The 226,311-nt window shown below is 68.9% G+C and carries 228 protein-coding genes, 4 tRNA genes and 2 pseudogenes (2 of these 234 running past the window's edge); 95 read left to right on the top strand and 139 right to left on the bottom strand.

The window, feature by feature from the left end:
* A protein-coding gene (locus tag ACSHWB_RS14635; RefSeq protein WP_439662571.1) for a dTDP-4-dehydrorhamnose 3,5-epimerase family protein crosses the window boundary here: on the bottom strand, positions 1-317 show its 5' portion. It extends 292 nt beyond the left edge of the window; only the first 317 of its 609 coding nucleotides appear in the window; it begins with the start codon at positions 315-317; the stop codon falls past the left edge of the window.
* 102 nt (positions 318-419) lie between these two features.
* Between ACSHWB_RS14635 and ACSHWB_RS14630 the strand changes: the two genes are divergently transcribed.
* On the top strand, positions 420-1,310 hold the full coding sequence (locus ACSHWB_RS14630) for a glycosyltransferase (protein ID WP_439662570.1): 891 nt from the start codon (positions 420-422) through the stop codon (positions 1,308-1,310).
* Between the two features lie 42 nt (positions 1,311-1,352).
* On the opposite strand, the gene ACSHWB_RS14625 is transcribed toward ACSHWB_RS14630, so the two are convergent.
* From ACSHWB_RS14625 to ACSHWB_RS14610, 4 genes are all read right to left on the bottom strand, one after another.
* Complete coding sequence (locus ACSHWB_RS14625) at positions 1,353-1,718, bottom strand: DUF2304 domain-containing protein (protein ID WP_439662569.1); 366 nt, start codon at positions 1,716-1,718, stop codon at positions 1,353-1,355.
* 1 nt (position 1,719) lies between these two features.
* Positions 1,720-2,412: a glycosyltransferase family 2 protein gene (locus ACSHWB_RS14620; RefSeq protein ID WP_439662568.1), complete on the bottom strand. Its 693-nt coding sequence runs from the start codon at positions 2,410-2,412 to the stop codon at positions 1,720-1,722.
* A 105-nt stretch (positions 2,413-2,517) separates the two neighbouring features.
* Positions 2,518-3,399, bottom strand: coding sequence for a glycosyltransferase (locus ACSHWB_RS14615; RefSeq protein ID WP_439662567.1), 882 nt, complete (start codon positions 3,397-3,399; stop codon positions 2,518-2,520).
* On the bottom strand, positions 3,396-4,757 hold the full coding sequence (locus ACSHWB_RS14610; RefSeq protein ID WP_439662566.1) for a hypothetical protein: 1,362 nt from the start codon (positions 4,755-4,757) through the stop codon (positions 3,396-3,398). Before ACSHWB_RS14610 ends, ACSHWB_RS14615 begins: the two co-directional genes overlap by 4 nt.
* A 164-nt stretch (positions 4,758-4,921) precedes the next feature.
* On the opposite strand from ACSHWB_RS14610, the gene ACSHWB_RS14605 reads away from it, so the two are divergent.
* Complete coding sequence (locus tag ACSHWB_RS14605) at positions 4,922-5,821, top strand: glycosyltransferase (protein WP_439662565.1); 900 nt, start codon at positions 4,922-4,924, stop codon at positions 5,819-5,821.
* A gap of 9 nt (positions 5,822-5,830) precedes the next feature.
* Here ACSHWB_RS14605 and ACSHWB_RS14600 read toward each other — a convergent pair whose 3' ends face one another.
* Together ACSHWB_RS14600 and ACSHWB_RS14595 are read right to left on the bottom strand one after the other, a co-directional pair.
* A complete protein-coding gene (locus tag ACSHWB_RS14600) occupies positions 5,831-6,766 on the bottom strand; it encodes an NAD-dependent epimerase/dehydratase family protein (protein WP_439662564.1) in 936 nt (311 codons plus the stop codon).
* Positions 6,767-6,818: 52 nt separating this feature from the next.
* On the bottom strand, positions 6,819-7,622 hold the full coding sequence (locus ACSHWB_RS14595; protein WP_439662563.1) for an HAD family hydrolase: 804 nt from the start codon (positions 7,620-7,622) through the stop codon (positions 6,819-6,821).
* Between the two features lie 72 nt (positions 7,623-7,694).
* Here ACSHWB_RS14595 and ACSHWB_RS14590 point away from each other — a divergent pair, with 72 nt between their 5' ends.
* Positions 7,695-8,576, top strand: a complete 882-nt coding sequence (locus tag ACSHWB_RS14590) for an LLM class flavin-dependent oxidoreductase (RefSeq protein ID WP_439662562.1) — start codon at positions 7,695-7,697, stop codon at positions 8,574-8,576.
* A 30-nt stretch (positions 8,577-8,606) separates the two neighbouring features.
* Complete coding sequence (gene lhgO / locus ACSHWB_RS14585; protein ID WP_439662561.1) at positions 8,607-9,767, top strand: L-2-hydroxyglutarate oxidase; 1,161 nt, start codon at positions 8,607-8,609, stop codon at positions 9,765-9,767.
* Here lhgO and serS read toward each other — a convergent pair.
* A complete protein-coding gene (gene serS / locus ACSHWB_RS14580) occupies positions 9,760-11,007 on the bottom strand; it encodes a serine--tRNA ligase (protein WP_439662560.1) in 1,248 nt (415 codons plus the stop codon). The two genes, lhgO and serS, sit on opposite strands and share 8 nt — an antisense overlap.
* 105 nt (positions 11,008-11,112) lie before the next feature.
* On the opposite strand from serS, the gene ACSHWB_RS14575 reads away from it, so the two are divergent.
* Entirely contained in the window at positions 11,113-11,289 is a 177-nt protein-coding gene (locus ACSHWB_RS14575; protein ID WP_439662559.1) for a hypothetical protein, read from the top strand.
* A 58-nt stretch (positions 11,290-11,347) separates the two neighbouring features.
* On the opposite strand, the gene ACSHWB_RS14570 is transcribed toward ACSHWB_RS14575, so the two are convergent.
* From ACSHWB_RS14570 to ACSHWB_RS14560, 3 genes are read right to left on the bottom strand one after another with little or no spacing between them, the layout of a single operon-like run.
* Positions 11,348-11,800 (bottom strand): DUF350 domain-containing protein, encoded by a 453-nt coding sequence (locus ACSHWB_RS14570; RefSeq protein ID WP_439662558.1) that lies wholly within the window; start codon positions 11,798-11,800, stop codon positions 11,348-11,350.
* Between the two features lie 21 nt (positions 11,801-11,821).
* Positions 11,822-12,985 (bottom strand): glutathionylspermidine synthase family protein, encoded by a 1,164-nt coding sequence (locus ACSHWB_RS14565; protein ID WP_439662557.1) that lies wholly within the window; start codon positions 12,983-12,985, stop codon positions 11,822-11,824.
* Between the two features lie 6 nt (positions 12,986-12,991).
* Positions 12,992-13,651, bottom strand: coding sequence for a hypothetical protein (locus ACSHWB_RS14560; protein ID WP_439662556.1), 660 nt, complete (start codon positions 13,649-13,651; stop codon positions 12,992-12,994).
* A 193-nt stretch (positions 13,652-13,844) separates the two neighbouring features.
* On the opposite strand from ACSHWB_RS14560, the gene ACSHWB_RS14555 reads away from it, so the two are divergent.
* Positions 13,845-14,867, top strand: coding sequence for a septum formation family protein (locus tag ACSHWB_RS14555; protein WP_439662555.1), 1,023 nt, complete (start codon positions 13,845-13,847; stop codon positions 14,865-14,867).
* Positions 14,864-15,214, top strand: coding sequence for a metallopeptidase family protein (locus tag ACSHWB_RS14550; protein ID WP_439662554.1), 351 nt, complete (start codon positions 14,864-14,866; stop codon positions 15,212-15,214). The genes ACSHWB_RS14555 and ACSHWB_RS14550 overlap by 4 nt, the downstream gene beginning before the upstream one ends.
* Before the next feature lie 4 nt (positions 15,215-15,218).
* On the opposite strand, the gene ACSHWB_RS14545 is transcribed toward ACSHWB_RS14550, so the two are convergent.
* A complete protein-coding gene (locus ACSHWB_RS14545) occupies positions 15,219-15,821 on the bottom strand; it encodes a TetR/AcrR family transcriptional regulator (RefSeq protein WP_439662553.1) in 603 nt (200 codons plus the stop codon).
* Between the two features lie 86 nt (positions 15,822-15,907).
* Here ACSHWB_RS14545 and ACSHWB_RS14540 point away from each other — a divergent pair, with 86 nt between their 5' ends.
* Positions 15,908-16,690 carry an MBL fold metallo-hydrolase gene (locus ACSHWB_RS14540; protein WP_439662552.1) on the top strand — a complete coding sequence of 261 codons (783 nt, stop codon included), beginning with the start codon at positions 15,908-15,910 and terminating at the stop codon, positions 16,688-16,690.
* On the opposite strand, the gene ACSHWB_RS14535 is transcribed toward ACSHWB_RS14540, so the two are convergent.
* Together ACSHWB_RS14535 and pheA are read right to left on the bottom strand one after the other, a co-directional pair.
* Positions 16,687-17,280 (bottom strand): histidine phosphatase family protein, encoded by a 594-nt coding sequence (locus ACSHWB_RS14535; RefSeq protein WP_439662551.1) that lies wholly within the window; start codon positions 17,278-17,280, stop codon positions 16,687-16,689. The genes ACSHWB_RS14540 and ACSHWB_RS14535 overlap by 4 nt on opposite strands.
* Positions 17,277-18,167, bottom strand: coding sequence for a prephenate dehydratase (pheA, locus tag ACSHWB_RS14530; RefSeq protein ID WP_439662550.1), 891 nt, complete (start codon positions 18,165-18,167; stop codon positions 17,277-17,279). Before pheA ends, ACSHWB_RS14535 begins: the two co-directional genes overlap by 4 nt.
* Positions 18,168-18,302: 135 nt before the next feature.
* Here pheA and ACSHWB_RS14525 point away from each other — a divergent pair, with 135 nt between their 5' ends.
* A complete protein-coding gene (locus tag ACSHWB_RS14525) occupies positions 18,303-18,821 on the top strand; it encodes a macro domain-containing protein (RefSeq protein WP_439664599.1) in 519 nt (172 codons plus the stop codon).
* Positions 18,822-18,886: 65 nt separating this feature from the next.
* Here the strand turns inward: ACSHWB_RS14525 and ACSHWB_RS14520 are convergent, their stop codons facing one another.
* Positions 18,887-19,381 (bottom strand): GNAT family N-acetyltransferase, encoded by a 495-nt coding sequence (locus ACSHWB_RS14520; protein ID WP_439662549.1) that lies wholly within the window; start codon positions 19,379-19,381, stop codon positions 18,887-18,889.
* A 61-nt stretch (positions 19,382-19,442) separates the two neighbouring features.
* On the opposite strand from ACSHWB_RS14520, the gene ACSHWB_RS14515 reads away from it, so the two are divergent.
* Positions 19,443-20,060, top strand: coding sequence for a response regulator (locus tag ACSHWB_RS14515; RefSeq protein WP_439662548.1), 618 nt, complete (start codon positions 19,443-19,445; stop codon positions 20,058-20,060).
* Here ACSHWB_RS14515 and ACSHWB_RS14510 read toward each other — a convergent pair.
* The 4 genes from ACSHWB_RS14510 to ACSHWB_RS14495 are packed head-to-tail and all read right to left on the bottom strand — an operon-like array spanning position 20,038 to position 26,579.
* Positions 20,038-21,144 (bottom strand): GAF domain-containing sensor histidine kinase, encoded by a 1,107-nt coding sequence (locus ACSHWB_RS14510; protein ID WP_439662547.1) that lies wholly within the window; start codon positions 21,142-21,144, stop codon positions 20,038-20,040. The two genes, ACSHWB_RS14515 and ACSHWB_RS14510, sit on opposite strands and share 23 nt — an antisense overlap.
* 5 nt (positions 21,145-21,149) lie before the next feature.
* On the bottom strand, positions 21,150-24,143 hold the full coding sequence (cydD, locus tag ACSHWB_RS14505) for a thiol reductant ABC exporter subunit CydD (protein ID WP_439662546.1): 2,994 nt from the start codon (positions 24,141-24,143) through the stop codon (positions 21,150-21,152).
* Entirely contained in the window at positions 24,143-25,114 is a 972-nt protein-coding gene (cydB, locus tag ACSHWB_RS14500) for a cytochrome d ubiquinol oxidase subunit II (RefSeq protein WP_439662545.1), read from the bottom strand. Before cydB ends, cydD begins: the two co-directional genes overlap by 1 nt.
* 10 nt (positions 25,115-25,124) lie before the next feature.
* Complete coding sequence (locus ACSHWB_RS14495) at positions 25,125-26,579, bottom strand: cytochrome ubiquinol oxidase subunit I (protein ID WP_439662544.1); 1,455 nt, start codon at positions 26,577-26,579, stop codon at positions 25,125-25,127.
* Positions 26,580-26,910: 331 nt separating this feature from the next.
* Here ACSHWB_RS14495 and ACSHWB_RS14490 point away from each other — a divergent pair, with 331 nt between their 5' ends.
* A complete protein-coding gene (locus ACSHWB_RS14490) occupies positions 26,911-27,489 on the top strand; it encodes a TMEM165/GDT1 family protein (RefSeq protein ID WP_439664598.1) in 579 nt (192 codons plus the stop codon).
* Here the strand turns inward: ACSHWB_RS14490 and ACSHWB_RS14485 are convergent, their stop codons facing one another.
* Complete coding sequence (locus tag ACSHWB_RS14485) at positions 27,490-27,939, bottom strand: MarR family winged helix-turn-helix transcriptional regulator (RefSeq protein ID WP_439662543.1); 450 nt, start codon at positions 27,937-27,939, stop codon at positions 27,490-27,492.
* An 81-nt stretch (positions 27,940-28,020) separates the two neighbouring features.
* Between ACSHWB_RS14485 and ACSHWB_RS14480 the strand changes: the two genes are divergently transcribed.
* Positions 28,021-28,371, top strand: a complete 351-nt coding sequence (locus ACSHWB_RS14480) for a cupin domain-containing protein (protein WP_439662542.1) — start codon at positions 28,021-28,023, stop codon at positions 28,369-28,371.
* Here the strand turns inward: ACSHWB_RS14480 and ACSHWB_RS14475 are convergent.
* The 6 genes from ACSHWB_RS14475 to ACSHWB_RS14450 form a co-directional block, all read right to left on the bottom strand.
* A complete protein-coding gene (locus tag ACSHWB_RS14475) occupies positions 28,368-28,502 on the bottom strand; it encodes a hypothetical protein (RefSeq protein WP_439662541.1) in 135 nt (44 codons plus the stop codon). The two genes, ACSHWB_RS14480 and ACSHWB_RS14475, sit on opposite strands and share 4 nt — an antisense overlap.
* A gap of 26 nt (positions 28,503-28,528) precedes the next feature.
* Entirely contained in the window at positions 28,529-30,694 is a 2,166-nt protein-coding gene (locus ACSHWB_RS14470; RefSeq protein ID WP_439662540.1) for a DUF5682 family protein, read from the bottom strand.
* Complete coding sequence (locus ACSHWB_RS14465) at positions 30,687-31,772, bottom strand: ATP-binding protein (RefSeq protein WP_439662539.1); 1,086 nt, start codon at positions 31,770-31,772, stop codon at positions 30,687-30,689. The genes ACSHWB_RS14470 and ACSHWB_RS14465 overlap by 8 nt, the downstream gene beginning before the upstream one ends.
* Positions 31,769-33,196: a DUF5691 domain-containing protein gene (locus tag ACSHWB_RS14460; RefSeq protein WP_439662538.1), complete on the bottom strand. Its 1,428-nt coding sequence runs from the start codon at positions 33,194-33,196 to the stop codon at positions 31,769-31,771. The genes ACSHWB_RS14465 and ACSHWB_RS14460 overlap by 4 nt, the downstream gene beginning before the upstream one ends.
* A 154-nt stretch (positions 33,197-33,350) precedes the next feature.
* Positions 33,351-34,514: an SWIM zinc finger family protein gene (locus ACSHWB_RS14455; RefSeq protein ID WP_439662537.1), complete on the bottom strand. Its 1,164-nt coding sequence runs from the start codon at positions 34,512-34,514 to the stop codon at positions 33,351-33,353.
* A 33-nt stretch (positions 34,515-34,547) separates the two neighbouring features.
* On the bottom strand, positions 34,548-35,720 hold the full coding sequence (locus tag ACSHWB_RS14450) for a homogentisate 1,2-dioxygenase (RefSeq protein WP_439662536.1): 1,173 nt from the start codon (positions 35,718-35,720) through the stop codon (positions 34,548-34,550).
* Between the two features lie 70 nt (positions 35,721-35,790).
* Here ACSHWB_RS14450 and ACSHWB_RS14445 point away from each other — a divergent pair, with 70 nt between their 5' ends.
* From ACSHWB_RS14445 to ACSHWB_RS14430, 4 genes are read left to right on the top strand one after another with little or no spacing between them, the layout of a single operon-like run.
* Positions 35,791-36,654, top strand: a complete 864-nt coding sequence (locus tag ACSHWB_RS14445; protein ID WP_382442264.1) for a hypothetical protein — start codon at positions 35,791-35,793, stop codon at positions 36,652-36,654.
* Positions 36,651-37,814, top strand: coding sequence for a fumarylacetoacetate hydrolase family protein (locus ACSHWB_RS14440; RefSeq protein ID WP_439662535.1), 1,164 nt, complete (start codon positions 36,651-36,653; stop codon positions 37,812-37,814). Before ACSHWB_RS14445 ends, ACSHWB_RS14440 begins: the two co-directional genes overlap by 4 nt.
* Positions 37,814-38,446 carry an IclR family transcriptional regulator gene (locus ACSHWB_RS14435; protein ID WP_439662534.1) on the top strand — a complete coding sequence of 211 codons (633 nt, stop codon included), beginning with the start codon at positions 37,814-37,816 and terminating at the stop codon, positions 38,444-38,446. Before ACSHWB_RS14440 ends, ACSHWB_RS14435 begins: the two co-directional genes overlap by 1 nt.
* A complete protein-coding gene (locus ACSHWB_RS14430; protein ID WP_439662533.1) occupies positions 38,443-39,585 on the top strand; it encodes a VWA domain-containing protein in 1,143 nt (380 codons plus the stop codon). Before ACSHWB_RS14435 ends, ACSHWB_RS14430 begins: the two co-directional genes overlap by 4 nt.
* Here ACSHWB_RS14430 and ACSHWB_RS14425 read toward each other — a convergent pair.
* Complete coding sequence (locus ACSHWB_RS14425) at positions 39,582-40,034, bottom strand: hypothetical protein (protein WP_439662532.1); 453 nt, start codon at positions 40,032-40,034, stop codon at positions 39,582-39,584. The two genes, ACSHWB_RS14430 and ACSHWB_RS14425, sit on opposite strands and share 4 nt — an antisense overlap.
* Entirely contained in the window at positions 40,031-40,495 is a 465-nt protein-coding gene (locus ACSHWB_RS14420; protein ID WP_439662531.1) for a hypothetical protein, read from the bottom strand. Before ACSHWB_RS14420 ends, ACSHWB_RS14425 begins: the two co-directional genes overlap by 4 nt.
* Before the next feature lie 78 nt (positions 40,496-40,573).
* Here ACSHWB_RS14420 and ACSHWB_RS14415 point away from each other — a divergent pair, with 78 nt between their 5' ends.
* The 4 genes from ACSHWB_RS14415 to ACSHWB_RS14400 all read left to right on the top strand — a co-directional run bounded on the left by ACSHWB_RS14415 (position 40,574) and on the right by ACSHWB_RS14400 (position 44,105).
* Positions 40,574-41,338 (top strand): DUF2470 domain-containing protein, encoded by a 765-nt coding sequence (locus ACSHWB_RS14415; protein WP_439662530.1) that lies wholly within the window; start codon positions 40,574-40,576, stop codon positions 41,336-41,338.
* A 73-nt stretch (positions 41,339-41,411) separates the two neighbouring features.
* Positions 41,412-42,110 (top strand): CPBP family intramembrane glutamic endopeptidase, encoded by a 699-nt coding sequence (locus ACSHWB_RS14410; protein WP_439664597.1) that lies wholly within the window; start codon positions 41,412-41,414, stop codon positions 42,108-42,110.
* Positions 42,111-42,257: 147 nt separating this feature from the next.
* Positions 42,258-43,445 carry an arginine deiminase gene (locus tag ACSHWB_RS14405; protein WP_439664596.1) on the top strand — a complete coding sequence of 396 codons (1,188 nt, stop codon included), beginning with the start codon at positions 42,258-42,260 and terminating at the stop codon, positions 43,443-43,445.
* Between the two features lie 99 nt (positions 43,446-43,544).
* Positions 43,545-44,105 (top strand): ferritin, encoded by a 561-nt coding sequence (locus tag ACSHWB_RS14400; RefSeq protein WP_439662529.1) that lies wholly within the window; start codon positions 43,545-43,547, stop codon positions 44,103-44,105.
* A 66-nt stretch (positions 44,106-44,171) separates the two neighbouring features.
* Here ACSHWB_RS14400 and ACSHWB_RS14395 read toward each other — a convergent pair whose 3' ends face one another.
* From ACSHWB_RS14395 to ACSHWB_RS14360, 8 genes are all read right to left on the bottom strand, one after another.
* The gene (locus ACSHWB_RS14395) at positions 44,172-45,305 is read right to left on the bottom strand and encodes an RNA polymerase sigma factor (protein WP_439662528.1); all 1,134 of its coding nucleotides are present in this window, start codon (positions 45,303-45,305) and stop codon (positions 44,172-44,174) included.
* A 3-nt stretch (positions 45,306-45,308) separates the two neighbouring features.
* Positions 45,309-45,716 (bottom strand): YciI family protein, encoded by a 408-nt coding sequence (locus ACSHWB_RS14390; RefSeq protein WP_439662527.1) that lies wholly within the window; start codon positions 45,714-45,716, stop codon positions 45,309-45,311.
* Between the two features lie 82 nt (positions 45,717-45,798).
* Complete coding sequence (locus ACSHWB_RS14385; RefSeq protein WP_439662526.1) at positions 45,799-46,404, bottom strand: hypothetical protein; 606 nt, start codon at positions 46,402-46,404, stop codon at positions 45,799-45,801.
* A gap of 74 nt (positions 46,405-46,478) precedes the next feature.
* Positions 46,479-47,291: a hypothetical protein gene (locus ACSHWB_RS14380; RefSeq protein WP_439662525.1), complete on the bottom strand. Its 813-nt coding sequence runs from the start codon at positions 47,289-47,291 to the stop codon at positions 46,479-46,481.
* 2 nt (positions 47,292-47,293) lie between these two features.
* Positions 47,294-47,734, bottom strand: coding sequence for a SigE family RNA polymerase sigma factor (locus ACSHWB_RS14375; protein ID WP_439664595.1), 441 nt, complete (start codon positions 47,732-47,734; stop codon positions 47,294-47,296).
* 171 nt (positions 47,735-47,905) lie between these two features.
* Positions 47,906-48,241 (bottom strand): DUF952 domain-containing protein, encoded by a 336-nt coding sequence (locus tag ACSHWB_RS14370; protein WP_439662524.1) that lies wholly within the window; start codon positions 48,239-48,241, stop codon positions 47,906-47,908.
* Between the two features lie 38 nt (positions 48,242-48,279).
* A complete protein-coding gene (locus tag ACSHWB_RS14365; RefSeq protein WP_439662523.1) occupies positions 48,280-49,215 on the bottom strand; it encodes a DUF5926 family protein in 936 nt (311 codons plus the stop codon).
* 27 nt (positions 49,216-49,242) lie between these two features.
* Positions 49,243-49,983 (bottom strand): glycerophosphodiester phosphodiesterase, encoded by a 741-nt coding sequence (locus ACSHWB_RS14360; RefSeq protein WP_439662522.1) that lies wholly within the window; start codon positions 49,981-49,983, stop codon positions 49,243-49,245.
* 89 nt (positions 49,984-50,072) lie between these two features.
* Between ACSHWB_RS14360 and ACSHWB_RS14355 the strand changes: the two genes are divergently transcribed.
* Positions 50,073-51,260, top strand: a complete 1,188-nt coding sequence (locus ACSHWB_RS14355) for a cytochrome P450 (RefSeq protein WP_439662521.1) — start codon at positions 50,073-50,075, stop codon at positions 51,258-51,260.
* 4 nt (positions 51,261-51,264) lie between these two features.
* Here ACSHWB_RS14355 and ACSHWB_RS14350 read toward each other — a convergent pair whose 3' ends face one another.
* The 11 genes from ACSHWB_RS14350 to ACSHWB_RS14300 form a co-directional block, all read right to left on the bottom strand.
* On the bottom strand, positions 51,265-52,275 hold the full coding sequence (locus tag ACSHWB_RS14350; protein ID WP_439662520.1) for a glycerophosphodiester phosphodiesterase: 1,011 nt from the start codon (positions 52,273-52,275) through the stop codon (positions 51,265-51,267).
* Positions 52,276-52,341: 66 nt separating this feature from the next.
* Entirely contained in the window at positions 52,342-53,247 is a 906-nt protein-coding gene (locus ACSHWB_RS14345) for a DUF4328 domain-containing protein (RefSeq protein WP_439662519.1), read from the bottom strand.
* A 2-nt stretch (positions 53,248-53,249) separates the two neighbouring features.
* Positions 53,250-53,588 (bottom strand): rhodanese-like domain-containing protein, encoded by a 339-nt coding sequence (locus ACSHWB_RS14340; protein WP_439662518.1) that lies wholly within the window; start codon positions 53,586-53,588, stop codon positions 53,250-53,252.
* 59 nt (positions 53,589-53,647) lie between these two features.
* Positions 53,648-54,469 carry a hypothetical protein gene (locus tag ACSHWB_RS14335; RefSeq protein ID WP_439662517.1) on the bottom strand — a complete coding sequence of 274 codons (822 nt, stop codon included), beginning with the start codon at positions 54,467-54,469 and terminating at the stop codon, positions 53,648-53,650.
* A gap of 68 nt (positions 54,470-54,537) precedes the next feature.
* A complete protein-coding gene (locus ACSHWB_RS14330) occupies positions 54,538-55,032 on the bottom strand; it encodes a SigE family RNA polymerase sigma factor (protein ID WP_439662516.1) in 495 nt (164 codons plus the stop codon).
* A gap of 119 nt (positions 55,033-55,151) precedes the next feature.
* Positions 55,152-56,744, bottom strand: a complete 1,593-nt coding sequence (locus tag ACSHWB_RS14325) for a solute symporter family protein (RefSeq protein ID WP_439662515.1) — start codon at positions 56,742-56,744, stop codon at positions 55,152-55,154.
* Positions 56,741-57,091, bottom strand: coding sequence for a DUF485 domain-containing protein (locus ACSHWB_RS14320; RefSeq protein ID WP_093594893.1), 351 nt, complete (start codon positions 57,089-57,091; stop codon positions 56,741-56,743). Before ACSHWB_RS14320 ends, ACSHWB_RS14325 begins: the two co-directional genes overlap by 4 nt.
* A gap of 258 nt (positions 57,092-57,349) precedes the next feature.
* Complete coding sequence (locus ACSHWB_RS14315; RefSeq protein WP_439662514.1) at positions 57,350-59,149, bottom strand: sodium/solute symporter; 1,800 nt, start codon at positions 59,147-59,149, stop codon at positions 57,350-57,352.
* Between the two features lies 1 nt (position 59,150).
* The gene (locus ACSHWB_RS14310; protein WP_439662513.1) at positions 59,151-59,579 is read right to left on the bottom strand and encodes a hypothetical protein; all 429 of its coding nucleotides are present in this window, start codon (positions 59,577-59,579) and stop codon (positions 59,151-59,153) included.
* A complete protein-coding gene (locus ACSHWB_RS14305; RefSeq protein ID WP_439662512.1) occupies positions 59,576-60,442 on the bottom strand; it encodes a LytR/AlgR family response regulator transcription factor in 867 nt (288 codons plus the stop codon). The genes ACSHWB_RS14310 and ACSHWB_RS14305 overlap by 4 nt, the downstream gene beginning before the upstream one ends.
* Positions 60,443-60,505: 63 nt before the next feature.
* Positions 60,506-61,366 (bottom strand): S49 family peptidase, encoded by an 861-nt coding sequence (locus ACSHWB_RS14300; RefSeq protein WP_439662511.1) that lies wholly within the window; start codon positions 61,364-61,366, stop codon positions 60,506-60,508.
* 112 nt (positions 61,367-61,478) lie between these two features.
* Here ACSHWB_RS14300 and ACSHWB_RS14295 point away from each other — a divergent pair, with 112 nt between their 5' ends.
* Positions 61,479-61,646, top strand: a complete 168-nt coding sequence (locus ACSHWB_RS14295; protein ID WP_166048541.1) for a hypothetical protein — start codon at positions 61,479-61,481, stop codon at positions 61,644-61,646.
* A gap of 211 nt (positions 61,647-61,857) precedes the next feature.
* Here ACSHWB_RS14295 and ACSHWB_RS14290 read toward each other — a convergent pair whose 3' ends face one another.
* On the bottom strand, positions 61,858-63,120 hold the full coding sequence (locus ACSHWB_RS14290) for a histidine kinase (protein ID WP_439662510.1): 1,263 nt from the start codon (positions 63,118-63,120) through the stop codon (positions 61,858-61,860).
* Between the two features lie 111 nt (positions 63,121-63,231).
* Here ACSHWB_RS14290 and ACSHWB_RS14285 point away from each other — a divergent pair, with 111 nt between their 5' ends.
* From ACSHWB_RS14285 to ACSHWB_RS14275, 3 genes are read left to right on the top strand one after another with little or no spacing between them, the layout of a single operon-like run.
* Positions 63,232-63,939, top strand: a complete 708-nt coding sequence (locus ACSHWB_RS14285) for a (Fe-S)-binding protein (RefSeq protein WP_439664594.1) — start codon at positions 63,232-63,234, stop codon at positions 63,937-63,939.
* Positions 63,921-65,339, top strand: a complete 1,419-nt coding sequence (locus ACSHWB_RS14280; protein WP_439662509.1) for a LutB/LldF family L-lactate oxidation iron-sulfur protein — start codon at positions 63,921-63,923, stop codon at positions 65,337-65,339. Before ACSHWB_RS14285 ends, ACSHWB_RS14280 begins: the two co-directional genes overlap by 19 nt.
* On the top strand, positions 65,332-65,910 hold the full coding sequence (locus tag ACSHWB_RS14275; protein WP_439662508.1) for a LutC/YkgG family protein: 579 nt from the start codon (positions 65,332-65,334) through the stop codon (positions 65,908-65,910). Before ACSHWB_RS14280 ends, ACSHWB_RS14275 begins: the two co-directional genes overlap by 8 nt.
* On the opposite strand, the gene ACSHWB_RS14270 is transcribed toward ACSHWB_RS14275, so the two are convergent.
* The 4 genes from ACSHWB_RS14270 to ACSHWB_RS14255 form a co-directional block, all read right to left on the bottom strand.
* On the bottom strand, positions 65,907-66,353 hold the full coding sequence (locus ACSHWB_RS14270) for a hypothetical protein (RefSeq protein WP_439662507.1): 447 nt from the start codon (positions 66,351-66,353) through the stop codon (positions 65,907-65,909). The two genes, ACSHWB_RS14275 and ACSHWB_RS14270, sit on opposite strands and share 4 nt — an antisense overlap.
* A 35-nt stretch (positions 66,354-66,388) precedes the next feature.
* Complete coding sequence (locus ACSHWB_RS14265) at positions 66,389-67,255, bottom strand: Fpg/Nei family DNA glycosylase (protein WP_439662506.1); 867 nt, start codon at positions 67,253-67,255, stop codon at positions 66,389-66,391.
* Positions 67,256-67,270: 15 nt separating this feature from the next.
* Positions 67,271-67,708 (bottom strand): DUF983 domain-containing protein, encoded by a 438-nt coding sequence (locus tag ACSHWB_RS14260; protein ID WP_319976289.1) that lies wholly within the window; start codon positions 67,706-67,708, stop codon positions 67,271-67,273.
* A gap of 94 nt (positions 67,709-67,802) precedes the next feature.
* A complete protein-coding gene (locus ACSHWB_RS14255) occupies positions 67,803-69,125 on the bottom strand; it encodes a sigma-70 family RNA polymerase sigma factor (RefSeq protein WP_439662505.1) in 1,323 nt (440 codons plus the stop codon).
* A gap of 159 nt (positions 69,126-69,284) precedes the next feature.
* Here ACSHWB_RS14255 and ACSHWB_RS14250 point away from each other — a divergent pair, with 159 nt between their 5' ends.
* Both ACSHWB_RS14250 and ACSHWB_RS14245 read left to right on the top strand, forming a co-directional pair.
* Positions 69,285-69,683 carry a DUF7674 family protein gene (locus ACSHWB_RS14250; protein ID WP_439662504.1) on the top strand — a complete coding sequence of 133 codons (399 nt, stop codon included), beginning with the start codon at positions 69,285-69,287 and terminating at the stop codon, positions 69,681-69,683.
* Between the two features lie 32 nt (positions 69,684-69,715).
* Positions 69,716-69,791 (top strand) — tRNA-Gly (locus ACSHWB_RS14245).
* An 87-nt stretch (positions 69,792-69,878) separates the two neighbouring features.
* Here the strand turns inward: ACSHWB_RS14245 and ACSHWB_RS14240 are convergent.
* Positions 69,879-70,784 (bottom strand): S66 peptidase family protein, encoded by a 906-nt coding sequence (locus tag ACSHWB_RS14240; RefSeq protein WP_439662503.1) that lies wholly within the window; start codon positions 70,782-70,784, stop codon positions 69,879-69,881.
* Positions 70,785-70,908: 124 nt separating this feature from the next.
* Between ACSHWB_RS14240 and ACSHWB_RS14235 the strand changes: the two genes are divergently transcribed.
* Positions 70,909-71,337 (top strand): OsmC family protein, encoded by a 429-nt coding sequence (locus ACSHWB_RS14235; protein WP_030480288.1) that lies wholly within the window; start codon positions 70,909-70,911, stop codon positions 71,335-71,337.
* On the opposite strand, the gene ACSHWB_RS14230 is transcribed toward ACSHWB_RS14235, so the two are convergent.
* A complete protein-coding gene (locus ACSHWB_RS14230; RefSeq protein WP_439662502.1) occupies positions 71,312-72,358 on the bottom strand; it encodes a cytochrome P450 in 1,047 nt (348 codons plus the stop codon). The two genes, ACSHWB_RS14235 and ACSHWB_RS14230, sit on opposite strands and share 26 nt — an antisense overlap.
* 57 nt (positions 72,359-72,415) lie before the next feature.
* On the opposite strand from ACSHWB_RS14230, the gene ACSHWB_RS14225 reads away from it, so the two are divergent.
* The 4 genes from ACSHWB_RS14225 to ACSHWB_RS14210 are packed head-to-tail and all read left to right on the top strand — an operon-like array spanning position 72,416 to position 76,697.
* Complete coding sequence (locus ACSHWB_RS14225) at positions 72,416-75,205, top strand: BTAD domain-containing putative transcriptional regulator (RefSeq protein WP_439662501.1); 2,790 nt, start codon at positions 72,416-72,418, stop codon at positions 75,203-75,205.
* A gap of 39 nt (positions 75,206-75,244) precedes the next feature.
* Positions 75,245-75,874, top strand: a complete 630-nt coding sequence (locus ACSHWB_RS14220) for a hypothetical protein (RefSeq protein WP_439662500.1) — start codon at positions 75,245-75,247, stop codon at positions 75,872-75,874.
* 28 nt (positions 75,875-75,902) lie between these two features.
* On the top strand, positions 75,903-76,295 hold the full coding sequence (locus ACSHWB_RS14215) for a contact-dependent growth inhibition system immunity protein (protein ID WP_439662499.1): 393 nt from the start codon (positions 75,903-75,905) through the stop codon (positions 76,293-76,295).
* 45 nt (positions 76,296-76,340) lie between these two features.
* Entirely contained in the window at positions 76,341-76,697 is a 357-nt protein-coding gene (locus ACSHWB_RS14210) for a septal ring lytic transglycosylase RlpA family protein (RefSeq protein ID WP_439662498.1), read from the top strand.
* Here the strand turns inward: ACSHWB_RS14210 and ACSHWB_RS14205 are convergent.
* Both ACSHWB_RS14205 and msrA read right to left on the bottom strand, forming a co-directional pair.
* Positions 76,678-77,118: a hypothetical protein gene (locus tag ACSHWB_RS14205; RefSeq protein WP_439662497.1), complete on the bottom strand. Its 441-nt coding sequence runs from the start codon at positions 77,116-77,118 to the stop codon at positions 76,678-76,680. The two genes, ACSHWB_RS14210 and ACSHWB_RS14205, sit on opposite strands and share 20 nt — an antisense overlap.
* Before the next feature lie 34 nt (positions 77,119-77,152).
* Entirely contained in the window at positions 77,153-77,821 is a 669-nt protein-coding gene (gene msrA / locus ACSHWB_RS14200; protein ID WP_439662496.1) for a peptide-methionine (S)-S-oxide reductase MsrA, read from the bottom strand.
* Between the two features lie 126 nt (positions 77,822-77,947).
* Here msrA and ACSHWB_RS14195 point away from each other — a divergent pair, with 126 nt between their 5' ends.
* From ACSHWB_RS14195 to ACSHWB_RS14170, 6 genes are all read left to right on the top strand, one after another.
* Positions 77,948-78,556, top strand: a complete 609-nt coding sequence (locus ACSHWB_RS14195) for a hypothetical protein (protein WP_439662495.1) — start codon at positions 77,948-77,950, stop codon at positions 78,554-78,556.
* On the top strand, positions 78,553-79,449 hold the full coding sequence (locus ACSHWB_RS14190) for a hypothetical protein (protein ID WP_439662494.1): 897 nt from the start codon (positions 78,553-78,555) through the stop codon (positions 79,447-79,449). Before ACSHWB_RS14195 ends, ACSHWB_RS14190 begins: the two co-directional genes overlap by 4 nt.
* Positions 79,446-80,567 (top strand): acyltransferase family protein, encoded by a 1,122-nt coding sequence (locus ACSHWB_RS14185; RefSeq protein WP_439662493.1) that lies wholly within the window; start codon positions 79,446-79,448, stop codon positions 80,565-80,567. Before ACSHWB_RS14190 ends, ACSHWB_RS14185 begins: the two co-directional genes overlap by 4 nt.
* Before the next feature lie 11 nt (positions 80,568-80,578).
* Positions 80,579-82,945 carry a glycosyltransferase family 4 protein gene (locus ACSHWB_RS14180; protein ID WP_439662492.1) on the top strand — a complete coding sequence of 789 codons (2,367 nt, stop codon included), beginning with the start codon at positions 80,579-80,581 and terminating at the stop codon, positions 82,943-82,945.
* Positions 82,946-83,014: 69 nt separating this feature from the next.
* Positions 83,015-84,148 (top strand): hypothetical protein, encoded by a 1,134-nt coding sequence (locus ACSHWB_RS14175; protein WP_439662491.1) that lies wholly within the window; start codon positions 83,015-83,017, stop codon positions 84,146-84,148.
* A 1-nt stretch (position 84,149) separates the two neighbouring features.
* Positions 84,150-87,593 (top strand): glycosyltransferase, encoded by a 3,444-nt coding sequence (locus tag ACSHWB_RS14170; protein WP_439662490.1) that lies wholly within the window; start codon positions 84,150-84,152, stop codon positions 87,591-87,593.
* Here the strand turns inward: ACSHWB_RS14170 and ACSHWB_RS14165 are convergent.
* Entirely contained in the window at positions 87,590-88,858 is a 1,269-nt protein-coding gene (locus ACSHWB_RS14165) for a glycosyltransferase family 2 protein (RefSeq protein ID WP_439662489.1), read from the bottom strand. The two genes, ACSHWB_RS14170 and ACSHWB_RS14165, sit on opposite strands and share 4 nt — an antisense overlap.
* Complete coding sequence (locus ACSHWB_RS14160; RefSeq protein WP_439662488.1) at positions 88,855-90,078, bottom strand: hypothetical protein; 1,224 nt, start codon at positions 90,076-90,078, stop codon at positions 88,855-88,857. Before ACSHWB_RS14160 ends, ACSHWB_RS14165 begins: the two co-directional genes overlap by 4 nt.
* Positions 90,079-90,432: 354 nt before the next feature.
* Between ACSHWB_RS14160 and ACSHWB_RS14155 the strand changes: the two genes are divergently transcribed.
* Positions 90,433-90,807 carry a hypothetical protein gene (locus tag ACSHWB_RS14155; RefSeq protein ID WP_439662487.1) on the top strand — a complete coding sequence of 125 codons (375 nt, stop codon included), beginning with the start codon at positions 90,433-90,435 and terminating at the stop codon, positions 90,805-90,807.
* 8 nt (positions 90,808-90,815) lie between these two features.
* On the opposite strand, the gene ACSHWB_RS14150 is transcribed toward ACSHWB_RS14155, so the two are convergent.
* From ACSHWB_RS14150 to ACSHWB_RS14140, 3 genes and pseudogenes are all read right to left on the bottom strand, one after another.
* On the bottom strand, positions 90,816-90,995 hold the full coding sequence (locus ACSHWB_RS14150) for a DUF397 domain-containing protein (RefSeq protein ID WP_439662486.1): 180 nt from the start codon (positions 90,993-90,995) through the stop codon (positions 90,816-90,818).
* Between the two features lie 17 nt (positions 90,996-91,012).
* The gene (locus tag ACSHWB_RS14145) at positions 91,013-91,237 is read right to left on the bottom strand and encodes a Scr1 family TA system antitoxin-like transcriptional regulator (protein WP_439662485.1); all 225 of its coding nucleotides are present in this window, start codon (positions 91,235-91,237) and stop codon (positions 91,013-91,015) included.
* 95 nt (positions 91,238-91,332) lie between these two features.
* A pseudogene (locus tag ACSHWB_RS14140) lies at positions 91,333-91,527 on the bottom strand (helix-turn-helix domain-containing protein); the annotation flags it as partial.
* Between the two features lie 64 nt (positions 91,528-91,591).
* Between ACSHWB_RS14140 and ACSHWB_RS14135 the strand changes: the two are divergent.
* The 3 genes from ACSHWB_RS14135 to ACSHWB_RS14125 all read left to right on the top strand — a co-directional run bounded on the left by ACSHWB_RS14135 (position 91,592) and on the right by ACSHWB_RS14125 (position 92,571).
* On the top strand, positions 91,592-91,894 hold the full coding sequence (locus ACSHWB_RS14135) for a hypothetical protein (RefSeq protein WP_439662484.1): 303 nt from the start codon (positions 91,592-91,594) through the stop codon (positions 91,892-91,894).
* Positions 91,895-91,922: 28 nt separating this feature from the next.
* Positions 91,923-92,267: a hypothetical protein gene (locus ACSHWB_RS14130; RefSeq protein WP_439662483.1), complete on the top strand. Its 345-nt coding sequence runs from the start codon at positions 91,923-91,925 to the stop codon at positions 92,265-92,267.
* Positions 92,268-92,355: 88 nt separating this feature from the next.
* Entirely contained in the window at positions 92,356-92,571 is a 216-nt protein-coding gene (locus tag ACSHWB_RS14125) for a hypothetical protein (protein ID WP_439662482.1), read from the top strand.
* Here ACSHWB_RS14125 and ACSHWB_RS14120 read toward each other — a convergent pair whose 3' ends face one another.
* Positions 92,572-94,353 carry a gamma-glutamyltransferase family protein gene (locus ACSHWB_RS14120; RefSeq protein ID WP_439662481.1) on the bottom strand — a complete coding sequence of 594 codons (1,782 nt, stop codon included), beginning with the start codon at positions 94,351-94,353 and terminating at the stop codon, positions 92,572-92,574.
* Positions 94,354-94,688: 335 nt separating this feature from the next.
* Here ACSHWB_RS14120 and ACSHWB_RS14115 point away from each other — a divergent pair, with 335 nt between their 5' ends.
* Positions 94,689-95,447, top strand: coding sequence for an SDR family NAD(P)-dependent oxidoreductase (locus ACSHWB_RS14115; protein WP_439662480.1), 759 nt, complete (start codon positions 94,689-94,691; stop codon positions 95,445-95,447).
* Positions 95,448-95,544: 97 nt separating this feature from the next.
* Here the strand turns inward: ACSHWB_RS14115 and ACSHWB_RS14110 are convergent, their stop codons facing one another.
* Positions 95,545-97,188 carry a TM0106 family RecB-like putative nuclease gene (locus tag ACSHWB_RS14110; RefSeq protein WP_439662479.1) on the bottom strand — a complete coding sequence of 548 codons (1,644 nt, stop codon included), beginning with the start codon at positions 97,186-97,188 and terminating at the stop codon, positions 95,545-95,547.
* Positions 97,189-97,271: 83 nt separating this feature from the next.
* Here ACSHWB_RS14110 and ACSHWB_RS14105 point away from each other — a divergent pair, with 83 nt between their 5' ends.
* Positions 97,272-97,706, top strand: coding sequence for a DUF6474 family protein (locus tag ACSHWB_RS14105; RefSeq protein ID WP_439662478.1), 435 nt, complete (start codon positions 97,272-97,274; stop codon positions 97,704-97,706).
* Here the strand turns inward: ACSHWB_RS14105 and ACSHWB_RS14100 are convergent.
* Positions 97,684-99,333, bottom strand: coding sequence for a BCCT family transporter (locus tag ACSHWB_RS14100; RefSeq protein ID WP_439662477.1), 1,650 nt, complete (start codon positions 99,331-99,333; stop codon positions 97,684-97,686). The two genes, ACSHWB_RS14105 and ACSHWB_RS14100, sit on opposite strands and share 23 nt — an antisense overlap.
* Before the next feature lie 59 nt (positions 99,334-99,392).
* Between ACSHWB_RS14100 and ACSHWB_RS14095 the strand changes: the two genes are divergently transcribed.
* The 4 genes from ACSHWB_RS14095 (at position 99,393) to ACSHWB_RS14080 (ending at position 102,230) form a co-directional block, all read left to right on the top strand.
* A complete protein-coding gene (locus ACSHWB_RS14095; RefSeq protein WP_439662476.1) occupies positions 99,393-99,908 on the top strand; it encodes a hypothetical protein in 516 nt (171 codons plus the stop codon).
* Positions 99,909-99,979: 71 nt separating this feature from the next.
* Positions 99,980-100,690, top strand: coding sequence for a YcnI family copper-binding membrane protein (locus tag ACSHWB_RS14090; protein ID WP_439662475.1), 711 nt, complete (start codon positions 99,980-99,982; stop codon positions 100,688-100,690).
* Positions 100,687-101,214: a copper resistance CopC family protein gene (locus ACSHWB_RS14085; RefSeq protein ID WP_439662474.1), complete on the top strand. Its 528-nt coding sequence runs from the start codon at positions 100,687-100,689 to the stop codon at positions 101,212-101,214. Before ACSHWB_RS14090 ends, ACSHWB_RS14085 begins: the two co-directional genes overlap by 4 nt.
* Positions 101,211-102,230, top strand: coding sequence for a copper resistance D family protein (locus ACSHWB_RS14080; protein ID WP_439662473.1), 1,020 nt, complete (start codon positions 101,211-101,213; stop codon positions 102,228-102,230). Before ACSHWB_RS14085 ends, ACSHWB_RS14080 begins: the two co-directional genes overlap by 4 nt.
* Here the strand turns inward: ACSHWB_RS14080 and ACSHWB_RS14075 are convergent.
* Positions 102,223-103,056 carry a LysR family transcriptional regulator gene (locus tag ACSHWB_RS14075; RefSeq protein ID WP_439662472.1) on the bottom strand — a complete coding sequence of 278 codons (834 nt, stop codon included), beginning with the start codon at positions 103,054-103,056 and terminating at the stop codon, positions 102,223-102,225. The genes ACSHWB_RS14080 and ACSHWB_RS14075 overlap by 8 nt on opposite strands.
* Positions 103,057-103,144: 88 nt before the next feature.
* Here ACSHWB_RS14075 and ACSHWB_RS14070 point away from each other — a divergent pair, with 88 nt between their 5' ends.
* Positions 103,145-103,864 (top strand): SDR family oxidoreductase, encoded by a 720-nt coding sequence (locus tag ACSHWB_RS14070; RefSeq protein WP_439662471.1) that lies wholly within the window; start codon positions 103,145-103,147, stop codon positions 103,862-103,864.
* A 79-nt stretch (positions 103,865-103,943) separates the two neighbouring features.
* Here the strand turns inward: ACSHWB_RS14070 and ACSHWB_RS14065 are convergent, their stop codons facing one another.
* Together ACSHWB_RS14065 and ACSHWB_RS14060 are read right to left on the bottom strand one after the other, a co-directional pair.
* Positions 103,944-104,225, bottom strand: coding sequence for a hypothetical protein (locus tag ACSHWB_RS14065; RefSeq protein WP_189156604.1), 282 nt, complete (start codon positions 104,223-104,225; stop codon positions 103,944-103,946).
* A 153-nt stretch (positions 104,226-104,378) separates the two neighbouring features.
* Positions 104,379-105,761 (bottom strand): helix-turn-helix domain-containing protein, encoded by a 1,383-nt coding sequence (locus ACSHWB_RS14060; RefSeq protein WP_439662470.1) that lies wholly within the window; start codon positions 105,759-105,761, stop codon positions 104,379-104,381.
* A gap of 191 nt (positions 105,762-105,952) precedes the next feature.
* Between ACSHWB_RS14060 and ACSHWB_RS14055 the strand changes: the two genes are divergently transcribed.
* Complete coding sequence (locus tag ACSHWB_RS14055; RefSeq protein WP_307790106.1) at positions 105,953-106,243, top strand: hypothetical protein; 291 nt, start codon at positions 105,953-105,955, stop codon at positions 106,241-106,243.
* 13 nt (positions 106,244-106,256) lie between these two features.
* Entirely contained in the window at positions 106,257-106,616 is a 360-nt protein-coding gene (locus tag ACSHWB_RS14050; protein WP_030480258.1) for a hypothetical protein, read from the top strand.
* 310 nt (positions 106,617-106,926) lie between these two features.
* On the opposite strand, the gene ACSHWB_RS14045 is transcribed toward ACSHWB_RS14050, so the two are convergent.
* From ACSHWB_RS14045 to ACSHWB_RS14035, 3 genes are read right to left on the bottom strand one after another with little or no spacing between them, the layout of a single operon-like run.
* Positions 106,927-107,709 (bottom strand): SDR family NAD(P)-dependent oxidoreductase, encoded by a 783-nt coding sequence (locus ACSHWB_RS14045; protein WP_439662469.1) that lies wholly within the window; start codon positions 107,707-107,709, stop codon positions 106,927-106,929.
* Positions 107,709-108,869, bottom strand: coding sequence for an MFS transporter (locus ACSHWB_RS14040; RefSeq protein ID WP_439664593.1), 1,161 nt, complete (start codon positions 108,867-108,869; stop codon positions 107,709-107,711). The genes ACSHWB_RS14045 and ACSHWB_RS14040 overlap by 1 nt, the downstream gene beginning before the upstream one ends.
* A 40-nt stretch (positions 108,870-108,909) precedes the next feature.
* A complete protein-coding gene (locus ACSHWB_RS14035; protein ID WP_439662468.1) occupies positions 108,910-110,157 on the bottom strand; it encodes a GH1 family beta-glucosidase in 1,248 nt (415 codons plus the stop codon).
* Between the two features lie 82 nt (positions 110,158-110,239).
* Between ACSHWB_RS14035 and ACSHWB_RS14030 the strand changes: the two genes are divergently transcribed.
* Positions 110,240-110,884 carry a TetR family transcriptional regulator gene (locus ACSHWB_RS14030; RefSeq protein ID WP_439662467.1) on the top strand — a complete coding sequence of 215 codons (645 nt, stop codon included), beginning with the start codon at positions 110,240-110,242 and terminating at the stop codon, positions 110,882-110,884.
* On the opposite strand, the gene ACSHWB_RS14025 is transcribed toward ACSHWB_RS14030, so the two are convergent.
* A complete protein-coding gene (locus ACSHWB_RS14025; RefSeq protein ID WP_439662466.1) occupies positions 110,881-112,062 on the bottom strand; it encodes an amino acid deaminase/aldolase in 1,182 nt (393 codons plus the stop codon). The two genes, ACSHWB_RS14030 and ACSHWB_RS14025, sit on opposite strands and share 4 nt — an antisense overlap.
* A gap of 86 nt (positions 112,063-112,148) precedes the next feature.
* Here ACSHWB_RS14025 and ACSHWB_RS14020 point away from each other — a divergent pair, with 86 nt between their 5' ends.
* The gene (locus tag ACSHWB_RS14020) at positions 112,149-113,429 is read left to right on the top strand and encodes a D-arabinono-1,4-lactone oxidase (RefSeq protein ID WP_439662465.1); all 1,281 of its coding nucleotides are present in this window, start codon (positions 112,149-112,151) and stop codon (positions 113,427-113,429) included.
* A gap of 297 nt (positions 113,430-113,726) precedes the next feature.
* Here ACSHWB_RS14020 and ACSHWB_RS14015 read toward each other — a convergent pair whose 3' ends face one another.
* The 4 genes from ACSHWB_RS14015 to ACSHWB_RS14000 form a co-directional block, all read right to left on the bottom strand.
* On the bottom strand, positions 113,727-114,383 hold the full coding sequence (locus tag ACSHWB_RS14015) for an NAD(P)H-binding protein (RefSeq protein ID WP_439662464.1): 657 nt from the start codon (positions 114,381-114,383) through the stop codon (positions 113,727-113,729).
* 45 nt (positions 114,384-114,428) lie between these two features.
* Positions 114,429-115,046 (bottom strand): hypothetical protein, encoded by a 618-nt coding sequence (locus ACSHWB_RS14010; protein ID WP_355298041.1) that lies wholly within the window; start codon positions 115,044-115,046, stop codon positions 114,429-114,431.
* A gap of 316 nt (positions 115,047-115,362) precedes the next feature.
* Positions 115,363-116,148, bottom strand: coding sequence for an NADP-dependent oxidoreductase (locus tag ACSHWB_RS14005; protein ID WP_439662463.1), 786 nt, complete (start codon positions 116,146-116,148; stop codon positions 115,363-115,365).
* A 118-nt stretch (positions 116,149-116,266) separates the two neighbouring features.
* Positions 116,267-116,349, bottom strand: a tRNA-Leu gene (locus ACSHWB_RS14000).
* A 117-nt stretch (positions 116,350-116,466) separates the two neighbouring features.
* Here ACSHWB_RS14000 and ACSHWB_RS13995 point away from each other — a divergent pair.
* From ACSHWB_RS13995 to pknB, 7 genes are read left to right on the top strand one after another with little or no spacing between them, the layout of a single operon-like run.
* Positions 116,467-117,726 carry a DUF3662 and FHA domain-containing protein gene (locus tag ACSHWB_RS13995; RefSeq protein ID WP_439662462.1) on the top strand — a complete coding sequence of 420 codons (1,260 nt, stop codon included), beginning with the start codon at positions 116,467-116,469 and terminating at the stop codon, positions 117,724-117,726.
* A 51-nt stretch (positions 117,727-117,777) separates the two neighbouring features.
* Entirely contained in the window at positions 117,778-118,239 is a 462-nt protein-coding gene (locus tag ACSHWB_RS13990; protein WP_030465595.1) for an FHA domain-containing protein FhaB/FipA, read from the top strand.
* The gene (locus tag ACSHWB_RS13985) at positions 118,236-119,657 is read left to right on the top strand and encodes a PP2C family protein-serine/threonine phosphatase (protein ID WP_439662461.1); all 1,422 of its coding nucleotides are present in this window, start codon (positions 118,236-118,238) and stop codon (positions 119,655-119,657) included. The genes ACSHWB_RS13990 and ACSHWB_RS13985 overlap by 4 nt, the downstream gene beginning before the upstream one ends.
* 3 nt (positions 119,658-119,660) lie before the next feature.
* On the top strand, positions 119,661-121,133 hold the full coding sequence (locus tag ACSHWB_RS13980) for an FtsW/RodA/SpoVE family cell cycle protein (RefSeq protein WP_439662460.1): 1,473 nt from the start codon (positions 119,661-119,663) through the stop codon (positions 121,131-121,133).
* On the top strand, positions 121,130-122,602 hold the full coding sequence (locus ACSHWB_RS13975; RefSeq protein WP_439662459.1) for a peptidoglycan D,D-transpeptidase FtsI family protein: 1,473 nt from the start codon (positions 121,130-121,132) through the stop codon (positions 122,600-122,602). The genes ACSHWB_RS13980 and ACSHWB_RS13975 overlap by 4 nt, the downstream gene beginning before the upstream one ends.
* Positions 122,602-124,113: a serine/threonine-protein kinase gene (locus ACSHWB_RS13970; protein ID WP_439662458.1), complete on the top strand. Its 1,512-nt coding sequence runs from the start codon at positions 122,602-122,604 to the stop codon at positions 124,111-124,113. The genes ACSHWB_RS13975 and ACSHWB_RS13970 overlap by 1 nt, the downstream gene beginning before the upstream one ends.
* A gap of 55 nt (positions 124,114-124,168) precedes the next feature.
* Entirely contained in the window at positions 124,169-126,169 is a 2,001-nt protein-coding gene (gene pknB, locus ACSHWB_RS13965; protein WP_439662457.1) for a Stk1 family PASTA domain-containing Ser/Thr kinase, read from the top strand.
* 169 nt (positions 126,170-126,338) lie between these two features.
* Here the strand turns inward: pknB and ACSHWB_RS13960 are convergent, their stop codons facing one another.
* Entirely contained in the window at positions 126,339-126,980 is a 642-nt protein-coding gene (locus ACSHWB_RS13960; protein ID WP_439662456.1) for an aminodeoxychorismate/anthranilate synthase component II, read from the bottom strand.
* Between the two features lie 77 nt (positions 126,981-127,057).
* On the opposite strand from ACSHWB_RS13960, the gene ACSHWB_RS13955 reads away from it, so the two are divergent.
* Positions 127,058-128,401 carry an FAD-dependent oxidoreductase gene (locus ACSHWB_RS13955; protein WP_439662455.1) on the top strand — a complete coding sequence of 448 codons (1,344 nt, stop codon included), beginning with the start codon at positions 127,058-127,060 and terminating at the stop codon, positions 128,399-128,401.
* A gap of 105 nt (positions 128,402-128,506) precedes the next feature.
* Positions 128,507-128,962: a hypothetical protein gene (locus tag ACSHWB_RS13950; RefSeq protein WP_439662454.1), complete on the top strand. Its 456-nt coding sequence runs from the start codon at positions 128,507-128,509 to the stop codon at positions 128,960-128,962.
* Here the strand turns inward: ACSHWB_RS13950 and ACSHWB_RS13945 are convergent.
* Positions 128,949-129,104, bottom strand: coding sequence for a hypothetical protein (locus ACSHWB_RS13945; protein ID WP_439662453.1), 156 nt, complete (start codon positions 129,102-129,104; stop codon positions 128,949-128,951). The genes ACSHWB_RS13950 and ACSHWB_RS13945 overlap by 14 nt on opposite strands.
* Entirely contained in the window at positions 129,104-130,300 is a 1,197-nt protein-coding gene (locus tag ACSHWB_RS13940; RefSeq protein WP_439662452.1) for a class E sortase, read from the bottom strand. The genes ACSHWB_RS13945 and ACSHWB_RS13940 overlap by 1 nt, the downstream gene beginning before the upstream one ends.
* A 212-nt stretch (positions 130,301-130,512) precedes the next feature.
* Between ACSHWB_RS13940 and crgA the strand changes: the two genes are divergently transcribed.
* Together crgA and ACSHWB_RS13930 are read left to right on the top strand one after the other, a co-directional pair.
* Positions 130,513-130,779 (top strand): cell division protein CrgA, encoded by a 267-nt coding sequence (gene crgA / locus ACSHWB_RS13935; RefSeq protein ID WP_030465604.1) that lies wholly within the window; start codon positions 130,513-130,515, stop codon positions 130,777-130,779.
* Between the two features lie 234 nt (positions 130,780-131,013).
* Positions 131,014-131,409, top strand: a complete 396-nt coding sequence (locus tag ACSHWB_RS13930; RefSeq protein WP_439662451.1) for a PH domain-containing protein — start codon at positions 131,014-131,016, stop codon at positions 131,407-131,409.
* 7 nt (positions 131,410-131,416) lie between these two features.
* Here ACSHWB_RS13930 and ACSHWB_RS13925 read toward each other — a convergent pair whose 3' ends face one another.
* Entirely contained in the window at positions 131,417-132,334 is a 918-nt protein-coding gene (locus tag ACSHWB_RS13925) for a rhomboid family intramembrane serine protease (RefSeq protein WP_439662450.1), read from the bottom strand.
* Positions 132,331-132,879, bottom strand: coding sequence for a peptidylprolyl isomerase (locus ACSHWB_RS13920; protein ID WP_439662449.1), 549 nt, complete (start codon positions 132,877-132,879; stop codon positions 132,331-132,333). Before ACSHWB_RS13920 ends, ACSHWB_RS13925 begins: the two co-directional genes overlap by 4 nt.
* A 94-nt stretch (positions 132,880-132,973) precedes the next feature.
* Here ACSHWB_RS13920 and ACSHWB_RS13915 point away from each other — a divergent pair, with 94 nt between their 5' ends.
* Positions 132,974-133,540, top strand: a complete 567-nt coding sequence (locus ACSHWB_RS13915) for a hypothetical protein (protein WP_439662448.1) — start codon at positions 132,974-132,976, stop codon at positions 133,538-133,540.
* 1 nt (position 133,541) lies between these two features.
* Here ACSHWB_RS13915 and ACSHWB_RS13910 read toward each other — a convergent pair whose 3' ends face one another.
* Positions 133,542-134,075, bottom strand: a complete 534-nt coding sequence (locus ACSHWB_RS13910) for a DUF2020 domain-containing protein (RefSeq protein ID WP_439662447.1) — start codon at positions 134,073-134,075, stop codon at positions 133,542-133,544.
* A gap of 73 nt (positions 134,076-134,148) precedes the next feature.
* Here ACSHWB_RS13910 and ACSHWB_RS13905 point away from each other — a divergent pair, with 73 nt between their 5' ends.
* A complete protein-coding gene (locus tag ACSHWB_RS13905) occupies positions 134,149-134,577 on the top strand; it encodes a DoxX family protein (protein ID WP_439662446.1) in 429 nt (142 codons plus the stop codon).
* A 217-nt stretch (positions 134,578-134,794) separates the two neighbouring features.
* On the opposite strand, the gene ACSHWB_RS13900 is transcribed toward ACSHWB_RS13905, so the two are convergent.
* The 11 genes and pseudogenes from ACSHWB_RS13900 to dnaA all read right to left on the bottom strand — a co-directional run bounded on the left by ACSHWB_RS13900 (position 134,795) and on the right by dnaA (position 147,413).
* Positions 134,795-134,867: transfer RNA gene (locus tag ACSHWB_RS13900), tRNA-Ala, on the bottom strand.
* A gap of 40 nt (positions 134,868-134,907) precedes the next feature.
* Positions 134,908-135,027 (bottom strand): annotated as a pseudogene (locus ACSHWB_RS13895) (DLW-39 family protein); the annotation flags it as partial.
* 136 nt (positions 135,028-135,163) lie between these two features.
* Positions 135,164-135,237 (bottom strand) — tRNA-Ile (locus ACSHWB_RS13890).
* Positions 135,238-135,311: 74 nt separating this feature from the next.
* Complete coding sequence (locus tag ACSHWB_RS13885; RefSeq protein ID WP_439664592.1) at positions 135,312-135,929, bottom strand: DUF3566 domain-containing protein; 618 nt, start codon at positions 135,927-135,929, stop codon at positions 135,312-135,314.
* A gap of 469 nt (positions 135,930-136,398) precedes the next feature.
* On the bottom strand, positions 136,399-138,942 hold the full coding sequence (gene gyrA, locus ACSHWB_RS13880) for a DNA gyrase subunit A (RefSeq protein ID WP_439662445.1): 2,544 nt from the start codon (positions 138,940-138,942) through the stop codon (positions 136,399-136,401).
* Between the two features lie 55 nt (positions 138,943-138,997).
* Positions 138,998-140,968 carry a DNA topoisomerase (ATP-hydrolyzing) subunit B gene (gyrB, locus tag ACSHWB_RS13875; protein ID WP_439662444.1) on the bottom strand — a complete coding sequence of 657 codons (1,971 nt, stop codon included), beginning with the start codon at positions 140,966-140,968 and terminating at the stop codon, positions 138,998-139,000.
* Between the two features lie 228 nt (positions 140,969-141,196).
* Positions 141,197-141,730 (bottom strand): DUF721 domain-containing protein, encoded by a 534-nt coding sequence (locus tag ACSHWB_RS13870; RefSeq protein ID WP_439662443.1) that lies wholly within the window; start codon positions 141,728-141,730, stop codon positions 141,197-141,199.
* 118 nt (positions 141,731-141,848) lie between these two features.
* Positions 141,849-142,955 carry a DNA replication/repair protein RecF gene (gene recF / locus ACSHWB_RS13865; protein WP_439662442.1) on the bottom strand — a complete coding sequence of 369 codons (1,107 nt, stop codon included), beginning with the start codon at positions 142,953-142,955 and terminating at the stop codon, positions 141,849-141,851.
* Positions 142,956-142,960: 5 nt separating this feature from the next.
* The gene (gnd, locus tag ACSHWB_RS13860) at positions 142,961-143,842 is read right to left on the bottom strand and encodes a phosphogluconate dehydrogenase (NAD(+)-dependent, decarboxylating) (protein ID WP_281251332.1); all 882 of its coding nucleotides are present in this window, start codon (positions 143,840-143,842) and stop codon (positions 142,961-142,963) included.
* Between the two features lie 43 nt (positions 143,843-143,885).
* Positions 143,886-145,010, bottom strand: a complete 1,125-nt coding sequence (gene dnaN, locus ACSHWB_RS13855) for a DNA polymerase III subunit beta (RefSeq protein ID WP_439662441.1) — start codon at positions 145,008-145,010, stop codon at positions 143,886-143,888.
* Positions 145,011-145,820: 810 nt separating this feature from the next.
* Positions 145,821-147,413 (bottom strand): chromosomal replication initiator protein DnaA, encoded by a 1,593-nt coding sequence (dnaA, locus tag ACSHWB_RS13850; protein ID WP_439662440.1) that lies wholly within the window; start codon positions 147,411-147,413, stop codon positions 145,821-145,823.
* Between the two features lie 348 nt (positions 147,414-147,761).
* On the opposite strand from dnaA, the gene rpmH reads away from it, so the two are divergent.
* The 5 genes from rpmH to ACSHWB_RS13825 are packed head-to-tail and all read left to right on the top strand — an operon-like array spanning position 147,762 to position 150,161.
* Positions 147,762-147,905, top strand: a complete 144-nt coding sequence (gene rpmH, locus ACSHWB_RS13845) for a 50S ribosomal protein L34 (RefSeq protein ID WP_030465619.1) — start codon at positions 147,762-147,764, stop codon at positions 147,903-147,905.
* 26 nt (positions 147,906-147,931) lie between these two features.
* A complete protein-coding gene (rnpA, locus tag ACSHWB_RS13840) occupies positions 147,932-148,273 on the top strand; it encodes a ribonuclease P protein component (RefSeq protein ID WP_439662439.1) in 342 nt (113 codons plus the stop codon).
* Positions 148,270-148,527: a membrane protein insertion efficiency factor YidD gene (gene yidD / locus ACSHWB_RS13835; RefSeq protein WP_439662438.1), complete on the top strand. Its 258-nt coding sequence runs from the start codon at positions 148,270-148,272 to the stop codon at positions 148,525-148,527. Before rnpA ends, yidD begins: the two co-directional genes overlap by 4 nt.
* 5 nt (positions 148,528-148,532) lie before the next feature.
* Entirely contained in the window at positions 148,533-149,567 is a 1,035-nt protein-coding gene (gene yidC / locus ACSHWB_RS13830; RefSeq protein ID WP_439662437.1) for a membrane protein insertase YidC, read from the top strand.
* Between the two features lie 30 nt (positions 149,568-149,597).
* Positions 149,598-150,161 carry a protein jag gene (locus ACSHWB_RS13825; protein ID WP_439662436.1) on the top strand — a complete coding sequence of 188 codons (564 nt, stop codon included), beginning with the start codon at positions 149,598-149,600 and terminating at the stop codon, positions 150,159-150,161.
* 826 nt (positions 150,162-150,987) lie between these two features.
* On the opposite strand, the gene ACSHWB_RS13820 is transcribed toward ACSHWB_RS13825, so the two are convergent.
* On the bottom strand, positions 150,988-151,425 hold the full coding sequence (locus ACSHWB_RS13820; RefSeq protein WP_439664591.1) for a protein-tyrosine phosphatase family protein: 438 nt from the start codon (positions 151,423-151,425) through the stop codon (positions 150,988-150,990).
* 209 nt (positions 151,426-151,634) lie between these two features.
* Here ACSHWB_RS13820 and rsmG point away from each other — a divergent pair, with 209 nt between their 5' ends.
* The 3 genes from rsmG (at position 151,635) to ACSHWB_RS13805 (ending at position 154,209) form a co-directional block, all read left to right on the top strand.
* Positions 151,635-152,282, top strand: coding sequence for a 16S rRNA (guanine(527)-N(7))-methyltransferase RsmG (gene rsmG / locus ACSHWB_RS13815; protein ID WP_439662435.1), 648 nt, complete (start codon positions 151,635-151,637; stop codon positions 152,280-152,282).
* Positions 152,283-152,377: 95 nt separating this feature from the next.
* On the top strand, positions 152,378-153,253 hold the full coding sequence (locus tag ACSHWB_RS13810; RefSeq protein WP_093596187.1) for a ParA family protein: 876 nt from the start codon (positions 152,378-152,380) through the stop codon (positions 153,251-153,253).
* On the top strand, positions 153,250-154,209 hold the full coding sequence (locus ACSHWB_RS13805; protein ID WP_439662434.1) for a ParB/RepB/Spo0J family partition protein: 960 nt from the start codon (positions 153,250-153,252) through the stop codon (positions 154,207-154,209). The genes ACSHWB_RS13810 and ACSHWB_RS13805 overlap by 4 nt, the downstream gene beginning before the upstream one ends.
* 86 nt (positions 154,210-154,295) lie before the next feature.
* On the opposite strand, the gene ACSHWB_RS13800 is transcribed toward ACSHWB_RS13805, so the two are convergent.
* From ACSHWB_RS13800 to ACSHWB_RS13790, 3 genes are all read right to left on the bottom strand, one after another.
* Entirely contained in the window at positions 154,296-154,643 is a 348-nt protein-coding gene (locus ACSHWB_RS13800) for a hypothetical protein (RefSeq protein WP_439662433.1), read from the bottom strand.
* Between the two features lie 111 nt (positions 154,644-154,754).
* Positions 154,755-155,699 (bottom strand): D-alanine--D-alanine ligase family protein, encoded by a 945-nt coding sequence (locus ACSHWB_RS13795; RefSeq protein ID WP_439662432.1) that lies wholly within the window; start codon positions 155,697-155,699, stop codon positions 154,755-154,757.
* A 16-nt stretch (positions 155,700-155,715) separates the two neighbouring features.
* Positions 155,716-157,032: a PLP-dependent aminotransferase family protein gene (locus tag ACSHWB_RS13790; RefSeq protein WP_439662431.1), complete on the bottom strand. Its 1,317-nt coding sequence runs from the start codon at positions 157,030-157,032 to the stop codon at positions 155,716-155,718.
* A gap of 134 nt (positions 157,033-157,166) precedes the next feature.
* On the opposite strand from ACSHWB_RS13790, the gene ACSHWB_RS13785 reads away from it, so the two are divergent.
* Entirely contained in the window at positions 157,167-157,799 is a 633-nt protein-coding gene (locus ACSHWB_RS13785; RefSeq protein WP_439662430.1) for a GNAT family N-acetyltransferase, read from the top strand.
* A gap of 66 nt (positions 157,800-157,865) precedes the next feature.
* On the opposite strand, the gene ACSHWB_RS13780 is transcribed toward ACSHWB_RS13785, so the two are convergent.
* The 9 genes from ACSHWB_RS13780 to ACSHWB_RS13740 form a co-directional block, all read right to left on the bottom strand.
* Entirely contained in the window at positions 157,866-159,005 is a 1,140-nt protein-coding gene (locus tag ACSHWB_RS13780; RefSeq protein ID WP_439662429.1) for an N-acetylmuramoyl-L-alanine amidase, read from the bottom strand.
* A gap of 221 nt (positions 159,006-159,226) precedes the next feature.
* Entirely contained in the window at positions 159,227-159,556 is a 330-nt protein-coding gene (gene trxA, locus ACSHWB_RS13775; protein WP_439662428.1) for a thioredoxin, read from the bottom strand.
* A gap of 34 nt (positions 159,557-159,590) precedes the next feature.
* Positions 159,591-160,571, bottom strand: a complete 981-nt coding sequence (gene trxB / locus ACSHWB_RS13770) for a thioredoxin-disulfide reductase (RefSeq protein WP_439662427.1) — start codon at positions 160,569-160,571, stop codon at positions 159,591-159,593.
* A gap of 77 nt (positions 160,572-160,648) precedes the next feature.
* Complete coding sequence (locus tag ACSHWB_RS13765; protein WP_439662426.1) at positions 160,649-161,401, bottom strand: hypothetical protein; 753 nt, start codon at positions 161,399-161,401, stop codon at positions 160,649-160,651.
* Positions 161,398-162,015 carry an RNA polymerase sigma factor SigM gene (gene sigM, locus ACSHWB_RS13760; RefSeq protein ID WP_360047514.1) on the bottom strand — a complete coding sequence of 206 codons (618 nt, stop codon included), beginning with the start codon at positions 162,013-162,015 and terminating at the stop codon, positions 161,398-161,400. Before sigM ends, ACSHWB_RS13765 begins: the two co-directional genes overlap by 4 nt.
* A gap of 118 nt (positions 162,016-162,133) precedes the next feature.
* Positions 162,134-163,651 carry a protein kinase family protein gene (locus tag ACSHWB_RS13755; RefSeq protein ID WP_439662425.1) on the bottom strand — a complete coding sequence of 506 codons (1,518 nt, stop codon included), beginning with the start codon at positions 163,649-163,651 and terminating at the stop codon, positions 162,134-162,136.
* Between the two features lie 37 nt (positions 163,652-163,688).
* Positions 163,689-165,329 carry a murein biosynthesis integral membrane protein MurJ gene (gene murJ, locus ACSHWB_RS13750; RefSeq protein WP_439662424.1) on the bottom strand — a complete coding sequence of 547 codons (1,641 nt, stop codon included), beginning with the start codon at positions 165,327-165,329 and terminating at the stop codon, positions 163,689-163,691.
* Positions 165,326-167,623, bottom strand: coding sequence for a DUF6049 family protein (locus ACSHWB_RS13745; protein ID WP_439662423.1), 2,298 nt, complete (start codon positions 167,621-167,623; stop codon positions 165,326-165,328). Before ACSHWB_RS13745 ends, murJ begins: the two co-directional genes overlap by 4 nt.
* On the bottom strand, positions 167,620-168,135 hold the full coding sequence (locus ACSHWB_RS13740) for an NUDIX hydrolase (RefSeq protein WP_439662422.1): 516 nt from the start codon (positions 168,133-168,135) through the stop codon (positions 167,620-167,622). The genes ACSHWB_RS13745 and ACSHWB_RS13740 overlap by 4 nt, the downstream gene beginning before the upstream one ends.
* A gap of 42 nt (positions 168,136-168,177) precedes the next feature.
* On the opposite strand from ACSHWB_RS13740, the gene ACSHWB_RS13735 reads away from it, so the two are divergent.
* Entirely contained in the window at positions 168,178-169,614 is a 1,437-nt protein-coding gene (locus tag ACSHWB_RS13735) for a CCA tRNA nucleotidyltransferase (RefSeq protein WP_439662421.1), read from the top strand.
* 96 nt (positions 169,615-169,710) lie between these two features.
* Positions 169,711-169,965: a LuxR C-terminal-related transcriptional regulator gene (locus tag ACSHWB_RS13730; protein ID WP_439662420.1), complete on the top strand. Its 255-nt coding sequence runs from the start codon at positions 169,711-169,713 to the stop codon at positions 169,963-169,965.
* On the opposite strand, the gene ACSHWB_RS13725 is transcribed toward ACSHWB_RS13730, so the two are convergent.
* A complete protein-coding gene (locus tag ACSHWB_RS13725) occupies positions 169,894-171,234 on the bottom strand; it encodes an MFS transporter (protein WP_439662419.1) in 1,341 nt (446 codons plus the stop codon). The genes ACSHWB_RS13730 and ACSHWB_RS13725 overlap by 72 nt on opposite strands.
* Positions 171,235-171,471: 237 nt before the next feature.
* On the opposite strand from ACSHWB_RS13725, the gene ACSHWB_RS13720 reads away from it, so the two are divergent.
* Complete coding sequence (locus ACSHWB_RS13720; RefSeq protein ID WP_439662418.1) at positions 171,472-172,050, top strand: YqgE/AlgH family protein; 579 nt, start codon at positions 171,472-171,474, stop codon at positions 172,048-172,050.
* An 18-nt stretch (positions 172,051-172,068) separates the two neighbouring features.
* On the opposite strand, the gene ACSHWB_RS13715 is transcribed toward ACSHWB_RS13720, so the two are convergent.
* On the bottom strand, positions 172,069-172,473 hold the full coding sequence (locus ACSHWB_RS13715; protein ID WP_439662417.1) for an SdpI family protein: 405 nt from the start codon (positions 172,471-172,473) through the stop codon (positions 172,069-172,071).
* A 250-nt stretch (positions 172,474-172,723) separates the two neighbouring features.
* Between ACSHWB_RS13715 and leuS the strand changes: the two genes are divergently transcribed.
* Positions 172,724-175,501, top strand: coding sequence for a leucine--tRNA ligase (gene leuS / locus ACSHWB_RS13710; protein WP_439662416.1), 2,778 nt, complete (start codon positions 172,724-172,726; stop codon positions 175,499-175,501).
* A 21-nt stretch (positions 175,502-175,522) separates the two neighbouring features.
* Here leuS and ACSHWB_RS13705 read toward each other — a convergent pair whose 3' ends face one another.
* Positions 175,523-176,239 (bottom strand): hypothetical protein, encoded by a 717-nt coding sequence (locus ACSHWB_RS13705; protein ID WP_439662415.1) that lies wholly within the window; start codon positions 176,237-176,239, stop codon positions 175,523-175,525.
* 36 nt (positions 176,240-176,275) lie between these two features.
* Positions 176,276-176,998 (bottom strand): TetR/AcrR family transcriptional regulator, encoded by a 723-nt coding sequence (locus ACSHWB_RS13700; RefSeq protein ID WP_439662414.1) that lies wholly within the window; start codon positions 176,996-176,998, stop codon positions 176,276-176,278.
* Positions 176,999-177,110: 112 nt separating this feature from the next.
* On the opposite strand from ACSHWB_RS13700, the gene ACSHWB_RS13695 reads away from it, so the two are divergent.
* Positions 177,111-179,234, top strand: coding sequence for an MMPL family transporter (locus ACSHWB_RS13695; protein ID WP_439662413.1), 2,124 nt, complete (start codon positions 177,111-177,113; stop codon positions 179,232-179,234).
* Here the strand turns inward: ACSHWB_RS13695 and ACSHWB_RS13690 are convergent.
* The gene (locus ACSHWB_RS13690; protein WP_439662412.1) at positions 179,165-180,247 is read right to left on the bottom strand and encodes a hypothetical protein; all 1,083 of its coding nucleotides are present in this window, start codon (positions 180,245-180,247) and stop codon (positions 179,165-179,167) included. The genes ACSHWB_RS13695 and ACSHWB_RS13690 overlap by 70 nt on opposite strands.
* A 122-nt stretch (positions 180,248-180,369) precedes the next feature.
* Positions 180,370-182,370, bottom strand: coding sequence for a DUF2339 domain-containing protein (locus tag ACSHWB_RS13685; protein WP_439662411.1), 2,001 nt, complete (start codon positions 182,368-182,370; stop codon positions 180,370-180,372).
* Between the two features lie 102 nt (positions 182,371-182,472).
* Here ACSHWB_RS13685 and ACSHWB_RS13680 point away from each other — a divergent pair, with 102 nt between their 5' ends.
* The 5 genes from ACSHWB_RS13680 to ACSHWB_RS13660 are packed head-to-tail and all read left to right on the top strand — an operon-like array spanning position 182,473 to position 187,551.
* The gene (locus ACSHWB_RS13680; RefSeq protein ID WP_439662410.1) at positions 182,473-183,438 is read left to right on the top strand and encodes a LacI family DNA-binding transcriptional regulator; all 966 of its coding nucleotides are present in this window, start codon (positions 182,473-182,475) and stop codon (positions 183,436-183,438) included.
* Positions 183,435-184,844: a sugar ABC transporter ATP-binding protein gene (locus tag ACSHWB_RS13675; protein WP_439662409.1), complete on the top strand. Its 1,410-nt coding sequence runs from the start codon at positions 183,435-183,437 to the stop codon at positions 184,842-184,844. The genes ACSHWB_RS13680 and ACSHWB_RS13675 overlap by 4 nt, the downstream gene beginning before the upstream one ends.
* Positions 184,841-185,746 (top strand): ABC transporter permease, encoded by a 906-nt coding sequence (locus ACSHWB_RS13670; protein ID WP_439662408.1) that lies wholly within the window; start codon positions 184,841-184,843, stop codon positions 185,744-185,746. Before ACSHWB_RS13675 ends, ACSHWB_RS13670 begins: the two co-directional genes overlap by 4 nt.
* Before the next feature lie 30 nt (positions 185,747-185,776).
* Positions 185,777-186,691, top strand: coding sequence for a substrate-binding domain-containing protein (locus ACSHWB_RS13665; RefSeq protein WP_439662407.1), 915 nt, complete (start codon positions 185,777-185,779; stop codon positions 186,689-186,691).
* Complete coding sequence (locus tag ACSHWB_RS13660) at positions 186,688-187,551, top strand: ribokinase (protein ID WP_439662406.1); 864 nt, start codon at positions 186,688-186,690, stop codon at positions 187,549-187,551. Before ACSHWB_RS13665 ends, ACSHWB_RS13660 begins: the two co-directional genes overlap by 4 nt.
* Position 187,552: 1 nt before the next feature.
* Here ACSHWB_RS13660 and ACSHWB_RS13655 read toward each other — a convergent pair whose 3' ends face one another.
* Positions 187,553-188,608, bottom strand: a complete 1,056-nt coding sequence (locus ACSHWB_RS13655; protein ID WP_439662405.1) for a right-handed parallel beta-helix repeat-containing protein — start codon at positions 188,606-188,608, stop codon at positions 187,553-187,555.
* Positions 188,609-188,765: 157 nt separating this feature from the next.
* Between ACSHWB_RS13655 and ptsP the strand changes: the two genes are divergently transcribed.
* The gene (gene ptsP, locus ACSHWB_RS13650) at positions 188,766-190,397 is read left to right on the top strand and encodes a phosphoenolpyruvate--protein phosphotransferase (protein WP_439662404.1); all 1,632 of its coding nucleotides are present in this window, start codon (positions 188,766-188,768) and stop codon (positions 190,395-190,397) included.
* On the opposite strand, the gene ACSHWB_RS13645 is transcribed toward ptsP, so the two are convergent.
* Positions 190,394-190,798 (bottom strand): Rid family hydrolase, encoded by a 405-nt coding sequence (locus ACSHWB_RS13645; protein WP_439662403.1) that lies wholly within the window; start codon positions 190,796-190,798, stop codon positions 190,394-190,396. The genes ptsP and ACSHWB_RS13645 overlap by 4 nt on opposite strands.
* A gap of 74 nt (positions 190,799-190,872) precedes the next feature.
* Here ACSHWB_RS13645 and ACSHWB_RS13640 point away from each other — a divergent pair, with 74 nt between their 5' ends.
* Positions 190,873-191,322, top strand: a complete 450-nt coding sequence (locus ACSHWB_RS13640; protein WP_439662402.1) for a MarR family winged helix-turn-helix transcriptional regulator — start codon at positions 190,873-190,875, stop codon at positions 191,320-191,322.
* Here the strand turns inward: ACSHWB_RS13640 and ACSHWB_RS13635 are convergent.
* The 11 genes from ACSHWB_RS13635 to macS form a co-directional block, all read right to left on the bottom strand.
* Positions 191,319-192,158 (bottom strand): LysR family transcriptional regulator, encoded by an 840-nt coding sequence (locus ACSHWB_RS13635; protein WP_439662401.1) that lies wholly within the window; start codon positions 192,156-192,158, stop codon positions 191,319-191,321. The genes ACSHWB_RS13640 and ACSHWB_RS13635 overlap by 4 nt on opposite strands.
* Positions 192,155-193,171, bottom strand: coding sequence for a hypothetical protein (locus ACSHWB_RS13630; RefSeq protein ID WP_439662400.1), 1,017 nt, complete (start codon positions 193,169-193,171; stop codon positions 192,155-192,157). The genes ACSHWB_RS13635 and ACSHWB_RS13630 overlap by 4 nt, the downstream gene beginning before the upstream one ends.
* Complete coding sequence (locus ACSHWB_RS13625; RefSeq protein ID WP_439662399.1) at positions 193,156-193,629, bottom strand: RNA polymerase sigma factor; 474 nt, start codon at positions 193,627-193,629, stop codon at positions 193,156-193,158. Before ACSHWB_RS13625 ends, ACSHWB_RS13630 begins: the two co-directional genes overlap by 16 nt.
* A 29-nt stretch (positions 193,630-193,658) precedes the next feature.
* Positions 193,659-193,826, bottom strand: a complete 168-nt coding sequence (locus ACSHWB_RS13620; RefSeq protein WP_439662398.1) for a DUF397 domain-containing protein — start codon at positions 193,824-193,826, stop codon at positions 193,659-193,661.
* A 13-nt stretch (positions 193,827-193,839) separates the two neighbouring features.
* Positions 193,840-194,670 (bottom strand): helix-turn-helix domain-containing protein, encoded by an 831-nt coding sequence (locus tag ACSHWB_RS13615; protein WP_439662397.1) that lies wholly within the window; start codon positions 194,668-194,670, stop codon positions 193,840-193,842.
* 97 nt (positions 194,671-194,767) lie between these two features.
* Positions 194,768-195,946: a glycine C-acetyltransferase gene (locus ACSHWB_RS13610; RefSeq protein ID WP_439662396.1), complete on the bottom strand. Its 1,179-nt coding sequence runs from the start codon at positions 195,944-195,946 to the stop codon at positions 194,768-194,770.
* Entirely contained in the window at positions 195,946-196,977 is a 1,032-nt protein-coding gene (gene tdh, locus ACSHWB_RS13605; RefSeq protein WP_439662395.1) for an L-threonine 3-dehydrogenase, read from the bottom strand. The genes ACSHWB_RS13610 and tdh overlap by 1 nt, the downstream gene beginning before the upstream one ends.
* Positions 196,978-197,013: 36 nt before the next feature.
* A complete protein-coding gene (locus ACSHWB_RS13600) occupies positions 197,014-198,465 on the bottom strand; it encodes an SDR family oxidoreductase (protein WP_439662394.1) in 1,452 nt (483 codons plus the stop codon).
* A 36-nt stretch (positions 198,466-198,501) separates the two neighbouring features.
* Positions 198,502-199,038, bottom strand: a complete 537-nt coding sequence (locus ACSHWB_RS13595; RefSeq protein WP_439662393.1) for a DUF1707 SHOCT-like domain-containing protein — start codon at positions 199,036-199,038, stop codon at positions 198,502-198,504.
* A complete protein-coding gene (locus ACSHWB_RS13590) occupies positions 199,035-199,697 on the bottom strand; it encodes a response regulator (RefSeq protein WP_191297707.1) in 663 nt (220 codons plus the stop codon). The genes ACSHWB_RS13595 and ACSHWB_RS13590 overlap by 4 nt, the downstream gene beginning before the upstream one ends.
* Entirely contained in the window at positions 199,694-200,854 is a 1,161-nt protein-coding gene (gene macS / locus ACSHWB_RS13585; RefSeq protein ID WP_439662392.1) for a MacS family sensor histidine kinase, read from the bottom strand. Before macS ends, ACSHWB_RS13590 begins: the two co-directional genes overlap by 4 nt.
* 116 nt (positions 200,855-200,970) lie before the next feature.
* On the opposite strand from macS, the gene ACSHWB_RS13580 reads away from it, so the two are divergent.
* Positions 200,971-202,173, top strand: coding sequence for a diguanylate cyclase (locus tag ACSHWB_RS13580; protein WP_439662391.1), 1,203 nt, complete (start codon positions 200,971-200,973; stop codon positions 202,171-202,173).
* On the opposite strand, the gene ACSHWB_RS13575 is transcribed toward ACSHWB_RS13580, so the two are convergent.
* Together ACSHWB_RS13575 and ACSHWB_RS13570 are read right to left on the bottom strand one after the other, a co-directional pair.
* Positions 202,170-202,610: an SRPBCC family protein gene (locus ACSHWB_RS13575; protein WP_439662390.1), complete on the bottom strand. Its 441-nt coding sequence runs from the start codon at positions 202,608-202,610 to the stop codon at positions 202,170-202,172. The genes ACSHWB_RS13580 and ACSHWB_RS13575 overlap by 4 nt on opposite strands.
* A gap of 4 nt (positions 202,611-202,614) precedes the next feature.
* On the bottom strand, positions 202,615-203,766 hold the full coding sequence (locus ACSHWB_RS13570; protein WP_439662389.1) for an AI-2E family transporter: 1,152 nt from the start codon (positions 203,764-203,766) through the stop codon (positions 202,615-202,617).
* Positions 203,767-203,845: 79 nt separating this feature from the next.
* Between ACSHWB_RS13570 and ACSHWB_RS13565 the strand changes: the two genes are divergently transcribed.
* The 3 genes from ACSHWB_RS13565 (at position 203,846) to ACSHWB_RS13555 (ending at position 210,165) form a co-directional block, all read left to right on the top strand.
* The gene (locus tag ACSHWB_RS13565; RefSeq protein WP_439662388.1) at positions 203,846-206,023 is read left to right on the top strand and encodes a hypothetical protein; all 2,178 of its coding nucleotides are present in this window, start codon (positions 203,846-203,848) and stop codon (positions 206,021-206,023) included.
* A 150-nt stretch (positions 206,024-206,173) separates the two neighbouring features.
* A complete protein-coding gene (locus tag ACSHWB_RS13560; RefSeq protein ID WP_439662387.1) occupies positions 206,174-206,944 on the top strand; it encodes a hypothetical protein in 771 nt (256 codons plus the stop codon).
* Between the two features lie 197 nt (positions 206,945-207,141).
* On the top strand, positions 207,142-210,165 hold the full coding sequence (locus tag ACSHWB_RS13555; protein ID WP_439662386.1) for a beta strand repeat-containing protein: 3,024 nt from the start codon (positions 207,142-207,144) through the stop codon (positions 210,163-210,165).
* Positions 210,166-210,239: 74 nt separating this feature from the next.
* Here the strand turns inward: ACSHWB_RS13555 and ACSHWB_RS13550 are convergent, their stop codons facing one another.
* Positions 210,240-210,608 (bottom strand): hypothetical protein, encoded by a 369-nt coding sequence (locus ACSHWB_RS13550; protein WP_439662385.1) that lies wholly within the window; start codon positions 210,606-210,608, stop codon positions 210,240-210,242.
* A 77-nt stretch (positions 210,609-210,685) separates the two neighbouring features.
* Positions 210,686-211,537, bottom strand: a complete 852-nt coding sequence (locus ACSHWB_RS13545) for an SDR family oxidoreductase (RefSeq protein WP_439662384.1) — start codon at positions 211,535-211,537, stop codon at positions 210,686-210,688.
* Between the two features lie 124 nt (positions 211,538-211,661).
* On the opposite strand from ACSHWB_RS13545, the gene ACSHWB_RS13540 reads away from it, so the two are divergent.
* Positions 211,662-212,255 carry a TetR/AcrR family transcriptional regulator gene (locus ACSHWB_RS13540; protein WP_439662383.1) on the top strand — a complete coding sequence of 198 codons (594 nt, stop codon included), beginning with the start codon at positions 211,662-211,664 and terminating at the stop codon, positions 212,253-212,255.
* Between the two features lie 63 nt (positions 212,256-212,318).
* Here ACSHWB_RS13540 and dnaB read toward each other — a convergent pair whose 3' ends face one another.
* The 6 genes from dnaB to ACSHWB_RS13510 all read right to left on the bottom strand — a co-directional run bounded on the left by dnaB (position 212,319) and on the right by ACSHWB_RS13510 (position 217,610).
* Complete coding sequence (gene dnaB, locus ACSHWB_RS13535) at positions 212,319-214,277, bottom strand: replicative DNA helicase (RefSeq protein WP_439664590.1); 1,959 nt, start codon at positions 214,275-214,277, stop codon at positions 212,319-212,321.
* A 611-nt stretch (positions 214,278-214,888) separates the two neighbouring features.
* On the bottom strand, positions 214,889-215,341 hold the full coding sequence (rplI, locus tag ACSHWB_RS13530; protein ID WP_439662382.1) for a 50S ribosomal protein L9: 453 nt from the start codon (positions 215,339-215,341) through the stop codon (positions 214,889-214,891).
* Positions 215,342-215,358: 17 nt separating this feature from the next.
* Entirely contained in the window at positions 215,359-215,598 is a 240-nt protein-coding gene (rpsR, locus tag ACSHWB_RS13525; protein ID WP_030480165.1) for a 30S ribosomal protein S18, read from the bottom strand.
* Between the two features lie 58 nt (positions 215,599-215,656).
* Positions 215,657-216,169 carry a single-stranded DNA-binding protein gene (locus tag ACSHWB_RS13520; protein ID WP_439662381.1) on the bottom strand — a complete coding sequence of 171 codons (513 nt, stop codon included), beginning with the start codon at positions 216,167-216,169 and terminating at the stop codon, positions 215,657-215,659.
* Positions 216,170-216,198: 29 nt separating this feature from the next.
* Positions 216,199-216,573 carry a 30S ribosomal protein S6 gene (rpsF, locus tag ACSHWB_RS13515; protein WP_439662380.1) on the bottom strand — a complete coding sequence of 125 codons (375 nt, stop codon included), beginning with the start codon at positions 216,571-216,573 and terminating at the stop codon, positions 216,199-216,201.
* Positions 216,574-216,674: 101 nt separating this feature from the next.
* Positions 216,675-217,610, bottom strand: a complete 936-nt coding sequence (locus ACSHWB_RS13510) for a hypothetical protein (protein ID WP_439662379.1) — start codon at positions 217,608-217,610, stop codon at positions 216,675-216,677.
* Between the two features lie 131 nt (positions 217,611-217,741).
* Here ACSHWB_RS13510 and ACSHWB_RS13505 point away from each other — a divergent pair, with 131 nt between their 5' ends.
* The 3 genes from ACSHWB_RS13505 to ACSHWB_RS13495 are packed head-to-tail and all read left to right on the top strand — an operon-like array spanning position 217,742 to position 220,942.
* Positions 217,742-218,512 carry a deoxyribonuclease IV gene (locus tag ACSHWB_RS13505; protein WP_439662378.1) on the top strand — a complete coding sequence of 257 codons (771 nt, stop codon included), beginning with the start codon at positions 217,742-217,744 and terminating at the stop codon, positions 218,510-218,512.
* A 23-nt stretch (positions 218,513-218,535) separates the two neighbouring features.
* Complete coding sequence (locus tag ACSHWB_RS13500; RefSeq protein ID WP_439662377.1) at positions 218,536-219,912, top strand: glycosyltransferase family 87 protein; 1,377 nt, start codon at positions 218,536-218,538, stop codon at positions 219,910-219,912.
* 19 nt (positions 219,913-219,931) lie between these two features.
* Positions 219,932-220,942: a GDSL-type esterase/lipase family protein gene (locus ACSHWB_RS13495; protein WP_439662376.1), complete on the top strand. Its 1,011-nt coding sequence runs from the start codon at positions 219,932-219,934 to the stop codon at positions 220,940-220,942.
* On the opposite strand, the gene ACSHWB_RS13490 is transcribed toward ACSHWB_RS13495, so the two are convergent.
* The 5 genes from ACSHWB_RS13490 to ACSHWB_RS13470 form a co-directional block, all read right to left on the bottom strand.
* Positions 220,854-222,467 (bottom strand): glycosyltransferase family 87 protein, encoded by a 1,614-nt coding sequence (locus tag ACSHWB_RS13490; RefSeq protein WP_439662375.1) that lies wholly within the window; start codon positions 222,465-222,467, stop codon positions 220,854-220,856. The genes ACSHWB_RS13495 and ACSHWB_RS13490 overlap by 89 nt on opposite strands.
* A 72-nt stretch (positions 222,468-222,539) precedes the next feature.
* On the bottom strand, positions 222,540-223,175 hold the full coding sequence (locus ACSHWB_RS13485) for a M15 family metallopeptidase (protein ID WP_439662374.1): 636 nt from the start codon (positions 223,173-223,175) through the stop codon (positions 222,540-222,542).
* Entirely contained in the window at positions 223,172-223,456 is a 285-nt protein-coding gene (locus ACSHWB_RS13480) for a hypothetical protein (RefSeq protein ID WP_439662373.1), read from the bottom strand. The genes ACSHWB_RS13485 and ACSHWB_RS13480 overlap by 4 nt, the downstream gene beginning before the upstream one ends.
* A gap of 16 nt (positions 223,457-223,472) precedes the next feature.
* Entirely contained in the window at positions 223,473-225,803 is a 2,331-nt protein-coding gene (locus tag ACSHWB_RS13475; RefSeq protein ID WP_439662372.1) for a glycoside hydrolase domain-containing protein, read from the bottom strand.
* Positions 225,804-226,051: 248 nt separating this feature from the next.
* A protein-coding gene (locus ACSHWB_RS13470) for a transglycosylase domain-containing protein (protein ID WP_439662371.1) crosses the window boundary here: on the bottom strand, positions 226,052-226,311 show its 3' portion. It continues 2,272 nt past the right edge of the window; only the last 260 of its 2,532 coding nucleotides appear in the window; its start codon lies beyond the right edge, outside the window; the stop codon is at positions 226,052-226,054.

Here is a 226,311-nt window from a genome sequence, read left to right as displayed (position 1 = left end):
GTCGAGTCGAGCCGGACGGCGTCCCACTGCCCGAACGTCGGCGAGCCCACCCGGATGTCGACCACGACGTCGAGCAGGGAGCCGCGCGGGCAGTAGATGTACTTCGCCTGGCTCGGAGGCACGTCGGCGAAGTGCACGCCGCGGATGGAGCCCTTGGCCGAGATCGAGTGGTTGCTCTGCGCGACGCGCATCGAACGGCCGGTCGCCTCGATCAGCGCCTGCTCCTGATACGGGCTGGCGAACATGCCGCGGTTGTCGCCGAAGGTCCGCGGTACGAACTCGTACGCTCCGGCGATGGTCAGCTCACGAATTTGCACGATCGCAGAGGATAGCCGCGTGAGCCCGGGCCCATCCTCACGGAGTCGGCTGAGCCAGGTAGGGCATCATGGCCACACGCCGACGAGGAGATCCCCAGCGCCATGACGATGATCGACATCATGCTGCCGTACTACGGCGACGTCGCGCTCATGCAGGCCGCCGTGCAGAGCGTGCGGTCGCAGACCGAGGCCGGCTGGCGACTGACGGTCGTCGACGACACGGCGAACCCCGGCGTGCCCGAATGGTTCGAGTCGCTCGCCGACGACCGGATCCGCTACTTCCGCAACGAGCGCAACCTGGGCATCACCGGGAACTTCACCCGGTGCCTCGACCTCGCGGAGCACGAGCTCATGTCGATGCTCGGCGCGGACGACCTGCTGCTGCCCAACTACGTCGGCACCGTGCTCGCGGCACACCGGGAGCACCCCGGCGTCGGCATGATCCAGCCCGGCGTCGACGTCATCGACGAGCACGGCCGGCCGGTCAAGGCGCTGGCCGACGAGGTCAAGAAGCGCCTGTACGCGCCGAAGGTGACCGACCGGCGCGTGATGGGCGGCGAGGAGCTCGCGGCGAGCCTGCTGCGCGGCAACTGGCTGTACTTCCCGTCGATCGCCTGGCGCACCGAGGCGATCAAGTCGGTCGGCTTCCGCGCCGACCTGCGCACCACCCAGGACCTCGCGCTCGAGCTGGAGCTGATCGAGCGGGGCGAGCAGATGCTCATCGAGAGCACCGTCTGCTTCCAGTACCGCCGCCACCTCGAGAGCGTCTCGTCGAAGATGGCGCTGGACGGCGACCGCTTCACCGAGGAGCGCGAGCTGTTCCTGTCGACGGCCGACCGGATGAAGGCCAAGGGCTGGCACCGCGCCGAACGGGCCGCGCGCAACCACTCCTCGTCCCGGCTGCACGCGCTGACCCTGCTTCCGACGGCGGTGCGGGGCGGGCAGGGCGACGTGGTCCGCGCACTGGCCAAGCACGCGTTCGGCACGAACTGACGGTGCGATCGTCCCTGGTCAGCCGACCAGGGACGACGACGTTCAGACCACCGACGTGTCGGTGGGCTTGACCTCTTCGTTCGGGGCCTTGCTGTTCTGGATGGCCACCGCGCGCACCAGCTTGGCGTAGCGCAGCTCCAGCTCCTTGAAGCGCAGGAACGTGTTGATGGTGGCGAACCCGAACGCGACGATCATGCCGTAGAGCAGCAGGTCGGTGCCGCGGCCGACGCCGAGGAAGTTGGCGACCGCGGTGACCTCGCCCGGCAGCAGCACGGCGAGCACACCGAACAGCATGAAGACCGAGAAGCCGATCTTGACACCGGCCGCGGTCTTGCTCTTGCCGTGGTGGCGCAGGAAGAGGAACAGCAGCGCCACGACGGAGACGATGAGCAGGATCTGGATCAACATGTCAGTGCCTCGAACCCCTCATGACGCCATCGAAGACGATGTTCACGCCGTTGATGAGCGACTGCCCCTTGGCCATCGAGTACTCGGTGTAGAGGATCGTCACGTGCTCCTCGCTGACCTTCCACTTGTGGTGGTCGATCAGCTCGACGAACTCCGAGGCGTGGCCCATGCCGTTGCTGGTGATGTTCAGCTTCTCCGCGACCGTGCGGTTGAACACCCGCAGCCCGTTGTGCGCGTCGGTCAGGCCCAGCCGCCGCGTGCGCGGGCTGAGCATCACCACGGTCTTCAGCACGAACCGCTTGATCCACGGGATGTGGCTCGTGTCGGCGCCGGCGAGGAACCGGGTGCCGACGATGATGTCCAGGTCTTCGGTCTGCAGGCGCTTGAGCATCCGCGCCACGTCGTCGACCTGGTGCTGACCGTCCGCGTCGAAGGTGGCGAAGTACTTCGCCCCCGGCTGCGCCTTGGCGTAGCTGACGCCGGTCTGCAGGGCCGCGCCCTGGCCCAGGTTCACCGGGTGGCGCACGAGGTGGGCGCCTGCCAGCTGGATCTGCTCGGCGGACGCGTCAGCGCTGCCGTCGTCGACGCAGACGATGTTCGGAAACGTCTGCCTGGCGTTCCGCACGACGTCCGCGATGACCTCGGCCTCGTTGTACACGGGAACGACCAGCCAGACGTCGGACCATTCAGCCACCAGGGTCCTCCAAGGACGCCATGTTCTGTCGCGATGCGAAATCTCGGAAAGTGCGCTGCCAGTCTAGTGCAGCGCTTGAGCCATTCGTGTTCGGTGCTCGCCTGCTCAGGATCCCGTGAGCGCACTGCCGGCCGGTAGGTAGTCGGCGCTGGTCCGGCCCTTCACCCCGTCGCGCAGGCCGTGCCACATCGCGCGCAGCCGGGCGCCGCGCGGCTTCTCGTACAGCGCCGTCAGCAGTGCCCAGCGGACCATGATCAGAACGGACGTCAGGCACCACACCGGTGACCGGCGCAGGTTCTCCTTCACCAGCAGCACGCCGTTGCGGATCACCCAGTACAGCCGCCACTTCGGGTGGTGGGTGACCCGGACGTGCCCGATCAGGAACCGGTGCTCGCGGACCTCGCCGAGCGAGTGCGGGAGCTTGACCCGCTTGTCCTGCACGATCCGCATCCCGGTCCGCCGCAGCTTCAGGCAGAAGTCCTGGTCGACGCAGTCCACGAAGAAGTCCTCGCGGAACCCGCCCAGCTCGTCGAGCAGCGAGCGCCGCACGACCATGCCCGAGGTGATCACCGCGTCGAGGTCGGCGACCTCCGGCCGCAGCCTCGTGCGCGGGTCGATGTAGGACTCGCGCACGGCGTCCCACGGAGCGGGGGCGGCTGCACCGATGGTCGGGTCGTCCAGGTGCGCCACCAGCAGGCCGACCACCTCACCGGAGAGCACCGAGTCCTGGTCGAGCAGCAGCACGGCCTCGGAACCGGGCGACATCTCCCTGATGCCCAGGTTGAGCGCGCCGGCGAGTCCGAGGTTGCCCGCGGGGCGGAGGACCCGCACGCCTTCCGGGAGGTCACCGCTGAGCAGTTCCGCGCCGCCCGGTGTGTTGTCCACCACCAGCACCTCGGTGCAGGACGCCCGCGCGGCCTCGACGACGGCCAGCAGCCGCTGGTCGGGGTGGTAGGCCGTCGCGATCGCCGTGATCTTGTCGGTCATCGGGTGGTTCGCTCCCTGGGTTCGACGAGCGTCGGCGCACCGGCCGCGGGCGGCTGGGCGCGGCCGGTCACGCGCACGAGGACGACGGCCATGACGAGCACGAGGGCGACGGGGCCGGCCGACGTCGTCAGGACCGCGGAGGTGATCGGTTCGACGGGCAGTAGGAACGCCAGCACCATGGCGGCCGCGCCGGTCAGGTAGGACACGAGCACCATCCGGTGCCTGCCCAGCGCCAGCAACGCGGGCTGCGTGACGTTGGAGGTCATGAGGAACAGGGTGCCGACACCGAGACCGGCCAGTGCCGCCGCGGACAGGTTCACGGCGGCCAGGTCCACGCCGGGGCCGAGGTAGAGACCGAGCAGCCACTGCCCCGCGGTCCCGAGGACCACGATGCCGAGCACCCCGAGCACGACGCACGCGGCGACCGTCTTGAGGGTCTGCCTGCGCACCCCGAGCAGGTCGCCCTGCGCCGCTCCGCTCGTCAGCCGCGGCAGCAGCATCGTCTGCAGCGGGACGAAGGCGAACATCGGCAGCCGGGTCAGCGTGACGGCGCCCGCGATCACCGTGACCAGCAGGGTGCTCGCCTCCGGCCGCCACGCGAGCATCACCGGCGGCAGGTTCACGATGGCCTGGTTGGTCAGGTTCGCCACGACCACGAGCGCCAGGGCGGACGAGACCCCGAACCGCATCGTGCCCGCACCCTCGATCCGGGGCGCGACGGCCGGCGACGGGGCACGCCAGTCGCGCTGACCGCTCAGCCACAGCAGCACCACGCCGAGCAGTGCCGCGAAGAACTGGCCGAGGACGAAGACCAGCCCGAAGACCCACGCCGAACCGGTCCCCGCGAGCCACAGCACGACGCACGGCACCAGCCGGGACAGGCCCTCGGCTGCGAGCGTCGCGGAGTAGAAGCCGAACCGCTGGCTGCCCGCGAGGGCGCCGCGGACGGAGGCGGCGGCCCATGCGGAGACCAGGCTCACGAAGAGCAGGGCGACGAGTTCCCAGCGCCCCTGCAGCGGTCCCGCGACCAGCACCGGCGAGATCGCCAGCAGGACGACGGTGGCGGGCACCAGCAGCCGGGCGCCCTGCCTGGCCACGAAGTGGGCCACCGGTGCGGCGGGCCTGCCGAGCGCGCGCTCCTGGCTCACCGAGCGCGACATCTCCTGCTCCACGCCGCTGAAGACGCCGAGCGCGATCGTGTTGACCAGGAAGTAGAGGCTGGAGAGCGCGGCGACACCGGAGCCGTCGACCTCGGACCGGGCGATCAGGCCGATGAACCCGGCGCCGGACAGGACGACCAGCGCGAGTCCGACGCCCATCAACGGCATCGGTCCGCGCAAGAAACGGAAGAGGTTCATGCTCCAAGCCTGTCGATCAACGTGGTCGCGGCCGGATCGCGCGTTCCGCGCGGTTCCTGCGGAAAGGCCTGACCGGGCCAGCCTAACGGACGCCATCAGAGCCTCCTGAGCGCCTCTGTAGCATCGGCCGGGCACTTGCCGACTTCCGAGGAGCCCTCATTCCGATGGCAACGCCCGTCATCACCGCTGTCGTGACCGCGTACCACCCTGACGACCGGCTCTCAGCCGTGATCGACGCGGCACTGGTGACCTGCGCTGACGTCATCGTCGTCGACAACACGCCGACCGAGTCCGGCGCTCCGTCCGAGGAGCCGGCCGACCCGCGCGTGCGCGTGCTCCGGTCCGGTCGCAACGGCGGCCTCGCGGGGGCGCTCAACGACGCGATCAGCGCGCTGCCGATGGAGACCGAGGCGGTCCTCGTGCTCGACCAGGACTCGGTCCTGCCCGCCGGGCTGGTGTCCGCGCTCGCCGGGCACCTCACCGACCCGTCCATCGGCGTCATCGCCCCGACACCGGTCGACGCGGCGGACGGCACCACCTACGACCGCTTCTCGCCGACCGGCGGCGGACTGGTGGACCGCGACACCGTCATCACGTCCGGCATGCTGGTCCGGCGCTCGGTCCTGGAGGCCGCGGGCCCGTTCCGGGACGAGTTCTTCGTCGACTGGGTCGACAACGACTTCTGCCTCAAGCTGCGCCGCAACGGCGTGCGGATCGTGCAGGACATGGAGACCCTGCTGCCGCACTCGATCGGCGACAGGCGGGAGCACAGGTTCGCCGGCCTCACGGTCAAGGTCCTGCGCTACTCGGCCTGGCGGCACTACTGGATCACGCGCAACGGGCTGGTGATGGTCAGGGAGAACCTCCGCGGCAACCCCGGCTGGTCGCTGCAGGCCTTCTTCTACATCGGGCGGCAGGCGCTGACGACGGCCCTGTTCGAGCCGTCGCGAGCCAAGAACGTCAAGGCGATCCTGCTCGGCGTGCGCGACGCGCTGCTGAACAGGACCACCGCCGAGTACATCCCCGCGGGCGCCGACTACCGGTCGGCGGCCCCGGTCAGGTAGCCGCGCCGGTCAGGCGTTGCGGAAGTACTCCACCGTGCGCGCCGCACCGGTCTTGACGTCGACCTCCGGCACCCAGCCGAGCTCGCGGGTCGCCTTCGAGGCGTCCAGGGACGAGGCCCGCAGGTCACCGAGCCGCGCGGGGGCGTACTCGGGCTCGTCGGCGGCTCCGGCGGCCAGCGCGACGAGGCTGTGCAGCTCCTTGTCCGAGGTCTGGTGGCCGGTGCCGATGTTGTAGCGCTGCCCGCCGCCGTTCTCGCCGGAGGCCGCCACGAACGCGGCCACCACGTCCTCGACGAAGACGTAGTCACGCGTGTTGCCGCCGTCGCCGAACAGCTTCGTCGGCTTCCCGGCCAGCAGGGCGTTCGCGAAGATCGCCACCACGCCGGCCTCGCCGTGCGGGTCCTGCCGCGGGCCGTACACGTTCGCGAGCGCGAGGTGCGTGCACTCCAGGCCGTACAGCTGGCGGTAGGTGTTCAGGTACACCTCGCCGGAGACCTTGCTCGCCGCGTACGGCGACTTCGGGTTGATCGGCACGGCCTCGGAGACCGGCAGCTCGTCCGGGGTGCCGTAGATGGACCCGCCGGAGGAGGCGAAGCAGACCTTGCGGGTACCGGCCTTGCGCGCGGCCTCCGCGACGTTGATCGTGCCGATGACGTTCTGCTGCGCGTCGAGGATCGGGTCGGCGACGCTGACGCGGACGTCGATCTGGGCGGCCAGGTGGTAGATCACCTCGGGGCCGAACCCGGCGACGACGTCAGCGAGCTCCGGGTTCGCGATGTCGAGCTGGGTGAACGAGTACCGGTCGGCGTGGCCGGCGTCGGCGGGCGCCGTGCGGGTGCCTCGCCGCAGGTCGTCGACCACGTGGACGTCGTGCCCGTCCCGCAGCAGGCGGTCGACCAGGGTGGAGCCGATGAAACCGGCACCGCCGGTGACGAGTGCGCGCACGGTGAACCTCTTCGAGTCGGATGGCCGGATTCGCGCCCAGGGTATCGACGGCTCAGAACCAGCGTTCCAGCACCATGGCGACGCCGTCCTCGGAGTTCGGTCCGGTGACCTCGTCCGCGGCGGCCTTCGCGGCGGCGTGGCCGTTGGCCATCGCCACGCCGTGCCCGGCCCAGGTGAGCATCTCCACGTCGTTCGGCATGTCTCCGAACGCGATGACGTGCTCGCGCGCGACGCCGAACCGCTCCGCCACGTCCGCCAGGCCGGACGCCTTCGTGACGCCGTGCACCGCGGCCTCGACCAGGCCGTTGTCCGTGGAGTAGGTGAGGTCGACCTCGCCGTGCAGGACCTCGCCGATCGCGGACACCATCTCGGCGCTGGTCAGGCGGCTGTTGCGGATCAGCAGCTTCACCGCGGGACGGCCGAGCGTCTCCGCGCGGGACAGCCCGCTGTGCGGCCCCTCCGGCCAGGGGTGGGTGTAGCTGAGCTCGGCGACGAAGGTCATGTCGTCCTTGGGGGTGCCGACCAGCTCCACCGCGTACGTGCAGTCGTCGAGGACGCTGTCGACCGCGACCGCGATGTCGTGCAGCTGGACGGGGCTGAGCGTGCGCGCCCAGATGATCTCGTCGCGGCCGATGTCGTAGAGCACCGCGCCGTTCGCGCAGACGGCGAGCCCGTCGAGCCCAGCCTGGGCGGCGATGGTCGGCACCCAGCGCGGCGGCCGGCCGGTGGCCAGCACGAAGGGCACGCCTGCCGCGAGCACGCGGCCGACGACCTCCGCCGTGCGCGGGCTGACTCCCTCGAGAGGGCTGAGCAGGGTTCCGTCGACGTCGGAGGCGACCAGGCGCGGCTGTTCCACACCGTCATCTTGCCTTGTCAAATACCCGAGCCAAGTTCGTCGGAGGCTGAACAGCTGGTTACCTTGAACACCGTGCGCGCTGGAATCGTGATTCTCCCGGAACACCGTTGGTGGATCGCCGAACCCAAGTGGCGCGCGGCCGAGGAGTACGGGTTCCACCACGCGTGGACCTACGACCACCTCGGCTGGCGCACCCTGGTGGACGGGCCCTGGTTCGGCGCGGTCCCGACGCTGACAGCGGCCGCCATGGTCACCTCGCACATCAGGCTCGGCACGTTCGTCGCGAGCCCGAACTTCCGGCACCCCGTGCCGTTCGCGCGCGAGCTGCTGACGATCGACGACATCTCCGACGGCCGGTTCACGCTCGGCGTCGGCGCAGGTGGAGCGGGGTACGACACGGTCGTGACCGGCGCGACGCCGTTGCTGCCGCGCGACCGGACGGCCCGGTTCGGCGAGTTCGTCGAGCTGCTCGACCACCTGCTGATCAAGGACCGCACGTCGTGGCGCGGCGAGTTCTACACCGCGGAGGAGGCCCGCAACGCGCCCGGCTGCGTGCAGCGCCCCCGGCTGCCGTTCGTGGTCGCCGCGAACGGCCCGAAGGCGATGGCCGTCGCGGCCAGGTTCGGCCAGGGCTGGGTCACCACCGGACCGCAGACCGAGGACCACGAGGCGTGGTGGCGCGGTGTCGCGGAGCTGGCGGAGCAGTTCACTGAGACGTTGGCCACTCAGGACCGCAGGTCGTCGGTGAACCGCTTCCTCAACCTCGACTCGGCGCCGGTGTACTCGCTGTCCAGCGTGGAGTGCTTCGTCGACGCCGTCGGCAGGGCCGCTGAGCTGGGCTTCACCGACGTGGTGGCGCACTGGCCCCGGCACGACGGCGTCTACATGGGCAGTGAGCAGGTCGTGGAGAACATCGCCGCGGACGTGCTGCCCACCCTCAACCGGCACCTGTAACAGCAGCGCGCCGAATCAGATTTGGTCACCGTGCGCTCTGTTGTGGTGATCGGTGGCGGAATCGTCGGACTCGCGGTTGCCGCTGAGCTGGCCTCGCGCGGTGACCGCGTGACCGTGCTGGAGAAGGAGAAGGTCTGGGGCGCCCACCAGACCGGCCACAACTCGAACGTCGTGCACGCGGGGCTCTACTACAAGCCGGGGTCGCTCAAGGCGCGCATGTCCGTGGCCGGCAACGCCTCGATGATCGCGTTCGCGCGTGAGCACGGCGTGCCGGTCGAGGTGTGCGGGAAGCTCGTCGTGGCCACGTCGGCCGATGAGCTGCCGCGGCTGCACGCGCTGGCGTCGCGTGCCGAAGCGAACGGCGTGCCGGCGAAGCTGATCTCGGCCGCCGAGGCGCTCGACTACGAGCCCGAGGTGGCCTGCGTCGCCGCGCTGCGGGTGGAGAGCACCGGGATCATCGACTACTCGGCGGTCTGCGCGGCGCTGGTGCGATCGCTCGACGGCCACGACCTGCGGCTGCAGTCCCCCGCGCTGGCGATCAGGACGTCGGGCGCCAAGGTCGAGGTCGCGACGCCGCAGGGGATCGTCCGCGGCGACGTGCTGGTGAACTGCGCGGGTCTGCAGAGCGACCGGATCGCCAGGATGGCCGGACTGTCCCCCACCGCCAGGATCGTGCCGTTCCGCGGGGAGTACTTCGAGCTGCGGCGCACGTCGTTGGTGCGCGGGCTGATCTACCCGGTGCCGGACCCGACGCTGCCGTTCCTCGGCGTGCACCTCACCAGGATGCTCGACGGGTCGGTGCACTGCGGGCCCAACGCGGTGCTGGCGTTGCGGCGCGAGGGGTATCGGTGGCGCGACTTCTCACTGGGCGACGTGGTGGACGTGGCCCGCTTCCCCGGCACGTGGCGGCTCGCCCGGAAGTTCGCCAGGACCGGCGTGGAGGAGGTGCTGCGGTCGTTGTCGCGGCGCCGGTTCGCCGAGTCGCTGGCCCGGCTGGTGCCCGCCGTGACCGAGGACGACCTGGTGCGTGCGGAGAGCGGGGTGCGCGCCCAGGCCATGCTCCCCGACGGGTCACTGGTCGACGACTTCCTCGTCGAGTCCGCTCCCCGTCAGGTGCACGTCCTGAACGCGCCTTCACCTGCGGCGACGAGCGCGCTGGAGATCGCGCGCCACATCGCCTCGCTCACTTGAGGACTTCGCGCCCGCCCATGAACGGCCGCAGCGCCACGGGCACGGTGACCGAGCCGTCGGCGTTCTGGTGGTTCTCCAGGATCGCGACGATCCACCTGGTGGTGGCCAGCGTGCCGTTGAGCGTGGCCGCGATCTGCGACTTGCCGTTCTCGTCCCGGTAGCGCACGTTCAGCCGGCGCGCCTGGAACGTGGTGCAGTTCGACGTCGAGGTCAGCTCGCGGTACTTCTGCTGCGTCGGCACCCACGCCTCGCAGTCGAACTTGCGGTGCGCCGACGTGCCCAGGTCGCCCGTCGCCGTGTCGATGACGCGGTAGGGCACCTCGATCTTGCCGAGCATCTCCTCTTCCCACCCGAGCAGCCGGGCGTGCTCCGCCTCGGCGTCCTCGGGCTTCACGTAGGAGAACATCTCGACCTTGTTGAACTGGTGCACGCGGATGATGCCGCGGGTGTCCTTGCCGTACGACCCGGCCTCGCGGCGGTAGCACGACGACCAGCCCGCGTACCGGCGCTCACCGTCGAGGATCTCGTCGGCGTGGTAGCCGGCGAGCGGCACCTCCGACGTGCCCACGAGGTACAGGTCGTCGGCGGGCAGGTGGTAGATCTCGCTCGAGTGCTCACCCAGGAAGCCGGTGCCCGCCATGATCTCCGGCCGCACCAGCGTGGGCGTGATCATGAGCTCGAACCCGTTGGCCGTGGCCTGCGCCGCCGCCATGTTGAGCAGCGCGAGCTCCAGCTGCGCGCCGACGCCCTTGAGGAAGTAGAACCGCGAGCCGCTGACCTTCGCGCCGCGTTCCATGTCGATCGCGCCGATCTTGGTCCCCAGGTCGAGGTGGTCCAGCGGCTCGAAGTCGAACACGCGCGGCTCGCCGACCGTCTTGACGACGCGGTAGTCGTCCTCGCCACCGACAGGCGCGTCCGGGTGCACCAGGTTCGGGATCCTGGCCAGCAGCTCCTGGACCTCTTCGTTGGTGGTGCTCTGCTCCGCCTCGGCGGCCTTGACCTCGGCGGCCAGGTCCTTCGCCTTGACGAGCAGGGCGGCGCGCTCGTCGCCCTTGGCCTTGCCGACCTCCTTGCCGAGCACCTTCTGCTCGGCGCGCAGGGTGTCCGCGCGGGAGATGGCCGACCGCCGGCGCTCGTCGGCGGACAGCAGGCTGTCGACGACGCCCTCGTCCTCGCCGCGGGCACGCTGCGACGCGCGCACTGTCTCCGGGTTCTCGCGCAACACCTTGAGGTCAATCACCTGGAGAAGGGTAGTCCCAGCCGGTTTCCCGCTTCACTCGGATATCCGGTTCGCGCTGTTCAACGGACAGCGACGCGACGGCGTTGAAGCGGCAGGGGGTGCGAGATGACGAACGAGGTTCCGCACGACTTCGACCACGAGAAGTTCCACAGGCAGGCCACGCGGAAGCCGAACGCGGTCGTGACGTTCGTGGGCAGCCTGCTCGTCGCGCTGCTGGGGTTCCCGCAGGAGACGGCCAGGCGGCACGAACCGGCGCCGGGCGCTGTCCGCCGGGCGAGCTGACCTCGCAGACGAAAGGGACCCGGTGCCACGTGAGCACCGGGTCCCTTCGCGCGAACGTCTAGTAGATCGCGAACGCCACCACGAGGCCGAGGGCGACGTGCGCCGCGGCGACGACGACGGAGGCCGGCGCGAACTTGTCCGACTCGATGATCGAGCCGATGTCCAGGCGGGTCACCCACTCCAGCAACCGCACGGCCGCGACCTGCACGATGATGCCGACGATGCCGTAGATCAGCGACGTGAGCAGGCCCTCGTCGAGCTTGCCGACGGCGCTCAGGATGGCGACGACGACGATGAACGCCATCGAGACGAGGCCCGAGGCGGTCACGATCACGGCGTTCGGGGCACCGTTGCGGACCAGGATCGACAGCTTGCCCGGCGTCGTCCAGTCGATCGCGTAGAAGCCGAACACCATGAGGACCAGACCGACGACGGCGTACAGCGCGATCGCGCCGATGCCCCGGCCGATGGCCGAGCCGAAGCCGGGGTCCAACGCGAGCGTGTAGTCCATTTCCCGTTCCCTTTCGGAGTCTTACTCAACAATTCGATGCGGCACGAACGCCGCGCCATCGTCGGTCACCAGACCGACCGTTTCCCGGATGCCGAGGCCGGCCGACGTGTCGCCGACGACCCAGGCACCCAACGCGGGGCGGTAGCCGTCGAACTCCGGGAGCGGATCGAACAGCTGGTACACGAAGCCTTCTTTGCCGTACACGCCACCGGTCTGCGTCTCGTAGCCCGGGGCGACGATCTGGATGTTCGACCCCTCGCGGCCGAGCAGCGGCTTGCGCACGTACTCGGTGAGCATCCCGGGGTCGTTCAGGTAGGCGGGCAGCAGGTTGGGGTGGCCCGGGTACATCTCCCACAGGATCGCGAGCAGCGCCTTGTTGGAGAGCAGCATCTTCCACAGCGGCTCGATCCACAGCGTGCCGGGCAGCGACTCGACGGCGTGGCGGCCGAACTGCTCCTCGACCACCCACTCCCACGGGTAGAGCTTGAAGACCGTGCCCATCGGGGCCTCTTCGAGGTCGACGAACCGGTTGAGCAACGTGTCCCAGCCGACCTCCTCGATCGCGAGGCCCACGGTGTTCAGCCCGGCCTCGGCGGCCGTCTCCTGCAGGCAGGCGATCGTGAGGTGGTCCTCACCGGACGGGTCTGCGCCAGACCAGGTGAAGTGCAGCTCGCTGGAGGGCAGCTTGGCGCCGATCTCCGTCCACTGCTCGACCAGGCGCTCGTGCAGCGAGTTCCACTGGTCGTCGTCCGGGAAGACGTCTTCCTTCCAGTGCCACTGGATGTAGCCGGCCTCCAGCAGCGACGTGGGGGTGTCCGCGTTGTACTCCAGCATCTTCGCGGGGCCCGAACCGTCGTAGCGCAGGTCGAAGCGGCCGTAGACGTGCGGGTCGCGCCGCCGCCACGACTCGGCGATGTGCGGCCACACCCACTCGGGGATGCCGAAGTCGCGGTAGCGCTCGGTGAGCACCACGTTGTCGACCGCGTCGAGGCACATGGAGTGGAGCAGCTCGACGTCGGCCTCGAGCGCGAGGATCTCGCTCATCTCGAACACGTAGTGGACCGACTCGTCCCAGTACGGACGGTCGGTGCCGTTCGCGTACTTCGCGGGCAGGCCGAACACCAACCCCTGGTCAGAGACCGTCCGCTGCCAGTTCGGCCGCGGCTGCGAGGTTTCACGACGCAACTGTGCTCAGCCTCCGCTGCTGGAGGAGCCGCTGCTGACGCCGAAGCCACCGCGCTGCACCGACGTGCCCGACTTGGTGCTGACGTTCGCACCCTTCGGGATCGTGTAGCTGCCGCCGGTCACCTTCTGGCCGACCGCACCCGAGCCGCCGTAGTTGTAGCGGTACGAGCTGCCACCGATGTAGATGAAGCCGCCGCTCGTGTACCCGCCGTGACTGCTGTAGTACTTCTGGTCGCAGTAGTCGTCGTCGACGATCACGTTGTTCGAGTCGGTGCACTGCGCCGTGACGTTCTTCGGGCTGGCGGCCGCGTACCAGATCGCGACCAGCGCGATCACGCCCACGGTGACGCCACCGCCGATGAGCAGGCGTTTGCGCGTCTTGCGCTTCTTCTCGAAGGCGGCGGACTCGGCGGCGAACCGCTCCTGCTGCGCCTTCAGCGCGGCGGCACGAGCGCGTTGCTCGGCGACCGTGGCCTGGCGCGGCTTGGTCACGCCGGCCTGTTGCTGGCGCACCTTGCCCTTCGCGGGCGGTCCACCAGCCTGCTGCGGCGCCGGCTGGTACGGCGGCAGCTGCTGGCCTGGCTGTTGCGGCTGGCCGGGCTGTCCCGACGGCGACCCAGGCTGGGGCGTCGGCTGGCCAGGTCCTGGCAGGTTGTTGTCAGTCATCACCACTCCCGCGGGCAAGGTACCTAGCGAGACAGCTGAAACATGGCCAATTCAGTGACGAGTGTCCTAATAGCAACACTCGACCCCAACCCGGCGCACAGCCGTCTCACACGGCACGGGCATCATGGTTGAGATGTCTCCGAGCGCCGGTTGGTTGAGTCGATCCGGTCACATCCGCGACACGCGGCTTGTGATGGCCGGCGCTTTCGTGGGCGCTTTCAGCCTGCTGATGTTGTCCGCGTTCACGTCTGTGCTGGCAGGAGGCCCGCTCGGCAGCAAACGCGAGCTGGTCAACGCCGCCTACCAAGCTGTCGCGGGCGAATGCCTCAACTGGGAGAAAGCCGACCTGTCGGACGCGCAGAAGGTCGACTGCACCGCCGCGCACAAGTTCGAGGTCACCGGCACGGCCGACATCACCGCCGCGTACCCGAAGGAAGCGCCGTTCCCGAACGCCGAGGCCTGGGAGAAGATCGCGCAGGAGAACTGCGCGCAGGCCTCGACCACGTACATGTCGGGCAAGCTCGACCCGAAGGGCAAGTACGGCGTCAGCACGCTCAACCCGGACCAGAACCGCTGGTCGAGCGGCTACCGGCAGCTCAGGTGCGGCCTGCAGGTCACCGCCCCCTCCGGCGCGGCCCTGCCGTCGTTCGGCAGCGCGAAGACCCAGGACCAGTCGGCCGTCTACGACCCGGGCGTCTGCGTGGCGCTGGCCGAGAACAACACCGTGGGTGACCCGATCGAGTGCGCCAAGCCGCACGCGTTCGAGATCGTCGGCGAGGTGCAGCACCCCGAGGGCCCGTTCGTGGCGCTCGAGGCACAGGACGCCCTGATGTCGGAGAAGTGCGCGGCGATCTCGGCCGAGTACACCGGCGGCGCCGACCTGAAGGCCAAGGGCCTGCTCGTCACCTGGGACACGCGCGCGGAGGAGAGCTGGGCGGTCGGCTCCCGCAAGGCCAACTGCAAGATCGGCGCGGTCCCCCAGGGCAACAACCTCGTCGCGTGGGAAGGCACCGTCCGCAACCCCAACGGCGCGCCGCTGACCACCTCGAACCCGCCGCAGACCACGTCGGTCAGGCCCCAGGACGAACCCACCGGCGCCCCGCTGCACTCCGGCGAGTCCAGCGCGCCCGCCCCGGACTCCAACAAGCCCTCGGACTCCGGCAAGCCCGACAAGCCGTCGTCCAGCGCACCCACCACGACCACCGAGAACCGATGACGGTCGAGATGACCAGGGCCCGCTTCGAGGAGCTGGTCGAGGAAGCCCTGGACCTGGTCCCGCCGGGCTTCCTGCACGCGATGAACAACGTCGTGGTGCTGGTCGAGGACCGCAACCCCGACGAACCCTCGCTGCTCGGGCTCTACCAGGGCATCGCGCTGACCGAGCGCAGCACCGACTACGGCGGCAGCCTGCCCGACCACATCTTCATCTACCGCGAGGCGATCCTCGACATCTGCGACACCGAGGAGGACGTGGTCGAGGAGGTCATCATCACCGTGGTGCACGAGATCGCGCACCACTTCGGGGTGGACGACGCCAAGCTGCACGAGCTGGGCTGGGGCTGACGGCTCAGGACTGGTCGAGCGCCCGCTCGATCGCCCTGCGCGCCCGTGCGACGGCCGCCTGGTCGTGCTGGAGCTGCATCGCCGCGTTGAGCGCCAGCCCCGCGGCGAGGATCTCGAACAACGCCTGGTCGACGTCGAACCCTCCTGGCAGCTCACCGCCCTCCACCGCCGCGGCCAGGTCCGCGCGCAGCTGTCCCTGCCAGCGCGACCAGACCTCGGCCACCGCGTCGCGCACCGCGCCCGGCCGCCCGTCGTACTCGCTCAGGGCCGCGGTCATCAGGCAGCCGCCGGGGAGCAACGGCTCCGCCAGGTAGTCCACGGAGTTCGCGCAGACCACCCGCAGCCGCCGCAGACCGGGCGGCTCGGTCAGGGCGGGCTCGACCACGCGGTGCCAGAAGTCGACGAACGCCTTGTCCAGGGTGGAGATCTGCAGGGTCTCCTTGGTGCCGAAGTGCTTGTGCACCCCTGACTTGCTCATCTCCAGCTCTTCGGCGAGCCGGCCGATGGTGATGCCGTCGAGCCCTTCCTCGGAGGCGATCTCGGCGGCGCGGCCGAGGATCCGGCCTCGGGTGAGGAGCGCGTCGGCTGCGGAGCGTCGCGGGGACATGGGACGACAATAGCGTACGCACGTTCGCTATTGATTTGACGAACGCTCGTACTCTAAATTCGGCTCACCGACGCGAGGAGTGCGAGATGCGAGTGCGACGACTGGGCTGGGCCGGGATCGAGGTCGAGGCGGCCGGGAAGAGCCTGGTGATCGACTACGTGCAGGACCTGTCACCGCTGTTCACGGGATGGCGGGACGGGATCGGGCTCACCCGGCCGAACGGGGAGGTCAGTGCCGCGCTGGTCACCCACCTGCACCGCGACCACACCGACGCGACGGCGCTCGCCGGCGTGCTGACACCGGGAGCACCGGTTCTCCGCCCCGCACCCGGCCACGGCGACGACGTGGACAACGTGACCACGTTGCTGAGCGAGCGCGAGATGGTCGAGCACGGACTGGCGGCCGAGGTGGTGGACACCTGGTCCTCCCACGAGATCGGTCCGTTCCGCGTCACGGCCGTGCCCTCCATCGACGGCTTGGGCGACCCACAGCTCAACTGGGTGGTGGAGGCGGACGGGCAGCGCGTCTTCCACGGCGGCGACACGATGTTCCACGGCTGGTGGTGGCTGATCGCGCGCCGCTTCAGCCCGTTCGACGCGGCGTTCCTGCCGGCCAACGGCGCGGTGGTGAACGCGCCGCACCTGCAGCCGCCGAGCCCGGTGCCCGCGGCGATGGACCCGTTCCAGGCCGCGGCCGCCGCGAAGATCATCGGCGCCTGGCACGCGGTGCCGATCCACTACGAGACCGGACAGCCGGTGAAGCTGCCGGGATACGTCGAGGTCACCGACCCCGAGGGGGACTTCCGGCAGCACGCGGGACCACGCGCGCACGTACTGCCCGTCGGCGAGTGGCTGGACCTCGCCGGTTAGATCTCCACGCCCGCCCAGGACCGGCACACCCAGCCGTCACCCTCGGACTCCAGCACCACGACCCCGGTGTTCGGCAGCAGGTTCTCCGCCAGCTCCACCGGCACGTTGGAAGCGAGAGCCAGCGCCCCCATCCGCCCGGCCCCGCCGTGCGTCACGACCATGACCGTGCCGTCACCGCGGATCGACGAGACCGCACCCAGGAACCGGTCCAGCACCTGCTGCCCGCTCTCCCCGCCATCGGGGAACGCCACGTCGAGCGCGCCCTCGGCCCACTGGATCACGGTCTCGAGGTAGGCCTTGTAGGCCTCGGTGTCGTTGCGGCCCTCGAGCGAGCCGACCTGGATCTCGTGCACGCCCTCGAGGATCTGGACGGGCAGGCCGAAGCGTTCGGCGGTGGGCGCCGCGGTCTGCTGGGCGCGCAGCCCGATGCTCGCGTAGACCGCGACGATCTCCTCGGCGGCGAGGTTGTCGGCCAGTTCGCGGGCCTGTTTCCTGCCCAGTTCGGTGAGCGGGGGACCTGGCATGGCCGTGTCCAGCCTGCGTTCGACGTTCGACGCCGTCTCACCGTGCCTGACCAGCAGCAACCTCACCCGCGCTCGCCCTTTCTGACAGCATCGACCCAGGAGGCGGCTGCGGCGAACTCGGCGTTGTGAGCCTCTGCGGGCTCGTGGTCGGCCTTCGGGAAGGACCCGAGGAACCGGATCTCGCGCGAGTGTCGGTGCAGCGCGGCCAGCGCGTCACCGATCCTCGGCTCTGCGATGTGCCCCTCGACGTCGATGTAGAAGCGGTACGTCCCCAGTTTGCCCTTCTGCGGACGTGATTCGAGGCCGGTGAGATTGATGCCACGCAACGCCAGTTCCGTGAGCAGCTCGGACAGCACGCCGACGCGGTTCGGGGTGGTCACGACGACGCTCGTGCGGTCCGCGCCGGTCGGCTCAGGCAGCTGACCCGGACGGCGCAGCAGCAGGAACCGCGTGCGTGCGTCGGGCACGTCCAGGACGTCGGTGGCGTACTCGTCGAGCTTGTAGTGGTTGACGGCGACCGGGGCCGAGACGGCGGCGTCGAACTCGCCGCGTTCCACGGCGGCAGCGGCGGCCGCGGTCGACGAGGTGGCGATCGAGGTCGCGCCCGGCAGCGAGGCGGCGATCCACTCGCGGACCTGGGCGAGCGCGTGCGGGTGCGAGGCGATGGTGCGGATCTCGGACGTACCCGGCCGGACCAGGACGCTGAAGCGGACGTCCAGCACCGTCTCGGCCACCGCGACGACCGGCTCGTCGCGCACGAGGGCGTCGAGCGTCACCGGCACGGCGCCCTCGACGGAGTTCTCGATCGGCACGCACGCGAAGTCGGTCGTGCCCTGACGCACGGCGGCGACGGCGAGCGGGATCGTCTCGAACGGGACGAGTTCACCCTCGAACCGCATGGCGGCCTGCTCGGTGAAGGTCCCCTGTGGTCCGAAGTACGCAATGCGAGGCACCCGCACACAGTAGAGGCGCGAATCACGCCTGTGTCGGGGGCCAATCCTGGGTTCCGCCGGGACCGTTCGAACTGGAATGCTTGGGGCGTGCCCGCTCTAGCGCCTGAACTCGTGTTGTGCGCGGTCGACGAACCCATGGCGAACGCCTGGCTCGCCGTGGCCGACGGCCGCGCCGGGGTGAGGGTGCACCGCGGGTCCGTTCTGGACATCCACGCGCAGGCCATCGTCAGCCCGGCGAACTCGCAGGGCTGGATGCGCGGTGGCATCGACGCCGTCTACGCCACGGCGTTCCCCCAGGTCGAGGGCAACGTCCGCAGTGCGGTCCTCGCGCTGCACGGCGGTGAGCTCCCGGTGGGCGAGGCCCAGATCGTGGCGACCGGCGAGACCGAGCCGGCGTGGCTCATCAGCGCCCCGACCATGCGCCTGCCCGGTGAACGGCTGCCGGTCGACACCGTCCACCCGTACCTGGCCGCGCGGGCCGTGCTGATGCTCTGGCTCACGGGACGCCTGGAGGACGGCACGCCGGTGCGCGACGCCGTCCACACCATCGCGATGCCGGGACTCGGCACCGGGGTGGGAGGCGTCGCACCGTCCACCTGCGCCCACCAGGTCGCCGCCGCGTGGGACGAGGCGTTCAACCAGCTGCACGTCTAGGTGCCGTGGGCCACGGCACCTCCCCTGTGCACAACCCTGTGGACAAGGTTGTGGACACCTGTGGACTACTGCCGTGGCGCGACCCATCGTTCCAGGTCGACCTCATCTGTGATGGGGATGCCGAACTCCCCCACGGCGGGGATCTCGGGCTTGAGCTTGCGCGCCTCGCGGACCGCGTCCGGTCTCAAGGCCGTCAGCTTGAAGCCGCGCCGCTGGTAGAAGCGGATCGCGTCGAGGTTGTCGTTGGTGGTCGTCAGCCGCACCCGGTTGCACCCGAGTGTGCGCGCCTGCCGAACCGCGGCGTCGACCAGCGCGGTGCCGACGCCGCGGCCCCGCCGGAGTGCGTCGATCGTGACGATCTCCAGCTGGTGGTTCGCCACCGCGTAGGTCAGCAGACCCAGCACCTGACCCTGCTTCTCCACGAGGAAGCCCGGCAGACTCGCCGGGAAGAACACCTCGCCGTGCGCGACAGCGGTGTGCGCGCCCCATAGCTCGAGAACCAGTCGGGCGACAACTATGCGATCTGCTTCCTCGACCGGTCGTACCGAGCCTTCTGCCATGACAAGAACTGTGCCAATTTGAGTCACACTCAGGAACAGCCATTCGACGTACGGTGGATTCGTGCCAGTGCGCGTTTTGTTGGTTGACGATCACGAAGTAGTCCGCAGAGGTCTGCGCGAGATGCTCGACGACGAGCCGGACATCTCGGTCATCGCGGAGGCCGGATCCGTCCACGAGGCGGTGACCCGAGCTGCGGCGACACCGCCGGACGTGGCCGTTGTGGACGTCCAGCTGCCCGACGGCAGCGGCGTCGACCTGTGCCGGTCGTTGCGGGACCTTGGCATTCGTTGCCTCGTGCTGACCGCATTCGACGACGAAGAGGCTCTCGTCGGCGCGATCATGGCCGGCGCGTCGGGCTACCTGCTCAAGCAGGTCCGCGGTCAGGACGTTGTCACGGCCGTGCGCGAGGTCGCGGCTGGACGGTCCCTTCTGGACCCGGCGACCACAAGCCGGGTACTCGAACGGATGCGCAATCCGGCCCCGATCGGCCTCACGGATCAGGAACAGCGCGTGCTCGAACTCATCGGAGAAGGCCTGACCAACCGCCAAATCGGTGAACGGCTCTTCCTCGCGGAGAAGACCGTGAAGAACTACGTGACGTCCGTTCTCTCCAAACTCGGCATGGAACGGCGAACGCAAGCCGCCGCATGGGTGGCTAAACGGGGACGGACCAGGTGAGCGTCGTCCCGTTCGGCGAACTCACCACGCGGAAATCACCACTCGCGGCCTTCGCCCGTTCAGCGAGGTGCCTCAGCCCGCGCTGAGTCACGCCGGACGGGATGCCGCACCCGTTGTCCGCGACGCGCAGCAGCAGATGCTTCTCATCGCGCCGTACGTCGATCTGGACGTGCGTGGCGCCTGAGTGCCGCACGACGTTGGACAACGCCTCGCGCAACGCCGCCCGTGCGTCGTCGGCGTGCTTGCGCGGCACGTTCGCCAGGTCGCCGGCCACGTGCAGGCGCGGCGAGAAGCCGAGCAGCTCACCGGCCGTGCGGACCTCGGCCTTGATGGAGTCGTGCAGGTCGGCGGAGTCGGCCGGGTCGGTGTTGCGCAGCTTGCGGACGGTCGCGCGGACCTCGGCGATCGTCTCGTCGACCAGGTCGACGGCCTCCTCGATGCGGGCGCGCTGCCCCGCGTCGAGCTTCTTGCCCAGCCGGCGTTGCAGCAGGCTGATCTGCACGCCGGCGCCGTAGAGCCGCTGGATGATCACGTCGTGCAGGTCGCGGGCGATCCGTTCGCGTTCCTCGTAGACCGCGACGCGCTGCCGTGCCGTGAAGCCCTCCGCCAGCACGACCGCGAGGCCGGCCTGCGCCGCGAACGCCGACAGCACGTCCACCGTCTCCTGGGTGAACGGCGGCTTGTCCCGGCGCCGGTACACGGCCAGGGCACCGATCTTGCGGTCCGAGGTGCCGAACGGCGCTACGGCGAACGGCCCGTAGACCCGCAACGGCTGCGGCACGTACGGGGCCGTGCGCGGGTCGTTCGTGACGTCGTCGGCCATCACGGGGACGCCCGTGCGCGCGGCCTTGGCGGCGGCGCTGCGCGGGCTCAGCGTCGCCACGATCGGCTCGCCGGAGGACGCCTCGACGGTGAGCGTGCCGTCGTCGTCCCCCGTGGAGAGCATGGCCAGGCCGAGGTCGGCGTCCGCGATCTCCGCGGCCGCCTCCACCACGAGCCGCAGCACGTTCTCCGGGTCTTCCAGCGCCGCCGACGTGATCTCGGTGGACGCGACGAGCACGCGCCGCGCCAGAGAGGGGTCCATGGCTCTCAACGGTATGCGGGCGTGCCGAGGTCCAGCACCAGGTCCGCCCTCGCCGCCTCGTCCGGGCGGTGCGTGATGTGCAGAACGGTCCTGCCGTCCTCCCTGAGCTGCTGCAACAGCCGGCGCGCCGTCGGTTCGTCCAGGTGCGCGGTGGGTTCGTCGAGCAGCACCACGTCGGCGTCGTGCAGCAACGCGCGCGCCAGCGCCAGCCGTTGCGCCTCGCCGCCCGACACCTGGTCGGGCCGGATCACCACGTCGAGCCGGTCCACCCACTCCGGCAGGCACGCCTTGCGCAGCGCCTCCCGCAACGCCTCGTCGTCGTGCTGACCCGACATCCGCAGGTTCTCCCTCACGGTCGTGCTGACCAGCATCGGCTCCTGCGGGCACCACGTGGCGCGCGGCAGTTCGACGATCCCCCGCTCCGGCTGCAGGAAGCCCAGGAGCAGCGCGAACAGCGTCGACTTGCCGCTGCCGGACGGCCCGACGATCGCCACGTGCGTGCCCGGCTCGATGTTGAGGTGGAGGTCCCGCAGCGTCGGCTCGGCCGCGCCGGGCCAGCGGACGTCGACGTTCTCCAGCCGGATCCGCTTGCCGCGCGGCTGCTCGGGGCGTTCCGGCGCGTCGAACTGCAACCGCGCGCTGGCCTCCCGCAACGCCCTGCGCTGCTGGGCGGCCAGCGGCAGCGCGGCCAGCGGTTCGGCGAGCGCGAGCGGCACGAGGCCGAGCACCGGGTTGCCGGTCAGGGCGCAGACCAGGGCCGCCGCACCGGTCGCCAGCAGGACGATCGCCGTGGCCGCGCCCGTGCCGAACGCCTGCCGGCGGGTCTGTCGCGCGAGCTCGACGTCCTCGGCGTGCAGCCGGGCCAGCAGGCGGTGGTGGGCGTCGTGCGCGATGAGGTCCGGTGCGGCGGCGAGGGCGTTGATCGTGTCGCGGGCGACCTGGCGGCGGCCCCTGGCGAGCTTCGTGCTGGCCCGGCGCTCGGTCCACACGGCGACGGCGGGCGCCGCGAGTCCGGCCGCGAGCAGCAGTCCGCCCAACGTCAGCGCGGCGGCCGGGTCGATGAACGCGAACAGGACCGTGGTCGCGATGCCCGCCCCGATCGCCACGATCGGCGGCACCAGCACGCGGGGAATCAGGTCGCGGACCGTGTCGGTGTCCTCGACGAGCCGTTGCAGCCCATCACGCCGTTGGGTGCGCACGAGCCGCAACCACAGCTCGGCGCGTAGACGGTTCGCGAGACGGAACGTCTCGTCGTGGGTGACCAGCCGCTCGATGTAGCGGAGCACGCCCTTGCTCAACGCGAACGTCCGCACGCCCACGACCAGCACCGACAGCGTCAGGATGGGCGGCATCTCGGCGGCGCGGGCGATCAGGTGGGCGGCCAGCGCGGTCAGGGCGATGCCCGCGACGGCCGCGAGGATGCCCAGTCCGGCGCCCTTCCACGGGACCGGCAGGCGCTTCGGGCGTTCCGGCTGCGTCTCGTCGGTGACGACCTTCGCGAACGTCTCGTCGTCGGTCGACTCCTTCTCGCGGTGCGAGGCGAGGACGACAGCGGCCGTGTCGCTAGCTCTCTTGATCGCTTTGTCGACTTTGCGACTTGTCACCGGGTCGAGGTGCGCGGTCGGCTCGTCGAGGAGCAGCACCGTCGCGCCGTGGCGGACCCTCAGCAGGGCGCGGGCGACCGCGACGCGTTGGCGTTCGCCCGTCGAGAGGTCGGTGATCGGGCGGTCGAGGAGATGCGTGGCCACGACCTCGTGGGCGACCTGCTCGATGTCCTCGGCACCGGGAACCGTGAGCTCCAGCTCGGCGCGCGGGGTGGCGGCGGCGAACGCGGGCTTCTGCGGCACGTACGCGATGTCGCCGGCGACGAACGTGGTGCCATCCGTCGGCTCCACGAAGCCGAGCAGCACCTGGAACGTTGTCGACTTTCCGGCGCCGCTCGCGCCTTCAAGTCGATAAATCTCCCCAGGCCGCACGTCGAAGCTGATGCCGTCCGGCGCGAAGCCGCCCCTGCGCAGGACCCGCAGGTTGTCGACGTGGACCGCACCACCGGGCAGCCGCGGCCTGGTCTTGTCCTCGTGGTCCACGACCTCGGCGACGCGCCGGACCGCTTCGAGGCCGTCCTCGCTCGCGTGGTGGGCGGCACCGGCGGCGCGCAACGGCAGGTAGCACTCGGGCGCGAGGATCAGCACGACCAGCGCGGTCATCAGCGTCATGTCGCCGTGCACGAGCCGGACACCGACGCCGACCGCGATCAGCGCCACCGACAACGACGCGGCGATCTCCAGCACCAGCGCGGACAGGAACGCGATCCGCAGCGTGCCCATCGTGGCCTTGCGGTGCTGCTCGCCGATCTGCTCGACCGCGCTCGCCTGCTGCTTGGCACGGCCGAAGACGGTCAGCACCGGCAACGCGCGCAGCAGTTCGAGGAGCTGTGCGGACAGAAGCTCGGTGACGTCGGCGGCCTTGCGGACGCGCTTCTCGGTGTACCAGCCGATCAACGCGGCGAAGACCGGGATCAGCGGCACGGTGACCGCGATCAGCACGGCCGACGGCCAGTCGGTGAAGAGGATCCACGCGCCGGCCAGTGGCGGCACGACCACGGCCGTGACCAGCGCGGGGAGGTAACGGGTGAAGTAGGCGTCGAGCGCGTCGAGGCCCTTGGTCGCGAGCACCGACAGCTCGGCGGTGCCGCGTTCGGCGATCCAGCCGGGGCCGCGTTCGAACGACTTGGCCAGCAGCCGGGTCCGCAGCTCCTCCTTGGCGCCGGCGGCGGCACGGGCGGCGGCGGACTCCGTCGCCCAAGACAGGCCCGCCCGCGCCAGGATCGCCACGGCCAGCAGCGGAAGGCCTTCGCGGGTCGTGATCACCGACGCCAGCGCGACGGCCTGGGCGACGAGCGCCAGGGCGTTGAGGAACGCCAGCGCGCCCACCCCGACGAGGGCGCGCCTGGCGTTCCTGGAGAGCTCGGGCAGAGCTCCCAGCGGGCCTCGCCTCATCAGTGCGCCGCCGGGATGTGCTGGACACCGATGCGCTTGCGGAAGACCCAGTAGGTCCAGCCCTGGTAGATCAGCACGGCCGGCGTGCCGAACGCGGCGACCCACGTCATCACGGTCAGCGTGTACGGGCTCGACGCCGAGCCCGCCACGGTGAGCGAGTACGCCGGGTCCAGAGTGGACGGGAGGACGTTCGGGTACAGCGAGGTGAACAGCACGATGACCGTCGCCGCGACGGCGAGCCCCATGAACGCGAACGACTGTCCTTCGCGTCCCACCCAGAGGCGCCACAACGCGAGCCCGGCGAACAGGAGCACGGGAAGCGCCCACACCCCTGCGACGTACAGCAGCAGCGCCACCAGCGGCAGCAAGGCCACAGGCGCCATCCGCAACGCCATGAGCCGTGCCCGTTCGCGGATCTCCCCCTCGGTCTTCAGCGCCAGGAAGATCGCACCGTGGACGAGGGCGTACCCGGCGATCGCGAGCGCGCCGAGCACCGTCTCCCACTTGATCGCCGCGAACGGCGAGCCGACCCGGTCACCGGCGGCGTCGATCGGCAGGCCCGTGACGGTCGTGGCGATGACGAGACCGACGCCGAGTGCGGCCACCCAGGACCCGACGAAGATCACCGCGTCCCAGACCTTCCGCCAGCGCTCCGAGTCCACCTTGCCGCGGTACTCGAACGCGACTCCCCTGCCGATCAGAGCCAGGAGGAAGAGGGTGAGCGGCAGGTACGCGGCGCTGAAGAGCGCCGCATACCAGCCGGGAAACGCCGCGAACGTGGCACCGCCCGCGACGAGGAGCCACACCTCGTTGCCGTCCCACACCGGCCCGATCGTGTTGATCATCACCCGGCGTTCGGTGTTGTCGCGCCCGAGGAACGGGAGCAACATGCCGACGCCGAAGTCGAAACCTTCGAGGAACAGGTAGCCCAGCCAGAGCAGGGCGATCACGCAGAACCAGAGCGTCTCCACAGCTTCTCCCCTAGTACGCGAACGCCAGCGCGCCGTCGTCGGTTTTCGCGGGTATGACCCCGGCGACGCCACCGCGGACGTACTTGCGGATGAGGTAGACCTCGACACAGGCCAGCGCCCCGTACACCGTCGTGAGCGCGATCAGCGAGGTGAGGATCTCGCCGGGTGTCGACGCCGAGACCGCCTGCGCGGTGAACATCCAGACACCGTCCACACCGGACGGGTTGGGCACGACCACGAACGGCTGCCGCCCCATCTCGGTGAAGATCCAGCCGAAGCTGTTGGCGAGGAACGGCGTCGCGATGCCGGCGAGCGCGGTGATCGGGAACCACCGGCCCTGCGGAACACGACCGCCCCGCGTGAGCCACAGCATGACCAGGCCCAGTGCGGCCGAGATCGCGCCGAACCCGATCATGAGGCGGAAGCCCCAGTACGTCACGGGAAGCGCGGGCACGTAGTCGATCGGCTTGCCGCTGAGCTCGCCGAGCCGGTCGTCGACCGGGTAGTTGGTGCCGTACTTCTCCTGGTACATCGGGACGAGGTCCTGGATGCCCTTGACCTCACTGCTGAAGTCGTTGTGCGCCAAGAAGCTCAGCAGTGCGGGGACCGTGATGCTCTTGACGTTCTCGCAGTCGGGCCTGGTGACGTCACCGATGGCGAAGACCGAGAAGGCGGCCGGTTCCTCGGTGTGGCACAGGGCCTCCGCGGCGGCCATCTTCATCGGCTGCTGCTCGAACATGAGCTTGCCCTGGACGTCGCCGCTGATCGCGAGGACCGCGAACGCCGCGACGCCGACCCAGGTACCGAGCTTGAGCGAGCTGCGCCAGACGCCGGTCTCGTCCGACTTCCTCCAGAGGTGCCAGGCGCCGATGCCCACGAGGAACGTCGCGGCGACCGCGAACGCTCCGGCGATGGTGTGCGGGAAGGCCGCCAGCGTCGTGTTGTTCGTCAGCACGGCCCAGATCGAGGTGAGTCGCGGACGTCCCTCGTCCAGCACGATGCCGACGGGGTGCTGCATCCACGAGTTGGCGGCGAGGATGAAGTACGCGCTGGCCATCGTCGCGAGGCTGAACGCCCAGGCGCACGCGAGGTGGACCTTCTTCGGCAGCTTGTCCCAGCCGAAGATCCACAGGCCGAGGAACGTCGACTCGACGAAGAAGGCGACGATCCCCTCCATCGCGAGCGGCGCGCCGAACACGTCACCGACGAACCGCGAGTAGGCGCTCCAGGCCATGCCGAACTGGAACTCCTGCACGATGCCCGTCACGACACCCATGGCGAAGTTGATCAGGAGGAGCTTCCCCCAGAACTTCGTCATCTTGTAGTAGCGCTCTTTGCCCGTGCGCACCCACGCGGTCTGCATCGCTGCAACGAGCAGCGAGAGGCCGATCGTCAGCGGCACCATCAGGAAGTGATAAACGGTGGTGATGCCGAACTGCCACCGCGCGAGTTCGAGTACGTCCACGTCAAGGAGCGTATGGGCGGGCCACGTCCTCTATCAGGTACTACGGTCCCGTTCGGACTCGGGACCAAGGTCCCGTGCGCGAAGTCACCCCGGTCGGGTGACATGCGTCGGTTACGATGGCTGCGCCAGAGGGGAGTAGTTCCCACCGGAGTTGTCGGCCGGTGGCGTGGAGATCGACATACTGATCCGCCTTCGAGTGGATCCGGTCCCACACCCGATGCGTTTGTCGGGCGAACGAGACCTCCGGCCGGGTTGCAGCATGCCCGGTCGGGGTCTGTCGCGCCTCCGTCCGGGATCGTATTCGGACGTGGAGGACCTCGTGGCCACTTCATTGCTCGCGTTCATCACCGCCTTCGCGGTGGTGTTCCTCGTCGAGCTCCCGGACAAGACCATGGTCGCCACCCTGGTGCTGACCACGCGTTATCGCGCCTGGCCGGTGTTCGTCGGCGTCGTCGGCGCCTTCGCCGCGCAGAGCGTGATCGCCGCCGCGTTCGGTTCGGCCATCACCCTGCTCCCCGACCGCGTGGTCGCCGGCGTCGTGGCGCTGCTGTTCGGCATCGGTGCGTTCATGCTGCTCAAGGAGGGGTTCTCGCAGGACTCCGAGTCCGCCGACGAGGAAGGGGCTCAGTCCGTCGTGCCGTTCTGGCGGGCCGCGCTGACGTCGTTCGGCGTGCTGTTCGCGGCCGAGTGGGGCGACGCCTCGCAGCTCGCGACCGCCGGGATCACCGCCCGCTACGGGACACCGCTGGCCGTCGGCCTGGGCGCGTGGCTGGCCCTGGTCTGCGTGGCCGGGCTCGCGGTGCTGGTGGGACGCAAGCTCGCCGGGCGGTTGCCGACGCACTGGATCCAGCGGGTGGCCGGGGCGATCTTCGCGGTGTTCGCCGTGATCGCTCTGACGCAGGTCTTCTGATCACCAGACCGGTCGCAGCCCTGGCTGGTCCTCGCCGTGGACGTGCCTCAGGTACGCGGCGAGGCCCTGCCTGATGGTGGCGAGCGTGTCGCCACCGATCGCCTCCGCCATCTCCGCCTCGAGGTCAGCCCAGAGGTTGTCCGCGAACTTCAGGTAGTCGCGGCCCTTCGTGGTCAGCGTGACGTACTGGGCGCGCTTGTCCGTCGGATGCGGCTCCCTGAGCACGTAGCCCCACTCGTCGAGCTCGTTGACGATCTTCGCCGCCGCCTGCTTCGTGACGCCGAGGTGCTGTCCTATGTCGACGGTCGTCGCGCGCTTGTCCTTGAGGAACCGGAAGACGTAGCCGTGGGCGGGCCTGAGCGGTTCGAGGCCGATCTGCCTGAGCCGGTCGTGAAACTGGTCGCCCATGGCGCGGTACGTCATCGCCAGCAGCATCGGCACCGGTTCCATCGGTTTCCCGTTTCTGGGTAGACAACCTGGTTGACCTTATTCTAAGGTTAGACAACTTGGTTGACTACTTTGGAGGTTGTCTTGCTGGTCACGGGGGATTCCGCCGCGGTGCACGAGTTCGGCGGGTTCGAGTTCAGGTCGCTGGCCGTGCCGTCGCGCGGCAGTTCGGAGATCGCGCTGTGGACCGTCGACGTGCCGGAAGGCGGCGACGGGACGCCTCACCGCGCGTCCAAGGAGGAGGTGTTCTACGTGCTGTCCGGGTCGGTGACGATCCAGGGGCAGACCGCCGGTGCCGGCGACGCGATCGTGGTGCCGCCGAACACCGAGCTGTCGCTGACCGGCGGGCCGGCACGGGTGCTGGTGGCGACCTCGGTGGGGATCCAGGGCACGCTGGCCGACGGGCAGACGATCACGCCGCCCTGGTCGGTCTAGTTCGCAGGGGAGCCTTCCTCCGCTGGAGGTTCCGGTGAGGTGTCCGGGACCTCTTCGCGCAGGTCGTGGGCGAACTTCTTGGCCTCGTCGATGAGGTGCTGCGACTCGTCGAGGCGACTCTCGTCAGGCACGGTGAGGCGATCTTCGTCCGGTGTGGTCACGGCTCTGGGATCGGCGGTTCCGAAGATCGCGAAACTCCAGCCATGAGGCTCCGGACGTGGGCTGCGAGGCGTTCGGCGATCTCCAGGTCCCACTCGTCGTCGGCGGCGGGCTGAGGGGTCTCGCCTGCGACGACGCGTTCGCCGAGCAGGCGGCGTTCGGCGGGGGTGAAGTCGGTGACGGCCCGGCGGAGCAGGGGCAGGGCGTCGTCGAACGCCTCGCCGCGCAGGCCGCTGAGCCATTCGTCGATCAGGCCGAAGAGGCGGGGGTCGGCGGCCAGCAGGGTGGCCGATCCGCGCAGGAAGCCGGCCACGAACGCCGTGGCAACGCTTCGGTGCAGGCGGGCGGCCACTTCGTCGCTGGTCAGTTCGCCCGCCTCCCAGAGCAGGCGGGTGGCCCTGCCCGTCGGCAGGCCGTGGGCCTCGGCCTTGACCAAGGCGTGCAGGGCTCGCCACCAGGTCTTCTGGTGGTCGTCGTCCGCGGCCAGGCGGGTGGCCTCGTGGGCGCCGTCGACCACCTGCAGTGCGTGCTCGGCCGTTTCGTCGTCCACGTTGCGGCAGGCGAGCGGGAGGCCCACCGCGCCTCGGGTCAGGAGGCCGTGCAGGGCCACGCGCAGCAGTTCCGGGTCGGTGCCGCGGACCGAGCCGTAGCGGACCGTCCTGGCCAGGTCCGGGAGGGCGGCCAGCAGTTCGAGGGCGTCGGTGGCCATGGCGGCGCAGCGGTCGAGGGCGTTGCGGGACTCGGCGACGGCCGCCGGGAGCTCGCAGCCCACGGACTTGGTCAGGGTCGCCGCCGCGTCGGCCACCCGTTTCGCGTCCTTCGCCGCCTGGGTCAGGACGTTCTCGGCTGCCGTGTGGACGGTGGTGCCGTGGCGGGCGGCGACGGCGACGGAGACCGCGAAGATCGGGTCCCAGCGCAGCTGCCAGACCTCGGCGAAGGTGCCGAGGGAGTTGGAGCGGTCCGGTTTGCCCCACGGGACGCCGAGGACTTCCAGGCGCCGCAGGAGCTTGGAGCGTTCGCGGTCGGTGTCCTTGCGGAGGTCCAGCTTGAGCTGCTTGGGCTGCACGTCCGCGGGGAGGCGGAGTTTGCGTTGCAGGCGTTGGAGATCCGCGGCCAGCGGGGAACGCGGGACGGCTTCGCCGACCTCGCCGAGGCGCTCCCCCACCACGAGTTTGCGGTGGACCAGCTGGAGGTGGATCTCCTCGCCGCCGCAGAGGACCGCCAGCGCTGCCTCGTTGACCTCGCTCAGGCCTGCCGAAGGGCGTTCCCTCAGCGCGGCAAGGGTTTCCGCCAGGCGAACGGCTTCCACCGCGCTCGCCGTCGAGGCCGGGAGGTCTTCCTCCCTCAGCACGGCGGCGGCCTTGGCGAACCACCGCGGGACCACGTCCGCCTGGTGCTGCCAGAGATGCGCGTACCAGCCAGGGGAGTCGACGCCCGCGCCGTAGCCGGACTCGGCGGCCAGCTGGCCGTGGCTCCACGGGACCCACGTGCCGGAGATCTTGCGGCGGCGCAGGCCCTTCAGCAGCGCGGTGTCGGCGGCGACGGTCGGTTTGGCGAGCAGTGCCGGGACGTGCCAGGCGCCGCAGACCACGACTATCGGGCCGTCGGTCTCCTTGCGCGCCTTGCGGATCGTCTGGCGCATGAACGCCTCGCGGCGCAGCGTGCGTTCGCCTACTTCGGCTTCGAACTCCGCGCGCACGGCGACCATGGCCTCGGCGATCGCGCCGGCGAGGTCGAGCGGGTCCGACGCGCTGTGCTCGACCACGTCCTCCCACCAGCGTTCCGGGTCGTCGAAGCCCGCGGCCTCGGCGAGCAGGGCGATGGGGTCGACGTTGCCGCTCGGGCCGTCGTCACCGATCGACGCCGCCGCCGGCAGGTCGAAGAAGCGGGCCTGGACGCCGTTCTCGCTCGCGTAGCTGAGGGCCTGCCACTCCGGGGAGAACTCCGCGAACGGCCAGAACGCCGCGTTCTCGGGCTCGGTCTCGTCGTGCAGCAGGATCGCGACCGGCGGGGTGAGCGCGTGGACGTGTTCGAGGAGCGCGTCCGCCTCCGGCGGCCCCTCGATCAGGATGAGCGCCGGACTCGTCTGCGCCAGCGCTCGCTCGACCATCCGGGCAGAGCCGGGGCCGTGGTGCCGGATGCCCAGGAGGACCGGCTCAGTCACCGCTGACGTCCAGGCAGGCCCGGTAGAGGTCGCGCCACTCCGCGCGTTCCTTCAGCACCGTCTCCAGGTACTCCTGCCAGACCGTCGCGTCCGAGACGCGGTCCTTGATCACGGACCCGATCAGGCCGCTCGCCAGCTCGTCCGCGCCCAGCGTGCCGTCGCCGAAGTGACCGGCGAGCGCCATGCCGTTCGCGATGACCGAGATCGCCTCGGCCGTGGACAGGCTGCCGCTCGGCTTCTTCAGCTGCGTGCGACCGTCCACCGTGGACCCGTTGCGCAGCTCGCGGAAGATCCGCACGACCCGGCGCACCTCGTCGAGCGCGGGCGGTTCGGCCGGCAGCTGGAGCGCCTTGCCGAGCTGCGAGGCCCTGGTGATGACGATCTCGACCTCGGCGTCCTCGGTCGCGGGCGGCGGCAGCACCACGGTGTTGAAGCGCCGTGCGAGCGCCGACGACATCTGGTTGACGCCGCGGTCCCTGTCGTTGGCCGTGGCGATGACCGTGAAGCCGGGCACGGCCTGGACCTGCGTGTTCAGCTCCGGCACCGGCAGCGACTTCTCGCTGAGCACCGTGATGAACGAGTCCTGCACCTCGGACGGCATGCGCGTCAGCTCTTCGACCCGCACGACGGTGCCCAGCTGCATGCCGCGCATGACCGGGCTCGCCACGATGGCGTTCTCGCTCGGGCCCTCGGCGATCAGGCGGGCGTAGTTCCAGCCGTAGCGGACCTGGTCCTCGCTCGTGCCCGCGGTCCCCTGGACCACCAGCGTCGAGTCGCCGCTGATCGCCGCCGCGAGGTGCTCGGACAGCCACGACTTCGCCGTGCCCGGCACGCCGACGAGCAGCAGCGCCCTGTCCGTGACGAGCGTGCCGACCGCGACCTCCACGAGGCGCCGCGCGCCCACGTACTTCGGCGAGATCACCGTGCCGTCCGGCAGCGTGCCGCCCAGGACGTAGGTGACCACGGCCTGCGGCGACATCCGCCAGTTGGGCGGCCGCTGCCGGTCGTCCTGGGCCGCGACGGCCTCGAGCTCGGCGGCGTACTGCTGTTCGGCCGTCGGCCTGAGCACGGCGGTCACTGGGCCTCCTGGGGCGGTGCTGGGGCGAACGATTCACGCAGGCGGATGCGGAGGCGGAGAACCTCCAGTTCCAGGGAGTTCTCCGGCCAGCGACGGGTCAGAGCCTCCCAGCTCGCACCGAGCAGGTCGGCGTCACCCCGCGCCAGCAGCACGGCAGGCGGCCGCCCGGCACGCCAGCGCGGGTCGGGCAGTGCGGCGTAGCGGTGCAGCAGCGCACGGGTCGTCTCCGCCGACCACGGTGCCGGCAACTGGGCGCAGGCGTGGTCGAGGAGGTCGTAGTGCCAGTTCTTCGACACGGCGACGACCGCCTGCTCAGCAACCTCGGCCGGCAACGCCGCCAGCATCTCCAGCTGCTCCATGCCGGTCAGCGTCTCGGCGGCGGTGACGGCCCACGGCCGCGGGTCGTTCGCCGCCGCGAGCTGGTCCGCGACACCCCTGAGCAGCGGCCCGGCCCACGGCCCGCGCCTGAGCACGCCGGCGGCCTTGGCGTCGTCGGCCTTGAGCGTCGACGTCCAGTACGACGGCGGCACACTCGCGGCCGCGGCCCGGATGCGACCGGCCACGCCCTTCTCCGACCCGTCGCGCATGAGGTCGCGCAGCTCCGCCTCGTCGGCAGGCCCGGTCCACAGCTCGTCCGGCCGCACGTCGAGCCCGTCCGCGGTCAGCCGCAGCCCGTGCCGCAGCCGATGTGCGGCGCGGGCGGCGAGACGCGTCCGGCCCAGTTTGCGCAGCAGGCGGAGGGCCTCGTCGTGGACCCCGGCCGCCTTGTCGTCGAGCGCCGCCTCCAGGAGCCGCTCGTCCTGCGGTCCCAGACCGGTTTCGAGTGCGCTGATCAGCACCTGGCGGTCGGCCGAGCGACGCGAGGCCTGGAACTCCCGCGCGATGAACGCGCCGACCTCCTGCGGATCGGCCTTGCGCTTGCGTCTGAGAGCGCGCACGCGTTGGGCGCTGGGCAGGTCGAGCACCTCTTCCAGCGGGACCTCGTCGACGAGCGGGGTGGCGCCGCTGGCCCAGGACCAGCCGGGGCGGGTGTTCGCGAGCCAGCGGCCTCTTGTGCCGAGGACCTCGACCACCGCGGACCTGAGCCCCGGGCGGGCCGTGCCGAGGGAGAGCAGGGCGGGCAGCATGCGGTGCTCGGCGACGACGTGGTTCGCCTTGGCGAGGGCGCACCACTCGGTGAGGAGGACCTCGTCGTCGAGGCTCATGATCGCCGCCAGGACGGCCTTGGCCGCGGGGCGGGGCAGGTGTGCCTGCTCGGGTGGGGCCAGCGGGAGCGGGTCGGTGGTGGCCTCCTGGGGGAGGGTGGCGCCGAACGCGGCCACGCCCAGGGCGGCGCAGTCGGACAGCAGGGCTGCCGGGTCGCCGCCGCCTCTGGTGGTGCCGATCAGGAGGTCTTGGACGGTCTTGGACCAGTCGGCCTTCACGCCGCCGCCTCTCTGGTGCCGGGGAGGACGGGAGACGTGGTGGTGGGGCGGTGAGGAATCGGAGCGGGCTCAGCGGACAAGCGCACGAAGGCGCGCAGCGGCGCGGGCTCAGCACTCGGGCCGAAGGCTCGTGGCCGAGTCAGCGCGTGGCCCGTCACGCCACCACCTCCAGCGCGCCGTCCACCGCGATCGCGCCCAGCCGCAGGGCGTGGCCGTCCCACAGCCCCCAGGCGTCGAACGCGGTGCCGCCGGTCAGCGCCAGGGCCATGTCCAGCCCCGTGTCGTCGCGCACCGGGAGGCCGTGGCCCGAGGTGTCCACCAGGGACGTGCCGTGCAGACGGACCGTGGCGCAGCCCAGTGGGAACAGGCGCTGCCACGGGTCGGCGGTCAGCATCGGTTCCAGGGAGGCCAGGGACTCGCGCCACGTCTGCGGGGCGGGCACCGGGTCCGGGGTGCGCGAGCCCTCCAGTTCGCCCAGGGCGACCCGGTCCGAGGCCGGGTAGGGGTGGACCAGGGCCGAGGACTCCTGGCCGTGTGGGAGCAGCGGTACGGGGGCTCCCACGGCGGAGTGGCGGATCGCCACGACCCAGCGGGCCGTCTGGCGGCCCCAGCACCACTGGCGGACCGTGCGGACACGGCCGTCGTCGGTTTCCAGGCGCAGGAGGGCCACCCAGCGGTCGGTGACGCCAGGGGTGGCGCGGACCGTCTCCTCCGGGACCGTCACGCCCAGGCGGGAGCGCGGTTGCACGAAGCACAGCAGGTGCAGGCCGCCGAGGCGGTCGGCCACGTCCGAGGTCCAGCGGGGGCCCGAGCGGGCGACGATCTCCTGGATCTCGGTCACCGCGGCGGCGACGCCGGGCACCTGGGCGTCGATCATGCGGGCGACGAACGCCTGCCACCAGGAGGCAGGGCGGCCGGGCAGGGAGGCGATGCCGGCGGAGGCGACGTCGAGAAGCCAGTCGCGCAGGCCGTCGATGCCCGAGGACATCGCTGCCGCGCGGTTGGCCGCCGTCTTCTCGCGAGCGCGGACCCGGCGGGCCACGGCCTCCGGTGAGGAGTCGAGCTCACGGGCCGCGCGGCGCTGGGTCCACTCCTCCACCCACTCGGGCGGGAGGGCGTCCGGGATGTCGAGCTCCTGCAGGCTCACGGCGTGCTTGCAGGGGAACTTGCGGGACGGGCAGGTGCACTTGGCCGAGCCCGCGGCCAGGTCGACGCAGACGCGGTACGGCGTGGAGCCGGAGCCCGTGTACAGGCCCCACAGCACCGGCAGGGCCTTGCCCAGGCCCTGCCAGCGCATCGGTACGGCTCGTGTCCTCACCAGACCAAAGTAGCGAGGACCTCCGACAGAAAATCAGGCCGGACCTCGACGGGCCCACGTCCACGCGTACGCCGGGTCCTCGGAGACCTCCGCGGCCTCGCCCAACTCCAACGGGCGGAACGTGTCGACCATGACCGCGGTCTCGTCGAAGTAGTCCACGCCCAGGGACGCTTCCACCGCGCCGGGCTGCGGGCCGTGCGTGCAGCCGGACGGGTGCAGCGACAGCGAGCCGATGCCGATGCCCGATCCCTTGCGCGCCTCGTAGTTGCCGCCCACGTAGAACATCAGCTCGTCCGAGTCGACGTTCGCGTGGTTGTACGGCACCGGCACGGACAGCGGGTGGTAGTCGACCTTGCGCGGCACGAACGAGCACACGACGAAGTTCGGGCCCTCGAACGTCTGGTGCACGGGCGGCGGCTGGTGCACGCGGCCGGTGATCGGTTCGAAGTCGCGGATGTTGAACGCCCACGGGTACAGGTGCCCGTCCCAGCCGACGACGTCGAACGGGTGGTTCGCGTAGGTGAAACGCGTCAGCCCCGCGCGATGCCGCACGAGCACGTCGACGTCCTCCCCCTCCACCACCAACGGCTCAACCGGCCCGCGGATGTCGCGTTCGCAGTACGGCGAGTGCTCCAGGAACTGGCCGGCCTTGGACAGGTAGCGCTTGGGCGGTCCGACGTGCCCGGTCGCCTCCAGCACGAGCAACGACATCGGCGACGACGGCACCACCCGGTAGGTGCACGAGGTCGGGATCACGACGTAGTCGCCGTCGCCCACCTCCAGCGCACCGTAGATCGTCTCGATGACCCCGGAACCGCTCTGCACGTACAGCAGCTCGTCACCGAAAGCGTTGCGGTACAACGGCGAAGGCACGGTGGCGACGACAAAACCGATGGTCACGTCCGGGTTGCCGAAGAGCTTGCGCCGCCCGGTGACCGCGTCGACCTCGTCAGAAGCCCAGGTCAGGTCCTGGGTCTTGAAGTGACGGGGCTTCAGCGGCAGGTTCGGCACGACGGTCCCGCGCTCGTCCTTCACCGTCTCCGCGTTGACGATCGCCGTGGGCAGGTACCGGTGGTAGAGCAGGGCCGAGTCGGCCGAGAACCCCTCGACCCCCATGAGCTCTTCCGCGTAGAGCCCACCGTCCGGTTTGCGGAACTGCGTGTGCCGCTTTCGGGGGATCTCTCCCACCTGGCGGTAGTAAGCCATGACTGCTCTCCGGGCGTTCGACTATCGGACATCTTTGTTCAGTTGGCGGTACACGGCTAGCGTGTCAGCCGTGTCAAGCGCTGTCGAACTCCGTGCGCCCGGTCCGCGCGGTACTCCGCCCCTGCTCGCGAGGCTTGTGGACGATGCCGCGCTGTTCCCTCCGGGGAACGCGTCGATGCCCGACGCGGTGCGCGGTCATCTCGACGGCCGCGTCGGCGAGTGGTCCGGCGTCATGGGCCTCTTCCTCTGTCCTGCCTCCCGTCTCGCCGAGCTGATCACCGAACTGATCAAGGTCAAGCCGGCCAAACCGATAGCACTGAGCCTCGTGATCGACACCGGCCTCGGCGGCGTGCCGAAGGCCGTCTCGATCGTCGAGAGCCGAAGCGAGCTCCTGGCACTGCGCATGGTCGAGATGCCCGCACCGTCCGATGTGGACGAGGTGTGGCTCGAGCGCGTGTCGGAGTTCGTGCCCGAGGACGTCATCCGCGTCGTCGAACCCCGCCGCGGCGGTGCCGAGTGGCTCGACGGCGTCCGCCGGGTCATCGAGCACGGCAGCTGGCCCAAACTGCGTTGCGGTGGGCTCTCCCAGGAGAACTTCCCGAGCGTCGAGGAGGTCGGTGACTTCCTGTCCGTCGTCAGCGGTGGCGGCGTCGCGTTCAAGGCGACGGCGGGCCTGCACAAGGCCGTCCGCTACACCGACGAGCAGGGCTTCACCCACCACGGCTTCCTGAACCTCCTCGTGGCCACCGCGCGATCGCTCAGCGGCCGCGACGTCCGCGAAGCGCTCGCGAGCACCGACGCCGAGGCTCTCACCGCCGAGGCGAAGGCGCTCAGCGACCAGGCTGCGCACGCCGTGCGCGGCGTGTTCGCGAGCTACGGCTCGTGCTCGCTCGCCGAACCCGTCGCCGACCTCGAGGGGCTTGGACTGCTGTGAGCTGGATCAGCGACCCGAACTTCACCGAGGACCAGCCGTTCGGACCGCAGACCCTCCCCTACGGCGTCGTCGACGGCGGCGTGGCGGTCCGGGTGGGCGACAAGGCGCTGCTGCTCAGGAGCCTGCACCTGGGCAAGTGCAGCGAGTACCTCCAGGAGGACTCGCTGGACCCGCTGCTGGCGGCCGGACGCCCGGTCTGGAGCGTGCTGCGCGCCAAGCTCAGGGAGATCGTCCAGGCGAGCTCGGCCCCCAAGGGCGCCGAGCTCGTCGGGATCGAGACCGCGAAGCTGCCGTTCACCGTCGGCGACTACGTGGACTTCTACTCGAGCAGGCACCACGCCGAGAACGTCGGGAAGATGTTCCGCCCCGACGGCGACGCGCTCACGCCGAACTGGACGCACCTCCCGATCGGCTACCACGGCCGCGCGGGCACGGTGTACGTCTCCGGCACCGAGATCGTCCGCCCGAACGGCCAGAAGCGCGGCAGCGAGGGCCCGAAGTTCGGTCCCTCCGAACGTCTCGACATCGAGGCGGAGGTCGGCTTCGTGTGCGGCGGGCCCAAGGCGGCCAACGTGAGCACCAGCAGGGCCGCCGAGCACGTCTTCGGCGTCGCGCTGGTCAACGACTGGTCGGCACGCGACATCCAGGCCTGGGAGTACCAGCCGCTCGGCCCGTTCCTGGCCAAGTCGTTCGCCACGTCGATCGGCGCGTGGATCACGCCGCTGGAGGCGTTCTCAGTTGCACGCGTCCCGACGCCGCCGCTGCCGAACAAGCTGCACGACTACCTGACGTGCGACCAGCCGTGGGGCCTCGACATCACGATCACCGTGGAGCTGAACGACACCATCGTCGCGCGGCCTCCGTTCCGGGAGATGTCTTGGTCATTTGTGCAACAGCTGGCGCACATGACGGTGAACGGGGCTACGGTGCGCCCAGGTGATCTGTTCGCCTCCGGCACGGTCTCGGGACCGGAGAAGGACGAGCGCGGCTCGTTCCTCGAACTCAGCTGGGGTGGCAAGGAACCGTTCAAGCTCGACGACGGCTCCACGAGGTCCTTCCTGGAGGACGGCGACACGGTCAAGCTGACCGCGACGGCGCCAGGGGAAGGTGGCTCGGTGGTCGGACTCGCCGAGGTGGTGGGAACAGTTCGGAGTGCGTGATGGTCGGAGCGACGAAGGAGAGCTCGCTGACCCTGGAAAGGGGTCTGGCGCTGCTCCAGGCGGTCGCTGAGGCGGAGTCCGAGGCACCGTCGATCTCGGAGCTCGCCACGGCCATCGGCGCGTCCAGGGCGGCCGTGTACCGGCTTCTCGTGCCACTGCAGGCGCGCGGTCTCGTGCGCAGGGAGGGCTCGAAGGTCAGGCTCGGCCTGGGCGTGCTGCGCCTCGCCTCCAACGTCCTCCCCCAGCTGCGCATGGCGGCGAACCCGGCGCTGCGCGAGCTCGCCGAGAAGGTCGGCGCCACCGCGCACCTCACGGTCGCGGACGGCAGCGAGGCCCAGGCCGTCGCCGTCGTCGAACCGTCGTGGACCGCGTACCACGTGGCGTACCGGGTGGGATCGCGCCACCCGGTGCACCGCGGGGCGGCCGGCAGGGCCATCTCGCAGCCCGGCGAGATCTGGGTCGCGTCGGCCGGAGAGCTGCAGCCGAACGCGTACGGCGTCGCGGCACCCGTGCGCGGCGTACCGGGCCTGCGGGCGTCCGTCGGCGTGGTGGCACTGGAAAAGCTCGACGCGGACATCATCGGCCCGCACGTCGTGCGCGCGGCCGAGGAAGTGGCGGCGGCGCTCAAATGACCGAAGAGCGGCTGAGGCGCTGGCGGTTGCTCCTGGGACCGAGCGCGGAAGACGTGTCCGAGCTCGGTGAGGACGACCAACGGCGCGATGGCGCGCTCACGGGGCTCTACGGCGGTGGCGGTGACCGCGGTGCCGGTCTCGGCGCCAGCTCCCCCCAGCTGCACCGCTGGCTCGGCGACGTCCGCAAGTACTTCCCCACGTCCGTCGTGCAGGTCATGCAACGGGACGCGGTCGAGAAGCTGGGTCTCAAGCAGCTGCTGCTCGAACCCGAGCTGCTGCAGTCGGTCGAGCCGGACGTGAACCTCGTCAGCACGCTGCTGCAGCTCTCCAGGGCCATCCCCGCCCGCACCCGCGACACCGCGAAAGCCGTGGTGCGCAAGGTGGTCGAGGACATCGAGAAACGCCTGCAGGACCGGCTGATCGAGGCCGTCAGGGGCGCGGTCGACAGATCGCGGCGCACCAGGAGGCCGCAGCTGCAGGACGTCGACTGGGCGACGACGATCAAGGCGAACCTCAAGAACTACCAGCCGCAGCACAAGACCGTGATCGTCGAGGACCTGATCGGCCACCGCAGGCGCAGCCGGTCCGCAGCGATGCGGGACGTGATCCTGCTGGTCGACCAGTCCGGTTCGATGGCCGAATCGCTGGTGCACGCGGCGGTTCTGGGTTCGGCGCTCGCGAGCATCCGGTCGATCTCGACGAAGCTCGTCGTGTTCGACACCGAGGTCGCGGACCTGACCGACCAGCTCAGCGACCCGGTCGACCTGCTGTTCAGCGCGCAGCTCGGCGGCGGCACGGACATCAACCGCGCGGTCGCCTACGCGCAGACCCTGGTCCGCAGGCCGATCGACACGGTCGTCGTGATCATCAGCGACCTCTACGAGGGCGGGTCGGAGACCGAGCTGCAACGCCGGGTCCGCGAACTGGTCGCGAGCGGCGTCACGGTCGTGAACCTGTTGGCGCTCAGCGACTCCGGCACACCCGCCTACGACCACGAACTGGCCGCGAAGCTGCACGCGCTGGGCGCGCCCGCGTTCGCCTGCACGCCGGACAAGTTCCCCGAACTGCTGGCGGCCGCGCTGCGCAAGGACGACCTCACGCAGTGGGCCGAGTCCGAGGGCATCGCGACGGGCCGTTAGCGATCGATGACCCGGCCACGGGTGAGGAATGCGAGACCGCGCGTCATCACGACGACGCGTCCACGTTCGTCCGGACCGGCGATCCAGACCCGCCGGGTGTGGCGGATCAGCACGCGCGCCCGTTCGGGAAGCTCCGGCAGCCGCAGGTTCTTCTCCGAGTCGTCGACCCGCAGGTAGGCAGACCGCCCGATCCGCCGGCCCGGCACGAAGCTCACCCACACCGGACGCCACGGGAACTGCTCGATCAGCCGCAGGGTGCCGCCTCGCGTGAGGAAGTGCCGCAGCCCCGGCGCGGCCAGTTCCAGCACCACCGGCACGGACAGCACGGTGAGCCAGAGCCAGCCGATCACGAGCACGACGCCGAACGCCGCCAGCGCGAAGAAGATGTGGCCGACCGCGCGACGATCGGCCCGCGCCAGGCAGGTGTCGCTCCAGGTCTCGATGATCATCTCTGCACACGCGCCGGAATCAGCTGCGGCACCCCGCGAAACGTGACGACGGTGTTCCCAGCGGAGTCCGGCGGCACGAACCACACACGCCGATGGCGCGCGATCCGTCCGCGCAGCAGGGGGCCGACGCTCAAGGTCAGCAACAGAGGCGGTGACGACAACACGACGAGACGCCCTCCTTCCCACTGCACATGGGCGAAATGCCACGGTTCGCCTTCCGGTAAACGCACCGGACGACGACGTGTCACCACCCACAGCACGGCAGCGGCGAAGAACAGCAGGACCAGCGCCACCGGAGAGGACCACGACCACACGAGCACCAGCACGAACTGGAGCGCGAAGGCCGCACCGGCGACGACGGTCCACACGAGCGCACGACGACTCGCCCGGTCCACGCAGTGCCGGGTCCACCGATCGTCGAGCGCCGTGACCTCGGTGGACGGCTTGTTGGGCACGACCACCCGTCCAAGGTACAGGTGATGCTTCCCTTGATGAGCAAAGCTAAGTTAGGCTTGCCTAACCTTCGAGGAGGTGCAGCGGTGACCGACACCCAGACCAAGCGCCCACCGGCGCCGCACGCCGCAGAGCGCGCCCGCACGATCGCGGCCCGGCACGGTTCCGCCGCACTGCTTCCTCAGACCGGATCCCGCACCAGCCCGTTGTTCCACCACGTGCACCCGTGCGGCTCCACGATCCTGCTGCTGCCCGACGAGCACCCGCTGGTCGGGCAGCTCTGGCAGTCGCCGCGGGCAGAGGTGACGGCGATGCTGGAGATCGCCGACCAGGCACCGGTGCCGTTGCGCGAACCGGTCCGCGGCCTGCTCTGGCTCACCGGCTGGGTCTCGGCGCTCGACGGCGAGGAGGCGCGCGAGGAGATCCTCGCCGTCGCCGACGTGCGCCCCGACCACCGGCTGCTCGACGCGGGCCACGGCGCCTCGGTGCTCAGGCTCACACCTGCCTCGATGGTGATCGCGGACGCCGAGGGCACGTCGTCGATCAGGCCGGAGCAGTTCGCGAGCGCGACGCCGGACCCGTTCTGCGACAACGAGGACCACTGGCTGCGGCACCTGGAGGCCGCGCACCGCGACGTCGTCGTCCAGCTCGCCCGCCACCTGCCGGAGGAGCTGCAGGCGGGCAACATCCGGCCGCTCGGGCTCGACCGGTTCGGGCTGCGGTTGCGGGTCGAGGCCGAGTGCGACGACCACGACGTGCGGATCGCGTTCTCCAAGCCGGTCGGCACTCCGCAGGAACTCGCCGCGGAACTGCGCCGGTTGATGGGGTGCCCCTTCCTGTCCCAGAGGTAGCGTCTGGCTGGTGACCTTGATTCCCGCCGAAGAGAAGCGTGGTTACCAGCTCGAACTGCTGATCGTCTTCAGCATGACGCTCGGGCTGTCGGGCCTGCGCAGCCTCGTGCGGCTGATCGACAGCTTGCTGCAGCCGACGCCGCTCAACCAGCAGTCCGTCGCGATCAACGTCCCGCAGGCGCGCGCCGACCTGCTGGACCTCGTGGCACAGCTGCTCGGCGTGCTGCAGCTCGCCGCGTGGGGTGGCATCGGGCTGTACCTGTTGTGGCGCACGGGAATCAAGCTCAAGGTCATCGGACTCGACGGCACCCGCAAGCTCGCGGACTCGCTGGGGGCGCTGGGACTGGCCGCGGTCATCGGCATCCCGGGGCTCGGCCTGTACTTCGCCGCGTGGGCGCTCGGGCTGAACCTCGCCGTCCAGCCGTCCACTTTGGACAACCAGTGGTGGATGAGCCTGGCGCTGATCCTCGCCGCCGCCGGCAACGCGTGGGCGGAGGAGGTGCTCGTCGTCGGGTACCTGATCACGCGGCTGGAGCAGCTGGGCTGGCGGCAGTACACGGCGCTCGTCGCGGCGGCCGTGCTGCGCGGCTCGTACCACCTCTACCAGGGCTTCGGCGGGTTCATCGGGAACGTCGTCATGGGCCTGGTCTTCGGGTTCTACTGGCAGCGCACCAAGCGGTTGTGGCCGTTGGTCATCGCCCACACCATCCTCGACGTGGTCGCGTTCATCGGCTACACAATGTTGCGCGGCAAAGTGAGCTGGTTGCCGTAACGATTCCACGGTAAAGCGCACAAATAGCCGCCATTCGTTGCGATTTCGGGCTCGCCGACGGCGATTTCCGCTGTTCAGGGTTACGCTCGTCCGGTGACTGCGCACACGATCGCTGAGACGGAAGCACTCCCGGACGCCGCGCCCCGCGTGGACAGCGAGGTAGGCCCGTTGCGCACGGTGCTGCTGCACCGGCCGGGCAACGAGCTCAAGAGGCTCACCCCGCGCAACAACGACCAGCTGCTGTTCGACGGCGTGCCGTGGGTCGGCAGGGCCCAGGAGGAGCACGACGCGTTCGCCGCGACGCTGACCTCGAAGGGCGTCGAGGTCCTGCTGCTGGCCGACGTGCTGGTGCAGGCGCTGGAGGACAACCGGGCGCGCATCGCCGGCATCCACAGCGCCGTCAACGAGCGCCGCCTGGGCATCGACCTGGCCGACGCGCTGCGCAGCCACCTCACGTCGCTGGACGCGCCACAGCTCGCCCAGGTGCTGATGACCGGCATGACGTTCGAGGAGATGCCGGCCGCCGAGGGCGCGTCGCTGGTGCGCAAGATGCACCTGCCGATCGACTTCGCCGTCGACCCGCTGCCGAACCTGCTCTTCACCCGCGACTCGTCGGTCTGGGTCGGCGATCGCGTGGCCATCACGTCGCTCGCGCTGCCCGCCCGCGACCGCGAGACGACGCTGACCGACCTGATCTACGCCTACCACCCGCGGTTCCGCCGCACGGGCCGCGCGTACGGCGCGCACTCGGCGCCGCTGGAGGGTGGCGACGTGCTGCTGCTCGCGCCGGGCGTGATCGCCATCGGCGTCGGCGAGCGCACCACCCCGGCCGGTGCGGAGTCGTTCGCGCGTTCCGCTCTCGCGGACGGTCTCGCGCACACGGTGCTGGCGGTGCCGATCGAGCAGGAACGCGCCACCATGCACCTCGACACCGTCTGCACGATGGTCGACCGCGACGCCGTGGTGATGTACCCGGCGATCAGGCACACGCTGACCGCGTACCCGTTGCGCGCCGACGGCAACGGTGGCGTGCGCGTGGACGGCCCCGTGCCGTTCCTGGAGGCGGCGGCCGAGGCGATGGGCATCGAACGGCTGCGCGTGATCGACACGGGTCTCGACATCGTCACCGCGGAACGCGAGCAGTGGGACGACGGCAACAACACGCTCGCGGTCGCTCCCGGCCTCGTCGTGGCGTACGAGCGCAACGTCGAGACGAACGAGCGCCTGGAGGACGCCGGGGTCGAGGTGCTGCGGATCGCCGGTTCGGAACTGGGCTCCGGCCGCGGCGGACCCCGCTGCATGTCGTGCCCGATCGACCGCGCGCCATTGGTGTGATCGTTAGGAATGCCTAACCTTTGTTTGGATCTCCTTTCCAAACAAAGGTTAGCTTTTCCTGGAATGCAAGTCTGATCGTTTTGGGTTAACGTACTCCGCATGGCCTCGAACGTGAAGAAGATCCTGTCCAAGAAGTCGAAGTTCCACGAACTCCTGCAGGCCCAGGTCGGCAACGAGTTCTCCGCTTCGCAGCAGTACATCGCGCTCGCCGTGTGGTTCGACAACGAGGACCTGCCGCGCCTCGCGTCGCACTTCTACGAGCAGGCCCTCGAAGAGCGCAACCACGCGATGATGATCGTGCAGTTCCTCATGGACAACGACATCGCCGTCTCCATCCCCGGCATCGAGACGCCGTTCAACGAGTTCAAGTCGCCGCGTGACCTCGTCGACCTGGCCCTGCGCCAGGAGCAGCAGGTCACCGACCAGATCGTGGGCCTGGCCAAGGCCGCCCGCGAGGAGGGCGACTACATCGGCGAGCAGTTCATGCAGTGGTTCCTGAAGGAGCAGGTCGAGGAGGTCTCCTCGATGAAGACGCTGCTCACGATCATGGACCGCGCGGACGGCAACATGTTCTACGTGGAGACGTTCCTGACCCGCGAGAGCGTGGGCGACGAGGGTGCCGACGCCAGCGCCCCGACCGCCGCCGGCGGCAAGCTCTGATTTTCTCTTCGCACGGTTGAGTGCCTGATCACAAAGGCTCGCCACCCATTCGGGTGGCGAGCCTTTTCAGTTGTTGAGCCTCGCGGCCTGACGGGTGAGGTATTCCCGCTCGGCCAGGTTCGACGCTTTCCCGGCGGCCTCCGAGTAGAGCTTCGCGGCCGTTCGGAGATCCCCGTCACGTTCGTGGAGATATGCCGCCACGGCCGTGTGGCGGGGCAATGAGTCGTCCAGTTCGGCCAACGCTTTCAGCCCCGCGCGCGGCCCGTCCGCCTCGCCCACGGCGACCGCGCGGTTCAGCCGGACGACGGGACTGTTCGTGAGCGCCAGCAGTTCGTCGTACCACTCCACGATCTGCACCCAGTCGGTCTCCTCGGCCACGGGCGCGTCCGCGTGCAGCGCCGCGATGGCCGCCTGCGCCTGGAACTCCCCCAGCCGGTCCCTGGCGAGCGCACCCTGCAGGATCTCGACGCCCTCGGCGATCAGCCTCGTGTCCCACCTGCCGCGGTCCTGCTCGGCGAGCGGCACCAGGCTGCCGCCGGGTGTCGTCCGGGAGGCGCGGCGGGCGTGGTGCAGCAGCATGAGCGCGAGCAGGCCGGCGACCTCGGGGTGGTCGATCGCGGCGACGAGCTGGCGGGTGAGCCGGATGGCCTCGGCGGCCAGGTCGACGTCACCCGAGTAGCCCTCGTTGAACACCAGGTAGAGCACTCGCAGCACGGTGGCCACGTCGCCGGGCTGGTCGAACCGCACGTCGCCGACCGTCTTCTTGGCCCGGCTGATGCGCTGGGCCATCGTGGCCTCCGGCACCAGGTAGGCCTGGGCGATCTGGCGCGTGGTCAGTCCGCCGACGGCCCTGAGCGTGAGCGCGACGGCCGACGACGGCGTGAGCGACGGGTGCGCGCACAGGAAGTAGAGCTGCAGCGTGTCGTCGGCGTCCTGGACGGGACCCTGCTCCGGTTCGGCGTCGATGAGGTCCTCACGGCGGCGCCGCGCCGTCTCCGCCCTGGTGGCGTCGAGGAACTTGCGCCAGGCCGCCGTGACCAGCCAGCCCTTCGGGTCCCTCGGCGGGTCCTCCGGCCACACGCGGACGGCCTCGACCAGCGCGTCCTGCACGGCGTCCTCGGCCGCCGCGAAGTCTGCTCCGCGGCGGACGAGGATGCCGAGCACGGCCGGCGTGAGGCTCCTGAGCAGTGCCTCGTCCACGTCCTACTCCGTGATCGTCGGCGCGTGGCCGTAGAGCGGACGCAGCTCCAGCCACTCGTGGATCGGCTTGCCGTCCTTGCCCGGTGCCGCCGACAGCTCCCCCGCGAGCTCGAGCGCGCGCTCGTAGGTGTCGGTGTCGATGATCATCCAGCCGGCAATGAGGTCCTTCGTCTCCGCGAACGGACCGTCGGTGACCGGTGGCCTGCCCTCGCCGTCGTACCGGACCCAGGTGCCCTCCTGCGCGAGCGCCCGCTCGTCGACGAACTCACCGGTGGTCCGGAGCTTGTCGGCGAAGTCGTTCATGTACTGGATGTGGGCCGTGATCTCTTCGGGAGACCACTGGTCCATCATCACGTCGTTCACCGCCGCAGGGGCGCCGCGGTAGTGCTTGAGCAGCAGGTACTTGGCCATCTCGGAGTTCTCCCTCAGTCCTCTTGCGACCTGTCCTGGCCGCGTTCACCCCTGGGACGGAGCCGAAACGCCCTTCTCGACATCAGAGCGCGGCGTTCGGGCAATCCAGCTTCTTCGAGATGAGCTTGACGGCCAGGACCTCGTCGACGTCGGTGAAAGGCCCGTTCAGCTTGGACATGACCGAGAACGTGTAGACACCGGCGTCACCCAGACTCGCCACGTAACCGCGGCTGGAGGTCACGGCGTCCGGATAGGCCCTCTTCACGTCGGCCACGGTCGAGCCGACGCCGATCCCCTTCGACGTCTTCGCCCCCTCGGGCAGGGTGATCCGCTCGACGCCGTACTTCTTGGAGAGCGCGACGTTCTCGGCGATCGTGCAGGTGCCCTCCCCGTTCGGCCCCCAGCTCACGCCCTTCAACCCGGCGGCGATCGCCTCGTCGGCGGTCATGCCCAGCTTGAGCGAGCCGTAGCCGAGGCGGCTGTCGGTGTCGACGAAGGCCTCTGGCGGTGCCGGGTTGGTGACGGTGACGGTCGTGACCGTCGTGACGACCGTGACCGACGGCGACGCGGGCGGCGTTTCCGAAGTAATGGGCGCGGTGTTCTGCGGCGCCTCTGGCGTGGACGTGCACGCGGCGATTCCGACCGTGGTGAAAGCGACCGCGAATGCGATTCTGAGTGCGTTCTTCATTTCGGCTCCCCCTTGATTCCGACACTCTTAGGACGTCGGCGTCACAAGGAGGTTGCGAGGCGCTCCGAAGCTGGTCAGGCCGTTGCGCAGTCGTTATCGGCAAGGCGCATCCGGACCACGGTCACCGTCACACCGTCATTCTCGAAGACGTACGACCACTTAGGCGTCGCCGCCATCGGCGCGACCAAAGTGGAACCATTCTGCACGGCATTCGGATAAGCGGTCTTCACGGCTTCGAGCGTGGAACCGGCACCCACGCGGTTGGGTGTCTTGACGGCGGTCGCGAGCGTGATCCGCACGAGTCCCTTCACCGGAGAGATGATCACGGCGTTGGAGTCGGGCACCGCGGTCGTGGCGTACCCCTTGCACCGGTTCTCCTGGTCGGCGGGACTGCTCGGCTCGACCAGCGCCCCGGTCTTCAGCGCGGCCGCCTCCGACATCCCCAGCTCGAGGCTCCCGAAGCGGCCTGCCTGCGTCTGCGGAGTGGGGGGCGGCGGCGGGTTCGAGGACTTCTTGCCCGTGGTCCCGGGACCGGCGTCGGGGTTGGTGTTGTTGCCGCCACCGTTGGAGGTGGGCGGCGGGTTGACGGTGACGGTCTGGGTCGAGACGTACGTGCTGGTCGAGACGGGAGGCTGGGTCGTCGAGGGGCCGTACGAGGAGGTCGGCAGGGTCGGACCGGCCAGTTCGTCGGGGTTCGGCAGGCGGAGGTCGGCCAGGCCGAGTCCCACCCCCGCCATGGCCACCACGCCGAAAGCGCCGGCCACGGCGACGCGTCGGCGGCGCCGGCGGTGCGCTCCGCGGACGACCGAGTCCACGTCCGGAGTCACGTGGACGTCCAGCCGCTCGTCGCTGAAGAGCCTGCGCAGCTCGTCGTCGAGGTCGTCCACGGTCAGTCCTTTCCCAGGCGTGTCCGCAGACTCGCCATCGCCTTGCTGTTCTGGCTCTTCACCGTGCCGCACGAGATTCCGAGCGCGTGCGCGATCTCAGCCTCGGAGAGGTTCTCGTAGTAGCGGAGCACGACGACCGCGCGCTGCCGCGGTGGCAGCTCCCGCAGCGCCTGCCAGAGCGGCTCGTTGTCGAGCCTGCTCAGCTCGGGGGGCACGGCACCGGAGTCGGGGAGCTCCGCCACGAGGCTCTCGCGGCGACGGCGCCGCCAGATGCTGATGTGCGTGTTGGCCATCGCCCTGCGGACGTAGGCGAGCGGGTCGTCACCCTTGCGTTGCACGGCTGCCCAGCGCGAGCCGACCTTCTCCAGCACCGACTGGACGAGGTCGGACGCGTCGTGCGGATTTCCGGTCAGCGCGTGGCCGTACCGCAGAAGTCCGGGCATCGACACGCGCACGAACTCCGCGAAGTCCCCCACGGCTTCCGCTCTCCCCCGGCCGCTTTCGGCGGCCAACTCCAGTCTCAGCACCGCCGTCACGGCACACCCCCTCCCCGAACCAGCGAACTGGCTTCGAGAAGACCACGCCCCCGTGCACCGAACGGTTGCCCTACCGAATCACAGAATTGCGACAGCTTCCGGCAGAACGAACGAACCATCAGGCTCGCATGGAAAGTCGTGGACCTCCAGCACCGCCGCGACCGGGATCCGGCCGTACACGTGCGGGAACCACAGCGGCGAGTCCGGCACGGCCTCCCAGCGCACCGGCACGTCGAGCTGCTTCGGGTCGATGACGAGCAGCAACAGCCCGCTCTGCCCGTGGAAGAACTTGCCGGCCGTCACGTGCACGACGCCCCGATCGGAGCAGTGCACGAAGTCCTCGCCGGCGGGCGCGATCGAACCGGCCGACCGGGCAGCTGCCCAGTCGGCCGTCGAGATGATGTGCAGCAGCACTTATCCACAACTCCCTGTGGACAACCCTGTGGACAGGGTCATCGCAGCGTGATCTGACGACCGCGCAGGCCGTCCCTGGCACGGCGCTCGGCGTCGGACAGCGGCTCGTCGGAGGCCAGTGCCTCCAGCAGGCGCTTGCCCAGTGCCTCGGCCGGCTCCGCCCACTCGCGGGCGTGCATCTCGCGGTCGAGGTCCCAGACCGGCACCAGCAGGCCGTGCGCGCGGAACGACCCGGCGTACCGGGAGCCCTCGCCGAGGTCGAGCTCGCCACGGGCGGCCAGGCGGGCCATCGCGGGCAGCAGCTTCTCCTCGGGCTCAGGGCGGACCCAGCGCAGGTGCGCCTTGTCGCCCGCGTCGACCCAGTAGGCGGCCTTCACGCCGGGGGCGTCGAGGCGTTCGGTCGGCAGGATCGCCGCGTTCGCCCGCTCCAGGGACAGCGCCACGTCACCGGTCGGCTCGGTGCCCTCCGGCATCCACCAGATGAAGTCGGTGTGCAGCACGGGGGTGATGTCGGCGTCGACGTCGAGCAGGTCCTGCAGACGACCGGGGTCCTCACCGGCGTCCGGGCCGACGACGGGCAGCACGTCACCGGTCTTCGCCTGCTGCGCCCACTGCAGCGCCCGCGCCAGGTCCCGGCTGATGTCACCGGAGCGCGTCTGCACCTGCAGGCCCACGAACGGCACGTCGTCGCCGCGGATCAGCCCGGCGGCGGCCATCGGCAGCACGGTGGCGAGCGTGACCTCGCGGCCGTCCTTGACCGGCAGCTTCACGATCGCCGACGGCACGAACTCGCGCAGGGCGATCAGCTCGCACTCGGCGGCCAGGCCCTCGAACGGCCGGGACACGATCACGTCCGTCGCACCGCCGGGTGCGCCGTGGCAGGCCTTGTAGCGCTTGCCGGAGCCGCACGGGCAGGGCTGCTTGGGGTTGATCCCGTCCTTCGGTGCGTCCTTGACCGCGGTCCGCTTGGCCACCTTGGCCCTCCTCGTGCTCAGGCTTGTCTAGGTCGCCAAATTAGCCGTCAGCAGGCGGCGGGTGTTCGCCGGGGCATTGGTCGCGAGGTAGCGGACCCCCAGGTCACGGCACAGCGCGACGTCCTCGGCGCCGTCGACCGTCCACACGTACGTCTCATGACCTGCCTTGCGTGCCCGATCGACGTAACCGGGGTCGTTGCGCAGCAGGTGCACGCCCGGCCCGGTGTAGTCGGCGAACGACGGCAGCGCGCCCGCGCGGTACCGGCCCAGCCGGTCGAGGAGCAGCACCGTGCGGATGTCCGGCGCCTGCTCGCGGAACGCCTTCACCGCGGTCGGCGAGAACGACATCATGACGATCTGGCTGGTGAGGCCGTGCCTCTTCAACGCCTCGGCGAGCTTGCGTTCGACCTCGTTGCGGTACCGGACCGGGTGCTTGGTCTCGACGAAGAGCTGCACGTTCGTGCCCTTGACCAGCTCCAGCAGCTGGTCGAGCAGCAGCAGCTCGGCCGGCTGACCGTGCGAGTGCCAGCTGCCGTAGTCGAACTTCTGCAGTTCGCTGAGCGTGAGCGCGCTGACCGTGCCGCGGCCGTTCGACGTGCGGGCGAGCGTGCGGTCGTGCACACACACGAGCTCGCCGTCCCTCGACAGGCGGATGTCGCACTCAAGACCGTCCGCGCCTTCTTTGAGCGCGAGCTCGTAGGCACCGATGGTGTGCTCGGGACGGTCGGTGGACGCGCCACGGTGCGCGACGATCGCAGGCTGCTGCACACACCGAACGATAGTTCCTGCGCAACAATTTGAGTCATCAATCAAATGCACGTGGACGAATCGCGGTTCGCGACTTACCGTCCCGCCTTGTGACGTTCGACCAGCGTGATCCCGCGTTCATCGCCGACCCGTACCCGGCCTTCGCCGCCCTGCGCGAGGCCGGTGAGGTGCATCACCACGAGCAGCTGGGCGTCGCGGTCGCCGTCTCGCACGCCGCCTGCTCCGCCGTCCTGCGGCACCGCTCGCTGGGCCGGATCTGGTCGGACGCGAAGCCGGTCGAGCAGTTCATGGCGTTCAACCTCCTGCACCGCAACTCGATGCTGGAGAACGAGCCGCCCACCCACACCCGCCTGCGCCGCCTGGTCGCCGCCGCGTTCGGCCGCGGCCACATCGAACGCCTGCGCCCGTGGGTGGCCGACCTCGCCGACAAGCTCGTCGACGAACTGGCCGAGAAGATCAAGGACCAGGGCCAGGCCGATCTGCTCGCCCACGTGGCCGCGCCCCTGCCGGTCGAGGTGATCGCCGAGCTGCTCGGCGTGCCCGGCGAGGACCGCCACCTGCTCCAGCCGTGGTCGAACGCCATCGTGAAGATGTACGAGTACGGCCTGCCCGCCGACCAGCAGGCCCTGGCCGAACGCGCCGCCACCGAGTTCGTCGCCTACCTGCGCGAACTGGTCGCGCTGCGCCGCGTCTCCCCCGGCACCGACCTCGTGTCGGACCTCGTCGCCGTCACCGACACCGACGGCGCGAGACTCACCGAGGACGAACTCGTCGCCACCGCCGTGCTTCTGCTGATGGCGGGCCACGAGGCCACGGTCAACGTCATCGGCAACGGCGTCTACGCCCTGATGCAGCACCGCTCGCAGTGGGAACGCCTCTCGCCTGAGCTCATGCCCACGGCCGTCGAGGAGCTCATCCGCTACGACTCGCCGTTGCAGCTCTTCGAACGCACCGCCACCGAACGCGTGGAGATCGCCGGCCACGTCATCCAGCCCGGCGAGAAGATCGCGGCCCTGCTCGGCGCGGCCGCCCGCGACCCGCTGGTGTTCGAGAGCCCGGACGTGCTGGACATCGGCCGCGAGAAGAACCAGCACCTCGGGTTCGGCATGGGCATCCACTACTGCCTGGGCGCGCCGCTGGCCCGGATCGAGGTGGAGGCGGCGCTGTCGTCGTTGCACCGCAAGCTGCCAGGGGTGGTGCTGGCCGAGGAACCCAACCGGCGGGCGGAGTTCGTGATCCGGGGGCTGCACTCGCTGCCCCTCGGCGACGGAGCCTGACCGGCTAACGCCGCGGATAGCGCTGGGGGAGCTTGAAACCGCGCTCCTTCAGCACCTTCCGCAGCCGGTCAGGGTAGTCGGTGATGATCCCGTCCACCCCGTCGTCGATCAGCTTGTTCATGGTGGCGGGATCGTTGGTGGTCCACGGGATCACCTTGAGCCCCTGCCGATGCGCGTCCTGCACCAGCGCCTTCGTCGTGAACGGCACGTAGTCCGGGTCGCCGACCTTGCCGCCCTGCGGGTTGCCGTGCACCGGCGAAAGCGCTGACGCTCCAAAGCTCTTCGCCATCTTCGCGACGCTGCCGCCGAAGTCGGCGAGCTCGAGACCGCCCGTCCACGGCGAGCCGGGCCGCAGCATCTCCGGCTGGGTCAGCGCCACCACCGGGATGCGCGGCTCGACCTCGCGCAGCCGCATCAAGGTGCCCCAGTCGAAGGACTGGACGGTCACGTTCGACATGAAGCCCGAGCGGCGGATCTCACGGACGGCGCGCTGCACGAACTGTTCGCGTGGCGCGGTCTCGTGCGGTGCGGCGGCTTCTACCTTGGTCTCGATGTTGAAGCGGATGCCCCACGCGCGGTGCTTGCGCGCGAGGTCGAACAGCTCGTCCAGCGTGGGCATGCGGGCGCCTGGCGAGAGTTCCTGGTCCGGGTACTGCGACCACCTGGTGCTGCCGCAGTCCAGGGTCCGCACCTGGGCGAACGTCAGGTCCTTCACGTACTTGCCCGCGTAGGGGAACTCGGGGTCGCCGGGGAACGCGGGCGCGGTGTCGAGGCACTTCGCCGGGTTCGTCCTGCGGTCGTGGGTGATGACCTCGCGGCCGTCACGGGTGATCTGCAGGTCGAGCTCCAGGGTCGTCACGCCGAGCTCGAGCGCCTTGCCGAACGCCTTGAGCGTGCTCTCCACGGTCAGGCCGATGCCGCCGCGGTGCGCCTGGAGGTCGAATTCCCGGTGGTGTGCCTGGGCGACGCCTGGAGTGACCATTGCGATCACCAGAGCCCCGATGAGTGTCCGCATTCGTCCAACCTGGCACTCGCCGCGCGAAGCCGGAAGGTCCGCCGGGACGAACGTCGCCTGAACAGATCAGCGGGGCGAGCCGGACGCGCGGACCGAGCGCAGCGGCGGTGCCGGGGCGTCCTTGACCTCCACCACGCGCAACAGCCGCACGGACGCGGCGTCCACCGGCAGCAGCAGCGTGGTGATGCGGCGGACGACCAGTGCCGACGTCACGGCGACACCGGCGAGCAGCAGGTCGGCGAACGCGTGCAGCAGGACGCCGTCCGCGAGGGCCTGGGTGCTGGACCGGAACGACCACAGGACCACGATCACGACCATCAGCCCCGAGCCTGCCCAGAGGCCCCACCACCAGCGCAGGAGCTTCGACGGGTGGGGGCGTTCGTCGGCGGGCCTGCGGGCCACCGCGTGTTCGAGCTCGGCGAGCACCGAGCCGGGGACCACGAGGTTCACGCCGGGCACGATCAGGCCGATCAGCACGTCGCGGTCCGAGCGCGACGGCCCGTAGCCCACGAGCGTGGCGGCCACGTTCCGCGCGCGCCGCACCCACAGCATCGAGAGGATCAGCGCCAGGAAGCAGCCGGTGATCGTGATCGCCGACGAGGACACCACCAGGGCGTCCGACGCGCTCACGACGCCGGCCGACAACGCGCCGAACCTGCTCAGCGCGACCAGCACGTAACGCCAGATCTCCGAGCCCGCGCCCCAGACGGCGACGACGGCGAGCAGCCACAGCGCGTTCTGCGCGGTGCGGCCCAGCCTGCGCACGCCGTCGACCGAGTCGGCCTGCTCGACCGCGCCGGGAACGGCCGTGGGCCAGCGCCACGCCAGCAGCGGGAAGCCCCAGCGCGGCGGGACCGGGTAGTGCGGCGGACCGCCGTAGGTCAGTCGCTGCGACCGGTGCGACGGCTGCGGGTACGCACCGGGTGGCGGGGTCGCCACCCAGTCCACGCGCATCGGCTGCAGCGGCTGCACGATCAGATGACCTCGGGTTCCATGCCGTCGACGCCGCCCTCGAGCGGACGCCCGGCGGCCTCCCAGTGCTGCATGCCGCCCTCGACGTTGACGGCCTCCCAGCCGTTCTCGTTGAGGTACTGGGTCACGCGGGCGGAACGGCCACCGGCGCGGCACACGACGTAGAGCTGCACGTCGTTCGGCACCTCTTCGAGCCGGGCACCGATCTCGCTCATCGGGACGTGCAGCGCGCCGGGTGCGTGGCCGGCGTCCCACTCGTCCTGCTCACGCACGTCCAGCAGAACGGCGCCCTCGGGCAGCTGCGCCGGCACGGCGGCGATCTCCACGCTTGGAACAGTCACGCCGTAGATGTTCCCATGCCGGAGGTTGCACGGACGTGAACCTCCGGCACGGGACACCCTCAGGCCACCCCCGCGATGGCTGGCCCGAGCCTCGCGAACTGCTCCTCGGTCAACGGCAGTGTGGCGCGCCCGGCTCCGAAACGTTCCCAGAAACCTGGCTGCTTCGGGTCAGGACGCACGTCCGGGCTGCCGAAGTTGCGCAGTTCGAGCTGAATCAACGTGTTGTCGTAGTGGTACACCCGCAACACCTGCACCAGCGACTGGAACGGCTCGTACGGCCGCACGCCGTGCAACTGCACGACCGAGCCGTTGAGGACGAGCCGCTGAGCGGGCTCGCAGTCACCGGTCTCCCACAGCGCGTCGTTCGCGTTCTCCAGCGGGGTGCCGGTGAACCTGGCGAGGGTGATCCTGATGCTGCCGGTGCCGCGGGAGTCGGACACGTCGGCCTCGTAGCTGGTGTGCGTCGGGTTGGGCGTCGCGGCGCCGATGGTGACCTCCGGCAACACCTTCCTCGCCTGGTCGAGCCACGCGGCAACGGTCTCGGGGTCGAACTGCCGCGCGCCGAGGTCCACCAACCGCGGTTGCAGCGGCGCCTTCTGGTTGCACAGAGGGATGTCGACCACGGGACGGCCCGCGGGTGGGGGCGCGGTCGACGCGGGCTCCCACGTCCGGTACGGAATCTGCGGCGGGGCGTCGACCCTGGGCCAGCCCAGTGCGTGTTCCACGGTGGCCGGACCTTCGTTCGGCCCGTCCGCCGGCGCCTGCGGCGCGGCGCTGTTCAGCGTCGCCGCGCTGAACCCGATGCCGGCGACCACCGCGAACACCCCGAGCACCGCGCCGGCGCGCTGGGCGAGCACCCGGCGGCGACCACGCTTGAGCACGTGGTCCAAGGTTGTCGTTGGAGGCGGAGCAGAGACGTCAAGAGCTCCGCGCAGCTCGTCTTCGATGTTCATCGACCACACTCCGAGTTGACCGGTTCGCCGTACGCCTCGCGGAGCGTCGCCAAACCCCTGGCTGTCTGACTTTTGACGTTGCCCACCGAACAGCCGAGCTCGGCGGCCGTCTGTTCGATCGACAGGTCGTGCACGAAACGCAGCACAAGTGCCGCTCGCTGTTTCGGTCCCACCTGTTGCAGCGCCGCGGTGAGCTTGGCGTCGGGATCGGAGAAACCACCGCCGACACCGCGTTCCGGCAGGTCGGCGACAGGGCGTTCGCGCTCGCGGCCACGACGCCTGCTGTCGAGGAACAGACGGGTCACGATGGTGCGGACGTACCCCTCCGCCGTTTCCCGCCTGATGCTCGGCCATTTCGCATACGCCTTCACGAAGGCGTTCTGCGCGAGTTCTTCCGCTTCCGACCAGTCGCCGCACAACGCGTACGCCGTGCGCCGCGCCCAGTCGAATCTGCTCGTGAAGAACTCCGAGAACTCCTCGTCTCGTCGCACTCCGGTCCCCCAAGCTCGTGCCGCGTTCGCAGTCAATACGCGGACGGCGCCGCCAGGGTTGCACACACGAAAAACGGGCCGCCCCCGCGAAGGGACGGCCCGTTCTCTTCGAGCAACAGCTAGTGCGCGATGGCCTTCTCGGCGCCCGCACCGGTGAGGGAGCGGACCTCCATCTCGGCCTGCTTGACCGGGTCGGCCTTGTCCTTCGACAGGATCGTGCCGACGTAACCGAGCAGGAACGCGACGGGGATCGAGACGATGCCGGGGTTCGACAGCGGGAACAGGTCGAAGTCGGCGTTCTTGAACATCGAGGTCGGCGTGCCGGAGACGGCGGGCGACAGGATGATCAGAGTGATCGTCACGATCAGGCCGCCGTAGATGCTCCACAGCGCGCCGGAGGTGTTGAACCTCTTCCAGAACAGCGAGTAGAGGATCGTCGGCAGGTTCGCCGAGGCGGCGACCGCGAAGGCCAGTGCCACGAGGAACGCGATGTTCTGGCCGTTGGCGATGATGCCACCGCCGATGGACACCAGACCGATGACGACCGCGGTGAGGCGGGCGACCTTGACCTCGGAGTCCTTGTCCTCCTCCTTGCCCTTCTTGATGATGTTGGCGTAGATGTCGTGGGCGAACGACGCCGACGCGGTGATCGTCAGACCGGCCACGACAGCGAGGATCGTCGCGAACGCGACCGCCGCGATCAGGCCGAGCAGGATCGGGCCACCCAGTTCCAGCGCGAGCAGCGGAGCGGCCGAGTTGGCCTTGCCGGGTGCCGCGTTGATCGTGTCCGGACCGACGAGCGCACCGGCGCCGTAGCCCAGGACCAGGGTGAACAGGTAGAAGATGCCGATCAGCCAGATCGCCCACACGACCGAGCGACGGGCTTCCTTCGCCGTCGGCACGGTGTAGAAGCGCATCAGGATGTGCGGCAGACCCGCGGTGCCGAGCACCAGGGCCAGCGCCAGCGAGAGGAAGTCCAGCTTGCTGGTGCCGGTCTTGCCGTACTGCAGACCGGGGCCGAGGAGCTTCTCCCCCGCCTTCGGCGCGTTGTCGACCGCGGCGCCGAGCAGGGAGGAGAGGTTGAAGCCGTACTTGCCGAGCACCCAGACGGTCATGATGCCGGCACCGGCGATCAGCAGGACCGCCTTGATGATCTGCACCCAGGTGGTGCCCTTCATGCCGCCGATGAGGACGTAGGCGATCATCAGGGCGCCGACCACGGCGATGACGAGGGCCTGGCCACCGGTGCCCGTGATGCCGAGCAGCAGGGCGACGAGACCACCGGCACCGGCCATCTGGGCCAGCAGGTAGAAGAACGAGACGGCCATCGTCGACGTGGCGGCGGCGGCGCGGACCGGACGCTGGCGCATCCGGAAGCTCAGCACGTCGCCCATCGTGTACTTGCCGGTGTTGCGCAGCAGCTCGGCGACCAGCAGCAGCGCGATGAGCCACGCCACCAGGAAGCCGATCGAGTACAGGAAGCCGTCGTAGCCGTTGAGGGCGATGGCGCCCGCGATGCCGAGGAACGACGCCGCGGACAGGTAGTCACCCGCGATCGCGATGCCGTTCTGCGGGCCGGTGAACGCGCGACCCGCGGCGAGGTAGTCGGCAGCGGTCTTGGTGTTGCGGCTCGCCCGGATGACCACGAACAGCGTGATCAGGACGAAGACACCGAAGATGCTGATGTTGAGGATCGGGCTGGACTCGTTCACTTGCCGTCTCCCTCGATCTCGTTGCGGAGCTTCTCCGCCAGCGGGTCGAGGTTCTTGTTCGCGTGCCGCACGTACAGCGTCGTGATGACGAACGTCGACACGAACTGCAGCAGGCCGAAGATGAGCCCGACGTTGATGTTGCCGAACACCTTGGTGGACATGAAGCCGTGCGCGTAGTCCGCGAGCAGCACGTACAGCAGGTACCACGCGAGGAACAGGCCGGAGACGGGGAATACGAACTTGCGCAGTCGATGCTTCAGCTCCGCGAAGTCATCGCTGGCTTGGACGTCGACCCACTTTTGTGCTTCTGGGGACGACTCAGACGGGGTGTGTTCAACGCTGCTCACAGTCCCCTCCTCGCGGTACTCGTCGTAGGTGTCAGCAACGTGACGTGCACGTAATGCCTCCAGGTGCGGTCTGTTCTTGGTCAGGAACCGTATGGAGACTTGAGTCACTCAGGTAAGACCCCGTTCGTGCCGTTGCGCTCAGCAGTCGGGTGATGCGACGAACGGTCAGTATGCGTAGACGAGCTGCACTCTCCGTGACCGGAATCACCGTTCACCGATTCGAGTGACCAATTTTCACCCATTTGAAACGGTGGCTACTCACCGTGTTCGACCAGCTCCCCTGCGCTTGTCCTCGGCCTGACGGGCCTTCTCCTCCGCGGTCCCGAAGCGGGCGATGTCGCGGTCCTGGATGAAGCCCAGCGGGTCCGGCGCGTGCAGCCGGAGCAGGATCTGGCTGACGTCCACGGGCACGCGTCTGCGGGTCGCCTTGCTGACCATGATCATGACGATGAACGCGACAGGCACCGTGATCAGAGCAGGTTGGGTGATGAACGCCGGCGCCCAGCGGCCGGTGTACGAGCTCACGACGCTCACGACCTGAGCGCTGATGACCAAGCCGCCGCCGACCACGAGCCCGCAGACGGCGCCCACCCATGTGAGTCCGCGCCACCAGATGCCGAGGACCAGAAGCGGGCAGAACGTCGACGCCGCCAACGCGAACGACATGGCCACGGTCAGTGACGCATCCGAGCGCGGCAACAGCAGCGCAAGACCGATTGCGACGAAACCTGTGAACACAGTTGCCCACCGGAAGTCACGAACCTTGCCCGGCAGGATGTCCGTCGAGACGACCCCGGCGACCGACACGACGAGCCCGGAGGACGTCGACAGGAAGGCCGCGAACGCACCCGCCGCGACGATCGCGCCGACGATCTGGCCGCCCAGGTTCGGCATCATCGTCTCCGGCAGCATCAGCACCGCCGCGTCCGTCTTCCCGTTCACCAGCAGCTGGGGCAGGTAGAGCTTCGACAGCACGCCCAGCGCCGTCGGGAAGATGTAGAACAGGCCCAGCAGGTAGAGCACGTGCAACGCCGTGCGGCGGGCCGCCTTGCCGTCCGGGTTGGTGTAGAAGCGCACCAGGACGTGCGGCAGGCCCATCGTGCCGAGGAACGTCGCGAAGATCAGCGAGTACGTCCTGATCAGCTCGGAGATGCCGCCGGTCTGCGGGCGCGACCAGTCGCGGTTCGTCGTCGGCGAGCCCTCGACCACCGGCACCGGGCTGCCCGCGGTGAACTCAAGCGTCGTGCCGGGGCTCAGCTCGTAGACGCCGCGGCCCCAGAACACCCGTCCGTCCGCGTCCCTGCCGTCGATCTGGCCGCTCACCCGCAGTGTCAGCGGCTCGTCGACGCGGACCTTCACGACCTGCTCGGCCACGGTGATCTTCTCGGCCTGCGGGAACCTGATCACGCCGTCGTCGCCCAGCGGCTGCGTGCCGCGGTCGGGAGAGGCCAGGAACACCACGAAGAGCACGAACGTGGGCGCGGCGATCGCGAAGAGCTTGCCCCAGTACTGGAACGCCTGCACGAGCGTGATCGCGCGCATGCCGCCGCCCAGCACGTTGATCACCACGATGGCCGTGACGATCAGGCCGCCGAACCACGCGGGCAGGCCGGTGATCGTGGTCAGCGTCAGACCCGCGGACTGCAGCTGCGGCACCAGGTACAGCACGCCGATGCACACCACGAAGAACGTGCTGAAGTGCCGCACGTTCGCCGATCCCAGCCGGGCCTCCGCGAAGTCCGGCAGCGTGTAGGCGCCCGACCGCCGCAGCGGCGCGGCGACGAACAGCAGCAGCGCGAGGTAGCCGGCGGTGAAGCCGACCGGGTACCAGAGCGCGTCGACGCCGTCCTTGAGCACGAGCCCGGCAACGCCGAGGAACGACGCGGCGGACAGGTACTCGCCGGAGATCGCGGCGGCGTTGCGGGTGGCGGGGATCGCGCGGCGCGCCACCAGGAAGTCCGGGGTGGTGTTCGCCTTGCGCGAGCCGACATAGCCGAGGAGGAACGTCACGCCCGCAACGGCGACGATGGCGCTGAGGCTGTAGATGGTGGCGTTCACGTCAGCGGTCGACCATGTTCACGAAGTCGCGCTCGTGCCGTTCGGCCTGCCTGCGGAACACCCATCCGACGCCGTAGAGGATCGGGAAGGGCGCGAGGCCGAGCACGAGCCAGGGAATGGGGATGCCGAGGACCTTCAGGTCCCCGATCTGCGGGACCAGGTAGAAGGTGATCGGCAGCAGGCACATGCCGATCAGGACCGCGAACGCGAGCCCGAACGCGGACTTGAGCTGCTGCCGGATGAGGTCGCGCACGAGCTTCTCGCCGACGCTGGTCTGCTCTTCCAGCTCGATGATCGTGCGCAGCGCCTTGCCGCGGGACTTCGTCGAGTCCGCGAGCACGACCCTGCGGCGGCGCGGCCTGCTGCCCTGCTCGCCGAGCCACGCCTCACGGGCGGGTTGCTCGGGCTTTCCCGCGTCGTGCCTGCTCACCAGCCGCTCTTCGGCGGTCGCACGATCCGTTCCTTGAGCTCCTTGGTGTGCCGGCGGCTCACCGGGAGCTCCTTGGCGCCGTCACCGGTGCCGATGACCACCGCATAGCCGTTCGCCGTCATGCGCAGCTCGCTCACCAGCGGCAACGCCACCAGGTACGAGCGGTGGATGCGCACGAAACCCGCGTTGGCCCAGCGCTCTTCGAGCTGCGCGAGCGGGATGCGGACGAGGTGGCTGCCGTCCTGGGTGTGCAGGCGGGCGTAGTCGCCCTGCGCCTCGACGTACCGCACGGTCGCGCGCGGCACGAGCTTGATGGTGCCGCCGAGCTCGACGGGGATGACCTCGTCGTCGGTCGGTTCGGCGGGGTTCTGCGCGGTGGGGCCCGACGCGGTCGTCGGCGCCGCCGTGCGTCCCACCCGGTCCGCGACCCGCGAGATCGCCTTGAGGACGCGTTCCTCGTTGATGGGCTTGTTGATGAAGTCGAGCGCGCCGACGTCGAACGCCGTGACGAGCGCGTCCCGTTCCTCGACACCGGTCACGAAGACGAGCGCGGGCGGGTACCGGAACGCGCTGAGCACCCGCGCGAGATCCATGCCGGACAGTCCGGGCATGTTGATGTCCGCGAAGACCGCGTCGACCGGCGGCAGGCCGGCCTTGGTCCTCGCCATGACCTCCTGCTCGTAGTCACCCCTCAGGATGCGCAGTGCCTCCGCGGCGTCGAACGCCGTGAGGACGCGCCTGATGTGAGGGCTGCTCTCGAGCAGGAACTTGATCTCGCTCAGGCCAGGAGCCTCGTCATCGACTGCGAGGACGAGGAGACCGGCGTTGTCTTGGGTACTCACTGTGTCGGGCATCTTGCCCATCAATGTGCGGTCATGTCTACGCCGGGGTAGGCCTCGACACGCCCTGTGAAACCGAACTGATGCTCACAGCCCGAATCGGGACCAGCGAGCACGTTCCTCGACGCTCGCCAGCAGCTGCGTCAGGAGATCGCCCGATCGGGTGGACGCACCGGTCAGTCCGAGCTTGGCCAGCAACGCCTTGCGCGGCTCCGCGACCGTCAGCTCGGCGTCGGGGAAGCGCTTGGCGACGACGCTGCGGAGGGTGCCGATGCCGTCGATCAGGCCGAGCTGCTGGGCCTTGCTGCCGGTCCAGATCTCACCGCTGAAGAGGTCTTCCTCGCTCTTGAGCTTGGCGCCGCGGCGTTCGGTGACCCACGCCTTGAACTGCTCGTGCAGATCGGCGTGCAGCGTCTTCAGCCACTCGACGTCCTCGGGCTTCTCCGCCTGGAACGGGTCGAGCCGGACCTTGTTCTCGCCTGCCGTGTAGACGCGGCGCTCGACGCCGGCCTTCTCCAGCAGGCCGTTGAGCCCGAAGCCCGCGCTCACGACACCGATGGAGCCCACGAGGCTCGTGCCGTGCGCGTAGATCTCGTCGGCCGCGCACGCCAGCCAGTAGCCGCCGGACGCCGCCACGTCCTCGCAGAACGCGAGCACCGGCACGTGCTTCTTGGTGGCGAGCTCGCGGATGCGTTCCGCGATCAGGGCCGACTGCGTCGGCGCGCCGCCCGGTGAGTTGATGAGCAACGCCACGGCGATGAGCCGCTCGTTGTCGAACGCGCGGTTGATGGCCGACTCGACGTTCTGGAGGCTGATCGTGTTGCGCGCGACAGGCGAGGACTGCGGGGTGATGACCCCGTGCAGCCGCACCGCCGCGACCACCGGAGGACGCTCACCCCGGTCCATGACCCTGGGGAGGCGGGCCGCGATCTTGTCCGTGACGCTCATGTACTCGACAGTACGTGCCTTCGAACCGCACGCGGGGACCTTCCGTACCGCATGACAGTACGGAAGGTCCCCGCGTGACCTAGAACACAAGGTGTCGGGTTAGCATCGGGGGGTGACGTTCAACCCGATCCGCTGGCTCGAGCGGTATGTGGAGTGGTGGGACGATCGCGGTCGGCAGAACGCGGCCGGACCGACGCCGATGCACATCTACTGGATGTGGGTGAGCTGGAGCGTGTGCGCCGTCGTGCTGATCACGACTTTGGCTGTGGCAGCACGCTGACCTGCGTGCCTGTCAGCACTTGCAGCTGTTGAACCCCTTGGCGGTGCACTTGATGCAGACGCGGACGCGCTCAGGTGATTGTGATTCGTGCACTGGATGATGGCCTTTGCTCGCGGGCGGCGTCTGTTCTCTCAAACGGCCGGCTGTTCATTGGTCAACACCACAATCGGCACGATGCGCGCCTGGGTTGAGCATGATTGACCTTGCAAGTTCAGGCGCGGACGACTGGTTGCTCCGCCGTCATCGGCTCGTCGGTCATCTGCGACCCGATGTTCAGGTTCGGCAGCACGTTGCGGGCGAACTTCGGCACCTTGAGGATCACCTTGGTGCCCGCGTTCGGGGCCGTCTCCACGACCAGCGCGTACTCGGCGCCGAACACCGTGCGCATGCGGTCGTTGATGTTGCCGATGCCGACGTGGGCGCCGGTCTGGTGGGCGTCCTTGATGTCGTCGAGGCGGTCTGGATCCATGCCGACGCCGTCGTCCTCGACGCTGATCAGGGCCTCGCTGCCGTTGTCCTCGGCGGTGATGGTGAGCATGCCGCCGCCGGGCTTCTTGGCCAGGCCGTGCCGCACCGCGTTCTCGACCAGCGGCTGCAGGACGAGGAACGGCAGGACCACCTGCAGGACCTCGGGGGCGATGCGCAGGCGGACGCTCAGCCTGGCGCCGTACCGAGCCTGTTCGATGGTCAGATAGCGATGGATGTTGGTCAACTCGTCGGCGAGGGTCGTGAACAGGCCGTCGGTGCGGAACGAGTAGCGCGTGAACTCCGCGAACTCCTGCAGCAGCTCACGGGCGTGCGCGGGGTCGGTGCGGATCAGCGACGAGATCGTGTTCAGCGCGTTGTAGACGAAGTGCGGCGAGATCTGCGCCCGCAGGGCCTTCACCTCGGCCTGGGCGAGTGCCTGCCGCTGCTTCTGGACGACCTCGAGCTCGAGCTGGGTCGAGACGAAGCGGGCGGTCTCCTCGGCCATGCGGATCTGGCGCTTGGAGGCGACGCCGGAGACCACGATCAATGTGCCGGCGACGTCTCCCTCGACAACCAGCGGCACCACGACAACGCTGTGCAGGGAACACGGGCCCTGAAGCTCGCAGCCGAGCTTGCGGTGGTCGACGTGCTCCTTGTGGCAGTTGTTGATGGCACGGGCGACCGTGTCGCGGAGGTACTCGTAGTGGTCGTTCGCGCCGCCGTCCCACGAGAGGACGGTGCCCTCTTCGTCGGTGATGGCGACCGCGACGCAGCGCAGCATCTCGCGCAGGTGCGGTGTCGCCTTGTCGGCGGCCTCCTGGGTCAAGCCCGCGCGGAGGTCGCTCGACGCCTTGGACATCCGGTCGAGCATGTCCATCACAGCATCCTCGACGGAGGTGCTGACTCGTCGAGCGCGGCACAGCATCACGAAGAGGCCCAGAACGGCCAGGGTCGCGATGACACCGAGCACGGCGCGCTCGGTCAACAGGTCGCCCACGGTGCACATGCTGTGCTGTGGGGCACCCCTATAGCAAGAGGCGCGCCCGGCGTACCCCCGTACGGTCCACCGATCCGGGTAGACATCCGATGAATTTGGGGAGAGGGTGTGCCCGTGAAAGTGGCTCTGTTCGCGACCTGCCTGACCGACACGTTCTTCCCGGAGACGGCCCGTGCCGTGGTGCGTTTGCTGGAGCGGCTCGACTGCACGGTCGAGTTCCCGCTCGACCAGACGTGCTGCGGCCAGATGCACTTCAACACCGGCTACCGGGAGCTGTCGAAGCCGCTGGCGCGCAAGTACACCGACGTCTTCGGAAACTACGACTACGTGGTTGCGCCATCCGGGTCATGCGCGGGCATGGTCCGGGAGATCCATCCCACCCTGGGTGAGTCTCCGCCGCGCACGTTCGAGCTCGCGGAGTTCCTCGTCGACGTGCTCGGTGTGACCGACGTCGGCGCCTGGTTCCCCCACCGGGTCACCTACCACCCCACGTGTCACTCGTTGCGCATGCTGGGGGTCGGGGACAAGCCGTTGGCGCTGCTCAGGGCCGTGAAGGCACTCGATCTGGTGGAGCTGCCGGACTCGACGCAGTGCTGCGGCTTCGGCGGCACGTTCGCGGTGAAGAACGCCGAGACGTCCACGGCGATGCTCGCGGACAAGATGCGGTGCGTGCTCGACACCGGCGCCGAGGTGCTGTGCGCCGGCGACAACTCCTGCCTCATGCACATCGGAGGTGGGCTCTCGCGACTGCGCGCGGGCGTCCGGCCGGTGCACCTGGCGGAGATCCTGGCTTCGACGGAGGAGGACCCGTGGCGCGCAACCCCGTGACGTGGCTGGGCAGCCCGACGTTCCCCAAGGCCGCGAAAGAGGCCCTGAACGACACGCAGCTGCGGCAGAACCTGCGCAAGGCCACCGGGACCATCCGGGGGCGCAGGGCGGCCGCGGTCGCCGAGATGACCGACTGGGAGATGCTCAGGGTCGCCGGCGAGCAGATCAAGGACGACGTCCTGGCGCGCCTCGACACGTTGCTCGTGCAGCTCGAGGAGTCGGTCACGGCCCGCGGCGGCGTCGTGCACTGGGCGCGCGACGCCGAGGAGGCCAACCGGATCGTCCTCGACCTCTGCCGGGCGGAGCAGGCGGACGAGGTCGTGAAGGTCAAGTCCATGGCCACGGCCGAGATCGGGCTCAACGAGGCACTCGAGGCCGGTGGCGTGCGCGCGATCGAGACCGACCTCGCCGAGCTGATCGTGCAGCTCGGCGAGGACCGGCCGTCGCACATCCTGGTGCCCGCGATCCACCGCAACCGCTCGGAGATCCGCGAGATCTTCCAGCGCCGCATGGGGGTCGAGGTCTCCGACGAACCGGCGGACCTCGCCGAGGCCGCACGGGTCTACCTGCGCGAGAAGTTCCTGACGACCAAGGTCGCCATCTCCGGCGCGAACTTCGCCGTCGCCGACACCGGGTCGATCGTGGTGCTGGAGTCCGAGGGCAACGGCCGGATGTGCCTGACCCTGCCGGACACCCTGATCACCGTGATGGGCATCGAGAAGCTCGTGCCGTCGTGGCAGGACCTCGAGGTGTTCCTGCAGCTGCTGCCCCGCTCGTCCACCGCGGAACGGATGAACCCGTACACGTCGGTCTGGACCGGCGTGACGCCCGGCGACGGCCCGCAGCGGTTCCACCTCGTGCTGATCGATAACGGCCGCACGGCGACGTTGACGGATTCCGTTGGGCGCCAAGCACTCCGCTGCATCCGCTGCTCGGCGTGCCTCAACGTCTGCCCGGTCTACGAACGCACCGGCGGCCAGTCGTACGGCTCGGTCTACCCCGGCCCGATCGGCGCGATCCTGACGCCGCAGCTGATGGGCGACCTGCACGACCCGCTGGCGGCCTCACTTCCTTACGCCTCTTCACTTTGTGGCGCCTGCTTCGAGGTCTGCCCGGTGCGGATCGACATCCCGTCGGTGCTGACCCACCTGCGCGCCGAGGTCGTGGAGGCCAAGGGACGCACGCCGGAGTCCGTCGCGATGTCCGCGGCCGCGTGGATGTTCCGGGAGGCCTCGCGCTACGAGAAGGCGCAGAAAGCCGGTTCCCTGGCCCGTTTCCTGGCCAGGGACGGCAAGATCACGTCGCTGCCGTGGCCCGGTTCGAAGTGGACGTCGTCCCGCGACGTGCCCGCACCGCCGTCCGAGTCGTTCCGCGCCTGGTGGAGGAAGAACCGTGGCTAGCGCACGAGAAGAGATCCTTCAACGCATCCGCGACGCACAGGTGCCGGCCGCCACGCCCGTCGTCCGCGGCTACAACCAGACGGGCTCCGGCGGCGTCGAGCTGTTCGCCGAACGGGTCGCGGACTACCGCGCGATCGTGCACGTCGTCACGAACGTGCCCGAGTCGTTGGAAGCCTTGAAGGGCAAGCGGATCGTGGCGCCCCAGGACGTTCCGGCGGAGTGGTTGATCGACGGCGTCACGTGGCTGCACGAACCGCTCTCGATCGACGAGCTCGACCAGGCCGACGGCGTGCTGACCGGGTGCGCGGCCGCGATCGCGGACACCGGCACGATCGTGCTCGACGCCGGCGAGGCCCAGGGACGCCGCGCGCTCACCCTGCTGCCCGACTACCACCTGTGCGTGGTGCGGGCGGACCAGATCGCGGCGTCGGTGCCGGAAGCGTTGCGACGGCTGGATCCCACGCGGCCGCTGACGTTCATCAGCGGCCCCTCGGCGACCAGCGACATCGAGCTCAACCGGGTGGAGGGCGTGCACGGGCCGCGCACCCTGGAGGTCCTGATCGTCACCTAGCCGCAGTGGACTCCGACGGCGTCCTTGATGGCCATCTCGTCGTAGTAGTAGGTGATCGCGCGGATCGTCACGCACTTGCCCTTGGCGTACACCTTGACCGGGCCGGCGTAGTACTGGAACTTGCCGGAGTCGAAGTCGTTGTTGTAGCCGGGACGGTTGTTGTCGTCCTCGCGGAAGTCCTGGTTGTACATGGAGATGCTGGCCTGGTGCTTGAACTGCGAGTAGTAGGCCGTCTTCACGTTGGCCGCGCAGTTGTAGCCCGTGCTGGAGTTGTAGTAGAGCCGGATGGTGCTCAGGTGGTTCGGCACGCGCGACATCACCTTGTAGGTGTCGATCAACGTGCCGGTGCACCCGTACTCGGCGGCGTGAGCGTTCATCGGCGCGAGGACCAGGGCCGCGGCGGTGGCCGCCACGACGGCGGCGAGTTTCCTCAGACGTGTCATGCGCCTGAGGGTGGGCCTCGCCGGTTAAGCAGCGGTTATTTGAGCAGCCGGGACAGCCGGCGGTCGGCCAGCGGCTTGCCCCCGGTCTGGCACGTCGGGCAGTACTGGAACGCCTTGTCCGCGAACGACACCTCACGAACCGTGTCACCGCAGACCGGGCACGGCAGGCCTGTACGTGCGTGCACCCGCAGCCCCGACCGCTTCTCACCCTTGAGCCGCGCAGCGTCCTGACCAACGGACCGTGCGACCGCATCGGTCAGGGTGGCGAGCATCGCCTCGTGCAGGTGGTCGAGCTGTTCGGCGTTCAGCTTGCCCGTCGTCGCGTACGGCGAGAGGCGGGCCATGTGCATGATCTCGTCGGAGTAGGCGTTGCCGATGCCCGCGATCAGGCTCTGGTCCGTCAGCGACGTCTTGAGCCGCTCGGTCCGCTTGTCGAACAGGTCTTCCAGCTGTGTGCGGGTGATCCCCAGCGCGTCCGGCCCCAGCCTGGCGACACTCGGAATGGTCTTCGGGTCGCGCACGATCCACGCGGCGAGACCCTTCTTCGTGCCCGCTTCCGTCAGGTCGAAGCCAGGTCCCTGACCGGGCGGGCCGAGGTGCACGCGCAACGCCAGCGGCCCGCGCCCCTGTTTGGGCGGCGGTGCGGACATGGTGTCCGCCCAGCGCAGCCAGCCGGCGCGGGCGAGGTGGACGACCAGGTGCAGGCCCTCGGCGACTTCCAGGTCGAGGTGCTTGCCGTGCCGATGCGCGGCCACGACCTCCTGGCCGTGCAGCGCGGTCCACGGCGGGTCGAACGTCTTGAGGACCTGCAGCGAAGCCACGTCGACGCGGTGCACCACACGGCCCACCGCGTTCTCACGCAGGTGGTGGACCAGTGCTTCTACCTCAGGTAGCTCGGGCACCGGACCAGTGTCGCATCAGTCGACGGGTTGCAGCGGACCTTCGACGTCCGGCAGCGAGTGCATCTCGATCGTGCGGGCGACCCTGGAGGCCTCCTGGCGCACCGCCATCGGGCCGCGGACCGAGCCGATCCACCGCTCGGGTGGCAGCTCGTCGGCCGTGGCCTTGCTCTCCGCGACCAGCGTGTGCGGGCGGCGCAGCGCCCAGCGGACCGGGAAGAACAGGAACAGGAAGATCAGCGCGAGGATCAGCCAGGCGGGCACGACGACCTGCTCCGGCGTCCAGGCGATCAGCACGACCACCATGACGGCCAGCATGCCCGCCATCATGATGCCGGGCAGGACACCGCCGCTGACGTCGTGTTCGAAGTCGTCGGACTCCACCGGGTTGCGCCACTCGATGCGGCTGTGGACCGTCCACATCCGCCCGTCAGCACCGCGCACCAGCCGCGTCATGTACCCGTCTCCCACGCTCGGTCGGTCTTGGACAAACCGTACCTGGCGGAGGCAGAGCCTTGTGGGTGAACTAGGCCGAGCTTGATCGTCACCGTCAGTTTTCGAGTGCCGGTTTCGGGTAGAGCGTGATCGTCGTGGCCGTGGTCTGCGGTGACGAGCACGGCTCGGAAGGCGGCGTCGGCGGTTCGGGGGACGACGACGGCGTGTCGAGCGACCTGATCTCCCGCGACGTCGTCGGCACTGTGCTGACCACCTCGGACTTGCCGGAGGACTCGACGATCGTCTCCGCCCGCTCGACCGGCGGGGCCTGCCGCTGCTCGCTCGTCGGCACCGGCACGGACGAGGACGTCCTGCGCACGGTGGTCTCCTGGCGCTGCCCGGCACCGGGGTTGATCACGTTCTCCTGCTGCCGCTCCTGGTTCAGCCGGGGCGGCGGCTGGGCCACGACGAGCTCCTGGCTGTGCTGGGAGCTGGCCGACCCGGACGTGTTCATGGCGATCACCGGGTTCTGGTCCGGCTGCAGCACCGCGACACCGGCGGCGCCGTTGAACACAGCCGCCATCGTCCCGAACAGCCCGACGGTCGCCACGCTGGCCGCCGCGAACGCCAGCTTCGCCTTGGTGAACAGCACCTTCCCGGCGAACGCGAGCCCGAGCGTCGACGGCACGACCAGGTACGCCGCGCTGGACCGCAACGTCGCGCAGACCTCGTTCAGCTCGGTGTGGAGCTGCGTGCAGGCGGAACAGGTGTCGAGGTGGGCGCGGATCCGGCGTTCCTCGACGCCCTGGACCCCGCCCGCGGTGTAGGTGCCGAGCTTCGACCGGATCGCCGCGCACGACGACCGCCCGTCGTCCGCCGCGAGGTGAGCCTGCAGATAAGCCGCACGCAGCCCTTCGCGTGCCCGGCGGGCCAACGCCGACATGGCGTTGGGCGAGAGTCCGAAGTGCGGTGCCACGGTGGCGGGGCGTTCGCCCTCCACCTCGACGCGCCACAGCACGACCCGCCAGCGTTCAGGAAGGCTGGAGAAAGCCCTGGTGATGAGGTTGTGCTCGACCCTGCTGTTCGCGTTGTCGCTCACCGGCTCGACGCGACGACCCAGTTCCTCGTCCTCCACCGGCACGTCACGGCGCCGGCCACTCCACTCCCACGCGACCCGGCGGGCGACCGTGAGCAGGTAGGTGCGGACGTGGTCCGTGGGTCCGCTGCCGCGGCGAATCGCCTGGAGCATGCGGAAGAACGCCTCGGCGGTGAGGTCATCGGCCTCAGCCGCCTCACGAACGTGCCTGAGAGAGAAACGGCGGATCGCGTCCGCATGCCGGGAGAACAGTTCGCCGTAGGCCGAGTCATCTCCCTCGCGCACTCTGGCGAGCAGGTCCCGGTCGACCTCGTTCTCGTCGACCATCACAGGCTTCAACATGCCACAAGGGGCCAGACCTGCTCCTTGTCGAGAACAGGTCGATACACAAGACCATCCGTTCGTAGTGGGCTGATCAGCGCAACGCGATCGGTGACAGGACGGTCACAGGTGGGCGTCGGACGGTCGGCGCGACAAGATCCAGCGACTATCGTCACGACCGTGGTGGACTGGCGAGAACGCGCCTCGGCCCTCGTGCCGGAACTTCGGGCTGTCGCCGAGACCGAGGAGTGGTCCTGCCACGTCTTCTTCTCCGAGCTGTCCCAACTGGCCCAGGAAGCACACCGCGAGCAGGCCGACGACGTGCTCCGGCGCGCGTACGGCTTCGCGCACTGGTGCTTCCACCAGCCAGAACAGTTCCTGGAGAACGCGGCGCTGATCAGCTTCTACGAGCACGTGTTCGACGACTGGGACCTCCGCGAGGAAGTCGCCGCGTGGCTGCCGGTCGACGTGCTGCCGAAGGTGCGGGCGCTGTGGGAGTGGCGCTGGCCGAAGGAGCAGTTGGACGAGGTAGATCAACTGCTGGCCGGTTTGGAACCCCCCTCGCAAGACGCCGTCTGAGGCTGTTGTATAGTTCTTTCCCGTAAGGCAGTGCGGATGTAGCGCAGTTGGTAGCGCATCACCTTGCCAAGGTGAGGGTCGCGAGTTCGAGTCTCGTCATCCGCTCCACGCACAGACGGCTCATGCTCATGGAGAGCATGAGCCGTTTGCGTTCCGCCATCATTTTGGGGGGACGACCCCCCAAGCCCCCCGCGTTCACATCACCGCAGGCCCGACCTCGAGCGTGCCCCCGTCGGCGTCCAGCTCGGCCATTGGTCCAAGTCCGAGGGACAGCGGGTGGTCTCCGTGGCCGACGTCGATGCCGCCGATCACCGGCACTCCCAGGGGCTCCAGCCGGTCGCGCAGCACGTCCAGGACGGTCCAGTCGCGGTCGGTGTAGTCCTCGAACCCCGGGAACCGGCCGAGCGCGACCCCGCGCAGTCCCCGCAGCGACCCCGATCGGATGAGTTGCGTCAGCTGCCGGTCGACGTGTCCCAGCCCGACGGCGCGCGGGGCCTCCAGGAAGAGGATCGCGCCGTCCAGATCCAGGATTCCGGTGCCCACGGACCACGCGATCGTCCCGAGGTGGCCGCCGACGACGTTCCCCGTGGCCACCCCGCCCACCCGGACCGCCGCGGTGAGCGCCTCGGGATCCCGGTGCAGCACGGCGGGTCCGGTCTCCATCAGCAACGACCGCGTCGAGTCTGCGGAACGGGCGCCGGCCAGGAAACCGTGGACCCCGGCGACGCGGCAGTGCCGCCACAAGGCCAGATGCAGGGTGGTGATGTCGCTGAACCCCACGAGCGGCTTGGGGTCTGCCCGCACGGCGTCGAAGTCGACGTCGTGAGCGATGCGATACGCACCCGCGCCACCTCGGGTGGCGATGACCGCCCGCACTCCGGGATCGCGATAGGCGTCGTTGAGATCGCCCAGCCGGTCCTCGTCGCGGCCGGCCAGGTAGCCGTGGCGGTCCAACGCGTGCGCGCCCACCTCGACGACCAGTCCCCAGCTCTCCAGTGCCCGCACGGACTCGGCGAGCACCTCCTCGCTCGGCCAGCTCGCGGGCGACACGAGTCGAACCCGGTCCCCGGCGACGACACGCGGAGGCAGCACGACGTTCACACGTCCGACTCTCGCATTCCCGTCGAGTGGTTCTCAGGGTGATCTCCCGGCCCACCCGTGAAAGGGTGGTCCCAGACCGCTCGCATCAACCTGATCGAGCCTGTTCGACAAGGACCTGGAGACCATGGCCATCAAGCAGACGGCAAACGCTCACTGGGAAGGCTCCCTCGTCGAGGGCAAGGGAAACGTCAGCCTCGCCACCTCCAACAGCGGCAGCTTCGACATCGACTGGAAGGCGCGCGCCGAGGAGGCGGGCGGCAAGACCAGCCCCGAGGAGCTCATCGCCGCCGCGCACTCCGCGTGCTACTCGATGGCGCTGTCGCACGGCCTGACCGGCGCGGGCACGCCGCCCACCTCGATCGACACCAAGGCCGAGGTGAGCTTCCAGGCGGGCGTCGGCATCACCGGCATCCACCTGACCGTCCGCGCCAACGTGCCGGGCCTGTCGCAGGAGGACTTCGTCACGGCCGCCGAGGGCGCCAAGGCGAACTGCCCCGTCTCCAAGGCGCTCGCGGCGGTCGAGAACATCACCCTCGACGCTGCCCTGGTCTGAACCGCAGCGCCGCGGGCCCGTGACTGATCAGGTGCCTGCGGTAGCGCACGTCGCCGGGCTGCTCGGCCACCTCGGACGAGCGGTCGAGCAGCTCTTCGGCGACGATCCGGCCCTCCAGCTTCGCGAGCTGGGCGCCGAGGCAGTAGTGCGGTCCGTGCCCGAAGCCGAGATGGCCCGGCACGGACGGCCTGCCGGGGTCGAAGTCCTCGGTGAACACCTTCGGGTCGCGGTTGCCTGCCCTGTAGTCGAGGAACAGGTGCTCTCCCTCGGCGATCTTCACCCCGCCCATGGTCACCGGGCACGTCGCGGTGCGGAAGAAGCCGATGAACGGCGTGTCCAGCCGCACCACCTCCTCGACCACGCCGCCCAGCCGGAGCTCCTTCGGGTCGAGTCTCAGCAGCGTGCTGGCCAGCAGGTTCGTGGTCGAGTCCGTCCCTGCCACGACGACCGCGAGGCACAGCGACAGCCGTTCCTGCTCGGACAGCTGCCCGCCCCTGAACGCGTTCGAACGCCCGAAGTAGGCGCAGAACTCGTTCATCCCGGCGAAGTAGGAGCCGAGCACGCGTTCGCTGACCTCGTCTCCGCTGGTCAGTTCGAGCACCGGCGCCACGAACTCGCGGAACAGCGGGAAGTCCGCTTCGGGCACGCCGAGCACGTCCCCGACGACCCCCAGCGCGAACGGCGCGGCGAAATCGCTCACGAAGTCGGCTTCCTCCGGTAGTTCGTCGAGCAGAGTCCTCGCGCGTTCCCTAATTGCCTCAGCCATTTGGCGCACGGCCGTTGGAGTGAATTTCTGATTCGCCGCCGCACGAATTCGGGCGTGCTTCGTGCCGTCCGCCGCGTTGAGTGACGACATCAATTCCAGCAATCGCCGCTGCTCGGGTGGCATCATCGCCGCCACGGCCGCGACCTGCGGACCTGCCATGTTCCGGGAGGAGAACGTCACCGGATCAGCCAGCACGGCACGCAGGTCGGCGTATGCGGTGACGCGCTGGGCGTTGATTCTCGGGTCGAATTCCATTGCGCTATCTTTGCGCGGTTATGGCCTTTGTCGGGGGCTGACGACAGGACCAACAACGTGATCATCCGCCTGCTCGGGCCGCTCGAGCTCACCGGCCCGAACGGAGCAGTTCAGCTCAGCAGCGCGGGACAGCGGACACTCGTGGCCCGGCTGGCGCTGAACCCGGGAGAGACGGTGCCGCGCAGTGCGCTCGTGGACGCGCTCTGGTCGGACGAGGCACCCGCGAGCGCCACGAAGACCCTGCACAGCCTGCTCGCACGGCTGCGCGGCCAGATCCGCGACGCCGGGCTGGGCGAGCTGATCACCACCCGCGAGCCGGGTTACGTGCTGAACGCACCCGCGGACACCGTTGACGCCGCACGGTTCGAGGCGCTCGTCGCAGCAGCACGGCACAGCGACGAACCGTTGGCGTCCGCGAAACTGCTGCGCGAAGCCCTCGCGTTGTGGACGGGCGACCCGCTCGCGGACTGCCGGCCTGGCGAGTGGACCAGGCACGAGTCCGCGCGGCTCACCGACCTGCGGATGGACGCGACCGAGGACCTGATGGACGCGTCGCTGGCGCTCGGTGAGCACGCCGCGGTGGCGCCGCTGGTCAGCTCGCTGGTCGAGCGGCACCCGTTCCGCGAACGGCTGTGGGAGCAGCTGATGATCGCGCTCTACCGGTGCGGGCGGCAGGCCGAGGCGCTGGCCGCGTTCCAACGAGCGCGCGGCGTTCTGGTCGACGAGCTCGGCATCGAACCCGGCAGCCGGCTGCGCGACCTCGAACAGGCGGTGCTGACCGCCGACCCGCGCCTCGACCTGCCCGAAAGGACGCCGGTCCCGGTGCGCGGCAACCTGCCGGCCGACCGGTCGAGCTTCGTGGACCGCCCGGAGACCGAGCACGTCGCCGACCTGATCAGGAAACACCGGCTGGTCACGTTGATCGGCGTCGGCGGCGTCGGCAAGACGCGGCTCGCGATGCACGTGGCACGCGCGGAGCAGCCACCGGACGGCGTGTGGCTGGTGGAGCTGGCGGCGTTGCGCGACAAGGCCCTCGTGCCGCACACCGTCGCCGAGGCGCTGGGGGTGGTCGACCAGACCGGGCGCGGGCAGCTGAGCGTGCTCACGGACTTCCTGGCGGGAAAGGACGCGCTGCTGGTGCTGGACAACTGCGAGCACGTCGTGGACCACTGCGCGGTGCTGGTGGACACGCTGCTGCGGGTGGCGCCGAATCTCCGTGTCATCGCCACGTCCCGGCGCGCGCTACGGGTCTATGGCGAGCAGGTCATGTCCGTGTCGCCGTTGTCCGTGCCGTATCCCGCGGCGACGTTGTTCGCTCAACGCGCGGACGCGGCGATTCCCGGTTCGTTCGTCATCACGCGGGCGAACGAGCAGGCCGTGACGGACCTGTGCAAACGGCTCGACGGCATCCCGCTGGCGATCGAGATGGCAGCGCTGCGGGTGCGTGCGCTGACACCGGCGCAGCTGCTGGAACGGCTCGACGACAGGTTCCGGGTGCTGACCGACGGCGGGCGCACGGCGTTGCCGCAACACCAGACCCTGCTCGCGACGATGGAGTGGAGCTTCGACCTCTGCTCGCCGCGCGAACAGCTGCTGTGGGCGCGGGCGTCGGTCTTCGCCGGCAGTTTCGACCTCGCCGCGGCCGAGGCGGTGTGCTCGGACGAGTCGCTGACCGCGGACTTCATGTTCGACGCGGTCGACGGGCTGGTCGACAAGTCCGTGTTGCAACGCGAAGAACACGCGGGCGTGGCGCGCTATCGGTTGCTGGAGACCATGCGCCAGTTCGGGCAGACGCGGTTGCGTGCGACCGATGAGGAGCCACGGCTGAAGGCACGCCATCGTGACTGGTACGCAGGCATTGCCCTGCAAGGAGAACGGGCCTGGTTCACGCCACGGCAGGCCGCGACCGTCGGCGCGATGACGGCGGAACGCGGCAATCTGCGCGCGGCCCTGGAGCACTCGCTGACGACGCCGGGCGAGGCCGACTCGGGACTGCGGCTGGCGGCGACGCTGTGGTTCTACTGGGTCGGCTGCGGGCGGTTCGCCGAGGGAAGGCACTGGCTGAACTGGGCGTTGTCGCTCGACACCGAGCCGTCGCGGGCGCGCTGCAAGGCGTTGTGGGTCACCGGCTACCTGGCGACGTTGCAGGGCAACACCTCCGCGGTGCCGGCGTTGCTGGAGCAGTGCCGCACCGAGGCCGTGCTGCTGGACGACGAGGACGCCGACGTCTACGCGACCTATGTGCAGGGCGCGGCGGCCGTGTTCGACGACGACCTGCCGCTCGGGGCGACGCTGCTGGCCGAGGCCGACCGCCGGCACGCCGAGCTCGGGCACATGGACAGCAACGTGGTCATGGCGCGGGTGGCGCTGGCGATCACCATGGCGTTCGGCGGTGAACTCGACCGTGCGGCGGAGATCTGTTCCCAGGCGCGGGCCGTGTGTGAAGAGAACGGTGAGCTGTGGGCGCGCGCGTTCGCGTTGTACGTCCTGGCGTTCGTCGCGATGGGACGCGGTGACATCGCCGAGGCCCGCGAGCTGGCCACGTCGTCGTTGCGCATCAAGGAGAAGTTCCACGACCTGCTGGGCATCGCGGTGTCGGTCGAGCTGCTGGCGTTGATCTCGGTGGTCACCGGGTCCGCGTCGCACGCCGCGGTGCTGCTGGGCGGCGCGGACCGGGTGTGGCAGTCGGTCGGGTTGCCGCTGTTCGGGTCGGCGAACTTCGCGGCGTCACACGACCAGTGCGTCGCGCTGTGCCGGCAGGCTCTCGGGGCCGAGGCCTACGAGGAGCACTTCGCGCGGGGTGCCGCGATGACCGTGGCCTCGGTGGTCGCGGCCGCGCAGTCGTGACGCAGGTGCCGTGCAGCCGCGCGTGGACAAGCTGTCCGAATGAGGACCAGCGTGCGCACCCCCGACGCGGGAACCGTCGAGGAAGTGCTGAAACTCGCCGCCAGGGCACCGTCGTTCGACATCGTTCCGCCGTGGCGATGGCGGAACGGCAACGAGTGTCTTGAGCTCGTGACGGCACGCACGGACCAGACGGCGTTGCTCGCGTGTGGTGCGGTCCTTCACCACGTGCGGGTCGCGCTGTCGGCGATGGGCTGGGACTGCCACGTGCTGCGGACTCCCCAGCCGGACGGCCAGGTCGCGTCGGTGCACCCGCGCTGGGAGCTCGACCCGTTCTCGTGCGAGGTGGCCTCCGCGGCCGCGATCTCGTTGCGCAGGGCCGATCCACGGCCGTACCTGGCCGACGAGGTGCCCGACTCCGCGCTGACGTGGCTGCTGCACGCCGCCCGAGCCGAGAACTGCGAGCTGGAACTGGTGGCCCGCCGCAACGGGGTGCTGCTGCGGATGCTCGGGCAGAACTGGCTGAGCGTGGGCGAGGCCGTGAGCGCCGTGCTGCTGGCATCGACCGTGTGGGGCCTGGCGTCGCAGCCGCTGGTGCACGAGGGCGAGGTGCTCGTCCGCGTGGGCTGGCAGTCGCCCAATGCCGAACCGTTGCCTCAGTCGGCCCGCTAGAGCACCCCTTTGCGGGGACTATGGGTGCGTGGACCGGGACAGAACGCTGGCGCACCTCAGCGAAGACGACTGGGGCAGCCCCGACTCGTCGTCGACCCAGCTCTACCGGGACCTGTGCGCGCTGCGCGATCTGCCGGTGGGGCAGCTGACACCGACGTCGTTGCACCTGCTCGTGACGCACCAGGTGGGCCTGGACGTGACCGCGCAGCTGGCGATGGAACACGTCGAGCGCGACCCGCTGCGGTCGTTCGCCCTCTACCCCGGCGACCTGCTGGCAGCTCTACTGAGAGTAGATCACTCGTTCTGGGCCGATCACCCAGCGTTGCTGTCCAGAATGTCCAGTCTGCTGGACCGGCTGCGCACGTTGCCGGACGGCGACTGGCACCTCCTGGTGTCCGCGGCCGAGCAGTTTCCCGGTTAGGCGCCCGTTAGGCGCCTCTTTGCCGGCGGGTGAGTTGCTTGCACCATGGCAAAGACCCTCGCGGCAGCCGGCCTCACGCTGGCCTCCCTCGCCGCCACCGCTGTGCTCTTCACGCCCGTGGCCTCCGCCGAGACCTGCAAGGCCTCCTACTACTCGGGCGGCGGCACGACGGCCAGCGGCGAGCGCTTCGACCCCGACAAACTGACCGCCGCGCACAAGACGCTCCCGTTCGGCACGCGCGTGAAGGTGAAGAACCGCTCCAACGGCAAGACCGTGACCGTGCGGATCAACGACCGGGGCCCGTTCATCACCGGCCGCTGCGTCGACCTGACCCCCAAGGCCTTCAAAACGATCGCACCCCTGTCACAGGGCGTAGTGGGCGTCACCGTGACAAAGGTGTGAACGAGTAGAAAAAGACCGGATTGCTTGACCCAATCGAGTGAACGAGATAGTCAATCCGGGTGTTCGCGGCGATGAGTGGGCCTGCTCGGCTCGCAACCGGAGCTCTCCTCGGCGTGGTCGTCGCCGCATTGTGCGTGCTGGCGACGTATGTCGGATCGCTCGTGTCGAGCGATCCGACCGAGCCGGCGAGCGACAAACCGGCCCGTGTTTCGCTGATCAACACGCCTTCGCTGCTTCCCACGGAATCCGAGCTTCCGTCACAGACAGTGGCGGCCAGCTCATCGTCCGCAGCGTCGTCCACGCCCAAGTCGACGACTACAACAACCACAACGACAACGACCACCACCACGACGACAACTAAGCCGCCACCAGTGACCACCACGACCACAAGACCGCGGCCAACAACTACAACGACGACCACGACCACAAGGCCGTGCGGACTGATCTTCTGCTGATCAGGCCTGGCCGACGTTCAACCCCACCGGACAAGACACCCCGGTGCCACCCAACCCGCAGTAGCCGTAGGGATTCTTGGCGTCCGACAGGTACTGCTGGTGGTAGTCCTCGGCGTAGTAGAACTCCCCCAGCGTCGCCACCTCAGTGGTGATCGCCCCACGACCGGCCTCGCTCAACGCTCGCTGGTACACGGCCTTGGAAGCCTCCGCCGTCACCCGCTGCCCCTCGTCGACGACGAGCACGAGCGACCGGTACTGCGTGCCGATGTCGGCACCCTGCCGCATCCCCTGAGTCGGGTCGTGGCCTTGCCAGAACACCCGCAGCAACTCCTGGTACGGCAGCGCGGCCGGGTCGAAGACGACGAGAACGACCTCGGCGTGACCGGTGCGGCCGGAGCAGACCTCTTCGTAGGTCGGGTTCGGGGTGATGCCGCCCGCGTAGCCGACCGCGGTCGACCAGACGCCGGGCGTCTGCCAGAAGACGCGTTCGGCGCCCCAGAAGCAGCCCATGCCGAAGACGGCGGTGCGGTGACCGGACGGGAATGGTGGCGTTGCGCGACGGTCCGGGAACACCGCGTGAGAACCGGGCACGGTGATGGGATCCGTGCGGCCGGGCAACGCGTCGGCTGCGCTCACCTGGCGGGCTTTGTCACGACCGAACAGCGCCATGACCTGCATTGTAAGGATCATCGGGCGCTGATGTGAGTTAGCACATGAATCCGCGTGAATCGAACACCGAAACGACTGTTGATCAGCGAGAATCGCTGAAACACGGGTTTCTGGGGGAGTTCTGTCATGTCCATTCGCGCCCGCCACGCCACGCCTGTCGTGGTCGTGCTCGCGCTGCTCGCCGCCGTGAGCGGGGTGACGTGGGCTGTTTGGGGAGACGGCTCGCGGTTCGCCGAGGCGATGCGCACGCCCGATCCGACGCCGAGACTGCCTTACGTCGTGGACACCCACGTGCTGGTGACGCCCGCGGGGCACGTCGTCTTCGAGCGGGCCGGCGAGCAGGAGAAGTTCGCGGAGAGCGACCTGCTGACCCAGAACGAGAAGAAGATCGTCGAACAGGAGCAGGTCACCCGCCTCGAGTCGGTGATCACCAGGGACGACCAGATCACGCTCGGCGTCTGGCGGTTCACGGTGGAGGACGGCGTCTCGCCGTCCTCGCTGTTCAGCGCCCTCGACACCCTCTACTCGGACGGCGGCCACGAACGGATCGAGACGAAGCACCCCGACGTCTTCCTGCGTCGCAAGGGCAACTCCTTCCACGCTCACTACGTCCGGGGACAGGACGTGTTGCGGATCGAGGGTTACGGCGAGAACGCGGACGCCGTCACCGCGCAGGTCATGACGCTGCTCGACCAGCAGGTGGAGCGTTCGCCCGCGGACCGGCGGCCGGAATGACCACCGTCCAGCGCACCGAGACGACCACGAGCGGCGTCGTCCTCCTGCAGGCCGTCGCGAGCGTCCTGGTCGTCTACAGCTACCTGATCGGCCAGAACTTCGACCTCGGCTTCATCCGCACCGTGCTCAACCGGCCGCTCGGTCTCGGCGAGGACTTCGGACCGTTCGCCCTGCTCCTGCTGCTCGCCGCCAGTGGGTACACGGCGATGTCCGACCGGTCCTCGATCAAGTCCAGGCTCGTGCGCACCTACCTGCCCGCCGCTGTCGCGGTGGCGCTCGCCGCGATCGTCGTGACGCTGGGCGCGCCGATCTGGAACCTTCCCGCCGACTCGCACACGTCCCCGCTGGCAGTGGTCGGCAACCTCGCGCTGGTCAGCCCGCTGATCACCGGCGCACCGCTGCTCGTGCCGCTGGCGTGGGTGGTCCTGCTCCAGCTGATCGGCATCGGGGCCGCGGCCCTCACGAACCGGTTCGGCGTGCTCGTCCCGATCGGCCAGCTCGTCGCCGTCACGGTGGTCGTCTTGCTGGCACCGGAGAGCCGTGCCGCCCAGGTGCTGGTGTTCTACCCGCTGGTGGTCCTCGGTCACCTCGTCGCGCTGCATCGCCGTGGTGCCGTTGCCACCTGGGTCGCGACGGTCGTCGGCGTGCTCGGCGCCGTGCCCGTGGTGGTGCTCAACGGCGTGAACGAGGAGTTCGCGAAGTGGTGGTACCCGCTGGCGTCGTTGATCGCCGCACTGCTGTTCACGGTGTCCGTGGTCTTCAGCGGTGAGTCCGCCGACAGGCTCGCCGCGCCGGCTCCGGTGCGCTGGCTCGCCGTGCACGCGATCTGGTTCGTGGTGCTGGTGGGAGTCGTCGGCTACCCCGTGCTCGCTCTGTTCGGTGGTGTCGGATGACCCGGCAGCTGACCCCGCAGGTGACCCAGCCGGCCAGGCCCAGGTCCGTCTACATGCCCGGCCTCGACCTGCTGCGCATCGTCGCGGCGCTGGTCGTGCTGGTGGAGCACTACTGGAACTGGATGGTCCTGCACGGCGAGGACTTCGCGATCGGCAACGCCATCGACACGGTGCTGGTCAGCCCGTTCCACCTCAACTCCCAACTGGTCTTCGTCGGCGTGTCGGTGTTCCTGGCCATCAGCGGTGTGGTGGTCACGCACGTGGCGTTCCGCGAGACGAGCGGGCAGTTCCTCATGCGCCGGGCCACGCGGTTGCTGCCGGCCTTCTGGGTCGCGACGGCCATCGCGTGGGTCCTCGTCATCACCGGCGTGCTCACGGCCAACCACCCCGCCGGCGCCGGCGACCTCTGGCTGAACCTCGGCATGCTCAACTACGTGCTGCCGGACGTCTCGTCGGTGCTGGCGCTGACGTGGACGCTGGCCGTCCAGGTGGTGTTCTACCTCTACATCGCGGCCACGATGCCGCTGCTCAAGCGGTGGCCGTGGGTTCAGCCCGCGATCTCGGTGGCGCTGACGACCGTGCTGATCTCGGTCTCACCACCGCAGAGCGACAACCCGGGAAGCTTCTTCCGCCTGCTGGCGACGTTCCTGCCGGTGCTCTTCATCGGTCAGCTGATCTCGCTGGTCCGCTCCGGCCGGTTGTCCGTCGGGGCGGGCGTGGCGTTCGGCGTCCTGCAGTTCCTGATGTTCGTCCGCGCCGACCTGACGAGCGACCAGTGGCCTCCGGACGTGGCGTTCGTGCGCACGCTGGCCATCATGTTGCTCGTGCTGCTGCTGTGCAGCCGGGCCACCGGCAAGCTCGTCAACGCCAGGTGGGTGGGCGAGGCGTCCAGGCGCACCTACGCCGTCTACCTCCTGCACATCCCCGTCGGCTTCCCTCTGCTCGGTCTGCTGACCCCGGTCACGGGATACTGGGTGTCGGTGGCCGTGGCTCTGGTGGCACTCGCCGTCGCCACCGAGCTGATGTACCGCTTCGTGGAGATGCCCGTCTCCCAGTGGTACCGCCGCAGGGAGAAGGCGCGGAGCGCGAGACGTGCGGCCGTGCGGGCGAACGACTGAGACTGGGGAACATGAACGCGGTCGCATGCACGATCACCAGGGAGAGCGGCCTGCCGCTGGCGACGGTGCTCGCCAGGTCGTACCTGGAGCACCACCCCGGTAGCCGGTTCGTCATCGCCGTGCTCGACGCCGAACCCGGCGCGCGGTCGGAGGACGGCATCACGCTGCTGGGGCCCGGCGCGATCGGCGTGCCGGAGGACGACTTCCTCGGGCTGGCCACGGCCTATCCGCCGGAGCAGCTCGCCGAAGCGGTGAAGCCGTTGCTGTTGCGGGAGCTGCTGCTCGACGCCGATGTCGCCGTGCACCTCACGTCGTCGAGCTTCGTGCTGGCGCCGATGGACGACCTGCTCCGCGGTGAGCACGCCCTGGTGGTGTCGCCGCACTTCCACGAGCCGTTCGACGACGTGAAGTCCGACGAGGGGCGGTTGGTCGGCACCGGGGTGTTCGATCCCGGGTTCGTCGTGGTGTCGCAGGCCGCGGCGGAGTTCCTGGACCGGTGGGCCGAGGCGGTGCGCACGTTCCACGCCATCGATCTCGGGCGTGGCGTGTGGGCCGATCAGGCCTGGTTCGACCAGGCGGTCAGCCAGCGTGCGCACCACGTCGCGCGCACGACGGTCGGGGTGTGGAACGCCTTCGAGCGCCAGGTCGACGGCGCCCAGGTGATCGACTTCCTTGGATTCGACGCGACCAGGCCGTGGTTGCTGAGCACGCACCTCGCCGGGAAGCCGCGGACGTTGCTGTCCGCGCGGCCCGACCTCCACGAGGTGGTCGCGCGGTACGCGGCGGCGTTGACCGAGGCCGGGTACATCGCGCCCGAGGACGAGGTGCCGTCGTGGCTGAGCGAGCTCACCGACGGCACGCGGATCACGCCGTTGGTGCGCGGGGTCTACCGGCAGGCCGTGATCGAGGACGACGACGAAGAGGTGCCGCACGCGTTCAGCGGCAAGGCTTTCCGCGACTGGCTGACCGAACCCGAGCTCGGCACGCTGAACCGGTGGGCCGCCGCGATCTGGCGCGACCGGGCCGACCTGCGCGGTTACTACGACACCCCGGTGAACCCCGGCTACCTGGAGTGGCTGCGGGTGTTCGGGGTGCCGGCGGGCGACCTGCCGAGTTGGGCGATCCCGACGCCGCCCGCGCCGATCACGCCCGCGGCCGACGAGTTCGGCGTCAACCTGCTCGGGCACCTCACCGCGGTGCTCGGCGTCGGTGAGCTGGGCCGGTCGCTGCACGACGCGCTCGCCGCGGCGAACGTGCCCACGGCGTCCGTGATCGAGGACGAGTTCGTGGTCAACGAGCTCGGCATCGACGCGCCGGAGGACGTCAGCAGGCCGCGGTTCCCGGTGAGCGTCCTGTGCGTGAACGCGGACCTCACCAGGGCCGTCGTGCAGGCGCACCCCGAGGTCGCCGAGGGCCGGCACAAGATCGGCGTGTGGTCGTGGGAGCTCGACGAGTTCCCCGAGCAGATGCGCGTCTACGACTCGCTCGACGAGATCTGGACGATCAGCGAGTTCTGCCGGAAAGCGATTGCCGCGCACACCGACAAGCCGGTGAAGGTGTTCCCCATCCCGGTCAGGAGCAGGCCCGCCGCCGCGAAGAAACCCGGTGGCCGCACCAGGTTCCTCTTCGCGATGGATTTCAACAGCGTCTTCCGCCGCAAGAACCCGCTCGGCACCATCGAGGCGTTCCGGCGCGCCTTTCCCGGCCGCGACGACGTCGAGCTGGTGCTGAAGGTGATCAACGGCAGGCTGCACGTGCCCGCCGCGGAACGGCTGCGGGCCGCGGTCGCGCAGGACGACCGGATCACGCTGATCGAGAAGTACCTGTCGGCGGAGGAACTGCACGAGCTCTACGCGAACAGCGACTGCTACGTGTCGCTGCACCGCTCGGAGGGTTTCGGCTTCACCGTCGCCGAGGCGATGGCCATGGGCATCCCCGTGATCAGCACCGACTACTCCGGCACAGCCGAGTTCCTGGACCCGGTGAACTGCTGGCCGATCCCGTACGAGATCGTTGAGGTAGGACCGGACGCAGCGCCTTATCCGCCCGGCTCGCACTGGGCCGAACCGGATCTGGACGCTGCCGCGCAGGCGATGCGCGAGGTCGCCGACGATCCCGCACGAGCCGCCGAACGTGGGCTGGCCGCGAGGGAGCATCTGCGGCGCACGCGCAGCACCGAGGCGGCGGCGGAGTGGATCCGGGAGCAGGTCGGGGAAGCGTTGAGGAACTGGCGGGCGAGCACGCGGCCCGTGGTGCCTGCCCGGCCGCAACCAGAGCCGGAGGCGGCCCGAGGTGTGTCTCCGGTTCTGCGCAAGGCGATACTGCGAGTGGTCAGTCAGGTCGAGCGGTATAGGACATCCGGACCAAACGCCCAGTAGGCCGGATCACGACTTGGCGGTTGACCGGTCGCCCCTCAGGTGGGACATGCACAATGGCCGGGTTCGTACATGGAGAAAGGGGCTGTCAGCGTGAACTGGCAGGACGAACTGCGCAAGCTGGACGACGAGCTTGCGAGCGGCCGGATCTCGGCTGACGACTACCGGGTTCGCCGCGACCAGGTGCTGTCCTCCAGCAACACGAGCGGTCAGCAGCCAGCCGCCCCTCGCTGGCAGGCCCAGCCCCCGGCTCCGGCCGCGGGACCGGCAAGCGGCTCCCAGGCGACGCAGTACATCACCCCCGTCGGTGAGCCGCCGAAGCCGAACCCCGACGCCACGCAGGTCGTGACGCCGCGGCCGCCCGACGCCGACCGCACGCAGGCGGTGCCGAGCGCGAGCATGGGCCAGCCGAACTACGGCCCTCCCTCGCCCGCGCACGGCTTCCAGCAGCCCGGTCCGCCCCCGCCCCCGTGGCAGGTCGGCGGAGACCAGGCGCCGCCGTGGCTGTCCCAGTCGAACGACAACTGGTCGCGCTCCGGTCCCGAGGTCTTCGACGAGACCTCGTCGGGCAAGGGCAAGAAGGTGTTCGCGATCATCGGTGTGATCCTGGTGATCGCGCTGATCGGTGGCGCTGTCTGGTGGTTCGGTCTGCGCGAGGGCTCCGGCGGCACCGGCGGGAACACGAACGCGGCACCGTCGTCGACGACCACGTCGAGCAAGCCGAAGACCGCGCTCGAACTGCTGCCGGCCTCGCCGGGCACGGCGGACCCGAACAACGGCGAGACGACGGCGGACAAGCTCGTCACGGCCGGTGTTCTCGCCGCTGAGGACGCGGAGGCGCTGACCGCCGCGGGCGTGCAGAAGATCGCGTTCAAGGGCAGCAAGGAAGACGCGTTCACCTACAACGCCGAGGTGTTCGAGACCGACTCCCCGGAGAAGGCGACCAAGCTGGCCGCCGACCTCGCCGACTCGGCCGGCAAGTCCGGGATGGTCGAGGGCGCTCGCGGCGCACTGCCCGCGAAGGCCAAGGTGCTGCAGCTGATCAAGCCGAAGCAGAACGGCTCGTACCTGGTCATCTACTCCACCGGCAAGCAGGTCATCCGCGCGACGACGGTCCAGGAACCCATCGGTGACGCCGACACCGACCTGATCAAGAAGTTCCAGGAGTACGCCATCGCGGTGTCGAAGAAGTTCCCGACGACCTGACATGGGCAACGACGTCGTCGACTACGCGGACGGCGCCGAGGATTCCGTTCTCGAACGGCTCCGCGCGGCGACGGACGTCAGTGCCGGTTCGGTAGAGCTCGCCACGGACCTCGGTGGTTCGTGGGAGCTCACCTACCACTTCTCACCGCAGCGCCTCGCGCTGCTCGCCCCTCTGGACATCCAGCGGGGGCAACGGGTTCTCGACGTCGGCTGCGGCAGCGGCGTCCTGAGCCGTGCCATGGCGGAGGCAGGGGCGCAGGTCGTCGGCGTCGAGGGTGTGCCGTTGCGCGCGGCCGCGGCACGGGAACGGTGTCGCGACCTGCCGGGCGTGCGGATCGTCGACGCCCCGGCGGTCGAGCTGAGCGAGCACGGCACGTTCGACCTCGCGATGGTCTGCGGCGGACTCGAGTACAACGACCCCGAGCAGTTGCTGGGTGACGTCGCCGGGGCACTGGACGCCGACGGCGCGCTGGTGCTGGCGATCGAGAACCAGCTCGGCCTCGGGTACCTGCTCGGCAGGGCCGAGGACCACCGCGGCAAGTCGTGGGTCGGCCCCGCCGGTTATCCGGGCCCCGGTCCGCGGACGTGGAGCAGACAGCAGCTCGGCGAGATGCTCACCGCCGCCGGTTTCACCGCCCAACGCTGGTTGGCGCCGTACCCGGACTTCAAACTCCCGCGGATCGTCGTGGACACAGCGCTGCACGACCGTCCCGACGCTCCCGAACTCATCGACAAGCTCGTGCGAGACCCGCTGCAGGGCGCGTTCCGCGGCACCACCGGCGCGGTCGCCGGCAGGCTGCCGCACCGCCTCGCCGTCGCGAACGGGTTCGGCGCGGCGGTCTCCCCCTCGTTCCTCGTCATCGCGGCGCGCACGCAGGAGTCCGTCGAACGCACGCTGCGGCCCGGCCTCGCCTGGATGGTCAACAACGGCAGGCTGCCGCAGTGGCGCCGCTCGCGGACGCTGACCGCCGATCTCGACCTGGTGATGACCGATGCCACTGCGCACGAGGCGGGCTGGCTGCGCCAGGTGCTCGTCGAACGCGATCCGGTGTTACCGGGTGTCCCCCTGGACAGCCTGCTGCTGGACGCGTTGGCGGACAACGATCTCGAACGACTGCGCGGCCACCTGAAGCGGTGGCGCGACTACTGCACGGCCGAGGCGCGGCCTCGCACCGACGCGGACGCGGTGCACCCGTTCCTGCCCGCCGGTGACGACGTGCGGGTGCTGCCGCCGGACTGCCTCGACGTGCATCCCGGCAACATCATCGTCGCCGACCACGGGACGTACCACCGGATCGACCTCGAGTGGCAGGCCGAGTCCGGCGTGGACGCGGAGCTCGTGCTCCTGCGCGCGCTGCTCGAGTTCGCCCGAGAGGTCCACCGCAGCGGCGCCGCGCATCCGTGGCCAGCGCAGTGGTCGATCCGCCAGCTCACCGAGGAGCTGACCGCGCTCGCCGCGTTGCCCGCCCCGAGTTGGGACGCCCTGCTTCCGGCAGAGGCGACGTTGCAGGAGCTGGTCAGCGGGGTGGCGGCGGCCGATGTGCTCGCCGCCCTGCGCGGTGAGCTGGACCTGCCCGGCAGACCGAGGCTCTGGGAAGGGCCCGCGCTCACCGAACTGCAGGACGCTGCGGCTTCCGTACCCGCCCTGCAGGCACGGACCGAAGAGCTGCACGCGCAAGCCGTCGAGCTGAACACCCGCGCGGTGGAGCTGACCGAGCAGCTGCACGAACGCTCCACCGATCTGGAGAAGCTGCACGAGCAGTCGGATGCAGCCGCCGCGGCGTTGCGCGACGAGATCGGCAGGCTGGACGACCTGGTCGGCAACTCGTTGATGGAGCTCGCCGACACCGACGCGCGCCTCACCGAGCAGACGGCGCTGGCGGAGCGGCTCGCCCAGGAGAACGCGGAACTGCGGGCACGCCTGGACAAGCTGAACTCGTCGTCCATCGTCCACATCGGACGCGACTACGTCTGGCCCGCCGCCCGTGCGGTGCGCGGCACGCGTGACCTGCTGCTCGGCAGGGGCGGCGAGGAGACCGACGCGGTGCTGCGCCGACTCGGCCCGATCGCACCGCTGGTCGGCGGCCGGATCCGCGAGGTGAGCAAGCACCAGCGCGCCGAACGGCTGCGCTACGACGTGACGGTGCCGGAGACCGAGATCGCGGTCGGCCGCGGTCAGGTCGTCGAGCTCGAAGGCACGGTCACGCACGACGACCTGCCGGTGCAGGCCGTCGCCGTGCGCGCCGGCGGCAAGACGTACCCCGGCACGACCGGCCACCCCGGCAACGGGATCCGGCTGCGCGTGCCCGTCGGCGCACGCACCTCAGCGGGTTCCGTCGCGCTCGAGCTCCTGGTGACGCTGGCGGACGGCACGCTCTTCGCCTGCGACCTGCCGCCGCTGCACGTCCGTCCACAAGCGACGGTCGAGCGCGTCGAGACCGCCTGGCCCGCAACGGGCCGGAAGGTCGCGATCTGCCTCGCCACCTACAACCCGCCGCGGCACCACTTCGCCGCGCAGGTCGACTCGATCCGCGCGCAGACCCACGAGAACTGGGTGTGCGTCATCAGCGACGACAACTCCGACGAGGCCGGCCGGGCCACGTTGCGCGACGTCGTGGGCGACGACCCCAGGTTCGTCGTGGTCGAGCACGACGAGAACGTCGGTTTCTACGGCAACTTCGAGCACGCGCTGCAGCTCGTGCCGGCGGACGCGGAGTTCGTCGCGCTGTCCGACCAGGACGACCTGTGGGACGCCGACAAGATCGAGACGTTGCTGGCGGAGTTCGCCGACCCGTCGGTGCTGCTGGCGTTCGCGGACATGCGGCTGATCGACGACCACGACACCGAGATCGCCGACAGCGTGTGGACGGGCAGGTCGCGTCAGAACGCGGACCTGGAACAGTTGTTGCTGCTCAACACGGTCACCGGCGCCGCGAGCATGGTGCGCGCGGACGTGCTGGCCGAGCGGATGCTGCCGTTGCCGCCGAGCACTCCTGCCTCGTACCACGACCAGTGGCTCGCGGCGTCCGCGCTGGCGATCGGCCGGATCGCGTTCGTCGACCGCGCGCTGCACTCCTACCGCCAGCACGGTGCGAACGTCACCGGCTGGCAGGTGCCGCGCCTCGCCGACGGTCTGCCCGGTCTCAAGGGACTGGCCAGGTACGCGCTCGGTCTCGACCAGAACGCGTTGGCGCACAAGCAACCCGAGCTGGACCACATCGTCGAGCACGAGACGCGCCGGATCGCGCAGTTCGCCACGGTGCTGCTGATGCGCAACCACGACCTGATGTCACCGGAGACGGTCCAGCAGATCTCGCGGCTGACCACGGCCGAACGCAGGCTGTGGCCGCTGGTCCGGCTCGCGCTCGAAGGCGACCGCCCGGACACGGCGGGTGCCGAGCGGCGGCTGCTGGCGGCCGCGTTGCTGCGGCGCGCCCAGCGTTAGCGGGACCTCGCCGGCGCCAGTCCGCATTCGACGAGCACGTCGTCCAGCTCGTCGCCGGCGCGCATGACGATCTGCGCCCACTCCTCGGCGCTGGCGAGCCGCGCACGTTCGACACCGGCGCGCACCGCGTCCGCACGCTTGAGGTCGCGGGCGTACCGCTTCTCCCAGACGACGTGCGGCAGCACGTCCAGGTGCAGCACTCGGACGGCCTGCGGCTGCCACTCGGTGATCTCCGCGGCGGACGTGCTGGGGCCGAGCGCGAGCACGACGTCGTAGAGGCCGACGCGTTCACGGCTCCACGTCACCGGTTCGGCGTCCGAGACCACCTCGACGCCCGCCGGCCGCCAGTCCTGCTCGGGCTCCTCCGGCACGAACAACGTGACGGCGGCTTCCGGATCCCGGTCCCTGAGCTCGGCGAGCAGCGCCTCGTCCACCTGCTCGTCGGCGACGACCAGGATCCGCGCGGTGGTGGGACGGTCGCGCAGCCACCACAGCCGGTGGGTGTGCTCGTGGATGCCCAGCGCCGGCGGACGGGTCGCCAGGTCGTCGGCGTGCCGGCGGCGGAACACCTCGCGGTTGATGTCGGAGAGGCGCTCGGCCGTGGCGGTCGAGCTGGTGCCGTGCCGCACGTGCAGCACTCGTGACGCGGGCTGGACCCACACCTGCCAGCCGTGCCTGCGCAGCATGAACTGCAGGTCGGTGTCCTCGTAGTACGCGATGTGGTACTCCGGCGAGAACCCGCCGACCTCGTAGAACGCCTTGCGCCGCATCACCAGGCACGCGGCGGAGGCGTAGTCGACGACGCGCGGGTAGAACGACTCGACGTCGTACTGCCCGTCGCCCCAGCCCCGGCTGTAGGCGTCGCCGCCGAGAAGGCTGCCCGCCTCCTGCACCCGTCCGTCGGGGAAGACCATCAGCGGTGCGACGGCCGCGGCCTCCGGCTTGCCGTCGAGGAACGCGAGCAGCGGCGGGAGCCAGCCCTCGGTCACCTCGACGTCGGCGTTGAGGAAGCAGACGAACTCGGTGCCCGCGTGCTCGACGCCGACGTTGCAGCCCGCGCCGAACCCCAGGTTGGTGTCGAGCCGGACGACGGTCGCGTCGGTGAGGTTGTCCTCCAGCCACTGCCCGGTGCCGTCGGGCGACGCGCTGTCGACGACCACGACCTCGTAGGGCTGCTCGGTGTGCTCGGCGAGGACCTCCAGGCAGCGTGCCGCCATCGGGCCGCCGCCGTAGGTGACCAGGACGAACGTGACGCGAGGGTTCACCGGCCGCGCAGCTTTCCGTAGACGACGCGGGGCAGCCGCGTCCACCGGTAGAGCTTGGTGGAGCGCATCGCCGCCAGCTCTGCCCGGTCCGCGGCCAGCGCGGCGAGCACGTCTCGGTGCCGTTCGGCCAGCTCGGTGTGCAGGCGGCGTTCCGTGGCCAGGTCCGGCCCGACGTCGCCGCTGCGGCTCAGCATGTGTTCGACGACGGCCTCGCGTTCGGCGATCAACCGCGCGCGCAGCTGCTGGTGGGCCTTGCGCAGCGCCTGGTTCTCCGCGGCGAGCAACGCGATGCGCTGCTCGGCGGCACCGGTCCGCGCGAACGCCTCCTCCGCCAGCCGTGCCACCGCGTTGAGGTGCTCGTCCAGCACCCGGACGGCCTTGGCGGACCGCTCCACCTTGAGCGCGCGCCGCAGAGCCGTGACGAGCCGGCTGGGAGCGGTGGCGATCTGCTCTGCGCTGCCGAACTGCTCCACGGCCGCGCGGTCGGCACCCTTCGGGTCGAACAGCACCCACGTGCGGCCAAACGCTTGCGCGGCCGCCGCTACATGCTCGTCGCCGGCCACCACCGCGGCCGCGTTCGCGATCACGGCCAGCCGGTCCTCGACGACGGCGTCGTGCGGCAGCGCCGGCCAGCCGGTGTCCTCCGGCTTCTCACCGGTCGGCAGCACCACGACGTGGTCGATGGCCAGCAGTTCGGCGGCCTTGGCGACGGCGGGCCTGAGCCTGGCGAGCGGCGTGGCCGGGGTGACGTGCAGGACCAGGTACCGGTGCTCGGGGAGCCTGCCGAGCTGCTGGAGGTGCTGCACGCGGGCGGTGAGGACCTCGGGGGCGACCAGCCGGTCGGCGAGCACGCCGAGGTTCGGCACGACGTCCGGTCCCTCGTCCCGCGTCGACAGGATCTCGATGCCGGTCTTCCCACCCGACCTGACGGCGACCCCGACGGCGTTGCCGGGCAGTTCGGGGATCTCGAGCGGCTCGGACAGCGACACGACGATCAGGTGGAAGTCGTCGGGCCCGATCGAGCTGATCGGTGTCGCCGCCAGCCCGCCGTCGGCGCGGTGCGAGTGCTCCCGCCGCGCGAGCGGACTGATCCGCCAGTCACCCAGGCGCTCGCGCAGCTCCCGTTCGAGGACGCGCACCGGCAACTGGTCGCCGAGCCCGTCCAACTCGGTGCTGCACAGCAAGCCGAGCGCTCCCCCAATGGCGGTTTCTCCACGCACCGCTCGAACTCTACTGCCCTGACCTCGCCCAGATCGGCGAGTCGGCAAAGGTGCAACCCGGGACCCGTGCTACACGTCTACTACGGGTGTAAGAGCCACTCGGAGGCGACACATGTTGATCACCGTGACATTAGTCACATTAGGCGGTTTGGCGTTCTTGGTGCGAACCGTAGCGGTACTCCTGGCCGTTTCCTCATCCAAGAAGGCCAACGATTACCCTGCGCCACAAGCGTCTGCCAATTGAGATACTCGTTCGGAGTACGTCTTACGGCGGAACGTTGACTTACCGTACGATCCTTTCGGGTCGTATGACTGATCGTCACCCGAAGGGGACCTAACAGGGGTAGGTGCGCCATGGACCACGCACTGAACAAGGTCATCGAGCTACGCGAGAGTGGCTTTCAGTTCCTCCATCTGAGGGACGACGCCGGGCAGCTCGACCGGATCATGGCGTTCAAGCAGCGCAGAGGCTTCATCGACTCGATCCTGTTCTGGTCGGAGACCGAGGCACGCGCAGGGCGTCTGCCCGCGGTTCGCGACTCGGCTCGCCCGGCCCAGGCCGTGTGGATCTACGAGGGCCCGTTGGTCGAGGCCGTGGACAGGCTGCTGGACCTGCCTGAACCCGGCGCGCGCAACGCACCCTCTCTGATGAAGGCGACGGCGTCCGATCTGGCCGTCGTGACCACGCTGCCGTTCGCGCTGAAGTTGCCGCCGGGGGCGATCGCCTAGGTCGGCCGTTAGTTCTTTTCGAGGTCGCCGCGCTTTATGGCGCTGATGAACGCTGCCCAATGGGGCGCGGCGACAACCGAACTCGTTAGGTTCTTGGAGTCGCGCACGCGCGCGGCTGAGCCGTTCAGCGCAATCTCCACACAGTTGCCGTTTCCGCCGTTGTTGCTGCGCCTGCTCTTGCGCCACACAGCAGACACTTCGACCCCTACCTCTCGGCAGCCAGCGTCTCGATCCACGCTGCGGACTCCTCATGAGTCAACGCCAGCTTCGAGAGGTGCTTGAAGTTGAGGATAGTGGCCTTCACCCGACTCTGGTCCTCGATGTGCATCGAGCCTCCAGCGTGCTCGACGTAGAGAACCTGCGGGTCTCCGGCGAACGGGAAGTCCAGCAACGTGAAGGATCCGTTGTGGCCGTCGTACAAGCCGGCCATGTCCAATACGACCTGAATGGTGACGTTCGGTAGCCGGCAGAGCAGCCCTTCTCCTTGGCCAGGTTCCACATCTCCAGGTACGGCTCCACCTCGTCGCCGATCACGCCGTAGACGTCGAGCATCGTGCGCAACGCGTGGATGTCCGGCACCTGGCCGTTCTCGATGCGACTGAGCTTCGGAACGTTGTAGTCGATCCGGTCAGAAGCCTCGCGCTGGCTCAACCCGGCTCGTTCGCGCAGCAGTTTCAACGCCTCGCCGAGGCGCCTCTGCCGGAACGTGGGTTCAGCCACGGCCCAAACGCTACGGGCAAGATCCGGAAAATGAGATTCTCACTCGCGGGATGCGGTGAGGAACGTGCTGGTCATGGATCACTTCCACCGCATCGAGTACCACCGCCGACTGCCTGACGGCGCCATGGTGCTCGAGCACACCGAAGAGGTTGTCGACCACGGTTGGTACATAAGGAAGGGTGACGACTGGCGCCACCGGTACACGCTGGAGTGCGCGCACGACTTCATGTCCAGAGCCGGAACGAAACCAGGGCTGTACGCGATATCCGTGTGGCACGGCGAGAACCGGGTCTGCACCACCACACTGCGCTGGCGGCCCCTAAAGGATGAAGAACTTCCCTCGCCTGAGTTACGCAGCTTGATGTAGAGGGTCCGAACACGACACGTTCGCGCCTATGAACCTCAGGAAGACCGTCGCGGGGGCCGCTGTTGCCCTCGGCAGCGCTACCGTCATGCTCGGCCTGGGTGGTATCGCACACGCGGACACCGGGTCCGCCAACGTCCACACCCAGCCCGACCTGGGTGGCCAGCTCGGCGACATCGCCACCGCCGGCGACCTCGCGTCCGTGAACACCGCGGACACCGCCGGCAAGATCCAGGCGATCAACGCGCAGGACATCGACGTCAACGCGCTCGTCGAGAACGTCGACGCAGGCGCGACCGGCCTTCCGGCCTCGACGCTGCTCGGCCTGAACGAGCCGCACGGCGTGCCGACCGGCGCCGCGTCCGTCGACATCTGATCTGACCAGAACCTTCCTGGCCGGGGCGGCGCCCGATTCCCTCCCCCTCGAATCGGGCGCCGTTCCACTTTTCCTGGAGCGGAACGCCTTGAGCATCAAGAAGATCGTCGCTTCCGCGGGCATCGCCGCCGGTGCGATCGCCGCGATGGCGGGCACCGCGGGTGCCGCGCCGCAGCTGCCCGACGTCGACCCGATCGGCAAGGTCAGCGAGCTCGGTGACAGCGCCGGTGTCAGCACGCTGCACAACTTCGGCGGCAACGTCGAGATGATCCACGACGGCACCAAGGTCATCGGCAGCTGGTAACTACCGCCCTGCGGCGTAGCCCTGCGCGCCCCGCGGGTTCGCCCCGGCGCGCAGGAGTCCGTCCGCGGCGTCCCTCGCCACGGCGGACATCCGGCCGAGAGTCCACTCGCCGGCGTCCACGACCTGGTGACCACGCGAACGCAGTGCTTCCAGGACGTCCGCGCCGACACGGGACTCGATGACCAGCTCGCCCGGCGTCCAGGCACGCGGGTAGAACGAGCTCGGGAACGCGTTCGAGTGCCACATCGGCGAGTCGATGGCCTCCTGCAGGTTCAGTCCTGCGCGGTGCGCCAGCCAGAAGCCGAGCTGCCACTGGTCCTGCTGATCGCCGCCGGGAGTGCCGAACGCCAGCGCGGGCCGTCCGTCGCGCAACGCCATCGACGGCGACAGGGTGATCCGAGGCCGCTTGCCGGGTGCCAGCGAGTTCGGCAGATCCTTGTCCAGCCAGAACATCTGGGCGCGGCTGCCCAGGCAGAAGCCCAGCGACGGGATCGTCGGCGAGGACTGCAGCCAGCCGCCGGACGGCGTCGCGGAGACCATGTTGCCCCAGCGGTCCACGACGTCCACGTGCACGGTGTCGCCGCGCGTCACGCCGGACCGTTGCACGGTCGGCTCGCCGATCGCGCCGGTCGGGTCGGAGATCAGGACCGACGGCCCGCCGGTGATGTGCTGGGGCAGCAACGGTTCCCGGCCGTCAGGCGAGCCAGGCCGAAGCTCGTAGGAAGCCTCGTCGGAGATCAGCGCACGGCGTTCGGTGGCGTAAGCGCGCGACAGCAGGGTCTCCAGCGGCACGTCCGGAACGTCGCCGTACCAGGCCTCGCGGTCGGCGAACGCCAGCTTCGCGGCCTCGACCGCCAGGTGGACGGTCTCCGCGGTGGGCTTGCCGTCCACATAGGGCAGGTCGTAGCCCTCCAGCAGTCGAAGCTGTTGTGCCAGAACGGGTCCCTGCGTCCACGCGCCGGCCTTGACGAGCGACCACTCGCCGAAGTCGGCGACGACCGCGTCCTCGTACGACGCCTCCCACGACGCCATGTCGGCACCGGTCAGCAGCCCCGCGTGGTCACGACCGGAGTCGTCGCGGAACTCCGAACGGCAGAACTCGTCGATCTGCGCGGCGACGAACCCCTGCGACCACGCCCGGCGCGCGGCCTCGATCTGCGCCTCACGATCGGCACCGGCGGCCTCGGCGGCGGCCAGCAGCCACTCCCAGGTGTCCGCGAGCTGCGGGTTGCGGAAGCGCCCGCCGGGAGCAGGCAGGACGCCGTCGGGCATCCACTGCGCGGCGGACGTCGGCCAGTGGTCGCGGAAGAGGTCCGAGACCAGGCCGATCGTGTGCGCGGCGCGTTCGACGAGCGGGAACCCGTCGCGGGCATAGCCGATCGCCCGGTCCAGGACCTCGCGCAACGACTTGGTGCCGTGGTCACGCAGCAGAGTCAGCCAGCCGTCCCACGCCCCCGGCACCGTCGCGGCCAGCAGGCCACTGCCCGGCACCAGCTCCAGCCCCAGGTCCGTGTAGTGCTCGATCGACGCCGCGGCGGGCGCCACGCCCTGCCCGCAGAGCACCTGGGGGGCCGCTCCTGCGGCCGAGAAGATGATCGGCACCTCGCCACCGGGGCCGTTGAGGTGCGGTTCCACCACCTGCAACACGAAACCGGCGGTCACGGCGGCGTCGAAGGCGTTGCCGCCGTCCTCCAGCACCGCCATGGCCGACGCGGAGGCCAGCCAGTGGGTAGAAGCGACCATGCCGAAGGTGCCGACGAGTTCCGGGCGCGTGGTGAACACCCAATAAAGGTACGCGAGGCTAACTATATTGTGTGACTCCAAGTGACGCATGCCCCACACCCGAACGGAGCAGACCCTGAGGCCCGTACAACTTTGGTCGTAGCGGACGGTGACAGATCTCCTCCCAGAGGTCTACCGACGCGGAGGATGTTTCGAACACCGTCGAACGGCACAGTTCTAGGCATGGGAATCCTGGGTGTCGTGACGATCTTCATCGGCCTCGCGCTAGTGGCCGCGGTGCCTCTGGTGGCGCTGCTCCACTGGACCGACCGTTGAGTTCGAGGTAACGAGCGTTAACCTCCTCGCGAGCAGTTCGCTTCGAGGAGGATGAAGGCATGGAGATCTCGGGTACCGCGGCCATCGTCACCGGTGGCGCGTCCGGTCTCGGCGGCGCGACCGCACGTGCGCTGGCGGCGCGTGGAGCGCAGGTGTTCGCGCTCGACCTGCCCAGCGCCATCGCGAACGCCGACGCGATCGAGAACGTCACCTACCTGGCCGCCGACGTGACCTCGGGCGAAGAGGTCCAGGCCGCCGTCGACACCGCTGCGGGCTCCGGCGCCCCGCTGCGCATCACGGTGAACTGCGCGGGCATCGGCCCGTCGTCGCGCACCGTGGGCAAGTCCGGCCCGCACGACCTCGACCTCTACCGCAAGATCATCGAGGTCAACCTCATCGGCACGTTCAACGTCCTGCGCCTGGCCGCAGCGGCCATGGGCAAGACCGAGGAGCTCGAGCACGGCGCGCGCGGCGTCATCATCAACACCGCGTCCATCGCCGCGTTCGACGGCCAGATCGGCCAGGTCGCCTACGCCTCGTCCAAGGGCGGCGTCGTCGGCATGACCCTCCCGGCGGCCCGCGACCTGAGCAACGTAGGCATCCGCGTGCTCACCATCGCGCCCGGCATCGTCGACACCCCGATGCTCGCCACGGTCTCCGACGAGTTCCGCGCGGGCCTCGCCGCCGGCATCCCGTTCCCGAAGCGCCTGGCCCAGCCGTCCGAGTACGCACAGCTCGCGCTCTCGATCATCGAACACGACTACCTGAACGCGGAGGTCATCCGCATGGACGGCGCCCTCCGCATGGCACCCCGCTAGCCTCTCGCACCTGCTGCCCGGCCGCACGCGGGGACCTTTCGTACTGCATGTCAGTACGAAAGGTCCCCGCGTGCGATCAGTGTCAAGCGGAGGCGAGTTACAGATCTCCGGCGAACGGCAGACGTGACATGGCGTCCGAGGTCATCCACTCGCGCAGGCGATGGGTGGCCCGGACGTCGTCCTCGTTGTACTCCAGCAGCCGCTGCCGCTGATCGAGGTCGAGCTCGTCGCCGTTCATCCCGACCGCGGACCGGTACCAGCGCATGGAGTTCTCGCCGCCGGCCTCCGGGTCGCGCCACGAGAACCCCGCCGCCGGCGCGATGACCTTCAGGCCCTTGCCGTGCGCGCACAGGAACTGCTCGCGGACGATCCCGAACAGGTCCACCCACGAGTCCGAGCCGATGAACTCCTTGATCTGCGCGATCGTCGGAATGCCCGGCTTGCCCGCGAACCGTTCGGCCGACGCCAGCAGCCAGCGGTTCTCCGCGAGCTCGTTGTAGCAGTAGGCGCGGAACGTCAGCCCGCGTGCCTTGGCCCGCAACCGGATGCCGGTCAGCCAGGTCCAGAACTCGGCGAACGAGCGCGCCTCGTCGTCACACGGCAGCGCGTCCCACGTGACGAAGGCGCGGTAGCCGTGTTCCTCGTCGATGTCCTTTCCGGACAGCAGGCAGCCCCACATGTACGCGCCCAGGTCGCCGAAGCTCTCCATGTCGACGTCGACCTCGATGTCCGCGCGCGGCACGTTCATCTCGGGCACGCGGCGCACCAGCGTCAGGTCGCGCAGCCAGGCCCGCGCCAGCACCACGGCGTCGCCGAAGGGCATGCCGACGAGCTGGATCGGTCCGACGGCGGTGGGGTCCAGCTCCGCCAGCTTGTCCACAGTGGACAGGCCGATCTTGCGCAACGCCGCCGCGTCCTCGCCGCGCACGACGAGGCTGACGTCCCGGCCCTGCTTGAGATCGCTGTCGCAGGTCGGCCACCACGGGCACGTCTTGCAGTCGACGATCCGCGACGGGCGTGCGAGCGGTTCCTGGTCGTTCGCGGCGGCCAGCGCCACGGCCAGGCGGTCGCTGAACCGGGCGTCGTACTCCGCCAGAGCGTTGCGGCCGCCGGGCCACGTGGGTGCTTCCAGGTCGTGCCACAGCACGACGTCCGCGTCCATGCCGATGACGCCGCCGGTGGCTCGGCCGTTGCGCGCGTAGCCGGCCGCCTGCAGCTGCCGTTGCGCGTGGGCCAGCCGCAGCTGGTCGCGGGGCTGGGGCCGGACCTTGCGGTGCGGGTCAGTGCGGCTGCCGTCGGGCAACGGCATCGTCAGCGGGCTCGTGCGCGCGCCCTGGCCGGGGTCGGTGATCTTGTGCCGGACCACGAGCACCGGCACGTAGCCGGTGGAGTCCTTGACCAGCAGGTCGATGCCACCTCTGCGGCCACCGCGCGGATCACGCGGCAGCGCGGCGCCCCAGATGTACTGGGCGCCCATCTCCATCGCCGCGAGCGTCACCCGTTCCCGGTCCGCGCTGCGCACGTCCGGTCCGCTCGGCACCTCGAAGAGGTTCGAGCCGACGATTCTGCCGAGCGCGTCCGCCACCGCGCGGCGATGGTTCGTCGCGTCCGCTTTCCGTTGTTCCGATGCCGGATCCGGCGCCGCCTTGGGAGCGTCGCGCATCTCCGGATCGTTTTCGAGGTGCACCCGCCGCCGACAACGAGTGACCACGCCGGCGTCTAGCTGCACCTGGGAAGTCACAGGATGCAGGGTATGTCGCGCGTCGAGGAGATGTGTCGGCAACCTGCACAGTAAGTTTCACGTGACGGAGGAGGAGTACCCGAATGGCGCGCAAAGCGAAGGCCGGCTTCACGCCCAGCCGAGCGAAGAACCTCGTGGGTGTCGCGAAGGTGGTGGCGCCGGCGCTCATTCCGGTCCTGGCCCCCGTGTTCGTGCGCGGAGCTGGGGTTCTGAGCGAGCAGTACGACCGCTATCGGGCGCGCCGGCTCGGCATCGACGTCGCGGACATCGGGAAGTACTCCGGGTACGGCGCCCGGCTGCACGCGCGAATTGTCGGCTTTTCGGAGTCGATGGAGACATTGCGGCCGACGGATTCCGATTGGGTTTCGAAGACCGAGACGCGCCTCTCCCAGCTGCTCGCCGCGGTTCGCGCTTCTGAACGCATGCCGACGGCCCGGCGCAAAGCAGCGCACCGGGCCGTGGCAACTGATCTGGACGTGTTGGAGCAGGAGTTGCTCAGGCGCCTGAACGTGCGCTGACGTCCGGCGTCTTGCCGGTCACCTCGGCCACGGCCTTGACCGCCGCCTCCTCGACGACGTGTCCGGGATCGAGGTGGGCGGTGACCTCCTCCATCACCTCGGCGACCCGTTCCTCCCGCCTGATCATCGGGTCGGAACGCAGGTCCTTGGCCAGCGAGACGCAGAGCCCGACCATCACGACCATGAACGGCAGCGCCGCGATGATCGTCAGGTTCTGCAGCCCTGTCAGGGCGTCCGACCCGCCGACGAGCAGCATCACGGCGGCGACGGCACCGGTCACCACGCCCCAGAAGATCACCACGGGCTTCGTCGGCCGAATGGTGCCCTCCTGCGAGAGCGTTCCCATCACGATCGACGCGGCGTCGGCCCCGGACACGAAGAAGATCGCCACCAGGACCATCACCACGACACCGGCCACCGCGGCCAGCGGGAACTGGTCCAGCAGCGAGAAGAGCTGCGACTCCGGAGTGGACTGACCGGCGAGGTCGACGCCGGACCGCTGCTCGAAGATCGCCGTGCCGCCCAGGATCGCGAACCACACCAGCGACACCGCGGACGGCACCAGGATCACACCGGCCACGAACTGCTTGATCGTGCGGCCGCGCGAGATCCGCGCGATGAACATGCCGACGAACGGCGTCCACGAGATCCACCAGGCCCAGTAGAAGATCGTCCAGCCGGACAGCCAGGTCTCGGTCGCGTCGCCACCGGACGCGGCGGTGCGGCCGGCCATCGTCGCGAGCTCGCGGAAGTAGTCACCGAGTGCCGTGGGCAGCAGGTTCAGGATGAACACGGTCGGGCCCACGACGAACAGGAACAGCGCCAGCACCACGGCCAGCACCATGTTGATGTTCGACAGCCACTGGATGCCCTTGGCGACACCCGAGACGGCGGACGCGACGAACGCCACCGTCAGGATCGCGATGACGGCGACCAGCGTGCCCTTGCCGACCTGACCGGCCCAGCCGGCCGCCTCCAGCCCGCTCCCGATCTGCAGGGCGCCGAGACCGAGGGAGGCGGCCGAGCCGAACAGGGTCGCGAAGATCGCCATGACGTCGATCGCACGACCCCAGCCCGATGCCGCGCGACGCCCCAGCAGCGGCGCGAACGCGGCGCTGATCAGCGAGGACCGCCCGCGGCGGAAGCTGCTGTACGCGATGGCGATGCCGACGATGGCGTAGATCGCCCAGGGGTGCAGCGTCCAGTGGAACAGCGTGGTGGCCATCGCGGTCTCCAACGGATCTCCGTCGGAACCGGGCGGCGGCTTCACGAAGTGCGTCAGCGGCTCGTTGACGCCGTAGAACATGAGCCCGATGCCCATGCCGGCACTGAACATCATCGCGACCCAGGACACGGTCTTGAACTCGGGTTTCTCGTCGTCCCTGCCGAGCGGGATCTTGCCGTAGCGGCTGAACGCGAGCCACAGCGCGAAGACCACGAACCCGGTGGCGGAGAGCACGAAGGCCCACCCCAGATGCTGGATGATCCAGCCGAGCGCCGCCTTCGAGGCGGAGGCCAGACTCTCGGTACCGACGATTCCCCAGGTCACGAACGCAAGCGTGAGACCTGCGGCAACGCCGAACACAACCCGGTCGGTACGGCCCGGCTTGTCGCATTGAACGGTCATGCGGCCCTAGATACCCACTCATAGACCGGGGCAAACTCCTCCGATTACCCTCAAGCCTCGTGAGCACCCGGACGAGTGAGTTGCGCACCCTTCGCGGTGCCGCACTCGCGCTGACGTCTGCCGCGCTCACGATCACCGCCCACGGGCTGGGCGGTGGCGAGACCTCCGAGTTCATCCACGCGCTGCCGCTGGTGGTGCTGATCGCGTTCGCGGCGGCGTCGCTGGCCGACAAGCGCACCGGACGGCTCTCGGTCATCGCCGGGCTCGGCACGGCCCAGCTCGCCCAGCACCTGCTGCTGACCTGGGTCAACCACGAGCACACCACCACGCTGACCGGCCAGATGTTCGTGGCGCACCTCGTGGCCGCGACGCTGACCGGGCTGTTGCTGTTCCACGCGGAGAACGCCCTGTTCAGGCTGTTCGCCGCCGTCACACGCCTGATCCCCCGCAGGCTCACGCCGCTGCCGGTCACCACGCCGATGCGGACGTTCCCCCGCACGCCGTACCTCCAGAACGCGCACCACCTGGAGCTCTCGCGTGCGAACGGGCGGCGCGGCCCGCCCTGTGACTCCTGATCATCCGTATCCCCCTCTGCAGACCCTTTGGCATCAGGAGCCACAACTTCATGTCTACAAATCGATTTGGCGTGCGCACGCTCGCCGTTCTCGCCGTTGCCGGAATCGCGGTGCTCGGCACCCCGACCATCGCATCGGCGCACGTCAGCGCCCAGCCGTCCGAGTTCACCCAGGGCGGCCGCGCCACCTTCGCGTTCCGCGTCCCGAACGAGCGGGACAACGCCGGCACCACCAAGATCGAGGTGACGCTGCCGCAGGACACGCCGCTGACGTCGGTGCGCACCAAGCCGCTGGCCGGCTGGAAGGCCGAGGTCGTCAAGGGCAAGCTCGACAAGCCCGTGACGCTGGCCGGCAAGGAGATCACCGAGGCCTTCACCTCGATCACCTGGACCGCGGAGCCCGGCGTGAAGATCAACGTCAACGAGTACCAGGAGTTCTTCGTCGCCATCGGCACGCTGCCGGAGGGCAAGGACAAGCTGGAGCTCCCGACGAAGCAGACCTACGAGAACGGCGAGGTCGTGGACTGGGCCCAGGCCGCCGGCGCGGACGGCAAGGAGCCGGAGCACCCGGCGCCCGCGCTGAAGCTCGCCCCGAAGGCCGCCGCCGGTGACGACCACGGCCACGGCACGACCCCGGCCGCCAACAGCACCGACACGCACGAGGCGTCCGCGGCGGGCTCCGACAAGACCGCCCGCTATCTCGGTGGCGCCGGTCTGGCCGTCGGTGCGCTCGGCCTCGGCTTCGGTGTCGGCGCGATCCTGCGTTCGAGGCGCAAGGCATGAAGCGCGCTCTGATCGCTTTCCTGTTCGCTGGTGCGGCCGTGCTCGCCACGGCCGCCCCCGCGGCGGCGCACAACGCGCTGATCAGCAGCGACCCGAAGGACAAGACCTCGCTGGAGGTCGGCCCGTCGACCGTCACGCTCACGTTCGACCAGGACGTGCAGGGCGGCCAGGGCATCAACGCGATCTCGGTCGTCGACGCGAACGGCGGCCACTACGAGGTCGCCGGCGATCCGACGATCAAGGACACCGCGGTGTCCGCGAAGGTCAACGCCCTGGGCAAGGCCGGCGAGTACAAGATCGGCTACCGCATCCTGTCCGCGGACGGGCACCCCGTCTCCGGTGAGCTGACGTTCACGCTCACGAAGGACGGCACGGGCACGCCCACCGCGGCGACGAACACCGCCGCGTCCGGCGACTCGGGTTCGAGCGACGGCCTGCCCATCTGGGTGTGGATCGTCGGCGCCGTGGTCCTGCTCGGCGGTGGCGTGTTCTTCGCCCTGCGCGGTGGAGGCGCGAAGGCATGAGCAACGTCCGGACCGCCGCCCCCACCCACTACCGCGTGCTCGCCGGACTCGTGTTCGGCGCACTCGGAGGCATCGCGCTCGGCCTCGTGCTGGCACCACCTGTCGTGGTCGCCGGGGTCGTCGACGCCGGGGCGGCGGTCCGGTACGGCCTGCCGGTCACACGGGTGCTGCTCGACATCTCGGCGACGATCGTCGTCGGGCTGTCGATCCTGCCGAAGCTGCTCGGTTTCGACCGGCCGACGCACACCGAGCCGGTGATGCGGATCGCCCGGCCGGCCGCGGTCATCGCCGCCGCCGTCTGGGTGGTCACGGCGTTGACGGCCATCGTGCTGCAGGCGGCCGAACTGCGTCCCGGCAGCAACGTCAGCATCGGCAACGCCGTCGACTACATCGCGAACGTAGGCGCCGGGAAGGGCCTGCTGTTCAGCGCGTCCTGCGCGTTCGTCTACCTGATCATCGGCGTGATGGCCGTGCGCGGCGGCGAGTCCGTGCCCGCCGAGCTGCGGATCCTCGTCTCGATGTTCGGGCTGCTGCCGATCCCGGTGACCGGGCACGCCTCCAACTGGAAGTACCACGACTACTCGATGGTCTCCATGGAGCTGCACGTGCTGGGTGCCGCCGCGTGGACCGGCGGGCTCGGCGCGTTGATGGCGCTGGTCGCCTACCGCAAGGGCCTGCTCGCGATCGCGCTGCCGAAGTTCTCGAAGATCGCGACGATCAGCTTGATCGTCGTCGCGGTGACGGGCCTGTTCAACGGATTGCTGGAGCTGATCCTCAACCCCGTCGTGCCGTTCCCGCAGTCGCTGTTCACCACCGGCTACGGCCTGCTGTTCCTGGGCAAGGCCGTGTGCGCGGGGCTGATCGCGGTGCTCGGCGCGCACATCCGGTGGCGGTTGCTGCCGAAGATCTCCCAGCACAAGGTCACCGCGATCGTCCAGTGGGCGATCCTGGAGGTGACCGTCATGGGTGTCGCGTTCGGCCTCGCGGTGATCCTGAGCCGCGCTCCCGTCAGCTGAACCCCGTCGCGACTCTCACCAGGTCGGCGAGTGCCCGCGACCGGCTGTGCGGCGGCCACGCGATCACCGTCGTCACCTTGGGCGCGTCCACGACGGGAATCGCGACCAGGCCCTCGGCCAGTCCCGTGCACACACCCTCCGGCAGGACGGCGACGGCCCGGCCCAGCTCGATCATCTGGAACAGCTGGGTCAGGCTGCGCACCTCGAGGCCGGGACCCTCCGGGTAGGTGCCGTCCTGGCGAGGCCAGCGGACGCGTTCGCCCAGGTGGTCGACCTCCGCCAGGCGCAACCGGGACTCGCCCGCGAGCCGGTGCGACACCGGCATCACGGCGACCTGGTCCTCGGTCTGCAGGACCTCCAGGTCCAGACCGGTCGTCGGGTCGTACGGCTCGTGCAGCAACGCGACGTCCGCCCGTCCGTCGAGCAGCGGGACGTGCGTGTTCGACTCGCAGAGGAGCAGCTCGACCTCGACGGCACCGGGTTCGGCCGCGTAGGCGTCGAGCAGCTTCGCAAGGACCTCGCCGGAACCGCCGGTCTTGGCGGCCAGCACCAGCGACGGCCGGTCGGCGGCGGCAGCGCGCGTCCGGCGTTCGGCCGCCGCGACCGCGCCGAGGACCGCCCGGCCCTCGGCCAGCAGGGTCGCGCCTGCGTCCGTCAGGGAGACCTTGCGGCTGGTGCGGACGAACAGCCTGACGCCGAGCCGGTGTTCGAGCTGCGCGATCGTCCGGGAGAGCGGCGGTTGCGCGATCCCCAGGCGTTCGGCGGCACGGCCGAAGTGCAGTTCCTCCGCGACGGCGACGAAGTACCGGATCTCTCGGGTCTCCACGTCGTCCACGGTATCCATACCGGCCGGGTATCGCTGCGACACCGAGGTGGTGTTGGTCCTCACCGCGTTCCGCACCACGATCGAAGACATGAGCGAACAGACGATCGCGCTGGTCACGGGCGCGAACAAGGGAATCGGGTACGAGATCGCGGCGGGCCTCGGCGCGCTCGGGGCAGTCGTCGGAGTCGGGGCGCGGGACGCTCGACGCGGCGAGGAGGCGGTCGCGAAGTTGAGGGCGAACGGCGCCGACGCGTTCTTCGTGCCGTTGGACGTGACCGACGACGAGAGCGTGTCCTCCGCCGCGGCACTGGTCGAGGAGCGGTTCGGTCGCCTCGACGTGCTGGTCAACAACGCGGGGATCGCCGGGGCATGGCCCACGGCGCCATCGGCCGCCACGGTGGCAGGTCTGCAGGAGGTGCTGGACACCAACGTGATCGGCGTCGTCCGGGTCACCAACGCGGTGCTGCCGTTGCTCAGGAGGTCGGCACGGCCGCGGATCGTCAACCAGTCGAGCCACCTGTCGTCGCTGGCCCTGCAGAGTGCACCGGACTCGGGGTTCGGATACGTCGACGGGGTCTACGCACCGTCGAAGACCTTCCTGAACGCGCTCACCGTGCAGTACGCGAAGGAACTCACCGACATCAAGGTGAACGCCGTCTGCCCCGGCTACGTCGCGACCGAGTTCAACGACTTCCAGGGCCACGAGACGCCGGAGAGCGCCGCCAAGGTCGCGATCCGGCTGGCCACCCTGCCCGACGACGGGCCGACCGGAGGCCTGTTCGACCACAGCGGGCCGGTGCCCTGGTGATGTTCAACGTGAAACATCCACGACTTCGACCGGACTCGGCGAGTGGTCCGATCGGAGCGACGAGCTGCGCACGAACGGACTAGTCGGTGATCAGTCGAGCCGAAGATTCTTCCCGCATCCGCGCCAGCCGGTTCATCGTCCGCTGACCGCGACGGTCCAGCTCGCGGCTGTCGATCCAGCCGCTGGCGTAGTAGCGGTAGTCCTGAGCCAACGCCACGAGCTCGGCGAGGTAGTCGGCGGATCGGCGCCGTCGCTCCTCGTCGAAGCCCGCCAACAGCGGTAGCTGGGTGTCCACCACCTCGTCGAGCAACTGCGCGGACCGCAGCGCTCTCCTGGAACGCCACCTCCGAGTAAGGCTCACGCGCCGCACCTCGTCCTTCGCCCCGACCTGCCGCACCTTAGGCGTGGATTTCTCGCCCGTCGATGCTGCATTCGTGTCTGAAGGTCCTGGCGTTACCGGTTCGTGTCCCACGCCATTCGATCGTGGTGCTATAGGACCCAAACGAGACAGAGGTCAGGCGGCCGACTCGGTGCCGGTGAAGCGGGCGACGCGGTCCGCGAGCTCGCGGGCCTCGGGGTTGTTGCGGCGCTTGTCGGCTTCCTGGCGAAGCGGTTCCATGCGCTGCTTGGTGCGCACCGACTTGAGGCTTTCCGACAGGTCGACGGCCTGGCGACCGATCTTGGCGCCGTGGTCGATGTCGCCCTCGAGCAGGTGGTTGATCGCCATCGAGGTCAGGTTGAACGAGCGGCTGCGGGCGTACTCGTCGCCGAAGTTGTTGATCGCCTTGGACAGTGCGGGGATCGCGGTCCTCGTGTACTTGGCGTCCACCGTCTGGGCCAGCTCCGTGTGCACCGTGCCGATCATGGACGAGAGGTCGATCTCGTTGAAGAACTTGGCCCAGGCGGGGGCCTCTGCGACGTTCGCGCGGGAGAACTCGTCACGCGCGCGGCCGAGCAGCTTGAGCGCCTGCTCGTCGGAGCCCATCTTCGCGTAGGCCCAGGCCTCGTTCGCGCACAGGATGCCGACGGCCAGTTCGGAACCGGAGTTCTGCGCGGCCAGCTGACCCAGCTGGAACACCTTCAGCGCGTCGTCAGGGGCGTTCTGGTGCAAGTAGACGCGACCCATGCGGTACAGGATGTTCGCCATCAGCGCCTCGTTCTCGCCCTGCTTGGCGAGGTCGAGCGCCTGACCGAAGTGGTTGCGGGCCGAGTCCATCAGACCCGTGTCGAACGACGTCCAGCCGGCGAGGTTGTGCAGGTCCGCCAGTGCGACGAAGAGCCGCTGACGAACGATGTCCGTAGAGCTCGCACCGAGCATCTGCTGTCCCCAGGACAGCTGGGCGACCACCGCGTCGCGGCAGGAACCGCCGCCGTACTGGTAGTCCAGGGCACGCAGAGCCCGCGTCGCCGCTTCGACCTGGCGCACATCGGTCATGCCGATGCGTCCCGGAGCCGGAGTCTGTGTGGGGTGTGAGACCCACGACCCGGAGTCCGCTCCGAACACGGCCGCGCCCACTGTCACGGCGGCGGCGTGCGCGAGGAACTTCCGACGCTTCACCGACTCGTCCTCCTCAGGATGGGGTGAGTCCGCGGTCGCGGCCACCCGTACTGCCGTTGTCTCGTCATAGGCGAGACCCATGTATCCACGTGGGACACCCAAGCCGACGGCGATCCTGGTCAGGACGTCATATGCCATCACCTGGCGTCCCTTGAGGATCTCCGAGACCTCGGACTGCGACTGCCCAGTGAGCGCCGCGATCTGGCGCTGGGACACGCCGTGCCTTCGGAGCAGCCGGTAGACCGAGCTGATCTCTCGTCGGGCAAGTGCGTCCCGCATCTCCTGGTGGTCCCACACCTCGGTGGGGATAGGAGAGCCCTGGGAACTCATGGTGTTCATCGCGCACCCTCACAGTCCGTTGGGCGTCATCGGCAGACTAGGGGCAGGTCCCCGAGCCCGAGAAGTCCTCTTCGGCGGAGCTGATCGGCTCTACCGAACACCGCTTACCGCTCACCGTAAGACTTCCACCGGTGGGCGCTGTGACGTCCCGTTCCGGGATGAATCATCGCAATCTAGATTCCGGTAAGCGAGTGAGCACGGAGAGGAACGACCTAATAGTGGACAGCTCCTCCTCAGGCTCCACCTCCATTGTGGAGACGGGTGACACCGAATCCACATGGCGCGGCATGACCGGGCAACGTCGGACGTGGCAGATCAGCTGCGGCGACGTGGTCGACCGGGACCGCCAGCTCACCGTGAAGGTCGTTCAGGGCCAAGTGGTCCTGGTAGGCCCTCCCGGGGAGACGGCAGTCTTGTCCCACGACCAGCTCGTACAGCTCAGGGCTGCGCTACGCGAAGCCGCCGACCAGGCGGAAAGGTGACGGTGACGTTTCGATGGACGCGATCCTCGGACAGGTTCTTCGCAACGCTGTGTGGGAACGCCTCGACCTGCTCACAGAGCTGGCGAGCCGCGCTGACGCCCCGTCCCTCCTGTCGGTGGCTCGATCCGAGCTCCCTCGGCTGACCGAGGGATGGCGTGCTCTGCTGGCAGCGCACGAGCCGGACGAGAAGGGCAACTGCCCTGAATGTTCCGGCCGTTGGCGCCAGCAGAAGTCACCTTGCTCGGTGTGGCGCGCCGCGTACGAACACCTGGTTGCGGGCGGACTCGCCCCGCGCCCGGCTCGCCATCTGCGCGAGGCCCCGGTGACTCCTCCTGTCACCCGGTCCCGCCGCGCGGTGGCTCGAGCCCACTAACGGGCGTTTGCGACTGACCTGGCGTCCCCCCGACACGACCAGGTCTGCAAACCGCCTACTGACCGGTGGCCCGCGATGTGCGAACCCCCGACCGCTACATCGCGGGCCCCGGTCAGCTTTTACAACTCCACAGATTCCCGCGGGCCGGTGACGTGCACCTTCCCTCCCCGACCGGCACCGGTCCGCGGTTACCAGCCACGGCCCTCGTCTGCACCTCCCGCGCAGATGAGGGCCGTTTTCACGTCTCCGGACGGCACGCGGGGCCCTTGCGTACCGACATGCAGTACGAAAGCGCCCCGCGTGCACTTCGTCATCGGTGAGTGCCGGTCTTCCAGGCCAGGTACGACGTCAGGCCGGGGAAGAGCCGGCCGGAGATCTCGAACGCCTTGAGCTGCCACGGGAACAGGTGCTCGGCACGTTCCTTCTCCACCGCGTCCACGATCGCCTTCGCGCACTGCTCCGGCGTGACCGTGGGGATCATCAGCCGGGCGATGGCCGGGATCCGCTCCTCGGCGCCGGGATTGTTGGTGAAGTACTCGCTGGAGACCTTGCCCGGCACCACTTCGCTGATCCCGATGCCGGTCCCCCGCAGGTCGAGGCGCAGTGACGCGGTCAACCCGCGCAACGCCCAGCGCGCCGACTGGTAGCCGACGCAGCCGGGAATCGGCAGCCTGGACACCGGCGAGTTCACGTTGACGATCCAGCCCGAGCCGCGGGAACGCATGGCGCCCAGGTACTCCCTGGTCAGCAACAACGCCGCCATGTACGGCACGGCGGTCATGGTGACCAGCTCGTCGGCGGCCGTGTCGTCGAGGAAGAGCCACCGCCCGACACCCGCGTTGTTGACCAGCACGTCCGGTGCCGGCACCTCTTCCGCGAGTGCGTGAATCTGCTCGGCGTCCGCCAGGTCTGCAGGATGAGCGGTCGCCGAGCCGCCGAACTCCTTGATCCGTTTGACCTGCAGATCGAGCAGTTCGGCGCTCCGGGCCACAAGGTGGACGTGCGCGCCATGAGCGGCGAACCGGAAGGCCGCCTCCGCGCCGATCCCCTGGGACGCTCCCGTCACCACGACTTTCTTGCCCGACAGCTGCATCAGACCACCGATCGCACTCGACTCATCAACACCGCGGCCAGCGTCGTCGCCAGCGCGGAGACCGCGAACAGACCGCGGTAACCGCCCAGGTTGGCCAGGATCAACGCGGTCAGCAAAGGGGCGATGACCTGCGGTAACGCGTTGGCCACGTTCAGCACGCCCAGGTCTTTGGCCCGGTCGGACGCGGCCGGCAGCACCTGGGTGAGCAGCGCGATCGCGACGGCCCAGTACGTGCCGAACCCGACGCCGAGCAGCGGGGCGGCGACCAGCGCCGACTCCCAGGTCGGCCAGACGACGAGCAACAGCGCCGCGACCGCCATGACCGTCGACGCGAGGTACACGTACGGCTTCCGGCGCCCAGAACGATCACTCCGTGCGCCGAACAGCACTGCTCCTGCGGCGAGCGCAACCCCGTAGAGCGCCATCAGCACCAGCAGACCGTCTTCCGGAGACGGGTGGTGGACGACGTCGCCGAGGAAGTAGAGGAGGTAGAGCGTCCCGAACGCGTTGCCGAGGTTGATCATCAGGTGGCCGAGCCAGGCCCAGGCGAAGTCAGGGTGCTCCCGAGGTGAGATCCAGAAGGTCGGCCTCACGGGCTTCGCGACGAGCTGCGTGTCCGGCGTCCGCCAGACGAAGAAGAGGGCTCCGACTATGACGATGGCCGCACACGCCAGGTAGCCCGCGGTCAGGCCGCTGACCAGCAACGTCACCACGACCGCGCCCAGCACCGTGCCGAGCATCTGGCTGATGCCGATGAGTCCGCCGACCTGCGCCCGTTGCTCGACCGGCACCCGGTCGGGCACCGCGGAGGTCAGCGAGGCGAGCATGCCGCCGATCCCCGCCTGCACCAGGCACCAGCCGATGGTCATCACGACCACCGAGGGCGCGTTCGCGAGCACCGCGAGACCGACGGCGCCGATGATCGCGCCGCCCAGCGTCCACGGGTGCCGGCGGCCGAACCGCGAGGTCGTGCGGTCGGACAGGAACCCGATCAACGGCACGACGAGCAGCGAGACCAGGCCGCCGAAGCCGGTGACGACGCCGAACACCAGCTCCTTGTCCGCCTTGTCCAGCAGCTCGGCCTGCTGGGGCAGCAGCACCTGGATCGGCGCGTAGACCGCCAGCCACAACCCGAGGTTCGCGAAGAACAGCCAGGCCATCCAGCCGCGGCGAACCCGCACCACCGGCTCAGCGAGGGCTTCACTCACCGCTGATCACCTTTCTGTACCAGTGGAACGACTCGCGCGGCGTGCGCTGCTGCGTCTCGTAGTCGACCTGGACGAGGCCGAACCGCTGCGAATATCCGGCTTCCCACTCGAAGTTGTCCAGCAGCGACCACACGAAGTACCCGGAGACGTCCGCGGCCTGCGCGGCCTTGAGATGTCCGTCGAGGTAGGCGATCCGGTCGGTGTCCGCGAGCTCGTCGGGGAAGCTGCAGCCGCTCTCCGTCACGTGGACGGGCGGCAGGTCAGGGTGCCTCTCACGCAGCGCGTTGATCATCTCGGTCAGCCCGGCCGGCACGATCGGCCAGCCGAAACCGGTGCGCTCGTACTCGTCGATCTCCGCCAGTTCGAACGGCAGCGGGTTGCCCTCGGACGGCGACTTCAGCCGCGTCGGGTTGTAGTAGTTCACGCCGTAGAAGTCGAGCGGCTGGTGGATCGTGGCCAGGTCACCATCGGCGATAGGCAGAAGGTCGGCGACTGCGTCGGGATATCGGCCCGACAGCATGGGGTCCGCGTAGATCCAGTTGTGAATTTCGCTGTAGGCCTCGGCCGCTGCTACGTCGTCCGGCCCTGCCGGCCACGCGGGCGTGTGGTTGTTGGCCGTGCCAACCGCTTGCGCGTTGTACGAACGGAGCACTTCGACCGCTCGGCCGTGAGCGAGGTTCAGGTGGTGGGCGGTCGGCAACGCGTCGAAGAGCAGCGTCTTGCCGGGAGCGTGCTCACCGATCGCATAGCCCTGCAACGTCACCATCGCGGGTTCGTTGATCGGGATCCACATCTTCACGCGGTCGGCGAGCCGGTCCGCGACCAGTGCGGTGTAGTCGGCGAACCGGTCGGCGATGTCCCGGTTGAGCCAACCGCCCTCCGCTTCCAGCTCCGCCGGCGTGTCCCAGTGGTACAAAGTCACCACGGGGGCGATATCGATATCGACGAGCGCGTCGACCAGGCGGTCGTAGAAGTCGAGTCCCTCGGCGTTGACAGGTCCCTTGCCGGACGGCTGGATGCGCGGCCACGCGATCGAGAACCGATACGCGTTCACGCCGAGCTGCGCCATGAGCGCAACGTCCTCGCGCCACCGGTGGTAGTGGTCGCACGCAACGGAAGCGTTCTGGTTCTCGTGTACTGGAGTGAAGTCGTCCCACACGGAGGGGCCGCGGCCGCCGGCGGTGAACGCGCCCTCGATCTGGAACGCGGACGTCGACACTCCCCAAAGGAAGTCGCTCATCGATCCTCCAAATGTGAAACTTGTTCGGATCGTAGGCGTGTTGGCAGGTTCAGGGAAGTGAAAGAGCCGTGCAGCAGGCAAGATGGAAGTACCCGAACTACTGGGAGTCGCCGTGACGAGCACCACCCCGCTTCGCCGTCAGCCCGTCCAGCAGCGCAGCGCCAAGAGAGTCGAGCGCATGCTCGAGGCGTGCGCGACTCTCATCGACGAGGTGGGCTACGACGGCGTCACCACGACGTTGATCGCGGAGAGAGCGGGCGTCGCGGTCGGCTCGCTCTACCAGTTCTTCCCCGACAAGAGGGCTGTCGTGCAGGCGCTGACGCTGCGCAACGTCGACAAGTTCTCCCTCGGCATCACCGAGCGGCTCGAGCAGGCGACGCTCGAGCACTGGTGGGACGCCGTGGACACGGTGTTCGACGTGTACGTGACGATGCACCGCGAGATCCCCGCGTTCGGGAAGCTGCACTTCGGTGACGTCGTGGACATGCGCCTGCTCGACGACCGGCGCGACAACAACGCCGTCATCTCCGACAAGATCTCGGAGCTGATCTCCGGCAAGTTCGGCATCCCGTTCGGCGAGGTGGGCCTGCCGATCGCGATCGCCGTCGAGGCCGCCGACGCCGTGCTGAAGATGGCCTTCCGCAACAACCCGATGGGCGACCAGGCGATCCTGATCGAGGCGAAGGCGCTGGTCAGGGGCTACCTGTCGTCGCGACTGCCCGCCTAGCCGAAGTTGCGGCGCTCGCCGCGGTACGTGGGCACGGTGCGCTCGATGCGATCACCGTGCACCAGGTGCACCTCGTCGAACCGCTCGAACAGCTCGCCGGCCTTGGCGTGCCGCATCCAGACGCGGTCGCCGATCTTCAGCTGCTCCGCCGCCTTGCCGGTGACCGGCGTCTGCACCTCGCCGGCGCCCTCGAGGCCGAGCGTCTTCAACCCGGCCGGCAGGTACGGCGACGGCTGGCGGTCGGGCGTCGGCGTCCCGGACGCGATGTAACCGCCGGCGAAGAGCGTGGCCACCCGCTTGGTCGGCTTGCGCACCACCGACAACGCGAACAGCGCGGCGGGTTCCGGCTTGAAGCCCTGGTACCCGTCGAACAGCGTCGGCCCGAAGAGCCCGCTGCCCGCCGCGAGCTCGGTGACCGACGGGTCGGACCCGGTCAGCTCCAGGCTTCCGGTGCCGCCGCCGTTGACGAACTCCAGGTCGGCGACCTGCCGGACCGCACCCACCACGGCCGTCCGCCGCTGGATCAGCTCGGGCCCGGACTTCGACTGGATGAACCGGATCCCGAGCGCCCGCAGCGGCTGACCGGGCGGGTTGTCGCCGAGGCCGGCGATCTGCCCCTCGTACGCCATGACGCCGACGAGCTTGAAGCCGCCGCGTTGCACGATCTTGGAGGCCAGGGCCTGCGCCTGCACGGGCGTGTGGATCGACGAACGGCGCGGGCCGATGTGGACGCCGGGCAGCGGCCGCCACGACACGTCGAGCTCCAGGCAGACCCGGATGTCGGCGTGCGGCCCGATCGCCGCGTCCACGAAGTCGAGGTGCTCGGTGGAGTCGACCATGATCGTGACGCGCTGACGTGCGGTTTCATTGGCCGCGAGCTTCTGCAGCGACGCGCGGTCCGCCGTCGGGTACGCCACGAGCAGGTCCTCGCTGACGTTCTGCTCCGAGAGCCACAGCGCCTCGGCCAGCGAGTAGCACATGACCCCGGCGTAACCGGGCCGTTCGAGCGCCCGGCTCACCAGGTCGCGCACCCGGATCGACTTGCTCGCGACCCGGATCGGATGACCGGCAGCGCGACGGGCGAGGTCCGCCGCGTTGTGGTCGAAGGCATCCAGGTCGACGATCGCGAACGGAGGATCCAGGTCCTTCGTCGCGGTGTCGAGTCGAGTTCGGCGCATGCTCTGACGGTACGTCCTGAACCCTTGAAACGTGAAGAGCTTTCACTTACGTTACTCGCAGGTCACACTCTCTCGTGGAGGTTCGCGTGTGGACGAACTGGGCTAAAACGGCTTCGTGCACGGCGCGCGTGGCCCACCCGTCCAGCACAGACGAGATCGCCACAACGATCCTCTCCGCCTCCCGAGTCCGGGCACGCGGCAGCGGCCACTCGTTCAACGACATCGCGGTCGCGCCGGAAGTAGCGCTTGACCTGGACCGATGGACGGGAATCGTACGCGCGGACGTCGAGACCGGCCTGGTGACCGTCCGCTCCGGCACTCCCCTGTGGGCCTTCAACGCCGACCTGCACCGCCTGGGCCTCGCGATGCCGAACCTGGGCGACATCGACGCCCAGACCGTCGCCGGCGCCGTCTCCACCTCGACCCACGGCACGGGCGGCAAACTCGGCGTCCTGGCCACCGCGATCGTGGAGCTCGAACTGGTCCTGGCCGACGGCTCGGTGGTGACCTGCAACCGCACCGAACGCCCGGACCTCTTCAACGCGGCACGGGTGGGCCTGGGCGCACTGGGAATCATCAGCACCCTGACCCTCCAGTGCGTGCCTTCGTTCGTCCTGCAAGCCTCGGAATCCCCCGGCCGCCTGGACGCCGTGCTGGAACAGTTCGACGACCTCTGCGCCGTCGAGGACCACGTCGAGTTCCACTGGTTCACCCACTCCGACCGCGTGATCCTCAAGCGCAACAACAGGATCACCGACCCGGCCCGCCCGCTGTCGAAGCTGCGGCAGGCGTGGGAGTACGAGGTGATGGAGAACGCGGCGTTCGGCGCGGTCACCAAGGTGGCCAAGACGTTCCCTCGCTACACCAAGCGCCTCAACGAACTCTGCGGCTCGCTGATCTCCGAACGGTCCTATTCGGACTACTCGCACAACGTCTTCGTGACCCCGCGCCGAGTCCGCTTCGTGGAGACCGAGTTCTCGATCCCCCGCGAGACCTTGATGGACGTCATCAGCGAACTCCGCGCCGTGGCCGGAAAACTGGGCGAACGAGACCACCTCATCGTCCCGTGCGAGGTGCGCATCGCCCAGGCCGACGACATCTGGCTGTCCACGGCGAACGGCCGCGACACCGCGTACATCTCGATGCACCAGGCACTCGGCATGCAGTACAAGGCGTTCTTCGACGCGTACGCGAGCATCGCGGCATCGGTGGGCGGCCGGCCGCACTGGGGCAAGATGCACGACCTGACCGCAACGGAACTCCGCCCGCTGTACCCGCACTTCGACGACTTCCTGCGGGTACGCAACGAGGTCGACCCAAACCGAACCTTCACGAACGCCTACCTGGACCGCGTACTCGGCCAGTAGCAGCCAGATCGAACGCGAAGCCGAAGGCGAGCCGTCCCCACCGCCAACCCACACGCCTAAGCAACGCGCAGCCGCCCAAGGCAACAGGCGTGCCATCTACCTACGGGTGGCGTGGACCCCCTGATCAGATTGCCGGGGTCTGGGGCAGAGCCCCAGGGGAAGCACGCAACAGAAACCCGCCGCACGCAAGGCGACCACCCCGCAAAGCCAGCGGATCGCAAGGCGACCACGCTGACGCAGGCGTCCCCCCGATCCGGGAACCCCTACAACTCAACCTACTCAGAGGGTCCGACAAGATCAGAGAACTGCCCGGACCGCCTCGGCAACAGGCGTCTCCCCGTTCACCAACTCCAGCGTCTTACCAACCGTGCCAGGAGCCTCAAGCAACTCCGCCAGCACAGCAGCAACATCAGCACGGGTGACAGAAGCCCGAGGCAACCGAGGCGCAGCCAAGGTGACCAGCCCAGTAGGCGCACCATCAACCAACGGCCCAGGCCGCAGAATCGTCCAATCAAGATCCCGCGCCCGCAGATCATCCTCAGCCAGCTTCTTGGCCTTCAGATACACAGCGAACTCCGGATCCACCGAAGGCGAGTCAGCAGACTCGATCCCCACGGTGGAAACCTGGAGAAACCGCCGAACCCCGGCCTCCACAGCAGCAGAGGCGAAGAGCGCAGCGGCCCCGTAGTCCACAGTGTCCTTGCGGGCGGCACCGGATCCGGCACCAGCTCCAGCGGCGAACACAGCCGCGTCAGCACCGTTCAAATACGCGGCGACCGAGTCCAGCTCCGCGGACTCCAGGTCGCACAACACCGGAACGGCTCCGGCTTCCTGCACGTCACCAAAATGATCGGGATTGCGGACCAGCGCGGTGGCGGCGTGTCCACGGGTGGTCAGCAGCTGCTCGAGAAGCAGCGCGATCTGCCCGTGTCCGCCGGCTATGACTACTCGCATGATCCGACCGTAGATCAGTGAGCGGCGACCAGCACGACTCGTAGATCAGGAAGCGGTGGCGAGCACCTGCTCGTAGACGAGCTCGTTGACCCAGCGGGTGATGGCGGTGTCCTCGGAGGGCACGTTCTCCTGGCGACCGGACACGTCGACCGAGAGGTCCTTCTCGTCGTCGGCCAGCAGAACCGACACCCCGTAGCGACGGACGCGCGGCAGGCAGTTCGCGAGGTAGTCGTGCGAGAACGCGACGGACTCGGGCAGGACGACCGCGGCGTTGCCGTAGCGGGCGAAGGGAACGGCGGAGGCGAGAGCCGTCCTCCAATGACGGGCGACGGCGAGAACGCCGACGATGCGGACGGCGGCCGGCGGCACGCGGCCTTCCATCTCCGGCCACACCCACGTGGAGACGGTGGTCTTGTCGGCCTCGGGGCCCGCACCCACGCACACGCGCTCGGCGTGGGCATCGGCCAGGAGCTCGGCCACGACGACGACCTTGCGGCCCATGAGGACCATTTCGGGGAGAACCACGCCGTGCCAGCCGAGGCGGATCGCCGCAGCGGCTGCCAACTCCTCGACGGACGCGGGCAGTTCCGGAACCGGGACCGGGGTGGTCGACAGACCGTTCGAGCTGTCGAGTGCCGCGATCCTTGCTGGGGTGCTGCTCACGCCAGTGCCTCCTCGTCACCCGCGGCGGGAGATCCGCCGCGTTTCGACTCGTGCTCTGGCATAAGAATTAGCAGGAAGCGCGCGGCCCGCCCCCAGGTCACAGGACCCCCTGCGATCGACGGCGCCGACCGGTCGGTGACCGGTCGAGGAGTGGCGAGGGGAGTTCGGTCCTACGGTGCTGCCGTCTGGGTGACGTTAATCCAGATGGACGCACCAAAAGACCTGCTCAGGGTGGGTGATCCAGGCGTAGGGGCGAAATGCCGCCCAGCGGCGCCGGTCACCGTCCGTCGACCGTTCACCGCGCCAGAACGACCACCTACATGATGATCACGGTCTTGCCGGGCCCGTGACCTGCGAAAACGTCGGCCGCATCGCGCAACGGGACGCGTCGGGCGATGGGTACCTCCAGGTCACCCGCTTGCACCATCGACGCCAGCCGCACCAGCGTCTCCCGTGACCCCTTCATGCTGAAGTTCTGCGCCTGATCAGCGGAAACGTAGTTCGTGTTGAAGGCCAGCGGCGCGTAGCGCGCGTTCGCCTCGAACGACGAACGGTCGGCGCTCACGAGGTCGATCAGGGCGTCGGCCTCGACGAGGGAGTCGCCGCGGCCGATCGGGATGACCCGCTTGCCCGCCGCACGCGCGATCTGGACGGTGAACGACCCCACACCGCCCGAGGCACCGACGACCAACACGGATTCCGCGGCCCCGAGCGACTCCACCAACTGCAATGCCGTCATACCCGCGGTCGGCAATGCGGCGGCGACGGCGGGATCGAGGTCTTCCGGCAACGGGGCCAACGCGTTCCCTGCCGGAACTGTGACGTACTCGGCGTATGTACCGCCGCCGACGGGCCGCCGGAAGAAGGTGCCGAAAATCCTCTCTCCGGAACCTTCCACCTCACCCGCACCATCAGTTCCGGGAACCAGCGGGAACTGATGGACAGCGGTGTCCCGGAGCATCCCGTTCACGACTTTGCGGTCGAACGGGTTCACGCTCGCCGCGAACAACCGCACCTTCAACTCGTTCGGACCCGCCACGGGCTCCGGAACCTCGACCAACTCGAGCTCCGCGCCGAAATCCGCTGCCGCTATCGCCCACATGCCGACCCCCCGAACGAGTGACAGACATCACCTGTTGGATCAAGGAATCCAATACGACCGATCAACGAAAGAACCCCCCTCGCGGATTCCACGAGGGGGGTTCTCACTGTCTTTTCTATGGGCAAGGGGGGAGTTGAACCCCCACGTCCTTTCGGACACACGGACCTGAACCGTGCGCGTCTGCCATTCCGCCACTTGCCCCTGGAGACGTTGGAAACACTAGCACGCGTCCAAACCAGGTTCCTAATCGCCCCCTGTAGGTGCGGTCGTACCCGGATACGATCGGTACAGGAGCCCGGCCGAGCGGAAGGAGTCGACATGGGCCTGCAACGCTTCGAGCGCAAGCTCGAAGGTCTCGTCGGCAACACCTTCGCGCGCGTGTTCGGCGGCAGCGTGGTGCCCCAAGAGGTGGCACAGGCACTGCAACGGGAGGGTGACAGCAACATCCGCGAGCTCGCGGGTGGCAGACTGCTAGCCCCCAACCACTACAAGGTGCTCCTCGGACCTCAGGACCACGAACGTCTTGCGGGCGACGAGCAGGATGAACTACGCATCACACAGCTTCTCGCAGAGGGCCTGCGAGAGCACCTGGCCGAGTCCGGATGGGATACCTATGGTGACGTCGTAGTCTCCCTGGAGCGCTCCGAGGCGCTGCACACCGGACAGTTCCGAACCAGCTCGTCCGTCGACCCCGACGTGAAAGCGGCCAGCCGACGGTCAGCACCACCTCGCACCGCAGGAGACCGATCCATGAGCCAGCCACCCGGCTACGGACAAGGACAGGGCCAGCCCGGCCAGGACCCTTATGGTCAGGGCGGCTACGGCCAGCAGGGCTACGACCAGCAGCAGCAGGGCTATGACCAGCAGGGTTATGGCCAGCCGCAGGGTTACGGCCAGCAAGGACAGGACCAGGGTTACGGCCAGCAGGGCTATGGCCAGCAGGGCTACGACCAGGGCTATGGCGGCGGCCAGCAGGGCGGCGGCTACGACCAGGGTTACGGCCAGCAGCAGGGCTACGACCAGGGCTATGGCGGCGGCCAGCAGCAGGGCTACGGCCAGGACCAGGGTTATGGCCAGCAGCAGGGCTACGGCCAGCAGCAGGGTTACGACCAGGGTTACGGCGGCGGCCAGCAGGGCGGCGGCTACGACCAGGGTTACGGCCAGCAGCCGGCCGGCGGTTATGACCAGGGTTACGGCCAGCAGCAGGGCTACGGCCAGCAAGGCGGCTACGACCAGGGCTACAACCAGGGCGGATACGCCCCGCCGGCCACCCAGGGCGCGAACCGTCAGCTCAACGCGACATTGCACCTCGACGACGGTTCCAACCGCACGTACAACCTCAAGCAGGGTGGAAACGTCGTAGGACGTGGGCAGGAAGCCGACTTCCGCCTCCCGGACACGGGTGTCTCCAGGCGCCACCTGGAAATCTCGTGGGACGGGCAGAATGCGATGCTCGCTGATCTCGGTTCGACCAACGGCACCACGGTGAACGGCACGCCAGTGCAGACTTGGCAGCTCGCGGAGGGCGACGTCGTCCGCATCGGCCACTCGTCACTGGTTTTCCGCACCGCGGGCTAGAGGTCGATACGGGCGTCGGTAAGCAACTCAAGGCAGGAGCGGTTACAACCGGTGCCAGAGCTGGTGATGCAGCTGACCAGAGCGGGCTTTCTCGTGCTCCTCTGGCTCTTTGTGCTGGCCGCCCTACGTGTGGTCCGCTCTGATCTCTACGCAGCCTCAGGGCTCCGGGCGTCAGGTCTGCCTGGGTTCCGGAGGTCCGAGAAGTCGGCGAGGGGAAGCAAGGCGCCTCGGCAACTCGTGGTCACCCACGGGGCGCTCACAGGCACCCGCATCTCTCTCGACGGCAGGCCGATCCTGATCGGCCGCGCTGACGACTCCACCCTCGTGCTGGACGACGACTTCGCGTCGACCAGGCACGCGAGGCTGTCCATGCGCGGCACCGACTGGTACGTGGAGGATCTCGGCTCCACGAACGGCACCTACCTAGACCGAGCCAAGGTCACCGCACCTCTGCGCGTACCTCTCGGCACCCCGATCCGCATTGGCAAAACGGTGATCGAGCTGCGCTCATGACCTTGGTTCTTCGATACGCGGCCCGAAGCGACAGGGGCCTGGTTCGCGCCAACAACCAGGACTCCGTGTACGCGGGCCCCCGCCTGCTCGCAGTAGCCGACGGCATGGGTGGCCACGCCGCCGGTGAGGTCGCGAGCAAGGTGGTCATCGCCTCGCTGGCCCACGTCGACGACGACGAGCCGGGCGACGACCTCCTCGGCAAGCTGCGCGACGCGGTCGCGAGTGGCAACGGCGCCATCTCCGAGCTCGTGACGAGCGACCCGGACCTGGAGGGCATGGGCACCACGCTCACGGCCATCCTGTTCGCGGGCAACCGTCTCGGGCTCGTGCACATCGGCGACTCGCGCGCGTACCTCCTGAGGGAGGGCTCCTTCGCGCAGATCACGCACGACGACACGTTCGTCCAGTCGTTGATCGACGAGGGCCGGATCACCCCGGACGAGGCCGCCACGCACCCGCAACGCTCGTTGCTGCTGCGCGCCCTCACGGGGCACGACTTCGAGCCCAGTCTCACGGTGCGCGAAGCGCGTGCCGGCGACCGGTTCCTGCTCTGCTCGGACGGTCTGTCCGGTGTCGTGAGCATGGAGACGCTCGACGAGGCGATCCGCATCCCCGATCCGCAGGCCTGCTCCGACCGCATGATCGAGCTGGCGCTCAAGGGCGGCGGTCCCGACAACGTCACGGTGATCGTGGCGGACGTCGAGGACGTCGACTTCGGCGACAACTACCCGATCGTCGGTGGCGCGGCGGGAGACGGCAGCGAGGAGCACAACACTCCGCCGGACTCCGCTGCCTCCAGGGCTGCGACGCTCACGCAGCAGCGCCCGTCCATGCCTCAGCGCATGGACGCGCCGCCGCCTCCCCCACCGGACCCGAAGCGCAAGAAGCGCAACGCCATCAAGGCGTTCGCGATCATCTTCGTGCTGCTCCTGCTGACCGGTGTCGTGGCTGTCGGCGGCAAGCTGTGGCTCAACACCCAGTACTACGTGGGCGCCACCGAGGACGGCCAGGTCGCGATCTTCCGCGGCCTCAACGGCTCGGTGATCGGCTTCAAGCTGTCTTCCAAGGTCGAGGACTCGTGCCCGCCCGGATCCACGGGCTGCACCCCGATCACGCTGAAGGACCTGCAGGAAGCCGGCCGCAAGACCATCACCGCGGGCATCCGCAGCGACAACGGCCTGGACGGCGCCCGCGCCGCGGTCAGGTTGCTGCGGACCGAGCACATGCTGCCGCTGTGCAAGGACACGTCGTCGACGTCGACCACCACGACCCCCTCGACGCCGACGAGCACTCCGTCCAGCGCGCCGTCGAGCACGCCGCCCGCCAACGGCTCTCCGAACCCGGAGACCGGTTCCACCGAGCCTTCGCTCACCCCCTCCCAGCAAAAGCCGGGTGTGGAATGCCGGGAGGGTCCGTAGTTGATGGGCTCGCCCGTCCCCGCCGGGGAAGGTTCACCAGGCGCGTCGGTGGCGACCAGCACGTCGCCAGGGCTGAAGGCGCCGACGCGACGCGGCACCGAACTGGTGATGCTGTCGTTCGCCGCCGGTCTCGTGACGCTGGCACTGATCCTGGTCGAACTGAACCAAGAGCGCTCGCTGAGTCTGAGGATTCTCTACCTCGGTCTCGCGTACCTCGGTCTTTTCGCCTGTGCCCACCTCGCCGTGCGCAGGTGGGCGCCGTACGCCGACCCGGCGATCCTGCCGTGCGTCGCGCTGCTCAACGGGCTCGGCCTGGTGGTCATCCACCGGATCGACCTGGCGCTGGAGGGCACCGTCTTCCCGGACGGCTCCACCTGGGACCCGGTGGCGTTCAAGCAGGTCATCTGGACCGGCATCGGGTTGCTGCTGTTCGCGGCGACGCTGAAGTTCCTGCCGGACCACCGCATGCTGGCGCGCTTCGGCTACACGTTCGGCCTCGTCGGACTGGTCGCCCTGCTGCTGCCCGGTGTGCTGCCCGGCTTCATCGCGCCGACGATCAACGGCGCGAAGATCTGGCTGCGCATCGGACCGCTGTCGATCCAGCCGGGTGAGTTCGCCAAGATCCTGTTGATGGTCTTCTTCGCCGCGTTCCTCGTGTCGAAGCGGGACCTCTTCACCGTGGCCGGCCGCCGGTTCCTCGGCATGGACCTGCCGCGAGCCCGTGACCTGGGCCCGCTGTTCGCGGCCTGGGGCGTCACGGTCGCGGTCATGGTGCTGCAGAAGGACCTCGGCTCGTCGCTGCTGTTCTTCGGCATCGTGCTGGTGCTGCTCTACATCGCCACCGAACGTGCCGCGTGGGTCGTGCTCGGTCTGGGCATGTTCTCCGGCGGCGCCATCATCGCGTGGAAGCTCTTCACGCACGTGCAGCAGCGCGTCGCGAACTGGCAGGACCCGATCGCCCGCTACGACGTGCTCGGCGGCGGTTACCAGATCTCGCAGTCGCTGTTCGGTCTCGCGACCGGCGGCATCGGCGGTGCGGGCCTCGGCGCCGGCCGTCCGGAGATGATCCCCGAGGCGAACACCGACTTCATCACCGCCGTGATCGGCGAGGAGCTCGGGTTCGTCGGCTTCGCGGCCCTGCTGCTGGTCTACATGGTCTTCGCGTTGCGCGGCCTGCGCGGTGCGATCTCCGTGCGCGACAGCTTCGGCAAGCTCCTGGGCGGTGGCCTCGCGTTCGCGGTCTGCTTCCAGGTGTTCATCGTCGTCGGCGGTGTCACCAAGCTGATCCCGATGACGGGCATCACCGCGCCGTTCCTGTCCTACGGCGGTTCGTCACTGCTCGCCAACTACATCCTGGTCGCGTTGCTACTGCGAATTTCTGCGGCAGCACGGGCCCCGCAGCGAATCGCGAAGCCGAAACCGCAACAACCGGCTATCGCCGACCAGCACACTGTGATGGTGGAGCGTCCCAAATGAACACACCGCTCCGCCGCGTCGGCATGGCCATGATGGTGATGATCCTGCTCCTGCTGGGCAACGCCACGTGGGTGCAGGTGATCAACGCCGACGAGTGGCGCAAGAACGCCTACAACCGCCGGGTGCTGCTCGACGAGTACGCCCGCAAGCGCGGTCTGATCACGGTCGCCGACGGCACGGTGATCGCGGATGTCAAGGAGACGAACGACCGTCTCCGGTTCCTGCGCACCTACGGCGGGGGCAAGGCCTACGCGCCCGTCACCGGCTACCTGTCGGTCACCTACGGCACGTCCGGCATCGAGCGCGCCGAGAACGACCTGCTCAACGGCTCGGACGACAGGCTGTTCACGCGCCGCGTCTCCGCGTTGATCACCGGTCGTGACCCGGTCGGCGGCAACGTGCAGCTCACCCTGAACGCCAAGGTGCAGCAGACCGCGTACGACCAGCTGACGGCGAAGGGCTACACCGGTTCGGTCGTCGCGATCAAGCCGGACACCGGCGAGATCCTCGCGATGGCGAGCACGCCGTCCTACGACCCGAACCTGCTCGCGAGCCACGACGTGAACGAGCAGGCGGCGGCCTGGAAGCAGCTCACCGCCAAGGACTCGAACGACCCGCTGGTCAACCGCGCGACGCAGGCCCTGTACCCGGCCGGCTCGACGCTGAAGGTCGTCGTCGCGGCCGCCGCGCTCGCCGACGGCAAGAACAAGGACACCCAGTACACCGCCAAGGGGTCGATCACCCTGCCGGGCAGCCAGACGCAGCTGCCGAACTTCAACGGCACCCCGTGCGGCCCCGGCGAGACGGTGCCGATGGAGACCGCGCTCGCCAAGTCGTGCAACACGGCGTTCGGTGAGATGGCGGGCCAGCTCGGCGCGAACAAGCTGCGCAGGCAGGCCGAGAAGTTCGGCTTCAACGACCCGGACCTCTCGGTGCCGCTGGTCGTCGAGACCTCGACGCTCGGCCCGATCCCCGACGACGCTGCGCTGTACCAGACCGGCATCGGCCAGCGCGACGTGCAGATCACCCCGCTGGAGAACGCGGTGGTGGCGGCGACGATCGCGAACAACGGCAAGCGCATGCAGCCGTACCTGGTGTCGAAGATCCTCGGCCCGGACCTGAAGTCGATCGACGACACCGAGCCCGACCAGGTCGAGACCGCGATGACCACGGCCAACGCCAACGCGCTGCGCGACATGATGATCCAGTCGGAGATCAACACCGGTGGCGAGGGCCGCCTGCAGAACGTGCAGGTGGCGTCGAAGACCGGTACCGCCGAGCACGGCACCGACGCGCTCAAGAACAACCCGCACGCCTGGTACATCGCCTTCGCGCCGGCGCAGAAGCCGGAGATCGCGATCGCGGTCATCGTCGAGGACGGTGGCGACCGCGGTCTGGGCGCCACCGGTGGCAAGGTCGCCGCCCCGATCGGGCGCGCCGTGATGAACGCGTACCTGGCAGGCCGCTGATGCTGACCAAGGGCCAGCTCCTCGCCGACCGCTACCGCCTGAGCAGGCGGATCGCGGTCGGTGGCATGGGCGAGGTCTGGGAAGCCGCGGACGACCGGCTCGACCGCCGGGTCGCGGTGAAGGTGCTCAAGGCGGAGCTCTCCGGCGACCCGGAGTTCCTGCACCGGTTCCGCGTCGAGGCGCGGATGACGGCGTCGCTCAACCACCCCGGCATCGCGTCGGTGCACGACTACGGCGAGACCGCGTCCATCGCGGACGGACCGGAGGACACGGCGTACCTGGTGATGGAGCTCGTCGAGGGCGAACCGCTCGCGACGATCATCTCCCGCGGCCGGCTGACCGCAGAGGTCACGCTCGACCTGCTGGAGCAGACCGGGAACGCGTTGCAGGCCGCCCACGAACGCGGGCTCGTGCACCGCGACGTGAAGCCCGGCAACATCATGGTCACGCCGTCGGGGAAGGTGAAGATCACCGACTTCGGCATCGCGAAGGCCGTGGACGCGGCACCCGTGACGCGGTCCGGCATGGTGATGGGCACCGCGCACTACATCGCCCCCGAGCAGGCACTTGGTGGCGAGGCCGAACCGGCGAGCGATGTTTACTCGTTGGCAGTGTGTGGCTACGAGTGCCTGGCCGGTCACCGGCCGTTCCTGTCGGACAACGCCGTGACGGTCGCGATGATGCACATCCGCGACATCGCGCCGCCGTTGCCGCGGGACGTCCCGCCGGGTGCGCGGGCGTTGATCGAGGCGACCCTGGTGAAGGACCCGCGGCAGCGCTACCGGACCGGCGGCGAGTTCGCCGCAGCGGTCAGCGCGGTGCGGGTGGGCCAGCCGCTGCCGACGCCGTCCGGGTTCACGATGCCCCAGCCGATTCAGCAGTCGATCCCCCAGTCGATTCCGCAGCAGGTGCAGGTGCCACCACCTCCACCGCCGCCGCAGGTGTCGCAGCCTCTGCAGATCCCACCGCAGATGGCGCACCACCCGGGAGGACAGGCTCGTCCCGGTACCCACCCGGCGATGCAGCCCGCACACCAGACGGGCATGCAACCGGTGCACCAAACCGGAACGTTCACTCCCATGCCGACGCCACCGGGGAGAAACCGGACCGTCGTCTGGGTTATGGTCGCTGTTCTGGTGGCAGTGCTGCTGATCCTTGGCGTGTTCCTCCTCTGGAAGTACACCGTCAAGCCGAACGACAGCACGGGGCAAGGTGGCAGGCCGACGACGTCCAGCACGGTGCCCTCCAACGCCCCGGCGAACGGTCAGGCGAAGCCCGACTCCGCCGACCGCATACCGGGCAGTGCGCCGAAGCGGCTCGACGAGGACGACTACATCGGCCGTTCCGGCGACGAGGTCAGCATCGAGTTGCTCGACCACGGCATGGAACCCAAGGTGCAGAGCGCGCAGGGCACACCGCCGGGCGACTTGAAGAAGTGCCGGGTCACCGCCATCGCGCCCACGGGCGATGTGCCGGTCGGCTCGCAGGTGAAGGTGACGTGCGCGCCATGAGCAAGACCAGAACCGAGTTCGGAACACCGTCGACGAGGAGCGGGACGAAGCACCGATGAGCACTCCGCGACTGCTCTCAAACCGCTACGAACTGGGCGAGACTCTCGGGTACGGCGGCATGTCCGAGGTCCACAAGGGGCGGGACGTCCGCCTCGGCAGAGACGTGGCGATCAAGGTGCTGCGAGCAGACCTCGCCCGTGATGCCCAGTTCCAGGAAAGGTTCAAGCGCGAGGCCCAGAACTCGGCCGCCCTGAACCACCCGGCGATCGTCGCGGTGTACGACACCGGCGAGACGCAGACCGAGTACGGCCCGCTGCCGTACATCGTGATGGAGTTCGTCGACGGTCGCACGCTGCGCGACATCGTGAAGACGCAGGGCCCCCTGTCGGGCAAGCGCGCGATGGAGGTCATGGCCGACGTCTCGGCCGCACTCGACTTCAGCCACCGCCACGGCATCGTCCACCGCGACGTGAAGCCGGCGAACGTGATGATCACGAAGTCCGGCGCCGTGAAGGTGATGGACTTCGGCATCGCCCGTGCGCTGCACGACGGCCAGGCCGCCGTCACCCAGACCGCCGCGGTGATCGGCACGGCCCAGTACCTGTCGCCGGAGCAGGCGCGCGGCGAGTCCGTCGACGGCCGTTCCGACGTCTACGCGGCCGGTTGTGTGCTGTTCGAGCTGCTGACCGGCGAGCCCCCGTTCACCGGTGACTCGCCCGTCGCGGTCGCGTACCAGCACGTGCGGGAGGACCCGAAGGCACCGTCGCAGCTGAACCCCAAGGTGTCGCCGCAGCTCGACGCGATCGTGCTGAAGGCGATGTCGAAGGGCCCGGCGAACCGCTACCAGTCGGCCGCGGAGATGCGCGCCGACCTGGTGCGCGTGCTGTCGGGCCAGCGCCCGTCCGCACCGGCCGTGATGACGGCCGAGGACCGCACCGCCGTCATGAACGAGCAGGCGGCGGCGCGTTCGCAGCGCACGCAGGTCGTGTCCGGCGGCAGACACCGCCCGGCGGCGCTGAAGTCGGAGCCGGACGACGACTACGACCCGATCGCCGACGAGGAAGAAGAGCGTCGCGCGAGGCGCAAGAAGGCCATCATGGTCACGCTCGTGGTGATCCTGTGCGTGGCGGTCCTCGGACTGGCCGCGTGGATCACCATGAACCTGATGGACAAGGGCAGCGAGACGACGGAGAAGGCCTCGGTCCCGTCGATCGTGGGCCTGAGCCCGCTGGAGGCCAGGGAGAAGATCACCAAGGCCGGTCTCGTGGCCCTGCAGGAGGACGTCGCCTGCGAACCAGGCCCGGCAGGTACCCCGGCGAAGTGCACGGCCGACCAGATCAACAAGGTCATCAGCACGAACCCGCCGGAGGGCACCCAACTGGCGAAGGGCGCGCAGGTCACCGTCTCCGTCGGCGCACCTCCCGGCGAGGGCACCGTTCCCGACCTGAAGGGCAGGACCGCGCAGGAGGCCCAGGTGATCCTGGACAAGGATCCCAACGGCTTCAAGCTGCAGCAGGGCGAGTCCGTCGAGGTCGAGGACGCGAGCAAGGCCGGCAAGGTCGCGGGGCAGAACCCGGAGGTCGGCCTGAAGCTGAAGAAGGGTGGCACGATCACCATTCAGCTCGGCAAGGCTCCGGAGAAGCAGAACGTGCCGAGCGTCGTGGGTGACGACGTGAACGACGCCCGCCAGACGCTGGAGGGCTCGAACTTCAAGGTCGTCATCGACGAGGTCGACAGCTCGAGGCCGCAGGGCACCGTCATCTCGCAGACGCCCACCGGCAACTCCAAGGCCGAAAAGGGCACGCAGGTCACGCTGAAGGTCTCGAAGGGCAACCAGTTCGAGATGCCCGACCTCGTCGGACTCGAGCAGAAGGAAGCCGAGCAGAAGCTGAGGGCGTTGGGCTGGAACGGTTCCTTCAACGTGCAGAAGGAGACGACCAGCGACCCGTCGAAGCGCGACAAGGTGCTGACGCAGCAGCCGGCCAAGGGGTCGTCGATCACCAAGGGCACCGCGGTGAACGTGACCGTCGGGCAGTTGGGGATCGGCGGAAGCTGATCCGCTGAACGTGAAAGGGGCGGCTTCCGTTGGGAAGCCGCCCCTTTTCTTCGCCCGATCACTGGGCCAGGCGCACTACAACGCCCTGCGGATCGGATGGCCGCACCTCGAAGGCCAGGTGCTCAACACCGAGCGAGACTGCTTCAACTCCGACAAGGCGTGAGAACGGTCAGAGCCGCGCGGCCGAGGCGAGCGTGCGCATGCCGCTCTCCAGCGTCGCGACCGTGCTCTCGGGGACCTCGAACCCGCAGACCCGGAGCCAGTTCGCCAGCATCCGGTGGCCGCCGTCGGTCAGCACCGACTCGGGGTGGAACTGCACACCCTCGACCGGGAGTTCCCTGTGGCGCATGGCCATCACGATGCCGGTCTCGGTCTTGCCGGTGACCTCGAACTCCGCGGGGATCGTCTCCGGCAGCACCGTCAGCGAGTGGTAGCGGGTCGCGATGAACGGCTGCGGCACGCCGGCGAGGACACCCTCGCCCTCGTGGAAGACGATGCTCGTCTTGCCGTGCAACAACTCGGGAGCGCGGTCGACCGTGGCACCCCAGACCACGCCGATGGCCTGATGGCCGAGGCACACGCCGAAGACGGGCTTGCCGCTGTCGGCGCACTTCTTGATGACGTCGATGCTCGCGCCCGCGCGCTCCGGCGTACCGGGGCCGGGGCTGATGAGCACTCCGTCGACCTTGTCGATCTCGCCCAGGTCAACCTCGTCGTTGCGCCGCACGACGCACTCCGCACCCAGCTGAGCCAGGTACTGGACCAGGTTGTAGACGAAGCTGTCGTAGTTGTCGACCACGAGCACGCGCATGGCGAAAGCCTAGTCGGTCGAGTCGAGTGAGTTAGCTCTCGTCTCCACGGAGGTAAGGCTAACCTAAAATAGGTGTCATGAGTCGCCCCTTGCGCGTCGCGATCGTCGGCGCCGGACCGGCAGGCGTGTACGCCGCCGACATCCTGACCAAGTCCGACGTCGACGCGCAGATCGACCTCTTCGAGAAGCTGCCCGCGCCCTACGGCCTGGTCCGTTACGGCGTGGCGCCCGACCACCCGCGCATCAAGGGCATCGTCACGGCCCTGCAGAAGGTGCTCGACAAGCCGTCGGTCCGCTTCTTCGGCAACGTCGAGTACGGCGTGGACATCAAGCTCGACGACCTCCGCCAGTTCTACGACGCCGTCATCTTCTCGACGGGCGCCTCCACCGACCGCGCCATGGACATCCCCGGCATCGACCTGCCTGGCAGCCACGGCGCCGCGGACTTCGTGTCCTGGTACGACGGCCACCCCGACGTCCCCCGCACCTGGCCGCTCGAAGCGCGGTCCGTCGCCGTGCTGGGCGTGGGCAACGTTGCCCTGGACGTGGCGCGCATCCTGGCCAAGACCGCCGACGAGCTGCTGGTGACCGAGATCCCGGCGAACGTCTACGAGGGGCTTACGACGTCCCCGGTCACGGACGTGCACGTCTTCGGCCGCCGCGGCCCGGCGCAGGCCAAGTTCACGCCGCTGGAACTGCGCGAGCTCGACCACTCACCGAACGTCGAGGTCATCGTCCACGCAGAGGGCATCGAGTTCGACGAGGCGTCGATGCACGCGATCAGGACCAACAAGCAGGTCGAGATGATCGTGAAGACCCTCCAGGAGTGGGCGATCCGCGACGTCGGCACCCGCCCGCGCCGCCTGCACCTGCACTTCCTCGAAGCACCGGTCGAGGTGCTCGGCACCGACCGCGTCACCGGCCTGCGCACCGAGACCCAGGAGCTGACCGGCGACGGCAACGTCCGCGGCACCGGCACCTTCACCGACTGGGACGTCCAGGCCGTCTACCGCGCGGTCGGCTACCTCTCGACGCACCTGGCCGACCTCCCGTTCGACCACGTCTCGGGCACGATCCCCCACCTCGCCGGTCGCGTGCTGGACCTCGACGAGGTGCCGATGCCCGGCGTCTACACGACCGGCTGGATCAAGCGCGGCCCGATCGGCCTCATCGGCCACACCAAGGGCGACGCGCTGGAGACCATCACCAGCCTCCTGGAGGACGCCGCCGCACTCCCCCTCGCCACGTCGCCCGCGCCGGAGTCGGTGGTCGAGTTCCTCGAGCAGCGCGGCGTGCCGTTCGTGACCAACGAGGGGTGGAGCCGGCTCGACGCGCACGAGATCGCGCTGGGGGCGGCGCACGGGCGTGAGCGGGTGAAGGTCGTGTCGAGGGAAGAGATGACCGCGGTCTCGAACGGCTGAGAAGGCTTGAACGGCTGAACGCCGTTCCCCGATGAAGCCGCCATCGCGTGTGGGCGCGGTGGCGGTTTCACCATTTTCGGTCGCGCCCGCACGCACACTTGTCCTGTGAGTCCCGAACTCGACGAGCGGTTGCTGCGTCTCAACCTGGCCTGCGCCGACAACGCGATCGACCCGCAACGCGTGGTGTGGCTCGCCTGCGACCTGCTGATCGCCGGTCTGGACTCCCCTGCTCTGAGCGAGCTCGCCGGCGAGTCACCGACCCGGCTGACACAGCGAGAAGCCGATGCGCTGGTCAGGCAGGTGCTCGTCGAACTCGGCTGCACGCTGATGACCGAAGACGAGGCCGACTGGTTCCTCGGCCGTGAAGCCGCACGCAAGGTCATCGCCGGTGCGCCGCGCACGGAGTGGAACGGCGCTTCCTGGCGCATCACCACCAAGGTGAACGACGACGAGGACGGCGTCTTCTGGGCGTTGGCCCGGTACGACACCGACCCTGAGCCGTTCCGCGGTTACGTCCGCGAGTACCTGCGGCTCGCCGAGGAGCAGCTCACTCGGTGGTGACGTTGTTGAACGGCAGCTTCGGCTCCGCCCACGGGAACACCACGAACATCAGCAGCCCGACGATGGCGACGACCAGCACCACGGCCTCGATGACCCGCAGGAACAGCGGGCCCGGCAGGTGCCGCCAGATCCAGCCGTACATCAGCCCTCCGTCATCTCGGGCGGCACGAAGCCGTCGGCCACCGGGTAGCTCTTGGTCTCGATGGCGTGCACGATCAGGCGCTGCTTGTCGGAGAAGCGCGGGTGGCAGGTCGTCAGGGTGAGCAGACGGGCCTGCTTGTCGACCGGCACGGTGGTGCCGACCTGGTGCGGGATGGGGGCGATCACCTCGCCCTGGGTCGGGACGACGATCTCCTGGCCGACGGTCTTGGCGTAGGCCTCGCCGAGCGTCGTCGACAGCGGTGCGACGCCGGTGCAGGCCGCTTCCTTCGACTTCGGGTTCGAAGCCCAGCCGGCCACCTCGTTGCTCATCGGCAGCACCCGGTAGACGAACCACTCGGTCTGGGTCTGCACGACGATCGAGTTGCAGGACTGCAGCAGGTCGAGGTCGTTGAACGGCGCGCCCTTGCCGACGCGGTGGCCCGCGATGGCGAAGTTGCCGCCCTCGCCGGGCTGGGCGGTGTCCTTGTAGTGACCGGGGCCGATTTCGAGGTGCTTGTCCGTGGTGCCCTCGACGACGGAGAACTTCCAGTCGTTGCCGAACACCGGGATGTACATCTTCGCGAAGGCCTTGCCCTCGATGAGGTTCAGCTGCGACTTGCGGTTCGGGTCCGCTGGCGGGGGCGTGACGACGTTCGAGCTCCATTCCGAGTCGAGCGCCGCAGTCGCGTCCTGCTGCTTTTCCGCGGAGAGCAGGTCGGTCACGTAGACCTCGTAAACAACGAACAGCAGGACGACCAGGCCCATTGTGATGAGGGCTTCGCCAACGCCTCGCACTGTCTTGCGCGCAATGCTGTCCGGCGGGACGGCCGGCGGTTCGTCGTCGTAGTGCTCGTCATCGTCGTAGTACTCGTCGTCGTAGTCGTCCTCGACGCGCGGGATCACCTCGGTGGCCGGATCGACCGGGCGGGGACGTGGCGGCATCGGCCGCGGGGGCATGCCCCTGGGCGGCGTTCCGGGCGGCATTCCAGGCGGAGGACCGGGTGGCAGTCCGGGCGGAGGACCGGGACGGCCGGGCTGGGGCGTTCCGCGGGCGGGTGTGCCCGGCGGCGGGGTCCAGGCCGGTGGGCCCTGGCGGTGCTGCGACTGGCCGTTCGGCGGAAGGCTTCCGGAGAACGCGCTGGTGAACTGGGTCGCCTCCGGTGGCGGCACAGCGTTGGACGAGGGTGTGGCCCGCACGTGCTGAAGGTCATCACGACGGGGTGCAGGGCGCCTTGGTGGCGGCTGCTGCGGTCCCGAGTTCACCTGAGAACCTCCGCGCGGACTGTGAACTGAAAACAACTGCGTCTACAAGGATGGTTCGCTGACCACCATCGCTACGTTAACGTGTCTCCTGAGTAGTGCACGTAAACTCGCGTCACTCACGGATATCCACGTCAGGCGAGGACAGCATGCCCAAGTCGAAGGTCCGGAAGAAGGCGGTCTACACCGCACCCACTGACCGCCGCACGCCGGTCAAGGTCAAGGCAGCGGGGCCGTCTCACCCGGTCTACGTCGTTGTCATGCTCGGCTTCATGCTGCTGGGCCTCGCGTGGCTGGTCGTCAACTACATCGCGGCCGAGAAGATCCCGTTCATGCTCGAGCTGGGCGCGTGGAACTTCGCGATCGGGTTCGCGCTGATGATCATCGGCCTGCTGATGACGATGCGCTGGCGCTAGGCGCTCGGCAAGTCACCGTTCGTAGAGGTCGGCCCGGACGTCACACGTCCGGGCCGACCTTTGTTTGCGCCCGGTTCACCTGGTTCATCCGAGCGTCACCGAAGCACACGGCTGTAAGTCATCCCCATTGGGGACAAGTCCTGTGGACAACTTTGCACCAAAATGCACAAGCGACGGTTTTCCCTCATGCGGACCCGTTCGGTTGTCCACATTTCATGCGGGACACTCGACAGTGTGACTCGAACCTGGTCCACGCCCGCCCCGCTGGTCGCCTCCGCGTGGGTGGTCGCCCTCGCCCTCGCCGTCGCGGCACTGACGGTCGACGACAACGCGGGCCGCCTGCTCGTCGGACTGGCAACGCTGCTGGTCACCTACCTCGCGGCGTTCGCCACGATCGCCCGGCCGAGACTCACCGCGGACGTCGACGGCCTGGCCGTGCGCGGGCTCACGAGCACCACGCGGCTGCCGTGGCACGAGGTGAAGGTCAAGCTGCAGACCACCCGCCGGCTCGGCAGGGAACAGCAGACGCTGGAACTCGACGCCGACGACCGTCTCGTGGTGCTCACGAGAGTGGACCTCGGCGCCGATCCCGAAGAAGTGGCCGGAGTGCTGCACGCACTGCGGCCGTGAATCGGTTCTAACGGCACGTCCTGGCGTACTCGAGGACGAGTTCCGCCGCCGTGTCGAGTTCCGCGGCACGCAACGCGAACATGCCGCCGAGCAACAACGCGGCCACGACGACCGCACCGATCTGGTAGGCGTTGCGGTTCTTCTGCGGCGCCCTGACCATCGCGAGCGTCAGCAGGCCGCCGATCACGAACCCGCCGAGGTGTCCGAGCAGCGAGGCGTTGGTGAAGAGGTTCGACACCAGGTTGATGCCGACGATCACGACGATCGTCGAGATGTCCCGCTTCTGCCGCTTGAACACGATCAGCAGGGCGCCCATCAGGCCGAACACCGCGCCGGACGCTCCGGCGAGCTGCTGGCAGACGGTGCCGAAGTAGAACGCCGCCGCACTGCCGCCGAGCAGCGACAGGAAGTACACGGCGCCGTACCGCAGCCTGCCCAGCTCCTGCTCGATCACGGGGCCCACCACGAAGAGGGCCGCCATGTTGAGCACGAGGTGGATCAGGCCGAAGTGCATGAAGCCCGACGTGAGGACACGCCACCACTCACCGTTGGCGGTGAGCTCGGGAATCATCGACGTCGCTGTGAACAGGCCCGACCGCTGGTTGTTCATCGGGCTTCCTGACTGGAAGACCGTGACGACGTACGCGAGCACGTTGAGCGCGATCATCACGTACGTGAAGACCGGCCGGCCGTTCGAGACCGTCGCACCCGCGAGCGTGCGGGGTTGGCGGATCGAGCGGGCGCCCTCGTTCACGCAGTCGACGCACTGCATGCCGACCGACGCGTCACGCAGACAGTCCGGGCACGCCGGACGGTCGCACCGGGAACAGCGCAGCCGGGTGGGCCGATCGGAATGACGTACGCAGACCGGGGTCTCCGGCTGCGCTCCGATCGGCCCGTCCGGTGGCACGGGGGCGTTGCTCACGCGCGTTCGATCGTGATCCGCTCGATCTTGATGTCGTTGACCGGACGGTCGCCCGCGCCGGTCGTGGTGCCGCCGATCGCGTCGACGACGTCGCGGGACTCCTGGTCCGCGACCTCACCGAAGATCGTGTGCTTGAAGTTCAGCCACGTCGTCGGCGCCACGGTGATGAAGAACTGCGAGCCGTTGGTGTTGGGGCCGGCGTTCGCCATCGCGAGCAGGTAGGGCTTGTTGAACTGCAGGTCGGAGTGGAACTCGTCCGCGAAGCGGTAGCCGGGGCCACCGCGGCCGGTGCCGGTCGGGTCACCGGTCTGGAGCATGAAGCCCGCGATGACGCGGTGGAAGAGGGTGCCGTCGTAGAACGGACCCGTCTTCGTGCCACTCGCGTTCGCCTCGGTGTAGGTCTTCGTGCCCTCGGCGAGCGTCACGAAGTTCGCCACCGTCTTGGGGGCGTGGTCGGGGAAGAGGTTGATCCGGATGTCGCCCTGCGTGGTGTGCAGGGTCGCCGTCACCTTGGTCCCGACGAAGGATTCGTTGCTGTCAGCCACCACCCCATCGTGCCATCCACGGGCGCCGATGTTCAGAAAGGGGCACGATGGGTACCTCTATGACATCACCGGACGACAACGTGTGGAGCACAGGATGGACGAGGTGGACGTCATGACCCGCGCCGGCGAGAACGTTGGCAAGGCTGTCGGCACCAGCCTGAAGGCCGCGCGTCAGGGTGTCGTTCGCGCTGGTCACGCGGCCGAGGCCAAGCTCGCTGACCGCGGTATCACAGCTGACCAGGTTCGCGGCGCACTCGTGGAGCGGGCCGACACGCTCATGGGCAAGGCCGAGGACTGGGAGAAGCAGACACGCCGCTCTCGCAAGCGCCTCGCCAAGAAGAGCGCGAAGACCCGCGCCGACCTCATCGGCAAGGCCGAGGTCGTGCGCAAGGAAGTGAAGAAGGCGGCCAAGGGCGCCCGCAAGGACGCGAAGCTGCGCGCCAAGGAGATCCGCAAGGCCGCGGCCCAGCTCGGTGCGGACGCACCGAAGCGCCGCCGCTGGCCGTGGGTGCTCGGTCTCCTGATCGCCGCCGCCGCGGCGGGCTACGTCGCGATGACGCGCAGGCCGCAGGAGATCCAGCTGCAGGACGAGGAGCAGGCCCCGCACGCGGAGCCCGTCCTCAACGGGCAGGTGCCCTCCCAGAAGGAGCCGATCAAGTAGGTCAGAGCTTGAGGCCCTTGATCGCTTCTTCCGCGATGCGCCGGGCCTTGATCGACTGCTTCTGATTGCTCGTGACGACCACAGCGGCGTCGCTCTTCGCCACGGCGTAGACGACGCCGCTGTCGTTGCTCACGTACCCTCCGGTCCAGCCGGTGGGCGAGTTCGCGGGCTGTGAACCGTCCGGCGCCGCCTCGTTCACGATGAGCTTCGCCACACGTTGGTCACCCACGTAGACCCGCACGGTCAACTGGATCTCAGTTGCGTTCGCGTAAAAAAAACACGCTGGGTGAGGCTCGTCCGTTGACAGTTTCACTTTGGGTACACGCTGCCCGTTCGCCTCCGCGACGAATCCGGTCGCCAGGTACGGGCAGGCGCCGTCTTTCGCGGGCTGCGGCACGGGCGGCACCGTCGCAGCCGCGCTGGTCGTGGTGGGGGCCTGCTGGGTCTGGGGCGCGGGCACCGGCTTGCTGGGGACGACATCCGGGCCACATGCGGCGAGCAGGCCGAGCAGGGGCAGCAACAGTGCTCGTTTCATAGGGGCAACAGTCAACCAGATACCTAAAGCGCCTTGAGCGGGACACTCTAAATTGGTCCATACCTTTTGTGCCGTGCCCCCTGCCCCCGCCCCCTGGAAGGACCCGATCATGGAGTTCCTGGAGCAACGACGAGAACACGCCCTGGCGCTTTTCCGCATCATCATCGGTCTGTTCTTCGTGTTCCACGGAGTGCAGAAGCTGTCCAAGGGAGTCGAGCTGGTGTCGTGGCCGTCCGGCCCGATGGCTCTCATCGAGCTGATCGGCGGCGGTCTCATCCTCATCGGTCTGTGGACCCGCTGGGCGGCGCTGCTCAGCTCCGGCGCCATGGCCTACGCGTACTTCGTGGTGCACCAGCCGAAGGGCCTGCTCCCGATCGAGAACGGCGGTGAGCTCGCCGCGGTCTACTCCTGGGCGTTCCTGCTGCTGGCCTTCACAGGTGCCGGCGCGTGGAGCATCGACGCGCTTCGCAAGGCACCGAAGAAGTCACTCGCCGCAGCGTGACGTGATGTGCGGAATGCACTGATGCCCCGTTCGCAACGGCGCGAACGGGGCATCTACGTCATCACCACCGGGCAAGCGGTCTGATGGTCCGACCGCCGACTGCTGGGGGTCCGGGGGCTTGCCTCCGGCGTGGGGTTTGGGGGCTCGGCCCCCAAAAAGCACTTCGGGCCGAGGAGGTCTGCGCTTTCCGCAGACACTCCTCGACCCGAGGAACGAATGGAGACGAGGGGAATCGAACCCCTAACCCCCGCCTTGCAAAGGCGGTGCTCTGCCAATTGAGCTACGTCCCCGAGCCTGGGGGCGGCGAACCGCCCGTCAGAGCGAAGATCAGTCGGTGGGAGCGGTGGCCTCGCGCCACAGGTCCGCGTCGGCCTTGGCCGAACGGCTGCGCTTCACGAAGAACAGGACCGCACCGGCGACCACGACGAGTGCGATGATCTTCTTAGCCACTCTGAACCCCTCCAAAGACGGTTATGCCCCGACTACCAGACCAGCCTACAGGCTTTTGGGGTCTTCGGCCGGGGCTCCGGAACTCACGTCCGGACAGAATCGAGATAGTGATTCGAGAAGAAGATTTCGAATCGAGTGGGCCTAGGAGGACTTGAACCTCCGACCTCTTCATTATCAGTGAAGCGCTCTAACCGCCTGAGCTATAGGCCCTCGATCAACTGTCACCCCCTTGGGGCGACGAGGAGAACCTTACAGGATCGTCCTCGCCGCTCCAAAATCGGGGGTCACTCACGCTCGGAGAGCGTCAACTCCAAGCCGCCGGCCAGATCTGCGGACACGTTGTAGACGAACGCGCCGACGGTCGCGAGAGCCGTGAACAGCACGATGTTGACGGCACCGATGATCGCCGAGACGCCGAACACGCGGCCGGCGCTGATCAGCGGCTCGCCCGGCTCGTTGGCCTGGAGCAGGTCGTTCGCGGTGCTGTTGATCTTGTCCCAGACACCCATGCCGTGCAGCACGCCGTAGAGCACGCCGACCGCCACGAGCCAGACGAAGAACAGCGAGACGCCGAGCACCAGGGCGAGCTTGAGGACCGACCACGGGTCGACGCGCTTCACCTGCAGCGAGGCGCGGCGCGGGCCGCGGCCGGGACGGCGGGCCGACGGGGTCGACGCGGCGGGACGGGCCGCGCTGTTGCCCATGTTCACCGACGTGCGGCTGCTGCCGAGGCCCACCGGCACGGCGGAGCCCGTGACCACGGGCTTCTGCACCTTGACGGTGTCCGGGTCGGTCACCGGGAACGCCGGCGACGGCTCGGAAGCCGACGGGGCCGGCGGCGCGGACGGAGCCGTGTACGTCTCGGTCGTGTCGTGCTGGGCGGCCTCGGTGTCGTTCGTCACTCGCTGCCAGGGCGGCGGTGCCGAGACGACGACCGGCTCGTCGGCGACGGGCGCCGCAGCGGATGCCGCAGCGGGTGCCGGGGTCGACGTGCCGAGCGAGACCGTCTTCTCCTCGACCGGAGCGGCCGGGGCGGGTGCCGGGGTCGCGACGGCGGGAGCGGGTGCCGGAGTGGCCGGAGCCGGAGTCGGAGTCGCGGCGGCCGCGGGTGCGGCCGGCTTCTCCTGAGCGGGGGCGGCGGGGGCGGCGGCCTCAGCCGCCTTCTCCGCCGACACCGGCTTGGTCTTGTCCTGCGCGGTTCCACCCGAGGAACCGGAGGCCGCTGCCGATTCCGCCTTCTTCTCCGCAGGCTTCTGCGCGGAGTTCTGGGGAGTCGGTTTGGTGATCACCGCGGTCTTGTCCGCGTCCCGACCTTCGCGGTTCTCGGGTGGAGTCACGAGCTTGTCCTTGACCTCTCGCTAGCGATTCCGACTACTCAGCCGAGTCGGTGGGGGGTGCTGCCTCGTCGGCGGCAGTGTCCTCCGCGGCAGAAGCCTCACTGATAGTGACGTCGCTGGGCTCATCCGCGTTGCGTGCGACGGCGATCAAAGTGGTGCTCTCGCCGAGGTTCATCAGCCGCACGCCCTTCGTCTGCCGTCCAGCCTTGCGCACCTGCTCGGCCCGAGTCCTGATGACCCCGCCGCTCGAGGTGATGGCGTAGAGCTCGTCGTCTACGTCGACGATGAGCGCGCCCACCAGCCTGCCACGTCGGCGGTCGTGCTGAATGGTCAGCACACCCTTGCCGCCACGGCCCTGGACCGGGTAGTCCTCGATCGGCGTTCGCTTCGAGTACCCACCGTCCGTCGCGACCAAAACGAACAGGCCCTCCTGGACGACGCCGACCGACAGAAGCTCGTCATCGGCGTTGAACCGCATGCCCTGCACACCTGACGTGGCGCGCCCCATGGGGCGCAGCACGTCGTCGGTCGCGTGGAAGCGGATCGACTGGCCGTCGGCCGACACCATGAGCAGGTCGTCGTCCGCCGAGCAGAGCACCGCTCCGACCAGCTCGTCGTCCTCGCGCAGGTTGATGCCGATAAGACCACCCGATCGGTTGGAATCGAAGTCGGAGAGCTTCGACTTCTTCACCAGACCCTTGCGGGTGGCGAGCACCAGGTACGGCGACACGAGGTAGTTCGGGATCTGGATGACCTGCGCGATCTCCTCGTCCGGCTGGAACGCGAGGAGGTTCGCGACGTGCTGGCCGCGGGCGTTGCGGTTCGCCTCGGGCAGCTCGTACGCCTTCGTGCGGTACACGCGGCCCTTGTTCGTGAAGAACAGGATCCAGTCGTGCGTCGAACACACGAAGAAGTGCGCGACGATGTCGTCCTGCTTGAGCTGTGCGCCCTGGACTCCCTTGCCGCCGCGCTTCTGCGCTCGGTAGAGGTCGGTCTTGGTGCGCTTCGCGTAGCCGGTGCGCGTGATCGTGACGACCACGTCCTCGACCGCGATCAGGTCCTCCATGGACACGTCGCCGTCGAACGGGATGATCTTCGTGCGGCGGTCGTCGCCGAACTTGTCCACGATCGCCGTGAGCTCGTCGCGCACGATCTTGCGCTGCCGCTCCGGCTTCTCGAGGATGTCCTTCAGGTCCGCGATCTCGATCTCGATCTCGGCCAGCTGGTCGATGATCTTCTGGCGCTCCAGGGCCGCGAGCCGGCGGAGCTGCATCTCGAGGATCGCGTTGGCCTGGATCTCGTCGACGTCGAGGAGCTCCATCAGGCCCGTGCGCGCGATGTCCGGCGTCTCAGACCGGCGGATCAACGCGATGACGGCGTCGAGCTGGTCGAGCGCCTTCACCAGACCGCGCCAGATGTGCGCGCGCTCTTCCGCCTTGCGCAGGCGGAACTTCGTCCGCCTGATGATGACCTCGATCTGGTGCTTCACGTAGTGGCGGATCATCTGGTCGAGCCGCAGGGTCCGCGGCACGCCGTCGACCAGCGACAACATGTTCACACCGAACGAGTACTGCAGCTGGGTGTGCTTGTAGAGGTTGTTCAGCACGACCTTGGCGACCGCGTCGCGCTTGAGCGTGACGACGATGCGCATGCCGATGCGGCGGTTCGACTCGTCGGCGATGTTCGCGATGCCGGTGAGCTTGGCGTCGCGCACGAGCGAGGCGATGTTCTCGACCAGGTTGTCCGGGTTGACCTGGTACGGCAGCTCGGTGACGACCAGGATCGTGCGGCCCTTGGCGTCTTCGTCCACCTCGACGACCGCGCGCATGCGGACCGAGCCGCGGCCGGTGCGGTAGGCGTCCTCGATGCCGGAGGTGCCGAGGATCTGGCCGTACGTCGGGAAGTCCGGGCCCTTGATGCGGGCGATCATCGCCTCGAGGGTCTCCTCGTCGGAGGCCTCGTGGTTGTCCAGCGCCCACACCACGCCCTCCGCGACCTCGCGGAGGTTGTGCGGCGGGATGTTGGTCGCCATGCCGACGGCGATGCCGGAGCTGCCGTTGATCAGCAGGTTCGGGATGCGCGACGGCAGGACGGTCGGCTCCTGGATGCGACCGTCGTAGTTGTCGCGGAACTCGACCGTGTCTTCCTCGATGTCGGCCAGCATGTGCATGGCCAGCGGGGAGAGACGGCACTCCGTGTACCGCATGGCGGCGGCGGGGTCGTTGCCGACGGAGCCGAAGTTGCCCTGGCCGTCGATCAGCGGGTAGCGCAGTGCCCACGGCTGGGCGAGACGCACCAACGCGTCGTAGATCGCCGAGTCGCCGTGCGGGTGGTAGTTGCCCATGACGTCGCCGACGACGCGCGCGCACTTGTTGAAGCCGCGGTCGGGACGGAAGCCGGAGTCGAACATCGAGTACAGCACCCGGACGTGCACGGGCTTGAGCCCGTCACGCACGTCCGGCAGCGCACGACCCACGATGACGGACATCGCGTAGTTGATGTACGAGTTCTGCATCTCCTGCTGGATCTCGACCGGCTCGATGCGGTCGTGCTGCGGGGGCAGAGTCGTATCGGTCACTGTTCTCTTTCCTTCTCGCCAGAAACGCCAGGATGCCTAGGGACCAAGACCGGACTCAGATGTCCAGGAACTTGATGCTCTTGGCGTTGCGGGTGATGAACGAACGGCGTGCCTCGACGTCCTCGCCCATGAGCACGCTGAACAGCTCGTCGGCGGTGGCCGCGTCGTCCATGGTGACCTGCCGCAGGATCCGGTTCGCCGGGTCCATGGTGGTCTCCCACAGCTCCTCGGCGTTCATCTCGCCAAGACCCTTGTACCGCTGGATGTTGTCTTCCTTGCCGAGCCGCTTGCCGGCCGCGAGACCGTCCTTGATCACGGCGTCGCGCTCGCGGTCGGAGTAGGCGTACTCCGGCTCGGTGCGCTGCCACTTGATCTTGTACAGCGGCGGCTGCGCGAGGTACACGTGGTTGTGCTCGATGAGCGGCTGCATGAAGCGGAACAGCAGCGTGAGCAGCAGCGTGCGGATGTGCTGGCCGTCGACGTCGGCGTCGGCCATCAGCACGATCTTGTGATAGCGCAGCTTCGAGAGGTCGAACTCGTCGTGGATGCCGGTGCCCAGTGCCGTGATCAGCGACTGGACCTCGGTGTTCTTCAGCACGCGGTCGATGCGCGCCTTCTCGACGTTGATGATCTTGCCGCGGATCGGCAGGATGGCCTGGTACATGGAGTCCCGGCCTTCCTTGGCCGAGCCACCTGCGGAGTCGCCCTCGACGATGTAGAGCTCGCAACGCTCCGGCTCGGTCGAGCGGCAGTCCTTCAGCTTGCCGGGCAGGCCGCCGATGTCGAGCGCGCCCTTGCGGCGCACCAGCTCGCGGGCCTTGCGGGCGGCGATGCGGGCCTGCGCCGACGACACCGACTTGGTGACGATGGTCTTGGCCTCGTTGGGGTGGCGCTCGAACCAGTCGGCCAGGTGCTCGTTCGTCGACTTCTGCACGAACGACTTGGCCTCGCTGTTGCCCAGCTTGGTCTTCGTCTGGCCCTCGAACTGGGGCTCCTTGAGCTTCACCGAGATGATCGCGGCGAGACCCTCGCGGATGTCGTCACCGGTGAGGTTCGTGTCCTTCTCCTTGAGGAGCTTCTTCTCGCGCGCGTACTCGTTGACGACTCGCGTCAGCGCGGCGCGGAAGCCCTCCTCGTGCGTGCCGCCCTCGTGCGTGTTGATCGTGTTCGCGAAGGTGTAGACCGAGGCCGTGTAGCCGGTGTTCCACTGCATCGCGACCTCGACCTCGAGGTCCTCGCCCTTCGCCTCGAAGCCGATCACCTTCTGGTGCACGGCCTCGCGCGTGTGGTTGATGTGGCGGACGAAGTCCTCCAGACCACCGGGGTAGTGGAAGACGCGCTCCTTCACCGCGGCCTTGTGGCCCTCGGCGTCGGCCTCCTCGTCCGCCTCCGAGACCCGCTCGTCGCGCAGGACGATGGTGATCCCCTTGTTGAGGAACGCCATCTCCTGCAGGCGGCGTGCGATCGTCTCGACGTTGTACTCGGTGGTCTCGAAGATCTCCGGGTCTGCCCAGAACGTGACGGTGGTGCCCGTCTCCGTCGTCGGCTCGCCCCGGAGCAGCTCGTGCGCGGGCTTGGAGCCCTCGTAGCGCTGGGTCCAGAGGTAGCCGGCGTTCTTGATCTCCAGCTCGACGACGGTGGACAGCGCGTTCACCACGGAGATGCCGACGCCGTGCAGACCGCCGGACACCGCGTAGGAGTCGCTGTCGAACTTGCCGCCCGCGTGCAGCTTGGTCATGACGACCTCGACGGTCGGCACGCCCTCGACGGGGTGGATGCCGGTCGGGATGCCACGGCCGTCGTCGATCACCCGGACGCCGCCGTTGGCCAGCAGGGTGACGTCGACGGTGGTCGCGTAGCCGGCCATGGCCTCGTCGACCGAGTTGTCCACGACCTCTTGGACCAGGTGGTGCAGACCGCGCTCGCCGGTCGAGCCGATGTACATACCCGGCCTCTTGCGCACTGCCTCGAGGCCTTCGAGGACGGTGATCGAGGACGCGTCGTACTCATTCTTCTTAGCTGACACGGGCCTGGAGTCTCCTCGCTGATGCGGGCAGGACCCGCACGGTGATGGGTGACGCTCCCCGTGATTCTACCGGGCCACCCCGACAGAACGGGGTCAAGGACACCTTTGATTCGGTCACAGAGCCCCTCAAGCGGCTCAAGATGGGTCCGGACCGCTGAAACAGGGGTTCAAATGCCCTGGTGAACGCTCATTGAGCCACAGAACGGCCGCTGAGCCCTTGACAGGGCCTCACCCGTAGGTGTCACGCGGACCGCGCCCAGGCGCGTGCCTGGGGCCGTGTCGCCAGCTCGGCGCGTCCGGTCCCTTGATCCTGAGCCTTTTGACGACGCCGTTGCCCACACCCGCGGCGATCCGTTTGATCAGCTCGCGCTGCAGAAGGCGCAGCTGGGTGGCCCACGCCGTCGACGACGCCTGGACCGTCAGTTCCCCGTCACTGAGAGCGATTGGTTTCGCGTGCTCGGCGACGTCCTCACCTACCAATTTTGCCCAACGGGCGAAGACCTGGCCACCCTGGAGTTGCTCGACCCAGCCGCGGTCCGCCGCGATCCTGGACGCGATCCGCCCGAGCGGCTGGGGGTCGCGGTCGTCCGGTCCCGCACCGGACCAACGACGCCGGCGACGGTCGGTCTGACGGCCCCTCGACTTGCTCCCCGGAACCCGTCCGCGAGCCTTCGCGGCCGCCTTCGCCGCCTCCAAAGCCGCCCGCGCGAGGTCCGAGCCCTTGAGCGACTCACCCTCAGGTGTGAATGAACCTGTGGACAAGTCCGGATTTGTGACGGAGTTATCCACACCATCCACAGACTTGTCCCCAGATGTGTGGGCGGACACACCCGATCGAGCTACATGTGGGGGCTTTGAACCCCCAGAGTCAGCCTCCGAGTCAGACACGCCGCACCTCCCCGCCGTTGACCTCGAACCGGGCACCGGTGAGCTCGTCCGGGACGTCCTCCGCCACCGCCGCGGTGATCAGCACCTGCTCGGCGGCGGCCGCCACCTTGGCCAGTTGCTGACGCCGGCCGCGGTCGAGCTCCGCGAACACATCGTCCAGCACGAGCACCGGTTCGATGCCGTCGACACGCATGAGCTCGTACCCGCCGAGCCGCAGAGCCAGGGCGAAAGACCATGACTCTCCGTGACTGGCGTAGCCCTTCGCGGGCAGCTCGCCGAGCGTCAGGTCGAGGTCGTCCCGGTGCGGACCGACGAGGCACACGCCGCGTTCGATCTCCTGCCGCCGCACCCGGTCGAGCTCGCCCATCAGCAGGTCCTCGATGCTCTCCCGGTCCTCCGGCAGATCACCGACGCTCGACCGGTACGAGATGAGCGCCGGACGTGACTCCGGTGCGACCTCCGCGTATGCCGAGGTCACGTGGTCGGCCATGTCGCGGACCAGCTTCAGCCGCGCGGCCAGCAGCTCCGCACCGTGCTGGGCGAGATGCCCGTCCCACACGTCGAGCGTCGAGAGGTCCGCCGAACGGGAGTGCTTCACCGTCTTCAACAACGCGCTGCGCTGCTTCAGGACACGGTCGTAGTCACTGCGAACACCGGCATAACGCGGTGCGCGCAACACCAGCATCTCGTCGAGGAACCGCCGCCGGTCGCTCGGATCGCCTCTCACAAGAGAGAGGTCCTCCGGTGCGAACAACACAGTGCGCAGAATCCCGAGCACGTCACGCGGCCGTGGTACCGGACCCCGGTTGATCCGCGCCCGGTTCGCCTTGCCGGCCGTGATCTCCAGTTCGACGAGCAGCTCGCGGTCGTCGTTGACCACGGCCGTCCGCACTACGGCGCGCTGGGCGCCGTGCCGGATCAGCGGTGCGTCGCTGGCGACGCGGTGCGAACCCAGCGTCGCCACGTACCCGATCGCCTCGACCAGGTTCGTCTTGCCCTGGCCGTTGCGCCCGACGAGCACCGACGCGCCGGGCTCGAGCTCCAGGTCGGCGAGCTCCCAGGAACGGAAGTCGCTGACCTGGAGGTGTCTGACGTGCACCTACCTCATGCCTTCTGGACCGAGTGGCCGCCGAACTGGTTGCGCAGCGCGGCGACGGCGCGCATCGCCGGTGAGTCCTCCTGCCGGGACTGGAACCGCGCGAAGAGCGCGGCGGAGATCACCGGGAGCGGCACCGCGTTGTTGATGCCCTCCTCGACGGTCCACCGGCCCTCGCCCGAGTCCTCGACATAACCGCGCAGGTCGTCGAGCTCCGGGTCGGACTCCAGCGCACGCACGAGCAGGTCGAGAAGCCACGACCGCACAACGGTTCCGCGCTGCCACGCCGTGATGACCGCGCCCACGTTGTCGACGACGTCGGTCTTGTCGAGCAGCTCGAAGCCCTCGGCGTACGCCTGCATCAGGCCGTACTCGATGCCGTTGTGCACCATCTTCGAGTAGTGGCCGGCACCGACCTTGCCGGCGTGCGCGAAGCCTTCCTCGCGCGGACCCTCCGGACGCAGCGCGTCGAAGATCGGCTGTGCTTGCTCGACGTGCTTCGCGTCGCCACCGACCATCAGCGCGTAGCCGTTGTCGAGGCCCCACACGCCGCCGGAGACGCCGCAGTCGAGGTAGCCGATCTCCTTCTCTGCCAACAGGTCCGCGTGGATCCGGTCGTCGGTGAACTTGGAGTTGCCGCCGTCGACCACCAGGTCGCCGGGTGCCAGCAGTTCGGACAGCTCCTTCACCGTGTTACGGGTGATCTCACCTGCGGGCACCATGACCCACACGACGCGCGGCGCTTCGAGCTTGGACACCATGTCCGCCAACGACTCCGAGTCGCTGACCTCGGGGTTGCGGTCGTAGCCGATCACCTCGTGACCGGCACGGCGCACCCGCTCGCGCATGTTGAAACCCATCTTGCCGAGGCCGACGAGTCCGAGCTGCACGGTGTTCTCCCCTACGTTCTTCTGTTACCCGGTAAGGGTTTTCTCAGCCGGGAAGGCGAACGGGCATGAGCAGGTACAGGTAGCCCGGCGCCACGTTCCCATCCTCGTCCACCGGCTTCAGCAATGCCGGGCGGCTGGGTGTGGTGAAGGACAAGTGGACTTTCTGCGTGCGGACGGCACCGAGGCCGTCGAGCAGGTAGCCCGGGTTGAACGCGATGGTGACGGCGTCGCCGGTGTACTCGACCGGGAGCTCTTCCTCGGCGGAACCCTCGTCGTCGCCACCGGCGGACAGGCGCAGACCGCCGTCGACGAACTCGAGGCGGACCTGCGTGCCGCGCTCGGCGACGAGGGACACGCGCTTGATCGCCTGCTGCAGCGCGTCGATGTCGATGATCGCCGCGGCCGAGTGCTCGGAGGGCAGCAACTGGCGGTACTTCGGGAAGTCCGCGTCGAGCAGCCGGGTGGTCGTCCGCTTGCCGGAACCGGAGAGGCCGAGCAGTCCGTCGTTGGCCGCGAGCGACATCTCGACCTTGCTGCCGGACGAGCCGAGCGTCTTGGCCGCGTCGCCGAGGGTGCGGGCGGGGACGAGGACGGCGACCTCGCCGAGCGCCTCGTCCGGCTCCCACGGGAACTCGCGCATCGCGAGGCGGAACCGGTCGGTGGCGACGAGGGTCAGCTTGCCCTCGCCGATCTCGACGCGGACGCCGGTCAGCATCGGCAGCGTGTCGTCCTTGCCGGCCGCGACGGCGACCTGGCTGACGGCCTCGCCGAAGACCTCGCCGGGGAGCTCACCGATCAACTGCGGCATCGACGGCAGAGCGGGGTAGTCCTCGACCGGCATCGTCGGGAGGCTGAACCTGGCGCTGCCACAGCTGATCATCATGCGGGAGCCGTCGACGGCGATCTCGACGGGATGGTTCGGGAGCGCCTTGGTGATGTCGGCCAGAAGACGCCCGGAGACCAGAGCGCGGCCACCGTCGGCGATCGTCGCCGGGACACCGACCTGAGCCGAGACCTCGTAGTCGAACCCGGAGACCGTCAGCGACTCTTCCGACTCCGCGTCGAGCAGCACGCCGCCCAGCACGGGGACCGGTGGACGGGACGGAAGGCTGCGAGCGACCCAGGCGACTGCGTCGGCCAGGCCGTCGCGTTCGACGCGGATCTTCATGAGGCGTCCTTTCCTCGACAGTCGACAAGCCCAACCACGACAACGTGCCAGTGGGGGTTAGGGAGCCTCGACCTCGGAGCTGACCGAGGTGCGGAGCAACCACGTTAGAGCGTCCTGGCCCTTCCCGTCACTTCGGGGTTCGGCCACCGATCCCCGGGAGCTGTCCACGCTGTTTTGCTTTTGAGTTCTTCCTAGAAGAGATCAAACAGCAGTAACAGTAAGGGTTGTGGATTGTGGGGACAGCCCTTAAACATGCAGGTCAAGGTGTCACCCACCATGTGGACTAAGGGGGGATGGCACCCGGGGACAGATCGGCGCACCCGGGGACAGCCAGTTGTGCACAGGTCTCGATCCACAGATCGTCCACAGTTGTCCCCGGGTGCGTCCCCGGGTGCGGGCCAGTTGTACCCGGGTGTTCAACAGGCTTCTGTGGCCAGATCGTGGCCGGGGCCACAGACTTTTCCAGTTGTCCCCACCCCTTCGAGTGTCGGGGGCGAACAGAAAGCCTCGCGGCGCGGCCGATCGAGCCTCGTCTACCCGGGTACGTGCGCGGCGCGTGGTGGTGGTTGGAGCCGCACGTACTGATGCAGTCCCATGTCCTCGCCCAAGTCGTCCCCGGGTGTTGGTCGTCGGGATGAGCCCGCGTCCCCGGGTGCCCGATGCCGGGCCGCGGATCCGTCCCCGGGTGTCCGCCGCCGAGTCGGTCGGTCGCCTCCGGGGCGCTCCCCCGCCGCCGTCCGCCGTCCCCTGGCGCGAACGCAGAAGGGGCCCTCCGCGATGGAGGACCCCTTCGTTGCTACCCGGGTGAGATCAGGGAGTGTGGCGGGCGCGCTGCTTGATCCGCGACGTCAGTTCCTGGACCTGGTCGTAGATCCGCCGGCGCTCCGCCATCTCCTTGCGGATCTTCTTGTCCGCGTGCATGACCGTCGTGTGGTCGCGGCCGCCGAACGTCTGGCCGATCTTCGGCAGCGACAGGTCCGTCAGCTCGCGGCACAGGTACATGGAGATCTGCCGCGCCTGGGCGAGCGCCTTCGTCTTGCCGGGACCGCAGAGGTCGTCGATCGACACCCCGAAGAACTCGGCGGTGACCGCCATGATCATCGGTGCGGTGATCTCCGGCGCGTGCGAGTCCGGGATCAGGTCGCGCAGCACGATCTCGGCGAGCTGGATGTCGACCGGCTGGCGGTTGAGCGACGCGAACGCCGTGACGCGGATGAGCGCGCCCTCGAGCTCGCGGATGTTCCGCTCGATGCGGGAGGCGATGAACTCCAGCACGTCGGCAGGCGCCGCGAGCCGGTCCTGGGCCGCCTTCTTGCGGAGGATCGCGATCCGCGTCTCCAGCTCCGGCGGCTGGATGTCCGTGATCAGGCCCCACTCGAACCGCGTGCGCAGGCGGTCTTCCAGCGTCTCCAGCCGCTTGGGCGGCCGGTCGCTCGACACCACGATCTGCTTGTTCGTGTTGTGGAGCGTGTTGAACGTGTGGAAGAACTCCTCCTGCGTACCTTCCTTGCCCTCCAGGAACTGGATGTCGTCGACGAGGAGAACGTCGATGTCCCGGTAGCGGCGCTGGAAGGCGACCTTGCGGTCGTCGCGCAGCGAGTTGATGAAGTCGTTCGTGAACTCCTCGGTCGACACGTACCGCACGCGCATCCCGGGGAACAGGCGCTGGGCGTAGTGCCCGACGGCGTGCAGCAGGTGCGTCTTGCCGAGGCCGCTCTCGCCCCAGATGAAGAGCGGGTTGTACGCACGGGCAGGAGCCTCGGCCACCGCGACGGCCGCGGCGTGCGCGAACCGGTTCGAGGCGCCGATGACGAACGTGTCGAAGTTGTACTTCTCGTTCAGCCGGGTCTGCGACGGGGACGGGTTCGCCGGCCGGGTGTACGGCAGGTTCGCGTTCGGCGCCGAGCCGACCGCCGCGTTGGCGGTGTTGAAGGTGGGCCAGATCTCGGTGACGGCGGCGAGCGCGTCGCCCGCCTCGTCGACCTCTTCCTCCGCACCGTCGGCGGAGACCGCTTCCTCCGTGATCACGGACCCGGGCGTGTCGCCGTTCGGGATGCCCGGCATCTGCTGCACCGGGGGCACCGGCTGAATCGCCTGGACCGGGATCGGAGTGGTCGGCGGGCTCATGGGACTCACCGGTTCCGGCGAGTCGACCTTCACCGCGAGCGAGACCGTGCGGCCCAGCCTGCGGGACAGAGCCGCGGTGATCGGATCGCGCAGTGCGCGTTCGATCGCTTCTTTCGCGAAGTCACTGGGAGCAGCGAGCAGTGCCGTTCCATCCAGCAACCCGATCGGACGGGTGACCCTCATCCACGCGCGCTGCTGGGGGGACAGGTGGCTGGTCGCCAGTTCCTGCACCACCTCGGCCCACACGAGACCAAGATCGACCTGCTGGTTCGACACCTCCGCGCTCCCCTCCCCTCCACCGGAGCCGATGACTCCACACGTGGACACGGAGAATAGAGGTATCCACAGAGTTATCCACAACTGTGCACTAAAAGGTGCGTTGTGTTGCCGGGCGGTAGCGGCTCCCACGCCAGCTCCGGCATGCGCGAGGGACGAACGGTAACAAGGCTCGGCACGCCTCACAAGACGTGGCGAGGGCCACCCCGATTTGGTCGCCGCACCCGGGCATGCGTACCCTCGTACGAGTCTCCCGCTTGCGACGGGCGCCTTTTGCGCGCCTACGTCCACTGCCGTCGGGGACAACCACTAAGGCTTTGTCAGCAGTGAAGCACCGGGAGACCGACCGTGAGCAAGGGTAAGCGCACCTTCCAGCCCAACAACCGCCGCCGCGCGAAGACGCACGGCTTCCGGCTGCGCATGCGGACCCGCGCCGGCCGCGCCATTCTGGCCGCGCGCCGCAGCAAGGGCCGTGCCACTCTGTCCGCCTGATAGCGGCTGGTAAGCGCAGCGTCGTCGTGCTCCCACCGGCCGCCCGGCTCACCCGCAGCCAGGACTTCGGCCTGGTGGTCCGCCGAGGCCGCCGCGCCGGACGGCCCCGGTTGGTCGTCCACGTCTTGAAGCCTGACGTGCCCACCTTGGATTCGTCCAAGGTGGGCTTCGTCGTGAGCAAAGCAGTTGGCAACTCGGTGGTCCGTCACCGCGTTTACCGACGCCTGCGCCACGTGGTCCGCCCGGCACTGGAAGAGCTGCCGCCGGGAACTCTCGTGGTGGTCAGGGCGTTGGCCCCAGCAGCAGACGCGTCGAGCTCGGAGCTCGCCGCCGATTTCTCTTCCGCCCTGCGCAAGGTGCTGCGATGACGACGTTGCCCGCGAAAGTGGCACTGCTGCCGGTGCACTTCTACCGGAAGTTCATCTCGCCGCTGCTGCCGCCGACCTGCCGCTTCTACCCGAGCTGCAGCGCGTACGCGGTGGAAGCCCTGACAGTCCACGGCGCGTTCAAGGGAACCTGGCTGACCATCCGCCGGTTGCTGCGCTGCGGACCCTGGCACCCTGGAGGCCTGGACCCCGTTCCGCCGAGGCGGCAGGTCCCCGACGTATCCACCGAGGAGTAGCTCCCGTGCTCAACTTCATCTACTACCCGGTGTCCTTCATCTTGTGGTGTTGGCACTGGGTGTTCGGCAAGGTCTTCGGTGAGTCGAGCGGCTTCGCCTGGGCGCTGGCCGTCATCTTCCTGGTCTTCACCCTCCGCGCCATCCTCTTCAAGCCGTTCGTCGGCCAGGTGCGCTCCATGCGAAAGATGCAGGAGTTCGCGCCGGAGATGCAGAAGATCAAGAAGAAGTACCCGAACGACAAGCAGCGCCAGGCGCAGGAGATGCAGAAGCTGCAGTCCGAGCACGGCGTCAACCCGCTCGGCGGCTGCCTGCCGATGCTGGTGCAGATCCCGGTGTTCATCGGTCTGTTCCACGTGCTGCGCTCGTTCAAGCCCGGCTGGGGCGAGGTCTACTTCTTCGACAAGCAGGGCGTCGACTCGTTCGTCAACGCCAAGCTCTTCGGCACGAACCTCTCGACGTTCATCACGATGCCGGCCGACCAGCTCGCCCAGTACGGCACGGAGCGCCTGAACGTCATCCTGCTGTCGGTGCCGCTGATGATCGTGGCGTCCATCGCGACCCACTTCACGGCTCGCCACTCGGTCGCCCGCCAGAACGCCTCGGCGCTGGACAACCCGCAGACCGCCATCATGAACAAGCTGACGCTCTGGATCTTCCCCCTGGGCGTCCTCGCCGGCGGCTTCTTCTTCCCGGTCGCGATCCTGCTGTACTGGCTGTCCAACAACGCGTGGACCCTCGGCCAGCAGCACTTCGTCTACAAGCGCATCGACGCCGAGGAAGAGGAGAAGAAGGCCACGGTCGTCGAGACCCGCCAGGCCCTCGCCCCGAAGCCGGGCGCCAAGCCGGTCAACCCGAAGAAGCCAGCACCAGGAGCCAAGCCGGCCAACGGCGCCAAGCGCATGCCGACCGCAGGCCCGAGCGGCGCCCCCAAGGCGAAGCCCGCCGCGGACGCCACCAACGGCAGCTCCAACACCGAGATCCCCGGCCTGACCCCAGGCCGATCCACCAGCAAGAAGCCGGGCAGCAAGAAGCGCCGCTGATTTCGGGCGTTGCCCCGGAGAGGAGACATCGTGTCGGAGACCTTGCAGGCGACCGACGACGTGGAGGCGTCGTCGGAGGCCGCAGCCGAGTCCGAGACCACGGCCGAGCCGCAGTCGCAGACCAAGACCGAGGACCTGCTCGTCCAGGAAGGCGACATCGCGGGCGACTACCTCGAGCGCCTGCTGGATCTGCTCGACTACGACGGTGACATCGACCTGGACGTGGAGAGCGGCCGGGCCATCGTGAGCATCGACGGCGGCGAAGACCTGGCCAAGCTGGTAGGCCCCCGAGGCAACGTCCTCGAATCGCTCCAAGAACTCACCCGCCTCGCAGTGCAGCAGGAAACGGGAGTCCGCTCCCGCCTCATGCTGGACATCGCCCAGTGGCGAGCAGGCCGCCGAGCAGAACTGGCAGAGATGGGCCGCACCACCGCAGAGAAGGTGGCCGCCTCAGGCGAGCGCGCCCGCCTGCACCCCATGACCCCGTTCGAGCGCAAGGTCGTCCACGACGCCGTCGCCGCGGTCGCGGGTGTGCACAGCGAGAGCGAGGGCGAGGAGCCGCAGCGGCGGGTCATCATCTTCCCCAAGCCCTGACGGGTACAGCTTCACTCACGGCCCCTGGTCCCCACGGAACCAGGGGCCGTTTGCTGTCTGGGGCCGGACTTGCGCAGGGTGGGCGGGCGTGGAGTGGGCGGGCGTGGCCGGGCGTACAGGGGCTGAGCGTGCGCGGGTGGGCGTCGCCAGGCGGTCACCGCGCGACCGATCGAGGGATGGCTGTCAGCTGAACCAGTCGAGGCCGGGGCGCCGCGTGCGGTGGCGAGATGTCGACTCAACGCGCGACGGCGACATGGTGCCTGGACCCGGTGACTTCGACGCGGTGGCGGGACCTGGTGGCGTGACGGGATGGCTGGGACGCGGATGGTCTGACCTAGTGACCGGACCGGCGACCGGACCCGGCGGCGGACGCGCTGGCTCGACGCGAGGAGATCGCAGAGTCCGGGCAGTCAAACGATGGCGAAGCCAATCGGCCCCTGCCTCAGCCGCCCTTGCCCAGTTGCCCCGACGGCAGAGCCGAACCACCCTGCCACCGACCGCAGTGGCGAAGCAGAGGCGTCCCTCCACGCGACCGGTCGCGACGGCGAAGCCGAGCCACCGTGCCGCCAGACGCAATGGCGAAGCCGAGGCGTGTGAACCTCGGCCTGCCGGGCACGACCTACCCAGCTACCCACGCAAAGACGACCACCCGCCCGCAAGGCGACCACCCCGCTGGAACCGGAACAGGCCAACGCAAGCCGACCCGCGCGCTCTAAACCGCCCGCCTCTCGCAAGGCAACTACTCGCCCGGCCGGCGACCACCCCGACTGGAACAGGAACCATCCCGGCTACCCGTCGCCCGGCACCCGCGTTCCACGTGAAACACCTACCCCCGCCCAGCCCACCAAGAAGCCAACCACTCCCCCTGCTCCACCGTGTCCGGTACCGCCCGCCCTCGAGCGGCGGCAATCAACCCCCAAGCCTCCCCAGGCTCAACCCCATCCATCCCCAGCAACAACCCAGCCAACAACGAAGACCGCCCGATCCCAGCCCAGCAGTGAAACACCACATGCCCCCCACGCCGGTACAAAGAGTGGAGCGGCCGGACCACCGAGACCGCCGCCTCAACATCCGGCACCCCCCGATCCTCGATCGGAAAACACACGTACTGCAGCCCAGCCGCCACAACCACGCGCTCCTCCAAAACCAGATCGCACTCGACCCGCTCCGAATCCGTCTGGGCCGACACGACCACATCCACCCCAGCCCGACGCAGCGCCCGAACCGCCCCCTCCAAGTACATCCCGCCAGCCGGATGACCCATGGTCGACACGACTCCAGGACCGGGCCGAGCCACGGTGTAGAGCATCGAACGCAACTTTCCCCCAAGTTTCACGTGAAACGGCGCTCAGGATTTGGCAGAGCACACGGTCGATCCGTCATGATGGTGCCCTGGCATTCGCCAGCTTTTCCACCGGCCGCCGGAACGTCGCCGCCGCGTGGTTTCACGTGAAACGCTCACGGACGGAGAACATGGCCGGGGAGTTGCCCGACAACGCGAAGCTCGTCTTCGGTGAGCACGTTGAGCGTGCCGCCGAGTTCGTCAGGCTCCTGGAGGAGCACGGCGTGGAGCGCGGACTCATCGGTCCTCGCGAAGTCGAAAAGATTTGGGATCGGCACGTGCTCAACTCGGCGGTGATCGAGGAGCTGTTCCAGCCCAACGAACGTGTCGTTGACGTCGGTTCGGGCGCTGGGCTGCCGGGTGTGCCGCTCGCCATCGCTCGGCCCGACCTGAGGATCACGCTGCTCGAGCCGATGGCGCGCCGCATCGCGTGGCTCGAGGAAGTGAAGGAACGGCTCCAGCTCGACAACGTGACGATCCTCCGCGGGCGCGCGGAGGAGGGGCCGATCCGCAAGCAGTTGTTGAACTGCGATGCCGCTACCGCGCGGGCGGTGGCTCCACTGGAGAAGCTGACGAAGTGGTGTCTTCCGCTTCTTCGTGGCGGTGGGCGGATGGTGGCGCTCAAGGGTGAGCGTGCGCAGGAGGAGCTTGAACGCGACGGCGAAGCGGTGCTCAAAGCCGGGGGTACCAACCCGCACGTCGTCGTCGTGGGAGCGGACGTACTTGAGGTGCCTACGACGGTGCTCATCGTGGAGCGCCAGCAGCGGAGGGTTCGGTGAGCGTGTATCCGGAGTTCCAAGCAGCCGATGTTCCACGTGAAACGAAGCCCTCCAAACCCAAAGCCAAGCCGACCAACAACGGAGATGACAGCGCCGTGGTGTGGACCCCGATTGCAGAAGAGGCGGCTCGTGCGGCAAGCGTGCTGCACCCCGACGAGTCACTGCTCCCCCGCCCGACCCATCGCCGGGTGATGACCGTCGCCAACCAGAAGGGTGGCGTCGGCAAGACGACGAGCACGGTGAACCTCGCCGCCGCGCTTGCGATCCACGGGCTCAAGACGCTCGTGATCGACCTCGACCCCCAGGGCAACGCCAGCACGGCGCTCTCCGTCGAGCACCGCAGCGGCACGCCGTCCGTCTACGAGGTGCTGATCGGCGAGATCTCCATCGCCGAGGCGGCTCAGGTCAGCCCGACGTCGCCGAACCTCTTCTGCGTGCCGGCGACGATCGACCTCGCCGGTGCCGAGATCGAGCTCGTCTCGATGGTGGCGCGTGAGTCGCGGCTCAAGGAGGCGCTCTCCCCCGAGGCGCTCGACGCGTTGCAGCCCGACTACGTGTTCATCGACTGCCCGCCGAGCCTCGGCCTGCTGACGGTCAACGCGATGGTGGCGGCGCAGGAGGTCCTCATCCCGATCCAGTGCGAGTACTACGCGCTGGAGGGACTGAGCCAGCTGCTGCGCAACATCGAGCTCGTGCAGCAGCACCTCAACCCTGACCTGTCGATCTCCACGATCCTCCTCACGATGTACGACGGCCGCACGAAGCTCGCGGACCAGGTGACCAGTGAGGTGCGCGGTCACTTCGGCGACGTCGCCCTCAAGACGGTGATTCCGCGCAGCGTGAAGGTCTCCGAGGCGCCAGGATTCGGGCAGACGGTGTTGACGTACGACCCGGGCTCGCGCGGTTCGATGAGCTACCTCGACGCTGCCAAGGAGATCGCGATCCGCGGGGCCAAGAAGGAGGGCGCATGACCGAGCAGCGCAAGGGCGGACTCGGGCGCGGCCTGGCCGCACTCATCCCGCAGGGTCCGCCTGCCGGTGCACCCAGCACCATCCGGCCCGCCGTGGCCGGGAACGGGGCCAAGGCCCAGCAGCCGATCGGTGAAGTCGCGGGGGCGGTGTACCGCGAGATCGCGGTGACCGCGATCAGGACGAACGCCAAGCAGCCGCGTCAGGTGTTCGACCAGGACGCGATCGACGAGCTCTCGTTCTCCATCAAGGAGTTCGGGCTCATGCAGCCCATCGTGGTCCGCGAGCTGACCGCGGACACGTTCGAGCTCGTCATGGGTGAACGCCGGTGGCGTGCCACGCAGCAGGCCGGGCTCAAGACGATCCCGGCCATCGTTCGGCAGACCGCCGACGACGTCATGCTGCGCGACGCGTTGCTGGAGAACATCCATCGCGTCCAGCTCAACCCGCTCGAAGAAGCGTCGGCCTACCAGCAGCTGCTGGAGGAGTTCGGCGTCACGCACGAGGAGCTCGCGGACCGCATCGGCCGCAGCCGCCCCGTCGTCACGAACACCATCCGGCTGCTGAAGCTCCCCCTCCCCGTTCAGCGACGGGTCGCGGCGGGCGTGCTGAGCGCCGGGCACGCGCGGGCACTGCTCGGCCTGGACGACGCGGGAGCGCAGGAAGACCTCGCGGCACGGATCATCGCCGAGGGCATGTCGGTCCGCGCGACCGAAGAGGCGGTCACGATCGCCAAGAACGAGAAGCCGGCGAAACCGAAGCAGGCACCGCGCAAGCAGCTGCACGCGCCGGGTCTGCAGGAACTCGCCGAACGCCTCTCAGACAACTTCGACACCCGTGTGAAGGTCGAACTCGGGCAGCGAAAAGGCAGGATCGTCGTCGAATTCGGGTCAGTTGATGATCTTCAAAGGATCATCGGCATGATGAGCCCAGAAACGACAATTCGGACATCGGAGTAGGCCCATAGGATCACCCACGGGCCTTATGTCACGGTGACGATGACGCCCCGCATCCAATCGGATACGGGGCGTCACCTATTTGTCGATCAGTAGATACGGACCCTCGTGACCGTCAGACCACCGATCTGGACGACCTGACCGCTGTCGAGGACACGGCGAACGGTGCTGCCGTTCCTCTCGGTGTACTCGACCCACCCGGCGTTGTCGCCGGCCTCGATGCTCGACGAACGCGGGAGCGTGACCCCGAGCTCGCCGATCTCGCCGTAGCAGTTGGCCCGCTGCGCGCCGGACCCGTCCACCCAGTTGATCTTCACGACGTCACTCCCCGCCGAGCACGAGACCTGTTCGGTCGCGAACGCCGGCGTGGTGACGCAGAAGGTCGTCGCCATCGCGGCGACGAGCGTGAGCATGCGCAAGGTGTCCCCCTTGATCAATCCCTCTCCGCGCGCAGTGTGACAGCGACGGCGGACCCCAGACCAAGGTTTTCGGCACAAACAAAAAGTGCGGCACCGAGAAGCTCAGCACCGCACTTCCGGCCGGAGAACTCAGCGAGCGACAGCCCGCTCGATCAACCCGGCGTAGATCTCCCCCAACGACTGCCCCGCCGCCTCGACCGCCATCGGCAGCAGCGACGTCTCGGTCAGCCCCGGCGAAACGTTCACTTCGAGGAAGTAGACGGTCCCGTCCTCCGCCACGATCGCGTCGGTCCGCGACACGTCCCGCAGCCCGAGCAACCGGTGCGCCGCGACCGCGAGCTCCCCGACCGACTTGGCGGCGGCAGCGTCCAACCGAGCCGGCGCGTGGAAGTCCGTCAGCCCCGCGGTGTAGCGAGCGGTGTAGTCGTAGACCCCGCTCTCCGGAACGATCTCGACTGCCGGCAGCGCGTACGGACCGTCCGGTCCGTCGACCACCGCGACCGCCACCTCCACGCCGGAGATGAACTGCTCGGCCAGCACGGTGTCGCCGTACGCCAGGCACCCGACCATCGCGGGCGGCAGCTCGGCGGCGTCACGGACGACCTGGGCGCCCAGCGCGGACCCGCCCTGGTCCGGCTTCAGCATCAACGGCAGCCCCAGCGTCGAGACCATCGCGTCGAGCACCGGCTTGGCGCCCAGCTCCCGGAACGTCGCGTGCGGCAGCACGATCCACTCCGGTGTCGTCAGTCCGGCGCGGGCCAGCTCGGCCTTCGCGGTCGGCTTGTCCCACGCCCGCCGGCACGCCCGCGAGTCCGTGCCCACGTACGGAACTCCGAACATCTCGAGGATCGCCTGCACCGACCCGTTCTCACCCTCACCGCCGTGCAGGGCGACCACGACGGCGTCCGGGCGGTGATCCTTCAGCCGGGTCAGCAGGGACGCGTCGGCGTCCCACTCCTCCACCGTCACACCCGCCGACCGCAGGGCAGCCGACAACCGGCGGCCGGAGCGGATCGAGACTTCACGTTCGTGGGAGAGCCCACCGGACAGCACAGCGACCATGCGGTCAGCCACAGCAAAACTCCAAGGATCAGGCGGTGTCGGGCGAAGGGGTCTGCGGGCCGGACAGCTGACGGCCCGTCGTCGCCCCGAAGGTCGCGGCCAGCTGCATCTCGTCCTCGATGACGTTGGCCAGGCGGCGGACGCCCTCGCGGATGCGTTCCGGCGTCGGGTAGCAGTACGAGATCCGCAGCTGGCGGGAGCCGAAGCCGTCCGCATAGAAGCCGGTGCCGGACGCGTAGGCGACCCGGGCCGTCACGGCGCGCGGCAGCATCGCCTTCGTGTCGATGCCCTCCGGCACCGTCACCCAGACGTAGAAGCCGCCGTCGGGAATGTTCCACGTGGAACCTTGCGGCATGTGCTGCTCGAGAGCCGAGATCGCCGCGTCCCGGCGTTCCCGGTACGCCTCGCGGTACGTCTTGATCTGACCCTTCCAGTCCTGGGTCGACAGGTACCGGGAGACGATCATCTGGTTCAGGGTCGGCGGGCACAGCGTGGCCGACTCGGCCGCCAGCACCAGCTTCTCGCGCACCGCGTGCGGGGCCAGCACCCAGCCGACCCGCAGACCGGCGGCGAACGTCTTGGAGAACGACCCGAGGTACACCACGTTGTCCGGGTCGAGTGACCGCAGCGCCGGGTAGGTCTGCCCATCGAACCCGAGCAGCCCGTACGGGTTGTCCTCCACGACCAGCACGCCGTAGGTCCGGCAGATCTCCAGGATCTCGGCCCGCCGCGACACCGCCAGCGTCACGCCGGCCGGGTTGTGGAAGTTCGGGATCGTGTAGAGGAACTTGACCCGCTGACCAGCACGACGACAAGCCTCCAGCGCCTCTCGCAGCAGCGAGGGCACGAGACCGTCAGCGTCCATCGCGACGTGCACGACCTGGGCCTGGTACGCCGTGAACGACCCGAGAGCGCCCACGTAGGAGGGTCCCTCCGCGATCACCACGTCACCGGGGTCGCAGAAGATCCGGGTGACCATGTCGAGGCCCATCTGCGAGCCCACGGTCACCACCACGTCGTCCGGGTGGCCGTTGATGCCCTCCAGCGCCATGACGTCGCAGATCTGCTCACGCAGCAGCGGGACACCGTGCGCCGAGCCGTACTGCAGGGCCACCAGGCCCTCGGACGCCACGAGCTGACCGATCTCCGCGGACAGCGACTCCAGCGGCAACGCGGCCAGGTGCGGCATGCCGCCGGCCAGCGAGACGACCTCGGGGCGGGACGCGACCGCGAACAGTGCCCGGATCTCCGATGCCGTCATCCCTGCCGTGCGCGCTGCGTAGCGGCGGAGGTGGGGGTCAAGGCTTCTGGGGCCCTGCTTGGCGGGCTGTCCGGGCACAGTCATGTGGGACTCCTGTATAGGAAATGTCCCGAGCGAGTGTAACCGTCGTCCCGTTCAGGGCACGCGCCTTCCGGGTTCCGTCACATTCGCCTACCCTCGTATGGGTTCACTGTGTGTGTTAACGGGTGGAGGTCGGGGTGTCCCGTCGCGTCGTGGGCGTCACGCTGGACAACCTGGAGCATCTCTCCAAGCACAGCAGGACGTGCGTTTTCTGGGAGCTAGCTCCTCACCTGCGAGAACAGGCTGAGGAATATGGCGACACCGAATTCGAGAAGGAAGCCTGGGTCTCCAGCGTCCTGCTCGAGTGGGGTTCGTGCGGTCGCCTGATCTACTGCGACGGCATCCCCGCTGGTTCGGTGTTCTACGCACCACCGGCCGCCGTGCCGCGCAGCGCCGCCTTCCCCACGTCCCCGGTGAGCCCGGACGCGGTCCTCATGACGTCGCTGGACGTTCTCCCGGAGTTCCGAGGGGGAGGACTCGCGCGCGTGCTCGTGCAGGCCGTGGCGAAGGACCTGACCCGTCGTGGCGTGAAGGCCATCGAGGCGTTCGGCGACATGCGCCCGGACGACGAGGGCGCCAGTTGCGTCACGCCCGCGGACTTCCTCACGAGCGTCGGCTTCAAGACCGTGCGCCCGCACCCGCGCTGGCCGCGGCTGCGCATGGAGCTCCGCAGCTCCATCACCTGGAAGGAAGACGTCGAGGCAGCTCTCGAGCGGCTTCTCAACAGCGTCACCGTCTCCACCGCGGAACCGAGCTTCCGCCCTGCCTGATACGCACGCGGGGCCCTTTCGTACTGACATGCAGTACGAAAGGGCCCCGCGTGCGGTTGAAAAGCGTCAGCCCTTGGCCATCTCGTAGCGCAGCAGGTCGTTGAACGTGAACGTGCCCGTCGGCTGGTCGTCCTTGCCGAGCAGGTAGAGGCGCTTCACCGCCACGAGGATGCCCTCGGCCACGATGTCGCGGAAACCGGGCGTCGCCAGGCGGGCGCGGTCCTCCGTGTTCGTCAGGTAGCCGACCTCGACGCGGACGGCCGTGCAGCGGGTGAGCCGCAGCAGGTCCCACGTCTTCGGGTGCGAACCGCAGTTCGACATCGACGTGCGGGCGGTGACCTCGCGCTGGATGAACCCCGCGAGCGCCTCACCGACCGTGGACGACGTGCCGTTGCCCGTGCCGTAGTGGAACGTCGACACGCCCTGCGCGTTCGGCGACGAGTTGCCGTCGCTGTGCAGCGACAGGATCAGGTCGGCGCCCGCCTCGTTCGCGAACCTGGCGCGCTCCGCCTCGTCCGGGCAGTTGTCCGGACCGCGCGTGAGCAGCGCCTCCATGCCGGTGGCGGCCATCTTGCCTTCGAGACGGCGTGCCAGGTCCAGCATCAGGTCGGCCTCGGACAGGCCGTCCACGACGACGCCTCGGTCCTGGCCACCGTGGCCGGGGTCGATGACGATGCGCTTGCCGGACAGCCGCGAGCCCGCGCCGCGCAGCTTCTCCTGCTCGCGCAGCAGCTGCGGACGGCCGCCGCGGACCTTCGGCTGGAGCTGACGCAACGCGCGCACGGTGTCAGGACCGCACATGCCGTCCACGATCAGTCCGTAGTCGCGCTGGAAGTTCCTCAGCGCCTGCTCGGTCTGCTGGCCGAACACGCCGTTGGCGCGTCCGGCGTCGTAGCCGAGCTCCAGCATGCGTTCCTGCAGGGCGAGCACGTCGTCACCGGTCGTCGGCTGCGACATCAGGAACGCGAGCGGCCGGTCCCCCAACCGGAACGTCGCGTCACGCAGCGAGCGATAGGTCGCCGGGCCGACGATGCCATCGATGATCAGCCCCCGCTGCTGCTGGAACGCGCGCACGGCGTGCTCGACCTGCTGGTCGAACACCGGCGGCGCCTGTGGGTCGGCCGGCGGAAGCAGTCCGAGCCTGGTCAGGGTCGACCGGATCTCGGCAACATCACTTCCGACGTCCCCGCGGCGGAGCAGCTGCATGCACCCTCGCTCGACTAGGGCGCCGAACTTGGTCGGCGCGTCAGTTGGGAAGTCCTCATTGTGCCCTGTTCCGCAGAGTGATCGATGCAGGGCTACTCACAGTTGTACCGAGATCACGGTCCCGGCACCGAAAACGAACGTGACCCGCTCGTCTTATCGATAGACGGGCGGGTCACGTTGCGCGTTGCAAAGAACTTCTCAGCCCTTGCAACTTTCCGGCCTCAGTCGAGGACGTCCGACAGGTCCTTCAGCAGCGCGGCCTTGGGCTTCGCGCCGACGATCTGCTTCACCGGACGGCCGCCCTGGAACAGGATCAGCGTCGGCACGGACATGATCTGGTAGTCGCGGGCGATCGACGGGTTGGCGTCGATGTCGACCTTGGCGATGGTGATCTTCTCGCCGTGCTCGGCCGCGATCTCCTCCAGCACCGGCGCAACCATCTTGCACGGGCCGCACCAGGTCGCCCAGAAGTCGACCAGCACGGGCTTCTCGCTGGTCAGAACGTCGTCCGCGAACGACTTGTCGGTCACCGTGACGGTGGCGCCTGCCATGTTGATCTCCCTCTAACTCTTCGCAGCAGTTGGTTCAGTTGCTCTTGCCGTAGCCGCCACCGACGGCCTCGGCGGCGATCTCGGCTTGCTCGGTGCCGTGCTCGGCCAGCCACCGTTCCGCGTCGATCGCGGCGCTGCAACCGGAGCCGGCGGCGGTGATCGCCTGGCGGTATTCGTGGTCGACGAGGTCGCCGGCGGCGAACACGCCGTCCAGGTTCGTGTAGGAGGACTTGTCCTTGGTCAGGACGTAACCCTCCGCGTCGAGGTCGACCTGGCCCTTGACCAGCGCCGAGCGCGGGTCGTGGCCGATCGCCAGGAAGAAGCCGGTGACGGGCATCTCGGACTCGGCGCCGGTCTTCGTGTCCTTGATCTTGATGGACGACACGGTGCCGTCACCCAGCACGTCGGTGACCTGCGTGTTCAGCTGCCACTTGATCTTCTCGTTGGCGCGGGCGCGCTCGAGCATGACCTTCGAGGCGCGGAACTCCTCGCGGCGGTGGATGACCGTGACGGACTTGGCGAAGCGCGTGAGGAACGTCGCCTCCTCCATGGCCGTGTCGCCGCCGCCGACGACCGCGATGTCGTGGTCGCGGAAGAAGAAGCCGTCACACGTTGCACATGCGGACACACCGCGGCCGAGCAGCTCCTGCTCGCCGGGGATGTTCAGGTAACGGGCGGCGGCACCCATCGCGAGGATGACGGCCTTGGCCTCGTACTCGACGCCGTTCGCGACGACCTTCTTGATCTCACCGGTCAGCTCGACCGACTCGACGTCCTCGGCGCGCAGCTCGGCGCCGAAGCGGATGGCCTGCTCGCGCATCTGCTCCATGAGCTCGGGGCCCATGATGCCGTCGCGGAAGCCGGGGTAGTTCTCGACCTCGGTCGTCGTCATGAGGGCGCCGCCGTACTGCGATCCCTCGAAGACCAGGGGCTCCAGCTGCGCGCGTGCCGCGTAGACCGCAGCGGTGTAGCCCGCAGGGCCCGATCCAATGATGATCACGTTGCGCACGCTCACGGCTCTGCAACTCCTCGATCTCGTCGTCTGTCTGGCTCAACGGATCGTAGGTGCAGCTAATTCCGTGACTTCCGCGACTACCTCTGGCCGATGGTGGTGTTCGCCAGAACGCCTTCCGGCTTGTCCGGTCCGCAGTTCTTCGGGTCGAGCACGACGAGCCTGAGCTGGCCAGGACCGCCACCGCCGGGGAGGATCGCCATCACGGCCGGTCCCCTGCCCCTGAGGTCGATGGGGCTGATGCCGAGAGGCTTGGCCGCACCATTGATGCCGCCGCCCTTGAGACAGCCGGCCAACCGGTCGGGAGTCTCCAGCGTGCCGTAGTTCTGCGCCTTGAGCACGTCACCGACCGCGGCGCCCAGGTTGTCCGGGTCGACCGCGAGATCGGGTTGCGCGTTCGAGGGGACGGACGTCGCCTGCGGAGGCTGTGCGCTGTCGTTCGAGGGCGTCTGCGAGCCCGGCGACACGGCCAGCACGATGCCGAACGCCGCCGCGGCGGCCACCAGCACGCCACCGCCGAGGCCCAGCCTGCGGTTGCGGCGGCTGCGGGCCTCGTTCAGCGACACGACCGGTGCGATGCCGGGACGGGCCTCGGCGGCCAGTGCGGCGTCGATCCGCGCGGCCACGTGGTCGGGCATCGGGATGGGCGGCAGCGAGTGCAGGTCCTCCAGCGTGGCGTCGAGCGCACGCAGGATCTCCACCGCGTCGGCGTCCGCCTCCACCCTCGGGCGCAGCTGTGCGGCGACCTCAGGGGGCAGCACGCCCGCGTGCAGGTCCGCGATGAGGTCGATCGACCACGGCGGACCCATCGGCACGCGCTCCATGCCGGTCATCGGCCCTCCCACTGACGTTGCTCTTGCACATTCACACCGTCAGCTGGGACGTTCGCATCTGCGATTCGGTTCCTGAGGTGCCCGAGAACTTTGGCCAGCTTGGCGCGACCTCGCGCACACCGGCTCTTGACCGTGCCCTCCGCGATGCCGAGGATCTTCGCCGTTTCCGCGACGGAATACCCCTCGACGTCGACGAGCACGATGGGCGCCCGCTGCTCTTCTGGCAGCTCCATCAACGCCTGCTGCACCATCAGGCTGGTCTCGCGGTCGCTCATCGCGTCACGGGGCGCGACGGGCTCGCCTGGACCGGCCTCGGGCAACGGGACTGTCGGTCTTGTTTGTCGCCGTCTCATCCGATCGAGGCACGCGTTCACCACGATCCGGTGAAGCCAGGTGGTGACCTGTGACTCCGCGCGAAACGACGACGCCGCCCGGAAGGCCGAGATGAACGCCTCCTGCAGCGCGTCCGCGGCCTCCTCAGGGTCCCGCAGCGTGCGCAACGCCACCGCCCACATCCGGTCGCGGTGCCGTTTGACCAGCTCCGAGAACGCGTAAGGGTCACCTGCGGCGTGGGCCGAGATGAGATCGGCGTCCGAGCTGGCTGCGGCGGTCACGGAACGCACTTTAGCGAGCGTGATCACAGATCACCCGGACAGGGCTACTCAGGCGGTTTCGAATCGCACGCGGGGCGCTTTCGTACTGCATGTCGGTACGAAAGCGCCCCGCGTGCGGTCACTGGGCGCGGGTGTAGAGGATCTCTCGGATCTCCGACTGGTTCTTGCCGCCGCCCGTGCTCGTCAGCTGCGTGATCCAGATCAGCACGTGCGCGGTCGGCTCGTGCTCGTTCAGCTGGATCTGCGTCTGCCCGTCCGACAGGTCGGCGACCCCGATGACCTTGGTCTCCTCGATCGGCGAGTCCAGCGCGGAGGCCGCCCTGATCTCGACGTGCGTCCCCTTGCTGGGCGAGGTGATCGTGATCGAGGCCAGCTTCACCGGCTCCGCGAACGACGCCATCAGCCCGATGCCGGGCTTGAGCGTCGGGAACTGCTGGAAGTAGTTGTCCGTCCGCCAGAACGTGGTCGCGTTGTTGTCCGCGGCCCTGCTCGCCTGGTTCGGGTTGTCGGGCTGGTTCGTCACGTCGTAGACGCCGATGGCGGCCGGCTGCACCGGTCCCGCGGGCGCGGGCGGAGGCGCGGTCTGGCCGTTCGAGCCCGGCTGGTTGATCACCACGGTCGGGCCGCCGCCCTTGGACGGCTCGTCGCTGAAGAACCCGACGATCTGCACGCTCAGCCACACGATCACGGTCAGCGTGGCCAGTGCGAGCACGCCGACGCTGATCCACAGCTTCTTCTTCTGCTGCTTGTCCTGCCTCGGCCGCTGCGTCGTCCACACGACCTGGTCGTCGTCATCGCGTGACGCCGCCACGGCCGGGATGAGCGAGGTCTGGGCCTCCTCGGCCGCGATCTGGTCGAGGACCTGCAGGATCGCCGCGGAGGTGCGGATGCCGCCCACCGACGTGTCTTCCAGCGAGCGCACCGCGACGGACGACAGGTCGTGCGGCAGGTACGGGTGCAGCGCGTTCGGTGCGACCACGGACCCGTCCGGCCCGGTCGGTGCGACCGGCACGCCCTGGGGGCCGCCCGGCAGCGCCCACCGGCCGGTGAGCAGCAGGTACAGGATCGCGCCGAGGCCCTTGACGTCGTCGCGCGCGATCGCGTCCGGCCGAGGACCGGGGAACGCGAGGCGCAGGCGGCCGTCCGAGGTGACCCGGATGCGCTGCGGGTGGTCGGCGCCCAGCACCAGACCGGCGTGGTGCGCGCCCTCGATGGCGGCGCCCAGCGGTTCGAGCAGGCGGGTCGCGGCGCCCGCGGGCAGCGGGCCCTCCGCGATGAGGTCCATGAGGTCGGTGCCCTGGGTCCACTCGGCGATGACGATGCCGAGGATGCCCTCGTCGGGGCGGATGCCGGTGCCGGGCGTCAGCACGTCGATCACCCTCGACACACCGGGGTGTGTGAACGACGCCGCGTGCATCGCGCGTTCGACCGTCCGGCGGGCACGGGCCGCGGAGTCGTTGTCCGCCAGATCGCCCAGCAGCACCGTCAGCGCCACGTCCCGGTTGAGCTGACCGTCCCGCGCGCGCCACAGCTCCGCGTTCGACCTGGCGTCCGCGCCGGATTTCGCGAGCAGCCGGTAGCGGCCATTGCCGATGACGCCGCCGGGAACCAGCGCGGCGTGAACTCCGCTACTCACGGAGACGAGGGTACGGGACGGCGCTCACGGACTGGAGTCACCTTCGCCGCACCAAACGGTTGATCTTGTCGATCGCCGGCTTCATCTCGGGTACCCGGAACGCGGCCAAAAGGCCGAACGCGAGCGGCAGACCGATCAGCGTCACCAGAATGGTCTCGAACCAGGCGGCCACGACCGGGTTCGAGAAGTCGATCAGGTCCAGTACCAGCAGGTTCACGCCCTTGGCCACCGCGAAGGCCACCGCGGACGCGACCACCGTGAGGCAGACGGTCCAGATGGTGAAGCCGGTGCGCAGCCGGCCGAGGCGGATCCGCAGCCACACCTGGCCGACGATCGCGCCGAACACGAAGCTCAACGACATCGCGATCGACACGCCGACAGCGAGCTGCTCTGGCTCGGAGACCGCGAGGAAGAAGTAGAGCAAGCCGATCCGGACCGCCACGATCAACGCCTGGATCAACGTCGGCGTGCGCGCGTCCTTCATCGCGTAGAAGACCCGCAGCTGCAGCAGCGTGACCGCGTAGGGCACCAGTCCGAACGCCGACAGCGCGAGCGCCAGGCCGACCGCCGTGCCGCCGTCCACGCCCGACTTGCCGAACCCGAACGCGGCGAGGCCGATGGCCACACCGGAGACCGTCATCAGCACGCTGAACGGCATCAGCAGGATCGACGACATGCGGTTGCCGAACAGCAGGTCGCGCACGATCGCGTCGTTGTCGTTGTTCGCCGCGGCCCGGCTCATCTTCGGCATCAGCGCCGTGAGCAGCGAGACGCCGAGCACGCCGTAGGGCACCTGGGCGATGAGCCACTGGAAGTTGAACGCCGTCAGCGCGCCGTCGCCGTGCGTCGCGACCTTGGTCAGCACCGTCATGCTGGCGAAACCGAGGCCGACGTAGAGCAGGACCCAGAAGGCCAGGTTGCCGAACTCGGCGAGCCGCGCGTCCCAGCCGAACCGCCACTTGAACCGGAACCCGGTCCTGCGCAGCGCAGGGAACAGCACCAGCGCCTGCACGGCGACACCGAGCGCGGTGCCGAGGCCGAGGACCAGGACGTGGGCGTCGGTCATGGAGACCGGGTTGAGCGTGATGTCGCCGGGCAGCAGCCAGTAGACGCCCAGGACGAGCATCACGACGACGTTGTTCAGCACCGGCGCCCAGGTGGGCAGGCCGAACACGTGCCGGGCGTTGAGCACCGCGCCGATCAGCGCGGTCAGGCCGTAGAACACGATGCCCGGCAGCACCAGGTAGGCGAACGCCGTGACCAGGTCGCGGTTCGCGTTCGGCGAATCCGCGATGAACAGCGAGGTCAGCAGCGGCGCGCAGGCCACCGCGAGCACCGTGCCGACGCCGAGGATCGCCGTGCCCATGCTGATCAGCCACTGGGCGTACGACTCACCGCCGTCGCCGTCCTCCTTCTCGGCGCGGACCAGCAGCGGGATCGCCACGCTGGTCAGGATGCCGCCGAGGAGCAGCTCGTTGATCATCGTCGGCAGCGTCGAGGCCGCCTGGTACGAGTCGTTGAGGGTGCCGATGCCCAGTGCCGCGACCAGCAGCACCTTCGACAGCAGGCCGGTGACCCGGCTGACGATCGTCGCGATCGCCATCGAGCCGCTGGCCCTGGCGACCGACGGCTCCTGCTTCTGCTGTTCTGGCTGGGTGGTCGTGGCTGTCTCGCTCACGCGCTCGACTTCTCCGGTGTCACGTTCTCGATGGACGGTGCGTCGCCGTTCTCGCCGTTGCGAGCGCGGACCCTCTTGTAGATCCGGCGCCCGGAAAGCAGGACGAGCGCGATGCCGGCGATCACGGTGATGATCACCGTGATGGTGCCGTAGGCGGACGACGACACCTCCAGCTTGACAGTGTCCCCGAGCGGGACGCCCTCGGGAGTGGTCAGCCGGACGTTCACCGGGAACCGGCCGGACCGCAGCACCTCGACGGGCACGCGCACGACGCGCTCGCCGCGGGCGGGAAGCACCTGGTCGGCGAGGTCGAGCTTGCGGATGCCGGGGGTGTCGGCGAGGGTGATCCTGACCGTCACGCGGACGTCGAGCTTGTTCGTGATCGTGACCGGGATCGGGCTGTCGCCGGAACCCAGCAGGATCGGGCTGCTCGGCTGGGTCACGCCGACCATGCCGGTCAGCGCGTTGAGCTCGTTCTGGCTGACGTCGGCCGCGGACCTCGCGCCCTCCTCGTTCGACCGCCACGCGCCGGACATCACGCGCAGCAGCCCGAGCCACAGCGGATCGGCCAGGTCGCCGGGTGCCGCGTGGGCGCTGTCCTCCTGCTGCATGGCCGCGACCAGGCCGTTGAGCTCGATGCTCTGGTTCGTCACGGAGTCGGAGATGATCGACGAGATCTCCCGTGCGCCGGCCTCCGGCGGGTAGGCGATCTTGGCGTTCGCCGCCTGCGGCGTGGCCGTGGTCAGCTCCTCGAGCCCCGTCTGGGTCGCGTAGCCGCCCGCCAGCAGCTTCTGGGCCGTCGTGAGGAACTCGGTCATCTCCGAGACCGGCGCGTGCCAGCGGCGCGGCGGCGCGACCAGCACGTTGCGGCCGTCGCCCTGCCATCCGGCGCGGAACACCAGTGCCGCCAGCGCGTTCTGCACGGACACCGGCTGGCTCTCGATCGGCGCGGTGACGCCGGACAGCGTGCGCGGCCGCGAGTCACTGCCCTGCAGCGCGTCCGAGACCATCGAGTCGATCTTCACCGCGGTCACCGGGGTCTTGCCGGCGACACCCACGGGTCCGGTGCCCGGCGCGTCGGCCAGTCCGGCCGGGTCGAGCAGCAACGACTTCGCGCCGGGGTAGCGCTTGTCCGGCTGCGGCGTGACCAGCTCGTCGAACGTCGACTGGTCGAGCACGCCGTCCTCTGGCCACACCAGGTCGGGCAGCGGCCGCACGCCCAAAACGTCCTGGATGAGCTTGGGGCCGTCCGTCACCGCGAGGGTGCGCATGGCGGCGAGCTTCGCCCTGTTCAACGCCACGAGGTCGGCGTCGGCGTACGGCAGTGCGACGACACAACGGCCCGTCACGGCGAGCTTGAGCCGGTCGAGCCACAGCTTGGCCTCGCTCCTGCCCTTGCCCTCGGCGCCGCCACGCAGGCGGTAACCGGTGCTCATGGCCTGCACGGTGCGCAGCAGATCTGGGTCGATGGCCAGGCACATGGCCGTGCTCATCGAGGAGATCGCCTGCTCGTAGGCCTGCAGCAGGCCGTACAGCCTGCCGTTGACCGAGAGCGACGTCGCGAGCTCGTCGTCGATCAGCTCGGACTGGCCCTCGCCGCCGAGCCGGACCAGCCGGGGACGGTCCACGATCGGCCACAGCACCGTCAGCTTCGCGCCGGCACCGGGCTTGCCCTTGGTCTCGCCACCGGGGACCCCGAGCACGGGCAGCAGCGTGGACAGCGCCGCGAGCCGCGCCTGGCCGCCGTAGTCCGGCCTGCCGTTGACGTTCGCGAGGATCGGGTAGATGCCGGGCTGGTCGACCTCGAGCGAGGTCGGTTCGGTGCCACGCAGCGGCACCTCGAGGGTGAAGTCCTTCTGCTGGCCGGGCTCCAGCTCGCCGGCGACCGGCGTGAACTTGGGCTGCACGGCCTCGGCGGCCGCGGGCTCCCGCAGCGCCTTGCGCAGGTCGTCCTCTGTGCCGAGCGGCTCACCGCGTTCCAGCCGCAGCACGATGTCGAAGACCTTGCGGTCGCCGACGTTCGCGATCTTGCCGGTGATCTTGACGGTCCCCGGTGAGTCGCTCGTGACGAACCGCGGTGTGAGCTGGTCGATGTCGAGCCGCAGGAACTGCGGCTGCGCCTGGCCGGGCTGGGCGGAGAGAGATCTGGTCGCCCACACCTGTGTGGCGGGCGCGGGCATGAAGGGCAACGCGTCGATCTCGTCCGGCTGCGACTGCTGGGCGCCAGCGGGCGGCGCCGTGATCACCACGAACGCGGCGACAGCGGCTGTGCAGACGAGTTTCCTCAGGCTCACGCCGACTCCGCCCCTTTGTGGCAGCGGTCGGCGAGCAGTTCGGCTGCTCGGCGGACCAGACGGCGCTCATCGGCATACGCGAGTCGCTCGTCCAGCTCGCCGAGTGGCACCCACGCCACCTCGGTGACCTCCACGTCTTCGTCGGAAAGCTCTCCCCCCGTCGCTTCGAGGAGGAAGTGGTGAACCGTCTTGTGCACCCGGCGGTCGTCTGCGACGAACCAGTAGTCGATCGACCCCAACGGGCGCAGCACCCTGCTATGAATACCGGTCTCCTCGGCGACCTCGCGCACCGCGGTCTGTTCCGCGGTCTCGCCCGCCTCGATGTGACCCTTGGGCAAAGACCACAGCAACCGGCCTCGCCGGTCAAGTCTCCCGATCACCGCGGCCCGCTGCTCTCCGTCGAGCACCAGGCCACCAGCCGACGTCTCGTCGACGGTCTTGAGCCTCCGGCCCCGCCGCCTCTTCCTGCGCCCCGGTTTGGGACTCCCGGAACGTGCGGCTGACGGGGGCATACGGCCGATCGTACTTACGAACCTTGAGTACGCTGGTTTCTCGTGTCTCGATCGCTCCAGCAGAATGCGGTGGTGGAAGCTCCCGCAATTACACCAGTCGTCGCTGAGCTGGCCGCTCGGTTCGCAGCCGAGGGCAAGCGCCTCTACCTCGTGGGTGGAAGTGTGCGCGACGCCGTGCTGGGGCGCCCGACGAACGACTTCGACTTCACGACGGACGCGCGACCTGCGGAGATCCAGAAACTGCTGAGCGGCTGGGCCGACGCGCAGTGGGACACCGGCATCGCGTTCGGGACGGTCGGGGCGTCGAAGCACGGCGAGATCATCGAGATCACGACCTTCCGCGCGGACGTCTACGACGGCGTGACCCGCAATCCCGAGGTGAGCTTCGGCGACTCCATCGACGGCGACCTGGTCCGGCGCGACTTCACGGTCAACGCGATGGCGTTCGACATCGCGGCGAGCGAGTTCGTCGACCCGACCGGCGGCCTCCAGGCTGCGCGGGACGGGGTGCTGGACACCCCGGCGACCCCGCAGGAGTCGTTCGGCGACGACCCGCTGCGCATGCTGCGCGCCGCCCGGTTCGTCTCCCAGCTCGGCTTCACCGCCGCGCCTCGGGTGATCGAGGCGATGCGTTCGATGGCAGGCCAGCTCACCCGCATCACGCCGGAGCGCGTGCAGGTGGAGCTCTCGAAGCTCCTGTGCGGCGCGCACCCGCGCCGCGGCATCGAGCTCATGGTGGAGACCGGGCTGGCCGACATCGTGCTGCCCGAGCTCACGGCCATGAAGCTGGAGATCGACGAACATCATCAGCACAAGGACGTCTTCGACCACTCCCTGGTTGTGCTGGAGCAGGCAATTGATCTTGAAGAAGTTGATCACTCACCCGATCTGGTGCTGAGGATCGCCGCGTTGCTGCACGACATCGGCAAGCCGGCGACCCGGAAGTTCGAGTCAGGCGGCGGTGTCTCGTTCCACCACCACGAGGTCGTGGGCGCGAAGATGGTCCGCAAGCGCTTGCGGGCGCTGCGGTACTCGAAGGAGATCACCGAGGACGTCGCGAAGCTCGTCTACCTGCACCTCCGCTTCCACGGGTACGGCGGCGGCGAGTGGACCGACTCGGCCGTGCGCCGCTATGTGACGGACGCCGGTGACCTGCTGACGCGGTTGCACAAGCTCGTCCGTGCCGACTGCACGACCAGGAACAAGCGCAAGGCGAACCTGCTGCGCCGGACCTACGACTCTCTCGAGGAACGCATCGCGCGCATCGCGGCCGAGGAAGACCTCGCGCGCGTGCGTCCGGACCTCGACGGCAACGAGATCATGAAGCTGCTCGGCCTGGCGCCGGGCCGCGAGGTCGGTGCCGCGTGGAAGTTCCTCAAGGAGCTCCGGCTCGACCGCGGACCGCTGGACCGCGACGAAGCCGAGGCCGCGTTGCTCGACTGGGCGCGCGAACAGGGGATCACGCCACCCGCTTCGTGACGCATTGTGAGCGAATGGAATCCCCGCGTTAGCGAAGTGTCAGCGCGGGGATGCACCATGGGAAGTGCGCTAGGGGGCGCATTGGGGGTGGTGCAGATGTTCGCTTGGGGACTTTCCGCAGGTCCTGCCGTACGGGACCTGGACGTGCTGACCGACGACCAACGCGCTGTGCTGCGGTGCATCGCGCGGGGTCACGCGGACCACGAGATAGCGCGCGTGCTCGGCATCGGGCAGCAACGGGTGGCTGACGAGGTGGCCGACATCCTGCGGCGCCTGGATCTACCCGATCGGGTGGCCGCGGTCGTCTTCGCGCACGAGGCCGGCATGTTGCACCTGCCGTTTCCGCGCTGACAGCAGCAGGTAGGCGGCCATGCCGACCAGGTAGAGGCTCGCGGCGACGAGGATCAGGCCGGGCGAGCGCCCGTCCAGGGGGACGACCGTCGCCGTGATGGTCACCGCGGTGACCTGCGCGATGTTGAAAAGGGTGTCGTAGAGGGCGAACACACGCCCGCGGATCTCGTCACCGACGTCGTGCTGCACCGCGGTGTCCACGCAGAGCTTCACGATCTGACCGGCGAAGATGATCACGAACCCGGCCAGCAGGATGGTCGGCAGCGTCATCGGCAGCCCGAGCCCGACCTGGGCGGCGGCCGTGAGCAGCAACGCTCCGCAGATCGTGCGCCTGACGCCGAACCTGTCGACGATCCGGTCGGTCAGGATCCCGGCGAGCAGCACACCCGCGCCACCGGCGACGGCGACCTCACCGAGCCCGCCGATGCCGGCCTTGAGGATGCCGACGTCCTCCAGGCTGTAGCGCATCAGCAGCAGCGTGATCATGAGGCTCATGCCGAACGCGGCCCGGTGCGCGAGCAGCGCGGCCAGCCCGGCCGTGACACTCGGCGTGCGCCAGGTGGCCTTCGCACCGTCCACCAGACCGCGGGCGACAGCCGTGATCGCGTGCGGCGGCTCGTCGACCTCGTCCGGCCCGAGCACACCAGCCTTGAACCGGCTGGCGATGAACGCGCTGAGCAGCAGCCCGACCATCGCGATGCTGGTGGTCCACCCCGAACCGCCGTCCCCGGCGCCGAGCAGCGTCCGGAACCCGATGGCGCAGGCAGCGCCGATCACGGCCATGACCGCACCGGCCGTCGTGGTCAGCGCGTTCGCCTCGACCAGGTGGTCCTCGTCGACGACGTGCGGCAGCGACGCCGACAACCCCGACCCGACGAACCGCCCGATGCCCATGACGATGAGCGCGGACACGTAAAGGGGAACCCCGCTCAGCCCAGCACCGACCGCCAAGGCCGTGAGCAGCACGAACGTCGCGCGCAGGATGTTCGCCACGACGATCACGCGCTTGCGGTCCCACCGGTCGAGCAACGCCCCGGTGAACGGCCCGATCAGCGAGTACGGCAGCAACAGCACCGCGAACCCGGCCGCGATCGCCGCCGGATCGGCCTGCCGTTCGGGGTTGAAGAGCACAGCGCCGGCGAGCCCGGCCTGGAAGAGCCCGTCACCCCACTGGGAGGCGAGACGTGTGGCGAGGAGCCTGCGGTATGCGGGGATGCCGAGGAACCGGCGTGATCCCCAGTGGTGCTTCTCCACCGCAAGCGTTGTCACCGCTGCACTGTATGCGCGCCCGGGTTAAAACCACGAAAGCCGGACCTCACGGTCCGGCTTCCCTGGGCCGGATGCCAGGTCGCCTCACGGCGCGGCGCACTACGCGGCTCCAGCCGAACGGTATTCCGCGAAGGCGGTTGTCTGTTGAGCCCGGGGGACACAAAGACATCCGACATCTCAGTCTAACGGGACGCGGGCCTGAGTTGTTCCGGCGATCACGGGTGATTTCATGGTGACGTGCGTCCCGATGACGAAGTCGAAGTCGAGCCAGGCTCCCTCTTGGTAGCCGCTCCGAGCCTGAACGACCCGAACTTCACACGCACCGTCGTCTACATCATCGACCAACGTCCAGAGGGGACCCTCGGCGTAGTGCTGAACCGCCCCTCCGACGTTGCGGTGCACGACGTGCTGCCCCCGTGGGGCTCCCAGGTCACCAAGCCGCAGTGCATCTACATAGGCGGCCCGGTCGAGCAGAAGACCGCGCTGTGCCTGGCGGCGTTGAAGCCCGGCACCGATCCGTCCACGGTGGAGGGCCTCGTCAGCGTGCAGGGCCCGGTGGCACTCGTGGACCTCGACGCCGAACCGGACGACCTCATGCCGCTGGTGCGCGGCCTGCGGGTGTTCGTGGGCTACAGCGGGTGGGGCGAGGGCCAGCTCCAGGGCGAGATCGACCGCGGCGACTGGATCGTCGTGACCGGACTGGCCGACGACGTGCTGGCCGGCGCGAACGTCGACCTCTGGGGCCGGGTGCTGCGCCGGCAGGGGATGCCGCTGGCGCTGCTGTCGACCTACCCGAAGGACGTCCGCGAGAACTGATTCACGTGAAACGTCGCGTTACAGACCAGCGAGCGGCGAGCAACCGCCACCACCGCAAGCACACCCGCCGCAACCCTTCGGCTTGACCGGCTCCGGCACGAGCGCGGCCGCCCGGCTACCGACGATCCCGCCGGCGAACGCGATCGCCAGCGCACCGATCAGTCCGATGATCCCAGCGGTGACGGCCAGGTCGGCCATCACGAACGCCATCGCGCCCGACACGATCGCCACGACGCCCGCCGCGACGTTCGGCACCCCGGCAACGCGGTTGGCCAGCGCGAACGTCTCCTCGTCACGCACGGCGGCGGCGGTGCGCACGCCGACGAAGCGGTTGCGGCGCAGCTTGCCCTGCAGGCCCAGCAGACCGACCGCGCCGAGAGCGACGCCGAGCACACCCAGGACGACCGACAGCACGAAGTTCACCCCATGAGGGTAAGACGAATCCCCGGTTCACCCGGCAGTCACCCCTGCCAGGTGTGCCGCAGGCCACCGCCCGGTTCATCGAGCTTGCGCTGCGCTGATACCGTTGATGACATGAGCACGGCCCGCCTGCTCCTTATCTAGCCGCGACGACTGATCGAAGAGACGGTCGGCGCGGCCACCCTCCATGCCCTGTCTGGGCTGGGGGGTTTCGTCATGTCAGGGGCAGGAACGACGTGAGAGGGACCTTGAAATGAGCACGGACGCGGCGGAGATTCCCGCCTTCCGCTACACCGCCGAGCTGGCGAACCAGATCGAGGAGCGGTGGCAGCGGTACTGGGAGAACAACGGCACCTACCACGCGCCCAACCCCGTTGGCGCGCTCAAGGGTGACGTGCCCGCCGACAAGCTGTTCGTGCAGGACATGTTCCCGTACCCGAGCGGTGCAGGCCTGCACGTCGGCCACCCGCTGGGCTTCATCGGCACGGACGTGTTCGCGCGGTACCACCGCATGAACGGCCGCAACGTGCTGCACACCATGGGTTTCGACGCGTTCGGCCTGCCCGCGGAGCAGTACGCGGTGCAGACCGGCCAGCACCCGCGCAAGACCACCGAAGACAACATCAACACTTACCTGCGCCAGATCCGCAGGCTGGGGCTGGGCCACGACGAGCGTCGCCGCATCTCGACGATCGACCCCGAGTACTACAAGTGGACTCAGTGGATCTTCCTGCAGATCTTCAACTCCTGGTACGACGTCGACGCGCGCAAGGCTCGTCCGATCGCCGAGTTGATCTCGCAGTTCGAGTCTGGCGAGCGGGACGTCGAGGGCGGCCGCACCTGGTCTGAGCTGTCTTTTGCCGACCAGCAAAGGATCTTGGGCGAATTCCGCCTGGCCTACATGTCGGAGGCGCCCGTCAACTGGTGTCCCGGACTGGGTACTGTGCTGGCGAACGAAGAGGTCACCGCGGACGGTCGCAGTGAGCGTGGCAACTTCCCGGTGTTCAGGAAAAGCCTGCGCCAGTGGATGATGCGCATCACCGCGTACTCGGACCGGCTGATCGACGACTTGGACCGGCTGGACTGGCCGGACAAGGTCAAGGCCATGCAGCGCAACTGGATCGGGCGCTCGCATGGCGCCCGAGTCCGATTCGCGGTGGGAGACGAGAGCATTGAGGTCTTCACGACCCGTCCGGACACGTTGTTCGGCGCGACCTACATGGTCCTGGCACCGGAACACCAGCTGGTGGACCAGATTGCGACGCCCGATCGCGTGGCAGACATCGCCGCGTACCGGCGCGCCGCGTCCCTGAAGTCCGAACTGGACCGTCAGGAGAACAAGGAGAAGACCGGCGTCTTCATCGGGGCGTATGCGACGAACCCGGTGAACGGCAAGGAGATCCCGGTCTACATCGCCGACTACGTGCTGATGGGCTACGGCACGGGCGCGATCATGGCCGTGCCCGGCCAGGACCAGCGCGACTGGGACTTCGCGAAGAAGTTCGAGCTGCCGATCATCCGCACGGTCCAGCCGTCGGAAGGCTTCGAGGGCGAGGCCTACACCGGCGACGGGCCGGCGGTGAACTCCGGGTTCCTGGACGGCATGGCGATCGACGACGCCAAGAAGACGATGATCGGCTGGCTGGAGGAGAACGGCCACGGTCACGGCACCGTCCAGTTCAAGCTGCGCGACTGGCTGTTCAGCCGCCAGCGCTACTGGGGCGAGCCGTTCCCGGTCGTCTACGACGAGGCCGGCACCGCCATCGCGCTGCCGGAGTCGATGCTGCCGATCGAGCTGCCCGAGGTCGACGACTACTCGCCGCGCACCTTCGACCCGGAGGACGCGAACACCGAGCCGTCGCCGCCGCTGTCGCGTGCCACCGAGTGGACGACGATCGAGCTGGACCTGGGCGACGGCCTGAAGACGTACCGCCGCGACACGAACACCATGCCGAACTGGGCGGGTTCGTGCTGGTACCAGCTGCGCTACGTCGACCCGGTCGAGACCGAGCGGTTCGTCAACCCGGAGAACGAGAAGTACTGGCTGGGCCCGCGCACGGCCGAGCACGGCCCGACCGACCCCGGCGGCGTCGACCTGTACATCGGCGGCGTCGAGCACGCGGTGCTGCACCTGCTGTACTCGCGCTTCTGGCAGAAGGTCCTGTTCGACCTGGGCCACCTGTCCGGCGACGAGCCGTACCGCCGCCTGTTCAACCAGGGCTACATCCAGGCGTACGCGTACGTCGACCCGCGCGGCGTCTACGTGCCGGCCGACGAGGTCGTCGAGGCCGACGGCAAGTACACGTACAACGGCGAGGAAGTCCGCCGTGAGTACGGAAAGATGGGCAAGAGCCTGAAGAACGTCGTCACGCCGGACCAGATGTGCGAGACGTACGGCGCCGACACCTTCCGGTTCTACGAGATGTCCATGGGTCCGATGGACGTGTCACGCCCGTGGGCGACCAAGGACGTCGTTGGCGCGCAACGGTTCATGCAGCGTCTGTGGCGCAACCTGGTCGACGAGACCGACGGCTCGCTGCGCGTCACGGACGAAGAAGCGTCCGTCGAGGCGCTGCGCCTGCTGCACAAGACCATCGCCGGCGTGCACGACGACTACGCGAACCTGCGCTACAACACGGCCGGCGCGAAGCTGATCGAGCTGAACAACTACGTCACCAAGCACTACTCGGCCGGCACGCCCCGCGCGCTGGCAGAGGCCCTGGTGCTGATGCTGGCGCCGCAGGCCCCGCACGTGGCCGAGGAACTGTGGTCGAAGCTGGGCCACGAGGGCTCGCTGGCACACGGGCCGTTCCCGAAGGCCGACGAGCAGTACCTGGTCGAGGACACGGTCGAGTACCCGATCCAGGTCAACGGCAAGGTCCGCTCGCGGGTCGTCGTGTCGGCGTCCGCGGCGCCGGACGAGATCAAGGCCGCGGCACTGGCCGAGGAGAAGATCGCCGAGCTGGTCGCGGGTGGCGAACCGCGCAAGGTGATCGTCGTTCCCGGCCGCCTGGTGAACATCGTTCTGTAGCAACGGGAGGAGCTGGCGCGGTTACGACTGCGCCAGCTCCTGCCATGCCTCCGGCGCCGGGCCGAACGCGCGCCGGGCAGCCTTGACCGCCAGAACGGCCATGGTGGCGTTCGCGCCGCCGCCGATCAGCGCACCGATGCCGAACGGGACCGCCCTGCCGAGCACGACGATCCCCTGCTTGGTGCCGTACTTGGTGATGAAGTTCCTGCCCAGGACCTTGTTGATCTGCTTCAACGTCGTCGTGGGCACCGCGCTGACGAGCTGACGGGCCCAGTGCCGGCCAGTGCGCTCGGCGATCTTGCCGATCGTCTTGGTGCTGGACTCGCCGAGCAGGATCCCCAGCACGAGGGTCCGGCGGCGTTCGATCTCGTCGAGCGGGACGCCGTGGACCTCGGCGACCGAGAGCACGTACAGGGCGCTCAGTTCGAGCGAGGACAGTGCCTCGCCCGCCGACAGCGCCAGCGCGACCCCGGTACCGACACCGGGTGCGGCCGCGACGCCTCCGACCGCGGCCCCCGTGCTCGCCAGAGCGCTGACGTACATCTTCTCCAGGGTTCCGATGACCTCTGCAGGTGTCGACTCCGGGTTGCGCTGACGCGCGCGGGCGATGTTCTTGCGCACCAGCGGTGTCTGCAGGCCGATGGCCTTGTCCAGCAGGTCGAGGATGGCTTGGCCTGGTGCGCCCGACGGCTCGACAGGCGGATCAACAGGGGTTGGCGAGTTCTCGGCGGCGACCACGGGTCGTATGTCGCCGAACGTCCGCCCGGCGCTACATCACTGAACGGGCGCGTCCTCCTCGAACCCGATGTCCGACAGCATCTGGTCCAGCATGTTGTCGAACATCGGCTCCGGGTTGCTCACCGCGAACGGGAACCGCCCGAACACCTCCAAAGCCACGTGTCCGTACAGCCGCACCCACGACTGCACGACGTGGTAGATCTTCCCGAGGTTCAGGACCGAGTCCGCCAGCGTCACCCCGTGCTCGGCCACCGCGTCCCGCAGCACCTGTTGGAAACGGACCAGGTCCTCGTGCAGCACCGCCGGCACCGGCGAGTCGGCGTGGTTCGCCGCCTGATTGGACGCAATCAGCGGTCCGGCCAGTTGCAGGAACACCGACCCGAACTGGTCCGCGCCGATCGGGTCCCGCGGCGACGCGAACACCAGGGCGAACTCCTGCGGGTGGGCCAGGGCCCAGCGGCGGAACGCGTGGCACACCGCCCTCACCTTGCATCCGACCTGGCCTGATGTCTCCGCGGCCAGCTTCGTGTGGAGGGCTTCGGCCATGTCCGCGCAGATGTCGTCGCAGAGCTGTCGCAGCAGCGCGTCGTGCGAGTCGTAGTAGCGGTACAGCGCCGGCGCGGTGATTCCGAGTTTACGTGCAATCGCACGCAGGGTAACCGCGTCGCGGCCGCTCTCCACCAAAAGGGCGCGGGCCGCTTGCCGAATCTCACGCTCGGTCTCGGCGCGGAGTCGTTCTCGGCGAGTGGCCTCGGTCATATGTCACTCCATCGGGTTGTAGACCCCGCCCACGGCCCCGTACGGTTTCAGTGAACGGTGTTTACAAGAGTTCACGGGATTTACAGAACGGTAACCCAGGAGGCCGTCGCCGATGTTCGCGAAGTGGGGCTCGATCGCATATCGCCGCCGTTGGGTGGTCCTGGTCGCGACAGTGCTGCTCGCGGTCCTGGGCGGGGTGTGGGGCATCGGCGTGTTCGACAAGCTCAGCCAGGGTGGCTACGAGGCTCCCTCCAGTGAGGCGGCGCGGGCCGACAAAGTAGCCGAGGAGGCGTTCGGGCGGCAGAACGGTGACGTGATCGTCATTTATCGCGGCGATTTCGCGAACCCGCTCGAGCTCAAGAAGATCGCCGATCACATCAGCGGCTTCCCGAAGGACGACGTGCTCAAGGCCGTCGGGCCGGTGCCGTCGGACGACAAGCAGCAGGCGCTTGTCGCCATCACGCTGAGCAGCGGTGACTCGAACGAGCAGATCAAGCAGTTCCAGGACATCCAAAAGCAGCTCAAGGTCGACGGCTTCACCGAGCAGGTCGGTGGGCTCGTGCCCACCCAGAAGGCCATCAACGACATGTCCCAGGAGGACCTGACGCGCGCCGAGATGTTCTCGCTGCCGCTGGTCCTGCTGCTGCTCGTGGTCATCTTCGGCGGCCTGGTCGCGGCCAGCCTGCCTGTCGTCGTCGGCGGTCTCGCGATCATGGGCGCGCTCGGTGTGCTGCATGCCGTCGCGCTGTTCGCCGAGGTCAACTCGTTCGCGGTCAACGTCGCCTCGCTGCTCGGCCTGGGCATGGCGATCGACTACGGCCTGTTCATGGTCGGCCGGTTCCGCGAGGAACTCGCTCAGGGCCGTACTACCGAACAAGCTGTCGGACGCACGGTCGCGTCCGCGGGCCGCACCGTCGTCTTCAGCGCGACGCTGCTGGTCATCGCGCTGGCCGGGCTGATGCTCTTCCCGCACGGCTTCCTGAAGTCCCTCGCGTACGGCGGTGTGTCGTCGGTCGCGATCGCGGCGCTGGTGTCGGTCACGCTGCTGCCCGCGTTGCTCGGCGTGCTCGGCCACCGGGTCGACAAGCTCGCGATGCCGTGGCGCAAGAAGGAGCCGAGCGAACGCGGCTGGCGCAAGCTCAGCACCAAGGTCATGAAGCGGCCCGTGCTGATCGCCGTGCCGATCGTCGGTGTGCTGCTCGCGCTCGGCTCGCCGTTCCTCGGCGTGCAGTTCGGCCAGGTCACCGAGAAGGTCCTGCCGGAGGGCAACGCCGTGCGCGTGGCCACCGAGAACATCAACCAGAACTTCTCCGCGCTCTCCAACACCGGCTTCAAGATCGTCGTCCAGGGCGGTGACCAGGCCGCGGTCCAGGCGTACCTCGACAAGGTCAAGGACGTGCCCGGCATCGGCGAGGTCCAGCCGACTGGTGCGGACAAGGGCGTCACGGCCGCCATGGCCGGTCTGGAGCACGACGCGCTCAGCGACGAGTCGAAGCAGGCGCTCAAGGACGTTCGCGCCATCACCCCGCCCAACGGTGCCGAGGTGCTCGTCGGCGGCAACACCGCCACGGTCAGCGACTCGCTCGACGCCATCGCCGACGGACTGCCGTTGATGGTCACGCTGCTCTTCGGCGCGACGCTGATCCTGATGTTCCTGGCGTTCGGCTCGGTGCTGCTGCCGATCAAGGCCGTGCTGATGAGCGCGCTGTCGCTCTCGGCGACGTTCGGCGTGCTGGTGTGGATCTTCCAGGAGGGTCACGGCGCCGACCTCCTCGGCGTGACGCCAGGACCGCTGGAGTCCGGCATCGTCGTGCTGATGGCGGCCATCGTGTTCGGTCTGTCCACGGACTACGAGGTCTTCCTGCTGAGCAGGATGGTCGAGGCCCGCGGTCAGGGCGCGACGACGGAAGAGGCGGTGACGACCGGCCTGGCCAAGACCGGCCGCGTGATCACCTCGGCCGCGCTGCTGCTCATCGTGGTGACCGGTGCGTTCGCGTTCTCGCAGGTCGCGATGATGCGGTTCGTCGGTGTGGGCATGATCCTGGCGCTGGCGCTCGACGCCACCGTCGTCCGGATGCTGCTCGTGCCCGCCGTCATGAAGCTGCTCGGCAACGCCGCGTGGTGGTCACCCGGTCCGCTCAAGCGGATCCAGGAACGCCTCGCGCTTCACGACGAGCCGACCGACCTCGACGACCCGTTCGACGACGAGGTCCGCAAGCCGGTCGCCGTCGGCTGACCGGGCGGGAAGGCGATCATGGCCGCGTCGAACTGGCGCGGCCTCGCCTCCTGCAACGCGCCCGTCTTCATCAGGTACGTCGTGAGCACCACGTTCGTGCTGTCCAGGACCGTCGTCGTCGGGCCGGTGGCGAGGAAGACCCTCGTGTCACCCGGCGCGATGGCGACGCTCGGCGAGTCGATGTGCAAACGCTCGCGCACCGTCATGGTCGCCGTGTCGATGACCGCGACCGTGTGTTCCTTCGGCAGCGTCAGGTAGGCCGTCGCGCCGTCCGGGGTGATGGCGATGCTGCCCGCTCCCCTGCCCGCCTCCAGCGTGCCGACCACCTGGTTCGTGGTCGTGTCGATCACCGACAGCGTGCCGGGCGTCTTGCTGCCCAGGCGCATGCTGCTCACGTAGAGGCGCTTGCCGTCCGGTGAGATCGCCAGGTGCTGCGGCAGCCCGCCGACCTGCACCGCCGAGGTCTGAAACGCCGTCGCCGTGTCGACCAGGCCAACGGTGCCGTCCTGGGAGTTGGCGACGTAGAGGATCTTGTTGTCCGGGTGGACGGCGAGACCCTGCGGCTGCCCGCCCGACTTGATCACCGCGACCATCCGGAAGTCCTGCGGGTCCACCACCGCGACACCGCCGCTGGCCGAGACGTAGAGCCGCTGACCGTCCGGGCGCATCGCCGCGTGCGAGAGCTGGACCTGGGTGAATAGCCGGTCGACGATCTGGCCGTTGCTCGGGTCGACCACGGTGATCGCGCCGGTCCACCCGTTGATCACGTAGAGCCGGCGCCCGTCGGGCGACACCGCGACACCCGTCGCGCGGCCTCCCGTGTCGGCCTGCACGAGAACGTTGCCGTTGCGGGTGTCCACGACCTGGACGAGACCGGTCTTCCCCACCACGTACGCGAGCGGCGCGACCGATGTGGAAGAAGTGGTTGTGTACTCGTGCCCTTGGTGAACACCCGTCGCCGCGAAGGCCGCTGAGAGCGCTAGAACCGCGGCCACGAGGCGTGGCTTTGCCATACGCCCGATGGGAACACTTCCGGGTGCTTTCGATCCACTTCAGTCACTCGACCGAGGGAAATCTTTGCCTGGATGTAGTACGACCGTCGCCCGCGACGGCGGTGCGGGCGACGGTCGTCCCGTCAGTAAGAGGGCGGAGCCACTGGTTTGGATTCATATGACTCGGAACTTTTCGCCGATGTCACCAGTTTGGCGTAACGGGTGCCCGCGGTGAGCAGGACCAGACCGGCACCGAGGAACGCCAGCACGCGGGCGATCCCGTCGAGCGCGGAGAGGTCGAACAGCACCAGCTTCACGACCGCGGCACCGACCAGGATCAGGCCGGAGATCCGCAACGCCTTGTTGTTGATCCCCTTGACCAGCAGGAACAACGCGGCGATCGTCCACGACACGGTCACCACTGAGTGCCCGAAGAGGAACCCGGTCTCGTCCGGCGACACGAGCAGCGCCGCGCACAGCACCGCACCCGCCGCGCCGTAGAGCAGCACGAGCCCGGAGACGATCCACGGGAACGGGTGCTTGGCCGGCTCGCGCAGCACCTGCATCTTCAACGCGGCCCACGGCAGGACGGCCGCGAAGATGCCGAGCACGACCGCGGTCACCAGACCCGCCGCGTAGTCGCCGGGCTCGACGTTGTTGAAGAAGCGCGGCTCCTCCACCAGCCAGGTGATCGGCACGGCCTGCCCGATCGCCATGAAGAACCCGAGCACGCCGAACGCCACGGCACCGATCAGCGCGCTCTTCCTGTTCAGGCGTGCCGCGAGCACCGCCAGCAGCACCGCCTCTGCCAGCACGATCGCCGTGCGGACGTTGCCGTCGAGCGCGATCACCGTGGTCTGGAACAACGCGAGCATGCCCGTCGCGCCGGCCGCCGTCGTGAACCCGCGCGGCAGGTCGGGGACCATCCAGATCGCCAGCAGCACGGCGGCGACCACACCGGCGAGGATCGAGTTGGCCGGGTCCTTCAGCAACGTCGTGGCGAACAGCGCGGGCAACGCCGACCCCGCGATCAACGCGACGGCGACGATGTCGTCGGGCCGCTTGCGGATCGTCAGGAACGCGACCGCGATGCCGACGACGGTCGTGGCCGCCGCGACGCCGACCACGGTCCACTCGTAGGAGCGCGGGATGGCGTTGGCGGTGGTGAGCAGCGAGGCGAGGATCGCGGGGAAGCCGCCGGCGATGGCGAGGCCCGGCCAGTTGCGGTTGATCTGGACCGGTGTGCTGGCCATCTTCAGCACCAGCAGGAAGCCGACGAGCAGGACCGTGAAGCCCTCGGTGATGATCGGCGAGCACAGGGCGCAGGCTGCGACGACGGTGACCGCGAGCGCTTGCGAGTCCCACTTCAGCGCGAGCACGACACCGGCCGCCGCGACGGCGAGCCCGACGACCAGCCCGACGCTTTCCGGCAGGTAGCCGTACAGGCTCGTGGCGGCGATGACGTCGAGGTAGAGCCCGGCGAACCCGGTGAAGGCCAGCGCCATCGCTCCGGTGCGTCCGGCGGGGTTGCGGTGCAGCCACATGCCGATGCCGACCATCACGCCGCTGAACACCGCACCGCCGATGACGCGTGGCAGCGGGCCGAGCCAGCCGCGCTGCACGGCCAGGACCAGCAGCAGGACGAAGCCGAGCACGGTGATCGCGCCACCGACCCAGGCCAGCAGCTTCGCACCGGCGCCGTCCTTGCCGAGCTTCTCGAACAGGGTCTCGCGCGGCGGCTGCGGCTGCGGAGGCCACGGCTGCTGCCACTGCGGCTGAGGCGGCGGAAAGCCGTGCCCCGGCGGCTGCTGCGCCCCAGGAGGCGCCGGCACGGCAGCGTGCTGCGACCACGGGTTCGCCTGCTGCTGCGGCGCCGCCGCCACCTCACGCGGGGCGCTTTCGTACTGCATGTCGGTACGAAAGGGCCCCGCGTGCGGTTGGGGAACGCTGGCGGGGTGCGGTGGGACGGGCGTGGCCGGTGGCTGCGGCACCTCGACCGGCCGTGCCACCTCGGGTGAGTCGAGCACTGCGGTTGCGGTGGTGCGCTCGCGCAGCTCCGAGCTGATCGTCGTCAGCCGCTGCCCGATGGCTGCGAGCTCCAGCGCGAGGCGCTGCTCGTCTCCGAGGCGATCCTGTCCGTCCATGTGATCAGGGTGAGGCAGAGCACGCCCAGTTACATCCGTACACCTACTCATCCGCTTGACTAGATACATGTGTAATCGATTAACTACTGCTCCGTGACGACCATGAAGGACGTTGCGCTGCACGCCGGCGTCTCCACGGCCACCGTGTCGCGCGTGCTCAACGGCCATGCCGCGCCGACGCCGGAGACCCGTGAGCGCGTGCTCGCCGCGATCGACGAGCTCGGCTACCGGCCCAACGCCCTGGCGCGATCCCTCAGGACCACCAGCACCCAGACCCTCGGTCTGGTCATCAGCGATCTGCTGAACCCGTTCTTCGCCGAGATCGCCCGAGCGGTCGAGGACGAAGCCCGGTCACACGGCTACTGCGTCGTGATCGGGAACGCCGACGAGAGCGCCGAGCAGGAAGCGACCTACGTGCGCACCCTGCTCGACCGCCGGGTGGACGGCCTCCTGCTGTGCCCCGCGACCGACGACCCGAGTCTGGTTCGCGAAGTGAGTGCAGGCGGCGTACCGCTGGTTCTGCTCGACCGGACGGTCAGGGGCGCCACATGCCCCGTCGTCCGCGCTGACGGCAGCGAGGCATTGACCGCGCTCGCCCGGCGGCTCGTCGGCGCCGGCCACACCCGCATCGGAGTGATCGCGGGTCCGCCGAACACCTCCACTGGAAGAGAACGAACCGACGTGCTGACGGGGGCGCTCGGCGGCCTCGCGCAGGTCGTGCACGGCGACTTCCGCCAGGAGAGCGGCAGTCAGGCCGCGGCCAGGCTGATCGACGACGGCGCCACGGCACTCGTCGCGATGGACAACCTGATGGGCCTCGGCGCGCTCGGCGAGGTCAGGGCCCGCGGCCTGCAGATCCCGCACGACATCGCGTTCGCCGTGTTCGACGACCAGCCGTGGTTCCCGCTGCTCGACCCGCCGATCACGGTCGTCGCGCAGCCGACCGTCGAGATGGGCCGCGCCGCCGCGCGCAGCCTGCTCGCGCTGATCAACGGCCAGCAGCCCGACGACGTCCGTCTCACCGCGAAGCTCGTGCTGCGCGGCTCGCTCGGGGAGGCCGAGCTGTGAACACCCTGATCACCGCCCGAGGCATCACGAAGCACTTCGGCGCAACCAAGGCGTTGGACGGCGTGGACCTCGACATCAACGCCGGTGAGGTCCACGTCCTGCTCGGCGAGAACGGCGCGGGCAAGTCCACGCTGGTCAAGGTCCTCGCGGGCATCCACGGCCAGGACGCCGGGACGATCGAGGGACACGCCAGCCTCGCGGTCATCCACCAGGAACTGGCGCTGGTCCCCGAGCTCAGCGTCGCCGAGAACCTGTTCCTGAACCGGCTGCCGAGGAAGTACGGCTTCGTCGACCGCGCCGAGATGCGCCGCAGGGCCCCGGAACTGCTCAATCGCGTCGGTCTGAACGTCGACCCGAGCGCCAAGGTCAAGGACCTCGGCATCGCCCAGCAGCAGATGATCGAGATCGCCCGCGCGCTCGACAAGAACGCCGGCGTGCTGATCCTGGACGAGCCGACCGCGGTCCTCACCGAGACCGAGACCGACCGGCTGCTGCAGATCATGGCCCAGCTGCGCGACAACGGCGTCGGCCTCGTCTTCATCACCCACCACCTCGACGAGATCCAGCGCGTCGCCGACCGCATCACGGTCCTGCGCGACGGGCGAAGCGTCGGCGTCCTCGGCCCACGTGCCACCACCCAGCACATGATCGAGCTGATGGTCGGCCGTCCGATCGACGAGCAGTACCCGCGCGCGCAACAACGACCTGGCCGGCCCCTGCTCAGCATCCAGAACCTGACCAGGCGCGGAGCCTTCGAGGACATCAGCATCGAGGTCCACGCGGGCGAGGTCGTCGGCATCGCGGGCCTGGTCGGCGCGGGACGGACGGAGGTCGCGCGGGCCGCGTTCGGCGTGGACGACTACGACCACGGCACGGTCGCGGTCGACGGGAAGCCGTTGCGCCGCCACGACGTGCAGGCCGCGATCAGGGCAGGCCTCGGCCTGGTGCCGGAGGACCGCAAGGGCCAGGGCCTGGTCCTCACCGCCACCGTCGGCCGCAACCTCGAACTCGTCACGCTCGGCAACCGCGACGAAGAACGACTGCACGACATCGCGGGCAAGCTCCGGATCAAGGGCCGCGTCGAGCAGCCGGTGAAGGAGCTCTCCGGCGGCAACCAGCAGAAGGTCGTCATCGGCAAGTGGCTGCTGGCCGACCCGAAGGTGCTGATCCTCGACGAACCGACCAGAGGCGTCGACGTCGGCGCCAAGGTCGAGATCTACGAGCTGATCAACCGCATGACCGCGCAGGGCCGGGCCGTGCTGCTCGTGTCCAGCGACCTGCCCGAGGTGATCGGGATGAGCGACCGCGTCGTCGTCATGGCACACGGCCGGGTGGCCGGTGAGCTGCCCAAGGGCGCGACCCAAGACCAGGTGATGGCACTCGCCGTGCAGGAGATTTCGGCATGACCACGATCAGCATCCGCAAGTACGCCAGCGAGAACGGCGCCCTCGCAGGCCTCGTCGTCCTCGCTCTCGTCATCGCGATCATGCAGCCCGCGTTCCTCAACGCGCAGAACCTGCTCAACGTCGGCGTGCAGGCCGCGGTCATCGCGATCATGGCGTTCGGCATGACGTTCGTGGTGGTGGCGGGCGGTATCGACCTGAGCGTCGGCAGCATCGCCGCACTGGCCGCGATGGTCGGCGCGCTCACCGCCGGCCCGATCGGCCTGGTCGTCGGCGCGCTCTGCGGTCTCGTCAACGGCGCGCTGGTCAGCTACGGCAAGCTGCCGCCGTTCATCGCGACGCTCGCCATGCTCAGCGTCGCCCGCGGGCTCACGCTGGTGTTCTCCGAAGGTCAGCCGCACGAGACCGACGCGCTGGTCACGTTCCTCGGCTCGAACCTCACGCCGATGCTCCCCCTGCCACTGCTGCTGATGCTCGCGTTCTTCGGCGTGACCGGCCTGATCCTCACGCGCACCAACCTCGGCCGCCGCATGTACGCGATCGGCGGCAACGAGGAAGCGGCCAAGCTCAGCGGCATCGACGTCCGGAGGAACAAGCTCTGGATCTACGCGCTGAGCGGCCTGTTCGCCGCCGCCGCGGGCCTCGTGCTCGCGGGGCGGCTCGGATCCGCCGGACCGCAGGCCGCGGTCGGTTACGAGCTCGACGCCATCGCCGCTGTCGTCATCGGTGGTGCGTCGTTGTCCGGTGGCGTTGGCCGCGCTACCGGGACGTTGGTCGGCGCACTTGTGCTCGCCGTCCTGCGCAACGGCCTCAACCTGCTGCAAGTGCCGCCGTTCTGGCAGCAGGTCGTCATCGGCGCGGTGATCGCTCTCGCCGCGCTGCTCGACTCACTTCGCCGTCGCTGAGAAAACCCGCAACAGGTAAGGAAGACACCAATGAAGGTGACCCGACGGATCGCGCTGACGCTCGGTGCCGCTGCTCTGCTGGCGACCGGGTGCAGCGGTACAGGGGCGTCCGACAACGGCATCACCATCGGGCTCGCAGTGTCCACTTTGAACAACCCGTTCTTCGTGGAGTTGCAGCAGGGCGCCCAGGAGATGGCGGACAAGCTCGGCGCCAAGCTCACCGTGGTGGACGCGCAGAACGACGCGACCAACCAGGTCAACCAGGTGCAGACGCTGGTGACGCAGGGCGTCAAGGCGATCCTGCTGAACCCGGTCGACTCCAAGCAGTCCGCGCCCGCCGCGAAGGCGGCGGAGATGGCCAACATCCCGCTGATCTCGGTCGACCGCGCGGTCGAGGGCAAGGTCGCCGCCGAGGTCGCCTCGAACAACGTCTCGGGCGGCAGCCTCGCGGCCATCGAACTCGGGCGCGCCACGTCCGGCGAGGTCGCGCACCTCAAGGGCATCCCGGGCGCGTCCGCGTCGCGTGACCGCGGCCAGGGCTTCGAGCAGGGCCTGAACAGCGGCAACATCAAGGTCGCGGCCTCCGCCGTCGCGGACTTCGACCGCGCCAAGGGCCTCAACGAGACCACGAACCTGCTGCAGGGTCACCCCGGCATCAAGGGCATCTTCGCCGAGAACGACGAGATGGCGCTCGGCGCGATCAAGGCCCTCGGCGCCCGCGCAGGCAAGGACATCCAGGTCGTCGGCTTCGACGGCACGCCGGACGGTCTGAAGGCGATCCAGGACGGCACGCTCGCCGCGACCGTGGCGCAGCAGCCGAAGCTCCTCGGTTCCAAGGCCGTCGAGCAGGCCGTGCACGCCGCCAAGGGCGAACCGGTTCAGCAGGTCGTGGACGTCGAGGTCAAGGTCGTCAACGCGAAGAACGTGGCAGAGTTCATCAAGTGACGAACGCTCTGCTTGTTCTCGGGTCCGCCAACGCCGACCTCGTGGTCGAGGTCGGCAGGCGGCCCGCCGGCGGTGAGACCGTGCTCGGCGGCGACACCGTCGTGCTGCCCGGCGGCAAGGGCGCGAACACCGCCGTCGCCGCCGCTCGGGTCGGCGCCTCCGTCGCGTTGATCGGTGCTGTCGGCGGTGACGGTTATGGCTCGCTGCTGCGCGAGTCGCTGGAGTCGTCCGGCGTCGACACGGCGTTGGTGAAGACCTCCGAACGCCCGACCGGCATCGCCTACATCACCGTGACGCCGGACGGCGAGAACTCCATCGTGGTCTCGCCCGGTGCCAACGCCGACGTGTCCGAGTCCGATGTGGACGCTCTGTCGTTCGACGGCGCCTCGGTGCTGACGTGCTCGCTGGAAGTGCCGCTGGAGACGGTGATCCACGCGATCGGCGCCGCGTCGAAGGCGGGCGTCCGGACGGTGCTCAACCTGTCCCCTGTGGCCGAGTTGCCCACGGAGACGTTGCAGCAGCTCACCGTGCTGATCGTGAACGAGCACGAGGCCGCGCAGCTGGCCGACGACTGGCGTGACCTGCTCGAGCTCGGCCCGACGTCGGCGATCGTCACACTCGGCTCGCGCGGCGCGGCCGTGGTGGCGCAGGCCGGGATCGTCGAGGTGCCGTCGATCGAGGTCGCCGAGGTGGTCGACACGACCGGCGCCGGTGACGCGTTCGCCGGAGCGCTGTCGGCGAGGCTGACCGAGGGCGACGACCTCGTCCAGGCCGCGAAGTACGCGGTGAAGGTCGCCGCGCTGTCCGTCACGAAGGCGGGCGCGCAGCCGTCCTACCCGACCGCGGCCGAGGTCGGCTGAACTAAGTTCGCACCGCCGCGCGGTCGTCGAACAGGTCCTCGTCCGGCAGCACGTACTTGTCGACCTCGGGTGCCTTGTCCGGCAACGGGTCCGAGGGCATCTCCGGCTGCAACGGCGGCGCGGCGACCTGGTTGAACGGGATCCCGCGCGGCGCCTTGGACTTCTTCTGGGTCACGTCGTACCGCACGTCCTGGCCGTTGCCGACGATCACGTTGCTCTCCAGCTGCTCGTCCATCGGCGCCGAGCCCTGACCGGAGCTCAGCGCCAGCCCGATGCCGGGGTTCCCGGTGATCAGGTTGCGGGACACCAGGTTCTTCTTGCTGGCCAGCACGCGCATGCCGATCCCGAACGCGCCGTCGGCCTGCGCCGGCGAGAGGGCCTCGTCGTTGTCGGAGACGAGGTTGCCGACGAGCACGACGTCCTCCTGGCGTTCGGCCGCCGACGTCATGCCGACGCGGTTGCCGCTGAACCTGTTGCCCAGCACGAACATCCGCCCGGACGCGTTCTTGCCCTGGTAGCCGACGGCGTTGCGCTCGGCGACGTTGCCGCGCACGACGACGTCGCACGGCAGGCACTGGCCGACGTGGAAGCCGGAGTCCGCGCTGCCGCTCGCGTAGCTCTGCTCGATCACGCCGTTCTGGGATTTGAACGCGCGGACGCCGTACAGCGCGTTGTTGCTCGCCGTCACGTACGAGACGCGAAAGCCGCGCTGGTCGGAGATCAGCACGCCGCTGGACGTGTGGTTCCTGACCGTCAGGTTCTGCACGGACACGTCGGGCGCGGCGACCTCGATCCCGTTCTCGCGCTCGGCCTCGCCGTCGATGATCACGCTGCCGCGCCGCGCTCCCCTGATCGTCAGGCCCTTGGTCCTGACCTGCACCGACTCCTCGTAGACGCCGGGCGACACGACGATGGTCGCGCCCTCCTGCGCCACGTCGACGGCGTCCTGGATGGTGCTCAGCTGTGCCGGGACGTTGATCTCGGGGCCGAGGCCCGGTTGCGCCTGCGAGCACCCGGCGACCAGGAGGACTGCGGCGAAGACGTACGGAAGGCGCACGGCAGGCACCGTACTGGTCCGAACGGCCTACGGTCACATCGCGGTCGGCTGTGCGTGTTAAGCCATGATGACGAACTGGACACCGCTGCGCGTTCCGGCGCTCAATTGGTCACACTGAGCTGTCCCGGGTTTCCCGTCGGAGGGTATGGTCTAGACCATGTCGAGCGCGCGGCTGAGCGGTGTCGGTGTGAGCAGTGGTCGGGCAACCGGCCCCGTGGTGAGGATCGCCGAGGCCCTGCCGGAACCTCCTGCGACACCGCGAACAGCGGACACGAAGATGGAAGCCTCCCTGATCCGTCCCGCGACGGAGGTCGTGGCGCAGCGCCTGATGGAGCGCGCGAAGACGGTCGAGGGCGACGCCCGCGCCGTGCTGGAGACGACGGCGGCGATGGCGGGTGACCCGTCGCTGATCAAGGCCGCGGAGAAGCTCGTCGTGGACGAGTCGCTGACCGCGGCCCGCGCGGTGCACCAGGCGGCCCAGAAGTTCATCTCCGCACTGCAGGCAGCCGGTGGCTACATGGCCGAACGCGCCCGCGACGTCCAGGACGTCCGCGACCGCGTGGTCGCCGAGCTCCTCGGCCTGCCCGCACCCGGCGTGCCGGACCTGGCCTCGCCGTCCGTGCTGGTGGCGCGCGACCTCGCGCCCGCCGACACCGCGGGCCTCGACCCGTCGAAGGTCCTCGCCCTGGTCACGGAGGAGGGCGGCCCCACCTCCCACACCGCGATCCTCGCCCGTTCGCTGGGCATCCCGGCCGTCGTCGCGTGCCGCGGCATCCTGGCGTTCGAGGGCACCTCTCTCGACGTCGACGGCGACACGGGCCAGGTCCGCGAGTCGGACGGCAAGGTCCGCACGGCCGGCACCGGCAAGAAGGCCGTGTGGAACGGCGTCGGCGTGCTCAAGGACGGCCACCGCGTGAAGGTCCTCGGCAACGTCGGCTCGCCCGCCGACGCCGCGGCCGCCGCAGCCGCGGGTGCGGAGGGCGTCGGCCTCTTCCGCACGGAGTTCTGCTTCCTGGACGCAGCTGAGGAACCGACCGTTGCTGAGCAGACTGCTGCTTACGAGGCCGTGCTGGCGCCGTTTGCGGGCAAACCCGTTGTGGTGCGCACCCTCGACGCGGGCGCGGACAAGCCGCTGGCGTTTCTGAACCCCGCCCCCGAGCCCAACCCGGCCCTGGGCGTCCGCGGCCTGCGCGTCGCGTTCGACCGCCCCGAGATCCTGGACCGCCAGCTCGAGGCCATCGCCGCCGCGGCCAAGTCCTCCGGCGCCGACGTCTCGGTCATGGCCCCGATGGTCGCGACCGCCGCCGAAGCGGCCTGGTTCGTGGAACGCGCCCGCAAGGCCGGCATCCAGCGCGCCGGCGTGATGGTCGAGGTCCCGTCCGCCGCCCTGTCGGCGAAGGAGATCCTGCAGGTCGTCGACTTCATCTCCATCGGCACCAACGACCTGGCCCAGTACGTCTTCGCGGCAGACCGCCAGCTCGGCGGCGTCGCGGCGCTGAACGACCCGTGGCAGCCCGCGTTGCTGCGCTTGATCGCCCAGGTAGGCGACGCGGCGACCGCCACCGGCAAGCCCGTCGGCGTCTGCGGCGAGGCGGCGGCCGACCCGTTGCTCGCGTGCGTGCTCATCGGCCTCGGCATCACGTCGTTGTCGATGAACCACACGGCACTCACGGGCGTCGGCGCGAAGCTCGCGACGACCAGCGTGGACATCTGCCAGCTCGCGGCCCGCGGCGCACTGGCGGCGGGCGACCCGGCCTCGGCGAAGCTCGCGGCCCGCGCCCCGCACTAGTCGATCGCGGTCACGCGGATCTCGATGCGCATCTTCGGGTGACCGAGGGCGGTGACCCCGCTCTCGGTCCAGATCGGTGCGCGCTCGCCCATCCGCGTGCGGAACTGTTCCACCATCACCCGGTTGTGGTCGTCGAACGAGTCGTCGCCGAGCACGTGGTACGAGTTCACGTGCACGACGTCGGCCCACGACGAGCCCGCCGTCGCGAGCGTGCGCTCGACGTTCTCGAACGCGCGCACGATCTCCTCCTCGAGCGACTCGGGGAACTCGAACTCGTCGCTCCAGCCGCCCTGACCTGAGATCTCGACGCGGTCGCCGATGCGCACGGCCTGGCTATAGCGCATGTTCGCGAGCTGCGTGTCGCCGTATCCGGGGGTGGCGAAGAACTCCGGCTTGCTCATGACTCTTCCCTTCGATGACTTCATGCTTGAAGTCAAATGTAGCATGACTTCAAGCATGAAGTAGGCTGCGCGGCATGCAGTGGCTGAACGCCGAGGAGAAGGACGCCTGGACCGGGCTGGTCTCGATGTTGCTGTTGCTGCCGGGGCGGCTGGAGGCGCCGTTGCAGCAGGAGTCGGGACTGAGCCTCTTCGACTACCTGGTGCTCAGCCACGTCTCGGAGGCACCGGACCGCCGGATCCGGATGAGCGAGCTGGCGCACCTCGCGAACGGGTCGCTGTCGCGGCTGTCCAACGTGGTCAAGCGCTTCGAGCAGCGTGGCTGGGTGGTGCGGTCTCCCGATCCCGAGGACGGCCGCTACACCGTCGCCACGCTCACCGACGAGGGCTTCGAGGTGGTCGAAGCCGCTGCCCCGACGCACCTGCGAGCGGTGCGCGAGTTCGTGCTCGACCCTCTCACCGCCGCCGACCGCCAGGCGTTGACGCGCATCGCGGCCAAGCTGAGCGTGACGATCCCGCCGCCCTAGCCCCGGAGCTCGCCGAGGACCGCGCTGATCAACGGATGGTCCTCCGACCCCGTCCGCACCGCCGCCACCACCCGCCGCAACGGCGCCACCCCGGCGACCGGCACCCCGCGCACGGCGTTGCGCGGCGCCAGCGCCACCCCGGCTCCGGCGTCGACGAGCGCCTGGATCGCACGGAAGTCGTCAGACGTGTGCCGGATGCGCGGCGCGAACCCGGCCTGCGCGCACGCCATCTCCACGACGTCGCGCAACGGGTTGCCGGGCAGCGTCACCACCCAGTCCTCGTCGGCCAGCGCCGCCAGGTCCACCGGTCCGGTCAACGGGTGACCCGGCGGCAGCACGACGTCGAAAGGCTCGGTGTACAGCGGAAACCGCGTGAAGCGGTCCGTCGTCCGGTGCTCCTCGGTGATCGCCACGTCGATCTCGCCGTCCAGCAGCAGCCGCACGCTCTCGTGCCCTTCGGCATCGCGCACGGACAGTTCGATCGACCGTTCCTTCAACGCCGCCAGCGCGGGCGCCACCACCTGCGTGATCGCCGACGCGAACGCCGCCACCCCCACCCGCCCGGCCGAACCGGAGGCGAGAGCGTCCAAGGTGGCCTGCGCGCGTTCCAGCTCAGCGGCAACGACGTGCGCGTGCGTCACGAGCAGGTCGCCCGCCGGCGTCAGCGACACCCGCCTGCCCTTGCGCAGCAGCAACGGATGTCCCGCCTCGGACTCCAGCGCCGCGAGCTGCTGCGACACCGCCGACGGCGTGAGGTGCAGAGCGGCGGCCGCGGCCGTCACGGTGCCGTGGTCAGCGAGTGCGCGCAGCACGCGAAGCCGTCGTGGGTCGATCACCGCACAATGATGGGGGATTCCACTTCGCCGTTCACGGGGACGTTCTGAGGAACGATGGGCTCGAAGCCCACCTGCTCCAGCAGGAGGTACTCCTCCTCCGTGATGCTCATCTGCGCGGGCAGGTTGTGCTGAGGCGTGGTGATCACGTCCCGCTTGAGGATCGGCAGGCCGGTCTCCGGGTTCATCACCAGCTGCGTCTCGACGTCGGTGAACTGGAACGTCGGCGGCGCGGGGATGGCCACCGCGACCCCCTTGCGCTCGTTGAGCACCGTCACCTCACCGAGGAACCGCGCCCCGTCGAGCGTCTTGATCAGCTCGAACGCCGCCCGCCGCTGGTCGTCACGCACGTTCATGCTCATCAGGTCCATCGCGAGCGACGCGACCCGGTAAGGGTCCTTCCCCGCGACGGTCTCCAGCGACGTCCGCAGCTCCTGCGGGTCGGCGGGCAGCGAGCCGAGCGAGTCGATCCGCGTCTGGCTGTGCAGCGACATCTGGAACCCGGCGACGGTGGTCTTCAGCACGGCCGGCTTCATCGGGCCGATGCGCACCAGGTGGTTCCCGCCGACCTGCGGCACCGTCTCCGGCTTGCCCGCCTCCTCCCACTCCCTGCCGTCGTGCACGAGCGAGAAGGGGCGCACGTCACCGTCCTTCTGGATGACCGTGACCTGCTGGTTCGTTGCCATCCACCGTTCGGTCTTGGAGTCGAAGAACGCGGCGTACGGCTTCGCCGGGTCGCCGACGATCATCACGGACCACTGCCGCGTGAGCGCGTGCCACCACTTCGGCGGCGATGCGGGCTGCACGGGCTGAGGAGGCGAAGGCAGCAGCACGACCGCAAGCACGATCACCGCACCGATGACCACCAACGGAGCGAACCGCTTGAGGAACAGCTTCCGCGCAGGCCTCTCCCGCGGCAACAAGACGATGCGCGCGAGATCGCCCTCCATCCGCGCGGGATCGACCTCGGGCGTCGGAGGCTTGGCCTGGGCCAGGTCTTTCAGGATGTCTTCCACGACGCCCTCGCACTGTCGAATTTCGGAGTCCAGAGAGCGGCCTGCAAACGCCGCCGAGCCCGATGCAGCCGCACGAAGAACGTCGCCGTCGTGCACCCGAGCACCTGCGCGGCCTCAGCCGCCGCCAGCCCGTGCCACGCGATGAGCGTCAGCACCTCCTGGTCGTTCTCGGACAGACTCGCGAGAGCCGCACGCAGCTCGATCACCGCGAAGTCGTCGTCGGCCGGGAAGTCGGTGAGCTCGTAGGTCGTCATCTCCCGACGGGTCGCGCGCACCAGGTTGCGGGCGATGCCGAGCAGCCACGGCAGCGCGTTCGACGGCATCCGGGCCTGCCTGCGCCAGGCGATCGTGAAGGTCTCGCTGGTGATGTCCTCAGCGAGCCGGCCGCCCGCGTGGCTCGCCGCATAGGCGAGCACTCGCGGGTAGCACTCGCGGTAGACGATCGAGAATTCCTCCACGTCAGGAAGTGTGCGGACTCCGCCGATTCTTACCGCTGTGTGATGCGGGTCACATGACGGAGGAAGGCCGACCACGCCTCGCCGGACACGGGCAGGTGGGTGGCCGGTGCCTTGCTGTCCCGGATGCCGACACCGCGACCGACCTCGACGCAGTCGCTGGAGTTTGCGCTGTAAGAGCTCTTACGCCAGTTCGACATGCGAAGCGCCTCCTCAGATCAGGATGCTGTTGATCAGCTCTCTGGATTGTTCCGGATCCAACGCCTGGGCGTCGAGTCGCTTCAGCACCGAGGAGTAGGCGGCGAGTGATTTGGCGTCTTCGAGGAAGAGCCCCGAGGTCTCGCCTTCGAGGAAGACGACTGGCTCGAACTTCTCGTAACTCAGCTGGAGGAATGATCCAGACGTACCCGCATGTGCGCCGATAGCGCTCGGCACGACTTTCAGGTTGATGTAGTCGCGTTGCGCCATCCCCATGAGGTGGATGTATTGATCTTTCATCACGTCCGGCCCACCCACCTGTAGGCGTAGAGCCTGTTCGTGGATGTAGAAGACGAACGTGCGGCTCCAGTGAAAGAGCTTGCTGCGTTCGAGTTTCGCCGCGATGACACTCTCGTAGTCGACGGACTTGGTGCGAACCGCGCCCTCGATGACAGCACGCATGTAGTCAGCGGTCTGGAGGTGACCGGGGACGAGATTCATCGACCAGACAGTGATCTTGCTGGCGAGCCGCTCCTGTTTGAGCAGCTCGGGCACCTGGTCCGGTGGCCCGTCGTCGGGGATCTTGAGGTAGCCGTTCTCGCGCGTCTCGTGGAACAGGGCGATCAGGCGCTGGACCTCGAGCGGCTGAACACGGCAGTAGCCGAGCAGCCGTTCCAGGTCGGCCTGGGTCACGCCGCCCTTGCCGCGGACCATGTCGGAGAGCTTGGCTTCGTCCCAGCCGATTTCTGCGGCGATCTGGCGGTGGGTCATCCCGGTCAGCTCGATGGCACGTCGAACGCCCTCGCCGAACTCTCGCCCCACCACGCTGGACTTTCGTCTTGGCATGTCGACGAAACTAGAAGCAAGACCCGTACCGGCTCCATTGTTTCCTTCCGAATATCACCGAAGGAAGTAGTTTTTGGAGCCGGTACAAGTCCTACCTTCACATCTTTTCGCGTGCGGCGATAAACGCGTCCACGGCGCGGTTAACGTCCTCGGTGGTGTGTGAAGCCGACATCTGCGTACGGATGCGCGCCTTGCCGTGCGGCACCACGGGGTACGAGAAACCGATGACGTAAATGCCCTGCTCCAGCAACAGGTCCGCGAGCCTCGCCGCCTCAGCAGCGTCGCCGATCATCACCGGGATGATCGGGTGCTCGCCGGGCAGCAGGTCGAAGCCCGCCTCGGTCATCCGCCGGCGGAACAGCTCCGTGTTCTCCCGCAGCCGCGTGAGCAGGTCGGACGAGTTCGACAGCATGTCCAGCGTGGCGATCGCGGCCGCCGTGATCGACGGCGCGAGGGAGTTCGAGAACAGGTACGGCCGCGAGCGCTGGCGCAGCAGCTCGACGATCTCCTTGCGCCCGGACGTGTACCCGCCGGACGCGCCGCCCAGCGCCTTGCCCAACGTGCCCGTCACGATGTCGACGCGGTCCTGCACGCCGAACAGCTCCGGGGTGCCGCGGCCGGTCGGGCCGGTGAAGCCGACGGCGTGCGAGTCGTCGACCATGACCAGGGCGTTGTAGCGCTCGGCCAGGTCGCAGATCTCGTCCAACGGCGCGAGGTAGCCGTCCATCGAGAAGACGCCGTCGGTCGCGATCAGGCGGTAGCGGGCGTCGGCCGCGTCCTTGAGCTGGCGCTCCAGGTCGTCCATGTCGCGGTTCTTGTAGCGGAAGCGCTTGGCCTTCGACAGCCGCACGCCGTCGATGATCGACGCGTGGTTCAGCTCGTCGGAGATGATCGCGTCCTCGGCGCCGAGCAGCGTCTCGAACAGGCCGCCGTTCGCGTCGAAGCAGGAGCTGTAGAGGATCGTGTCCTCGGTGCCGAGGAACTCGCTGAGCTTGCGCTCCAGTTCCTTGTGCGGTTCCTGGGTGCCGCAGATGAACCGGACGGAGGCCATGCCGAAGCCCCAGTCGTCCAGGCCCTTCTTGGCCGCCTCGATCAGCTGCGGGTGGTCGGCGAGACCGAGGTAGTTGTTGGCGCAGAAGTTCAGGACCTCGTCACCGGAACCAACGCGCACGGCGGCGTTCTGCGGGGTGCCGATCACGCGTTCGGACTTGTAGAGGCCGGCCTCCCTGATCTCCTCGATCGTCTTGAGGAGGTCGTTCTTCAGCTCGCCGTACATCAGGCTCCCGTCCAGTCGAGGATGACCTTGCCGCACTTGCCTTCGCGCGCGGTGGCGAACGCCTCCGCGTGCTGCGTGTGGTCGAACCGGTGCGTGATGACCGGCGCGAGGTCGAGGCCGCGCTGCAGCAGCACGGTCATCGAGTACCAGGTCTCGAACATCTCGCGGCCGTAGATCCCCTTGATGTGCAGCATCTTCAGCACGACGCTGCTCCAGTCGACGGAGAACTCGTCCGCGGGCAGGCCCAGCATCGCGATGCGGCCGCCGTGCGCCATGTTCGCGATCATGTCGCGCATCGCCACCGGCTTGCCGGACATCTCCATGCCGACGTCGAAGCCCTCGGCCATGCCGAGCTCGGCCTGCGCGTCCGCGATGGACTTCTCGGCGACGTTCACCGCGAGGTCGACGCCGACCTTGCGGGCCAGGTCGAGGCGGTGCTCGGAGATGTCGGTGATCACGACGTTGCGCGCGCCCGCGTGCTTGGCGACGGCGGCGGCCATGATGCCGATCGGACCGGCGCCCGTGATGATCACGTCCTCGCCGATGACCGGGAAGCTGAGCGCGGTGTGCACGGCGTTGCCGAACGGGTCGAAGATCGCGGCGACGTCCAGGTCGACCTTCGTGCGGTGCACCCACGCGTTCTGCTCGGGCAGCACGACGTACTGCGCGAACGCGCCGTTGGAGTGCACGCCCAGACCACGCGTGTTCGCGCAGAGGTGGCGGCGGCCGGCCTTGCAGTTGCGGCAGTTCCCGCAGACGAGGTGGCCCTCGCCGCTGACCAGGTCGCCCACCTTGACGCCGGTGACGCTGGTGCCGACCTCGACGACCTCGCCGACGAACTCGTGCCCGAGGACCAGGGGCGCCTTGATGTTCTGCGCCGCCCAGTCGTCCCACGAGTCGATGTGCAGATCGGTGCCGCAGATGCCGGTGCGCAACACCCTGACCAGCACGTCCGTCGGACCCGGTGTCGGGTCGGGGACGTCGGTCAGTTCGAGTCCAGGCCCAGCGGCGACCTTGACGAGAGCCTTCATGCGGGAAGTTTCACCCTTTGCTGCTTGTGCAGTCCATCAGGACTTTCTGAAGTTCTTGTGCAGCTCAGCTTCATTGGCGATGTTGCGCACCATGCCGCCGAACACGATGCCGTGAAACGGCCAGACGACCGCCCAGTAGAGGTGTCCGGCGAGCCCTTTGGGCACGAACACGGCGCGTTGGCGGTAAGTGGACCCGTGTCCCTCGTTGCCCGCCACTCGAAGCTCCAGCCACGCCTTGCCTGGCACCTTCATCTCGGCCCGCAGCCGCAGGAGGTGCCCGCGTTCGATCTCCTCGACGCGCCACCAGTCGAGGGCCTCGCCGACGTTCAGGCGGTTCGCGTCACGCCTGCCGCGCCTGAGCCCGACGCCGCCCGCGGCACGGTCCATCCAGCCGCGCACGGCCCAGGCCAGTGGGAACGAGTACCAGCCGCGTTCGCCGCCGATGCCTTCGACGACCTCCCACAGCCGTTCCGGAGACGCGTTGGTGCGGCGCTCGCGTTCGTCGGTGTAGACGGAACCGCCGGACCAGTCGGGGTCGCTCGGCAGCGGTTCGCTCGGCGCACCCGGCAGCGACGCCCCTGACCATCGGGTCTCCACGTCGGCGTCGCGGATCTTGTCCAGTGCCAGCTCGACGGCCTTGACGAAGCCGGTGTTCTCGCCGGGCAGCACCTCGCGGATGTCGTTCTCGCGGCACACCACCTCGTGCACCAGCGACTCGATCAACGGCCTGGCGATGGACTTCGGCACCGGCGTGACGACGTTGACCCAGTGCGAGGACAGGCCCGGAGTCAGCAGCGGCACGGGCAGCACGCGGCGCCTGGGCAGCCCGGCGACCTCGGCGTACCGGAGCATCATCTCGAGGTAGGTCAGCACGTCGGGGCCGCCGATGTCGAACGTCCGGTTGGCGTCCAGCGTCGTGGCGTCGACCAGGTAGCGCAGCACGTCCCGGACGGCGATCGGCTGGATCCGGTTGTGGACCCAGCGCGGCGTGACCATGACCGGCAGGCGTTCGGTGAGGTAGCGCAGCATCTCGAAGCTCGCCGACCCCGAACCGATGATCACCGCGGCCTGCAGCACCACCGCCTGCGTCTTCGCACGCAGGAAGACCTCCCCGACCTCCTTGCGCGAGGCCAGGTGCGGTGACAGCTCGACGTTCTCCGGGTGCAGTCCGCCCAGGTAGACGATCCGCTGCACACCCGCGCGTTCGGCTGCCCGCGCCGTGTTCTCCGCGGCCTTGCGGTCTGCGTCGGCGAAGTCCTTCGACTGCAGCGAGTGCACCAGGTAGTGGACGACCTCGACGTCCCGCATGGCCTCGTCCAGATCGCCGAGCACGTCACCTTTGACGATCTCGACGTCAGCGGCCCACGGGACGTCGCGCAGCTTCTCCGGCGAACGCACCAGGCAGCGGACCTGGTGCCCTTCGGCCAGCAGCCTGGGCACCAGTCGTCCGCCGAGGTATCCGGTCGCGCCGGTCACGAGGCATCGCATGCCTCGATCCTGCGGCCTGGCAGTGCGCCGTGCAGATCAGCGCTTGCTCTTCTTGATCACCACGGTCCCGCCGCGCACCGCGCCCTTGAGCTGGAAGTGCGGGTTGCCCACGGAGTTGTGGACCTTGTCCTTCAGCTCTCCAGCGGTGATCTCCACGGCGTCGAAGTTCACCGACGACCCCGCCGGCACCAGCATCTTCACGGTGCCGAGCGACACGTCGAGGTCGACGTTGACGACCGGTGGCACCTCGGCGGCGGTGAAGTCGAGGTTCGTGGTGCCGAGGGTGTTGCGGATGACGAGCTCGTTCGGCACGACCCAGTGGCCCTTGCGGGTCGTGGTGCTCATCGTGTTCTTCAGCTCGGTCCGCTCGCGGGCCAGCTCGTTGTTGACCATGCCGGGCAGGTCGACCAGCACGACGTTCAGGTCGGCCCTGGTCTTCGCGGCGAGAGCGGTGTCCGTGCGGACGGTGAACTCGTCGAGCGTGATCATGCCGCGGCCCACCGCCTTGTTCAGCAGGGTGACGACGTGCTCACGTTCCGCATCGGACACGCGTAACTCTCTGGGGTCTGTCATTTCTCTGCCTCCGGTTCGGCGTCAAGACCGTGCTCGATGGCATAACGCGCCAACTCCACCCGGTTGTGCAGTTGAAGCTTCCGCAAAGTCGACTGGACGTGGTTTTCGACCGTGCGGTGGGAGATCACCAGGCGGTTCGCGATCTGTCGTGCGGTCAGGCCCTTGGCGACCAGTCGCAGCACCTCGGTCTCCCGATCGGTGAGCTGCGGCTTCTCCTCCGAGTCGTCGGGCGCGGCGGCCATGCGCCGGTACTCGCCCAGCACCAGGCCCGCGAGACCCGCGGTGAACACGGCGTCGCCCGCGGCGGTGCGGGACACGGCCTCGACCAGTTCCTCCGAGGACGCGGACTTCACGAGGTAACCGGACGCGCCCGCCTTCACGGCCTGCAGCACGTCGTCGTGCTCGCCGGACGCGGACAGCACGAGCACGCGCGTGTCCGGCAGCTCGCTGGTGATCATCGCCGTGGCGTCGACCCCGGAGAGCTCACCGAGGTTGAGGTCCATCAGGACCACGTTGGGTCGCACGGCTTTCGCGATGCGCACGGCCGAGGGCGCGTCGCCCGCGGTCGCCACGATCTCGAAGCCGCGCTCCTGCAGATCGCGCGCCACGCCTTCGCGCCACATCGGATGGTCGTCCACGACCATCACCGAGACCGTCATCTTGCCGCCCCCTTCCTGAACACCCGGACCTCCCATTCCGTGCCCTCCCCCGGCCCGGTCTGGAGCTCCAGCGTTCCGCCGAGCGACTCCACCCGGCCTTTGATCGACTTCTCGATCCCCATCCTGCCTTCCGCGGCGGCCGACGCGATCCGGCCTTCCGGGATGCCAGGCCCATCGTCCCTGACGCTCAGCACGATCTCCTCCCCGAGATCCTCCAGCAGCACCCACGCCCGCGCGTCCTCACCGGCGTGCTTGTCCACGTTGGACAGCGCCTCCCGCACCAGCGAGGTGAGCTCGCCGGCCGCAGGTGCCTCGAACATCACCTGTGTGGCGGGCGTCGACACCTGGATCCTGGGCGTGGCGAGCAGCTGCAGGCCGGGCCGCAGGTCGATCTCTCCATCCACAGTGGAGTCGGTAGGAGCTGCGGCCACCAAATTCCTGAGCGCCACCTCCTGCTCGCCCGCCATCTTGGCCAGCTCGGCAGCCTCGCCGCCGACCTCCAGACCGCGTTTGCGCACGCGGGCGAGGACCTGCAGCACGCTGTCGTGAATCGAACGGGCAAGCCGCTCGCGTTCCGCCGTGGCCGCTTCGGCTCTGAGTGCCTGCGCGAGCAACACCGCACTGCGCCGTGCCGTGGCCGACGCCATGCCGACGACCATGCCCGCACCGGCCAGCAGCACGACGTCACGCAGCAGGTCGAGGCTCGGCACGCCCTTGGACAGGTAGGTGGAGAGACCGACGGCCAGCCCGCCCGCGAAGCCCGCGTAGGCCCCGCCGAGCGCGCCCAGCGCGACCGCCGGCACGCACGCCCAGATCGTCGTGATCAACGGGACGTTCAGGGTCAGCAGCTGGTGGTCGGACATGATCAACGGCGACAACGACATGAGACCGCAGGTCAGGGCCAGGTCTACGAGCACAAGCGGCCACCGCCTGCCCCACGTCGTGCTGTACGCGCGGCTCGTGAAGACGGACCACAGCGCCATCACCCCGAGCGTGGTCCACGCGAGCCACGGCCGGATGTAGCCGGATTGGTTCGCGATGACGTTGGCCGCTGCGAAGAGGAATGTGACTATGCGTAGCGCAATCGTCCCGCGCCACAGGGGCGTGGCCGGGTCGTCGATCACCTTCGTCACACGTTCGGCAGGCTCTTTGCGCACGCTGTGCTCCTTTCGAACACCATCCTGCCGCGTGAACGTGTGCTGGCTAACCCCCAGGTGGCCGTCTTCTGCCGAACGGAGGAATGTGCGACGCTCTCCGGGTTCGGGGGAGGGCGATGCAGGTGCGGGACTGGCCGGTGTGGACTTTGCGGCGGCCTGCGCTCTGCTACTGGTTGCTGATCGACATCGCGGCCCTCGCCACCGTGGTCCACGCGATCGTTTCCTCCGAAACGCCGTCACCCTCCGAAATCGCCAAGTTCGCCGCGATCGCGGGCACGGCGGGCGCGGTGATCATCGGCAGTTCCATCTACAGCCACCGCTTAGGCGAGACCGAGCGCAACCCGTGGGCAGCCCACCTCTGCTACCTGACGGCGGGCATCCTCGCCTTACCGCCGAACCTCCTGGTGCTGCTCCTCTTCGGCCCCGCCCTGCACAGCCTGCTCTCCCCACGCCCGGAAACCCACCGCTGGCTCTTCACGCTGAGCGCCACCGCCCTGGCCGTCTTCATCACCCGCTACGTCCTCGGCTGGGCAGACCCGCACGCGAACCTGCTGATCCTGACCCTGGCCGCAGCCCTGCTGCTGATCCTGCGCGCGGGCCTCATCTCCCTGGGCCTCAAACTCCGCAGCCCCTCGGCCACGTTCGAGGAGAACGTCGGCGAACCCATCGACGCCATCCTCGGCATCGTCGCCGTGTCGATCGGCGGCCTCATGGGCTGCGTCGCGGAGTCGAACGCCATCCACGTCCTCATCGCGGGCCCGTCCCTCGCGCTTCTGGAACGAGCGGCCCAACTCCCGCAATGGCGTCGATCAGCCCAGCGAGACGCCAAGACCGGCCTCGCCAACGCCGTGCACTGGGACAGCCGGGCCCGTTACGAGCTCGCCAAGGGCTCGGGCCGCACCCGCCCCATGGCCGTCATGCTCCTGGACCTCGACCACTTCAAGCGCGTCAACGACGAGGTGGGCCACCTGGCAGGCGACGCCGCCCTGGCCGCGATCTCGTTGCTGCTGGTCGGAACCGTCCGCCGAGGAGACCTGGTCGGCCGCTTCGGCGGTGAGGAGTTCGTCGTGCTGCTGCCCGAGGCCACGCCGGACGAGGCCGAGTACGTCGCCGAACGGGTGCGCAAGGCCGTGGCGGCTCTTCGGGTGCCCACGATGGCCACCGACGGGAAGCCGCACGAGCTGCACGGGCTGACTGTGTCCATCGGGGTGTCGACGACGACTCGGTTCGGGTACGAGCTGCCGGATCTGCTGGTGGCGGCGGATGCGGCGTTGCTGGCGGCGAAGGCCTACGGCCGCAACCTCGTGTCGATGGCCTAGGCGTTCAGGTACTTCTCGATCTCCGCGGCCATGTGCTCGTGAGCGAACCGGGCCTTCGCGAACCCGTAGGAGAACAACGGACTCGGCGCCTCGAACGTGATGCCGACCCCGATCCGCACCCGTCCGTCGCCGGCGTCCTGCACCCGGACGTGGCTGCGCAAGGTCGTCCGCGGCTGCTGGTGCGCCACGGTGATCACCTCGTCGTCGCCCCGGACCATCAGGTCGGCGCGGTAGGTGATCTTCATGGCGACCGGGCCGAGCTTCAGCCGTGAGGTCACGGCGGTGCTGCGCAGCACTCCCGGCCCCGGCGGCACTGCCCGGGTCGCGATCGCCAGCGGGTGCATGGTGACCAGCCGCGGCACGTCGGCCATCAGCTCGACGGCGTCGGAGACCGTGCCCCGGCCGTTGATCGTGTAGTCGAAGGTTCCCGTTCGCACGACCCTAGAGCTCCTTGACCCGCTCGCTCTTGTCGTCCTTCGGCGCCGTGTCCTGCGGATTCAGCACATCCACCTTCTCCGGCGTCTGCACCGCGTCCGCGTCCGACACCAGCGACCGGATCCCGGAGTTCAGCACCGCCAGCAACGGCACCGCCAGCAACGCCCCGGCAATCCCCCCGGTCACCAACCCACCGGCGATGGCCAGCACCACGGCCAACGGGTGCAGCTTGACCGCACGCCCCAGCAACAACGGCTGCAGAACGTGCGACTCCAGCTGCATCACACCGATGAGCACGGCCAACACCACCAGCGCCGCGATAGGCCCGTTGGTCACCAACGCGATCAACACGGCGATAGCACCCGTGAACACCGCACCGATGATGGGAATGAACGCCCCGAGGAACACCAACGCGGACAGCGGCACCACCAGAGGCACCCCGATGATCGCCAACCCGACACCGACACCAACGGCGTCAACAATCGCGACCACGGCCGTGGCGCGCACATAAGAAACGAGAGAGCCGAACCCCCGACGGCCAGCCACGTCGACACGCTGACGCACGTCACGAGGCACCGCACGAGTCACGAAACGCCAGATCCCGTCACCGTCGTGCAAGAAGAAGATCAGCGTGAAGAGCGCCAGCAACAACCCGGTCAGCAGCTCGCCCAAAGTCGCCGCCGTGGTCAACGCGCCGGACGTGATCTCCGCCTGGTTCTCCTTGATCGTCTTCACGATCTCGTTGACGTAGCTCTGCAGCTGCGCGTCGGACAGGTGCGCCGGCCCGTCCTTCAGCCACTTCTGGATCGTGTCGAGCGAGGCAGCCACCTGCGACTGCAGCTCGGGCAGGCCGCGGGAGAACTCGCTGATCACGAACGTCAGCACGCCGCCGAGCACGCCGATGCCGAGGATCATCATCACGGTGGTCGCGACGCCGCGCGGCACCCGCCATTCGACGAGTTTCGCCACGCCGGGCGACAGCAGTGCGGCCAGCAGCAGCGCGATAGCGACCGGGATCACTATCGATGCCAGGAAGCCCAGCACGTACGCGACGATGTACAACGCGGCGATCACGACGACAAAACGCCAGCTCAGTGCGGCACTTACGCGCAGCAGCAGTGGGACGCGGCTGCTGATCTCCGACTCCGGTGCGCTCACGGACCTCACGTTAACTGTTCGGACCCTCGCCAAGCCGGAACCTCAAAAGGGATGATCCGACTCGTCAGGGGAGGACGAAGTGATCAAGCCGGAAGACTTGACCGAAGTCGAGCGCCAGGTCGCAGGGGCCTACGCGGGGGGAACCGAGACAGACCTGACCGGACAGAGCGTTCGCGGCGAGGTGCTCACCGGTCTGCTGACCGGGTTGTACCGGGTGCCGCGCAAGGGATTGCCCGCCCTGCGGCTCCGAAACGCGCGGATCACCGGCAGGTTCGAGCTGGAGGGCACCCGCGTCACGAGGGTCATCGACCTCACCCACTGCACGTTCGAGGAGTCGCTCGACCTCCGCATGGCCCGGCTCATCGGCCTGCGGCTGCGCGGCACCCGCGTGCCGGGACTGCAGGGCCGCAACCTCAGGATCTTCAGCGACCTGGTCCTCGAAGCCGGCTTCACCTGCACCGGCACCGTCGACCTCACCGACGCCGCGGTGGACGGCACGCTCCGGCTCGCCGGCGCGGTGCTGCGGTCCGACAACGACCACGCGCTGCTGGGCGCTCGGCTGCGGGTCAGCGGTTCGGTCCAGGCCATCGCGATGCGGGCCAACGGCGAGGTGCGGCTGCGCGGCGCGGCGATCGGCGGCAGCGTCCACCTCGGCGGCGCCCGGTTGCTCAACACCGGCAAGGACGCGCTCGACGCGTCCGGGATCGTCGTCGCGGGCAACGTCTTCTGCAACGCCGAGGGCGGCCGGTTCACCGCCGACGGCCGGGTGCTCTTCGACGGCGCGCGGATCAACGGGAACGTCGAGTTCACCGGTGCCCGCCTCAACTCCGCCCACCGCGTCGACAACCAGGTGCTGGTCCTGCCGCACGGGTCCGCCGACGAGGCCGCGACGCTCGTGGCCGACCGCATCCGGGTCGAGGGCAACGTCGAGCTCGACGACGGCTTCACCAGCGAGGGCACCGTACGGCTGCCGAACGCGAGCATCGGCGGTTACCTGCGGCTGTCCGGCGCGGTGATCGGGCCACGCGAGTTCGCCGAAGAACTCGCCGGCGACGTCACGAACCGCATCCCGGTCGCCCTGCACGCGGACGGCATGCACGTCCGCGGCGACGTCGAGGCCCGCAGTGCCGTCAACGGCGCGGGCCTCCGGTCGCAGGCACTGCACACCTACGGTCAGGTGCGGCTGTCCAACGCCACCATCAACGGCAGCGCCAGCATGTCCGGCGTCTCGCTGCACGGGCCCGGCATCGACGTCCTGTTCGCCGACCGCCTCCAGATCGGCGGCACGCTCTTCCTGCGCGCGCTGAAGGCCAAGGGCTCGGTGCGTCTGCAGAACGCGAACATCGGCTCGACGCTCGACATGTCCGGCGCCGAGCTGACCCTGCCGAGGCTCCGCGCGAACGGCACGCAGAAGCCGTCACTGGACGCCCGCGCCATCACGATCGGCAAGGACCTCCTGTGCAGCCGCGGGTTCACCGCGGTCGGCGGCGTCCGGATCCGGCTGGGCGAGGTCGGCAAGATGGCGACCTTCAGCGACTCGCACCTCGGCTCGACCTCCGCGGACATCGCGCTCAACGCCTACGGCCTCACCGTCCACCAGTTCCGCCTGCACATCCCCGCCGGCCAGCAGCCCAAGGGAAAGATAGTGCTGAGCAGGCTCAAGGCCGTGTCGGTGACCGACGGGCCCGGGCTGTGGGACGCCGAGGGCGGCGTCGCCGTGGACGACTTCGAGTTCGCCGGCATCACCGCCGACCCGGACGTGCCGGTGCAGACGCGCCTCAAGTGGCTGCTCAAGGTGCAGCCGGACTTCGCGCCGGGACCGTACGAACAGCTCGCCGCCGTCTACCAGCAGGGCGGCGAGGAGGAGCTCGCGCAGAAGGTCCAGCTGGAGAAGCAACGCCGCCGCTACTCCGAACTGGGTCGCGCCGGACGGGTCTGGGGCGTGGTGCAGCGGTTCACGGTCGGCTACGGCTACCGGCCGTGGCTCGCGATCTGCTGGCTCGGCGTCTTCTGGTTGTTCGGCGCCCTCTGGTTCAACTGGCACCCGATGGTCAAGCTCAACAAGGACGAGGACCCGGTGTGGAACGCCGCGCTCCTCGCGCTCGACCTGTTGATCCCGATCATCGACTTCGGCCACGACGGCAAGTGGCAGTTCACCGGTGCGTCGCAATGGATATCTTCGCTGCTCGTGGCCGTGGGCTGGGTGCTCGCGTCGACCGCGGCGGCAGGCGCCGCCCGTGTGCTGAAGCGGGTGTGAGTCCCGGCGGGGCGTTCACACGATGTAGTTAACCGGGCGCTCAGAGCGTGCATTCGGGGTGGATGGACTGGCAGAGTCGCCGACGTCGACTTGATCACGTTGATCGTCGGCGATTCCCTTGAGTGCCACCGAGTAGCGAGGATTCCTGCGTTGTCCGCTGACTTGCGAGCGAAGACGGGAGCGAACGGCATCCGCCGGTTCGCCACCCGAGCGCTGCTCGCCGTCGGTGGGGCGATCGCGGGAACGGCCGTTGCCTGGGTGCTCACCACGTCTGCCGCGAACGCGGAGACGGTGCCTACTGCGGATGCTCAGCAGTTCGACGTCGTCAGCAAGATCGTCGCCAAGACGGACGAGAAGCTGCCGGTCGTCGTTCCCGCTGCCGAGGCAGTGCACAAGCTCGACGAGACCTTGCGCGCCGAGCAGGAGAAGGCTCGCGCCGCCCTGCCCGCCGTGCAGGTCTCCCAGGCGGTCGAACAGATCGCCGCACGAATCCTGCCGCAGGTCACCAGGATCGGTCACTCCGACAGCCCCGCCTCGGCGCGGTCGCTGGACGTGACGTTCCCGGAGATCCCGGCTCCCGCCACCGAGGCCGGACAGTCGCCGGCCCCTGTGGTCTCGCAGTTCACCGGCTCGTCCGGTGGCACGTGGACGGATATGCTGGAGCACAACGCTTTCGTCGTGCCCTCCGAGCAGCGTCCGTCCCTGCCCAGCAACCCGTTCCCGAAGCTGCCCGTCCCGGCCCCCGCGCCGGTGCAGTGCTCTTCGTGCAACGACGGTTCTGGCTCCTCCAAGGGCAGCACGACCGCTGCCTTCGCTGCACCCGGCAACGTTCACGGCATCTCGTCGACGCGCGCTCTCGCGCCGTCCACTGACGAGGTCACCGTGACGCCGGGCAAGCAGCCCGGTATCAACCCCGACTGATTCCAGCGCGCGGTCCGCGACAGCCCTCCTCCCCGTGGCTGTCCGGAAGTCGACCGTCGCGCTTTTTTCTTGCGCTCAAACAGGTCGATCACCGCGTGCGACTCCCCCGGTGATGACGCGCCTTCCCCTGCGCGTTTCGGCCCCACCCCCTTGAGCCCCCGTCGCTTTCTCGACGGGAACCCGATGAAGGAGATCTAATGCAGACCTGGGCAAAGCGCGGACTTCAGACCGCGTTTGTCACTGGTGGTTTGCTGATGCTCGGTACGGGCATCGCTTCTGCCCAGGAGAACGTCGACCCGGACGCAGCTCCCCCGGCCGTCGACGTCGCGGCCTCTGTTCCGCTGAAGGCGGACCAGAACAAGCTGGCCACCCCGGTCAAGGAGATCACGGTCCCCAAGGTGGACCGGACGATCAGCACGGACCGCGTCACCAGCGCGGTGCCCACCCGCACGGCGTCGCCCGTCGCGAACCCGCTGGTTCGCCAGGCAGGCGAGCGTCTGCAGGGCACCCCGCTCCAGAACCTGGTGCGCGGCAACACGATCCAGGCGCACGTCGATGTGCCGATCAACATCTGCGGTAACGCGATCGCGGTTCTCGCCAACACCGAGGCGACCGGCGACTGCTCGCAGCACACCCACCGCGACGGCTCGATCGTCACGGACGGCTCCGGCCAGGCGCTCGCCGGCAACGTCGTTGCCGTGAACCACATCCTCCCCGTCCAGATCACCGGCAACGCGATCGCGGCCGGCGGCAACGCGGAGACCAACACCACCGCCGAGCAGGTCTCGACGACCGGTGGCCCCATCACCACCAGCGGTGAGAAGGGCGCGATCTCCGGCAACGTCGTCTCCGAGCAGGGCGCGACCCCGGTTCAGATCACCGGCAACGGTGTCGGCGCGGCCGGCATCGCGAACGTCAACTCGGTGGCCAACACGTTCGCCTCCTCCGAGGGCGACGTCACCACCAGCGGCGAGAACAGCTCGATCTCCGGCAACGCCGTGCCGATCCCGCTGTCCCCGCTGGCCGAGGTCAACGGCAACTCGGCCGCTGGTGCCGGCAACGCCACCACCGACTCGGTGCAGAGCGGTGGCGCGTACACCGGTGGCACGACCCGCACCAACGGTGACCCGGCCACGCTCGCCGGCAACATCGTCGAGCCCGCGCTCGCCGGCCCCGTCACGGTCGACGACAACGCCGCCGCCGTCGGTGGCAACGCGACCGCCGTCAGCGACACCACGAACGACTCGTGGGCCGGTGGCGAGAAGCGCACCACGGGCCACGGCTCCACGGGTTCCGGCAACGTCGCCGGTGCGCCCATCTCGCTCCCCGTCGCCGCGGGCGGCAACGGCGCGTCCCTCGTGGGCAACGCGCTGACCGAGCACGCCAACAAGGCGACCTCGAACGCCGGTGGCGGCACCCTGACGGACGGCAGCAAGTCGGTGCTGTCCGGCAACATCGCCGACGTTGCCCCGGCCTCGGCCGTGGACGTGTGCGGCAACGGTGCCACGCTCGCCGGCCAGTCCGCGGGCACCTGCGAGAACGACGTCAAGTCGACCACCGGTGGCTACCAGGGCACCCTCGGCGACGACTCGGTCGGCTCCGCCAACATCGCGCAGGTCCCCGTCGCCGCTCCGGCCGAGGTCTACGGCCTCGCCGCCGCGCTCGGTGGCCAGGCGGCCGGCTCGGCCGACGAGGTCAAGTTCGTCCGCTCCAGCGGTAACCCGAACACGGCCGACGACAACGGCACGGTCTCCAGCAACATCGTGACCGCCCCGACCGCCGTCGCGCCGCAGGTCTTCGCCGTCACCGCCGGCCTGGTGGGCAACACCACGTCGGACACGGCGAACGACACCACGGTCAAGGCCGGGGACGACCCGCACGCGACCGGCAAGAAGGGCTCGGTCGCCGGCAACATCGTCCAGGTCCCGACCTCGACGCCGGCCCAGGTCTTCGCCGACGGCGTGACCCTGGTGGGCAACAACAAGACGGTCGGCGACAACGCCACCGACATGACGGCCGGCGGCGACGCGCTCTCCACCGGTGAGAAGGGCTCCATCGCGGGCAACGTCGTGTCGGCTCCGGTCGCCACCGGCACCCAGGTGCTCGGCTGGTCGGTCGGCGGCGGCAGCAACGTCGACGCCTTCTCCACCAACGACCTCAGCTCGGTCGCCGGTGGCGACGTCAACAGCAACGGTGACCACGGTTCGGTCTCCGGCAACCTGATCGGCGCGCAGCCCGCTGTGCTCCCGGCGGTTCCGGGCAACACCGTCGCCGCGGCCGGCATCACCAACTCCGACGTGGTGTCCAGCACCAACGTCGTGTCGGGTGCCGACAGCTACTCCTCGGCCGACGACGCCTCGGTCTCCGGCAACCTGATCAACGTCCCCGCCAACGCCTTCGCCGGCGTGTACGCGGACGCGGTCGCGGCGGCGGGCAACGCCACCACGGTCACCGACAAGACCTCGTACACCCAGGCCGGTGGCGAGACCCTCACCGAGGGCAGCGGCCCGCTGTCCGCTCGTGACATGAACGTCCCGGTCGAGGCCGCGGCGAAGGTCGCGCGCATCCCCGTCGAGGTCGTCGGCCAGGCGACCACGCTGGGCACGAGCGACGACACGCAGCTCACCGGCGAGGACACCGACGGCACGCTGCGCGCCACGCAGCTCAAGGGCCTCGAGCTCCCCAAGGGCATCGACAGCCTGATGAAGGCCAACGAGGTCCCGGCGTTCCACGGCATCGACGGTCTGGACGGCAAGCTGCCGGTCAACCAGTTCCCGAACCCGGCTGACCTGGCGGCTCTGGCCGGCCAGCTGCCCACCCCGGCTCTGCCCGGTGTGGCGCAGGAGCGCTCCGCCCTGCCGCTGAACGGTGGCACCGGCAGCATCACCCCGAACGTGCAGGGCCTGCCCCTGGGCCAGCTGCTCGACGCCGCGAAGGGCCTCGTCCCGGCCGGCGCCGGCGAGCGTTCGCTGCCGTCCCTCCCGGTGACCGCCCCGGCCCTGCCGGTGCCGGTGCAGCTGCCCGCCCTGCCGACCGAGCGTTCGCTGCCCGCGCTGCCGCTCGACGGCCCGGCCTCCCTCTCGGGTCTCAACCTGAACCCGACCCAGGGCCTGGCGCCTTCGGCCGACGAGCGCGCGCTGCCGCAGCTGCCGTTCAACGCCCCGGCGCTCGCCATGATCGACCCGGCCAACCTGTTCCAGACGGTGACCGGCTCGCTGTAACAACACCCCGCAAGATGTAACACCCTCCTCCGGTAAGAAGCTGAGCCCCAGCGACACGACGGTGTCGCTGGGGCTCAGTGCCGTGTGGGGGGTGTTCGCGCTGTGGCGATCACGTTCTCGGGTGTCGCGTCCCCGTCGCTCGTGACCCAGTGCACCTGCGGACTCTCCCCGGCCAGCTGCCTGATCAGCTCGGCGATCGGCGACCCGTCCCCGAAGTCGTGCTCGGCCAGCACCGCCAGCACCGAGTCGCCGTACCGCGCGACCGTGAAGTCCGGCCTCAGCCCGGCCCGCAACACCTTCGCCGCCCCCAGCACGTCGTCCGGACCCGTGACCAGGACCAGCGTCACGAGCGTGCCGCGCGTGCGGGCGCGGATGAGCGCCTGCTCCAAGCGGTCGAGCAGCAGCGCGTGTCCGGGCAGGCCCGTGAGCGGGTCGTGCAGCACAGTCCGGTTCTAGTCGAGGCGAGGGCCGTTGACCAGCACCGCGACCCGCGCGGGTGACGGTGTCCAGGCCCTGACCGTCAGGAAACGGGCTGCGGCACAGCCTTCTCCGCCGCGCGACTGGTCTCCTCCCAGGACGCCCACGTCTCCATCCGCCGTCGCGAGATGTCGAAGGCGACGTCGTAGACCAGGCTGCCGAGCAAGAGCCGGAGCGGCGGCTCATCGCTCGCGACCAGCTTCATCACCGCCTCGGCGGCGAGCCTCGGCTCGCTGTCGGCCGATCCCTCGGCCCACATCTTCTGCAGCTCGGCGCGCAACTCGTCGTAGACGGGGTTCGGCTCAGCCGCCCTGCTGCTGGCGTAGAGGTCGGTCCAGTACCCGCCGGGCTGAACGATGGTGACCTTCACGCCGAACGACGCCGCCTCCGCGGCCAGCGCCTCACTCATCCCTTCGAGCGCGAACTTGCTGGCGCTGTAAAGCCCCGTGCTGGCGAACCCGCCGAGCGCACCAATGCTGGAAATCTGCAGCAGGTGCCCACTCCTGTTGGCACGCAGGTGCGGCATCACCGCCTGACTGACCCACAAAGCACCGAAGAAGTTGAGCTCCATCTGCGCGCGTGCGTCAGCCTCGCTGAACTCCTCCACCATCCCGGCGAACAGCGCGCCGGCGTTGTTCACGACGACATCGAGCCTCCCGAAGTGCTCGACGGCCGTCCCGACGACGTCGAAAACGGCGTCGCGGTCCGTGACGTCCAACGGCAGCCGCAGCAGCCGTTCCGGGTATCGCGCGGCGAGCTCGTCGAGCGGCGAGAGGTCGCGGGCCGCCGCGACGACCCGGTCACCCGAGGCCAGCGACGCCTCGGTGAAGGCGCGGCCGAGACCACGGCTCGCACCGGTGACGAACCAGACCCGCGACGAGGCTGAGGTAGTCATCTCGTTCCCTCCTGCTTCTGACGAGACGAGACGTCTCGTCTCGTTGACCGGATGAAGCATGCCTCCAGCTGTGACTCCCTGTCAAGACGAGACGTCTCGTCTCGCCGTGCGCTACATTGGCGCCGTGTCCACCACGGCTGCCCCAGACCCCAGCCGGCGCAACGATGCCGTGCGTCGCGCCATCCTCACCGCGGCGATCGACCTCGTCGGGGAGGTGGGATACCCGAAACTCACCATCGAGCGCATCGCCAAGTCAGCGGGCGTGGGCAAACAAACGATCTACCGCTGGTGGCCCTCGAAAGGCGCGCTCTTCTTCGACGCCTTCCTCACCCTCGCAGGAGACGGCGAAGCCGCGGCTCTCCCCGACACCGGCGACCTGGCCGCAGACCTGAAACTGGTCCTGACCGCCACCGTCGAGGAACTCAACGACCCGCGCTTCGACCAGGCGATGCGCGCCCTGCACACCGAGATCGTCCTCGACCAGGCCATCGCCGCCGACTACGCGACCCGGCTCGACAAGCCCATGCGCGAGATCAAGAAGGCCCGCCTCCTCACCGCCCAGCAGGCAGGACAACTCGCCGAGGACGTGGACCTGGAGGTAGCGGTCGACCTGATCTGGGGACCGATCCTCAACCGATGGCTGCACCGCACCGCGCCGTTGACCGGCGAGTACGCGCGGCAGGTCGTGGACGCGGCGTTGCGCGGCCTGCGGTCCTAGGGCTTCGGATCCGATCTGTCGACAGAGGCGATGCCAGAGCAGCGGTCGGCCGACGCCGCCGGCTTACGTCTGGGCCAGGTCGGTGAAGCGGCTGTAGTGCAGCTGGTGCGCCACGACGATGGTCGCGGTCGGGCCCGCGCGGTGCTTGGCGATGATCAGGTCGGCCTCGCCGGCGCGCGGGTCGTCGCGTTCCCAGGCGTCCGGGCGGTTGACCAGGATGACCATGTCGGCGTCCTGCTCCAGGGAGCCGGACTCACGGAGGTCGGAGAGCATCGGGCGCTTGTCGGTTCGCTGTTCCGGGCCACGGTTGAGCTGCGAGATCGCGATGACCGGGACGTGGAGCTCCTTGGCGATGAGCTTCAGGTTTCGGGAGAACTCCGAGACTTCCTGCTGGCGTGACTCGGTCTTCTTGCCCGAGGACATCAGCTGGAGGTAGTCGACGACCACGAGCTTGAGGTCGTGGCGTTGCTTGAGGCGCCTGGCCTTGGCCCTGATCTCCATCATCGTCAGGTTCGGGCTGTCGTCCACGAAGAGCGGTGCCTCGCTGATCTCGCTCATGCGGCGGGCCAGGCGGGTCCAGTCGTCGTCGCTCATCGTGCCGCCTCGCATGTCGCTGAGGCGGATGCGCGCCTCGGCGGAGAGCATGCGCATGACGATCTCGGTGCGGCTCATTTCCAGGCTGAAGATGGCGCTGGTCATGCCGTGCTTGACGGAGCACGACCTGGCGAAGTCGAGGCCCAGCGTCGAGTTGTGGGTCGGGATCATCGTCTCGCCCGCGAGGTACAGGTGGTCGTGGTTGTCGACCTGCACGCAGCGCACCGGCACCGAGGCGACCGGGCGGACGGCGGTGATCTCCACCTGGTCGTGCTGGCCGAGGCCCGCGATCAGCTCGTCGACGTCGCGGCGGAGGCGGGCGAAGCGGCCGTCCACCTGGAGGGCGGCCAGCAGTTCCGCGCGCTGTTTGCGGGACGCGCGCAGGTACGCGGCGGGGATGTGCGGTTCGTCCGCCAGGTCCAGGGACTTGGCCACGCGCAGTTCGTCGTCCGTCAGTTCCAGGTCGCCCAGGCCCGACAGGAACAGGCCGAGCGAGTGGGGTGACAGGGGCAGCGGGGCGGTGGGCAGGTCCCACGCTGCGGACATGCGCACGAACATGCGGCACACGCCGACGCGGTCGAACAGCTGCGCGGTCGTGCGAATGGCCCAGAAGCCGCCGGTCTCGCTGCACGACTCCGTGAGCCACTGGTGCTCGGCGTCGGCGACGATCACCGTGCCGTCGGAGAACTCGACCTCGAAGCACGGGCGGCCCGTCATCACCTCGGTCGCGGCGACCACTCGGGTCGGGCGGCCGTCGGCGCCGATCAGGAACTCGCCCACGGAGATGTCGCCCATCGTCGTCCAGCCGGACGGGGTGGGCAGCGGGGTGTCGAGCGCCAGCGCCTTGCCGACACCGGGGCGGGCGGCGACGATGATCATCTGGCCGCCGTGCAGGCCGTTGGTCAGCGCGTCGAGGTCGGCGAAGCCCGTCGGGATGCCCTGCGACATGCCGCCGCGGGACGCGATGGCGTCGATCTCGTCCATGGTCGGCTGGAGCAGGTCCTCCAGCGCGACGTAGTCCTCGGTCGTGCGGCGGTCGGTGACCTCGTAGATCGCGGCCTGTGCGCGGTCGACCACCTCGTCGACGTCGGCGCCCTCGGCACCGTTGTAGCCGAGCTGCACGATGCGCGTGCCGGCCTCGACCAGGCGGCGCAGCACCGCCTTCTCGGCCACGATCTCGGCGTAGTAGCCGGCGTTCGCGGCCGTGGGCACCGTCGCGATCAACGTGTGCAGGTACGGCGCGCCGCCCACGCGCAGCAGTTCGCCGCGGCGTTCGAGCTCGGCCGAGATGGTGATCGGGTCGGCGGGCTCGCCGCGGCCGTACAGGTCGAGGATGCAGTCGTAGATCGCCTGGTGCGCCGGGCGGTAGAAGTCGTTCGGCGCGAGCGCCTCGATGACGTCCGCGATCGCGTCCTTGGACAGCAGCATGCCGCCGAGGACGGACTGCTCCGCGGCCAGGTCCTGGGGCGGCTGACGCTCGAATGCGGGCTCCGCCATGCCCCGGTCGTCCACGAGCGCCACTGCCGAATCACCCCTGCGAAGAGTCGAGAGACGGTGCCTGAGTCCCCTAGTTGTACCGCGCGGCACCGACAATTTCGGGCGGCCACGCTGTGCGATGGCCTTGCCCTGAGAGCGACGCTAGAGGGACCCGTCCGGAGCAAGCAAACCAGCGTGTGGATCGTCCTGTGGACAACTGGGGGACAACCTGTGGATGGTTGCCCACAGGGATCGTGGCGCTGGGGACAACCTGTTGACAACCAGTGGAGTGACAGAACTAACTGCAGCTCAGAGGCTGTGCACAAGTTGTGGAAAAAGTTGTGCGCCACACCCTCGGCGTGTCGCGAAAAACACCTTCTTCGGCGTGTCGCGACACGGCTGTACGCGGTGTTTATCCACAGGACGTGGACAGAACGGCACTGGTCCGAACGAGCGAAAGCGCCACCCACCCGGAGCATTCCGGGTGGACGGCGCTTCAGCAAACCGAACCGTGGGCGGACCCCACCAACGTGTGGCGGGGCGCCCGACGAGATCGACGAAACTTACTCGCCGCCGGTAACCACGAGCGGCAGGGCGACGGTGACCTCGGGGTGGAGGCGAACCGTGACCGAGTGCTTGCCGGTCGTCTTGATGTGACCCGGCAGCTCGATGGCGCGCTTGTCCAGGACCGGACCACCGGCGGACTTGACGGCAGCCGCCACGTCCGACGCCGTGACCGAGCCGAACAGCTTGGTGCTGCCGGCGGCGGACTTGGCCTTGAGCTCCACGGAGAGGCCCTCGAGCGCGGCCTTGATCTCCTTGGCGTGGTCCAGGTCGCGCACGCGGCGGGTGTCCTGCGCGCGGGTGATGACCTGGATCTGCTTCTGCGCGCCACGGGTCGCGACGATCGCGAGACCACGCGGGAGCAGGTAGTTGCGGCCGTAGCCGTCCTTGACCTCGACGATGTCGCCGGGAGCGCCAAGGCCGGAAACGTCAGCGGTGAGGATGAGCTTCATCGCAGTGTCTCCTTCTCTTAGCGAGCGGTCGAGGTGTAGGGCAGCAGGGCCATCTCACGGGCGTTCTTCACGGCAACAGCGACGTCGCGCTGGTGCTGCGAGCAGTTGCCCGTGACGCGGCGGGCACGGATCTTGCCGCGGTCGGAGATGAACTTGCGGAGGAGCGTCGTGTCCTTGTAGTCGATCAGGGACGCGCTCTTGTCCTTGCAGAAGGCGCAGACCTTCTTCTTGGGCTTGCGCACAGGCGGCTTGGCCATGTGTCTCTAACTCCTGAATACGCGATGAGTGAAGTACTGGATGACCGGTGCAGTCGGTCTAGAAGGGGGGCTCGTCGGCGAAACCGCCACCGGAGCCGGCCGGCGGGGCAGAACCCCACGGGTCGTCTGCGGGCGCGCCGCCGCCACCACCGCGAGACTGCTGACCGCCGCCGCCGCCGAAGCCGCCGCCACCGCCGCCGTCTCCACGGCTGACCTTGTTGACCTTCGCGGTCGCGTAGCGCAGCGAGGGGCCGATCTCGTCGACCTCCAGCTCCACGACAGTGCGCTTCTCGCCTTCCTTCGTGTCGAAGGAACGCTGGCGCAGCCGTCCGGAGACGAGCACTCGCGAACCGCGGGTGAGCGACTCGGCCACGTTCTCGGCGACCTGCCGCCACACGTTGCACCGCAGGAACAGCGCTTCGCCGTCTTTCCACTCGCCCGAGTTCTTGTCGAACGTGCGGGGCGTGGAGGCGACCGTGAAGCTGGCCACCGCCGCGCCGGACTGGGTAAAGCGCAGTTCGGGGTCGGCAGTCAGGTTCCCGACTACCGTGATCGTCGTCTCACCAGCCATGTCTTGGGAGCTCCCCTAGTCGAGGTTGGTCAGGCCCTGGCAGCGGCCCTGGCCGCCGACTTGGCCGACTTGGCGTCCGACTTGGCCGCAGCCTTGGCAGCCAACTTGGCGGCCTTGGCGGGCTCGCGGCGCAGGACCTTCGTCCGGAGCACCGTCTCCTGCAGACCGAGCTGGCGGTCCAGTTCCTTCACCGCTTCAGGCGTCGAGGACAGGTCGAGCACCGCGTAGATGCCCTCGCTGTTCTTGTTGATCTCGAAGCTCAACCGGCGCTTGCCCCAAACCTCGACCTTCTCAACGTTGCCGCCCGTGGTGCGGATGACGTTGAGGAACGTGTCGAGCGACGGTGCGACAGTGCGCTCGTCGAGACTGGGGTCGAGGATGACCATCACTTCGTAATGACGCATGAGGACCACTCACCTCCTGTGGACTCGCGGCCACGGGCTTTCCGTGGCAGGAGGGTCGTCGCGTCAGCAACTGACAAAGGTTAACAGAGCGCGTCCGGCGACTACGCAGGGGTGCGGCGCAGCGCCCAGGTCCGGACCAGCGCGCCGGTGACCAGGGCCAGCATCAGCACCGCGACCAGCACCGGGGCGCCGACGCCGCCGGGACCGCTCAGCCGGGGCAACGCCGTGGCGCGGCCGGCCGCCAGCACCGGGTCGCCCTCGACGCCGGTGCCGTTGGACGCGCGGGGCACCTGCGAGCCGTACCGCACGCCGGGCGACGGCGAGTACAGGCCGGGCATCGCGAACGGCAGCGAGCCGTAGCTGAACAGCGGCACGCGGCCGAAGTTCGAGCCGATGGGGTAGAGCGAGAAGTCGCGGTTGCTCGGCGCGCCCGCGCCGACACCGGGAACGCCCGGCTGGGCGCCGGGCTGCTGACCTGGCGGGGTGCCCGGCTGCGGCTGAGGCTGCTGACCAGGGGGTTTCGGTGCGCCGGGGATCGCGCCGACGGCCTGCTGCGAGGCGTCCGCGATCGCCTTGGACCCGTCCTGGACCGGCGCCACGACCTGGTTCACGCCCGTCACGGTGACCTGGCACCCGCTGGTCAGCGTCGCGCGGACGGTCTGGTCGAGCGTGCCGAGGATCGGGCCGAGCAGGGGGATCTTGCGCACCTCCGCCATCACGGCGTTCGCGATCGTGCCGCCGCTGATGGTCGTCTGGCCGACCTGCACCGCACCGATGGGAATGGGCTTGGCCTGCGTGAACCCGTCCTGGAACGGCTTGACGAGCGGCGGCCCGAGCACCGGGACGGCGCGCACCAGGTCCGTGATCGGCTGGGTGACCGCGGCGGGGCTGAGAGAGATCGGGGTACCGGGCGCGCCCTGCACGGACGTCGCGCAACTGCCCACCACGATGGGCTCGGCCGCCGTGGCGGAGGTGATGCCCACGGAGGCGGACGCCAACGCCAGGAGCGTCGCCGCGGAGGCGCTCAGCAGTCGCATACCAACCCCTTTCCTACTCTCAAGTAACGACCGTAGGTCCTGGTGGTGACGTAGACCATCCCCAGTTTTTCCAATTACTCCTATCGGCGGCGGCTGCGATGGCGTTATGGACGCCGACTACCCTCCTGCGTATGCGCATCGGGGCCCATGTACGCGACGACGACCCGGTCGGCGCCGCGGCCGAACGCGGGGCCGAGGTCGTCCAGTTCTTCCTGTCGGATCCCCAGGGCTGGAAGAAACCCCAACCTCATCCGCAGACGGAGGCCCTGCTCGCCTCCGATCTGGAGGTGTTCGTCCACGCCCCCTACATGATCAACATCGCGTCGCTGAACAACAAGATCCGGATTCCGTCCAGGAAGAACGTGATCCAGCACGCGGAGGCCGCCGCGACCGTGGGCGCGAAGGGCCTGATCGTGCACGGCGGGCACGTCACCAAGGGCGAGGATCCGGCGGACGGCTTCGCGAACTGGCGCAAGTTCTTCGAACGGCAGGTCGCCGACGGCGGCTTCGCGGTCCCGGTCCTGATCGAGAACACCGCGGGCGGCGACGGCGCCATGGCCCGCACGTTCGACTCCCTCAAGCTGCTCTGGGACGCGGTCGGCGAGTTCGGCGCGGGCTTCTGCCTCGACACCTGCCACGCGTTCGCCGCCGGTGAGGACCTGGTCGGCATCGTCGATCGGGTGAAAGCGATCACCGGCCGGATCGACCTGGTGCACCTCAACAGCTCGCGCGACGAGTTCGGTTCCTCGCGCGACCGGCACGACAACATCAAGACTGGCACCATCGACGCCGACCAGCTGGCGGCCGTGGTCGCCGGCGCCGGATGTCCCGTAGTGGTGGAGACGCCGGACGAGGGCCAGGCAGACGACATCGCCTTCCTGCGCGACCGCGCCGGCCGGTGAACACCGTGCACGAGGTGGTGAGCGTGACGTCCGAGCGAGATGACGCCGGGCGTTTCGCGAACCGCTTCGGCAGGCCCGCCGCTGTCGTGCTCGTGCTCCTGTGCGGGCTCACGCTGCTGCTGGGCTTCATCAACAAGGACCGCTGCACCGGTCCCGCGTTCGACCAGTGGGGCCGCACGCAGCCCGACTACGACGAGCGCAACAAGGAAGACGTCTGCTACTCCGACATCCAGCACCTCTGGATCGGGCGCGACATCGACCGGCACGTCTTCCCGTACGTCGACGGCAACATCAACGACAAGGGCGTCCTCATCGGGGGCTCCGTCGAGTACCCGGTGCTCTCCGGCCTGCTCATCTGGGCGGGTGCGATCTTCGCGCACAACGACGCGGAGTACCTGCTCTACTCGTCGCTGCTGATGGCGCCGTTCGGCCTGCTCACCGGCTGGCTGCTGGGCAAGCTCGCCCGCTGGCGCGCGTTGCTGTGGGCGATCGGTCCACCGCTGATCCTCTACGCCTTCCACAACTGGGACCTGCCGGTCGTCCTGTGCTCGGTCGCCGCGATCTTCGTGGTGCACCGCTGGAACAGGCCGCTGGTCGAAAGAGCGACGGTGGCCTCCGTGCTGCTGGGGCTCGGGTTCGCGTTCAAGGTCTACCCGGCGGCGTTCGTGCTGCCGCTGATGCTCTTCGTCGCCACCGGCGGCTGGCGCGGCCAGGAGTTGCCGAGCGGCAAGAAGGTCGACGTGGCAGGCGCGGTCAAGGTCGGGCTCGCCTCGATCATCACCGTCGTGCTGGTCAACCTGCCGTTCGCGATCGCCGGCTACGACGGCTGGGCGGCGTCGTTCGAGTTCCAGCAGCTGCGCAGGGTCGACATCACCACGAACTCGATCTGGTACTGGGGCCTGCGCCCGTTCATCGGCGACGACGCGATGCAGTCGCTGGTGGGCGTCATCTCGCCGATCACGATCCTGCTCTCGTTCGCGATCGCCGCCGGCTACGGCTGGCTGCGGTTCCGGCGAGAGGGCAGCTACCCGTGGATCGCGGTGTCCGGCGCGATGCTGTGCGGCTTCATGCTGCTGCACAAGGTCCACTCGCCGCAGTACACGCTGTGGCTGGTGCCGTTCCTGGTGCTGCTGCGCGTGCGGCTGATGTGGGCCTTCGCGTACTTCGTGGTCGACCTGGCCATGGGCATCGGCATCTTCCGCTGGTTCTGGGCGATCGAGTTCGGTCAGCCGGCCGGGATCTACGACAGCTTCTCCGCGCAGGCCGTGATGATCGGCGTGTGGGGCCGTGCCGCTTTGCTCGTGGCGCTGTTCGTGGTGTTCCTCAAGGCCAGGGACGTCACCGAGGACGACCACGAAGACCTGAAGTTCCTCCGCGGGGCCGTAGCAGCGAAGCGCTGACCCGACGCACACTGCACCCGTGAGGGTGATCATCGTGCTGGCGTTGGTGCTGGTCTGCGGTGCCTCCGACGGCGTGCCCGTGCGCTCGGAGGTGATCCGCTGGCTGCCCGTGTGGCAGGCGGTGCCGACGTCGTCGGGTGCCGTCGCCGACCAGAGCGTGCGCACGACGGTCGACCTCGCGGCGGGCGGCACCTCGGTCAGGGTGCGCCTGTCGAACCTGACGGGCATCAAACCGGTCCGCGTCGAGCAGGTCACCGTCACCGCGGACGGCCAGACGCGGCAGCTCACGTTCAACAGGTCCCGCGGCGTCACGATCAAGGCCCGCGGCCAGGTCTACAGCGATGCCGTGCAGCTCGCCGTCACCAAGACGCTGGACATCAGCACGTACGCGCCCGCCGGAACGCCGTGCCAGGCCCGCGCCCACCGCACGATCACCTCGACGCGGGAGCAGATCTGCCTCGTCTCGGCGGTCGAGGTCGCGGGCTTCACCGCGCCGGGTGCGGTGGTCATGTTCGGCGACTCGATCACCGAGGGCTTCTCCGAGAACACCTGGCCGTCGCTGGTGGAGAGCGACTACGCGGTGCTGAACGCGGGCATCAACGGCAACGGCGTGGTGCTGGGTGACGCGCCGATGGTCACCCGTGTGCAGCGAGACGTCCTGTACAGCAAGGAAGTCCGCAAGGTCGTGCTGCTGGGCGGCATCAACGACATCCAGCACGGCGTCAGCGCCGAGAACGTCATCGCCGGCATCCGCACGCTCCAGGCGCGATGCCGCAACGCGGGCGTGGAGTTCCACGTCGGCACCATCACGCCGTGGCGCGGCTGGTTCAACTGGACCGAGACCAAGGAGCAGCAACGGCAGAAGGTGAACGCGTGGATCCGCGCCACCTTCCCCGGCGCCATCGACTTCGACGAGGCCGTGCGCGACCCCGCCGATCCGCTCAGACTGCGTCCGGAGTTCGACTCCGGTGATCACCTGCACCCGAACGGGACCGCATTCGGTGCGATGGCGCGCCTCGTGCGGGTGTGACGAGCTGCCGGTCCGGCGCGTCGGCCAGCACGCCCGCCAACGGGTCGTCGCCCGCCTGCCGCACCAGGTCGCGTTCCGGGTGGTAGATCTCCTTGATGATCATCACGCAGAGTGCGATGACCGCCGCGTCCCGCAGCAGGACGGCGCCGAGGAACCAGTCGATCGGCAGGCCCTTGTTGTCGGTGCCGAGGTAGAAGTACATGCGCGGCACCCACACCAGCGCGTCGACCGCCATCCACGCCAGCAGCAGCTTCCAGCGCGGCAACGCCAGCACGGCCAGCGGCACCAGCCACAGCGAGTACTGCGGGCTCCACACCTTGTTCGTCAGCAGGAACGCCGCCACGACCAGGAACCCGAGCTGCGCGAGCCGGGGCCGCGTCGGTGCGGAGAGCGCGACGTAGGCGATGCCGGCGCAGCAGATGAGGAACAGCACCATGCTGACCGTGTTCAGCACCGTCGGCGGCTGCCCCTGGGTCAGTCCGGGGTCGAAGCCCTGCCAGCCCGTCCACTGCACGATGACGTTGTAGAGCGTGTCCGGGTCCGCGTTGCGTTCGGTGTTGAGGCGGAAGAACTCACGCCACCCCGTCTGCGACGCCGGGTTCAACGCGATCGGCGCGTTGACGAGCGCCCACGCACCTATGGCCGCCGCGGTGGTGGTGAGACCGACCTTGATCCGGTTGGACCGCCAGCACAGCAACAGCAAGGGCCCGAGCAGGAACAGCGGATAGAGCTTCGCCGCTCCACCGAGCCCCAGCAGGACACCGGCGAGCACGGGTTTCTTCCGCGCCCACGCCAGCAGACCGGCCGTCGCGAACGCCGTCGCGATGGTGTCGAAGTTCGTGAACGCGTGCACGATGACCAACGGCGAGACGGCGACTATCGCCGCGTCCCACGTTCTGCGCCGTGCGATGCGAGCCACCGAGAACACCGTCACCAGCCACGCCACGGCCAGCCAGAACGCCGTGACGTTGAAGAACACGATCACGGTCATCGGCAGCCCCGGCACCAGCGCCACGAGGCCCTGCGCCACTCGCGCGTTCAGCCACATGAACACGCCCGTGACCACGGGGTACTCCATGTACCGGACGTGCTCGGTCGGCTTGCCCTCGTCGTCCTTCCACGACGTGATGTACGGGAAGGAACCGCGCTGGTCGAGCCGTTCCGCGGTGTAGAGCGGCACCGTGTCGGAGTAGCAGAGCGCGGTGAACTGCTTGCTGCCCCGCCAGTCGAGCTGCACGACGCCCTTGTCGTCGGTGTACTGCTGGACGCACGGCGACTTCTGCACCCAGCCCAGCAGCAACGTGACCACGGCGAGCATCAGGATCACCCGCAGCGCCGTCCAGAAGTAGTTCCGGCCGACCAGCGCGTGCTCACCGAGCGGACCGCCGAACGGTCTGCTCAGGCCGCGGGCGAGTGACTCGGTCCACGTCGGTGCGACGCGCTCCTCGTGGGTGAGCGAGTCGGTGTCCTCGGAGAGGTCGGACTCGACGGCCTCGGCGGGACGCTCGGCAGGGCTGCTGGGCACGGGGCGGATGTTACGGCCAAGACCGTTTCGCCGTGGTCAACATCCTGCCGAACGTCATCCGGTCGTCAGCGGTCAGCCGGTCGCGATCTGCCGGCGGGCGAGCACCTCGGCCTCGGCGGTCCGCGCCTTGGAGAACGCTTCCGGTGGCGCTCCTGCCGCCTTGCCCTGCCGCCAGCCGTTGATCTTGCGGGCCGTCGCGGCCAGCCTCGGGCTGCCCGGCGGCACGTCGATCTGGAAGTGGCCCTCCTTGGGCGACCTCTTGAAGTCACCGCCCCAGCGCACGACCCCGTCGCACTCGGCGAGGATGTCGCGGAGCACGAGGAGCTCGGCCGGGAAGAGGTTTCCCTTGACCCCCAGCGGATACAGGTCGGGCCGGATGGCGAATGCCGTGCCCGAGGCGTAGTTCGTCTCGAACGGTGCCGTACCGGCGACCTGGCTGATGTGGGCGAGCCCGATCGTGGCGATCTCGTAGTTGTACCGGCGCGCTACGTGCAGCAGCACGGTCGCGACATCGCCTGACCGCAACGCCATGGTCGCGCCGGAGCCTTCGATCGTGTGACGGACGATGTCCTTGTGCCCCAGCGGCCAGCCGTTGGCGGACGCGGTGGGCGCGGCGGACGCGGCGGGTGCGAACCCGACGGTGGTGGCCGCGGCGACCACGCCCGCGACACCCAGGAACCGACGTCGGCCGAGTCTGTGTTCGGTCATGCTTTCCCCCTGCGAAGTCGTGTCAGAGCAGCGAGGACCGTGAGAACGACGGCCAGCGCCAGCAGTGCCCAGATCGTTGGGTTGACGTAGGGCGGAGCGAGGTCGAACCGCGCGTTGCAGGTGCGGCTGAGCGGGAACAACGACGCGTGGTACTCCCATGCGTCCCACGTCTCCCCACGTGCGGCGCATGCTTCCCCGACATCTGGGGACAGGATCTTCGAGAAGCCCCAGACGTACATCACGACCGCCGCGAACACCGCGGCGACCGCTCCTCTCAACACAGTGGTGCTCCTCGCGTCACAGACCCGCAAGGCGCTGGATCGTGTCCGCATAACCTTGCAGGAACGGGGTGATCTTGTTGTCGGGCAGGTCCTCCGGCTTCGTCGTCGGCCAGCCTCCCGTGCTCTGGATCGCGGCCCAGCGCAGGGTGTCCAGCACGGCGTCCTCGTCGTGCCGGCCGATCATGTGCCGTGCCGCGGCGACCACGTTGGCCTTGTTGTTGCCGTGGCGTTCGCTGAAGAAGCGCTTGAACCTCGTGACGTGGCCGTTCCCGGTGAGGTGGGTGCGGAGCAGCTGGTTGAACCGTCCCCCGTTGCGTGCGGCGGTGCCGAGCAGGTGGCCGTCGACGTCCTCGACCAGGTCGCCCAACGGGAAGCTCGACTGCACGTTGATCTTCGCGAGACGGGCGGTGCAGAAGTCGTACCCGGAGGCGAAGGAACCGGCGTTCGCCCGCCATTCGCCGTAGAACGTGGAGAGATCGCCGCCCCAGCCACCGAAGTCGCCGCGGTTGCCCGTGGTGCCGGTGCCGGAGCCCTTGAGGTAGACGGCGTTCGCCGTCGCGCCGAGGTGGTCCACGTTGATGGTGATGCCGTGCGACGGGTCCTTGTACGACGGCACCTGACCCGCACCCGCCTGCCGGGCGTGGTTGATCCAGGCCTCGTCCACGTCGCCGATCAGCGACTGCCACCCGGAGATGAGGCCGTTGTACCGGGGGAAGCGCAGGTACTCGAGCACCCTCTGGTTCGGGTCACCGCCGTAGGCGACCGCGATGTTCCACAAGCGGTCGACGTAGGCGAGCACGTCGTCGAGGGACGAGTCGCGGCCGCCCACGTTCTCCGGCCCCGCACCGCCTTCGGTGCCGCGGAAGACGGTGTTGTCCAGCGCGAAGCTGTCGCCACCCGAGGAGAACTCGAACTCCTTGATCTGGGTGAACGACCAGTTGTCCGGCATCGGGAAGCCCAGGTTGCCGGAGAAGGCCACCGACATGCCGGAGACGAACGAGTGCCGTGCGAACGCCTCGTTGCTCGCCCGCTGGCAGACGTTGCGGGAGCCGTAAACGCCCGCGATGTACCGCTTCCCGCGGTTCGCGAGGCCGGCCTGGACCCCTAAGAAGTACGGGACGATGTTGCTGGTGATCTCCTCGCCCGTCGCGTCGTAGTCGACGGCGAAGTAGATGACGGTCCCGCGGTTGAAGCCGTAACCGACCGCCCGGTCGTGCGCTTTCAGGGCGTGGTCGTATCCCTCGGACCAGGTGAAGTTGCCGATGACGCTCCCGTCGTACTGCGAGATCGGGAAGACGCGCAGTCCGCCGGCGAAGATCGCCTGGAGCTCGCCTGGCTGGATCTCCTTCTCCAGCGTGCTCGTCGGTGGCTCGTCGAGGTAGCGGCCGACGATCCGGTACCCGGCGTCGTAGAGCCGGGCCGCCCGGCCGTTGAGGATGTGGAACCGGGTGTCGCACCCCGAGACGGGACGGTCCGCGTCTCCCGTCGACACCAGGAGCTGCGCCCAGGTGGCGAAGTCGCCGATCCCGGACTGGGGCAGCAGCGAGAACCGCTGGAACAGCTGCACCCAGGTGGTGAGGTTGCCGTCCCACGCCGACTTGAAGACCGTGTCGACCTGCGGTTCGTCCAGGTCGTACTTGAACGGGCTGTTGAAGACGCAGGCGGCGCTGAACAGCTGCACCCACGTCGTGGAGGAACCGGGCCGGACGGGGTTGTTGCGCAGCCCGGCCTTCGTGGTCGGCCCGAACGTGCCCGTGGCGTTCTCGTCCGGAACGCCGATCTCGTACTGGATCGCTTTCAGCAATGCCGTCTGGACGTCCCGTGAATAGATTCCGTCGCACGGGATGATGAAGAACGACGACCTGCTGATGTACTTGTTGTTCAGCCACTGCTGAATGTTGCGCACCGCGGTGCGGCCGCCGGAAAGCAGGACGTAGGCGTCCATGGTCAGAATTGCCTTGAACAGCTTCGGGTCGACTCCGCCCTCAATGACGAGTCCGATGTCGCGCCGGAGCTCGCCCACCGCGTACTTGGTGGTGGGGTGATAGGTGCCTTCCACCTCGCCGGCGTTGTACCCCTTGCAGAACAGGCCGTGCTGGAGGATTTTCACGATGTTGGTGTGCGGGTAGCCGAACTGGATGATCCCCCGCTCTCCGAGCAGGCGTAACGTCGTAGGGCCGAACGAGTCCGACAGCGTGCCGATCCCGAGCTCGATCTGGAGGGCTCGGGTGAGCGAGTACATGGTGGTCCATCCGGTCTTGCCGTTCTCCGGACATCTCTCGTAGCCGCCTCTGCTGCCGTACGTGGCGTTGACCCACTTCTGGGCTTCGAGCACGCGCGGATCCATGATTCCCCCCGGTTCGTGCACGACAAATAACCTGCATTTGCGCGCAAATGCAGGTGGCGAAAAGGATTTGAGTGACGACTCCCCATCCTCACTCGAACCTGATCTAAACGGCCGTCTGTCGTGGCGTCAAGACCGCTGTTCAACTGTTCCGCGGGCAACGAGCCGCCTGGACGCAAAAAACCGCTCCCCGGAGTCGGGACTGGTTTCCCAGTTCGATCTCCGGGGAGCGGTTCACGTACTACCGGGCGTCAGCCCCCGTTGCGCCTCGTGGGCGGGTCGTCCGACGGGTCGGGAGGCCCGGAGGGCGGGCAGCCGAGCGGGAAGCACGAAGCCGGCGGCTTGGGCGTGCTCGGCGTGTTGGACGGGGTGTTGCTCGGAGTGTTGCTGGGCGTGTTGGACGGGGTGTTGCTCGGAGTGTTGGAAGGAGTGTTCGACGGCTTCGGCGGGTTGAAGTTGCCGATCGGCTTGGGCTTCGGGAACGCTTCCTTCTGCACGCCGGCAAGTGCCG

Source organism: Lentzea sp. HUAS TT2 (genome assembly GCF_051853195.1).
Taxonomy (GTDB): domain Bacteria; phylum Actinomycetota; class Actinomycetes; order Mycobacteriales; family Pseudonocardiaceae; genus Lentzea.
Note: the sequence above shows the minus strand (reverse complement) of the source record. Positions and strands in the feature narration are given on the sequence as shown.

Bases quoted from the DNA above. Each gene is read 5' to 3' on its own strand.
- ACSHWB_RS14190 (WP_439662494.1), top strand. From the start codon at position 78,553: ATGACCACCGTCCAGCGCACCGAGACGACCACGAGCGGCGTCGTCCTC.
- ACSHWB_RS14230 (WP_439662502.1), bottom strand. From the start codon at position 72,358: ATGGAATTCGACCCGAGAATCAACGCCCAGCGCGTCACCGCATACGCC.
- ACSHWB_RS14410 (WP_439664597.1), top strand. From the start codon at position 41,412: ATGACGCTCGGGCTGTCGGGCCTGCGCAGCCTCGTGCGGCTGATCGAC.
- ACSHWB_RS13915 (WP_439662448.1), top strand. From the start codon at position 132,974: ATGGACGAGGTGGACGTCATGACCCGCGCCGGCGAGAACGTTGGCAAG.
- ACSHWB_RS14155 (WP_439662487.1), top strand. From the start codon at position 90,433: ATGGACCACGCACTGAACAAGGTCATCGAGCTACGCGAGAGTGGCTTT.
- ACSHWB_RS14400 (WP_439662529.1), top strand. From the start codon at position 43,545: ATGGCCTCGAACGTGAAGAAGATCCTGTCCAAGAAGTCGAAGTTCCAC.
- pknB (WP_439662457.1), top strand. From the start codon at position 124,169: ATGAGCACTCCGCGACTGCTCTCAAACCGCTACGAACTGGGCGAGACT.
- ACSHWB_RS14070 (WP_439662471.1), top strand. From the start codon at position 103,145: ATGAGCGAACAGACGATCGCGCTGGTCACGGGCGCGAACAAGGGAATC.
- rpsR (WP_030480165.1), bottom strand. From the start codon at position 215,598: ATGGCCAAGCCGCCTGTGCGCAAGCCCAAGAAGAAGGTCTGCGCCTTC.
- ACSHWB_RS13945 (WP_439662453.1), bottom strand. From the start codon at position 129,104: ATGTACGGCTGGATCTGGCGGCACCTGCCGGGCCCGCTGTTCCTGCGG.
- ACSHWB_RS13975 (WP_439662459.1), top strand. From the start codon at position 121,130: ATGAACACACCGCTCCGCCGCGTCGGCATGGCCATGATGGTGATGATC.
- rplI (WP_439662382.1), bottom strand. From the start codon at position 215,341: ATGAAGCTCATCCTCACCGCTGACGTTTCCGGCCTTGGCGCTCCCGGC.
- ACSHWB_RS14045 (WP_439662469.1), bottom strand. From the start codon at position 107,709: ATGCAGCTGTCGGGCAAGAAAGTCGTGGTGACGGGAGCGTCCCAGGGG.
- ACSHWB_RS13970 (WP_439662458.1), top strand. From the start codon at position 122,602: ATGCTGACCAAGGGCCAGCTCCTCGCCGACCGCTACCGCCTGAGCAGG.
- ACSHWB_RS14130 (WP_439662483.1), top strand. From the start codon at position 91,923: ATGAACCTCAGGAAGACCGTCGCGGGGGCCGCTGTTGCCCTCGGCAGC.
- ACSHWB_RS14300 (WP_439662511.1), bottom strand. From the start codon at position 61,366: ATGAGCGTCACGGACAAGATCGCGGCCCGCCTCCCCAGGGTCATGGAC.
- ACSHWB_RS14180 (WP_439662492.1), top strand. From the start codon at position 80,579: ATGAACGCGGTCGCATGCACGATCACCAGGGAGAGCGGCCTGCCGCTG.
- ACSHWB_RS14085 (WP_439662474.1), top strand. From the start codon at position 100,687: ATGAAGCGCGCTCTGATCGCTTTCCTGTTCGCTGGTGCGGCCGTGCTC.
- ACSHWB_RS14525 (WP_439664599.1), top strand. From the start codon at position 18,303: ATGGCGAACGCCTGGCTCGCCGTGGCCGACGGCCGCGCCGGGGTGAGG.
- ACSHWB_RS13600 (WP_439662394.1), bottom strand. From the start codon at position 198,465: ATGCGATGCCTCGTGACCGGCGCGACCGGATACCTCGGCGGACGACTG.
- ACSHWB_RS14005 (WP_439662463.1), bottom strand. From the start codon at position 116,148: ATGTGGGCGATAGCGGCAGCGGATTTCGGCGCGGAGCTCGAGTTGGTC.
- ACSHWB_RS13485 (WP_439662374.1), bottom strand. From the start codon at position 223,175: ATGACCGAACACAGACTCGGCCGACGTCGGTTCCTGGGTGTCGCGGGC.
- ACSHWB_RS13700 (WP_439662414.1), bottom strand. From the start codon at position 176,998: ATGACCGAGGCCACTCGCCGAGAACGACTCCGCGCCGAGACCGAGCGT.
- ptsP (WP_439662404.1), top strand. From the start codon at position 188,766: ATGTCGAGCGCGCGGCTGAGCGGTGTCGGTGTGAGCAGTGGTCGGGCA.
- ACSHWB_RS14375 (WP_439664595.1), bottom strand. From the start codon at position 47,734: ATGCCCGGACTTCTGCGGTACGGCCACGCGCTGACCGGAAATCCGCAC.
- ACSHWB_RS13765 (WP_439662426.1), bottom strand. From the start codon at position 161,401: ATGACCGGCATGGAGCGCGTGCCGATGGGTCCGCCGTGGTCGATCGAC.
- ACSHWB_RS13645 (WP_439662403.1), bottom strand. From the start codon at position 190,798: ATGAGCAAGCCGGAGTTCTTCGCCACCCCCGGATACGGCGACACGCAG.
- ACSHWB_RS14145 (WP_439662485.1), bottom strand. From the start codon at position 91,237: ATGGCCGGCTTGTACGACGGCCACAACGGATCCTTCACGTTGCTGGAC.
- ACSHWB_RS14425 (WP_439662532.1), bottom strand. From the start codon at position 40,034: ATGATCATCGAGACCTGGAGCGACACCTGCCTGGCGCGGGCCGATCGT.
- yidD (WP_439662438.1), top strand. From the start codon at position 148,270: ATGACGACGTTGCCCGCGAAAGTGGCACTGCTGCCGGTGCACTTCTAC.
- ACSHWB_RS14050 (WP_030480258.1), top strand. From the start codon at position 106,257: ATGGACGCGATCCTCGGACAGGTTCTTCGCAACGCTGTGTGGGAACGC.
- ACSHWB_RS13545 (WP_439662384.1), bottom strand. From the start codon at position 211,537: ATGACTACCTCAGCCTCGTCGCGGGTCTGGTTCGTCACCGGTGCGAGC.
- ACSHWB_RS13520 (WP_439662381.1), bottom strand. From the start codon at position 216,169: ATGGCTGGTGAGACGACGATCACGGTAGTCGGGAACCTGACTGCCGAC.
- ACSHWB_RS14195 (WP_439662495.1), top strand. From the start codon at position 77,948: ATGTCCATTCGCGCCCGCCACGCCACGCCTGTCGTGGTCGTGCTCGCG.
- ACSHWB_RS14080 (WP_439662473.1), top strand. From the start codon at position 101,211: ATGAGCAACGTCCGGACCGCCGCCCCCACCCACTACCGCGTGCTCGCC.
- ACSHWB_RS14025 (WP_439662466.1), bottom strand. From the start codon at position 112,062: ATGCGCCGAACTCGACTCGACACCGCGACGAAGGACCTGGATCCTCCG.
- ACSHWB_RS14015 (WP_439662464.1), bottom strand. From the start codon at position 114,383: ATGCGAGTAGTCATAGCCGGCGGACACGGGCAGATCGCGCTGCTTCTC.
- ACSHWB_RS14350 (WP_439662520.1), bottom strand. From the start codon at position 52,275: ATGCGGACACTCATCGGGGCTCTGGTGATCGCAATGGTCACTCCAGGC.
- ACSHWB_RS13475 (WP_439662372.1), bottom strand. From the start codon at position 225,803: ATGGATCCGCGCGTGCTCGAAGCCCAGAAGTGGGTCAACGCCACGTAC.
- ACSHWB_RS14040 (WP_439664593.1), bottom strand. From the start codon at position 108,869: ATGGCCTGGCTGTTCTTCGCGAACCTCGGGTTGTGGCTGGCGGTCTAC.
- crgA (WP_030465604.1), top strand. From the start codon at position 130,513: ATGCCCAAGTCGAAGGTCCGGAAGAAGGCGGTCTACACCGCACCCACT.
- tdh (WP_439662395.1), bottom strand. From the start codon at position 196,977: ATGAAGGCTCTCGTCAAGGTCGCCGCTGGGCCTGGACTCGAACTGACC.
- ACSHWB_RS14610 (WP_439662566.1), bottom strand. From the start codon at position 4,757: ATGAACCTCTTCCGTTTCTTGCGCGGACCGATGCCGTTGATGGGCGTC.
- msrA (WP_439662496.1), bottom strand. From the start codon at position 77,821: ATGGCGCTGTTCGGTCGTGACAAAGCCCGCCAGGTGAGCGCAGCCGAC.
- ACSHWB_RS14555 (WP_439662555.1), top strand. From the start codon at position 13,845: ATGGCCGGCGCTTTCGTGGGCGCTTTCAGCCTGCTGATGTTGTCCGCG.
- ACSHWB_RS14625 (WP_439662569.1), bottom strand. From the start codon at position 1,718: ATGTTGATCCAGATCCTGCTCATCGTCTCCGTCGTGGCGCTGCTGTTC.
- ACSHWB_RS13615 (WP_439662397.1), bottom strand. From the start codon at position 194,670: ATGCCAAGACGAAAGTCCAGCGTGGTGGGGCGAGAGTTCGGCGAGGGC.
- ACSHWB_RS14260 (WP_319976289.1), bottom strand. From the start codon at position 67,708: ATGACGCGGCTGGTGCGCGGTGCTGACGGGCGGATGTGGACGGTCCAC.
- ACSHWB_RS13740 (WP_439662422.1), bottom strand. From the start codon at position 168,135: ATGCCCCCGTCAGCCGCACGTTCCGGGAGTCCCAAACCGGGGCGCAGG.
- ACSHWB_RS13790 (WP_439662431.1), bottom strand. From the start codon at position 157,032: ATGACTGTGCCCGGACAGCCCGCCAAGCAGGGCCCCAGAAGCCTTGAC.
- ACSHWB_RS13960 (WP_439662456.1), bottom strand. From the start codon at position 126,980: ATGCGCGTGCTCGTGGTCGACAACTACGACAGCTTCGTCTACAACCTG.
- ACSHWB_RS14235 (WP_030480288.1), top strand. From the start codon at position 70,909: ATGGCCATCAAGCAGACGGCAAACGCTCACTGGGAAGGCTCCCTCGTC.
- ACSHWB_RS13690 (WP_439662412.1), bottom strand. From the start codon at position 180,247: ATGGCAAAGCCACGCCTCGTGGCCGCGGTTCTAGCGCTCTCAGCGGCC.
- ACSHWB_RS14170 (WP_439662490.1), top strand. From the start codon at position 84,150: ATGGGCAACGACGTCGTCGACTACGCGGACGGCGCCGAGGATTCCGTT.
- ACSHWB_RS14220 (WP_439662500.1), top strand. From the start codon at position 75,245: ATGAGGACCAGCGTGCGCACCCCCGACGCGGGAACCGTCGAGGAAGTG.
- ACSHWB_RS13820 (WP_439664591.1), bottom strand. From the start codon at position 151,425: ATGGGTCATCCGGCTGGCGGGATGTACTTGGAGGGGGCGGTTCGGGCG.
- ACSHWB_RS13610 (WP_439662396.1), bottom strand. From the start codon at position 195,946: ATGTACGGCGAGCTGAAGAACGACCTCCTCAAGACGATCGAGGAGATC.
- ACSHWB_RS14485 (WP_439662543.1), bottom strand. From the start codon at position 27,939: ATGGAACCGGTGCCGATGCTGCTGGCGATGACGTACCGCGCCATGGGC.
- ACSHWB_RS13730 (WP_439662420.1), top strand. From the start codon at position 169,711: ATGTTCGCTTGGGGACTTTCCGCAGGTCCTGCCGTACGGGACCTGGAC.
- ACSHWB_RS14605 (WP_439662565.1), top strand. From the start codon at position 4,922: ATGGCAACGCCCGTCATCACCGCTGTCGTGACCGCGTACCACCCTGAC.
- ACSHWB_RS14430 (WP_439662533.1), top strand. From the start codon at position 38,443: ATGACCGAAGAGCGGCTGAGGCGCTGGCGGTTGCTCCTGGGACCGAGC.
- rsmG (WP_439662435.1), top strand. From the start codon at position 151,635: ATGGCCGGGGAGTTGCCCGACAACGCGAAGCTCGTCTTCGGTGAGCAC.
- ACSHWB_RS14390 (WP_439662527.1), bottom strand. From the start codon at position 45,716: ATGGCCAAGTACCTGCTGCTCAAGCACTACCGCGGCGCCCCTGCGGCG.
- ACSHWB_RS14545 (WP_439662553.1), bottom strand. From the start codon at position 15,821: ATGTCCCCGCGACGCTCCGCAGCCGACGCGCTCCTCACCCGAGGCCGG.
- ACSHWB_RS13670 (WP_439662408.1), top strand. From the start codon at position 184,841: ATGACCACGATCAGCATCCGCAAGTACGCCAGCGAGAACGGCGCCCTC.
- cydD (WP_439662546.1), bottom strand. From the start codon at position 24,143: ATGAGGCGAGGCCCGCTGGGAGCTCTGCCCGAGCTCTCCAGGAACGCC.
- ACSHWB_RS14115 (WP_439662480.1), top strand. From the start codon at position 94,689: ATGGAGATCTCGGGTACCGCGGCCATCGTCACCGGTGGCGCGTCCGGT.
- ACSHWB_RS14560 (WP_439662556.1), bottom strand. From the start codon at position 13,651: ATGACTGACAACAACCTGCCAGGACCTGGCCAGCCGACGCCCCAGCCT.
- ACSHWB_RS13665 (WP_439662407.1), top strand. From the start codon at position 185,777: ATGAAGGTGACCCGACGGATCGCGCTGACGCTCGGTGCCGCTGCTCTG.
- ACSHWB_RS14520 (WP_439662549.1), bottom strand. From the start codon at position 19,381: ATGGCAGAAGGCTCGGTACGACCGGTCGAGGAAGCAGATCGCATAGTT.
- ACSHWB_RS14270 (WP_439662507.1), bottom strand. From the start codon at position 66,353: ATGACACGTCTGAGGAAACTCGCCGCCGTCGTGGCGGCCACCGCCGCG.
- ACSHWB_RS13555 (WP_439662386.1), top strand. From the start codon at position 207,142: ATGCAGACCTGGGCAAAGCGCGGACTTCAGACCGCGTTTGTCACTGGT.
- dnaB (WP_439664590.1), bottom strand. From the start codon at position 214,277: ATGCTGCTGTCCAAGGACGCGATCGCGGACGTCATCGAGGCGCTCGCG.
- ACSHWB_RS13510 (WP_439662379.1), bottom strand. From the start codon at position 217,610: ATGCGACTGCTGAGCGCCTCCGCGGCGACGCTCCTGGCGTTGGCGTCC.
- ACSHWB_RS14035 (WP_439662468.1), bottom strand. From the start codon at position 110,157: ATGAGCGACTTCCTTTGGGGAGTGTCGACGTCCGCGTTCCAGATCGAG.
- ACSHWB_RS14210 (WP_439662498.1), top strand. From the start codon at position 76,341: ATGGCAAAGACCCTCGCGGCAGCCGGCCTCACGCTGGCCTCCCTCGCC.
- trxA (WP_439662428.1), bottom strand. From the start codon at position 159,556: ATGGCAGGCGCCACCGTCACGGTGACCGACAAGTCGTTCGCGGACGAC.
- ACSHWB_RS14385 (WP_439662526.1), bottom strand. From the start codon at position 46,404: ATGAAGAACGCACTCAGAATCGCATTCGCGGTCGCTTTCACCACGGTC.
- ACSHWB_RS14105 (WP_439662478.1), top strand. From the start codon at position 97,272: ATGGCGCGCAAAGCGAAGGCCGGCTTCACGCCCAGCCGAGCGAAGAAC.
- ACSHWB_RS14630 (WP_439662570.1), top strand. From the start codon at position 420: ATGACGATGATCGACATCATGCTGCCGTACTACGGCGACGTCGCGCTC.
- ACSHWB_RS13580 (WP_439662391.1), top strand. From the start codon at position 200,971: ATGCAGGTGCGGGACTGGCCGGTGTGGACTTTGCGGCGGCCTGCGCTC.
- ACSHWB_RS13620 (WP_439662398.1), bottom strand. From the start codon at position 193,826: ATGTCGAACTGGCGTAAGAGCTCTTACAGCGCAAACTCCAGCGACTGC.
- ACSHWB_RS14435 (WP_439662534.1), top strand. From the start codon at position 37,814: ATGGTCGGAGCGACGAAGGAGAGCTCGCTGACCCTGGAAAGGGGTCTG.
- ACSHWB_RS14540 (WP_439662552.1), top strand. From the start codon at position 15,908: ATGCGAGTGCGACGACTGGGCTGGGCCGGGATCGAGGTCGAGGCGGCC.
- ACSHWB_RS14060 (WP_439662470.1), bottom strand. From the start codon at position 105,761: ATGAACACCATGAGTTCCCAGGGCTCTCCTATCCCCACCGAGGTGTGG.
- dnaN (WP_439662441.1), bottom strand. From the start codon at position 145,010: ATGAAGATCCGCGTCGAACGCGACGGCCTGGCCGACGCAGTCGCCTGG.
- ACSHWB_RS14570 (WP_439662558.1), bottom strand. From the start codon at position 11,800: ATGGACTACACGCTCGCGTTGGACCCCGGCTTCGGCTCGGCCATCGGC.
- ACSHWB_RS14100 (WP_439662477.1), bottom strand. From the start codon at position 99,333: ATGACCGTTCAATGCGACAAGCCGGGCCGTACCGACCGGGTTGTGTTC.
- ACSHWB_RS14290 (WP_439662510.1), bottom strand. From the start codon at position 63,120: ATGTGCACCGTGGGCGACCTGTTGACCGAGCGCGCCGTGCTCGGTGTC.
- ACSHWB_RS13985 (WP_439662461.1), top strand. From the start codon at position 118,236: ATGACCTTGGTTCTTCGATACGCGGCCCGAAGCGACAGGGGCCTGGTT.
- rpsF (WP_439662380.1), bottom strand. From the start codon at position 216,573: ATGCGTCATTACGAAGTGATGGTCATCCTCGACCCCAGTCTCGACGAG.
- ACSHWB_RS13910 (WP_439662447.1), bottom strand. From the start codon at position 134,075: ATGAAACGAGCACTGTTGCTGCCCCTGCTCGGCCTGCTCGCCGCATGT.
- ACSHWB_RS14185 (WP_439662493.1), top strand. From the start codon at position 79,446: ATGACCCGGCAGCTGACCCCGCAGGTGACCCAGCCGGCCAGGCCCAGG.
- ACSHWB_RS14575 (WP_439662559.1), top strand. From the start codon at position 11,113: ATGACGAACGAGGTTCCGCACGACTTCGACCACGAGAAGTTCCACAGG.
- ACSHWB_RS14255 (WP_439662505.1), bottom strand. From the start codon at position 69,125: ATGTTGAAGCCTGTGATGGTCGACGAGAACGAGGTCGACCGGGACCTG.
- ACSHWB_RS13805 (WP_439662434.1), top strand. From the start codon at position 153,250: ATGACCGAGCAGCGCAAGGGCGGACTCGGGCGCGGCCTGGCCGCACTC.
- ACSHWB_RS13640 (WP_439662402.1), top strand. From the start codon at position 190,873: ATGCAGTGGCTGAACGCCGAGGAGAAGGACGCCTGGACCGGGCTGGTC.
- leuS (WP_439662416.1), top strand. From the start codon at position 172,724: ATGAGCACGGACGCGGCGGAGATTCCCGCCTTCCGCTACACCGCCGAG.
- ACSHWB_RS13505 (WP_439662378.1), top strand. From the start codon at position 217,742: ATGCGCATCGGGGCCCATGTACGCGACGACGACCCGGTCGGCGCCGCG.
- ACSHWB_RS14550 (WP_439662554.1), top strand. From the start codon at position 14,864: ATGACGGTCGAGATGACCAGGGCCCGCTTCGAGGAGCTGGTCGAGGAA.
- ACSHWB_RS14510 (WP_439662547.1), bottom strand. From the start codon at position 21,144: ATGGACCCCTCTCTGGCGCGGCGCGTGCTCGTCGCGTCCACCGAGATC.
- ACSHWB_RS13595 (WP_439662393.1), bottom strand. From the start codon at position 199,038: ATGACAGACCCCAGAGAGTTACGCGTGTCCGATGCGGAACGTGAGCAC.
- ACSHWB_RS13995 (WP_439662462.1), top strand. From the start codon at position 116,467: ATGGGCCTGCAACGCTTCGAGCGCAAGCTCGAAGGTCTCGTCGGCAAC.
- ACSHWB_RS13680 (WP_439662410.1), top strand. From the start codon at position 182,473: ATGAAGGACGTTGCGCTGCACGCCGGCGTCTCCACGGCCACCGTGTCG.
- ACSHWB_RS14450 (WP_439662536.1), bottom strand. From the start codon at position 35,720: ATGGCTTACTACCGCCAGGTGGGAGAGATCCCCCGAAAGCGGCACACG.
- ACSHWB_RS14615 (WP_439662567.1), bottom strand. From the start codon at position 3,399: ATGACCGACAAGATCACGGCGATCGCGACGGCCTACCACCCCGACCAG.
- ACSHWB_RS14305 (WP_439662512.1), bottom strand. From the start codon at position 60,442: ATGGGCAAGATGCCCGACACAGTGAGTACCCAAGACAACGCCGGTCTC.
- ACSHWB_RS13955 (WP_439662455.1), top strand. From the start codon at position 127,058: ATGAGTCGCCCCTTGCGCGTCGCGATCGTCGGCGCCGGACCGGCAGGC.
- ACSHWB_RS13685 (WP_439662411.1), bottom strand. From the start codon at position 182,370: ATGGACGGACAGGATCGCCTCGGAGACGAGCAGCGCCTCGCGCTGGAG.
- ACSHWB_RS13590 (WP_191297707.1), bottom strand. From the start codon at position 199,697: ATGACGGTCTCGGTGATGGTCGTGGACGACCATCCGATGTGGCGCGAA.
- ACSHWB_RS13980 (WP_439662460.1), top strand. From the start codon at position 119,661: ATGGGCTCGCCCGTCCCCGCCGGGGAAGGTTCACCAGGCGCGTCGGTG.
- ACSHWB_RS13695 (WP_439662413.1), top strand. From the start codon at position 177,111: ATGTTCGCGAAGTGGGGCTCGATCGCATATCGCCGCCGTTGGGTGGTC.
- ACSHWB_RS14030 (WP_439662467.1), top strand. From the start codon at position 110,240: ATGGAAGTACCCGAACTACTGGGAGTCGCCGTGACGAGCACCACCCCG.
- ACSHWB_RS13780 (WP_439662429.1), bottom strand. From the start codon at position 159,005: ATGCAGCTGCTCCGCCGCGGGGACGTCGGAAGTGATGTTGCCGAGATC.
- ACSHWB_RS14175 (WP_439662491.1), top strand. From the start codon at position 83,015: ATGGAGAAAGGGGCTGTCAGCGTGAACTGGCAGGACGAACTGCGCAAG.